192 protein-coding genes, 10 tRNA genes, 6 rRNA genes, 1 other RNA gene, 3 pseudogenes and 1 riboswitch (2 of these 213 cut by a window edge) are annotated in these 230686 nt (G+C 72.7%); of the genes and pseudogenes, 111 read left to right on the top strand and 101 right to left on the bottom strand.

The features are described 5' to 3' along the window. Positions 1-191, bottom strand: the 5' end (the start) of a protein-coding gene (locus HDA33_RS07510) for a DUF6508 domain-containing protein (RefSeq protein WP_184172234.1). The gene continues 235 nt to the left of window position 1, outside the view; 191 of the gene's 426 nt are visible here — the first part of the coding sequence; its start codon is at positions 189-191; the stop codon falls past the left edge of the window. Between the two features lie 158 nt (positions 192-349). Between HDA33_RS07510 and HDA33_RS07515 the strand changes: the two genes are divergently transcribed. Together HDA33_RS07515 and HDA33_RS07520 are read left to right on the top strand one after the other, a co-directional pair. Further along, the gene (locus HDA33_RS07515) at positions 350-1261 is read left to right on the top strand and encodes an inositol monophosphatase family protein (RefSeq protein WP_184172236.1); all 912 of its coding nucleotides are present in this window, start codon (positions 350-352) and stop codon (positions 1259-1261) included. 67 nt (positions 1262-1328) lie between these two features. Next, positions 1329-1853 (top strand): pyridoxamine 5'-phosphate oxidase family protein, encoded by a 525-nt coding sequence (locus HDA33_RS07520; protein ID WP_184172238.1) that lies wholly within the window; start codon positions 1329-1331, stop codon positions 1851-1853. A gap of 22 nt (positions 1854-1875) precedes the next feature. Here the strand turns inward: HDA33_RS07520 and HDA33_RS07525 are convergent, their stop codons facing one another. The 3 genes from HDA33_RS07525 to HDA33_RS07535 all read right to left on the bottom strand — a co-directional run bounded on the left by HDA33_RS07525 (position 1876) and on the right by HDA33_RS07535 (position 5248). Next, positions 1876-3591, bottom strand: a complete 1716-nt coding sequence (locus HDA33_RS07525; RefSeq protein ID WP_184172240.1) for a thiamine pyrophosphate-binding protein — start codon at positions 3589-3591, stop codon at positions 1876-1878. Next, the gene (gene speB, locus HDA33_RS07530; RefSeq protein ID WP_184172242.1) at positions 3588-4604 is read right to left on the bottom strand and encodes an agmatinase; all 1017 of its coding nucleotides are present in this window, start codon (positions 4602-4604) and stop codon (positions 3588-3590) included. The genes HDA33_RS07525 and speB overlap by 4 nt, the downstream gene beginning before the upstream one ends. A 74-nt stretch (positions 4605-4678) precedes the next feature. Continuing rightward, on the bottom strand, positions 4679-5248 hold the full coding sequence (locus HDA33_RS07535) for an XRE family transcriptional regulator (RefSeq protein WP_184172244.1): 570 nt from the start codon (positions 5246-5248) through the stop codon (positions 4679-4681). Positions 5249-5431: 183 nt separating this feature from the next. On the opposite strand from HDA33_RS07535, the gene HDA33_RS07540 reads away from it, so the two are divergent. After that, positions 5432-6940: a sodium:solute symporter family protein gene (locus HDA33_RS07540; RefSeq protein WP_184172246.1), complete on the top strand. Its 1509-nt coding sequence runs from the start codon at positions 5432-5434 to the stop codon at positions 6938-6940. 197 nt (positions 6941-7137) lie between these two features. Then, positions 7138-8331, top strand: coding sequence for an alcohol dehydrogenase catalytic domain-containing protein (locus tag HDA33_RS07545; RefSeq protein ID WP_158492668.1), 1194 nt, complete (start codon positions 7138-7140; stop codon positions 8329-8331). Positions 8332-8406: 75 nt separating this feature from the next. On the opposite strand, the gene HDA33_RS07550 is transcribed toward HDA33_RS07545, so the two are convergent. Continuing rightward, on the bottom strand, positions 8407-8730 hold the full coding sequence (locus HDA33_RS07550; protein WP_158495142.1) for a DUF202 domain-containing protein: 324 nt from the start codon (positions 8728-8730) through the stop codon (positions 8407-8409). A gap of 4 nt (positions 8731-8734) precedes the next feature. Continuing rightward, on the bottom strand, positions 8735-9154 hold the full coding sequence (locus HDA33_RS07555; protein ID WP_184172248.1) for a YidH family protein: 420 nt from the start codon (positions 9152-9154) through the stop codon (positions 8735-8737). Positions 9155-9259: 105 nt separating this feature from the next. Between HDA33_RS07555 and HDA33_RS07560 the strand changes: the two genes are divergently transcribed. Next, on the top strand, positions 9260-10390 hold the full coding sequence (locus tag HDA33_RS07560) for a VIT1/CCC1 transporter family protein (RefSeq protein ID WP_184172250.1): 1131 nt from the start codon (positions 9260-9262) through the stop codon (positions 10388-10390). Positions 10391-10505: 115 nt separating this feature from the next. Here the strand turns inward: HDA33_RS07560 and sucD are convergent, their stop codons facing one another. The 3 genes from sucD to pcrA all read right to left on the bottom strand — a co-directional run bounded on the left by sucD (position 10506) and on the right by pcrA (position 15408). Then, a complete protein-coding gene (gene sucD / locus HDA33_RS07565; RefSeq protein ID WP_158492672.1) occupies positions 10506-11426 on the bottom strand; it encodes a succinate--CoA ligase subunit alpha in 921 nt (306 codons plus the stop codon). Positions 11427-11453: 27 nt separating this feature from the next. Further along, positions 11454-12623, bottom strand: coding sequence for an ADP-forming succinate--CoA ligase subunit beta (gene sucC, locus HDA33_RS07570; RefSeq protein ID WP_184172252.1), 1170 nt, complete (start codon positions 12621-12623; stop codon positions 11454-11456). Between the two features lie 202 nt (positions 12624-12825). Continuing rightward, positions 12826-15408, bottom strand: a complete 2583-nt coding sequence (pcrA, locus tag HDA33_RS07575; RefSeq protein WP_184172254.1) for a DNA helicase PcrA — start codon at positions 15406-15408, stop codon at positions 12826-12828. Between the two features lie 181 nt (positions 15409-15589). On the opposite strand from pcrA, the gene HDA33_RS07580 reads away from it, so the two are divergent. The 3 genes from HDA33_RS07580 (at position 15590) to HDA33_RS07590 (ending at position 17678) form a co-directional block, all read left to right on the top strand. Then, positions 15590-16768 (top strand): acyltransferase family protein, encoded by a 1179-nt coding sequence (locus tag HDA33_RS07580; protein ID WP_184172256.1) that lies wholly within the window; start codon positions 15590-15592, stop codon positions 16766-16768. A gap of 112 nt (positions 16769-16880) precedes the next feature. Then, the gene (locus tag HDA33_RS07585; RefSeq protein ID WP_184172258.1) at positions 16881-17552 is read left to right on the top strand and encodes a hypothetical protein; all 672 of its coding nucleotides are present in this window, start codon (positions 16881-16883) and stop codon (positions 17550-17552) included. A gap of 52 nt (positions 17553-17604) precedes the next feature. Continuing rightward, positions 17605-17678, top strand: a tRNA-Arg gene (locus HDA33_RS07590). 139 nt (positions 17679-17817) lie between these two features. Here HDA33_RS07590 and HDA33_RS07595 read toward each other — a convergent pair. The 3 genes from HDA33_RS07595 to HDA33_RS07605 form a co-directional block, all read right to left on the bottom strand. Then, positions 17818-19686 (bottom strand): ABC transporter transmembrane domain-containing protein, encoded by a 1869-nt coding sequence (locus HDA33_RS07595; protein WP_184172260.1) that lies wholly within the window; start codon positions 19684-19686, stop codon positions 17818-17820. A 141-nt stretch (positions 19687-19827) separates the two neighbouring features. Further along, positions 19828-20322 carry an HNH endonuclease gene (locus HDA33_RS07600; RefSeq protein ID WP_017489191.1) on the bottom strand — a complete coding sequence of 165 codons (495 nt, stop codon included), beginning with the start codon at positions 20320-20322 and terminating at the stop codon, positions 19828-19830. 210 nt (positions 20323-20532) lie between these two features. Next, complete coding sequence (locus HDA33_RS07605; protein WP_184172262.1) at positions 20533-21252, bottom strand: metal-dependent transcriptional regulator; 720 nt, start codon at positions 21250-21252, stop codon at positions 20533-20535. 129 nt (positions 21253-21381) lie between these two features. On the opposite strand from HDA33_RS07605, the gene serC reads away from it, so the two are divergent. After that, entirely contained in the window at positions 21382-22509 is a 1128-nt protein-coding gene (gene serC, locus HDA33_RS07610; protein ID WP_184172264.1) for a phosphoserine transaminase, read from the top strand. Positions 22510-22589: 80 nt separating this feature from the next. Here serC and HDA33_RS07615 read toward each other — a convergent pair whose 3' ends face one another. Then, the gene (locus tag HDA33_RS07615; protein WP_184172266.1) at positions 22590-23081 is read right to left on the bottom strand and encodes a DUF3027 domain-containing protein; all 492 of its coding nucleotides are present in this window, start codon (positions 23079-23081) and stop codon (positions 22590-22592) included. Positions 23082-23084: 3 nt separating this feature from the next. Beyond that, positions 23085-23468 carry a cold-shock protein gene (locus HDA33_RS07620; RefSeq protein ID WP_158495160.1) on the bottom strand — a complete coding sequence of 128 codons (384 nt, stop codon included), beginning with the start codon at positions 23466-23468 and terminating at the stop codon, positions 23085-23087. 210 nt (positions 23469-23678) lie between these two features. Here HDA33_RS07620 and HDA33_RS07625 point away from each other — a divergent pair, with 210 nt between their 5' ends. The 5 genes from HDA33_RS07625 (at position 23679) to HDA33_RS07645 (ending at position 27901) form a co-directional block, all read left to right on the top strand. Next, complete coding sequence (locus HDA33_RS07625; RefSeq protein ID WP_158492680.1) at positions 23679-23942, top strand: hypothetical protein; 264 nt, start codon at positions 23679-23681, stop codon at positions 23940-23942. Positions 23943-24034: 92 nt separating this feature from the next. Further along, positions 24035-24742, top strand: a complete 708-nt coding sequence (locus HDA33_RS07630) for a response regulator transcription factor (RefSeq protein WP_158495161.1) — start codon at positions 24035-24037, stop codon at positions 24740-24742. A gap of 1 nt (position 24743) precedes the next feature. After that, entirely contained in the window at positions 24744-26552 is a 1809-nt protein-coding gene (locus HDA33_RS07635) for an ATP-binding protein (RefSeq protein ID WP_184172268.1), read from the top strand. A gap of 55 nt (positions 26553-26607) precedes the next feature. Beyond that, on the top strand, positions 26608-26898 hold the full coding sequence (locus HDA33_RS07640; protein ID WP_158492683.1) for a WXG100 family type VII secretion target: 291 nt from the start codon (positions 26608-26610) through the stop codon (positions 26896-26898). A 70-nt stretch (positions 26899-26968) separates the two neighbouring features. After that, positions 26969-27901, top strand: coding sequence for a DUF4031 domain-containing protein (locus tag HDA33_RS07645; protein ID WP_184172270.1), 933 nt, complete (start codon positions 26969-26971; stop codon positions 27899-27901). Positions 27902-28137: 236 nt separating this feature from the next. On the opposite strand, the gene groL is transcribed toward HDA33_RS07645, so the two are convergent. The 3 genes from groL to HDA33_RS07660 all read right to left on the bottom strand — a co-directional run bounded on the left by groL (position 28138) and on the right by HDA33_RS07660 (position 31394). Further along, positions 28138-29769 (bottom strand): chaperonin GroEL, encoded by a 1632-nt coding sequence (groL, locus tag HDA33_RS07650; protein WP_184172272.1) that lies wholly within the window; start codon positions 29767-29769, stop codon positions 28138-28140. Positions 29770-30068: 299 nt separating this feature from the next. Next, positions 30069-31085 (bottom strand): LytR C-terminal domain-containing protein, encoded by a 1017-nt coding sequence (locus HDA33_RS12895; RefSeq protein WP_184172274.1) that lies wholly within the window; start codon positions 31083-31085, stop codon positions 30069-30071. 3 nt (positions 31086-31088) lie between these two features. Further along, positions 31089-31394, bottom strand: a complete 306-nt coding sequence (locus HDA33_RS07660; protein WP_036380258.1) for a DUF3263 domain-containing protein — start codon at positions 31392-31394, stop codon at positions 31089-31091. 36 nt (positions 31395-31430) lie between these two features. On the opposite strand from HDA33_RS07660, the gene HDA33_RS07665 reads away from it, so the two are divergent. Further along, complete coding sequence (locus HDA33_RS07665) at positions 31431-32108, top strand: uracil-DNA glycosylase (protein ID WP_184172276.1); 678 nt, start codon at positions 31431-31433, stop codon at positions 32106-32108. Between the two features lie 15 nt (positions 32109-32123). Here the strand turns inward: HDA33_RS07665 and HDA33_RS07670 are convergent, their stop codons facing one another. From HDA33_RS07670 to HDA33_RS07690, 5 genes are all read right to left on the bottom strand, one after another. Then, positions 32124-34034 carry a threonine/serine exporter family protein gene (locus HDA33_RS07670; protein ID WP_246417161.1) on the bottom strand — a complete coding sequence of 637 codons (1911 nt, stop codon included), beginning with the start codon at positions 34032-34034 and terminating at the stop codon, positions 32124-32126. A 73-nt stretch (positions 34035-34107) separates the two neighbouring features. Next, positions 34108-34181: transfer RNA gene (locus HDA33_RS07675), tRNA-Val, on the bottom strand. Positions 34182-34378: 197 nt separating this feature from the next. Further along, positions 34379-36304: a S8 family serine peptidase gene (locus tag HDA33_RS07680; protein WP_338104290.1), complete on the bottom strand. Its 1926-nt coding sequence runs from the start codon at positions 36302-36304 to the stop codon at positions 34379-34381. 359 nt (positions 36305-36663) lie between these two features. Further along, positions 36664-36737, bottom strand: a tRNA-Thr gene (locus HDA33_RS07685). Positions 36738-36857: 120 nt separating this feature from the next. Further along, entirely contained in the window at positions 36858-37730 is an 873-nt protein-coding gene (locus tag HDA33_RS07690; protein ID WP_184172282.1) for a DsbA family protein, read from the bottom strand. A 93-nt stretch (positions 37731-37823) separates the two neighbouring features. Here HDA33_RS07690 and HDA33_RS07695 point away from each other — a divergent pair, with 93 nt between their 5' ends. Next, a complete protein-coding gene (locus HDA33_RS07695; RefSeq protein ID WP_248195171.1) occupies positions 37824-39146 on the top strand; it encodes a DUF4032 domain-containing protein in 1323 nt (440 codons plus the stop codon). 61 nt (positions 39147-39207) lie between these two features. Here the strand turns inward: HDA33_RS07695 and treZ are convergent, their stop codons facing one another. From treZ to HDA33_RS07715, 4 genes are all read right to left on the bottom strand, one after another. Further along, a complete protein-coding gene (gene treZ / locus HDA33_RS07700; protein ID WP_184172284.1) occupies positions 39208-41190 on the bottom strand; it encodes a malto-oligosyltrehalose trehalohydrolase in 1983 nt (660 codons plus the stop codon). After that, positions 41187-43658 carry a malto-oligosyltrehalose synthase gene (gene treY / locus HDA33_RS07705; protein WP_184172286.1) on the bottom strand — a complete coding sequence of 824 codons (2472 nt, stop codon included), beginning with the start codon at positions 43656-43658 and terminating at the stop codon, positions 41187-41189. The genes treZ and treY overlap by 4 nt, the downstream gene beginning before the upstream one ends. 98 nt (positions 43659-43756) lie before the next feature. Further along, on the bottom strand, positions 43757-44215 hold the full coding sequence (locus HDA33_RS07710) for a hypothetical protein (protein WP_158495176.1): 459 nt from the start codon (positions 44213-44215) through the stop codon (positions 43757-43759). 66 nt (positions 44216-44281) lie between these two features. Beyond that, on the bottom strand, positions 44282-45319 hold the full coding sequence (locus HDA33_RS07715) for an aldo/keto reductase (RefSeq protein ID WP_184172288.1): 1038 nt from the start codon (positions 45317-45319) through the stop codon (positions 44282-44284). Between the two features lie 74 nt (positions 45320-45393). Between HDA33_RS07715 and HDA33_RS07720 the strand changes: the two genes are divergently transcribed. The 6 genes from HDA33_RS07720 (at position 45394) to HDA33_RS12900 (ending at position 50915) form a co-directional block, all read left to right on the top strand. Continuing rightward, positions 45394-46296, top strand: a complete 903-nt coding sequence (locus tag HDA33_RS07720) for a fumarylacetoacetate hydrolase family protein (RefSeq protein ID WP_184172290.1) — start codon at positions 45394-45396, stop codon at positions 46294-46296. Then, a complete protein-coding gene (locus HDA33_RS07725; RefSeq protein ID WP_184172292.1) occupies positions 46283-47029 on the top strand; it encodes an NAD(P)-binding domain-containing protein in 747 nt (248 codons plus the stop codon). The genes HDA33_RS07720 and HDA33_RS07725 overlap by 14 nt, the downstream gene beginning before the upstream one ends. Before the next feature lie 81 nt (positions 47030-47110). Beyond that, the gene (locus HDA33_RS07730; protein WP_184172294.1) at positions 47111-48691 is read left to right on the top strand and encodes a DUF5129 domain-containing protein; all 1581 of its coding nucleotides are present in this window, start codon (positions 47111-47113) and stop codon (positions 48689-48691) included. A gap of 63 nt (positions 48692-48754) precedes the next feature. Further along, the gene (locus tag HDA33_RS07735; RefSeq protein WP_184172296.1) at positions 48755-49252 is read left to right on the top strand and encodes a carboxymuconolactone decarboxylase family protein; all 498 of its coding nucleotides are present in this window, start codon (positions 48755-48757) and stop codon (positions 49250-49252) included. 14 nt (positions 49253-49266) lie between these two features. Then, a complete protein-coding gene (locus HDA33_RS07740) occupies positions 49267-50460 on the top strand; it encodes a pirin family protein (RefSeq protein WP_184172298.1) in 1194 nt (397 codons plus the stop codon). Between the two features lie 77 nt (positions 50461-50537). After that, complete coding sequence (locus HDA33_RS12900) at positions 50538-50915, top strand: GNAT family N-acetyltransferase (RefSeq protein ID WP_184172300.1); 378 nt, start codon at positions 50538-50540, stop codon at positions 50913-50915. A 31-nt stretch (positions 50916-50946) separates the two neighbouring features. On the opposite strand, the gene HDA33_RS07750 is transcribed toward HDA33_RS12900, so the two are convergent. The 3 genes from HDA33_RS07750 to HDA33_RS07760 form a co-directional block, all read right to left on the bottom strand. After that, on the bottom strand, positions 50947-51219 hold the full coding sequence (locus HDA33_RS07750) for a helix-turn-helix domain-containing protein (protein WP_184172302.1): 273 nt from the start codon (positions 51217-51219) through the stop codon (positions 50947-50949). After that, complete coding sequence (locus HDA33_RS07755; protein ID WP_158495199.1) at positions 51219-51698, bottom strand: DUF2975 domain-containing protein; 480 nt, start codon at positions 51696-51698, stop codon at positions 51219-51221. The genes HDA33_RS07750 and HDA33_RS07755 overlap by 1 nt, the downstream gene beginning before the upstream one ends. A gap of 110 nt (positions 51699-51808) precedes the next feature. After that, a tRNA-Pro gene (locus HDA33_RS07760) sits at positions 51809-51885 on the bottom strand. Between the two features lie 240 nt (positions 51886-52125). Between HDA33_RS07760 and HDA33_RS07765 the strand changes: the two genes are divergently transcribed. Beyond that, positions 52126-52446: a hypothetical protein gene (locus HDA33_RS07765; RefSeq protein ID WP_246416911.1), complete on the top strand. Its 321-nt coding sequence runs from the start codon at positions 52126-52128 to the stop codon at positions 52444-52446. 162 nt (positions 52447-52608) lie between these two features. On the opposite strand, the gene rrf (HDA33_RS07770) is transcribed toward HDA33_RS07765, so the two are convergent. The 5 genes and pseudogenes from rrf (HDA33_RS07770) to HDA33_RS07790 form a co-directional block, all read right to left on the bottom strand. After that, positions 52609-52725: ribosomal RNA gene (rrf, locus tag HDA33_RS07770) — 5S ribosomal RNA — on the bottom strand. A 192-nt stretch (positions 52726-52917) separates the two neighbouring features. Continuing rightward, positions 52918-56010, bottom strand: a 23S ribosomal RNA gene (locus tag HDA33_RS07775). Positions 56011-56452: 442 nt separating this feature from the next. Beyond that, positions 56453-57975, bottom strand: a 16S ribosomal RNA gene (locus HDA33_RS07780). Together the 16S, 23S and 5S rRNA genes form the textbook arrangement of a ribosomal RNA operon. Before the next feature lie 934 nt (positions 57976-58909). After that, positions 58910-59367: pseudogene (locus HDA33_RS07785) on the bottom strand (integrase core domain-containing protein); the annotation flags it as partial. A gap of 282 nt (positions 59368-59649) precedes the next feature. Further along, positions 59650-60426, bottom strand: coding sequence for a MerR family transcriptional regulator (locus HDA33_RS07790; protein ID WP_338104293.1), 777 nt, complete (start codon positions 60424-60426; stop codon positions 59650-59652). 783 nt (positions 60427-61209) lie between these two features. Here HDA33_RS07790 and HDA33_RS07795 point away from each other — a divergent pair. Both HDA33_RS07795 and HDA33_RS07800 read left to right on the top strand, forming a co-directional pair. After that, a complete protein-coding gene (locus tag HDA33_RS07795; protein ID WP_184172306.1) occupies positions 61210-61563 on the top strand; it encodes a hypothetical protein in 354 nt (117 codons plus the stop codon). 9 nt (positions 61564-61572) lie between these two features. Then, on the top strand, positions 61573-62517 hold the full coding sequence (locus HDA33_RS07800; protein WP_184172308.1) for a hypothetical protein: 945 nt from the start codon (positions 61573-61575) through the stop codon (positions 62515-62517). A 46-nt stretch (positions 62518-62563) separates the two neighbouring features. Here the strand turns inward: HDA33_RS07800 and HDA33_RS13125 are convergent, their stop codons facing one another. From HDA33_RS13125 to HDA33_RS07820, 4 genes are all read right to left on the bottom strand, one after another. Continuing rightward, entirely contained in the window at positions 62564-62815 is a 252-nt protein-coding gene (locus tag HDA33_RS13125; protein ID WP_246416912.1) for a helix-turn-helix domain-containing protein, read from the bottom strand. Positions 62816-62961: 146 nt separating this feature from the next. Then, positions 62962-63198, bottom strand: a complete 237-nt coding sequence (locus HDA33_RS07810) for a DUF3817 domain-containing protein (RefSeq protein WP_420826926.1) — start codon at positions 63196-63198, stop codon at positions 62962-62964. An 89-nt stretch (positions 63199-63287) separates the two neighbouring features. Then, on the bottom strand, positions 63288-63860 hold the full coding sequence (locus tag HDA33_RS07815; protein WP_067718726.1) for a TetR/AcrR family transcriptional regulator: 573 nt from the start codon (positions 63858-63860) through the stop codon (positions 63288-63290). 17 nt (positions 63861-63877) lie between these two features. Continuing rightward, the gene (locus tag HDA33_RS07820; protein ID WP_184172310.1) at positions 63878-65377 is read right to left on the bottom strand and encodes an MFS transporter; all 1500 of its coding nucleotides are present in this window, start codon (positions 65375-65377) and stop codon (positions 63878-63880) included. A gap of 332 nt (positions 65378-65709) precedes the next feature. Here HDA33_RS07820 and HDA33_RS07825 point away from each other — a divergent pair, with 332 nt between their 5' ends. Genes HDA33_RS07825 through HDA33_RS07835 form a run of 3 tightly spaced genes read left to right on the top strand, consistent with a single transcriptional unit; the run spans position 65710 to position 68514 of the window. Next, complete coding sequence (locus tag HDA33_RS07825; RefSeq protein WP_184172312.1) at positions 65710-66312, top strand: recombinase family protein; 603 nt, start codon at positions 65710-65712, stop codon at positions 66310-66312. 1 nt (position 66313) lies between these two features. After that, positions 66314-67708 (top strand): Mu transposase C-terminal domain-containing protein, encoded by a 1395-nt coding sequence (locus HDA33_RS07830; RefSeq protein ID WP_184172315.1) that lies wholly within the window; start codon positions 66314-66316, stop codon positions 67706-67708. Beyond that, positions 67705-68514, top strand: a complete 810-nt coding sequence (locus HDA33_RS07835; RefSeq protein WP_184172317.1) for an AAA family ATPase — start codon at positions 67705-67707, stop codon at positions 68512-68514. Before HDA33_RS07830 ends, HDA33_RS07835 begins: the two co-directional genes overlap by 4 nt. A 404-nt stretch (positions 68515-68918) precedes the next feature. Here HDA33_RS07835 and HDA33_RS07840 read toward each other — a convergent pair whose 3' ends face one another. Beyond that, positions 68919-69611, bottom strand: coding sequence for a hypothetical protein (locus HDA33_RS07840; RefSeq protein ID WP_184172319.1), 693 nt, complete (start codon positions 69609-69611; stop codon positions 68919-68921). A 657-nt stretch (positions 69612-70268) separates the two neighbouring features. On the opposite strand from HDA33_RS07840, the gene HDA33_RS07845 reads away from it, so the two are divergent. Both HDA33_RS07845 and HDA33_RS07850 read left to right on the top strand, forming a co-directional pair. Then, positions 70269-71453 (top strand): pentapeptide repeat-containing protein, encoded by a 1185-nt coding sequence (locus HDA33_RS07845; RefSeq protein ID WP_184172321.1) that lies wholly within the window; start codon positions 70269-70271, stop codon positions 71451-71453. Between the two features lie 146 nt (positions 71454-71599). Further along, positions 71600-72474, top strand: a pseudogene (locus tag HDA33_RS07850) (IS5 family transposase); the annotation flags it as partial. Positions 72475-72506: 32 nt separating this feature from the next. Here HDA33_RS07850 and HDA33_RS07855 read toward each other — a convergent pair. The 15 genes from HDA33_RS07855 to HDA33_RS07925 form a co-directional block, all read right to left on the bottom strand. Then, a protein-coding gene (locus tag HDA33_RS07855; protein WP_184172323.1) for an IS3 family transposase occupies positions 72507-73681 on the bottom strand; the annotation gives its coding sequence in 2 pieces (ribosomal slippage) (positions 72507-73394 and positions 73397-73681; 1173 coding nt in all). A gap of 1141 nt (positions 73682-74822) precedes the next feature. Then, positions 74823-74939: ribosomal RNA gene (gene rrf, locus HDA33_RS07860) — 5S ribosomal RNA — on the bottom strand. A gap of 190 nt (positions 74940-75129) precedes the next feature. Then, positions 75130-78222 (bottom strand): 23S ribosomal RNA (locus HDA33_RS07865). A gap of 442 nt (positions 78223-78664) precedes the next feature. Beyond that, positions 78665-80187, bottom strand: a 16S ribosomal RNA gene (locus tag HDA33_RS07870). Between the two features lie 759 nt (positions 80188-80946). Continuing rightward, positions 80947-83277, bottom strand: coding sequence for a 1,4-alpha-glucan branching protein GlgB (gene glgB / locus HDA33_RS07875; protein ID WP_184172325.1), 2331 nt, complete (start codon positions 83275-83277; stop codon positions 80947-80949). Positions 83278-83318: 41 nt separating this feature from the next. Next, positions 83319-85418 carry a maltotransferase domain-containing protein gene (locus HDA33_RS07880; protein WP_184172327.1) on the bottom strand — a complete coding sequence of 700 codons (2100 nt, stop codon included), beginning with the start codon at positions 85416-85418 and terminating at the stop codon, positions 83319-83321. A gap of 186 nt (positions 85419-85604) precedes the next feature. Then, positions 85605-86396 (bottom strand): ABC transporter ATP-binding protein, encoded by a 792-nt coding sequence (locus tag HDA33_RS07885; RefSeq protein WP_158493411.1) that lies wholly within the window; start codon positions 86394-86396, stop codon positions 85605-85607. Continuing rightward, positions 86389-87336 carry an ABC transporter permease gene (locus HDA33_RS07890; protein WP_158493412.1) on the bottom strand — a complete coding sequence of 316 codons (948 nt, stop codon included), beginning with the start codon at positions 87334-87336 and terminating at the stop codon, positions 86389-86391. Before HDA33_RS07890 ends, HDA33_RS07885 begins: the two co-directional genes overlap by 8 nt. Positions 87337-87467: 131 nt before the next feature. Next, on the bottom strand, positions 87468-88460 hold the full coding sequence (locus HDA33_RS07895) for an ABC transporter substrate-binding protein (RefSeq protein ID WP_158493465.1): 993 nt from the start codon (positions 88458-88460) through the stop codon (positions 87468-87470). Between the two features lie 319 nt (positions 88461-88779). Further along, positions 88780-89763: a 23S rRNA (guanosine(2251)-2'-O)-methyltransferase RlmB gene (gene rlmB, locus HDA33_RS07900; RefSeq protein ID WP_184172329.1), complete on the bottom strand. Its 984-nt coding sequence runs from the start codon at positions 89761-89763 to the stop codon at positions 88780-88782. Positions 89764-89835: 72 nt separating this feature from the next. Continuing rightward, complete coding sequence (locus HDA33_RS07905; protein ID WP_184172331.1) at positions 89836-91431, bottom strand: DUF6297 family protein; 1596 nt, start codon at positions 91429-91431, stop codon at positions 89836-89838. After that, a complete protein-coding gene (locus tag HDA33_RS07910; RefSeq protein WP_184172333.1) occupies positions 91428-92147 on the bottom strand; it encodes an ABC transporter ATP-binding protein in 720 nt (239 codons plus the stop codon). The genes HDA33_RS07905 and HDA33_RS07910 overlap by 4 nt, the downstream gene beginning before the upstream one ends. Before the next feature lie 28 nt (positions 92148-92175). Further along, positions 92176-93633: a cysteine--tRNA ligase gene (gene cysS / locus HDA33_RS07915; protein WP_184172335.1), complete on the bottom strand. Its 1458-nt coding sequence runs from the start codon at positions 93631-93633 to the stop codon at positions 92176-92178. A 72-nt stretch (positions 93634-93705) separates the two neighbouring features. Then, positions 93706-95064, bottom strand: coding sequence for a 2-C-methyl-D-erythritol 2,4-cyclodiphosphate synthase (ispF, locus tag HDA33_RS07920; RefSeq protein WP_184172338.1), 1359 nt, complete (start codon positions 95062-95064; stop codon positions 93706-93708). A 190-nt stretch (positions 95065-95254) separates the two neighbouring features. After that, entirely contained in the window at positions 95255-95737 is a 483-nt protein-coding gene (locus HDA33_RS07925; protein WP_017488320.1) for a CarD family transcriptional regulator, read from the bottom strand. A gap of 195 nt (positions 95738-95932) precedes the next feature. On the opposite strand from HDA33_RS07925, the gene HDA33_RS07930 reads away from it, so the two are divergent. After that, positions 95933-96484 carry a hypothetical protein gene (locus HDA33_RS07930; RefSeq protein ID WP_158493469.1) on the top strand — a complete coding sequence of 184 codons (552 nt, stop codon included), beginning with the start codon at positions 95933-95935 and terminating at the stop codon, positions 96482-96484. A gap of 85 nt (positions 96485-96569) precedes the next feature. On the opposite strand, the gene HDA33_RS07935 is transcribed toward HDA33_RS07930, so the two are convergent. Beyond that, positions 96570-97250, bottom strand: coding sequence for a response regulator transcription factor (locus tag HDA33_RS07935; RefSeq protein WP_017488318.1), 681 nt, complete (start codon positions 97248-97250; stop codon positions 96570-96572). Then, positions 97247-98479: a sensor histidine kinase gene (locus tag HDA33_RS07940; RefSeq protein ID WP_017488317.1), complete on the bottom strand. Its 1233-nt coding sequence runs from the start codon at positions 98477-98479 to the stop codon at positions 97247-97249. Before HDA33_RS07940 ends, HDA33_RS07935 begins: the two co-directional genes overlap by 4 nt. Positions 98480-98644: 165 nt before the next feature. On the opposite strand from HDA33_RS07940, the gene phoU reads away from it, so the two are divergent. Then, entirely contained in the window at positions 98645-99316 is a 672-nt protein-coding gene (gene phoU, locus HDA33_RS07945) for a phosphate signaling complex protein PhoU (RefSeq protein ID WP_017488316.1), read from the top strand. A 119-nt stretch (positions 99317-99435) separates the two neighbouring features. On the opposite strand, the gene HDA33_RS07950 is transcribed toward phoU, so the two are convergent. Continuing rightward, complete coding sequence (locus HDA33_RS07950) at positions 99436-100194, bottom strand: phosphoglyceromutase (protein WP_184172340.1); 759 nt, start codon at positions 100192-100194, stop codon at positions 99436-99438. A 92-nt stretch (positions 100195-100286) separates the two neighbouring features. Here HDA33_RS07950 and HDA33_RS07955 point away from each other — a divergent pair, with 92 nt between their 5' ends. Continuing rightward, positions 100287-101123 carry a class I SAM-dependent methyltransferase gene (locus HDA33_RS07955; RefSeq protein ID WP_184172342.1) on the top strand — a complete coding sequence of 279 codons (837 nt, stop codon included), beginning with the start codon at positions 100287-100289 and terminating at the stop codon, positions 101121-101123. Between the two features lie 60 nt (positions 101124-101183). On the opposite strand, the gene HDA33_RS07960 is transcribed toward HDA33_RS07955, so the two are convergent. Beyond that, entirely contained in the window at positions 101184-101492 is a 309-nt protein-coding gene (locus HDA33_RS07960; protein ID WP_246416914.1) for a DUF2516 family protein, read from the bottom strand. 78 nt (positions 101493-101570) lie between these two features. Between HDA33_RS07960 and tmk the strand changes: the two genes are divergently transcribed. After that, complete coding sequence (gene tmk / locus HDA33_RS07965) at positions 101571-102221, top strand: dTMP kinase (RefSeq protein WP_184172344.1); 651 nt, start codon at positions 101571-101573, stop codon at positions 102219-102221. Continuing rightward, the gene (locus HDA33_RS07970) at positions 102218-103417 is read left to right on the top strand and encodes a DNA polymerase III subunit delta' (RefSeq protein WP_184172346.1); all 1200 of its coding nucleotides are present in this window, start codon (positions 102218-102220) and stop codon (positions 103415-103417) included. Before tmk ends, HDA33_RS07970 begins: the two co-directional genes overlap by 4 nt. Before the next feature lie 77 nt (positions 103418-103494). On the opposite strand, the gene HDA33_RS07975 is transcribed toward HDA33_RS07970, so the two are convergent. Next, a complete protein-coding gene (locus HDA33_RS07975) occupies positions 103495-104235 on the bottom strand; it encodes an HAD family hydrolase (protein ID WP_184172348.1) in 741 nt (246 codons plus the stop codon). Between the two features lie 187 nt (positions 104236-104422). Here HDA33_RS07975 and HDA33_RS07980 point away from each other — a divergent pair. After that, positions 104423-104496 (top strand) — tRNA-Thr (locus tag HDA33_RS07980). A 52-nt stretch (positions 104497-104548) separates the two neighbouring features. On the opposite strand, the gene HDA33_RS07985 is transcribed toward HDA33_RS07980, so the two are convergent. After that, positions 104549-104998, bottom strand: coding sequence for a hypothetical protein (locus HDA33_RS07985; protein ID WP_184172350.1), 450 nt, complete (start codon positions 104996-104998; stop codon positions 104549-104551). Further along, the gene (locus HDA33_RS07990; protein ID WP_221432981.1) at positions 104995-106080 is read right to left on the bottom strand and encodes an NAD(P)H-quinone oxidoreductase; all 1086 of its coding nucleotides are present in this window, start codon (positions 106078-106080) and stop codon (positions 104995-104997) included. Before HDA33_RS07990 ends, HDA33_RS07985 begins: the two co-directional genes overlap by 4 nt. A gap of 222 nt (positions 106081-106302) precedes the next feature. Here HDA33_RS07990 and HDA33_RS07995 point away from each other — a divergent pair. From HDA33_RS07995 to HDA33_RS08005, 3 genes are all read left to right on the top strand, one after another. Beyond that, positions 106303-106390, top strand: a tRNA-Ser gene (locus HDA33_RS07995). Between the two features lie 245 nt (positions 106391-106635). Further along, positions 106636-109023, top strand: a complete 2388-nt coding sequence (locus HDA33_RS08000) for a bifunctional metallophosphatase/5'-nucleotidase (RefSeq protein ID WP_184172352.1) — start codon at positions 106636-106638, stop codon at positions 109021-109023. A gap of 23 nt (positions 109024-109046) precedes the next feature. After that, a complete protein-coding gene (locus tag HDA33_RS08005) occupies positions 109047-111785 on the top strand; it encodes an ExeM/NucH family extracellular endonuclease (protein ID WP_184172354.1) in 2739 nt (912 codons plus the stop codon). A gap of 82 nt (positions 111786-111867) precedes the next feature. On the opposite strand, the gene HDA33_RS08010 is transcribed toward HDA33_RS08005, so the two are convergent. Then, on the bottom strand, positions 111868-113823 hold the full coding sequence (locus tag HDA33_RS08010) for an FAD/NAD(P)-binding protein (RefSeq protein ID WP_184172356.1): 1956 nt from the start codon (positions 113821-113823) through the stop codon (positions 111868-111870). 293 nt (positions 113824-114116) lie between these two features. Between HDA33_RS08010 and HDA33_RS08015 the strand changes: the two genes are divergently transcribed. From HDA33_RS08015 to HDA33_RS08095, 18 genes are all read left to right on the top strand, one after another. After that, the gene (locus HDA33_RS08015; protein WP_184172358.1) at positions 114117-115058 is read left to right on the top strand and encodes a PRC and DUF2382 domain-containing protein; all 942 of its coding nucleotides are present in this window, start codon (positions 114117-114119) and stop codon (positions 115056-115058) included. Between the two features lie 272 nt (positions 115059-115330). Next, positions 115331-115419, top strand: a tRNA-Ser gene (locus HDA33_RS08020). 181 nt (positions 115420-115600) lie between these two features. Then, a complete protein-coding gene (locus tag HDA33_RS08025; RefSeq protein ID WP_184172360.1) occupies positions 115601-116800 on the top strand; it encodes a tyrosine-type recombinase/integrase in 1200 nt (399 codons plus the stop codon). Then, positions 116797-117186: a hypothetical protein gene (locus HDA33_RS08030; protein ID WP_184172362.1), complete on the top strand. Its 390-nt coding sequence runs from the start codon at positions 116797-116799 to the stop codon at positions 117184-117186. The genes HDA33_RS08025 and HDA33_RS08030 overlap by 4 nt, the downstream gene beginning before the upstream one ends. 143 nt (positions 117187-117329) lie before the next feature. Next, positions 117330-117566, top strand: coding sequence for a helix-turn-helix domain-containing protein (locus HDA33_RS08035; RefSeq protein ID WP_184172364.1), 237 nt, complete (start codon positions 117330-117332; stop codon positions 117564-117566). Then, complete coding sequence (locus HDA33_RS08040; protein WP_184172366.1) at positions 117563-117877, top strand: hypothetical protein; 315 nt, start codon at positions 117563-117565, stop codon at positions 117875-117877. The genes HDA33_RS08035 and HDA33_RS08040 overlap by 4 nt, the downstream gene beginning before the upstream one ends. A gap of 11 nt (positions 117878-117888) precedes the next feature. Further along, complete coding sequence (locus HDA33_RS08045) at positions 117889-118185, top strand: hypothetical protein (RefSeq protein WP_184172367.1); 297 nt, start codon at positions 117889-117891, stop codon at positions 118183-118185. Continuing rightward, positions 118182-118433 (top strand): hypothetical protein, encoded by a 252-nt coding sequence (locus tag HDA33_RS08050; RefSeq protein WP_184172369.1) that lies wholly within the window; start codon positions 118182-118184, stop codon positions 118431-118433. The genes HDA33_RS08045 and HDA33_RS08050 overlap by 4 nt, the downstream gene beginning before the upstream one ends. Next, positions 118430-119557, top strand: a complete 1128-nt coding sequence (locus HDA33_RS08055) for an AAA family ATPase (RefSeq protein WP_184172371.1) — start codon at positions 118430-118432, stop codon at positions 119555-119557. The genes HDA33_RS08050 and HDA33_RS08055 overlap by 4 nt, the downstream gene beginning before the upstream one ends. Before the next feature lie 264 nt (positions 119558-119821). Continuing rightward, positions 119822-119953 (top strand): hypothetical protein, encoded by a 132-nt coding sequence (locus tag HDA33_RS12910; RefSeq protein ID WP_276510930.1) that lies wholly within the window; start codon positions 119822-119824, stop codon positions 119951-119953. Further along, a complete protein-coding gene (locus HDA33_RS08060; RefSeq protein WP_184172373.1) occupies positions 119950-120096 on the top strand; it encodes a hypothetical protein in 147 nt (48 codons plus the stop codon). The genes HDA33_RS12910 and HDA33_RS08060 overlap by 4 nt, the downstream gene beginning before the upstream one ends. Next, positions 120093-120335 carry a hypothetical protein gene (locus tag HDA33_RS08065; protein WP_184172375.1) on the top strand — a complete coding sequence of 81 codons (243 nt, stop codon included), beginning with the start codon at positions 120093-120095 and terminating at the stop codon, positions 120333-120335. The genes HDA33_RS08060 and HDA33_RS08065 overlap by 4 nt, the downstream gene beginning before the upstream one ends. A gap of 4 nt (positions 120336-120339) precedes the next feature. Further along, positions 120340-120621 (top strand): hypothetical protein, encoded by a 282-nt coding sequence (locus HDA33_RS08070; protein ID WP_184172377.1) that lies wholly within the window; start codon positions 120340-120342, stop codon positions 120619-120621. A gap of 23 nt (positions 120622-120644) precedes the next feature. Continuing rightward, a complete protein-coding gene (locus tag HDA33_RS08075) occupies positions 120645-121499 on the top strand; it encodes a hypothetical protein (protein WP_184172379.1) in 855 nt (284 codons plus the stop codon). Positions 121500-121739: 240 nt separating this feature from the next. After that, positions 121740-122063, top strand: coding sequence for an HNH endonuclease (locus HDA33_RS13095; RefSeq protein ID WP_184172381.1), 324 nt, complete (start codon positions 121740-121742; stop codon positions 122061-122063). A 289-nt stretch (positions 122064-122352) separates the two neighbouring features. Next, a complete protein-coding gene (locus HDA33_RS08085; protein ID WP_184172383.1) occupies positions 122353-122718 on the top strand; it encodes a terminase in 366 nt (121 codons plus the stop codon). A gap of 1 nt (position 122719) precedes the next feature. Next, a complete protein-coding gene (locus HDA33_RS08090; protein ID WP_184172385.1) occupies positions 122720-123010 on the top strand; it encodes a hypothetical protein in 291 nt (96 codons plus the stop codon). A 32-nt stretch (positions 123011-123042) separates the two neighbouring features. Then, on the top strand, positions 123043-123309 hold the full coding sequence (locus tag HDA33_RS08095) for a hypothetical protein (RefSeq protein WP_184172387.1): 267 nt from the start codon (positions 123043-123045) through the stop codon (positions 123307-123309). Positions 123310-123563: 254 nt separating this feature from the next. Here the strand turns inward: HDA33_RS08095 and HDA33_RS08100 are convergent, their stop codons facing one another. Beyond that, entirely contained in the window at positions 123564-123749 is a 186-nt protein-coding gene (locus HDA33_RS08100) for a hypothetical protein (RefSeq protein WP_184172389.1), read from the bottom strand. 1331 nt (positions 123750-125080) lie between these two features. Further along, positions 125081-125953: a hypothetical protein gene (locus tag HDA33_RS08105; protein ID WP_184172391.1), complete on the bottom strand. Its 873-nt coding sequence runs from the start codon at positions 125951-125953 to the stop codon at positions 125081-125083. Between the two features lie 234 nt (positions 125954-126187). Between HDA33_RS08105 and HDA33_RS08110 the strand changes: the two genes are divergently transcribed. Next, complete coding sequence (locus tag HDA33_RS08110) at positions 126188-127540, top strand: polysaccharide deacetylase family protein (RefSeq protein WP_184172393.1); 1353 nt, start codon at positions 126188-126190, stop codon at positions 127538-127540. Positions 127541-127583: 43 nt separating this feature from the next. Here the strand turns inward: HDA33_RS08110 and HDA33_RS08115 are convergent, their stop codons facing one another. After that, the gene (locus tag HDA33_RS08115) at positions 127584-128714 is read right to left on the bottom strand and encodes an MFS transporter (protein ID WP_184173867.1); all 1131 of its coding nucleotides are present in this window, start codon (positions 128712-128714) and stop codon (positions 127584-127586) included. 162 nt (positions 128715-128876) lie between these two features. Between HDA33_RS08115 and HDA33_RS08120 the strand changes: the two genes are divergently transcribed. Next, the gene (locus tag HDA33_RS08120) at positions 128877-130352 is read left to right on the top strand and encodes a phosphomannomutase/phosphoglucomutase (RefSeq protein ID WP_184172395.1); all 1476 of its coding nucleotides are present in this window, start codon (positions 128877-128879) and stop codon (positions 130350-130352) included. Positions 130353-130362: 10 nt separating this feature from the next. Here HDA33_RS08120 and HDA33_RS08125 read toward each other — a convergent pair whose 3' ends face one another. Next, on the bottom strand, positions 130363-132603 hold the full coding sequence (locus tag HDA33_RS08125; protein WP_184172397.1) for a RecQ family ATP-dependent DNA helicase: 2241 nt from the start codon (positions 132601-132603) through the stop codon (positions 130363-130365). Positions 132604-132768: 165 nt separating this feature from the next. On the opposite strand from HDA33_RS08125, the gene HDA33_RS08130 reads away from it, so the two are divergent. Both HDA33_RS08130 and HDA33_RS08135 read left to right on the top strand, forming a co-directional pair. Next, positions 132769-133227: an RrF2 family transcriptional regulator gene (locus HDA33_RS08130; RefSeq protein WP_184172399.1), complete on the top strand. Its 459-nt coding sequence runs from the start codon at positions 132769-132771 to the stop codon at positions 133225-133227. 93 nt (positions 133228-133320) lie between these two features. Then, on the top strand, positions 133321-134508 hold the full coding sequence (locus HDA33_RS08135; protein WP_184173869.1) for a globin domain-containing protein: 1188 nt from the start codon (positions 133321-133323) through the stop codon (positions 134506-134508). 62 nt (positions 134509-134570) lie between these two features. Here HDA33_RS08135 and HDA33_RS08140 read toward each other — a convergent pair whose 3' ends face one another. Beyond that, complete coding sequence (locus tag HDA33_RS08140) at positions 134571-136415, bottom strand: phosphoenolpyruvate carboxykinase (GTP) (RefSeq protein WP_184172401.1); 1845 nt, start codon at positions 136413-136415, stop codon at positions 134571-134573. 262 nt (positions 136416-136677) lie between these two features. Here HDA33_RS08140 and HDA33_RS08145 point away from each other — a divergent pair. Beyond that, positions 136678-136751 (top strand) — tRNA-Arg (locus tag HDA33_RS08145). 160 nt (positions 136752-136911) lie between these two features. Here HDA33_RS08145 and HDA33_RS08150 read toward each other — a convergent pair. From HDA33_RS08150 to upp, 3 genes are all read right to left on the bottom strand, one after another. Further along, complete coding sequence (locus HDA33_RS08150; RefSeq protein WP_184172403.1) at positions 136912-137436, bottom strand: SixA phosphatase family protein; 525 nt, start codon at positions 137434-137436, stop codon at positions 136912-136914. 74 nt (positions 137437-137510) lie between these two features. Continuing rightward, positions 137511-138299: a winged helix-turn-helix domain-containing protein gene (locus HDA33_RS08155; RefSeq protein WP_184172405.1), complete on the bottom strand. Its 789-nt coding sequence runs from the start codon at positions 138297-138299 to the stop codon at positions 137511-137513. A gap of 471 nt (positions 138300-138770) precedes the next feature. Further along, a complete protein-coding gene (upp, locus tag HDA33_RS08160) occupies positions 138771-139406 on the bottom strand; it encodes a uracil phosphoribosyltransferase (RefSeq protein ID WP_184172407.1) in 636 nt (211 codons plus the stop codon). 70 nt (positions 139407-139476) lie between these two features. On the opposite strand from upp, the gene tadA reads away from it, so the two are divergent. The 5 genes from tadA (at position 139477) to HDA33_RS08185 (ending at position 142721) form a co-directional block, all read left to right on the top strand. After that, positions 139477-139983, top strand: a complete 507-nt coding sequence (gene tadA, locus HDA33_RS08165; RefSeq protein WP_338104298.1) for a tRNA adenosine(34) deaminase TadA — start codon at positions 139477-139479, stop codon at positions 139981-139983. Between the two features lie 75 nt (positions 139984-140058). Continuing rightward, positions 140059-140149: transfer RNA gene (locus HDA33_RS08170), tRNA-Ser, on the top strand. Between the two features lie 77 nt (positions 140150-140226). Beyond that, positions 140227-141375, top strand: a complete 1149-nt coding sequence (locus tag HDA33_RS08175) for a GmrSD restriction endonuclease domain-containing protein (protein WP_184172410.1) — start codon at positions 140227-140229, stop codon at positions 141373-141375. Further along, positions 141372-141986 carry a hypothetical protein gene (locus HDA33_RS08180; RefSeq protein WP_184172412.1) on the top strand — a complete coding sequence of 205 codons (615 nt, stop codon included), beginning with the start codon at positions 141372-141374 and terminating at the stop codon, positions 141984-141986. Before HDA33_RS08175 ends, HDA33_RS08180 begins: the two co-directional genes overlap by 4 nt. 561 nt (positions 141987-142547) lie before the next feature. Further along, positions 142548-142721, top strand: coding sequence for a hypothetical protein (locus tag HDA33_RS08185; RefSeq protein WP_184172414.1), 174 nt, complete (start codon positions 142548-142550; stop codon positions 142719-142721). Between the two features lie 407 nt (positions 142722-143128). Here HDA33_RS08185 and HDA33_RS08190 read toward each other — a convergent pair whose 3' ends face one another. Beyond that, positions 143129-144217, bottom strand: coding sequence for an alpha/beta hydrolase (locus HDA33_RS08190; RefSeq protein ID WP_184172416.1), 1089 nt, complete (start codon positions 144215-144217; stop codon positions 143129-143131). A 114-nt stretch (positions 144218-144331) separates the two neighbouring features. Between HDA33_RS08190 and HDA33_RS08195 the strand changes: the two genes are divergently transcribed. From HDA33_RS08195 to HDA33_RS08230, 8 genes are all read left to right on the top strand, one after another. Beyond that, positions 144332-144790, top strand: a complete 459-nt coding sequence (locus HDA33_RS08195; RefSeq protein ID WP_184172418.1) for a 23S rRNA (pseudouridine(1915)-N(3))-methyltransferase RlmH — start codon at positions 144332-144334, stop codon at positions 144788-144790. Further along, complete coding sequence (locus tag HDA33_RS08200) at positions 144787-149964, top strand: ATP-dependent helicase (RefSeq protein WP_184172420.1); 5178 nt, start codon at positions 144787-144789, stop codon at positions 149962-149964. Before HDA33_RS08195 ends, HDA33_RS08200 begins: the two co-directional genes overlap by 4 nt. Positions 149965-150061: 97 nt before the next feature. After that, positions 150062-150595: a VOC family protein gene (locus HDA33_RS08205; protein WP_246416917.1), complete on the top strand. Its 534-nt coding sequence runs from the start codon at positions 150062-150064 to the stop codon at positions 150593-150595. A gap of 6 nt (positions 150596-150601) precedes the next feature. Further along, positions 150602-151639 (top strand): DNA-formamidopyrimidine glycosylase family protein, encoded by a 1038-nt coding sequence (locus tag HDA33_RS08210; protein ID WP_184172422.1) that lies wholly within the window; start codon positions 150602-150604, stop codon positions 151637-151639. 106 nt (positions 151640-151745) lie between these two features. Further along, entirely contained in the window at positions 151746-152960 is a 1215-nt protein-coding gene (locus HDA33_RS08215) for a glucose-1-phosphate adenylyltransferase family protein (RefSeq protein WP_184172424.1), read from the top strand. 77 nt (positions 152961-153037) lie between these two features. Next, the gene (locus HDA33_RS08220) at positions 153038-154060 is read left to right on the top strand and encodes a pseudouridine synthase (protein WP_158493419.1); all 1023 of its coding nucleotides are present in this window, start codon (positions 153038-153040) and stop codon (positions 154058-154060) included. Continuing rightward, positions 154057-154743, top strand: a complete 687-nt coding sequence (locus tag HDA33_RS08225) for a DedA family protein (RefSeq protein ID WP_338104299.1) — start codon at positions 154057-154059, stop codon at positions 154741-154743. The genes HDA33_RS08220 and HDA33_RS08225 overlap by 4 nt, the downstream gene beginning before the upstream one ends. A 2-nt stretch (positions 154744-154745) precedes the next feature. Continuing rightward, positions 154746-157574, top strand: coding sequence for a hypothetical protein (locus HDA33_RS08230; RefSeq protein WP_246416919.1), 2829 nt, complete (start codon positions 154746-154748; stop codon positions 157572-157574). A gap of 12 nt (positions 157575-157586) precedes the next feature. Here the strand turns inward: HDA33_RS08230 and HDA33_RS08235 are convergent, their stop codons facing one another. Beyond that, positions 157587-157910, bottom strand: a complete 324-nt coding sequence (locus tag HDA33_RS08235; RefSeq protein WP_184172426.1) for a hypothetical protein — start codon at positions 157908-157910, stop codon at positions 157587-157589. A 125-nt stretch (positions 157911-158035) separates the two neighbouring features. Here HDA33_RS08235 and HDA33_RS08240 point away from each other — a divergent pair, with 125 nt between their 5' ends. The 4 genes from HDA33_RS08240 (at position 158036) to HDA33_RS08255 (ending at position 161221) form a co-directional block, all read left to right on the top strand. Next, the gene (locus HDA33_RS08240; protein WP_184172428.1) at positions 158036-159148 is read left to right on the top strand and encodes an NADH:flavin oxidoreductase/NADH oxidase; all 1113 of its coding nucleotides are present in this window, start codon (positions 158036-158038) and stop codon (positions 159146-159148) included. Positions 159149-159204: 56 nt separating this feature from the next. Then, positions 159205-159744: an NUDIX hydrolase family protein gene (locus HDA33_RS08245; protein WP_017489099.1), complete on the top strand. Its 540-nt coding sequence runs from the start codon at positions 159205-159207 to the stop codon at positions 159742-159744. A 2-nt stretch (positions 159745-159746) separates the two neighbouring features. Next, on the top strand, positions 159747-160646 hold the full coding sequence (locus HDA33_RS08250; RefSeq protein WP_234404112.1) for a DUF6707 family protein: 900 nt from the start codon (positions 159747-159749) through the stop codon (positions 160644-160646). A 239-nt stretch (positions 160647-160885) separates the two neighbouring features. Continuing rightward, positions 160886-161221, top strand: a complete 336-nt coding sequence (locus HDA33_RS08255) for a hypothetical protein (RefSeq protein WP_184172430.1) — start codon at positions 160886-160888, stop codon at positions 161219-161221. 65 nt (positions 161222-161286) lie between these two features. Here the strand turns inward: HDA33_RS08255 and HDA33_RS13015 are convergent, their stop codons facing one another. Beyond that, positions 161287-161814, bottom strand: coding sequence for an FUSC family protein (locus HDA33_RS13015; protein WP_338104300.1), 528 nt, complete (start codon positions 161812-161814; stop codon positions 161287-161289). Positions 161815-161837: 23 nt separating this feature from the next. Continuing rightward, positions 161838-162287: a hypothetical protein gene (locus HDA33_RS13020; RefSeq protein ID WP_338104301.1), complete on the bottom strand. Its 450-nt coding sequence runs from the start codon at positions 162285-162287 to the stop codon at positions 161838-161840. Positions 162288-162619: 332 nt separating this feature from the next. Between HDA33_RS13020 and HDA33_RS08265 the strand changes: the two genes are divergently transcribed. Continuing rightward, positions 162620-163192, top strand: coding sequence for a GNAT family N-acetyltransferase (locus HDA33_RS08265; protein ID WP_184172432.1), 573 nt, complete (start codon positions 162620-162622; stop codon positions 163190-163192). 165 nt (positions 163193-163357) lie between these two features. Next, positions 163358-164164: a glutamine amidotransferase gene (locus tag HDA33_RS08270; protein WP_184172434.1), complete on the top strand. Its 807-nt coding sequence runs from the start codon at positions 163358-163360 to the stop codon at positions 164162-164164. 25 nt (positions 164165-164189) lie between these two features. Here HDA33_RS08270 and HDA33_RS08275 read toward each other — a convergent pair whose 3' ends face one another. Then, complete coding sequence (locus tag HDA33_RS08275) at positions 164190-165119, bottom strand: LuxR C-terminal-related transcriptional regulator (RefSeq protein ID WP_184172436.1); 930 nt, start codon at positions 165117-165119, stop codon at positions 164190-164192. A gap of 287 nt (positions 165120-165406) precedes the next feature. Between HDA33_RS08275 and HDA33_RS08280 the strand changes: the two genes are divergently transcribed. Further along, entirely contained in the window at positions 165407-168454 is a 3048-nt protein-coding gene (locus HDA33_RS08280; RefSeq protein ID WP_184172438.1) for a S8 family serine peptidase, read from the top strand. Positions 168455-168579: 125 nt separating this feature from the next. After that, positions 168580-169926 (top strand): tRNA guanosine(34) transglycosylase Tgt, encoded by a 1347-nt coding sequence (tgt, locus tag HDA33_RS08285; protein ID WP_184172440.1) that lies wholly within the window; start codon positions 168580-168582, stop codon positions 169924-169926. 89 nt (positions 169927-170015) lie between these two features. On the opposite strand, the gene HDA33_RS08290 is transcribed toward tgt, so the two are convergent. Further along, a complete protein-coding gene (locus HDA33_RS08290; protein WP_184172442.1) occupies positions 170016-171230 on the bottom strand; it encodes an acyl-CoA dehydrogenase family protein in 1215 nt (404 codons plus the stop codon). A gap of 117 nt (positions 171231-171347) precedes the next feature. On the opposite strand from HDA33_RS08290, the gene HDA33_RS08295 reads away from it, so the two are divergent. Then, positions 171348-171953 carry a TetR/AcrR family transcriptional regulator gene (locus tag HDA33_RS08295; protein WP_158492959.1) on the top strand — a complete coding sequence of 202 codons (606 nt, stop codon included), beginning with the start codon at positions 171348-171350 and terminating at the stop codon, positions 171951-171953. A 22-nt stretch (positions 171954-171975) separates the two neighbouring features. Here HDA33_RS08295 and HDA33_RS08300 read toward each other — a convergent pair whose 3' ends face one another. The 3 genes from HDA33_RS08300 to HDA33_RS08310 all read right to left on the bottom strand — a co-directional run bounded on the left by HDA33_RS08300 (position 171976) and on the right by HDA33_RS08310 (position 173648). Next, on the bottom strand, positions 171976-172614 hold the full coding sequence (locus tag HDA33_RS08300) for a GNAT family N-acetyltransferase (protein ID WP_184172444.1): 639 nt from the start codon (positions 172612-172614) through the stop codon (positions 171976-171978). A gap of 87 nt (positions 172615-172701) precedes the next feature. After that, on the bottom strand, positions 172702-173025 hold the full coding sequence (locus HDA33_RS08305) for a putative quinol monooxygenase (RefSeq protein WP_017488882.1): 324 nt from the start codon (positions 173023-173025) through the stop codon (positions 172702-172704). Beyond that, entirely contained in the window at positions 173022-173648 is a 627-nt protein-coding gene (locus HDA33_RS08310) for a DUF4126 family protein (protein ID WP_184172446.1), read from the bottom strand. Before HDA33_RS08310 ends, HDA33_RS08305 begins: the two co-directional genes overlap by 4 nt. 157 nt (positions 173649-173805) lie before the next feature. Between HDA33_RS08310 and HDA33_RS08315 the strand changes: the two genes are divergently transcribed. From HDA33_RS08315 to HDA33_RS08325, 3 genes are all read left to right on the top strand, one after another. After that, positions 173806-174651, top strand: a complete 846-nt coding sequence (locus tag HDA33_RS08315) for a hydroxymethylpyrimidine/phosphomethylpyrimidine kinase (RefSeq protein WP_184172448.1) — start codon at positions 173806-173808, stop codon at positions 174649-174651. A 113-nt stretch (positions 174652-174764) separates the two neighbouring features. After that, positions 174765-175760, top strand: a complete 996-nt coding sequence (locus HDA33_RS08320) for a hypothetical protein (protein ID WP_184172450.1) — start codon at positions 174765-174767, stop codon at positions 175758-175760. A gap of 131 nt (positions 175761-175891) precedes the next feature. Next, complete coding sequence (locus HDA33_RS08325) at positions 175892-176437, top strand: hypothetical protein (RefSeq protein ID WP_184172452.1); 546 nt, start codon at positions 175892-175894, stop codon at positions 176435-176437. A 446-nt stretch (positions 176438-176883) separates the two neighbouring features. Here the strand turns inward: HDA33_RS08325 and HDA33_RS08330 are convergent, their stop codons facing one another. Together HDA33_RS08330 and HDA33_RS08335 are read right to left on the bottom strand one after the other, a co-directional pair. Then, positions 176884-178164, bottom strand: a complete 1281-nt coding sequence (locus HDA33_RS08330) for a sensor histidine kinase (protein ID WP_184172454.1) — start codon at positions 178162-178164, stop codon at positions 176884-176886. Positions 178165-178185: 21 nt separating this feature from the next. Beyond that, positions 178186-178392: a hypothetical protein gene (locus HDA33_RS08335; RefSeq protein ID WP_017489473.1), complete on the bottom strand. Its 207-nt coding sequence runs from the start codon at positions 178390-178392 to the stop codon at positions 178186-178188. A gap of 166 nt (positions 178393-178558) precedes the next feature. Here HDA33_RS08335 and HDA33_RS08340 point away from each other — a divergent pair, with 166 nt between their 5' ends. After that, complete coding sequence (locus HDA33_RS08340; RefSeq protein ID WP_158493534.1) at positions 178559-179242, top strand: response regulator; 684 nt, start codon at positions 178559-178561, stop codon at positions 179240-179242. 68 nt (positions 179243-179310) lie between these two features. On the opposite strand, the gene HDA33_RS08345 is transcribed toward HDA33_RS08340, so the two are convergent. The 3 genes from HDA33_RS08345 to gcvP form a co-directional block, all read right to left on the bottom strand. Further along, entirely contained in the window at positions 179311-180144 is an 834-nt protein-coding gene (locus tag HDA33_RS08345; protein ID WP_184172456.1) for a thermonuclease family protein, read from the bottom strand. 151 nt (positions 180145-180295) lie between these two features. Then, positions 180296-181462 (bottom strand): glycine cleavage system aminomethyltransferase GcvT, encoded by a 1167-nt coding sequence (gene gcvT / locus HDA33_RS08350; RefSeq protein WP_184172458.1) that lies wholly within the window; start codon positions 181460-181462, stop codon positions 180296-180298. Positions 181463-181474: 12 nt separating this feature from the next. Further along, positions 181475-184456, bottom strand: a complete 2982-nt coding sequence (gcvP, locus tag HDA33_RS08355) for an aminomethyl-transferring glycine dehydrogenase (RefSeq protein WP_184172460.1) — start codon at positions 184454-184456, stop codon at positions 181475-181477. Between the two features lie 161 nt (positions 184457-184617). Beyond that, positions 184618-184737, bottom strand: a riboswitch (glycine riboswitch). A gap of 229 nt (positions 184738-184966) precedes the next feature. Here gcvP and HDA33_RS12920 point away from each other — a divergent pair. The 3 genes and pseudogenes from HDA33_RS12920 to HDA33_RS08365 all read left to right on the top strand — a co-directional run bounded on the left by HDA33_RS12920 (position 184967) and on the right by HDA33_RS08365 (position 186354). Further along, positions 184967-185420: pseudogene (locus HDA33_RS12920) on the top strand (putative sulfate exporter family transporter). Between the two features lie 121 nt (positions 185421-185541). Then, positions 185542-185895 carry a putative sulfate exporter family transporter gene (locus HDA33_RS12925; protein WP_338104304.1) on the top strand — a complete coding sequence of 118 codons (354 nt, stop codon included), beginning with the start codon at positions 185542-185544 and terminating at the stop codon, positions 185893-185895. Between the two features lie 87 nt (positions 185896-185982). Continuing rightward, positions 185983-186354 carry an ectoine synthase gene (locus HDA33_RS08365; RefSeq protein WP_158492945.1) on the top strand — a complete coding sequence of 124 codons (372 nt, stop codon included), beginning with the start codon at positions 185983-185985 and terminating at the stop codon, positions 186352-186354. A gap of 154 nt (positions 186355-186508) precedes the next feature. Here the strand turns inward: HDA33_RS08365 and HDA33_RS08370 are convergent, their stop codons facing one another. Further along, a complete protein-coding gene (locus HDA33_RS08370) occupies positions 186509-187675 on the bottom strand; it encodes an acyl-CoA dehydrogenase family protein (protein WP_184172464.1) in 1167 nt (388 codons plus the stop codon). 154 nt (positions 187676-187829) lie between these two features. Between HDA33_RS08370 and HDA33_RS08375 the strand changes: the two genes are divergently transcribed. Both HDA33_RS08375 and HDA33_RS08380 read left to right on the top strand, forming a co-directional pair. Then, positions 187830-189620, top strand: coding sequence for an AMP-binding protein (locus HDA33_RS08375; RefSeq protein ID WP_184172466.1), 1791 nt, complete (start codon positions 187830-187832; stop codon positions 189618-189620). Between the two features lie 66 nt (positions 189621-189686). After that, a complete protein-coding gene (locus HDA33_RS08380) occupies positions 189687-190232 on the top strand; it encodes a MarR family winged helix-turn-helix transcriptional regulator (RefSeq protein ID WP_184172468.1) in 546 nt (181 codons plus the stop codon). 14 nt (positions 190233-190246) lie between these two features. Here HDA33_RS08380 and HDA33_RS08385 read toward each other — a convergent pair whose 3' ends face one another. Then, the gene (locus HDA33_RS08385; RefSeq protein WP_184172470.1) at positions 190247-191020 is read right to left on the bottom strand and encodes an SDR family NAD(P)-dependent oxidoreductase; all 774 of its coding nucleotides are present in this window, start codon (positions 191018-191020) and stop codon (positions 190247-190249) included. A 182-nt stretch (positions 191021-191202) separates the two neighbouring features. Between HDA33_RS08385 and HDA33_RS08390 the strand changes: the two genes are divergently transcribed. The 4 genes from HDA33_RS08390 to HDA33_RS08405 are packed head-to-tail and all read left to right on the top strand — an operon-like array spanning position 191203 to position 195657. Then, positions 191203-192729, top strand: coding sequence for a CoA-acylating methylmalonate-semialdehyde dehydrogenase (locus tag HDA33_RS08390; RefSeq protein WP_184172472.1), 1527 nt, complete (start codon positions 191203-191205; stop codon positions 192727-192729). Positions 192730-192761: 32 nt separating this feature from the next. Continuing rightward, positions 192762-193679, top strand: a complete 918-nt coding sequence (gene mmsB, locus HDA33_RS08395; RefSeq protein WP_184172474.1) for a 3-hydroxyisobutyrate dehydrogenase — start codon at positions 192762-192764, stop codon at positions 193677-193679. Further along, positions 193676-194473: an enoyl-CoA hydratase gene (locus tag HDA33_RS08400; protein ID WP_184172476.1), complete on the top strand. Its 798-nt coding sequence runs from the start codon at positions 193676-193678 to the stop codon at positions 194471-194473. Before mmsB ends, HDA33_RS08400 begins: the two co-directional genes overlap by 4 nt. Next, positions 194470-195657 (top strand): enoyl-CoA hydratase/isomerase family protein, encoded by a 1188-nt coding sequence (locus tag HDA33_RS08405; RefSeq protein ID WP_184172478.1) that lies wholly within the window; start codon positions 194470-194472, stop codon positions 195655-195657. Before HDA33_RS08400 ends, HDA33_RS08405 begins: the two co-directional genes overlap by 4 nt. A gap of 156 nt (positions 195658-195813) precedes the next feature. Here HDA33_RS08405 and HDA33_RS08410 read toward each other — a convergent pair whose 3' ends face one another. Then, positions 195814-196950, bottom strand: coding sequence for an acyl-CoA dehydrogenase family protein (locus HDA33_RS08410; RefSeq protein ID WP_184172480.1), 1137 nt, complete (start codon positions 196948-196950; stop codon positions 195814-195816). A gap of 160 nt (positions 196951-197110) precedes the next feature. Between HDA33_RS08410 and HDA33_RS08415 the strand changes: the two genes are divergently transcribed. Beyond that, a complete protein-coding gene (locus HDA33_RS08415; protein WP_184172482.1) occupies positions 197111-198055 on the top strand; it encodes an acyl-CoA thioesterase domain-containing protein in 945 nt (314 codons plus the stop codon). A gap of 90 nt (positions 198056-198145) precedes the next feature. Here the strand turns inward: HDA33_RS08415 and HDA33_RS08420 are convergent, their stop codons facing one another. The 4 genes from HDA33_RS08420 to HDA33_RS08435 form a co-directional block, all read right to left on the bottom strand. Continuing rightward, positions 198146-199555, bottom strand: a complete 1410-nt coding sequence (locus HDA33_RS08420) for an MFS transporter (RefSeq protein ID WP_184172484.1) — start codon at positions 199553-199555, stop codon at positions 198146-198148. Between the two features lie 222 nt (positions 199556-199777). After that, positions 199778-201637 carry a cytochrome b/b6 domain-containing protein gene (locus HDA33_RS08425; protein ID WP_246416920.1) on the bottom strand — a complete coding sequence of 620 codons (1860 nt, stop codon included), beginning with the start codon at positions 201635-201637 and terminating at the stop codon, positions 199778-199780. Between the two features lie 52 nt (positions 201638-201689). Further along, the gene (locus HDA33_RS08430) at positions 201690-202727 is read right to left on the bottom strand and encodes an FAD-binding protein (protein WP_184172486.1); all 1038 of its coding nucleotides are present in this window, start codon (positions 202725-202727) and stop codon (positions 201690-201692) included. Then, positions 202724-203506: an electron transfer flavoprotein subunit beta/FixA family protein gene (locus HDA33_RS08435; protein WP_017489388.1), complete on the bottom strand. Its 783-nt coding sequence runs from the start codon at positions 203504-203506 to the stop codon at positions 202724-202726. Before HDA33_RS08435 ends, HDA33_RS08430 begins: the two co-directional genes overlap by 4 nt. A gap of 130 nt (positions 203507-203636) precedes the next feature. Between HDA33_RS08435 and HDA33_RS08440 the strand changes: the two genes are divergently transcribed. The 3 genes from HDA33_RS08440 to HDA33_RS08450 all read left to right on the top strand — a co-directional run bounded on the left by HDA33_RS08440 (position 203637) and on the right by HDA33_RS08450 (position 207426). Then, the gene (locus tag HDA33_RS08440; RefSeq protein WP_184172488.1) at positions 203637-204560 is read left to right on the top strand and encodes an NUDIX hydrolase; all 924 of its coding nucleotides are present in this window, start codon (positions 203637-203639) and stop codon (positions 204558-204560) included. Positions 204561-204760: 200 nt separating this feature from the next. Next, on the top strand, positions 204761-206179 hold the full coding sequence (locus HDA33_RS08445) for an L-serine ammonia-lyase (protein WP_184172490.1): 1419 nt from the start codon (positions 204761-204763) through the stop codon (positions 206177-206179). A 155-nt stretch (positions 206180-206334) separates the two neighbouring features. Next, the gene (locus HDA33_RS08450) at positions 206335-207426 is read left to right on the top strand and encodes a YihY/virulence factor BrkB family protein (protein ID WP_338104306.1); all 1092 of its coding nucleotides are present in this window, start codon (positions 206335-206337) and stop codon (positions 207424-207426) included. Positions 207427-207572: 146 nt separating this feature from the next. On the opposite strand, the gene HDA33_RS08455 is transcribed toward HDA33_RS08450, so the two are convergent. The 6 genes from HDA33_RS08455 to HDA33_RS08480 all read right to left on the bottom strand — a co-directional run bounded on the left by HDA33_RS08455 (position 207573) and on the right by HDA33_RS08480 (position 213517). Next, entirely contained in the window at positions 207573-208694 is a 1122-nt protein-coding gene (locus HDA33_RS08455) for a thermonuclease family protein (protein ID WP_246416921.1), read from the bottom strand. Positions 208695-208908: 214 nt separating this feature from the next. After that, positions 208909-209841, bottom strand: coding sequence for a tryptophan-rich sensory protein (locus tag HDA33_RS08460; protein ID WP_184172492.1), 933 nt, complete (start codon positions 209839-209841; stop codon positions 208909-208911). Positions 209842-210039: 198 nt separating this feature from the next. Next, the gene (gene catA / locus HDA33_RS08465) at positions 210040-210924 is read right to left on the bottom strand and encodes a catechol 1,2-dioxygenase (protein WP_184172494.1); all 885 of its coding nucleotides are present in this window, start codon (positions 210922-210924) and stop codon (positions 210040-210042) included. 149 nt (positions 210925-211073) lie between these two features. Continuing rightward, positions 211074-211391, bottom strand: coding sequence for a muconolactone Delta-isomerase (gene catC, locus HDA33_RS08470; protein ID WP_184172496.1), 318 nt, complete (start codon positions 211389-211391; stop codon positions 211074-211076). Positions 211392-211471: 80 nt separating this feature from the next. Next, positions 211472-212575, bottom strand: coding sequence for an enolase C-terminal domain-like protein (locus HDA33_RS08475; protein WP_184172498.1), 1104 nt, complete (start codon positions 212573-212575; stop codon positions 211472-211474). Continuing rightward, a complete protein-coding gene (locus HDA33_RS08480) occupies positions 212576-213517 on the bottom strand; it encodes a LysR substrate-binding domain-containing protein (protein ID WP_338104307.1) in 942 nt (313 codons plus the stop codon). Positions 213518-213764: 247 nt separating this feature from the next. On the opposite strand from HDA33_RS08480, the gene HDA33_RS08485 reads away from it, so the two are divergent. From HDA33_RS08485 to poxB, 6 genes are all read left to right on the top strand, one after another. Beyond that, positions 213765-214784: an SLC13 family permease gene (locus HDA33_RS08485; protein ID WP_338104308.1), complete on the top strand. Its 1020-nt coding sequence runs from the start codon at positions 213765-213767 to the stop codon at positions 214782-214784. 32 nt (positions 214785-214816) lie between these two features. Then, entirely contained in the window at positions 214817-215680 is an 864-nt protein-coding gene (locus HDA33_RS08490; RefSeq protein ID WP_184172502.1) for a DNA-3-methyladenine glycosylase family protein, read from the top strand. Between the two features lie 68 nt (positions 215681-215748). Beyond that, complete coding sequence (locus HDA33_RS08495) at positions 215749-216645, top strand: HAD family hydrolase (RefSeq protein WP_184172504.1); 897 nt, start codon at positions 215749-215751, stop codon at positions 216643-216645. 133 nt (positions 216646-216778) lie between these two features. Beyond that, positions 216779-217837, top strand: coding sequence for an isopenicillin N synthase family dioxygenase (locus HDA33_RS08500; protein WP_184172506.1), 1059 nt, complete (start codon positions 216779-216781; stop codon positions 217835-217837). A 196-nt stretch (positions 217838-218033) separates the two neighbouring features. After that, positions 218034-219074 carry a hypothetical protein gene (locus tag HDA33_RS08505; protein WP_184172508.1) on the top strand — a complete coding sequence of 347 codons (1041 nt, stop codon included), beginning with the start codon at positions 218034-218036 and terminating at the stop codon, positions 219072-219074. Positions 219075-219228: 154 nt separating this feature from the next. Then, a complete protein-coding gene (poxB, locus tag HDA33_RS08510; protein ID WP_184172510.1) occupies positions 219229-220944 on the top strand; it encodes a ubiquinone-dependent pyruvate dehydrogenase in 1716 nt (571 codons plus the stop codon). A gap of 125 nt (positions 220945-221069) precedes the next feature. On the opposite strand, the gene HDA33_RS08515 is transcribed toward poxB, so the two are convergent. Then, complete coding sequence (locus HDA33_RS08515) at positions 221070-222641, bottom strand: alanine/glycine:cation symporter family protein (RefSeq protein WP_184172512.1); 1572 nt, start codon at positions 222639-222641, stop codon at positions 221070-221072. 412 nt (positions 222642-223053) lie between these two features. Next, positions 223054-223139 (bottom strand) — tRNA-Ser (locus tag HDA33_RS08520). A gap of 134 nt (positions 223140-223273) precedes the next feature. Between HDA33_RS08520 and ffs the strand changes: the two genes are divergently transcribed. The 4 genes from ffs to recR all read left to right on the top strand — a co-directional run bounded on the left by ffs (position 223274) and on the right by recR (position 229198). Then, an RNA gene (ffs, locus tag HDA33_RS08525) (signal recognition particle sRNA small type) lies at positions 223274-223370 on the top strand. A gap of 16 nt (positions 223371-223386) precedes the next feature. Further along, positions 223387-224406: a tRNA glutamyl-Q(34) synthetase GluQRS gene (gluQRS, locus tag HDA33_RS08530; protein WP_184172514.1), complete on the top strand. Its 1020-nt coding sequence runs from the start codon at positions 223387-223389 to the stop codon at positions 224404-224406. Positions 224407-224542: 136 nt separating this feature from the next. Next, positions 224543-228484 (top strand): DNA polymerase III subunit gamma and tau, encoded by a 3942-nt coding sequence (locus HDA33_RS08535; RefSeq protein ID WP_184172516.1) that lies wholly within the window; start codon positions 224543-224545, stop codon positions 228482-228484. A gap of 114 nt (positions 228485-228598) precedes the next feature. Further along, a complete protein-coding gene (gene recR, locus HDA33_RS08540) occupies positions 228599-229198 on the top strand; it encodes a recombination mediator RecR (protein ID WP_158493386.1) in 600 nt (199 codons plus the stop codon). Positions 229199-229352: 154 nt separating this feature from the next. Here recR and HDA33_RS08545 read toward each other — a convergent pair whose 3' ends face one another. Both HDA33_RS08545 and HDA33_RS08550 read right to left on the bottom strand, forming a co-directional pair. Further along, the gene (locus HDA33_RS08545; protein ID WP_184172518.1) at positions 229353-230615 is read right to left on the bottom strand and encodes an ABC transporter permease subunit; all 1263 of its coding nucleotides are present in this window, start codon (positions 230613-230615) and stop codon (positions 229353-229355) included. Then, positions 230612-230686, bottom strand: partial view of an ABC transporter ATP-binding protein gene (locus HDA33_RS08550; RefSeq protein WP_184172520.1) — the final stretch only. Its footprint extends 933 nt past the window's final position; 75 of the gene's 1008 nt are visible here — the last part of the coding sequence; the start codon falls outside the window, past its right edge; the stop codon is at positions 230612-230614. Before HDA33_RS08550 ends, HDA33_RS08545 begins: the two co-directional genes overlap by 4 nt.

Consider the following 230686-nt stretch of genomic DNA (forward strand, 5'->3'; position numbering starts at 1 on the left):
GGCAGCACGCGCGCGTCGTAGTCGGGCCAGCCGGCGCCCGTCACCGCGACGGGCGCCTCGGCGGTGGCGTAGCCCTCCGCGAGGAGGGTGCGCAGGGCCCGGACGGCGGCCACGCGCTGCGGGGTGGGCGCCTGGGGGCCGGTGAGGGTGATCTCGTCCTCGCCGGGGCTCGGGAGGGGGTGCTCGGTCACGGGGAGTCTCCTCGTCGCTCGGGGGTCGTGGCTCGGGGTCGGCCCCATTCTCCCCCGCGCGGGTCGGGGACGCCCGGGCCGGCGGCCCGGACCGGGGGCAGCCCCGCCCTGGGGTGGCCCGGCCCCGGACCGGCAGCGGACCGGCCTAGGCTCGGGGCATGAGCGCGCCCGTCCCCTCCCCCGCGGCCCTGCGCCGCATCGCCCTCGACGCCGCCGGCGCGGTGTCCGCGGACCTCGCCGCCGCCTTCCGCAGCCCGTCCGCGGCCGGTCCGGGGCCGGAGGCCAAGAGCACGCACCACGACCTGGTGACGGTCCACGACCGGCGCACGGAGGCCCGGCTCGTCGCGGCGCTCACGACGGCGGTCCCCGGCTCCGCCGTCCTCGGCGAGGAGCTCGGCGCCCGCGACGGCGCGGGCGAGGCCGCTCGGCTGACGTGGATCGTGGACCCCGTCGACGGGACCTCGAACTTCGCGCACGGCTTCGCGATGTTCTCCGTGTCCGTCGCCGCCGCCGTGGACGGGGAGGTGGTGGCCGGCGTCGTGCTGGACCCGGTGTCCGGGCTCGCCTTCTCCGCGGACGACGACGGCGCGTGGCTCGCCCGGCCGGGCGTGGCCGAGCGGCCGCTCGCCGACGTCGCTCGGCCGGCCCCGGCCGGGGGCGAGCGCGCCCAGAACCTGGTGACCTCCTACCCTGCGGGCGAGGCGCTGGCCCTCGAGGGCGAGGACGCGCTGCGCCGCTTCGGCCGGCTCGTCAGCGCCCACGCGACCGTGCGGCGGACGGTCTCCGGCGCCCTCGAGCTGGCCTACGCGGCGGCGGGCTGGGCCGACGCCGCGCTGTACGTGGACACCAAGCCGTGGGACGTCGCGGCGGGGCAGCTGATCCTGCGCCGCGCTGGGGGCAGGTGGCTCACGCCGGACCCGGCCGCGCCGTCGTCGGGTCGGCTCGTCGACGACGGCCCGCGCGCCCACACGTGCCCGTTCGCGCTCGCCGTCGCCCCGGGCCGCGAGGTGCCGACGACGGCGGCGGTGCTGGGCGACATCGTCGCCTCGCGGGCGGCCGACCATGTCTAGAGTGGGTGTGAGCCCGATCTCAGCGCCGCGCCCGACGGCGCCCGTCCCGGCACGCCAGGAGGCCCCGATGACCCCGCAGCACCACGACACCGCCGACGCCCCGTCGATGCAGCGCCCCGACCCCGTCGCGGAGCCCGGGGACCACCTGATGTTCGAGCACCCGGACGGTGAGGCCGTCCTGGTGCTGGACGAGGACCAGGTCTGGCGACTGCTGCGCCGCGTGCGCCACGCGCGCCTCGGGCTGGCCGTGGACGGGCGGCCGGACATCGTGCCGGTGAACGTGCGGGCCCACGACGGCGCCATCTACTTCCGCACCGCGCCCGGCTCGAAGCTCGCCGAGCTCACGGTGAACCCGCGCGTCGTGGTGCAGGCCGACGGGATCCTGGCCGACCAGGCCTGGTCCGTGCTCGTGCATGGCACCGCGCGCCGCCTGGACACGGAGGCGGAGATCGCGGAGGCCGAGTCCCTCGGCATCGAGCCGTGGGTGCCGACGCTGAAGGACTTCTACGTCCGCGTGGACGTCCAGCGCGTGTCCGGCCGCCACTTCGTGTTCGGCACCCACCCGGAGCGCAACGAGTCCCAGACCGACTGACGCCGCGCGGGGCCGGGCCGCCTCAGACCTCCGGGGCCTCCCCCAGGTGGCTCGGCGCCCACATGGCCAGGCGGGTCTGGACCACGACGACGTTCGGCCCGTCCGCCTGGAACGCGCGCTCGAGCGCGCCGCGCACGTCCTCCACTCCCACCGTCTCGGCGGGCACGCCGAAGGAGGCGGCGAGGGCCTGGAAGTCCGGCCGGTCGAGCTCGGTGGCCGTGGCCTTGCCGAACGCGCCCTCCATGTACTCGCGCAGGATGCCGTACCCGCCGTCGTCGATGATCAGCCACGTCACCGCCGCGTCGTGCTGGCGGGCCGCCGCGAGCTCGGCGATCGAGTACATGGCCGAGCCGTCGCCGGCCACGGCGAGCACGCGCCCGTCGATCCCGGTGCGGCCCTGGTGGGCCAGGCCCACCGCGCCGCCGAACGCGGCCGGGAACCCGTAGCCGAGACCACCGGCGCCCTGCGCCGAGTGGAACTCGCCGTCCTGCGCGTCCCAGCAGTTCCACGCCCAGTAGGCGGCGATGGTCATGTCCCAGTACGTCTGCATGGTCGACGGGACGGCGGCGCGGATGTCCGCCATGAACCGGCGCTCCACGCCGAGGTCCTGGGCGTCGAGGCGGGCGGCGACCCGCCCCATCGTCTCGGCGACCACCTCGGCCGGGGTGCGGCCGTGCCAGACGGGCGCGTCCTCGGCCACCGGGCCGGACTCCCGCAGGGCCGCGGCGAGGGCCTCGAGCGCCTGGCCGGCGTCGGCGCGCACGCCGAGTGTGGGGTGGTTGGTCTCCAGCACGCGCGGCTCCGCGTCCACCTGGATGAGGCGGCCGCGCGGCTCGAGCGTGAAGTAGTTCGAGGTGACCTCGCCGAGCGAGGAGCCCACCACCAGCAGCACCTCCGCGTCCTCGAGCAGGTCCGTGACGAGGCGGTCCTCCACCCAGCCGCCGAGGCTGAGCGGGTGCTCCCACGGGAAGGCGGTGTTGCCGCCCGGCGAGCAGACCACGGGCGCCTGCAGCAGCTCCGCGACCTCCCGCAGGCTCTCCATCGCGGCGCGGCCGGAGCGGCGCACGCCGCCGCCGGCCACGATCGCCACCCGCTGGGCGTCGCGCAGCCAGCGCACGGACTCGTCCACGAGCTCGGCGCGCGGCGGGTGGTCGTAGGGCACGGCGAGGGCGTCCTCGACCGGGGGCACCAAGACCTCGCCGAGCAGCACGTCCTGCGGGATCTCGACCCACACCGGGCCCTGCGGCACGGTGACGGCCTCCGCCCAGGCGTCCTGGATGGCCGAGGGGATGCCCGAGGCGTGGTGCACCGTGAACTGGGCCTTGGTGACGTTGCGGGCGGAGGCCTTCTGGTCGTCCAGCTGGTGGAGCATGCCCTTGCGGCGGGCGCCGAGCCCGGAGAGCGGGATCTGGGAGGCCACCACGACCAGGGGCACGCCGGTGGCGTAGGCCTCCTGCAGGCCGGCGAGCGAGGTGAGCGCGCCGGGGCCGGTGGACAGGAAGAGGACGCCCACCTCGCCGGTGCCGCGGGCGTACCCGTCCGCGGCGAAGGCGGCGTTGTTCTCCACGCGGTTCGAGACGAACTCCAGCGGGGAGCGGGACAGTGCATCGAAGAGACCCAGGGCGTGCTGGCCCGGGATGCCGAAGACCGTCCGCGCGCCCAGGGCGTGGAGCGTCTCCACGGCCAGGTCGCCGCCGTTGCGCCGCGGGGCCGCCGTCGTCGCCTGCTCCGCGCTCATCGGCCCTGCTCCTCTCCGGCAGCTGCGCGGGAGGCGCGGCGGTCGGCCATCAGGGTGATCAGGTCGTAGGCCACGTGGGACGCGGCGACGCCGGTCAGCTCGGCGTGGTCGTAGGCCGGGGCGACCTCCACCAGGTCGGCACCCACGATGTCCAGGCCGCGCAGCCCGCGCAGGATCTCGAGCAGCTCGCGGCTCGTGATGCCGCCGGCCTCGGGGGTGCCGGTGCCCGGCGCGTGTGCCGGGTCGAGGACGTCGATGTCCACGGAGATGTAGAGCGGCCGACCCCCGATGCGCTGGCGCAGCTGGTCCACGATCTCGTCCACACCCTTGCGGAACACGTCCGAGGAGGTGACGATGCCGAAGCCCATGCGGTGGTCGTCGTCGAGGTCCTTCTTGCCGTAGAGCGGGCCGCGGGTGCCCACATGCGAGATGGCCTCGGTGTCCAGGATCCCCTCCTCCACGGCGCGGCGGAACGGCGTGCCGTGGGTGTACTCGGCGCCGAAGTAGGTGTCCCACGTGTCCAGGTGGGCGTCGAAGTGCAGCAGGGCCACGGGCTCGCCGGCGCGGGCCGACGCGGCCCGCAGCAGCGGCAGCGCGATGGTGTGGTCGCCGCCGATGGTCATGAGCGAGGCGCCGTCCTCGGTCAGGTCCATCGCGTCCTGCTGGATCGCCTCGATGGCCTCGCCGATGTTGAACGGGTTCACCGCCATGTCCCCGGCGTCCACCACCTGGGCCTGCGCGAAGGGCGAGGTGTCCGTGGCGGGGTTGTACGGGCGCAGCAGCCGCGAGGACTGCCGCACGTGGCCGGACCCGAAGCGTGCACCGGGGCGGTAGGAGACGCCGGCGTCGAACGGCACGCCGACCACCTTGATCTCCGGGGCGACGCCGGCCGCGGCCGCCTCGTCCAGGCGCGGCAGCAGCGCGTAGGTGGGGGCGCCGCCGTAGCGGGGCACGAGGGCGGAGTTCACGGGGCCGAGGCGGCCGTTGTCCTCGACGCGGGGGATCTCGAGCATCTGGATGACCTCTCTGGGTGGTTCGGTTCGGTCTGGTCGGTGCGGCCTGTCAGGTGCGGCCGCGCCGGACGGGTTCAGGCGTGGCCCACGAGGGTCCACAGCACGACGGCGGGGCGGTCGTCCGGATTGGCCCACGAGTGAGGCTCGCGGCCGGGAAGGGTGACGGTGTCCCCCTCCTCCAACAGGTGCACGGCCTCGGTGGTCCGCAGCTCGAGGCGGCCGGTGACCACGTGCACCGCCTCCATGCGGCAGTCCACGGTGTACAGCTCCGCCTCCCCGCGGCCGTGCGGCGCGATGTCCGCGCGCAGGATCTGCAGGTCGCGACGACCGCGCGGGGTGATGAGGCGCTCGCGGATGCCCTCGCCGCCGAGGCTGATCGCGGGGGCGTCGGCGAGGCGCACGACCGTCACCTCGGGCGCGTCCAGGACGTCGCCCGGGCTCGCGCCGAGCACCTGGCACAGGGTGACGAGCGTGCTCACGGACGGGCTCGTCAGGTCCCGCTCGAGGCGGGAGAGGAAGCCCTTGCTGACGCCGGCCGCCTCGGCCAGCTGGGCCACGGTGAGCCGCCGCGCCTCGCGCAGCGCGCGCAACCGGCGGCCGATCAGCGCCTGGCCCGGCGCGGTCTCGAGCGGGAGGGCCTTCATCGCGTTCCTTCCTCGCGTCCGGCGACGTCGCGGTGTCACCCTGGACGACATGTTGCCTGGGATGCAACAGGTGTTTACCGTAGACCCCGATCGTGTGATCGGCAACACGCCGGCCGCGCCCCGCCCACCCACAGCGCCTCCGCATCCCCGGCGCCCTGGATCTCCTCGCCCCAAGGACCACCCGTGACCCTCAACCTGACCATCGTCGCCGTCTACCTGGTCGGCATGCTCGCCTTCGGCTGGTGGGGCAAGACCCGCGCCGCCAGCTCGGAGGACTACCTCGTGGCGGGCCGTCGCCTCGGGCCGGTGCTGTTCACCGGCACCATGGCCGCCGTCGTGCTCGGCGGCGCCTCCACCGTGGGCGGCGTCGGCCTGGGGTACGAGTTCGGGCTCTCCGGCGCGTGGCTCGTGGCCGCCATCGGCGTCGGCGTGCTCATCCTGTCGGTGGCGTTCGCCCCGATCCTCGCCCGCCTGAAGATCTACACCGTCTCGCAGATGCTGCGCCTGCGGTACGGCCGCGGCGGGGCCTCCCACGCCTCCTCCTTCGTGATGCTCGCCTACACGCTCATGCTCGCCGCCACCTCCACCGGCGCCTACGCGTCGATCTTCGTGGTGCTCTTCGGCTGGGACCGCTGGCTGTCCGTCCTGGTGGGCGGCGGCATCGTGCTGGCCTACTCCGTGCTCGGCGGCATGTGGTCCATCACCCTGGCGGACATGGCCCAGTTCCTCATCATGACCGTCGGCCTGTTCGCCCTCATGCTCCCCATCTCCCTGGCCAACGCCGGCGGCTGGGGTGCCATGCAGGAACGCCTGGGCACCGAGTTCTTCAGCTGGGACGGGATCGGCGTGCAGTCGATCGTCACCTATTTCGTGGTCTACACCCTCGGCCTGCTGATCGGCCAGGACGTCTGGCAGCGTGTGTTCACGGCCCGCTCCCCGCGCGTGGCGCAGATCGGCGGCGCCACCGCGGGTCTGTACTGCATCGTGTACGGCGTCGCGGGCGCTGTGATCGGCATGGCTGCCCGCACCGTCACCGCGGACATCGCCGCCAAGGACGACGTGTTCGCGTGGGTCGCCCAGAACCTGCTGCCCGTCGGCGTCGGCGGCGTGGCCCTGGCGGCCGCCGTCGCGGCCATGATGTCCACCGCCTCGGGGGCGATCATCGCGGCCTCGACCGTGATGCGCACCGACATCCTCCCGATCCTCCGCGGCGAGGCCGCCGCCTCCGAGGACGGCGCCACCACCGAGGACGAGGCCCCGGAGACCGCGGCGGAGCTCGCCTCGAACCGCGGATGGGTGCTGCTGCTCGGCGCCGTCGTGCTGGGGCTGGCGATCGTCGTCCCGGACGTGGTGGCGGCCCTGACCATCGCGTACGACATCCTCGTGGGCGGCCTGTTCGTCGCGATCGTCGGCGGCCTCGTGTGGAAGCGCGGCACCGGCACGGCGGCCCTGTGGTCCATGGTGGTCGGGACGGTGGGCACCCTCGGCACCATGGGCTGGCTCGAGATGAACGCGGCCGAGCCCTTCGAGGGCGTCTTCGCGAACGAGCCGATCTACGTCGGCTTGGCCGCCTCCGCCGTCGTGTACGTCCTCCTCAGCCTGGTGACCCGGCCCACCGACCCCGCGGTCCTCGAGGCCTGGCGGGTGCGCTCCCGCCACGGCGTCGACGCCGCGGCCCGAGAGCGTCTCTGACCAGGAATTCCGGGGCCTGCGGTCCTCCGACGCCCGCACGATGGCCGAGGCCAGGTGGTGCGGTGGCGGGCGATCCTTCCTCTGGCTCCTCCCGGCCCCTAGTGTTGCCGACCAGCGCAGGACGGGGGTGTCCCCGCGGGGCCGTTCCGGCTTCCGCCTCACCCGGTCCTCGCTGGAGACAGAAAGGGAACAGTTTCATGACCACCAAGAACCGCGCCGTGGCATTCCACGGCATCAAGGACGTGCGCGTCGACGAGCTGGACTTCCCCAAGCTGGAGATGCCTGACGGCTCCGCCGCCCCGCACGGCGTCATCCTCAAGATCGTCGCGACCAACATCTGCGGCAGCGACCTGCACATCTACCGCGGCTCCTTCCCCGTGCCCGAGGGCATGGTGCTGGGTCACGAGATGACCGGTCAGGTGCTGGAGGTCGGCAGCGACGTCCAGTTCCTCAAGGAGGGCGACCTCGTCTCCGTGCCGTTCAACGTGGCCTGCGGCCGCTGCCGCAACTGCCGCGCCGGCCGTACCGAGGTGTGTGAGACCGCCAACCCGGAGCAGGCGTGCGCCGCCTACGGCTTCAATCTGGGCAACTTCCAGGGCGGACAGGCCGAGTACCTGTTCGTGCCGTACGCCGACTTCCAGCTGCTGCGTTTCCCGGACCAGGAGCAGGCGATGGAGAAGATCCTGGATCTGGCCGTGCTCTCCGACATCCTCCCCACGGCGTTCCACGGTCTCATGGCGGCCGGCGCCAAGCCCGGCTCCACCGTCTACATCGCCGGCGCCGGCCCCGTGGGCCGGTGCGCCGCGGCCGCCGCTCGACTGCTGGGCGCCTCGTGCATCATCGTGGGCGACCAGGACGCCTCGCGTCTGGAGCTGGTGCGCAAGCACGGCTGCGAGACCATCGACCTCTCCGTCACGGAGAACCTGCAGGACGCCGTGAACGACATCCTCGGCGAGCCGATGGTGGACTGCGCGGTGGACTACGTCGGCTCCGAGGCCCACGGCCTGGGCTCCGAGTCCGACGAGATGCAGCCGATCGCCGCCGTGAACCAGGTCCTGGACATCACCCGTCCGGGCGGTGCCACGGGCATCATCGGCATCTACGGGCCGGACCCGATCGCGGAGACGAAGGCCGAGCAGGAGGGCACCTTCCCGGTGGACTTCGGCAAGGCCTGGATCAAGTCGCCCCACATCATCGGCGGACAGGCGCCCATCATGCGCTACAACCGCCAGCTGATGATGTCGATCCTGTGGGACCGGATGCCGTACCTGACGGAGATGGTCAACCCGCGCGTGATCAGCCTGGACGAGGCACCCCAGGCCTACGCGGAGTTCGACCAGGGCTCTGTGGACAAGTTCATCATCGACCCCCACGGCATGATCGCCCGCTGAGCGGTCCGCCCCCGGCGGCACGACGGCGCCCCTCACCTGCCCGCGCAGGTGAGGGGCGCCGTCGTCGTCCGCGGATCAAGCCGCGTGCAGCAGCGTGGCGGTGATCCCGAGGGCCGCCAAGCCCACCACCAGCGCGACCATGCCGGCCACCGACGCCAGGGCCGGCCGGGCCCACTCCCCGGCGATCCCGCGCGACTGCGCCACGTAGCGCCGGCGCTGGGTGGCCAGCACCGCTGCCCCGCCGACGGCCGCCACCACCGCAGGCCCGAAGGCCCACGCGCCGACGGCCGGCCACCACCTCAGGAACATGAGGCTGAGGACGCCCAGCGCCAGGACGGTGCGGCCCCAGCTCATCACGGTGCGCTCGGGCTGCAGCCCGGGGTCGTGGTGCAGGCGCATCGCCTCAGCCCCGCGGCAGGACGACGGCGAGCATCAGCACCACGACGGCGAGGACGACACCCCCCGCCAGGACCGGGACGATCAGTGGCAGCGGCAGCGGACGGCCGCGGCGCATCGCGCGCTCCACCCGGAGCCATCGTGCACCCGCGCCCACGGCGAGCAGCGCCGCCAGGACGAGCAGCACCGTGCTCAGCGCCACCCGAACCGGTGGCGCGAAGAGGGCGCCGGTGAACGCCTCCACCGCGACCCCGCCGGCCAGCAGCGCCAGCGCCGTCCGGACCCAGGCCAGGAACGTCCGCTCGTTGGCGAGCGTGAACCGGGGGTCCGGTTCGTCCCCACCCGCCAGGAGGCGGTGCTGCCAGGCCGGCCGGCCGCCGTCGTACGCGGTGGCCTCGGGGCCTTCGTGGGTCTCCGCTGCGTCCATGCGGCCATGGTAGCGGCGGCGTAGACTGGACGGTCGAGCACGCCCAGCCGCCGCGGCCCGCGACGGCGGCGCCCCATCCCCATCCCGCCCGTCCGATGGAGCCCCATGAGTCCCGCCCATGCCGCCACCCCCGCGGCACTCCCCGAACCCACTCGTGAACAGGCCCGACGCTGGCGCCGCTACCTCGCCGACGAGATCGCCGAGGGCCAGATCTACCGCGACATCGCCGCCCGCAAGGACGGCGTGGAGCGCGACATCCTTCTGGGCCTCGCCGAGGCCGAGCGCCGGCACGAGCAGCACTGGCGGGCCCTCCTGGGCGAGCACGCCGAGAACCCGCCGCGCCCCTCCGTCCACCGCATCCTGCTGCGCTGGCTCGCGCGGATCTTCGGCTCCGTGTTCGTGCTGGCCCTGGCCCAGCGCGCCGAGTCGGACACCCCCTACGCGAAGGACCAGGACGCCCCCGAGGGCATGGTGGCGGATGAGGCCATCCACGAGGAGGTCGTGCGCGGCCTGGCCGCCCGGGGCCGCGAGCAGCTGGCCGGCAACTTCCGCGCCGCCGTCTTCGGCATGAACGACGGGCTGGTCTCCAACCTGGCGCTCGTGATGGGCATCGGCGCGACGGGCGTGGCGTCGTCCGTGGTGCTGTTCACCGGCGTGGCCGGGCTGCTGGCGGGCGCACTGTCCATGGCGGCCGGCGAGTACGTCTCGGTGCGGTCCCAGCGGGAGCTGCTGGAGGCCTCCTCCCCCACCCAGGTCACCCTCGAGGCGGCCCAGCACCTGGACCTGGACCACAACGAGCTCAAGCTCGTCTACCTGGCCCGCGGCATGACGCCCGAGGACGCCGAGCACCGTGCGCTCGAGCGCCTCGGCTATCTCACGTGCGACTGCAACCCACAGTTCTCCGCCCGTCCCGACGGCTCCCAGGGGCCGGTGGACCACTCGGGTTCCTTCGCGGAGATCGGCTCGGCGTGGAGCGCATCCCTGTCCAGCTTCGCGTTCTTCGCCTCCGGCGCGCTCATCCCGATCCTGCCGTACATCTTCGGCATGTCCGGGCTGTGGGCCCTGGGCCTGGCAGCGGCGATGGTGGGCGTGGCCCTGCTCTTCACCGGCGGTGTGGTCGGGCTGCTGTCCGGCTCCTCACCGCTGGCTCGGGGCCTGCGCCAGCTCGCGATCGGCTACGGCGCCGCTGCCGTGACGTACGTGCTCGGCCTGCTCTTCGGCGCGAACCTGGGCTGACCGACGCTCCTCCCCGGACAGCACACGGCCCCTGCCCCTCAGGACGAGGGACAGGGGCCGTGGTGCATCGGCCTGCCGGTGCGGGGCGCCGGCTTCGGCGCCCCGCACCGCTGGATCAGGCCAGGCCCTTCATGATCTCGCGCATGAGCTCGGCGGTCTCGGACGGGGTCTTGCCGACCTTCACGCCCGCGGCCTCGAGGGCCTCCTTCTTGGCCTGCGCGGTGCCGGCGGAGCCGGAGACGATGGCGCCGGCGTGGCCCATGGTCTTGCCCTCCGGGGCGGTGAAGCCGGCCACGTAGCCGACGACCGGCTTGGTGACGTTGGCCTTGATGAACTCGGCCGCACGCTCCTCGGCGTCGCCGCCGATCTCACCGATCATCACGATGGCCTGGGTGTCCGGGTCGGCCTCGAACGCCTCGAGGGCGTCGATGTGGGTGGTGCCGATGACCGGGTCGCCGCCGATGCCGATGGCGGTGGAGAAGCCGAAGTCCTTCAGCTCGTACATCATCTGGTAGGTCAGGGTGCCCGACTTGGACACGAGGCCGATCGGGCCGGAGCCGGTGATCGTGGCCGGGGTGATGCCGGCCAGGGCCTCGCCCGGGGTGATGATGCCGGGGCAGTTCGGGCCGATGATGCGGGTCTTCGGCTTGCCGTCCTCGCCGGTCTTCGACTGGGACAGGGCGAAGAACTTCGCGGAGTCCTGCACCGGGATGCCCTCGGTGATGACCACGAGCAGCGGGATCTCGGCCTCGATGGCCTCGATCGCGGCGTCCTTGGCGAAGGCCGGCGGCACGAAGGCGACGGACACGTCCGCGCCGGTCTTCTCCATGGCCTCCGTGACGGAGCCGAAGACCGGCAGCTCGACGGCGTTGCCGTCCTTGTCCTCGTGGGACACGGTGGTGCCGGCCTTGCGGGCGTTGACGCCGCCCACGATGTTCGTGCCGGCCTTGAGCATCAGGCGGGTGTGCTTGGTGCCCTCGCCGCCGGTGATGCCCTGGACGATGACCTTGGAGTCCTTGTTCAGGTAGATCGACATAGCTGTTTCCTCAGTCTTTCCGAACGGTCAGTTCGCGGAGTGGGCGAGCTCGGCGGCCTTGTCGGCGCCCTCGTCCATGGTGGCGGCCAGGGTGACGAGCGGGTGGTTCGCCTCCTGCAGGATGCGGCGGCCCTCCTCCACGGCGTTGCCGTCCAGGCGCACGACCAGCGGCTTGGTGGCGGCGTCGCCCAGGATCTCGAGGGCCTTGACGATGCCGTTGGCGACGGCGTCGCACGCGGTGATGCCGCCGAAGACGTTCACGAACACGGACTTGACCTGCTCGTCGCCCAGGATGACGTCGAGGCCGTTGGCCATGACCTCGGCATTGGCGCCGCCGCCGATGTCCAGGAAGTTGGCGGGCTTCACGCCGCCGTGCTGCTCGCCGGCGTACGCGACGACGTCGAGGGTGGACATCACGAGGCCTGCGCCGTTGCCGATCACGCCGACCTGGCCGTCCAGCTTGACGTAGTTGAGGTCGTTGGCCTTGGCCTTGGCCTCCAGCGGGTCCTCGGTGCGCTCGTCGACGAGGGCGGCGTGGCCCTCCTGGCGGAACTCCGCGTTCTCGTCGAGGGAGACCTTGCCGTCCAGGGCGAGGATCTTGCCGTCGCCGGTCTTCACCAGCGGGTTCACCTCGACGAGGGTGGCGTCCTCCTTCTCGAAGACGACCCAGAGCTTCTGGATGACGTCGGCGACGTCGGCGCGCAGCTCCTCGGGGAAGCCCGCCTCGGCGACGATCTTCTGGGCGGTCTCGGCGTCGATGCCGGTCAGCGCGGAGACGGGCACCTTGGCGAGGGCCTCGGGGCGTTCCTCGGCGAGCTGCTCGATCTCCATGCCGCCCTCGACCGAGCACATGGCCAGGTAGGTGCGGTTGGCGCGGTCCAGCAGCACGGAGAAGTAGTACTCCTCGGCGATGTCGGCGCCCTGGGCGATCATGACCTGGTGCACGGTGTGGCCCTTGATGTCCATCCCCAGGATGGCCTTGGCATGCTCGTACGCCTCGTCGGCGGTCTTGGCGACCTTGACGCCGCCGGCCTTGCCGCGGCCGCCGACCTTCACCTGCGCCTTGACGACGGTCACGCCGCCGATCTTCTCAGCGGCCGCCTTGGCCTCTTCCGGGGTCTGCGCAACGATGCCGGCCAGCACGGGAACGCCGTGCGCCTCGAACAGATCGCGCGCCTGGTACTCATACAGGTCCACGGTGGTGAGTCCTTCTACGTCGAAGACAGGGACAGCCGGGGCGGTGGGGGACCACCGACGCGGCGGGAGGCGCGGGTGCGCGGCCGACCGCGCGCGGCGCGCGCGGGCCTGACGTCACAGACGCCTCCACGGCCACTCTAGTCGAGAGGATCGCGCCGCCCGCAGGCCTGCGCGGCGCATGACGCCCGGAGTGACGCGCCTCTCAGTCCTCGACCTTCGTCAGGGGCGCGTAGCGCAGCAGCAGCCGCTTCTGGGCGCCGGAGTCCTCGAAGGTCACGGTGGCCACGGTCTTGTCCCCCGCCCCGGCGACGGCGTCCACTCGGCCCTGCCCGAAGGTCGCATGGGAGACGCGGTCCCCGGGGCTCAGGGCCACGATCTCCTTCTGCGGCTGGACCCGGCTGGGCGCCCGCCCGCGCACCACGGCGGAGGGCACGGTGAGGTCCGTCGGTTCGTCGCCGCGCGTCAGGCGCTGCGGGCGCGCGCCGCCGTCGTCGTCCCGGGACCGCCAGGCGGGCCGCCCGCCGCCGGAGCCCAACCGGCCCGCGTAGCGGGACGTGCCGGCGCCGGTGAGGCTGAGCGAGCCGGCCGAGCGCACGGCGCCCTCGCGCTCCCAGTCGATGAGCGCCTCGGGGATCTCCCCGAGGAACTGGCTGGGCGGGTTGAACTGGTGCTGGCCCCACAGCGAGCGCGCCTCGGCGCGCGTGAGGAACAGGCGACGGCGCGCTCGGGTGAGGCCCACGTAGGCCAGCCGGCGCTCCTCGGCGAGCTCCTTCTCGTCCGTCATGGACCGCGCGTGCGGGAACACGCCGTGCTCCATGCCGGTCAGGAACACCACGGGGAACTCCAGGCCCTTGGCCGTGTGCAGGGTCATCAGCGTGACCTGGCCCTGGGCCTCGGCGAGGCTCTCCCCCTCCACGTCCGGCGCGGTGGGCAGCTGGTCCGCGTCCGCCACGAGGGCGACCTGCTCCAGGAAGTCGGAGAGCGTGCCGTCCGGCGTGGTCTTCTCGAAGGAGCGCACCACGGCCACGAGCTCGCCGAGGTTGTCCGCGCGGGACTCGTCCTGCAGGTCCTCGGACTCGCGCAGGGCGGCGAGCATGCCGGACTGCTCCAGGACGGCCTCGAGCACGGTGGCCGGGCCTGCGCTCTCGGCGACCTGGGCGAGGTCGTCCATCATCTGCACGAACCCGTTGACGGCCTTGAGCGAGCGGGTCGCCATGCCAGGGGCGTGCTCCGCGTCCCGCAGGGCGGCCGAGAACGTGGTCCGGTTCCGCTCGGCCCACGCGGCCACGGCGCCCTCGGCCCGGTCCCCGATGCCGCGCTTGGGCTCGTTGAGGATGCGGCGCACGTTGACGTCGTCGTCCGGGTTCACGATCACGCGCAGGTACGCGAGCGCGTCCTTGATCTCCTTGCGGTCGTAGAACCGGGTGCCGCCGATCACGCGGTAGGGGATGCCGCGCGTGACCAGCCGCTCCTCGAGGGCGCGGGACTGCGCGTTGGTCCGGTAGAACACGGCGACGTCGGCCGGCCGGATCCCGTCCTCGTCCTGCAGGCGGTCGATGGTGGAGGCGATCCACTCGGCCTCGGCGGACTCGTTCTCGGCGGCGTAGCCCACGATCGCGGCGCCGGCGCCCTCGGCCGTCCACAGGTCCTTCTTGCGGCGGTCCGGGTTGTTCGAGATGACCGCGTTGGCCGCGTCCAGGATGGTCTGCGTGGAGCGGTAGTTCTGCTCGAGCTTGATGGTCACGGCGTCCGTGAAGTCCTGCTCGAACTCCACGATGTTGCGGATGTCCGCGCCACGGAAGGCGTAGATGGACTGGTCCGAGTCGCCCACCACGGTGAGCTCGCCGCCGGGGGTGTCCACCCCCTCGGGCTCGCCGGCGGGACCCGCGAGGAGGCGGATCAGGCGGTACTGGGCGTGGTTGGTGTCCTGGTACTCGTCCACGAGGACGTGGCGGAACCGGCGGCGGTAGTTGTCCAGCACGCGCGGGAACGCCTCGAACATGTGGACGGTCATGCCGATCAGGTCGTCGAAGTCCAGGGCGTTGGCCTGGCGCAGGCGCGCGGTGTAGTCCCGGTAGACGGCGGCGACGGCGCGGCCCCACGGGTCCCCCTCGGCCACGGTGGAGGCGTAGTCGTCCGCCTCCACGAGCTCGTTCTTCAGGGAGCTGATGCGGTTCAGGAGCGCCTTGGGGGCGAACCGCTTCGGGTCCAGCTCGTGGAGCTTGGCGATGGTGGTGACCAGGCGCAGGCTGTCCGCCGAGTCGTAGATGGTGAAGGTGGACTTCAGCCCGATGTTCGCGGCCTCGTTGCGCAGCAGGCGCACCGCCGAGGAGTGGAACGTGGAGATCCACATGCGCTGCGCCGTCGGGCCGATCAGCCCGGACACGCGCTCGCGCATCTCCGCCGCCGCCTTGTTGGTGAAGGTGATGGCGAGGATCTCGTGCGGGCGCGCGCGACCGGTGGCCAGCAGCCACGCGATCCGGTGCGTGAGCACGCGCGTCTTGCCCGAGCCCGCGCCGGCCACGATCAGCAGCGGGGCGCCCGTGTGGGTGACGGCGGCGGACTGCTGCGGGTTCAGCCCCGCCACGAGCGAGTCCGGGGTGTGCGCCGGCGCCGCATCCCGGCCCCAGGACTCCGGGTCGCCGCCCCACGCCTCCGGGTCCGCGGCCGCGCGGGTGACGGCCGTGGGCACGAGGCCGGGCAGGGCGGTCTCCGGATCCGCGTCGCGGCGGGTCCGGGCGGGGGTCAGGGGGGCGCGTCCGAGCGCGGAGAAGAGGTCAGCCATGGCGGATCCAGTCTAGGCGGGGGCGCGGACGGGACAGCGGCGCGGGGCCGGCCGCCCCGGCCGTCCGGGGCGACGGCCCGGCAGGGGCTAAGGTGTCCGGGGCGTTCTGCACGGGTGGCCGCGGACAGCGCCGCATCCCCCTGTCAACCCCGTCTCAGCGCCGCCCGGTCCAGGAGCCCCCGTGAGCAGCACCCCGAGCGCGCCCGCGAGCGCCGCCGCGCCCGCCTCCCCCCGAGCCCACTGGATGGACGCGACCCGCGGGTTCGCCGTCCTCCTCGTGGTGTTCACCCACACGTACACGATGCCCCAGGGCATGGACGCGACGGTCAGCTCCGTGGTCTTCGCGAACGTGATCCAGGTGTTCCACTCGTTCCGCATGCCGATGCTGGTGTTCCTCTCCGGCGTCCTGCTCCCGCGCTCCGTGGCCAAGCCGGCCGGGACCTACTACCGCGGCAAGGCGGAGCGGATCCTGTGGCCGTTCCTCGTCTGGATGGTGCTGCTCGCCCTCGCCCTGGGCACCCCGCAGTCGCTGCTGTCCTGGGAGTACTGGCGCGGCGGCGCCTGGCACCTCTGGTTCCTGTGGGTCCTGATGCTCTGCTACCTGGTGGGCCCCCTGACCCGGCGCGTCCCGGCGGTCCTGGTGGCCCTGGTCCTCTTCGTCCTGCTGCTCGAGTTCGTCAGCGGCCCGCGCGACTGGGTCCGGCCCCTCTACTGGGGCGTGTACTTCTTCCTCGGGGCGGCCGCCGGGCGGCTGCTGCCCCGGATGCGCCGGCTCCCCCTTCCCGTGGGCCTGGTGCTCGTGGCGCTGACCCTGGCGACCCTGGCCGCCCATCGCGCCGGGGAGATCGTGGTGAGCGAGCGCCACCCGTGGTCCGTGCTCACGGCGCTGCCCGGCATCCTGCTCGTGCTGTGGCTGGCCCCGCGCCTGCCCCGGCTGCGCTTCCTGGAGTTCTGCGGCCGCCAGTCCATGGTCCTGTACGTCACGCACATGCCGGTGCTGATCCTGGCCGTGGGCTGGTTCCGCGAGCTCGCCGCCCTGCGCCCCATCGACTTCTACGTGGCGGTCGCGAGCGTGACCTTCCTGGTGCCGCTGGCCCTGGCGGCGGTCTATCCGCGGGTGCGCTGGCTCTTCGAGTTCCCGACGGCGTCCCGCGGCCGGGCGCCGCGCCCGCGGTCGGCCGCCGGCTCGTCGTCCGGGGTCTCGTCGGGGGCCTCCTCCGCGCCCGCCTCCTCCGGCGCGGGCTCGCCCGCCCGCGAGACGGTGGCGGCCGAGCCGGTGCTCCCCATCACGGCGCCGATGCCCGCCGTGCCGGCCCGGTCGCGGCCGGCGCAGCGGCCCCGGCCGCGCCGCGCCGGCTGACCCTGCCGGGGCGCCGTCAGGTGTGCCGGACCGTGGCCCGGCCCTGCTCGACCCCGCCCCCGGACGGCAGACCGGCACGGGTCTGGGAGGATGGTCCGCGGAGGTGCCCCCGTTGTCTCAGAAGCCCCGCAAGTCCCGTCCGTCCCGCGCGTCGCAGTCCGGCGCGCGCTCCGGCTCGTCCGCCGCGCGCGCCGCCGGCGGCGCCGAGCGCGCCCGCCCCACCCTGCGGGACCTGAACATCCGCGAGGACCTCGCCGCCGCCGGGCGCCAGGAGGGCAGCCCCGCCATCCCGGTGAGCGCGCTGATCGTCACCACGCTGCTCGTGGGCGCATACCTGCACCTGCTGGTGCTCCAGCAGATGACGCAGCTCACCGGCGGCTTGGCCATGCCCGACTCGATGCTCTTCTACGGGCAGGACCACGTCCGCGCGCTCTCCGCGGTCATGGACGACGCCGCGCGCGGCCAGCTCAACTGGGTGCACAAGACGGCCGGCGTGATCTTCCCGATCGCCGTGGCGCTCACCCTCGCCGCCGTGGGCGCGTGGCGGCTGCGGCCGGCCGCCGCCAAGTGGGGCGCCCTCGGCGTCGGCGTGCTGTTCGCGGTGGTGGACATCGCGGAGAACATCGCGATCGAGGAGGCCATCGCCGCCGGCGGCCCGGGCACCGGCCTCGCCGCCGCCCTGACGCTCGCCCGCTGGGTCCTGCTGGCGCTGATCGCGCTGGCGATCGTGGTGATGCTGTGGGCCGGGCGCCGCCGTCGCGAGCCGGCCGCCCGGCGTCGCTGAGCGCCTCCGCTAGACTCGCTCACCGGACCGGCGGGCACCCCGCCCGGTCCGCGCCCCAGTAGCTCAGTTGGATAGAGCGACCCTCTCCTAAAGGGTAGGCCGTCGGTTCGATTCCGGCCTGGGGCACCGTCACGGCACCTGCCGTCCTCGCCCCCGCCGCCCTCACCCCCGCCGAGCCGTCCTGCATCCGGCCGGTATACGGCCCGGATCGGGGCTCATTCCGGCGCGATGCAGGACAGCTCGGACCTCACGGGTGCCGCCCGCCTCACTCTGCGTCGGCGAACTGCGTGGTGTACAGCTCCGCGTAGCGCCCGCCCGCGGCCAGCAGCTCCGCATGGCCGCCGCGCTCCACGATCCGCCCCGCCTCCACCACGAGGATCTCGTCCGCGCTGCGCACGGTGGACAGGCGGTGGGCGATCACGATCGCCGTCCGCCCCGTCAGCGCCTCCCCCAGCGCCTCCTGGATGGCGCGCTCGTTCGTGGAGTCCAGGGCCGCCGTCGCCTCGTCGAGGACCACGACGCGCGGGGCGGCCAGCAGCAGCCGCGCGATGGTCATGCGCTGGCGCTCGCCGCCGGAGAGGCGGTAGCCGCGCTCGCCCACCACGGTGTCCAGCCGGTCCGGGAGCGCTTCGATCACGGGGCGCAGGCGGGCCCGCTCGACGGCGTCCCACAGCTGCTCCTCCGTGGCGTCCGGGCGGGCCAGCAGCAGGTTGCCCCGCACCGTGTCGTGGAACAGGTGCCCGTCCTGGGTCACCATGCCCACGGCCTCCTGCAGGGCCGCGAAGGACAGGTCGCGCACGTCCACGCCGCCGAGCTCCACGGCGCCGGAGCTGACGTCGTGCAGGCGCGTGACGAGCGAGGCGATCGTGGACTTGCCGGCGCCCGAGGACCCCACGAGCGCCACGGTGGACCCTGCCGGCACGGCCACGTCGATCCCGTGGAGGACCTCCTCGCCGCCGCGGGTGTCCAGCACGGCCACCTCCTCGAGCGAGGCCAGGGACACCTCCTGGGCGGTGGGGTAGGAGAAGCGCACGTCCCGCAGGCGCACGGACAGCGGCCCGGCAGGCAGTGCCGCGGGGCGGGCCGGCTCGGTGATGAGCGGCTGCAGGTCCAGCACCTCGAACACGCGCTCGAAGCTGACGAGCGCGCTCATGATCTCCACGCGGGCGTTGGCCAAGGCGGTCAGCGGGGCGTAGAGCCGGGTGAGCAGCAGGGCGAGGGTGACGACGTCGCCGGCGTCGAGGGTGCCGGCGATCGCCTGGAGCCCGCCCACGCCGTAGACGGCCGCGAGCGCGAGCGCCGAGACGAGCGTGAGCAGCGTGGTGAACACGGCCTGGCGCACGGAGATGTCCACGCCCGTGGCGCGGACGCGGTCCGCGCGGCGGGCGAACTCGGCGGACTCGGCGGCGGGGCGGCCGAAGAGCTTGATGAGGGTGGCGCCGGGGGCGGAGAACCGCTCCGTCATCTGGTCGCCCATGGCGGCGTTGTGCCCGGCCCGCTCGCGGGAGAGCCCCGCGAGCTTCGAGCCGACCGCCCGGGCGGGGATGAGGAACAACGGCAGCAGCAGGAGGGAGAGCACGGTGACCTGCCAGCTGGTCGCCACCATCACGCCCAGGGTCAGCGCCACGGACACCACGTTCGCCACCACGCCGGAGAGGGTGCGGGAGATCGCGGACTGCGCGCCGATCACGTCGTTGTTCAGGCGGGAGACGAGGGCGCCGGTGCGGGTGCGCTGGAAGAAGGCCACCGGCATGCGCTGCACGTGGTCGAACACGGCGGTGCGCAGGTCGAAGATGACCCGCTCCCCCAGCCCGGAGGAGAGCCACTTCGTGAACACGGACAGGGCCGCGTCCAGCACGGCCACGAGCGCGATCAGCAGGGCCAGGCGCACCACGAGGCCGCCGTCGTCGCCGCCGGTGATCGCGTTGACCACGTCTCCGGCGAGCACGGGCGAGGCCACGCCGAGCACGGCGCCCACGATCGAGGCGAGGACGAACACGATGAGCCGGGCGCGGTAGCGGTCCGCGAAGGCGATCGTGCGCCGCACGGTGCCCTTCGCCAGGGGCTGCGTCGCCCCGTTCTGCCCATGCGTCATCCGCATCATGGACACCCGTGCCGCCGACTCCATGCTCACGGTGGCCCTCCGCTCTCTCGACCGTCAGCGAGTCTAGGAGCGCGCGGGCGCGCGCGAGGGCGATTCCGCTCCGGGCGTCAGCGCGCGGATCCCGGGCCCCCCGAGCCACGGGGGCAACGGAGGCGCGAGGACCCCGGGGGTTCAGGCTGCCAGGCGCAGGTAGTCCCGCCACGCCTCGGCGGGGCGCTCGAGCTCACGGATGCGCCACTGGGCGCCGCGGGGCCGCACGGGCTCCACGCGCAGGCGCCAGCCCATCGACTCCAGAGAGCGGTCCGCCTTGAGGGCGTTGCAGCGCAGGCAGCAGGCCACGAGGTTCTCCCACGAGTTCTCGCCGCCGCGAGAGCGGGGCCGGACGTGGTCCACGGTGGTGGCGTGGGCGCCGCAGTACGCGCAGCGGTGGGCGTCGCGGCGCAGCACGCCCTTGCGGGAGACGGGGGCGGCGTCCGTGTGGGGGACGCGGATGTACTGGTGCAGCAGGATCACGAGCGGCCGGCCCCACGCGCGGGTGGGGCTGCGCATCGGGTCGCCGGCGTCCTCGAGCACGCTGGCCTTGCCGGTGGCCACGAGCAGCAGCGCCCGGCGGTCGGAGACCACCGAGAGGGGTTCGTAGCCGGCGTTCAGGACGAGTGTGCGCATCGGGGGGACCTAGCGGGGCGAGGGGTCACGGGGCGTCGTGCTCCCCACGCTAGGGGGCCGGGCGCGGCCGCACGGCGTGTCGCCGTCACGCCCGCCGGGGGTTCACCCGTCCGTCACCGCGTCCTCACGCGCCCGTCACCGGCGACGACGGCGGCCCGCCGCGGGCCTCCGCGGCCCGGTCCGGCGCTGGTCGGCCCGGGGTCCGCGCGCTCAGGCGTCGAGGCGTTCGACCCACACGTGGGCGGCCGTCTCGACGGCCAGTTCCAAGGCGCCGGACTCCTGCGCGCCGTCGCCGGCCTCGCCCTCGACGCGGACGTAGCCGGGGTCGAGGGCCGCCTGCGCCGTGACCGTCCGGCCGGGGGTCACGCCGGTGGCGGCCAGCTGCGCCAACAGCTCGGGGTCGGTCTGGACGCCCTCGGCCAGCCCGCGCACGCGGAAGCGGCCGGGCGTGGCCGCCTCCTCGGAGAGCCGGGTGCCGGCCAGGCCCATGCTGCGGCTCCAGTCCTCCGCCGAGGCCTCCTCCGGGCGGGGCGGGATGGGGGTGCCGTAGGGGGTCTCCGTGGGGTTCTCCAGGAGCGCGAGCAGGCGGCGCTCCACCTGGTCGCTCATCACGTGCTCCCAGCGGCACGCCTCCTCGTGGACGAGCTCCCACTCCAGGCCGATCACGTCCGCGAGCAGGCGCTCGGCGAGGCGGTGCTTGCGCAGCACGGCCACGGCCAGCTCGCGGCCGGTGACGGTGAGCTGCAGGCGGCGGTCCGCGCCCACGTGCACGAGCCCGTCCCGCTCCATGCGGCCCACGGTCTGGGAGACGGTGGGGCCGGAATGCTCCAGGCGCTCCACGATGCGCGCGCGCAGGGGCGGGATGCCCTCCTCCTCGAGCTCGAGGATAGTGCGCAGGTACATCTCGGTGGTGTCGATCAGATCCGTCATGGCGCGTCCTCTTCCCTCGGGCCCCTCGTCTCGGGCCATCTTAGCCAGCGCCGAGTCACGTTCGCGGGGGGCGTCCGGGCACGCGGGAGAATGGGGACGACCCCGACCCCGAAGCCCCAGGAGCATGCCATGGCCTCCCCCGCCGAGATCACCCTCCCCCAGGACCTGCTGCCCGCCGACGGCCGCTTCGGCGCCGGCCCCTCCAAGGTCCGCCCCGAGCAGCTGCAGGCCCTGCAGGACGCCGCCGGGCTGCTGGGCACGTCCCACCGCCAGAAGCCGGTGAAGGACCTGGTCGCGAGCGTGCGCGCCGGCGTCGCCGAGCTGTTCTCCGCCCCCGAGGACTACGAGGTGATCCTCGGCGTCGGCGGCTCCACCGCCTTCTGGGACGCGGCCGCGTTCGGCCTGGTCCGCGAGCGCGCCCAGCACCTGAGCTTCGGCGAGTTCGGCTCCAAGTTCGCCAAGGCCACGGACAAGGCCCCCTTCCTCGGCGCCTCGGACATCCGCACCGCTGAGCCGGGCTCCCGCCCCGAGCCGGAGGCCGTGGCCGGCGTCGACGTGTACGCCTGGCCCCACAACGAGACCTCCACGGGCGTCATGGCCCCGGTGGCGCGCCCCGAGGGGATCGACGAGGACGCGCTCGTGGTGATCGACGCGACCTCCGCCGCCGGCGGCCTGGACGTGGACGTCTCGCAGGCGGACGTCTACTACTTCGCCCCGCAGAAGAACTTCGCCTCCGACGGCGGCCTGTGGCTGGCCCTGTTCTCCCCGCGCGCCCTCGCGCGGGTCGCGGAGATCAAGGAGTCCGGCCGCTGGATCCCGGACTTCCTGGACCTGTCCACCGCCGTGGACAACTCGCTCAAGGACCAGACCTACAACACCCCGGCCCTGGCCACCCTGGTGATGCTCGACGCCCAGCTGCGCTGGATGAACGGGCAGGGCGGCCTGGCGGCGATGGCCGCGCGCACCGCGGACTCCTCGTCGCGGGTGTACGCGTGGGCCGAGGCGTCCTCCTACGCGACCCCGTACGTGGCGCGCCCCGAGGACCGTTCCGGGGTGATCTGCACCGTGGACTTCAGCGACGACGTCGACGCCGCGGCCGTGGCGAAGGCGCTGCGGGCCAACGGCGTGGTGGACGTGGAGCCCTACCGCAAGCTCGGCCGCAACCAGCTGCGCATCGCCACGTTCGCGGCCATCGACCCGGAGGACGTCTCGGCGCTGCTGCGCTGCATCGACCACGTGGTCGAGCAGCTGGGCTGACCCGTCCCCGGACGGCCGTGACGCCGGGGCCTCGGCCCCGGCGTCACGGATCGTCGGCGGCCCGACGGCGGCGCGGGGCGTCAGCCCTTCCCGTCGCCCTCCGGCGCGGACTGGCCGGCGGGGGCGGCAGCGCCGGGCACGCGGCCCTCGGCCACGGCCCGCAGGCGCTCGCGCTCCTCCTCGCTCACGCGCTCGGCGTAGGGCACCCACGGCGGGGCCACGAGTGCGCCCTCGCCGGCCACCAGGCCGGTCTCGCACACCGTCACGAGGCGCGAGCGCGGCGCCCGGGCGATCGTGGCGTACCAGAGCCAGCCGGCGTATCCGGGCAGCCGGGACTCGAAGCGGTGGGTGACCAGGCGGTCGTCGTCCACGAGCACGTCCACGTGCTCGCCCACCTCCTCCGGCGCAGCCAGCCCGGCCAGGCCCGCGCGGGCCTCGTCCACGGCGGCGGCGAGCAGGTCGTCGCGGCGCGGCGCGCGACGGCGCGCGGGCGGGGCCTTCACGACGGCCTCCCTGGCGGCGGGCGCCGCCTGCCCCTGCTCGACGGGCGTAGCGTCCTCACGGTCGGTCATGGCTCAGGCCTCCAGGTCGTCGGCGACGCGGCGCAGCACCTGCGCCATCTTCTTCGCCTGGCCGCTCTGGGGGTACTGGCCGCGGCGCAGGCCGTTCGAGGTCTCGTCCAGCCACCGGATGAGGTCCTCCATGAGGACCGCCATCTCCGCCGGCCGGGGCCGGTGGTTGCGGACCGAGGAGGGGGCGGCGTCGAGCACGCGCAGGGACAGCGCCTGCTTGCCGCGGCGGCCCTCGGCCACCCCGAACTCGACGCGGGCGCCCCCGCGCAGCTCGGTCACGCCGGCGGGCAGCGCGGAGGAGGGCACGTGGACCTCCTCGCCCTCGTCGGTCTGGGCGAAGCCGAAGCCCTTGGCTGAGTCGTAGAACTTGATGCGTCCGGTGGGCATGTGCGGCACCTGCTCCTCGTCGTCGGTGTCCCCCGCGTCGCGCCGGCGCCCTGGGCTGCCGTGCGCTCGTCTCGGGTCGGCGGGGTCCGGCGCCGGCGCGGCGGTGCGCCGCGGCATCGGTGCGGTCCAGCCTGGCCGTGCGCCCGGAGGTGACGGCGGAGGACGTGGTCGTCAATGACCTCCCAGGATAGCCCGACTAGAGTGGCGGGCATGTCGCAGACCACCGCCCGCCCCGCCCCCGCGCCCTCCGCCCCCGCCGCCGACCGGCGCGGCGGCCGCGGCGTCGTCCTGGTGCTCGGGGTGACGGTCACCGCGGTGTCCTTTGTGGCGTTGCTGGGCCTGCTCGCGGCGTACTTCTTCTCCTGGCCCGCGGTCCCCGCCCTGTACGCGCTGGCCATGTTCGGGCTGCCGGTGGGCTTCTCGCTGATGCTGCTGCACGTGGTGCTGGGCGCCGTGCGCCGCTCGCGCCTCTGACGGATCGCCCCGGGCGGGCGGCATGCCCGCGCGGGACAGCCTGTCCAGCAGGCTGTCAGCGACCTCCCAGGTTGGCCGGGTTGACTGGCGCCATGCAGTCTCAGAACCCCGAAGCACGCCTCCTCGTGGTGGACGACGAGCCCAACATCCGCGAGCTGCTCTCCACGTCCCTGCGCTACGCCGGTTTCGAGGTCACGGCCGCGGCCAACGGCCGGGAGGCCCTGGACGCCGCCGAGGAGTTCCAGCCGGACCTCGCCGTCCTGGACGTGATGCTCCCGGACATGGACGGGTTCACCGTCACCCGCCGCCTGCGCGCCGCGGGCCGCCACTTCCCCGTGGTGTTCCTGACGGCCCGGGACGGCACCGAGGACAAGATCACGGGCCTGACCGTGGGCGGGGACGACTACGTCACCAAGCCGTTCTCCCTGGACGAGGTGGTCGCCCGCATCCGCGCGGTGCTGCGCCGCACCGCCTCCCTGGACGACGACGCGGCGGTGCTGCGGGTGGGCGACCTCGAGCTCGACGACGACGCGCACGAGGTGCGCCGCGGCGGCGAGGTCGTGGAGCTCTCCCCCACGGAGTTCAAGCTCCTGCGCTACCTGATGATGAACCCCAACCGCGTGCTGTCCAAGGCCCAGATCCTGGACCACGTCTGGGAGTACGACTTCAACGGGGACGCCTCGATCGTGGAGTCCTACATCTCGTACCTGCGCCGCAAGATCGACGTGGGCGGTCGCGAGAAGATGATCCACACCAAGCGCGGCGTCGGCTACATGCTCCGCGCCGCGGACAAGCGCTGACGTGGGCGGGCGGCTCGACGCCGCGGCGGCCCGCGCCCGCCATCCGCGCGCCTGGCTGAGCTCCGCGTGGCGGGGCCAGTCCCTGCGCACCAAGCTGGTCGTGATGATCACGGTGCTCATGCTGGCCCTGGTCGCCGTGACCGCGATCGCCACCGCCGCCCTGTTCCGCCAGGAGGCGGTCCGCCAGCTGGACGAGGACATGGCCGCCAACCGGGACACGGTCTCGATGTACCTGGCCAACGTCGCCCAGACGGGCGAGTACTACATGCCGCAGCTGCCCATCCTGCGCTACTACGGCGTCGTCTGGGACAACGACGGCGACCGCGTCGTCCAGACGCCCGTGGTGCCGGGCTCGGACGAGCCCGACCTGCCCTCGATCACCCCGGAGCGGGCGCTCGAGATCGGCTCGGCCTCCTTCGAGGTGGCGGGCACGCAGGACGAGTCCAGCCGGTGGCGCGTGCAGCTGTACGGGCTGAGCAGCGGCGACGGCACCATGGCGGTGGCCCTGCCCCTGGAGGGCGTGCGCTCCTCCGTGGAGCGCGTGACCTCGCTCGTGGTCACCATCGGCCTGCTCGGGACGGCGGGCACCGTGATCGTGGCCAACCTGGCGGTCCAGCGCGCGTTCCGCGCCTTGAACCGCGTGGAGCGCACCGCCGCCAAGATCGCGGCGGGCGACTTGACCCAGCGCGTGGAGAGCGCCGCCCCGGACACCGAGGTCGGCCGGCTCTCCCGCTCGCTCAACGCGATGCTCGCGCACATCGAGTCCGCCTTCCGGGACAAGGAGGTCTCGGAGGACAAGATGCGGCGCTTCGTGCAGGACGCCTCCCACGAGCTGCGCACCCCGCTGGTGACGATCCGCGGCTTCTCCGAGCTCTACCGGCACGGCGGGCTGCGCGAGGAGGAGGACGTCGCTGCGGCCATGCAGCGCATCGAGTCCGAGGCCACCCGCATGACCCGCCTCGTGGAGGACCTGCTCACGCTGGCTCGCCTGGACGAGCAGCGCCCGCTCGAGCTGGCCCCCGTGGACCTGCTGATCCTGGCGATGGACTCCATGATGGACGCCTCCGTCAACGCCCCGGACCGCAAAGTCACGCTCGTGGGGCTCGACGGCGGCCGGGCCGGCTCTGCGCCGATCGTGGGCGACGAGAACCGGATGCGCCAGGTGGTGGTCAACCTCATGGCCAACGCGCTGCGCTACACCCCGGCGGGCACCCCGATCGAGATCGCCGTGGGCACCGTGGACCCCCTGGGCGGACCCGGGGCCGCGGGCGACGGCGAGGGCCGGACCTCCGTGATCGAGATCCGCGACCACGGGCTGGGCGTGTCCGAGGAGGACGCGGCCCGCATCTTCGAGCGGTTCTACCGGGCGGACACCTCCCGGCACCGCGAGACCGGCGGCACCGGCCTGGGCCTGGCGATCGTCGCGGCGATCGTGGCCCAGCACGGCGGCTCCGTGCGGCTGCTGGAGACCGAGGGCGGCGGCGCCACGTTCTCCGTGCACCTGCCGTGGGCCCCGTTCGAGGACGACGACGACCTCGAGGACGAGGACGACGCCGGCGCCGTGGCGGAGTCGGAGGACGCCGCCGAGGCGTCCCACACCGGCCCCCTCGGCCTGGTCGCGCCCTCGGGGGCGGGGGCCAGCGTCGTGGACGCGGCCCGGCGCAGCCGCCTGCTGCGCGCCGGCGTGCGGTTCCGGCGGGCCTCGGCCGAGCGCCGCCGTCGGGCCGGGACTCCTGCACAGGCCCCCGCCGAGGGCGCTGCATCCCCAGGCGAGGAGGAGCCCGGCCCCGCCGCACCCGACCGTCCCTAGCGTGGTGCCCGGCGGCGCCCGCCGCCACCAGCATCGAAGCAGAGGGGACAGGCACATGAGCATCGTGCAGATCGACGTCGAGGACCTGCGGGCCAAGAGCGGGGCCGTGGAGGGCTCCATCGGACGCCTCCAGGCCGAGGTGGGCGCCATGGAGGCGCACCTGCGCCAGCTGCAGGACACGTGGCGCGGCCAGGCGGCCGCCAACTTCCAGGGGGTGCTCACCGAGTGGCGGGCCACCCAGCAGCGCGTCGAGGAGTCGCTGGCCGGCATCCGCCGCGCCATGGACGCCGCCGCCCAGCAGTACCAGGACGCGGAGGCCGCGAACGCCGCCATGTTCCGCCACTGAGCGGGTGTGCGCACCGCGGGGCGCGGCCGAGGACGGCCGCGCCCCGCGGCGTGCTTCCTAGAGTGGTGCCATGACCGTCCTGATCGACCCGCCGGCTTGGCCGGCCCACGGCACCGTGTTCGCCCACCTCGTCTCGGACGCCTCCCTCGAGGAGCTGCACGCGTTCGCGCGCGCGGCCGGGCTGCCCGAGCGCGCGTTCGACCGGGACCACTACGACGTCCCCGCCCACCGGTGCGAGGAGCTCGTGGCCCGGGGCGCCGTGCCCGTGAGCGGGCGCGAGCTGGTCCGCCGGCTCGTGGCCTCCGGCCTGCGGGTGCCCGCCCGCGGCCGCGCCGAGAAGCGGGACGCCGTCCTGGCCCGGCGCTGGGCCGCGCTCTTCGAGGGCACCGGGGCGCGGGCGGAGGCCGTGGACGCGGCCGGCCGAGACCTGCGGGAGCGCTGGGCGCAGCCGCACCGGCACTACCACGACCGCTCCCACCTGCTGGCCGTGCTCGAGGCCGTCGACCTGCTCGAGCGGGCCGGCGCGGACCCGGGCCCGGAGCCCCGGGCCGTCCGGTTGGCCGCGTGGTTCCACGACGCGGTCTACGCCGGCGACCCGGCCGCCCCCGCGGGCCAGGACGAGGCCGACTCCGCCGCGCTGGCCGCGCGGATGCTCGCCGCGCCCGCGCTGGCGTTGCCGGCCGCCGTCGTCGGCGAGGTGCGACGCCTGGTGCTGCTCACCGCCGGCCACGACCCCGCCCCGCAGGACGCCGCCGGCGCCCTGCTCTGCGACGCCGACCTCGAGGTGCTTGGCCGCTCCCCCGAGGCGTACCGGCGGTACGTGCAGGCCGTGCGCCGCGACTTCGCCCACGTGCCGGACGCGGACTGGGCGCGCGGGCGCGCCGCCGTGCTCGAGTCCCTGCTCGGGGCGGAGCGCCTGTACCGCACGGCCCCGGGCCGCGCCCACTGGGAGGCGGCGGCCCGCCGCAACCTCGAGGCGGAGCTGGCGACCCTTCGCCCCTGACCCCCGACCCCGCCCCACCCCCGCCCCCTGCACTTTCGTTCGGGAAATCGTCGTTACCATCCCGTCCTCCTCGCCGGGTGACGACGATTTCCCGAGCGAAAACGCCCCCGGTTCTGCCCCCCGTCCCTGCCCCCTCCCCCGCTCCCGCGGACGCAGCGAGGCCCGCCCTCCCCGGACGGGGAGGACGGGCCTCGCGTGCTGGGCGCCCGGACGGACCGGGCGGGCTCAGCGGCTGATCACATCATGCCGCCCATGCCGCCCATCGGGTCCATGCCCTCGGCGCCGGCGGCGGCCTTCTCGGGCTTGTCCGCGACGACGGCCTCGGTGGTCAGGAACAGGCCCGCGATGGACGCGGCGTTCTGCAGGGCCGAGCGGGTCACCTTCACCGGGTCGTTGATGCCGGCGGCCAGCAGGTCCTCGTACTCGCCGGTGGCGGCGTTGAGGCCGTGGCCGTCCTGGAGGGTCTTGACCTTGTCGGCCACGACGCCCGGCTCCAGGCCCGCGTTGAAGGCGATCTGCTTGAGCGGGGCCTCGATGGCGACCTTGACGATGTTCGCGCCGGTGGCCTCGTCGCCCTCGAGGGTCAGGCCGCCGAACGCCTTGGCGCCGGCCTGGATCAGGGCCACGCCGCCGCCGGCGACGATGCCCTCCTCCACGGCCGCCTTGGCGTTGCGCACGGCGTCCTCGATGCGGTGCTTGCGCTCCTTGAGCTCCACCTCGGTGGCCGCGCCGGCCTTGATGACGGCGACGCCGCCGGCCAGCTTGGCGAGGCGCTCCTGCAGCTTCTCGCGGTCGTAGTCCGAGTCGGTGTTCTCGATCTCGGCGCGGATCTGGGCCACGCGGCCGGCGATCTGCTCGGCGTCGCCGGCGCCCTCGACGATGGTGGTCTCGTCCTTGGTGATGACCACCTTGCGGGCGGTGCCCAGCAGGTCCAGGGTGGCGTTCTCGAGGGACAGGCCGACCTCGGAGGAGATGACCTGGCCGCCGGTGAGGATGGCGATGTCGGCGAGCATGGCCTTGCGGCGGTCACCGAAGCCCGGGGCCTTCACGGCCACGGACTTGAAGGTGCCGCGGATCTTGTTGACCACGAGGGTGGCCAGGGCCTCACCCTCGACGTCCTCGGCGATGATCAGCAGCGGCTTGCCCGACTGCATGACCTTCTCGAGGATCGCCACCATGTCCTTCACGGAGGAGATCTTGGAGTTGACGATGAGGATGTAGGGATCCTCGAGGACGGCCTCCTGGCGGTCCGCGTCGGTGACGAAGTAGCCGGAGATGTAGCCCTTGTCGAAGCGCATGCCCTCGGTGAGCTCGAGCTCGAGGCCGAAGGTGTTGGACTCCTCGACGGTGATGACGCCCTCCTTGCCCACCTTGTCCAGGGCCTCGGCGATGAGGGAGCCGATCTGCTTGTCGGCGGCGGAGATCGAGGCGGTGGCCGCGATCTGCTCCTTGGTCTCGATCTCGCGCGAGGCGGAGAGCAGCTCGGCGGTGACGGCGTCCACGGCCTTCTCGATGCCGCGCTTGAGGGACAGCGGGTCCGCACCGGCGGCCACGTTGCGCAGGCCCTCGCGGACGAGCGCCTGGGCCAGCACGGTGGCGGTGGTGGTGCCGTCGCCGGCGACGTCGTCGGTCTTCTTGGCGACCTCCTTGACGAGCTCCGCGCCGATCTTCTCGTACGGGTCCTCGAGCTCGATCTCCTTGGCGATGGAGACGCCGTCGTTGGTGATGGTGGGGGCGCCCCACTTCTTCTCCAGCACCACGTTGCGGCCGCGCGGGCCGAGGGTCACCTTCACGGCGTCGGCCAGGGTGTTCAGGCCCTTCTCCAGGCCGCGGCGTGCCTCTTCGTCGAATGCGATGGTCTTGGCCATGATGCAAGTCCTTTCTGGACGTCTGCTTCCTACAGCTGGTGGCTGACCTGCATCGGTGCCCGCGACGGACGGCCCGCTGGGGCCTCACCGGTGGACAGGTCCTCCTCCACGGCGCCGGGCCGGCCGGGGTACGGCTGGCAGTCGCGCCTTCGGAGTGCTAACCCCATTATGAGCACTCGCCCGGGGAGAGTGCAAAAGGCCGGAGCGCCGCACGCCGCGGTGTCCGCGGACGGCGGACGGCCCCCGCCCGGGGCGCCGCGGGGCGCTCGGGCGGGGGCCGTCGGGGCCCGGACGGACCGTCAGCCGGTGACGACGACGGCGACGCCGTTGACCTGCAGGTTGGGGGTCTGCAGCACCGGGAAGCCGAGCTCGGCGGCGACGGCCTCGGCGGCCGCCTGGTTGCCCGAGCCGTTGTAGAGCACGGTGGAGGACTGGATGCCGTAGCCGCCCCAGTTCTGCGCGGACACGGAGGTGAAGCCGGCGGAGCGCAGGCGCTGGGCGTAGGAGGCGGCCAGGCCGGTGGTGCGGGTGGCGTTGTAGACCGTGACGTTGGTGGACCGCGCGGCGGCGGCGGCCTGGGCCGCGGCCGAGCGAGAGGCCTCCGCGGCCTGGGCGGCCTCGGCGGAACGGGACGCCTCCGCCGCGGCGGCGGCCGAGCGGGAGGCCTCCGCGGCCTGGGCGGCGGCGGCGGAACGGGACGCCTCCGCCGCGGCGGCGGCCGAGCGGGAGGCCTCGGCGGCCTGGGCGGCGGCGGCCGAGCGGGAGGCCTCGGCGGCCTGCGCGGCCTCGGCCGAGCGGGAGGCCTCGGCGGCCTGCGCGGCCTCGGCCGAGCGCGACGCCTCCGCCGCGGCGGCGGCCGAGCGCGACGCCTCGGCGGCGGCCGCCTCCTCGGCGGCGCGGGAGGAGGCCGCGGCGGCCTCGGCGGCCGACTGCTCCGCCGCGGACTGCGCGGCGGCCTGGGAGCGGGAGGCCTCGGCGGCGGCCGCATCCTCCGACGGGGAGGCGGGCTCGGTCGTGGCGGCGCCCTCGGTCGGGGAAGCCGGCTCGGACGAGGTCGAGGGGTCCGCGGCCGGGGACGAGGCGGAGGACTCGGCCGCGACGGGCTCGGAGCGGTCGCCCGTGAGCCAGGGCAGCACGACGCCCACGAAGAGGCCGGCGAGAAGGACGAGTCCGGCCACCAGCAGGAGCGGGCTGAAGCGGCGGGCGCCGCCCGCGGCGGCGGCCGCGCCGGCGGGGGCGGCGAAGGACGCGCGGTGGGCGCCGCGCTGGTCCGTGTACTCGGGGACCTCGTCGAAGCGGTCGGGCTGGTAGGCCATGGGTCAGTTCTCCTGGCGGGAAGCGGGCGTGGACGGGGCCGGGTCCGCGGGGGCCCTGCGCGCCCTGCTGCGGGTGCCGCGCTTGCGCAGCAGCCGGGCGACGAGCAGGGGCCGGTAGGCCAGGGCGGCCTCACGGTCCAGCAGTCCGTTCAACACCTGATAGTAGGCGGTCGGGGAGAGCCCGAGACGCTCCCGGACGGCGTGGTCCTTGGCGCCGCCGTGTCGCCACGTGGCGGCCTCGAGGTCCAGCACCGCGCGCTCCTGCGGCGTCAGCGCGTCCCGGCGGGGTTCGGGGGCGGAGGTCGGCATGGCCGCCACTGTACCCAGCGCGGCTACGCTCGGGGGATGGAGTTCATCGCACCCCTGGACCCCGGATGGGAGGCGGCGCTCGCCCCCCAGGCCGCCGCGCTCGAGCAGGTCGGCGCGGCCCTCACGCAGCGGCGGGCCGCCGGAGAGCAGGTGCTCCCGGCCCCCGAGCACATCCTGCGCGTGTTCCGCCGGCCCTTCGAGGACGTCCGGGTGCTCGTGCTCGGCCAGGACCCCTATCCCACGCCGGGCCACCCCATCGGCCTGAGCTTCGCCGTGGATCGCCACGTGCGCCCGCTCCCCCGCTCCCTGGTGAACATCCACCGCGAGCTGCAGGACGACCTCGGCATCGCCCCGCCCGCGCACGGGGACCTCTCGGCGTGGGCGGACCAGGGCGTCATGCTGCTCAACCGCGCACTGACGGTGCGGGCCGGCGCCCCCGGCAGCCATCGGGGCCTGGGCTGGGAGCAGATCACGGAGGCCGCGGTCCGTGCCCTCTGCGAGCGCGGCACCCCGCTGGTGGGCCTGCTGTGGGGCGCCGACGCGCGGCGCATGGCGCCGCTGCTCACCCAGGCGGGGGCCGGCGTCGTGGAGTCCCCGCATCCCTCCCCGCTGAGCGCGCACCGCGGGTTCTTCGGCTCGCGCCCGTTCAGCCGGGTGAACCGGCTGCTGGAGGAGGCCGGCGCGGAGCCGGTGGACTGGCGCCTGCCCGACTGAGCGGGCGTCGGCGGCTCAGCCGCGCTGGTGCATCACGAGCTCGGTGGGCAGCAGCGTGCCCATGCGGTCCGTGATGGGCTTGGCGAGCGTGTTGCCGAAGGCGACGCCGGCGGCGATCGCCACCACGATCACCGCGGCGTTGAACAGGCCCGCCAGGCCGAGCAGCGTGGAGCCGGTCTCCACGGTGAACCCGTAGACCGAGCGGAACATCATCAGGCCCGGCAGCAGGAACAGCATGGACGGCAGCACGATCACCAGGGCGGGCGCGGCGATGCGCTGGGCCACCAGGCGGCCGAGGAACCCGACCGCGGTCGCCGCCGCGGCGGGGACCAGCCGGTCCCCGATGCCGAGCTGCTGCGCCGCCAGGAACACGCCGTAGCCCGCGCCGGAGACGAGCCCGCACGCCAGGATCTGCGGCCAACGGGACTGCTCCACCACCGCGTCGGACATGCCGGCTGCCGTCACCAGGGCCAGCAGCAGCAGCGGCGGGTGCTGCAGGGTCCCCGCCTCGGCGAGGTCCAGGTGCTCCAGGCCCGCGAGGTCGCCGAGGGCGACCGCGACCATGATCCCCGCCATCACCCCCGTGAACACGAGCAGGGCGGAGAGGAAGCGGCCGGCCGCCGTGACGGGGAAGCCGTTGATGGCGTCCTGCACGGCGGTGACGAACCGCGCCGTGGGCAACAGCATCATGATGCCGCCGGCGATCACCACCGCCGGGTTGACCGGCAGCTCCAGGGCGAAGGCGGCCAGCGCGATCACCGTGGCCACGATCGCCCCGAACATGGTGGAGAAGATCTCGGGGAACCGGGCGCGGTCGGCCTGGATCTTGAGCCAGAACACGAGCCAGGTGGAGATCATCCCGAGCAGCGAGCCGGTCCAGTTGCCGCCGATGAACGGGATGAAGCAGGCCACGAACACCCCGGCGAAGAGGATCTCGAACACGGCCGGGAAGGGCTTGGGCTGGTGCCGGATCTCCACGAGCCGGCGCTGGGCCTCGGCGCGGTCCAGGCGGCCGTCCGCGATCTCCTCCACGAGCCGGTGGACGGCCACGAGGCCCTCGAAGTTCACGGAGGAGGAGCGCACCACGCGCTGCAGCGTGTACGGCGACTCGCCGCGGGAGGAGTCCGGCGCGTAGTTCAGCGAGATGGACTGGTTGGTCAGGTCCACCTCGGTCTCGAGGATCCCGTAGGCCTGCGTGACCACGATGATCGAGGTCTCCACGTCCAGGGAGGCCGCACCGAAGCTGAACATGGTCTCGCCCAGCTTGAGCGCGAAGTCCAGGGTGGTGCGCGCCTCGAGGGCGTGCGTCTCGGCCTCGCGGCGCTGCTGCAGGGTCGAGCGCATGCGGCGCCCGTACGGGGAGGAGTGCAGGCGGTCGGCCAGGACGAGCGCCTGGGTGGGCAGGTTCTCGACGAACACCTCGCGCGCCTTGCGTCCGCGGCGGCGCCCGCGCTTCTCCGGCGGGCCCACGGGCACCACGGGGTCCGGGACGGTGACGTCCGGCTCGGGGAGCACGTCCGGGGCGGGCAGGGCGCCGTCGGCGTCCGCGGGGGCCAGCACGGAGGTGGGCACCTGCTCGGACAGGGGCGGCTCGGTGAGCGGGGCGTCCGCGGCCTGCTCGGGGAGCTGCTCCTCCGGCGCCGCCGGCTCCGGACGCGCCACGGGCGCGGCGTCGGCCGGGTCCGGCTCCGCGGCGGCGGGGCGGACGACGGCGGGGAGCGGCTCGGCGGGCTCCACGGCGACGGCGGCGGGGTGGGCGTCCTCGGCGGGGTGCGGCCGGGCGTCCTCGGCGGCCGCCGGGTCCTGCGGCGCGGTGTCGTGGTCCGCCGAGGCGGGGCGCAGCACCGGGATGAGGGCGGGGACGGCGGGGGGCTCGGCGACCCGCGGGTCGAACCGCTCCGGCTCGTGGGTGCCCTCCGGCTCCATGCGGCTCACCGTGTCCTCTCCGTGTGCGGTGCGGGGATGAGAAAGGGCCCTCCCGAAGGAGGGCCCCGCTGGGTGGATCTTACTGGACTCGAACCAGCGACCTCTCGCGTGTGAAGCGAACGCTCTAACCAACTGAGCTAAAGATCCTCGTGCTCCGCGGCGCTTCCGCCCGGGCAACTCGATGGATACTACCCCCCTCCCCGGCGCGGGGCAAGTCGGCCGCCCGGGGCCGGCCCGGGCGCCAGGGACGGCGGCCCCGGCCGGGTGCACGGCGACGCCCGTCCCCGCGGATGGCGGGGACGGGCGCCGGGTGCGGGCCGCACCTCATCGGCCCGCGCAGGACGTCACTTGGCGGTGACGGCCACGTCGTCGATGCGGAACACGGTCGAGTTGGAGTAGTCCTCCACGCCGCGGAACCGCAGGGTCACGGTCTTGCCCTTGTAGGCGGACAGGTCCACGGTGTGCTGGGCGTAGGAGGTGCCCTTCTCGAGGTTGGAGTGCGACTTCACGGTGGTGGTCTGGGAGCCGTCCACGACCTGCACGGCCAGGGTGTCGTACTGCGAGCGGGTGGTGGTCTCGTCCGAGCCGACCTGCAGCCAGTAGCTCAGGCTCGCGCCGGAGGCCGGGACGGTGACGCGCTGCTCCACGGTGCCGGTGTTCGAGCGGCCGTAGCCGTTGAGCACGCCGTAGTTGGAGCCCGAGCGGGCGTAGCCGGCGGCGTTGCCCACGAAGTCCGAGGGGGTGCCGGTCCAGCCGGTGGCGCCGGACTCGAAGCCGCCGTTCACGATGACGCCGGTGGGGGTCGGCTCCTCCGGGGTGGTGGTCCCGCCGCCCAGCGCCGCGACGGCCCGGGTGGCGTCCACGAGGCCGGCGCCGCAGCCCGCGGAGCAGGCGACGGGCATGGAACGCGCGGTGGACTTCAGGGTGGACTCCACCTGGGCCGGGGTGATGCCCGGCTGCTGGGCGAGCATCAGGGCGGTCAGGCCCGCGACGTGCGGGGTGGCCATGGAGGTGCCGTTGTAGGAGGCGTGGCCGGCCGTGGTCGGCGTGGTCAGACCCTTGTTGATGGTGGAGATGATGCTGCTGCCGGGGGCGGTCACGTCCACGGCGGAGCCGTAGTTGGAGAATGAGGAGCGGGCGCCCTGGCTGGTGGAGGCGGCCACGGTGATGACGTTGGAGCAGTTGGCCGGGCGGGCGTTGGCGGCCGGCTGGTTCTCGTTGCCGGCGGCGACGACCACGGGCACGCCGCGGTTCACGGCGGCGTTGATCGCGTTCTGGTAGGTGGTGCCGCAGGTGCCGGAGCCGCCGAGGGACATGTTGATCACGTCCGCCGGGTTGGCGTTCGCGGGCACGCCGGTGACGCTGCCGCCCGAGGCCCAGACGATGGCGTCGGCGATGTCGGCCAGCGAGCCGCCGCACTTGCCGAGGACGCGGACGGGCTGGATCTTGGCGTTCGGGGCCACGCCCACCACGCCCTGGGTGTCCGTCACGGCGGCGACGGTGCCGGCCACGTGGGTGCCGTGCCAGGAGGAGTTGCCGGGCTGCGAGGCACCGCACTCGCCGGCGGCGTACCAGTCGCCCTCGTCGCGCGGGTTGGAGTCGCGGCCGTTGCCGTCGCGCGCCGCGGCGGAGCTGGAGTTGAAGTCGTAGCCGGCCACGACGTTGCGGTCGAGGTCGGGGTGGGAGGTGATGCCCGTGTCGAGCACGGCCACGGTGACGCCGGAGCCGGTGTTGTAGTCCCAGGCGCCGGGCACGCGCATGCCGTTGGTGCCGGTGAAGCCCCACTGCTGGGAGTAGAGGGCGTCCGCCGGGCTCAGCCCGGTGGCGGTCATGATGGCGTTGGGCTCGACGTCCTCGACGGCGCCGGAGGCCTTGAGGTCGGCCATGAACCGGGCGGACTCGGACTGGTCCAGCTTGCGGTCGGCCTGGACCACGTGGGAGCCGAGGGCGGTCTCGCGCAGCTCCTTCACCGAGACGCCGGCGGCCTTGGCGGCCTTGCCCCAGGCCAGGGCGCGGCCCTTGCCGTTGGAGTTCTGCGCGGTCTCCTTGTAGGTGACGATGAAGGAGTCGTAGCCGTCGGCGTTGGGGTCCGCGGCGTCGGCGGTGGCCAGCGGGGCCGCGGCGGCGGGGCGGGGGGCCTGCTCGGCCCGGGCGCCCTCGGCGGGGGCGGCGAACGCGGGCGAGCTGGTCAGGGCGCCGCCGGCGAGGACGGCGCCGGCCAGGAGGGCGCCGACGCGACGGCGGTTGCTGTGCTGCACGGAGGACTTCACTGTTGATCTCCTCGGAGGTCTGGGCCACCGGCTTCGGGACATCCGAGGGACTCGGGTCCGGGTGACTGACCTCACAGTAGGGTCGCGGCCCGGCGGCCACGAGGCCCGCGGTCGAAGTCTGCCGGATGGTCCACGCATCTCTGGCGGATCCGCCAGAGGCGGCTGGCCGATGGTGCCGCCGGGCACACAGCCGGCCCCCAGTTCCTGTGCGCCGCGTCTGCAAAGGCCTCCGCCCGGCCGGTGCAGCCACAGCCCGGGGACGCGGCCCGCTCCCGTCGAGGGACGCCCCGGGACGACGACGGCGCCGCACCCTCCTCGCGGAGGCGTGCGGCGCCGTCGGGCACGCGGGGCGTGCGCGGAGCCCCCTGCCGGATTCGAACCGGCGACCTGCTGTTTACAAGGCAGCTGCTCTGGCCAGCTGAGCTAAGGAGGCGGGCGGGCCGGCGGGCGAGGCCCCCTCCGGGGCTCGGGCCGACCGTCCCCAGGGTACAAGCCCTGCAGACGCGGCGGGGCGCCTCCGTGGTGGAGGCGCCCCGCGCGGGTCGAACCGTGGTCAGCCGGAGATCTTGGACTGCGCCCACTCCTGGAACGACTGGTCCGGGCCGCCGATGGCCCAGTTCTCGCCGTCCATGAACACGGTGGGGGTGCCGCCCACACCGGCCGCCTGGGCCTGGCGGGTGGTGTGCTCCACGGCGGAGCGGAAGGTGCCGTCCTCCACGCAGGAGGCGATGTCCGCGCCGTTGTCCTGGGCGAGCTGGGTCAGCGCGGCGTTGTCGATGCCCTTGCCGCCGTGCTCCTGGTAGGTCCCGAACAGGGCGGTGACGAAGCCGTTGTAGGCCTCGGGCTTCTGGTCCGCCACGCAGTAGGCGGCGTTGGCGGCGCGCGCCGAGTAGTTCTGGTTGTTGGGCGCGCTGAGGAAGTCGACCATGCGGTACTCGACCGTGACCTCGCCGGCCTCGAGCCACTGCTCGATCTGGGCGGCGTTGGAGGTCTCGAAGTCGGCGCAGTACACGCAGTTGAAGTCGGCGTACAGCACGATCTCGGAGGGCTCGCCCTCGGCTGGGGCCTCGGCGGCCGGGATGGTCTCCGGCTGCTGGGCGGCGCCCTGCTCCGGCACCTCGACCGTCGAGGCGTCCACCTCGCGGGCGCCGGCGCCCTCGGCCAGCGTGGTGGCGGAGGTCAGCTCGATGCCGCCCTGCTCGTTGGCGGCGGCGGGGATGGGGCCGGCCGCAGCGGGCTCGTCGCCGCCGCGGTTCAGGACGAAGGCCACGATCAGGCCGATCACCAGGATCGCAGCGAGCACGGAGCCCCAGATCACGGCGGTGCGGCGGCGGCCGTCCTTCTTGCGCTGCTGCTCCTGGATCTGGCGGGCACGCGCACGGGCGTCCGTCGCCGAGGTGTGCGAGCCTGACGTGTTCCGGGCCAAGGGTCCTCCTCGTGGGGCGGGCGGTCCGGGGCCGAGGGAGCGGACCCGGAGGTGAGGGCGGCAGACGCGCCGCGCGAGGCAAGCATAGCGGCCGTGTCTGAAAGAATCGTGACCGTGGACACCGTCGAGACCCCCTCCCCCGATGACCGGCTGACCGTCACGGGCGCCCCCTCCGGGGACGCCTCCGAGGACCCGGCGACGGCGCTGCTCGCCCTGCCGTGGTCCACCGCCCTCGAGGACTGGCCCGAGGACGTGCTGGCCGCGCTGCCGCGCGGCATCTCCCGCCACGTGGTGCGCTTCGCCCGTGTGGGCGGCGGCGTCGTGGCCGTGAAGGAGACCACCGAGGACCTGGCGTTCCGGGAGTACCGGCTGCTGCGCCGCCTCGAGGGCGGCCCGGCGCCGTCGGTGGTGCCGGTGGCCGTGGTCACCGGGCGCACGGACGGCCGCGGCGAGCCGCTGCCGGCCGCCCTCGTGACCCGCTACCTGCACTTCTCCCTGCCGTACCGGGCCGTGTTCTCCGAGCGGCTCGAACGCCGCACCCTGGTCCGGCTCATGGACGCCCTGGCCACCCTGCTCGTGGAGCTGCACCTCGAGGGCTTCTTCTGGGGCGACGTCTCCCTGTCCAACGTGCTGTTCCGGCGCGACGCCGGCGGCTTCGCCGCGCACCTCGTGGATGCGGAGACGGGCGAGCTGCGCGAACGCCTCTCCACCGGCCAGCGCGAGCACGACCTGGACGTGGCCGCCGTGAACGTGGGCGGGGAGCTGCTGGACCTGCAGGCCAGCGGCCTGCTGGACCCGGAGGTGGACCCGGCCGCCACGCCCGAGCTGTTCGTGGACGCCTACCGCCGCCTGTGGGACGAGCTCACCGGGCCACTGCTGTTCCCCCGCGCCGAGCCGTGGCGGCTGGACCGCCGCGTGCGCCGCCTGCAGGAGCTCGGCTTCGAGCTCGCGGAGTACTCCCTGCGCGCCGCCGACGCCCCGGGGATGATGCTCGCGGCGCCCGTGGAGGTCCACGCCGGCTACCACCGCCGCCGCCTCACCCGGCTCACCGGCCTGCAGGTCCAGGAGAACCAGGCCCGGCGCCTGCTCGTGGACATCGAGGCCGCCCGCCGCGCCTGGGACCCCTTCCTGGACTTGGAGGGCGCCGCCCACCGGTGGGTGGTGGAGGTCTTCGACCCCGTGGTGCGCTCCGTCCCCCTCGAGCTGCGCGCCAAGCTCGAGCCCGCCGAGGTGATGCACCAGCTCCTCGAGCACCGCTGGTACCTCTCCGAGGCCCGCGGGCAGGCGGTCCCCCTGCAGGAGGCCGTGGACTCGTACGTGGACACCGTGCTGCGCGTCCGCCGGGACGAGGACGCCGTGGCCCTGCACCCCACCACCACGATGCTGCGCACGGTCCCGCCAGCGGACGAGGACTGAGCCCCGGCCACCGGACAGGCGGCGGGACGCGCCGCGGGCCGGAGACCGGACGGGGCCCGGCTCAGCGGCGCAGCAGCAGGAAGCCGGGCGCCGGGACCGCCGCCGGGGCCTGCCCGGGGGCGAGCGGGCCGTCGTCGCCGTGGCCGGCGAGCAGCTCGGCGCCGGCCAGGTCCGCGGGCACGGGCAGCGGCTCCTCGCCCAGTGCCGCGAGCAGCACGACGTCGGCCTCCTCGCCGGCGCGCGTCAGGCGCACGTGGCGGCGCGGGGCGTCCACTTCGGCGCGCACCCGGTCGCGACGGGGGTCGGTGAGCTGGGGCAGGGTGCGCCGCAGCCCGATCAGCGTGCGGTAGGCCGCCAGGACGCGGGCGCCGCGCCCGCCCCCCTCGGTCTCGGACCAGTCCAGCACGGCGGAGTCCCGCGTGGCCGGGTCCTGCGGGTCCGGCACCTGCGCCGGGTCCCAGCCGTGGGCGGCGAACTCGCGCCGGCGGCCCTGGCGGACGGCCTCCCCGAGCTCCTCCTCGCGGAAGGAGGTGAAGAACGGCCACGGCGTGGCGGCGGCGAACTCCTCCCCCATGAACAGCATCGGCACGTGCGGGCCGGCCAGCAGCAGGGCCGCCTCGGCGGCGAGCGAGCCCTCCGAGAGCACCGCGGACGTGCGGTCGCCCGCGGCGCGGTTGCCCACCTGGTCGTGGTTCTGGATGCTCGCCACCCACGCGTGGTTGGGCACGTGGTCCGGCACGGGCCGGCCGTGGTCGCGGCCCCGGAAGGTCGAGCGGGTGCCGTCGTGGAAGTACGTGCGCTCCATGACCTTCGCGACCGCCTCGAGCGGGGCGAAGTCCGCGTAGTAGCCGTGGGTCTCCCCGGTCGCGGCCACGTGCAGGGCGTGGTGGACGTCGTCGTTCCAGGCGGCGGCCAGGCCGAGCCCGCCGGCCTCGCGCGGCAGCACGAGGCGCGGGTCGTTGAGGTCGGACTCCGCCATGAGCGGCACCGGCCGGCCGGTGCGGGCTGCCACCTCGTCCGCGAGCGCGGCCATCTCCTCAAGCAGGTGCACGGCGCGGCCGTCGCGCAGTGCGTGGACGGCGTCCAGGCGCAGGCCGTCCACGCGCATGTCCTCGAGCCAGAAACGCACGTTGTCCAGCACGAGGCGGCGCACCTCGTCCGAGTGGGCGGCGTCCAGGTTCAGGCCGTCGCCCCAGCCGGTGCCGCCGGGGCCCAGGTAGGGCCCGAACACGGGCAGGTAGTTGCCGGAGGGGCCGAGGTGGTTGTGGACCACGTCCTGCACCACGCCCAGGCCGGCGGCGTGCGCGGCGGCCACGAAGCGGCGGTAGGCGGCGGGCCCGCCGTAGGACTCGTCGACGGCGGACCAGGCCACGCCGTCGTAGCCCCAGTTCCGGGGCCCGGAGAAGGAGTTCACGGGCAGCAGCTCCACGTGGGTGACCCCGAGGTCCGCCAGGTGCGGCAGGCGCTCGATCGCGGAGTCCAGGGTGCCCTCGGCGGTGAAGGTGCCCACGTGCATCTCGTACAGCACGGCCCCGCGCAGCCCGCCGCCCTGGGGCTCGGCGGGGTCCGCCTCCCCGGCGCGGTCCTCGTCCGGCCATGCGAAGGCCTGCCCGGCGACGTCGCGGCGCGAGGGCCCGTGGACGGTGTCCGGCTGGCGGCGGGAGCGGGGGTCCGGCACGGGGTCGGACCCGTCCACCCGGTAGCCGTAGCCGGGGTCGGCGTCCTCGGCCGCGGTGTCGAGGCCGAGCGCGGCGAGCGGATCCTCGACCGGCGTCCACCAGCCGCCGGCGGCGGGGTCCATGGCCACGACGGCGGCGGCGGGCCACCGGTCCTCGGCGTCGTGGAGGGCGCCCGGCTCGGCGGTGACGAGGACGAGCTCCACGGTCTCGGCGTCGGGCGCCCACACGGCGTGGGGGGTGGCGCGGGCCGCGTCGACGGCGGCCCGCTCGGCCGCCGCGGGGTCCACGCGGTCCTCGCCGAGGGGGCGCAGGCCGGCGGTGTCGGAGTCGGGCCGGGCGTCGGTGTCGGGTCGGGTGCGGGTCACGGGGTGGCCTCCTCGGCGTGGGGGGGGACGAGCAGGGCGACGGGCAGGGTGCTCAGCAGCTCGTCGAGTCGGACGGCGCCGCGGGCGTCGGGGTGCACGGGGCGGCCGGTGACGGCGTCCTCCCAGCGTCCCGGCGGCAGGGTCACCACGGTCTCGCCCCAGCCGCCGGCCGCGGCGAGGTGCACGGGCCAGCGGGTGGCCACGGCGAGGGCGCCGCCGCGGTCGAAGGCCACCGCGTGCTCGGCGGCCGGGCCGGAGACGTCGAGCCGGCGATGCCGGGTGAACAGCTCGGGCCGGTCCCGCCGGGCGCGCAGCACGGCGGCGACGACGGTGAGCTTGGCGGCGTCGGCGTCGTCCAGGCCGGGCACGTGGCCGGCGTCGAGGCGGTCCAGCAGGTCGGCGCGGGCGTGGAAGTCCACGGGGCGGCGGTTGTCCGGGTCCACGAGGGACGGCACGGGCAGCTCGGTGCCCTGGTAGACGTCCGGCACGCCGGGGGCGGCGAGCTGGACGAGCTTGTGGCCGAGCTGGACCACGAGGCCGGGCTCGGCGATGCGGTCCGCGACCGCCTGCACGGCGCCGCGCGCGGGGCTGTCCGGTGCGGTGACGGCGCGGGCGAGATCCTCGAGGCGGCCCTCGAACTCCGGGTCCTGGTCCGTCCAGGTGGTGGACAGGGCCGCCTCCCGGGATGCCTTCTGCAGGAAGCCCAGGATCCGCTCGGTCGAGGGGGCGGTGCCGTCCGTGGGCCATACGCCCACGATCGACTCCCACAGCAGTCGCTCGGCGCCCTCGTCCCCGAGCGGGTGCAGGGCGCGCAGCCCCGCCAGCTCCCCCGCCCAGCGCTCGGGCTCCTCGGCGAGGACCGCGATCCGGGCGCGGACGTCCTCACCGCGCTTGGTGTCGTGCGTGCTCAGGGCGGTCATGGCGGTGGGCCAGGCGGCCTGGCGGGCCTGCTGCGCCGCGTGGAACGCGTCGAGGGACAGCTGCACGTGCGCGGGGTCCCCGCCGACCTCGTTGAGGTTGGCCCAGCGGGTCCAGCGGTAGAACGAGCGGTCCTCCACGCCCTTGGCCATCACCATGCCGGAGGTCTGCTGGAAGCGGCGGGCCACCGGGGAGTCGGGGTCCGCGAGCTCGGGGCCGAGGTCCGCCAGCACGGGAGCGAGGGCCGGCTCGGCCTCGCCCGCGTCCGCGAGCGCGCGCTCGAGCACGGCCAGGCCGACGGGCAGGTACGTGCGGTACACGGGCAGCCGGGAGAGGACGGCGACGAACGCGGCGGCCACGTCCTCGTCCGCGTGGGCGCCGAACGCGTGCACGCCGCGGACCTCGCGGACCAGGCGGGCGGTCTCGGCGGCGAGGGAGCCGGTGGCCACGTCCCGCTTGGCCTCGGCCACCACCTCGTCCCAGTCGCGACGACGGCGCTCGTCCTCGTCCGGGCCGCCGGCGGCGACGGGGTGCATGAAGACGCGCTCGACCTCGCCCAGGGCGTCGTAGCCGGTGGTGCCGTCCACGTCCCAGTCGGCGGGCAGCTCCTCGCCGGGTTCGAGGATCTTCTCCACCACGAGGTACCCCTCGGGCAGCACGTGCGAGCGCAGGCGCCGCACGTAGCCGGCGGGGTCGGCCAGGCCGTCCGGGTGATCCACGCGCAGCCCCTGGACGAGGCCCTCGCGGACCCAGCGGGCGGGCTCGGCGTGGACGGCGTCGAAGACCTCCGGGTCCTCCACCCGCACCCCAGCGAGGGTGGTGACGGTGAAGAAGCGGCGGTAGTTCAGCTCGGCGTCCCCGCGGCGCCAGCCGATGAGCCGGTAGTGCTGGCGGGCGTGCACCGCGCGGGCCAGGCGCGCGCGCTCGGGGGTCGGCTCGTCCGCGGGCTCGGCCCCGGCGAAGACGTCCGCGGCGCGCAGCCCGGTCTCCTCCTCGGCGGCCGCGAGGGAGCCGGGCGCCAGCGGGTAGCGCGTATCCCAGTGGCGCAGCCGCTCGCCGTCGTCGCCGGTCTCCACCACGAGCCGGTCCAGCTCGGCCTCGGCCTCGCCGTCGGGGCCGTCGCCGAGCACGGGCAGGAGCACCCGGCCGTCCCCGGCGGTCCAGTCCACGTCGAACCAGGGGGCGTGCGCCGCCTCGGAGCCGTGCGCGAGCAGGTCCCACCAGGCGGGGTTCGCCTCGGGGGTCGCCACGCCCACGTGGTTGGGCACGATGTCCACGAGCACGCCGAGGCCGGCCTCCCGCGCCGCGCGGGCGACGGCCTCGAGACCCTCGGCGCCGCCGCGGGCCTCGTCCAGCCGGGTGGGGTCCACCACGTCGTACCCGTGGTCCGACCCGGGCTCGGCCTCGAGGATCGGGGAGAGGTAGAGCCAGCCCACGCCGAGACGCCGCAGGTAGGGCACGAGCCCGGCCACGGACTCCAGGGGCAGGTCGGGCCCGACCTGGAGCCGGTAGGTCGAGGAGGGGACGGGGTGCTCGGTCGAGGTGCTCACGCGGCGACGCTAGCAGAGGCCCCGGACGCTGCATCAGGGCCGACGGACGGCCCCGCCGCGGGGCCGGCGCGCGAGCCCGGCCCTCGGGGCCCGCCCCGTCAGGCCCCGCCGATGACGTCGATGAAGATGTCGTCCCCGATGAAGGGCTCGCCCGAGGGGTCGACCAGGACCATCTCGTCCTTCAGCACGGTCCCGTCGGGCTGCGTGAGGTCGATGATGAACCCCGTGCCGGACTGGCGGATCCGCTCGACGTCGGTGTAGCCGTACTTGGCGGTGAGGTTCTGGCGCAGCGCGTCCAGCCCGGCCAGGTGGGTCCAGACGCCCACGCCCGCCAGCACGACGGCGGCCACGAGTCCCACGACGCCCACCCGGCGCTGGAGCCGGGTGTTGTCCAGGACGTCCACCTCCGTGTTGCGCCCGTGGGCGGCGGCGTGGCGCCGGTGCCGGCGCTCCCGCCAGATCCCGGCGGCCAGCAGCGCCGCGCCGATCACGAGGGCCAGCAGGGCGGCCCAGTAGGCGAGCCAGGGGGTGGTGAGGTCGACGCGCTCGAAGGCCATGCCCCAGTGTGGCACAGCCCACACCGAGGTCGGCGCGGCAGCGGGGTCGTCACCGGGGCCGGGTCGTCACGGCAGCGGGGCACCCCGCGCGGCGGTCCACAGCCGGTGCCACTGGGCGGAGTCCATGGCCTCCGCCGCGGCCACGGCGTCCGCGCAGGCCGCGATCCGCCCGGGGTCCTGGGACCCGATGACGGGCCGCACGCCCCAGGGCAGGCGCAGCAGCCACGCCAGCACCACGGCCTCGCGGCTGGTGTCCAGCTCCCGGGCGACCTCGCCCACGACGCCGGCCGCGCCGTCGTCGCCGGAAGAGAAGCGGCCCTGGCCCAGGGACCCCCAGGCCTGCAGCTCGATCCCCTCCGCCGCGCACACGCGGCCGAGGTCCGCGACGTCCGCGTCCGCGGCGGCGCCCGGATGGTTGGCCAGGATCACCGACTCCACGAGGGTGCGGTGGTGCAGGCCGAGCTCGACCTGCACGCACGCCAGGCCGGTGCCGTCGGCGGACTGGGCGGCCAGCTCGCGCTGGAACTCGAGCGTCCGGCCCACGCCGAGGTTGGAGACGCCGAGCTTGCCCACCAGCCCCTCCTCCCGCGCGTCGAGGAAGGCGCGCACGGTGTCCGCCACCGGCGTGAGCACGTCCGGACGGTGGATCACCAGGGTGTCCACGCGCAGCTCCCCGAGGCGGGCGAGCGAGCCCTCGAGGCGGGCGCGCACGTACTCGGGCGAGGAGTCGTAGCGCACCATCGGCCGCCCGTCGGCGTCCACCTCGTCCAGCACGATCCCGCACTTGGTCTGCACCTTCAGCGCGGAGCGCTCCTCGTAGGGCAGCTCGTGCAGCAGCGCCCCCACGGTCTCCTCGGACACGCCGGCCCCGTAGATGTCCGCCGTGTCCAGCAGGTCGACCCCGGCGTCGATGCCGGCGCGCAGGGCACCGCGGGCCCGCTCGCGGGCGGCCTCCGCGGGCTCCGGCCCGGCGGGCGCGAGCAGGGCCGGCCCCTCCCCCGGGGCCGGGGCGGGGGCCGCACCCCAGGCCATGGTCCCGAGGACGATCGGGCTGGCGGGGGCCGACGCGGGGTCGAGGGGCGTGTACTGGCGGGAGACGCTCATCCACCCAGCGTCTCACGACGGCCCCCGGACGGGCCCGGGCGCGCCCCCCACCCCCCCTGTGATGGGATGAGCCCATGAAGCTCGCCACCTTCCGCCAGCCCGACTCCGACGCCGCCTACCCGGGCGCCACCTTCGCCGCGGTCATCACCTCCGTGCACCCCGAGGACCCCGAGGTCGCGGTGCGCGCCGTGGCACTGCCGGAGTGCCGCGACGTCGGCGAGTACCTCACCGCCGAGCCGCAGGAGCAGCGCGAGATGGTGGAATCCGCCCTGCGGGCCGCCCAGGAGGACCGCTCCCTCCTGCTGGACACCTCGACCCTGGTCTACGACACGCTCATCCCCTTCCCCACCAAGGTGTTCTGCGTGGGCCTGAACTACACGAACCACATCGAGGAGACCGGGCAGGACCAGCCCGAGCACCCCACCCTGTTCGCGAAGTTCCCCCAGTCCCTCACCGGCGCGCTCGACCCCGTCGAGGTGCCCGAGGAGGACCACCGCGTGGACTACGAGGGCGAACTGTGCATCGTCATCGGCGAGCCGGGGCGACGGATCGCCGTGGAGGACGCAAAGGAGCACATCGCCGGCTACGCCGTGGCGAACGACGTCTCGATGCGCGGCTGGCAGGGCCGCACCTCCGAGTGGCTGCAGGGCAAGGTGTGGGAGGCCTCCACCCCCGTGGGCCCGTGGCTGGTGACGCCGGACGAGCTGACCGCCGACGCCCGCATCATCACGCGCGTCAACGGCGTCGAGCGCCAGGACGACCGGATCGCGGACGTGGTGTTCTCCCCCGAGGAGCTGGTCGCCTATGTCTCGCAGATGATCACGCTCAACCCGGGCGACCTCATCATGACGGGCACCCCCGCCGGCGTGGCCGTGGCCCGCAAGGGCGCGGACGGCCGCCGCCCGTGGCTGCGGGCCGGGGACGTCGTCGAGGTGGAGATCACCGGCCTGGGTCGGCAGCGCAATGAGCTCGTCTGAGCCCGCCGCCCCGGCCGCCCTCCCCCGCACGGTCGGGATCCTGGGGGCCGGGCGCGCGGGCACGGGGGTGGCGCGTGCGATCGCCCGCATCCCGCGGCTCTCCCCTGGCCTGCCCGAGGTGCGGGCCCTCGTGGCCGGCACGCGGCGCCCGAGCGCGGTGCAGCGCCACCTGACGGTGTACGCGCCCGCCGCGCAGGCCGTGGCGGCCGAGGAGCTCGCGGCCCGCGCCGAGGTGGTCGTGGTGGCCGTGCCCCGGGAGGACCTCGACGACGTCGACCCGCTCGCCCTCGCCGGGCCGGGGGTCCGCGCCGTGGTGGACATGACGAACACGTGGGGCGAGGAGATCCTCCCCGCGTGGCTCGAGGCCGGGCCCGACGACGCGCCGGGCACCGCCCGGATCGCCGCCCGCTGGGCCGCGGCGGGCCTCGAGGTCCCCGTGGTGCGGGCCCTGTCCGAGGTCTCCCACCACGACCTCGACGTGCACGGCCGCGCCGCCGCCCCGCGCCGGGCGCTGGCCGTGGGCACCGTGCCCGCCGCCGACGCGTCCGACCCGGGCGCCGTCGTCGCCGCCCGGGACGCGGTGGCCGCGCTCGTGACGGCCATGGGCTTCGACGCCGTCCCGTACGAGGGGCTCGAGCGGGCGGCCGTCCTGGAGCCGGGCGGCGCTGGCTTCGGCGTCGCCCACGACGCGCGGGAGCTGGCCGCGCTGCTCGGCGTGGGCCCGCGGGACTGAGCCCCGCCCGTCGCCCAGACGGTCCCGGGGCGGGCGCCCGCGCCTAGGCTGGCCGGAACGCCCGTCCGCCGAAGGAGCCCCATGCCCCGCCCGCAGTCCGCCCGCTTGGAGGACCCCCGCCCGCTGCCCGCGCGCCGCGCCCTCGCGGCGGCCGCCCTGTCCGCCGCCGCCCTCGCGGGCGCGGCCGCCCCGGCCCTCGCTCTGCCGGTCGCCGGGATCGCGGCCTCCGCCGTCGTCGCGGCCCCGCAGGCCGCCGCCGTCGAGTGGCAGGACGTCGAGCTCGTGGACGAGGCCGGCGTCGTGGATCCGGAGCGGCTGCGCCGGGGCCTGGCGGAGGTCGAGTTCCGCGAGCCGACCCGCGTGGCCGTGGTGACCGAGCGCGGCCCGGACCTGTCCGGGCTCGACGACGACCGCGCCTCCCAGGCGTTCAACGGGCGCGTCCTCGAGCGGGCCCGGGCCGAGCACCCGGACTGGCTCAGCGCGGACGGGCAGACGTGGGCGGACGGCCTCGTGATCGTGGCCCTCGACCCGGACAACCGCATGCTCGGGCTCTACGTGGGCGAGGACCGCTCCCTGAGCACGGACCAGCTGCAGGATGTGCGCGAGGACGGCTACGAGGCGGCCCGCGCCGCGAAGTGGACCGACGCCCTCGTGGACGTGACCGCCTCCGCGGCCGAGCTGATCGGCCGCCCGTGGTGGCAGCACCCTGGGCTGTGGATCGGGGCCGGCGCCGTGGGGCTCGTCGGGGCCGGCGCGGGCGCCGCCGAGATGGCCGCCCGCCGGAAGAAGCGGGGCCGGACGCAGGCTGACCTCGAGTCCGCCCGCGGGCACCTGACCGCCGTCACCCTGGAGCTGGACGCGACCGAGGTCAACGCGTCCACGGTGCCGGCGGACTCCCCGCACGCCGCCACCCTGCTCGAGCGGTTCCGGGGCTTCCGCGAGCGCACCCTGGACGCGACCGCGGAGCAGCAGCGGCTCGAGGCCGTCCCGGAGAAGGACCTGCACCGCCGCGAGCACCGCGAGGCGGCCGCGGCCCTGCGCGCGCAGACCGCCGAGCTGGACGGGCTCGACGACGCCATCGGCGCCGCCAACGCCCTCCTGAACCGGCACCCCGGGTGGCCCGCGGCGTGGGACCTGCAGACGGCCCCGCTGCGCGAGGACCTGGAGGCCGTGGCCGAGCTGCGCGACGCCGTGACGGACACCCCGTCCGTCCAGGCCGCCGTCGCCGCCCTGGAGTCCTTCCGCGCCGAGGCGTCCGGCCGGCTCGATGCGCTCGGCGGCGACCTCGAGGCCGAGCGCGTCACGCCCGCCGCCGCCCTGGACGAGCTGGACGGGCTGCGCGGGCGCCTCACCTCGCTGGTGGGCTCGGTGGCCGAGGCGGAGATCACCGCGTTCAGCGACGACGACGAGGAGCGGCGGATCCTGCGCGAGAAGCTGCGCTCCCGGCGGGGCACGCATCGGGCGGCGCGCGGCTCGATCCTGGACTCCACGCTGCCCTCGGACGCCTACTGGACGGTGGTGGCGTTCAACGCCGGGCACCGCGCCGGCGAGCGGTCCGTCCAGGAGCGCCGCGAGGCGGCGTCGAGCTCGTCCTCCTCGGGCACCGGCTACGGCTCCTCGGGCGGCTCGTTCTCCGGGACCGGCTCCTCGGGTCGGTTCTGAGGCGGCCGCGCTCGGGCGCCCGGGCCTAGCCTTCCCGTCAATTTTGTGCAAACTTGAAGGACTATGAGCGCCGCTGAGAACCCCGCCCCCCGCAAGGACCCCCTCGCCTTCTACCTCGACAAGGCCGTGCCCGACGCCTGGAAGGCCGTCGGCGGCCTGGCCTCCGCCGTCCGGACCGCCGCCGAGGAGGCCGGCCTGGACCGCCAGCTCGTCGAGCTCGTGAACCTGCGGGTCTCGCAGATCAACGGCTGCGGGTTCTGCCTGGACTTGCACGCCCGCGAGGGCGCCAAGGCCGGGCTCAGCGCCCAGCGGATGGCCCTGCTGCCCGCCTGGCGCGAGGCCGAGGCCGTGTACTCGGAGCAGGAGCGGGCCGCGCTCGATCTCGCCGAGGCCGTCACGGAGCTCCCCGAGCAGGAGCAGCTCCACTACGTGCAGGCCTCCACCGCCGCCGCGCTCACGGACGCCCAGTACGCGGCCGTCCAGTGGGCCGCGATGGCGATGAACCTGACCAACCGGATCTCGATCCTCTCCCACCACCCCGTGCGTCGGCGCGAGGACTGAAGGAGGCTCCCGCCATGAGCAACACCGAGCGCGACCCGAAGGAACAGGTCTGCGAGAACGGCCCCGGGGCCGCCCCCACCGGGCAGGAGGAGTCCCTGCGCGAGGCCCGCTTCACCGACGGACTGAGCTCCGGCGTGGCGGAGGCCGCCGGGGACGCGGGCGCCGTCGTCGAGATCCTGGAGCCGCGCGAGGTGCCCCTGGGCGGGCCCCGCGCCATGCCGGTGCAGCGCACGCTGCCCCAGCGCGCCCGCAGCCTGATCGGCGCGTGGTGCTTCCTGGACTTCTACGGCCCGGACGACGTCTCCGCCACCGGCGGCATGGACGTCCCGCGCCACCCGCACACGGGCCTGGCCACGGTCTCCTGGCTGTTCGAGGGGCGCATCGACCACGCGGACTCCGCCGGCAACTGGGCCACCGTGCGCCCCGGCGAGGTGAACCTCATGAATGCCGGCACCGGCATCACGCACACCGAGTACTCCACCGACGACACCTCGGAGCTGCACGGCGCGCAGCTCTGGTACGCCCTGCCGGACGCCCACCGCTTCTCGGCACCGGCGCTGCACTCGCACCGCCCGGAGCCCGTGGCGGGCGAGGGCTGGACGGCCCGCGTGTTCCTCGGCGACCTGCTGGGCGACTCCTCGCCGGTCCCCACCTACATCCCCCTCACCGGCGCGGAGCTGCGACTCGAGCCCGGGGCCACCGCCCGCATCGCCGTGCCGCAGGACCACGAGCACGGCCTTCTCGCCGTCTCCGGCGCCGTGACGCTGCAGGGCGCCGAGGTGCCGGCCGCCCACCTGGGCTACGTCGGGACCGGGACCGCCGAGCTGACCGTGACCGCCGGCGAGGAGCCGGTGATCGCCCTGCTGATCGGCGGCGAGCCGCTCGGCGAGCAGATCATCATGTGGTGGAACTTCGTGGGCCGCTCCCACGAGGAGGTCGTGCGCTGGCGGTCCGCCTACCAGCAGGAGATGGGCTTCGAGGCCCCTGAGGACGACTCCCCGCTCGCCTCCGCGGCTGCCCGTGCGCTCCGCGGCGACGACGACGGCGCCCTCGGCTCCCCCGTCCAGGGCGCGCTGCTCGACGCCCTCGTGGGCACCGCGTACGACGACGGCCGCGCCTTCCCCCAGTTCGGCGACTTCCCGCCGGACCCGAAGCCCCCGATCCCGGCCCCGCCGCTGCCGAACACCCGCATGCGCCCGCGCGGCTGACCCCGCACCCCCTCCCCCAGCACGTCCGTGCGGGAAACGGGAGCCTCCCGCCCCGCCGCCCCCAGAAAGGACCCACCATGACCGAGAACACCCCCACCCTGGACGCCCCCCAGGTCCGCAGGGTCGGCGAGAAGTACGAGATCGTCGTCGACGGCGACGGCACCGTGGCCGGCTACACCCTCGCCATCGACTACGAGGGCGCCGACGGCGTCGCCCAGCGGATCTTCCCGCACACCAAGATGGCCGAGGAGTACGGCGGCCGGGGCCTGGCCTCGGTGCTCGTGCGCGAGGCCCTAAAGGACTCCGTGGCGGCGGGCTTCCGGATCGTCCCGGTGTGCCCGTACGTGAAGCAGTGGACGCAGAAGCACGACGACGTGGCCGGCGACGTCGACCAGCCCCGCCCGGAGCACCTGCAGTTCCTCGAGGAGCACGCCCGCCGGCGCCGCGAGGGCTGAGGCTCCCGCTCCCCCCGGGCGGCCCCGGACGTCACGGCGCCCCGGGCCGCCCGTCGTCGTCGGCAGCCGGCGCCGCGCCCGGACCGGGGGCGGCAGCTGCGTCGGGGACCCATTCGAGGAGGTCGCCCGGCTGGCACCCCAGGACCTCGCACATCCGCTCGAGGGTGCTGAGCCGCACGGCCTTGGCGCGCCCGTTCTTCAGCACGGCGACGTTGGCCGGGGTGATGCCCACCCGCTCGGCGAACTCGCCCACGGGCATCTTGCGGCGGGCGAGCTCGACGTCGATGCGCACGACGATGGCCATCAGATGACCGCGTCCATCTCGTCGCGCAGCGCGGTGGCCCGGGTGAGGAGGCTCCGCATCACCCCCATGAGCAGCGCCAGGCCCAGGCCGGCCGCCGTGCCGACCAGGAGCATGAGGCTCCACAGGGGCGGGCCGCTCACGGCGGTCGCCTGGTAGGCGATCGTGGCCGCGCAGGTGAGCCCGCCGCCCACGAACGCCGCAATGATGGCGTCCACCCAGGGCAGGGCGCGCGCCGTGAAGATGCGGTCGGTGCGAGTGAGGGCGAGCAGGCGGATGGTGCCGACCAGGCCCACCTGGACGAAGGCCAGGCCGACGATCGCCAGGGCCGTGACGGGCCACCGCATGAACGCCTCCGCCGGCAGGTCGCGCGCGACTTCTCCGCCCAGCCACGGCAGGCCGATCACCTGGAGGAAGAGGATCAGCAGCACGGCCAGGACGAGCAGTCCCTGGAGCACCCAGGTGGCGAGTCGATGTCTCATGGCTCGAGTGTCGAACGGGATCGATCGAACGTCAATAGATTTCTCTTGCCTCGGAGACGAACGGCTCCGGACACGGCGAAGCCCCCGCTCGAGTGAGCGGGGGCTTCTGCTGGTCGGGGTGACAGGATTTGAACCTGCGGCCTCGTCGTCCCGAACGACGCGCGCTACCAAGCTGCGCCACACCCCGTTGGAGGTCTCAGACCTGAATCCAACAGAGAGCGACTATACCAGCCTGCGAGGGCACTGCCAAACCGGGAAGAGAGGGCAGAATCGCAGGCAGGAGTGCCCACCGGGCACGGGAACGGAGAGAGGTGCGGCGATGGCCTGGTGGCCGTTCAGAGGCCCGTCCCGGGCATCCCGTGACGACGACGCCTCGACCGCAGGACGAGCGTCGCTGGAAGCTGCCGTGCACTCACTGCGGACGCTGATGACCGCGGAACGCCACCGGCTGCGTCCGGACAGCAGAGACCTGGCGTGGACGATCACCGAGCGGGCGGCCGAGTACTGCCCCGCGTGGGACCGTGTGAGCGCCCAGCGTCCGGCCGAGGCCCAGGAACTGTTCCTGCTCCTCTCCCACCGCCTGGAGCCCGCCCTGCGGGATTTCCTGGACCTGCCAGACTCCCAGAAGCCCCGCCATGCCGACGAGCTCCACAGGCAGCTCTCCGAGCTGCGGGCCGATGCTCAACGATTGGAGCGCCGGCTCACGCGAGCCCTGTCCTCCCGTCTGCAGGCCCGTGGCGAGCTCTGACACCCGGCCCGCCACGACCCCAGTCCGGCAGCCGAGGTGGGGCACCGGCCCCTGGAAACACGGAAGGCCCCGCACCACAGGGCACCTGACGCCGCGACGGCGAAAGAGCCCGGGAATGCAAGAAGGGCCCCGCACCAAAGTGCAGGGCCCTCCCCAAAGAATGTCCGGCGGCGACCTACTCTCCCACAACCTCCCGGTTGCAGTACCATCGGCGCTGTGGGCCTTAGCTTCCGGGTTCGGAATGGAACCGGGCGTTTCCCCCACGCTATGACCGCCGTAACCCTTCATCCCACCCCACACCCGACAAACACCAGGCATGGTGGGAAACCATCACGGGTCACACAACAGTGACACTATTCAACAATACTCAACCACCCCACCAGGGGCAGCCGGTTGCAATCAGACAACCGCACAGTGGACGCAAGCACCACACCCTCACCACCCGAAGCATGGGCAATGAAAGAAAAAAGTGTGTGTAAGTCATCGGCCTATTAGTACTGGTCAGCTTCACGAGTCTTCAGTCCTCGCTTCCACATCCAGCCTATCAACCCAGTGTTCTAGCTGGGGGCCTCACACCCTCAAAGGGGCAAGGAAATCTCATCTCGAAGCCGGCTTCCCGCTTAGATGCTTTCAGCGGTTATCCATCCCGAACGTAGCTAATCAGCCATGCACCTGGCGGTACAACTGACATACCAGAGGTTCGTCCGTCCCGGTCCTCTCGTACTAAGGACAGACCTTCTCAAATTTCCAACGCGCGCAGAGGATAGGGACCGAACTGTCTCACGACGTTCTGAACCCAGCTCGCGTACCGCTTTAATGGGCGAACAGCCCAACCCTTGGGACCTACTCCAGCCCCAGGATGCGACGAGCCGACATCGAGGTGCCAAACCATGCCGTCGATATGGACTCTTGGGCAAGATCAGCCTGTTATCCCCGAGGTACCTTTTATCCGTTGAGCGACGGCCGTTCCACAACGAGCCGCCGGATCACTAGTCCCGACTTTCGTCCCTGCTCGAGCTGTCACTCTCACAGTCAAGCCCCCTTGTGCACTTGCACTCGACACCTGATTGCCAACCAGGCTGAGGGGACCTTTGGGCGCCTCCGTTACATTTTGGGAGGCAACCGCCCCAGTTAAACTACCCATCAGGCACTGTCCCTGACCCGGATCACGGGCCGAAGTTAGATATCCAGAGTGACCAGAGTGGTATTTCAACGATGACTCCACGAACACTGGCGTGCCCGCTTCACAGTCTCCCACCTATCCTACACAAGCCACACCGAACACCAATACCAAACTATAGTAAAGGTCACGGGGTCTTTCCGTCCTTCTGCGCGTAACGAGCATCTTTACTCGTAATGCAATTTCGCCGAGTTCACGGTTGAGACAGCGGGGAAGTCGTTACTCCATTCGTGCAGGTCGGAACTTACCCGACAAGGAATTTCGCTACCTTAGGATGGTTATAGTTACCACCGCCGTTTACTGGGGCTTAAATTCTCCGCTTCGCCGAAGCTAACGGGTCCTCTTAACCTTCCAGCACCGGGCAGGAGTCAGTCCATATACATCGTCTTACGACTTCGCATGGACCTGTGTTTTTGATAAACAGTCGCTTCCCCCTGGTCTCTGCGGCCCCGATCCCCTCACACCAGCACGTGGTGCTCAAGGTTGGGGCCCCCCTTCTCCCGAAGTTACGGGGGCATTTTGCCGAGTTCCTTAACCATGATTCTCTCGATCGCCTTAGTATTCTCTACCTGACCACCTGTGTCGGTTTAGGGTACGGGCAGTTTGAACCTCGCGCCGATGCTTTTCTTGGCAGCATAGGATCACCGGATCACCCACCACGTGGGCGCCCATCAGGTCTCAAGCACATAGCCGGCGGATTTACCTACCGGCAGCCCTACACCCTTAGACCAGGTCGATTCCATTGCCTGGCCCGGCTACCTTCCTGCGTCACACCTGTTAATGCGCTTGCCTCCCCGGTTCAGGTCCCGCGCTCCCCACCACCGACCCCGTCAAAGACGGGGTTCGGGATGGTTCGGGCGGTTAGTATCACCGGCTCAGCAGGGACGGTTCTTCACTGGTACGGGAATATCAACCCGTTGTCCATCGACTACGCCTGTCGGCCTCGCCTTAGGTCCCGACTTACCCAGGGCAGATTAGCTTGACCCTGGAACCCTTAGTCATCCGGCGGACGGGTTTCTCACCCGTCTTTCGCTACTCATGCCTGCATTCTCACTCGTCCACAATCCACCAGAAGTTACCCGCTGGCTTCACCTCGTGAACGACGCTCCCCTACCCATCCAGCAAAACTGAATGCCACGGTTTCGGCGGTGTACTTGAGCCCCGCTACATTGTCGGCGCGGAATCACTTGACCAGTGAGCTATTACGCACTCTTTCAAGGGTGGCTGCTTCTAAGCCAACCTCCTGGTTGTCTCAGCAACTCCACATCCTTTCCCACTTAGCACACGCTTAGGGGCCTTAACCGGTGGTCTGGGCTGTTTCCCTCTCGACTATGAAGCTTATCCCCCACAGTCTCACTGCCACGCTCTCACTTCCCGGCATTCGGAGTTTGGCTGAAGTCAGTAACCTTGTAGGGCCCATCGTCCATCCAGTAGCTCTACCTCCGGGAAGAAACACGTGACGCTGCACCTAAATGCATTTCGGGGAGAACCAGCTATCACGGAGTTTGATTGGCCTTTCACCCCTACCCACAGCTCATCCCCTCCATTTTCAACTGAAGTGGGTTCGGTCCTCCACGCGCTCTTACACGCGCTTCAACCTGGCCATGGGTAGATCACTCCGCTTCGGGTCTAGGACACGCGACTCAATCGCCCTATTCAGACTCGCTTTCGCTACGGCTTCCCCACACGGGTTAACCTCGCCACGTATCACTAACTCGCAGGCTCATTCTTCAAAAGGCACGCTGTCACCCCAACAAGGAGGCTCCAACGGTTTGTAGGCACATGGTTTCAGGTACTATTTCACTCCCCTCCCGGGGTACTTTTCACCATTCCCTCACGGTACTGATCCGCTATCGGTCAACAGGTAGTATTCAGGCTTACCAGGTGGTCCTGGCAGATTCACACGGGATTCCTCGGGCCCCGTGCTACTCGGGCGACCCTCCAACAGCGGCGGAACACATTTCGACTACGGGACTCTCACCCTCTACGGTCCAGCATCCACACTGGTTCGTCTATATGCCCGCACCTCACTGCGCCATGCCGGCAGACATGACAAGGAGGGGCCCACAACACCGCACATGCAACCCCTGCCGGGTATCACACACATACGGTTTAGCCCCATCCGCGTTCGCTCGCCACTACTAACGGAATCACTTTTGTTTTCTCTTCCTGTGGGTACTGAGATGTTTCACTTCCCCACGTTCCCTCCAACCGGTCTATGTGTTCAACCGGTGGTCACACGACACGTCGTGCGGGGTTTCCCCATTCGGAAATCCTGGTCTCAACGTCCGGTTATCGACTCCACCAGGCTTATCGCAGATTCCCACGTCCTTCTTCGGCTCCTGTTGCCAAGGCATCCACCATGCGCCCTTAGAAACTTCCACACACAATGAAAGTCCTCAAATGAGCAAAAATATAACTAAGATGTCATTCTCGGCGTCACCACACCTCACACACCACCCCAGGGGGAACAGTGCGATCAACGATGCAGCAACAATAAAAATAAGATGCTCGCGTCCACTATGCAGTTCTCAAACAACAACCCACACCCCATCCACCCACCCACAAGGTGCAGCTTCACAAGGCGCGGAGACCAGAAACAACAACCCCACCCCCACGGGCAGGGCGCCTGCTGTTCCAGGACCCAACAGTGTGCCAACACCAGCTCGCAGCCACCAACACCACCCATTCCAACCCAACCCCCAAAGAGGTTCGGCGTACTCGAGCACTGCCGGCGCCACCACTGGCACCATTCATCGATGTTCCACCCATGAGCAACCCGCCATCACACACTCGGTGATGCAACGGGCACTTAATGCTCCTTAGAAAGGAGGTGATCCAGCCGCACCTTCCGGTACGGCTACCTTGTTACGACTTAGTCCCAATCGCTGGTCCCACCTTCGACAGCTCCCCCCACAAGGGTTAGGCCACCGGCTTCGGGTGTTACCGACTTTCGTGACTTGACGGGCGGTGTGTACAAGGCCCGGGAACGTATTCACCGCAGCGTTGCTGATCTGCGATTACTAGCGACTCCGACTTCATGGGGTCGAGTTGCAGACCCCAATCCGAACTGAGACCGGCTTTTTGGGATTAGCTCCACCTCACAGTATCGCAACCCATTGTACCGGCCATTGTAGCATGCGTGAAGCCCAAGACATAAGGGGCATGATGATTTGACGTCGTCCCCACCTTCCTCCGAGTTGACCCCGGCAGTCTCCCATGAGTCCCCACCATTACGTGCTGGCAACATGGAACGAGGGTTGCGCTCGTTGCGGGACTTAACCCAACATCTCACGACACGAGCTGACGACAACCATGCACCACCTGTGATCCCGCCCCAAAGGGGAAACCGTATCTCTACGGCGATCGAGAACATGTCAAGCCTTGGTAAGGTTCTTCGCGTTGCATCGAATTAATCCGCATGCTCCGCCGCTTGTGCGGGCCCCCGTCAATTCCTTTGAGTTTTAGCCTTGCGGCCGTACTCCCCAGGCGGGGCACTTAATGCGTTAGCTGCGGCGCGGAAACCGTGGAATGGTCCCCACACCTAGTGCCCAACGTTTACGGCATGGACTACCAGGGTATCTAATCCTGTTCGCTCCCCATGCTTTCGCTCCTCAGCGTCAGTTACAGCCCAGAGACCTGCCTTCGCCATCGGTGTTCCTCCTGATATCTGCGCATTCCACCGCTACACCAGGAATTCCAGTCTCCCCTACTGCACTCTAGTCTGCCCGTACCCACCGCAGATCCGGGGTTAAGCCCCGGACTTTCACGACAGACGCGACAAACCGCCTACGAGCTCTTTACGCCCAATAATTCCGGATAACGCTCGCACCCTACGTATTACCGCGGCTGCTGGCACGTAGTTAGCCGGTGCTTCTTCTGCAGGTACCGTCACTTTCGCTTCTTCCCTACTGAAAGAGGTTTACAACCCGAAGGCCGTCATCCCTCACGCGGCGTCGCTGCATCAGGCTTTCGCCCATTGTGCAATATTCCCCACTGCTGCCTCCCGTAGGAGTCTGGGCCGTGTCTCAGTCCCAGTGTGGCCGGTCACCCTCTCAGGCCGGCTACCCGTCGTCGCCTTGGTGAGCCATTACCTCACCAACAAGCTGATAGGCCGCGAGTCCATCCATGACCGATAAATCTTTCCAACACCCACCATGCGGTGGACGTTCCTATCCGGTATTAGACCCAGTTTCCCAGGCTTATCCCAGAGTCAAGGGCAGGTTACTCACGTGTTACTCACCCGTTCGCCACTAATCCACCCAGCAAGCTGGGCTTCATCGTTCGACTTGCATGTGTTAAGCACGCCGCCAGCGTTCATCCTGAGCCAGGATCAAACTCTCCGTAAAAAAATTACAGAACAACATCACAGCAGCCGGAAATAACCACCATGACATCAATTCAATACCCGGCAGACCATCACCACACCACGGGGGTGGTGAGCGATGATCAACCAATATGTGTTAAAACAATTGGCATCAACAAACTTGGCACACTATTGAGTTCTCAAACAACAGGCGCTTCCAGCTTCAGCGACCCGCTCCGCGGGCCGTTTCGCTCTGGAGCAACTTCTCCATCCTAGACCATCCGCTGCGACCATGTCAACCCCGCGTCACCGCCAGGCTGCACATTCACCGGTCCACACACGTGGAAGGCCTTGAGAACCCTACCACGCGATCACCAGTGACTCGCACCAGATCATCTTCTTCAGGAGTACCAGCCAGCATCACTGCCGGCCGCGTGCCCGGTGAACACCGTCCGCCCTGGACCTGCCATTCTCGGCATGAATCCGCGGATCTCGTGTTCCTCACCGCACCTCCCGGAGACCCGGTCGGCGTCGTGAGCACGAGAAGGAACTCTACCCCTGCCCCGCGCGGAACACCAAATCGGGGTCCGCCCCCACCGCGAAGGCCCCCTCCCCCGCGGAAACACGCGGCGGGCTGCTCTTCGACCTGTAAGGGGTCGCGCCGGCTGGCAAGCGTCAGGAGGTCGGTTCGTCGTCAGGACGCAGCGTGCGCTGGGGCCTGCTCGTGGCTGCGGGCAGCTTCCGTTCCTCCGGAGCACGGCGGCCGAGCCACTTGCGCAGGCGAGTGATGTTCCACCGGTGCGCCCACCCCCGTCGTGGCCGGCTCGGCTGCGCCGACAGACTCCTGGAGGGGCTGCGCGTGGATGAGTTCCGTCTCGGAGAGTCCGTTCACGGTCATGGTCATGCGGTTCTGGCATGAGTCGCCAACGGCGCCCTCCTCGGGCGCGACCCGGCGGTGCCGACGGCCTCCGAGTGCGCTATATGTCCTGCTCGGGGACGTTGATCGATCGGGAGAAGGGTGGCCGGTTCCCGCACGCGGTGTGTGGACGGTGTTGGTTGCGGCAATGCAGCCACCCGTCCAGCTCACCGCGACGCTCGGCCTCGGACGTGTAGCAGCGGGCGTAGGCCCAGCCATCAGTCTCAGTGCGGTGGAAACGCTCCACCTTCCGTTGGTCTGGGGCCGATACGGGCAGGTGCGCTGGTGTCGGGTCCCCAGCTCGTCGCAGGTGTCGCGCCACAGGTGTGAGCGGCAGGCGCCGCCGGTGTCGGACAGGATCCGTTCGACGGCGACGCCTCGGGCGGTGAACCAGCCGACCGCCCGGACCAGCACGGCGGTGGCGGCGAGAGTCGTTTCGTCGTCGGGGATGTTGCCGAGCTTCTTCGCATCGACGTGGAGCGTGGCGCCGGGGTGGTCGTGTTCGTCACGCCCGACGGGTCGCCGATGGCGCGGGGTGAGCGCAGCGTTCGCGTGACTCACAGGCCGTCCCAGTGTGCAACGCCGGCGATGCCCACGACGGTGCAGCCTCCTTCCGCAACGAGGGCCGAGTCCCACGCCATATCCACGTCGAAGTGACCCACGTCGAGCTGGTCGAGATCGACCCCCACGCCGAGGAGCTGTTCGCGGGCGCGCGCTCGACCCCTGACATGGCGGGATCACCGCGGGTCTTGTCGGACGAATCGCTGCAGTCCCCGCGAATCGCCGCCTGCAGTCCTCGGGTCAGTCGCGGGCATGGACAGCGGCCTGCAGGGTGGTGGATCCGTCCGGGCTGATGATCTGGCGGTACACGCCCCCGCTGGCCAAGCCCCTCTTCTCCAGCTCCGCGTCGATGAGCACCCACGCGTCGGCGACGCTCGACGGCGGCGTCGGGAAGGTCACGGTTGCACCCTGGGGCGCCAGTGGGGCGCTGACCGGCTGGAGACCGGGGGTGGTGGCGCCGTCGGCCGTTGCCGCTGTGACGGTGATCTGGTCGGGGGACGTTCCGTCGAACAGCAGGATCAGGTCGCCCTGGTCGTGCGGAACGAGGTCGCGCAGCCGGGCCACGGCGGAGCCGATGTCGGTCTCGTCCAGGACCGTGGTGCTGGCACCTTGCAGGCTGAGCTCGGGCAGCGGTGTGAGAGACAGGTTCATGCTGATCTCCTGGGCCTTCTTCTGGATGGTGTCCACGCGGTGTTGGACCTGTGCCAGACGAGCTGAGGCCTCGGTGATCCGGTCGCGCAGCCTGTCAGCCTGCTGCATGAGGATGCGTTCCAGGCTGGAGTGGGCGATCTGGGGATCGAGCAGCTGCCTGATCTCGCTCAGGCTGAACCCCAGGTCACGCAGCTCTGCAATGGCGCGGATGCGCCCCAGTTGGGTGGCCTTAAATCGCCGATAGCCCGTCACGGGATCGACGAGGGCAGGTGACAGCAGCCCTTCCTGTTCCCAATGGCGCAGCATCCTCCGGGACACCCCTGTCCTGTGCGCGATTTCACCGATGCTCAACATGTCGATCCCCACACAAACCCATCACACCGTGTGAACGTCAACCACTGCGACCCGGCCCACGAGATCAACGTGTCCAGTCAGCACACCTGGAGAGACGAGGGCCTCCGGCTACTCCCGAGACACCTACTGGCTGGCCCAGTCGCCGTGCTGCACCCGCCCCTGCCGGCCCCGGATCGCGTCGGTGCTCAGCATCGGGTGAACGAGGAGCAGGAGCGACAGCCCCGCGGTGTGAAGTCGGCCGGAGGCGGCCCAGCCCACGGTGCGGCGGCGAAGCATGTCGGTGATGAACGCGACGAAGCGGAACCCGGGCGGGATCCTGACTCAGGTGATGCACGCGACCCGCGGTCGATGCGGTCGCTCGGCCTCGAGGCACCGCCCGACGACGTCTGGGCAGGCAGCCGACTCACCTGTCGGCCGCGGTCGGGGGGGCGGCTGACGGCAGGGCCTGGCGCCTTGCGGGCGGCCGCGAAACGCCCTGTGCTTCGTTCCAAGGCAGGGAGGCAGCCGGTGCTGGGTTCTGGTGGCAGGGTGAACTACCTCCGTCTCGGCGGCAGGGCGTCGTCGAGTGCTTCGGGGAGGCACCGCGTGTTCCGCCAGTGCACCCGGCCCTCGCGGCCCCGCCTCGCCCGCGACTCCACGGTTGCCCGAAGCCGCCTGGCAGGGATGACCTCGGCCTTCTAGGGCGTGTCTGATAATGCTTCGAGGGTTTGGCTAAGACCCTGGATCCATTCTCAAACACGCCCTAGATCGGTTCGCATGCCCGCTTATCCCACGCCCGATAGCGTGGAGATCACCATGAGTGAGCCCACCACGACCGAAGAACCAGAACGCACCGCACGCCAGTCCTGGCCCTACGCGGCGTCCGCATTGTCTTATCTGGTGGTTCCCTTCGCCATCGGGACCGTGGCCGAGCCGGCCACCGCCACCGTCCTGCTGATCATCTGGCTCTTCTTGGCCGCGCTCAGCCTGGGCTTCCTGGACGGCCGGGTGTTCCGCCGCACCTGGGCCTTCCCGGTGATCACCGGAGCGTTGTGCTGGCTCGCCTTGCTGCTCTATTCCAATCCCGGGACCTGGGTCTACGCCGTTGGCGTCGTGCTGATCTGCCGGCTGGGCGGCATGATCGGCGGGGCTCGGACGGAACGGGGCTGAGCAGTGGAGGTGTGGACGCTCCACCATCCCGATCTCGGCGTCATCGAGCTCGAGCAGGGGTGCGATGCCGAGTTCCTCGCACGCGACCCGGAGTGGCCGCTGGAGGACTCCTGGGCAGGTGGCGACGACGGGACGCCCGCCGGCGACCGCGAACGCTCACGCGTCGGCGAGCATGCGGGCCCCGACGCCTCCTTCCGGGAACGGTTCACGCGGTGGCGCCAGAATCCCCCGCAGCGCCTCCAGGTGAGAGTTGACGGTCAAGTGCGTGGCCGGTTCAAGGCCACCACGAACGGGGTGCTGCCGCTGAAGGGAGCGCCGGCCGCACTCAAACTCGCGGACGTCACGGGCTCCGTGGCCCGGGAGAAGCCGCACCTGCGGATCCAGGCGTCCTTGTTCGGGGAGCTGCTGCAGGTCGAGTTCCGGGAAGCGGGTGCTGTCGCGGAGTTCGACCCCCCGGCCGGCTCCCGCGGGGAGAGGCGACATCAGGCCATGGAGTCCAGCTCCGTCAAGCGGGTGGCCTACCCGCTGCTTGGCGGCCTCGGGAAAGCCGGCTGGGCGATCCTCCTGCTGGTGGTGATACCGCTGCTCGGTCGGCTCTTGCCCGACTGGGACGTCGAGCTGCCGGCCTTCCGTCCGCCGCGGATCCACCTGCCCGTACCGGTCTGGCCGCGGATCGAGTTGCCGGTGCCGGTGTACCCCCAGATCCACCTGCCGGTCCTTCATGTGGACCTGCCTGCCCTGCCCGCCTGGCTGATCACGGTGCTGGAGTACGACCAGATCTGGAAGCCCATCCTGTTCGGGCTCGGCGTCGGCCTGGTCTCCCTACGCAACCACCGCAGGTCCGAGGCGGAGAAAGCCCGCTGGGTGCAGACCCTGGCCGACACAAAGATGAAAACGGAAGAGAAGTCCGCCCAAAGTTCCTCCCCTCAGAGCACCAGACCCGCACGCCCCTAGGGCCTCGGCCAACTCGTAGCGGTACGAGATCCAGAGCGAGGCCGCCCTACTGGTGGGTTGACCCTCGACGGGCAATCGAGGTGTAGAGGGTCTGCCGGCTCACCCCGAACGCGCGCGCCACCTCGGCCTTCGGGATCCCCATCTCGATCATCACGCGCGCCTGCTCCACGTCGGTGTCCGAGAGCTTCGGGGCCTGGACGTACTTGCCGCGGGCCTTGGCCAACGCGATGCCCTCGGCCTGACGCTCCTTGATCCGCCGGCGCTCGAACTCAGCGAACGCCGCCAGGATGCCCAGCATGAGCCCATCCTGTGACCTTCGCCGGTAAATGGCGGTGTTCTGTCGATGCTCCGTGGCGGCTTTAGTTGGTGGTACCGATGACAAGCGTGGTCTGGCCGTCCGTGGTCGAGAGTCCTGCCGCCGATGCGAGGGCGGCAGTGTCATCGTCAGCAGCTGAGGTGTCCTCGTCGACGTAGCCAGATCTCCAGGGGAATGGTCGTCAGTGGCGGTACCGCGGCGATGATCGAGAGAGCTGTGACCCGCCATGGCCACCGCAGGGTGATGGCGGTGATGAGCGCTATGGCGAGGTTGATGAGGAACATGCCGCCGTGCAGGGCGCCGAAGATGCTGACACCGACGTCGGTTGTGCCCGTCACGTACTTGAGGAGCATCCCGGCGAGCAGACCAGCTCAGGTGAAGGCTTCGAGAAAGGCCGCGACGATGGAGACTCTTGCAACAAGCGGAAGTCCATAACGCTGCTGGGTGCTTGCGCTCATTGGTTCGCCTCGTTGCTCGGGAGTTCGTCTGCGTCCGCGACGGAGCGGGCGAGGTGCTCTGCCAGCGCGGCGCGCAGCTGGTGGGGTAGTGGGATCGCGCCGACGGATTCGCTGAGCCAAAGACCGTCGGCAGCGAGGTAGGCGACCATCTTCTGCAGTGCCCGAGGGTCGGTCGGGTCGATGCTGGCGGGGTCGGGGACCCAGCGAGTGATGACTCGTTTCCACGGCTTGCTGAGCTCGCTGTCGGTGCTCGCTTCGAGCATAAGCAGTAACTCCGCGCCGGTGGCGCCGCGGGCGCTGACTCGGGCATAGGCGGCGAGTCGCTCATCCTGCGATGCCTCATCCGGGTCCTTGCCCAGTGCGTGGATCATCTCCTCGTCCCAGTGCTGGGCTTGATGTTCGTGCAGCGCGAGCATCATGGCGTCCTTCGAGGGGAAGTGGTAGAGCAGCCCGCCTTTGGTGAGTCCGGAGGCTGCGGCGACGGATTCGTACGTGAGCGCCGTGACGCCGTCGGTCTCGACAACGCTGAGGGCGGCCTTGAGGATCGTGTCCCGTTTACTGGTCCGCATGGGCGATCCTTTCTCGGTCAGTGCTCGGAGTGCAGCTGTGACTGGGTGCCAGGCAGGTACCGGCGCAGAAGCACTCCGGTGATGACTGCGCCCACCGCGAGAACGACTGCGACGACCAGCATCACAACGAGGTAGGCGGAATCGAAAGCCGTCGCCGCCGCCTGGAGGATCTCTGCGTCACCCTGCGCAGCAGCCTGTGCCTCAGCGATGCTGTTGCCAGCCGCGTCCGGGGCGCCGTCGGGTAGAACGACGCGTGCGCCGTAGATAGCCGTGAGCAGGCTCCCGAGCACGGACACTGCAATGAGGCTGCCGAACTCGTAGGAGACTTCTTCGATCGAGGCGGCCATGCCTGCTCGGCGCACCGGCACGTTCCCGATAATCGCGGTGGAGGCGACCGCCAAGGCGGCTCCGATACCAGCTCCGGTCAACAGCAGTCCGAGGATCAGCACGCCGAAGGACGACTGGAATCCGATGACCGTCACCACGACGCCGCCGGTGGCGAAGGCGAGACCGCCGGTGATGAGCGCGAGCAGTCCGGTGCGGTGCAGGAACGCGCCCCCCAGGAGCGCTGTCGGCAACGTGCCCACGGCGATCGCGGCGACCAAGAGCCCAGCTTCCAGCGGGCTGAATCCGGCGACCTGCTGGAATCGCTGCGTAGTGACGAGCTGGATGCCCCCGATCGCGAACATCGCGAACGACGCGGCCAGCACTCCGGCAGTGAACGCCGGGTTGCCGAAGATGGAGAACTCCAACAGAGGTTGCTCCATACCTCGCTGACGGCGCACGAACAGCCAGAACCCGATGGCAGCAACGAGCAGCGCAACAATGATGGTCGTTGCCGAGGGCGGCGCGTGGCCGATCTCTTTGATGGCCATCACCGTTCCGACAAGCCCGATCATCACCAAGATCGAGGAGATGGCATCCCATCGCTTCGAGGGATCCGGGTCGTTGGCCGGGCGGATCAGCCAGGTAGCGACCAGCGCCAGCACCACAACGGGCACGTTGATCAAGAACACCGAGCCCCACCAGAAGAACTCAAGGAGTGTGCCGCCAATAATCGAGCCGAGGGCGAACCCGATGACCGACATACTTCCCCAGACCGCGATGGCGAAATTGCGCTCACGCTCGACCGTGAAAGTGGTGCGGATCAGCGCCAGGGTGGCCGGCATCATCGCTGCCGCACCGACAGCGAGCACAGCACGCGCAGCGATCAGGACCTCGGGTGACGGAGCGAACGCTGCCAGCAGGGAAGCCAGTCCGAAGATCACCAGACCGACAACAAACATCCGCGTGTGGCCGATGCGATCCCCCAGGGTTCCGCTGCCCAGCAACAGCCCCGCCATCACCAGGGGGTAGGCATTGATAATCCAGAGGTTCTGTGTGTTCGAAGCCTGCAGTTCCTCAGTCAGCGTCGGCAGGGCCGTGTAGAGAATCGAGTTATCCATGGTGATCAGCAGCAGACCTGCTCCAACCGTCACCAGCAGCGACCAGCGTCGCCTCTTCGTCATCGCGGACATGCGCGTCTTCCTCTCGTCGTGAACGACATAACTGTACCGGATGGATGGTGTAGTTAAGTCGACGGAGGGAGAGACTCACGGCGCGCGCTGTGCATGGCGCGCGGGCGGCGAAGCTTGGAAGGTTTTAGAGCGAAGGCGCGGCACTTCGATGCAGGCAAAACCGGACGAGCTGGTGCCTCAGTTGGGTACAGTTTTACGAGACATCCGACGGTAGGTGCGACGGGAACCCACGTCCTGCGTGCACGTTCTCTCGGGGCTGTCTTGCGAAGTCGTCTCGACGGAGAATGCCTCACAGGGGTGCGGTCTATGGGCTTGTGAGTCATGCTGAGCGTATGAGGCTTCTGGGATATACGCGGGTGAGCACGGCGACGCAGGATGCGCAGCTGCAAGTCGATGCGCTGGTGGAGGCCGGGGTGCAAGAACGGGACGTGTTCTCCGATGTGACCTCGGGTAGCCGGGTCGCGATCGAGCGGCCGGGGATGAAGCGGCTGCTGGACTACGCCCAGGACGGTGACACGGTGGTGGTCTGGCGCATCGACCGGCTCGGCCGGTCCCTCATCGATGTCCTGAACACGGTCACGCTGCTGCGCGGCCAGGGCATGAAGATCCGATCGGTCTCCGACGGGATCGACCCGGAGACGACGTCGGGCCGGATGATGCTGGGCATGCTCGCCACCCTGGCCGAGTACGAGCGCGAGCTGATCACCGAACGGGTCAATGCCGGGATCGCCGCGGCGAAGCAGAATGGCACCCGCTTTGGCCGGCCTCCGGTCGACCCGGCTGTGATCGCGGAGAAGCTCGAGATCGCGGGCGATGCCCGCGCGAAGGGCCGTACCGCCGAGGATGCCGCTCGACTCGTCGGCTGGTCGCGGGCGACGCTCTATCGCCACCAGCAGGCGGCCCGCGCCCGCGAGGCCGTCGCCGAGCAGGCGTGAAATGGACGGGCCAGCGCGATGGCGCATCCTCCGGCTGCACGTCGAGGACGGTATCCCGCTGAGCGCCCTGGCCCGGGAGACCGGGATCGGGTTGCGCACCTTGGAGCGCTGGCACGCCCGCTACCGTGCCGACGGGTACGCGGGCCTGGAGACAGGACAGCGCTCAGACGCCGGCACCCACCATCTGCCCACGGAGCTCGTGCGGTTGATCGAGGGCCTGGCGCTGAGCAAGCCCCGGCCTGCGATCGCCACGCTCCACCGCAAGGTCACCGGCATCTGCGGTACCCGAGGGTGGCCGGTGCCCTCCTACGGGGTGATCCGCTCGATCGTGGCGGCGCTCGATCCGGGCATGGTCACCCTCGCCCTGGAGGGCGCGGCCTCCTACCGTGACAAGCACGAGCTGGTGCTGCGCCGGCAGGCCGACCGGCCCAACGCGATGTGGCAGAGTGACCACACACTGCTCGACATTCTCGTGGTGGGTACCGACGGCAAGCACGCCCGCCCCTGGCTGACGACGATCCTCGATGACTGCTCCCGCGCGATCTGCGGCTACACCGTCTTCCTCGGTGCGCCGTCCGCGATGAACACCGCCCTGGCGCTGCGGCAGGCGATCTGGCACAAGTCCGACCCGGCCTGGCCGATGTGCGGCCTGCCGGACGTGCTCTACGTCGACCACGGTAGTGACTTCATCAGCCACCACCTCACCCGCACCGCCGTCGACCTGCACATCCGGCTGATCCATTCCACCGTCGCCCGTCCGCAGGGCCGGGGCAAGATCGAACGGTTCTTCGGCACCGTCAACACCGAGCTGCTCGCTGACCTGCCCGGCTACATCACCGAGGGCCACCCCGCTCCGACGCCGAAGCTGTCCCTGGCCGAGCTCGACAGCGCGGTGGAGGAGTTCGTGGCCACCTACAACGACCGGATCCACAGCGAAATCGGCACCTCGCCGCGCATCGCGTGGATCGCCGAGGGCTGGCTGCCGCGCATGCCCGCGAACCTGGAAGACCTCGATGGCCTGCTGCTCACGGTCGCCCAGTCCCGGGTGGTGCGCCGTGATGGCATCCGCTTCCAGGGCCTGCGCTACGTCTCCCCAACGCTGGCCGGCTACGTCGGACGGTCAGTAGTGATCCGCTACGACCCCCGCGACATCACCGAGATCCGCGTGTTCGACCATGACGAGTTCCTCTGCAAGGCAGTCAACCAGGAGCACCACGATCAGAAGATCGGCCTCAAGGAGATTCAGGCTGCCCGCAACGCTCGCCGTCGCGCCCTGCGCCAAGGCATCAATGAACGGATCGCCGTCGTCGCCGCGAACACCACCGAGAAGCCACCGACAGCCGAGCCGCCGGCGCCGCGGCGGAAGTTGAAGGTCTACAAGGAGGACCTGAGGTGAACCAGCGCTTCATCGTCACCAAGGAGCATCGCCGCTTCACCGAGTTCGCCGACGCTGTCCGCCGCGGCCGCACCATCGGTCTGTGCTTCGGACCGGCCGGGGTGGGCAAGACGCTGTCCGCGCGCCGCTACGCCCACTGGGAGAAGGCCTATGACCTGCTGACCTACTGGGGGCCGCGCGCCGACAGCGACGCCAAGGTCTATGCCGCTCTGGCCCGCAGCCGCACCGTGCTCTACACCCCCAGCGTCCTCACCACCCCACGGGTGCTGAAGGACGAGCTCGACCAGGCCCTCGCCCGCACCAGCATCTGCATCGAGCAGCACCTCGAAGCAGTCGGCCAGATCACCCCGGCCCGACGGCACGGCAGGAACTACGTCGAGCTGCTCATCGTCGACGAGTCCGAACGGCTCCGTCCCACCGCGCTGGAGCTGCTGCGCGATCGCTACGACCGCGACAACATCGCGCTGATCCTGATCGGCATGCCCGGGCTGGAGAAGCAGTTCAGCCACTACCCCCAGTTCTACAGCCGTGTCGGCTTCGCCCACCAGTACCGGCCCCTGGGCACGGACGAGCTGCTGTTCGTCCTCCAGCGTCACTGGCGCTCCCTGGGCAAGACCCTCGACTCCGAGGACTTCACCGACGCTCAGGCCATCGCCACCATCACTCGCATCACCCGCGGGAACTTCCGACTGCTAGAGCGGCTCTTCCCGCAGATCGAGCGCGTCATGAGGATCAACGAGCTCGACACCATCACCAACGATGTCATCGAAGCAGCTGCCAGCACTCTCGTCATTGGCACCACCTGAGACCGCCACGGAGCATCGACAGAACCCCGGCATTTACCGGCGAAGGTCACAGTCTCGTGGGCGGGCGGGGTGTGTAAAGGGGTATACCCGACTGGACGGTTTCTCAGGCACACCCTAGAGCGGCATCCCCACCTCGTGGCCTCCTCCCGGCCAGGATGGGCGGCGGGCACCCTCGCGCGACGCATCTCACGAGGCCCGGGTACACGGATCGGTGGGAGTGGGCCGGGCTGGGCGTTATTAGTTCACGAATGCTTCCGCGTGAGCTGCGCGCGCAGGGCTCGGCCAGTGTGGGTCTCCATGGCGGGCAGGTTGGCGGCCGGGCCTTTTGGATGCCGCATGCGACGCATCTGCACGACGCTCACCAGAGGGCGATCTCCGCAAAGGGCAAGGTTAATCAACCAGTGTCACGATGCCGTGGAATGCATACGACCTTGGGGGTCCCGGCGATTCGTCACCATCGTTACCTCATCCTCAGCAAAGAGGCGCATAACTCGAACGAGTACACGAAGCGGGATGAAAGTCAAATGCTGGGTACTGGACCTGTCGGAAGCGACCAGCCATCCAGCCAGTTCGTCCGGGGTGCGCTCGACGCGAGGATCACTCTCGTCTAGGGCCCACCAGTCGCTAAGGGCCAGAGATTCGAGGGTCCATGCGAAGCGCATGATGAGGCTGTGGATGAAGAGGTTACAGACCTCGTTTGCCGTGACCACCACCTCCGCGGGTGCCTCCATGTCGTACATGTCGAGATCTCCAAGGGCATCCCAGACGTCAGGTGCCTTCGCGCCCACCCGCAGGGGGTAACGGACCACTCTTGCCTTTGTCTCCCTTGTTGCTTTGGTGACCTTGGACGGCATCCCGATCAGGCGCCGGACGGCGAAGGCTCCGTTCATGACGTCCCGCTCAACAAGGTAGAGCGCTTCTATCTCCGCCTCATATGAATCCGCGCCATCTAGTTGTGATGTCCAGGGACGTTGTTGCGTGAACAGCTGACAGGCGAAGGCCTGGTCTAGGACCGCAGGGACGCCCAGCCGGGCCCGTTCCAAGCGCTCGGCAGCGTTGGCAAGATCGCGCTTCCACGGCCAAGACTCGTTGAACATGGACACACCATACGAGCCCGCTGGCCGGATTGATCTACCACGGTGGCCCTGTGGGAGGGCGCACTCACGCTGCTGCTAAGGGATCGATCAACGCGTTCGGTCAGTCGACCTGGTGCCCACGAGGCTGTGCCCCCATTTCGACATGGCTGGTGTGCTATAGGGATGGGGTTCACATAAGTGGTCCGTGGAGCTCGGTTACGGTAGAAGCATGGGCGCATGGTGGCAGCTTGAAACAGGGAGCCGGCTGACACCGTTGAACGGCAAGAACACGGTTCCAGATGAGTTGATGCTCCTGGTCACGGACGCGGATCACTTCGTCGATGAGGCCCAAGTTGAAGCGCTGTCCGAGCTCGAGGCCTGCGGACGTGAGGACGGGCCGGTACGAACTGGTACCACCGGGCTCGAGGTAACCATGAGCCTCGAGGTCCGAAGACGCCTTCTGAATCTTGAGGTTGACCCCGTTGGGTGGACATCCTCGCGCGTCCTGACTTTGTTCCCTAACGGTCACTGCGAGTTTCGGCCCATCTGGTGTTTCGGCCATCGTTTGCGGGCAGACCGCGTGAGCGTGCGACGCCTTGGCCACGCCCCGACCCGGCCACCTGGCCGAAATCCCTCGTTAGTGAGCGGACCGAACGACGAGTTTGCGACACTGGGCGCATGAGCGACGGCCCAATCACTCCCCCGCACCCGAAAGTCGGCATGGTGCCCGCGCAGCCTGCGGCCAAGCCCGAGCGCGGCCGGGTGAAACACCCGCGCCTGTGGGGAGTGCTGGGCTGGGCAGCCACCGCCGTGATCCTGGGCCTGATCGTGGCCGCCGTACTCACGATCGTGCTGTGGCTCATGTTCCGAGGCGTATGGCCCTGGGACGACAGCGACAGGCTCAAGGTCAAGGGCATCGACCTGCTGAAGCTCGCCCTGAGCGTCGTGGCCGGCGCAGGCGGTGCGGTCGCGCTGACCATCTCGGTGCTCAAACAGCGCATCCTCGAGCGCGACGCCGAAGGCCAACGGGCCGAGGCTGCGGCCCAAAGAGAGGTCGATGCGGCGTTCCGGTCCCGCTACGGTGAGGCCGCGACTCAGCTCGGCAGTGACCGGGCGGCGGTACAGCTGGCCGGGGTGTACGCGATGGCCAACCTGGCCGACGACTGGCCTGAACAGCGCCAGCAGTGCGTCGACGTGCTGTGCGGGTTTCTCCGCCTCCCCCCACCCGCCGATGAAGGTCTAGGGGCTGCGGACGCGAAGATCCGTACCACCATCGGCGCTGTCCTCCGCGACCATCTACAAGAAGGAGGCGCGTGGTGCGGGCTCGACTTCAACCTCATCGGCGCCTACTTGGTCGACCTGGACCTCATAGGTGCTCGCTTTACCGGCCGGAACACCTGGTTTACCGGGGCGCAGTTCACCGGCGAGCACACCACGTTCGACCTGGCGCGGTTCGCCAGCGAGCACACCTCGTTCGCCGAGGCGCGGTTCACCGGCGAGCACACCTCGTTCGCCGAGGCGCGGTTCACCGGCGAGCACACCACGTTCGCCAAGGCGGAGTTCACCGGCAAAACCACCTCGTTCGGCGAGGCGGAGTTCACCGGCAAAACCACCTCGTTCGGCGGGGCGGAGTTCACCGGCGAGAACACCTGGTTCGCCGGGGCGGAGTTCACCGGCGAGCACACCTGGTTCGCCGGGGCGGAGTTCACCGGCGAGAACACCTGGTTCGGCGGGGCGGAGTTCACCGGCAAAACCACCTCGTTCGCCGGTGCGCAGTTCACCGGCAACCGTGAGCAAGTGTTTAAGGAAGCGGTCGTGCCACAGTATGCCCTAATCGGGGCGCAATTCGCAGTCGAGCCGTAATGGTCGTTTGTGGCGGGCGTCCGGGATGCGACGGGGCGGCGTCGGATGTGCGGCGCGTCGCTCGCCAAATGACTCGCCACAACTGAAGTGCCAGAACTAGGGCGTGTCTGAGAATAGATGCACGAGTCAGCTGAGACCCTGGGGACATGTCCCGGTTCCAGATGCTCTCCGACGCCCAATGGGAGTTGATCGCCCCGATGCTCCCGACCCGGACCGGCCGCGCCGGCAGGCCGTTCGCCGACGCCCGCGCCATGGTGGAGGCGATCATCTACCGGTACCGGTGCGGAATCGCTTGGAGGGATCTGCCCGAGGTCTACGGGCCCTGGCAGACCGTGTGGACCTGGCATCGGCGCCTGGCCGAAAAAGGCACCTGGGACACGGTGCTGGCCACGCTGACCGCCGCCGCTGACGCCGAAGGCCTGATCGATTGGTCGGTCTCGGTGGACTCCACGATCGCCCGCGCCCACCAGCACGCGACGAACATCACCCGCCACACAGGGGGATGGATCGAACTACAAGAATCCGCGTGAGGAGCCGGCCGATCACGGCATCGGGCGCTCCCGTGGCGGGCTGAGCACGAAGATCCATCAGCTCGTCGATGGGACCGGGCTGCCGCTGGTCAGCCTGATCACCCCCCGGCCAGGCAGGGGACTCCCCGATGCTGCTTCCTCTTCTGGAGCAGCTGCGCGTGACCCGGCCAGTAGGGCGGCCCCGGACCCGCCCCGAGGCCGTGCTGGGCGATAAGGCGTACTCCTCCCGGGCGATCCGCACCCACCTACGCGCCCGTGGGATCAAAGCGGTCATCCCCGAACCGGCCGACCAGCAGGGCCACCGCAGACGGCGCGGTGCCCGCGGCGGGCGCCCCGTCAGCCTCGACGCGGACGCCTACAAGGGCCGCAACGTCATCGAGCGTCAGTACGCTCACCTGAAGCAGTGGCGGGGTCTGGCGACCCGGTATGACAAGTACGCGATCATCTACAGGGCCGCTGTGGTCCTGAATGCTGTGCTCGCATGGTCAAAAGGGACTGGTGCACGTGTAGGTGACAGTCGTCTTCACGCCGGGTCTGCGGGCGTGTGGTCCATGATCAACTCGTACTCGACCGGCGTCAATCGGCCCAGGCGCACCTGCCGGCGGCGACGGCGGTAGGTCCGCTCGATCCAGGTGATGATCCCGGCCCGCAGCTCGTCCCGGGTGTCCCAGTCGCGTCGGTCCAGCACGTTCTTCTGCAGCAGCGCGAAGAAGGACTCCATAGCCGCGTTGTCCCCGGCAGCACCGACCTGTCCCATGGACCCGATCAGCCCGTGGGCGGTCAGGGCGTCCTGGAATAGGGCCGAGCGGAATTGCGAGCCGCGGTCCGAGTGCACGATGCACCCGGCCACCACGTCGGTGCCTCCGCGGCGGGCCACGGCCTGCTCGAGCGCGTTCACGGCCAACGAGGCCTGCATCCGGTCGGCCATGGAGTACCCCACGATCCGTCCGGCGTAGAGATCCTTGATCGCGCAGAGGTAGAGCTTGCCCTCACCGGTGGGGTGTTCGGTGATGTCGGTCAACCACAGCCGGTTGGGCTCCTCGGCAGAGAAGTCCCGGCGGACGCGGTCATCGTGCACGGGTGGGCCTGGGCGGGTCCCGTTCTTGCCGCGCTTGGCCCCGAACGCGCAGTGCCACTGGTTCTCGTGGCAGAGCCGCCAGGCGGTACGGGCCGCCATCGGAGCGCCAGCATTCTCGGCCTCGTCGCGCAGCAGCCGGTACCCGAACTCGGGATCGTTCTGGTGGGCGTCGTGGAGGGCGTTGGCCCGATGAGCGGCCTCCACCTCCGCGGTGGTGACAGGGTTCTGGAGCCAGCGGTAGTAGGGCTGGCGGGCGAGCTTGAGGACCCGCAAGGACACCGCGACCGGGATCTGGTCGGCGGCGAGCTCGGACACGAGCGGGTACATCATTTTTTCGGCAGGTTCGCCTGGGAGAGGTAGGCCGCGGCGCGGCGTAGGACTTCGTTCTCCTGCTCGAGGAGCCGGATCCTGCGGCGGGCTGCGCGGAGTTCTTCGGCCTCCGTGGCGGTGGTGCCGGGCTTGTTGCCGGCTTCGATCTCGGCTTGGCGCATCCAATTCGTCAGACAGGAGAAGCTGATCCCGAAGTCCTTCGCGATCTGCTTCAAGTGGGTGCCGGGCTCACGGTTCTGGGCGACGCGGACGACGTCGTCGCGGAACTCTTGGGGGTAGGGGGCGGGCATGGTGCACATCCTTCCCCGCGGTGTGGGAACACCACAGATCGTATGTCACCTACACGCGCATCAGTCCCAAACGATTGTCAGACATGCCCTAGCAGCCGATCGCGCTCTCGGGCGGATCAGTGTCCGAACCGCCGCCCACAGGGCCCGGCTAGTCAGACGTCACGGCAATGGCGAACGCGTCCGAGTGCGCCACGGGAGACATGCCGGCTGCCGCGGCCGACGTGGTGCGTCAGGACCTCCCGGCCACGGCTGGCACCGGCGCGCACGAGGCCGTGTTCCAGTGCGAGCTCACGAGTGCGCGCTCCAGGCCTCGAGGCGGCAATCATGCCGTGCGGAGCGAGGCGTCGACACCACGCACCACGATCATGCTGGAGGGCACGTCGATAATGGACCTGACGCAGTCGAAGCCACCCAGGACCTCACGTGGATGCGGTCAGCGACCTCCAGCTGGTGCGCTGCGGAGCTCGGAGCATGCGTTCGACGCCATCCGGTCTGGTGCGTGGCTGACCCGCGGGACGCGTGGCCACGGGCTTGCGGACACACCTGAGGCCCGCAGGCCGGCGGCGCCCCTGAGGCGGGCGGCCCCCGCCCCTGCCGTTGTGCCAATCGGCCCGAGCCACGACGTGGCGGATCCTCCTCGCCCCGTGGACGGTGTGGTTCTCGGTGTGGATCCGTTGGACCGCCTCCATGACGTTCTCGTCTCGAAGGCCCCGTGCGCACGTGGGAGGCGGCTTCGCGGCGCGGCCACCATGCGACGCCAAGAACACCCATCCCATCCCGTTGAGCCGGCGGCAGCAGGCCTTGACCTGGCACAGATCGCGGGCCTCACCGGTGAACGCGACCATGATGTCGTGGGGCGGTCGAGCTCGCGAGAGACGAATCCCCGCCGACGCCGGCCTGCGGGGCAATGGCCCGGTCCGAGTGCGGTCGCGGGCCCCCTTCGTCGGGGTCCCTTCCGAAGAGCGTTCGCCGAGGGGCCGTGGCGAGCTCTGAGACCCGGCCCGCCACGACCCCTGGCCGGCAGCCGAGGTGGGGCACCGGCCCCTGGAAACACGGAAGGCCCCGCACCACCAGGTGCAGGGCCTCCCCCGGGAATGCAAGAAGGGCCCCGCACCAAAGTGCAGGGCCCTCCCCAAAGAATGTCCGGCGGCGACCTACTCTCCCACAACCTCCCGGTTGCAGTACCATCGGCGCTGTGGGCCTTAGCTTCCGGGTTCGGAATGGAACCGGGCGTTTCCCCCACGCTATGACCGCCGTAACCCTTCATCCCACCCCACACCCGACAAACACCAGGCATGGTGGGAAACCATCACGGGTCACACAACAGTGACACTATTCAACAATACTCAACCACCCCAACAGGGCGACCGGTTGCAATCAGACAACCGCACAGTGGACGCAAGCACCACACCCTCACCACCCGAAGCATGGGCAGCAAAGAAAAAAGTGTGTGTAAGTCATCGGCCTATTAGTACTGGTCAGCTTCACGAGTCTTCAGTCCTCGCTTCCACATCCAGCCTATCAACCCAGTGTTCTAGCTGGGGGCCTCACACCCTCAAAGGGGCAAGGAAATCTCATCTCGAAGCCGGCTTCCCGCTTAGATGCTTTCAGCGGTTATCCATCCCGAACGTAGCTAATCAGCCATGCACCTGGCGGTACAACTGACATACCAGAGGTTCGTCCGTCCCGGTCCTCTCGTACTAAGGACAGACCTTCTCAAACTTCCAACGCGCGCAGAGGATAGGGACCGAACTGTCTCACGACGTTCTGAACCCAGCTCGCGTACCGCTTTAATGGGCGAACAGCCCAACCCTTGGGACCTACTCCAGCCCCAGGATGCGACGAGCCGACATCGAGGTGCCAAACCATGCCGTCGATATGGACTCTTGGGCAAGATCAGCCTGTTATCCCCGAGGTACCTTTTATCCGTTGAGCGACGGCCGTTCCACAACGAGCCGCCGGATCACTAGTCCCGACTTTCGTCCCTGCTCGAGCTGCCACTCTCACAGTCAAGCCCCCTTGTGCACTTGCACTCGACACCTGATTGCCAACCAGGCTGAGGGGACCTTTGGGCGCCTCCGTTACATTTTGGGAGGCAACCGCCCCAGTTAAACTACCCATCAGGCACTGTCCCTGACCCGGATCACGGGCCGAAGTTAGATATCCAGAGTGACCAGAGTGGTATTTCAACGATGACTCCACGAACACTGGCGTGCCCGCTTCACAGTCTCCCACCTATCCTACACAAGCCACACCGAACACCAATACCAAACTATAGTAAAGGTCACGGGGTCTTTCCGTCCTTCTGCGCGTAACGAGCATCTTTACTCGTAATGCAATTTCGCCGAGTTCACGGTTGAGACAGCGGGGAAGTCGTTACTCCATTCGTGCAGGTCGGAACTTACCCGACAAGGAATTTCGCTACCTTAGGATGGTTATAGTTACCACCGCCGTTTACTGGGGCTTAAATTCTCCGCTTCGCCGAAGCTAACGGGTCCTCTTAACCTTCCAGCACCGGGCAGGAGTCAGTCCATATACATCGTCTTACGACTTCGCATGGACCTGTGTTTTTGATAAACAGTCGCTTCCCCCTGGTCTCTGCGGCCCCGATCCCCTCACACCAGCACGTGGTGCTCAAGGTTGGGGCCCCCCTTCTCCCGAAGTTACGGGGGCATTTTGCCGAGTTCCTTAACCATGATTCTCTCGATCGCCTTAGTATTCTCTACCTGACCACCTGTGTCGGTTTAGGGTACGGGCAGTTTGAACCTCGCGCCGATGCTTTTCTTGGCAGCATAGGATCACCGGATCACCCACCACGTGGGCGCCCATCAGGTCTCAAGCACATAGCCGGCGGATTTACCTACCGGCAGCCCTACACCCTTAGACCAGGTCGATTCCATTGCCTGGCCCGGCTACCTTCCTGCGTCACACCTGTTAATGCGCTTGCCTCCCCGGTTCAGGTCCCGCGCTCCCCACCACCGACCCCGTCAAAGACGGGGTTCGGGATGGTTCGGGCGGTTAGTATCACCGGCTCAGCAGGGACGGTTCTTCACTGGTACGGGAATATCAACCCGTTGTCCATCGACTACGCCTGTCGGCCTCGCCTTAGGTCCCGACTTACCCAGGGCAGATTAGCTTGACCCTGGAACCCTTAGTCATCCGGCGGACGGGTTTCTCACCCGTCTTTCGCTACTCATGCCTGCATTCTCACTCGTCCACAATCCACCAGAAGTTACCCGCTGGCTTCACCTCGTGAACGACGCTCCCCTACCCATCCAGCAAAACTGAATGCCACGGTTTCGGCGGTGTACTTGAGCCCCGCTACATTGTCGGCGCGGAATCACTTGACCAGTGAGCTATTACGCACTCTTTCAAGGGTGGCTGCTTCTAAGCCAACCTCCTGGTTGTCTCAGCAACTCCACATCCTTTCCCACTTAGCACACGCTTAGGGGCCTTAACCGGTGGTCTGGGCTGTTTCCCTCTCGACTATGAAGCTTATCCCCCACAGTCTCACTGCCACGCTCTCACTTCCCGGCATTCGGAGTTTGGCTGAAGTCAGTAACCTTGTAGGGCCCATCGTCCATCCAGTAGCTCTACCTCCGGGAAGAAACACGTGACGCTGCACCTAAATGCATTTCGGGGAGAACCAGCTATCACGGAGTTTGATTGGCCTTTCACCCCTACCCACAGCTCATCCCCTCCATTTTCAACTGAAGTGGGTTCGGTCCTCCACGCGCTCTTACACGCGCTTCAACCTGGCCATGGGTAGATCACTCCGCTTCGGGTCTAGGACACGCGACTCAATCGCCCTATTCAGACTCGCTTTCGCTACGGCTTCCCCACACGGGTTAACCTCGCCACGTATCACTAACTCGCAGGCTCATTCTTCAAAAGGCACGCTGTCACCCCAACAAGGAGGCTCCAACGGTTTGTAGGCACATGGTTTCAGGTACTATTTCACTCCCCTCCCGGGGTACTTTTCACCATTCCCTCACGGTACTGATCCGCTATCGGTCAACAGGTAGTATTCAGGCTTACCAGGTGGTCCTGGCAGATTCACACGGGATTCCTCGGGCCCCGTGCTACTCGGGCGACCCTCCAACAGCGGCGGAACACATTTCGACTACGGGACTCTCACCCTCTACGGTCCAGCATCCACACTGGTTCGTCTATATGCCCGCACCTCACTGCGCCATGCCGGCAGACATGACAAGGAGGGGCCCACAACACCGCACATGCAACCCCTGCCGGGTATCACACACATACGGTTTAGCCCCATCCGCGTTCGCTCGCCACTACTAACGGAATCACTTTTGTTTTCTCTTCCTGTGGGTACTGAGATGTTTCACTTCCCCACGTTCCCTCCAACCGGTCTATGTGTTCAACCGGTGGTCACACGACACGTCGTGCGGGGTTTCCCCATTCGGAAATCCTGGTCTCAACGTCCGGTTATCGACTCCACCAGGCTTATCGCAGATTCCCACGTCCTTCTTCGGCTCCTGTTGCCAAGGCATCCACCATGCGCCCTTAGAAACTTCCACACACAATGAAAGTCCTCAAATGAGCAAAAATATAACTAAGATGTCATTCTCGGCGTCACCACACCTCACACACCACCCCAGGGGGAACAGTGCGATCAACGATGCAGCAACAATAAAAATAAGATGCTCGCGTCCACTATGCAGTTCTCAAACAACAACCCACACCCCATCCACTCACCCACAAGGTGCAGCTTCACAAGGCGCGGAGACCAGAAACAACAACCCCACCCCCACGGGCAGGGCGCCTGCTGTTCCAGGACCCAACAGTGTGCCAACACCAGCTCGCAGCCACCAACACCACCCATTCCAACCCAACCCCCAAAGAGGTTCGGCGTACTCGAGCACTGCCGGCGCCACCACTGGCACCATTCATCGATGTTCCACCCATGAGCAACCCGCCATCACACACTCGGTGATGCAACGGGCACTTAATGCTCCTTAGAAAGGAGGTGATCCAGCCGCACCTTCCGGTACGGCTACCTTGTTACGACTTAGTCCCAATCGCTGGTCCCACCTTCGACGGCTCCCCCCACAAGGGTTAGGCCACCGGCTTCGGGTGTTACCGACTTTCGTGACTTGACGGGCGGTGTGTACAAGGCCCGGGAACGTATTCACCGCAGCGTTGCTGATCTGCGATTACTAGCGACTCCGACTTCATGGGGTCGAGTTGCAGACCCCAATCCGAACTGAGACCGGCTTTTTGGGATTAGCTCCACCTCACAGTATCGCAACCCATTGTACCGGCCATTGTAGCATGCGTGAAGCCCAAGACATAAGGGGCATGATGATTTGACGTCGTCCCCACCTTCCTCCGAGTTGACCCCGGCAGTCTCCCATGAGTCCCCACCATTACGTGCTGGCAACATGGAACGAGGGTTGCGCTCGTTGCGGGACTTAACCCAACATCTCACGACACGAGCTGACGACAACCATGCACCACCTGTGATCCCGCCCCAAAGGGGAAACCGTATCTCTACGGCGATCGAGAACATGTCAAGCCTTGGTAAGGTTCTTCGCGTTGCATCGAATTAATCCGCATGCTCCGCCGCTTGTGCGGGCCCCCGTCAATTCCTTTGAGTTTTAGCCTTGCGGCCGTACTCCCCAGGCGGGGCACTTAATGCGTTAGCTGCGGCGCGGAAACCGTGGAATGGTCCCCACACCTAGTGCCCAACGTTTACGGCATGGACTACCAGGGTATCTAATCCTGTTCGCTCCCCATGCTTTCGCTCCTCAGCGTCAGTTACAGCCCAGAGACCTGCCTTCGCCATCGGTGTTCCTCCTGATATCTGCGCATTCCACCGCTACACCAGGAATTCCAGTCTCCCCTACTGCACTCTAGTCTGCCCGTACCCACCGCAGATCCGGGGTTAAGCCCCGGACTTTCACGACAGACGCGACAAACCGCCTACGAGCTCTTTACGCCCAATAATTCCGGATAACGCTCGCACCCTACGTATTACCGCGGCTGCTGGCACGTAGTTAGCCGGTGCTTCTTCTGCAGGTACCGTCACTTTCGCTTCTTCCCTACTGAAAGAGGTTTACAACCCGAAGGCCGTCATCCCTCACGCGGCGTCGCTGCATCAGGCTTTCGCCCATTGTGCAATATTCCCCACTGCTGCCTCCCGTAGGAGTCTGGGCCGTGTCTCAGTCCCAGTGTGGCCGGTCACCCTCTCAGGCCGGCTACCCGTCGTCGCCTTGGTGAGCCATTACCTCACCAACAAGCTGATAGGCCGCGAGTCCATCCATGACCGATAAATCTTTCCAACACCCACCATGCGGTGGACGTTCCTATCCGGTATTAGACCCAGTTTCCCAGGCTTATCCCAGAGTCAAGGGCAGGTTACTCACGTGTTACTCACCCGTTCGCCACTAATCCACCCAGCAAGCTGGGCTTCATCGTTCGACTTGCATGTGTTAAGCACGCCGCCAGCGTTCATCCTGAGCCAGGATCAAACTCTCCGTAAAAAAATTACAGAACAACATCACAGCAGCCGGAAATAACCACCATGACATCAATTCAATACCCGGCAGACCATCACCACACCACGGGGGTGGTGAGCGATGATCAACCAATATGTGTTAAAACAATTGGCATCAACAAACTTGGCACACTATTGAGTTCTCAAACAACAGGCGCTTCCAGCTTCAGCGACCCGCTCCGCGGGCCGTTTCGCTCTGGAGCAACTTCTCCATCCTAGACCATCCGCTGCGACCATGTCAACCCCGTTTTCAAGGTCTTCACTCGCCGTTCACGCGATCAGGCTCGAAAACCTTACCACGTTCCCGGTCGCTGTCAACCCTGCATTCCTGCCGGGCTGCTCCATCGCCGGCTCACGCACGGGACAGGTTCATCAGAACCTCACCGCACAGACACCGGTGACTCGCACCAGATCATCTTCTTCAGGAGTCTCGACCCGCATCACTGCCGGCCGCGTGCCCGGTGAACACCGTCCGCCCTGGACCTGCCATTCTCGGCATGAATCCGCGGATCTCATGTTCCTCACCGCACCTCCCGGTCACCCGGTCGGCGTCGTAAGCACAAGAGAGAACACTACCCGTCCTCGCCCCCGAACGTGAAATCGGGAGTGGTGCATCGACTCCCGTCAAGACCGGGGGTCCTGCTTCCGCAGATTCATGCCGATCTGGGCAGGCAAGAGCCTCGTCCGGCACCGCCTCGGCGCCCCATGGCCGCCTCGTCCCTCGACGTGAGGTCCGCCACGTCCGTCAGCGATCGGTCCCCGCGCCCGGGTGCGGCTGCAGCCACAGGGTGGTCAGCGCCGGCACGTTCACCGTCAGATGGGCCGGCTGCCCCTGCCACTGACCCGGCTCCGCGGTCAGCACCTCGGACTGCCCGGTCTGCTCCCGCCAGCCGTCCCCGTGGAAGTCGGTGGCGTCGGTGTCCAGGACCACGGTCCACTCCCCCGCGCCCGGCACCCCCACCCGCAGCCCCTGCCGGGGCGACCCCGAGAGGTTCGTGATGCACAGCAGCGGGGCGCCCCCCGGCTCGGCGGCGGACACCGCGGCGCCGTCGTCGTCGATGCGGGCCTCCGGCACCACGCGCTCGGCGGGATGCCGCAGGAAGACGAGGGTGTTGCCGTCGGCGTCCCCGCCGTCCACCCACTCGAATCCGGCCGGGCTGTGGTCCTGGGACCACAGGGCCGGCTTGCTGCGATACAGGGCGTTGAGCTCGCGGACCGTCAGCTGCACGCCGCGGTGCGACTCGTCCCAGGAGACCGGCCAGTCCAGGCCCTCCGCTTCGGACCACTCGCTCGGCTGGCCGTACTCGCCGCCCATGAACAGCAGCTGCTTGCCCGGATGCGCCCACATGTAGCCGTAGTAGGCGCGCAGGGTGGCCAGCTGGTGCCGGCGGTCACCGGGGATGCGGGTGAGCAGGGACCCCTTGCCGTGCACCACCTCGTCATGGGACAGCGGCAACACGTAGTTCTCCGAGTAGGCGTAGACCATCGAGAAGGTCCACTGCCCGTGGTGCCAGCGCCGGTTCACCGGGTCCTGCGAGAGGTAGGCCAGCGTGTCGTGCATCCAGCCCATGTTCCACTTCTTGCCGAAGCCGAGACCGCCGGCGTCCACCGGGGCGCTCACGCCGGAGAACGCCGTGGACTCCTCCGCGATCATGTGCACGCCCGGGTGCACCCGGTACACCGTGGCGTTCACCTCGCGCAGGAAGTCGATCGCCTCGAGGTTGTGGTTGCCGCCGTGCACGTTCGGCTCCCACTGACCGTCCTCGCGGGAGTAGTCCAGGTAGAGCATCGAGGCCACGGCGTCCACGCGCAGCCCGTCGATGTGGAACTCCCCCAGCCAGTACAGGGCGTTGGCCACCAGGAAGTTGCGGACCTCGGTGCGGCCGAAGTCGAACACGTAGGTGCCCCAGTCCGGGTGCTCGCCGCGTCGCGGGTCCGCGTGCTCGTACAGGGGCGTGCCGTCGAAGCGGGCCAGCGCCCACTCGTCCTTGGGGAAGTGCGCGGGCACCCAGTCCACGATCACGCCGATCCCTGCCCGGTGCAGCGCGTCCACGAGGTGCTTGAACTCGTCCGGGCTGCCGAACCGGGAGGTCGGCGCGTAGTAGCCGGTCACCTGGTATCCCCAGGACCCGCCGAACGGGTGCTCGGCCACCGGCAGGAACTCCACGTGCGTGAACCCCAGCCACTGCACGTACTCCACCAGCTGCTCCGCGAGCTCCCGGTAGTCCAGGCCGGGCCGCCACGAGCCCAGGTGCACCTCGTAGATGCTCAGCGGCCGCTCGTGCGGGTCCACCGTGCGGCGGCGCTCCATCCAGGTGCGGTCCTCGAACTCGTACTCGGACTCGAGCACGCGCGAGGCCGTGGCGGGCGGCACCTCGGTCCAGCGGGCCATCGGGTCCGCCTTCTGGCGCCACCGCCCGTCCCGGCCCAGGATCTCGAACTTGTAGCGGTGGCCGTGGCCGACGCCCGGCACGAGCAGCTCCCACACGCCCGAGGAGCCGAGGGAGCGCATGGCATGCCCCCGCCCGTCCCAGCCGTTGTGCTCGCCGACCACGCGCACGGCCCGCGCGTTCGGCGCCCACACGGCGAACGCGGTGCCCACGGCCTCGCCGGCCGGGGTGCGCACCACGCGCGCGCCGAGCACCTCCCACAGCCGCTCGTGCCGGCCCTCGCCGATCAGGTGCAGGTCCAGCTCGCCCAGGGTGGGCAGGTGACGGTAGGCGTCGTCCTGCTCCTGCGCCGGGCCCGTCTGACCGTCGGCGGTCTCGTACGCCACCTCGAGCCGGTAGTCGCCGGCGGCCGCCCCGGCCACCCGCGGCATCCGGGCGACACCGGCGAACACGCCGTCGTGCTCGTGGGCCAGCTCCACGCGCTCCCCGTCCCCGGTGCGCACCACGGTGACGGTGCGCGCCAGCGGGCGCAGCACGCGGTAGGTGACCGCCGCGCCGTCGGGGTGGGGGTGGGCCCCCAGCACCGCGTGCGGCTCATGGTGCCGGCCCTGCGCGACGGCGGCCAGCACCTCCGGGTCCACGGCGAGCGGGGCGACGGCGGGGCGGGAGGCGGCGGGCGTGGTCATGGGGGTTCCTGTTCTGGGCGGCGGGGCGGGGGCGGGGCGGCTCAGCCGTGCCGCACCACGCGCAGGACGTGGGCGGGCTCGACGTGCGGGTCCAGGCGGACGTAGGGCGTGCGGCCCCACCGCCAGCGCTGGCCCGTGAGCAGGTCCTCGACCTCGAAGGAACCGGACTCGTCCAGGTCCTCGGGGCGCAGGCGCAGCGCGGACAGGTCGAGGTCCAGGGTGGCCTCGGCGACGTGGTGCGGGTTCACGGTGACCACCGTGATCACGGTGTCCTCGTGCGCGCCGGCGTCGGTGACGGCCTCCGCGTCGCGGTGCTCGCCCTCGGGGCGGGCCGTGCGGGTCTTGGAGAACACGAGCAGGTCCTGGTGGGTGGAGCGGTGCAGCGTCAGGTTCTGCAGGTCCCGCAGCGCCGGGTGGGCGGCGCGGATCTCGTTCAGGCGCGTCAGGTACGGGGCGAGCGAGGCGCCGGCGGCCTCCGCGCCCTCCCAGTCGCGCGGCCGGTACTCGTACTTCTCGTTGTCGATGGACTCCTCCGCGCCGGGGCGGGCCACGTGCTCGAACAGCTCGTAGCCGGCGTAGACGCCCCACAGCGGGTTGGCGAGGGCGGCGACCACCGCGCGGATCCGGAACGCGCCCGGCCCGCCGTGCTGCAGGTACTCCGTGAGGATGTCCGGGGTGTTGACGAAGAAGTTCGGCCGGTAGAAGGCCGGCGTCTCGTGGGAGATCTCCTCCAGGTACTCGGCCAGCTCGGCGGCGGTGTTCCGCCACGTGAAGTACCCGTAGGACTGCTGGAAGCCCACCGTGCCCAGGGCGTGCATCATGGCCGGGCGGGTGAAGGCCTCGGCGAGGAAGACGACGCGCGGCTCCTCGGCGCGCACGCGCGCGATCAGCCACTCCCAGAACCACAGGGGCTTGGTGTGCGGGTTGTCCACGCGGAAGATGTGCACCCCGCGGCCCACCCAGCCCTGCACGACCTCGAGCACGGCCTGCGCCAGGCCCTCCGGGTCGTTGTCGAAGTTCAGCGGGTAGATGTCCTGGTACTTCTTGGGCGGGTTCTCCGCGTAGGCGATGGTGCCGTCCACCCGCGTGGTGAACCACTCCGGGTGCTCGGCCACCCACGGGTGGTCCGGCGAGCACTGCAGCGCCAGGTCCAGCGCCACCTCCAGCCCCTCGTCCGCGGCGGCCGCCACGAAGTCCTCGAAGTCCGCGAGGGTGCCCAGGTCCGGGTGCACCGCGTCGTGGCCGCCCTCGGCCGCGCCGATCGCCCACGGGGAGCCCGGGTCCTGCGGACCGGCCGTCAGCGTGTTGTTGGGGCCCTTGCGGTGCGCCGTGCCGATCGGGTGGATCGGCGGCAGGTAGACCACCTGGAAGCCCATCCGGGCGACTGCCGGCAGCCGACGGGCCGCCGTCGTGAAGGTGCCCGAGGACCACGTGCCCGCGGCCTCGTCGAAGCGCGCGCCCTCGGAGCGCGGGAAGAACTCGTACCAGCCGCCGCGGCCCGCGAGCTCGCGCTGGACGTCCAGGGGCAGCAGCTCGGAGCTCGTGACGTGCTCGCGCAGCGGCCGCGCGCCCAGCACGGCGGCGAGCTCGGCCGACTCGGCCCCGGCCAGGCGCTGGGCCGGGACGAGCCCCTCGTCCGCCAGCACGCGGGCGGTCTCCTCGAACGCGGCGCGGTCCTGCGCAGAGCGCTCCGCGTCCTCGGCCGCCGCGCGGAACAGGGCGGCGCCCTCGGCCAGCATGAGCTCCACGTCGACGCCGGCGGCGAGCTTCACGGTGGCCGCGTGCAGCCAGGTGCCCACCGGGTCGTGCCAGCCCTCCACCACGAAGTGGTGCACGCCGGTCTCGGACGGGCGCAAGGTGGCGAGGAACTCGTCCAGGCCCGGGCGGCCCGGGCGCATGTGGACGCGCTGGACCTCCGCCCCGGACGGGTCGAGCAGGCGGACGGTGGCGCGCACGGCGTCGTGACCCTCGCCGAACACGGTGGCGCGGACGGGGACGTCCTCGCCCACCACGGCCTTGGCCGGGAAGCGCCCGTCCTGCACCACGGGCTGCACGCCCGTCACCGGGATGCGCCCCGTGACGGTCTGGAGGCGGACGTCGGACGCGGGGGTGCTCTGGGCGGCTTGCTTCGAGTTGCTCACGCCTCGACGCTACCCCGCACCCGCCCCGGAATGAACCATCGGGACGCCGCATGGCCACGTCCCTGAGGCGGGCTGGACCCCGTGCGTACATGCCGCGAGGCCCGGCCTGCGCACGGGGCGCGGGCCGGGCCTCGGGACGACGGCGGCCGCCTCCGGAGGGAGGGCGGCCGCCGCCGGCGGCGCGGGTCAGGACAGCATGGTCTTGTCGTCCACCACGGCGCCCTTGATCTTGGCGAACTCTGCGAGCAGGTCCGCCGGGGTCCGCCCGGCCTTCTGCGCCTCGTCCAGCTCCAGGATGATCCGGCCGTCGTGCATCATGATCAGCCGGTTGCCCACCTCGAGGGCCTGGGACATGTTGTGCGTGACCATCAGGGTGGTCAGCCGGTGCTCCGCCACCACCTGCTGGGTGAGGCGGGTGACCAGCTCGGCGCGCGAGGGATCCAGCGCGGCCGTGTGCTCGTCCAGCAGCAGGATCTTCGGGCCGGAGAACGTGGCCATGAGCAGGCTCAGGGCCTGGCGCTGGCCGCCCGAGAGCAGGCCCACCTTCGCGGTGAGGCGGTCCTCGAGGCCGAGCTCGAGCTTCGTGAGCTCCTCGCGGAACAGGCCGCGCCGGGACCGGGAGACGCCGCGGGCCAGGCCGCGCGTGTGCCCACGGCGCCAGGCCAGCGCCATGTTCTCCTCGATGGTCAGGTTCGGGGCCGTGCCTGCCGTCGGGTCCTGGAACACGCGGCCGATCCACGCCGCGCGGCGGTGGTCCGCCATGCGGGTCACGTCCTTGCCGGACACCTTCACGGTGCCCGTGTCCGGCAGCAGCTTGCCGGCGATCGTGTTCAGGATCGTGGACTTGCCGGCGCCGTTCGAGCCGATCACGGTGACGAAGTCGCCCTCGGCCAGGTGCAGGTCGATGCCCTGGAGCGCGCGGCGCTCGTTGACGGTGTTGGGAAAGAAGGTCTTGGAGACCTGCGAGATCTCAAGCACGGGTCTGCTCCTCTGCGGTGGCGGCGGGCGTGGCGGTCGCGGGCGTCTCCGCCTGCGCGGGGGCCGCCGTCGACTTCGACCGCAGGCTGAGCCGCTTGGCGAGGCCGAAGCGGGGCAGCAGCAGCGCGAGGACCACGAGAGCCGCGGAGATCAGCTTCATGTCGTTCGGGCTCAGGCCGGCGTTGAGGGCCGCCTGGATGATCAGGCGGTAGAGCACGGCGCCGACGATCACGGCGAAGGTCGCCCAGAAGACCGTGCGCTGGCCGAAGACGGCCTGGCCCACGATCACCGAGGCGAGGCCCACGAGGATGAGGCCGATGCCCATGGAGATGTCCGCGAAGCCCTGGTACATGGCCAGCAGGGAGCCGCCGAGGGCCACGAGGCCGTTGGAGATCATCAGGCCGAGGATCTTCATGCGGTCCGTGGAGACGCCGTAGGAGCGGATCATCTCCTCGTTGTCGCCGGTGGCCTGCAGGGACAGGCCCAGGTCCGTGTGCAGGAACCAGTCCAGGATCATCTTGAGCACGAACACGCCCAGGAAGAGCACCAGGACCGAGCCCCAGTTGCGGGCCAGGCCCATGTCTCCCAGCCACGAGAACAGGGTGTCCTGGCCCAGCAGTGGGATGTTGGCCTTGTCCATGATCCGCAGGTTGATCGAGTAGAGCGCGATCATCGTGAGGATGCCGGCCAGCAGGCCGTCGATCTTGCCCTTGGTGTGGAGCAGGCCGGTGACCAGGCCCGCGAGGGTGCCGGCCACGAACGCGGCCACCATGGCCAGGGGCACCGGCGTGCCGCCGGTGATGAGCACGGCGGCCGTGGCGGCGCCGGTGGTGAACGAGCCGTCCACCGTGAGGTCGGGGAAGTCGAGGATGCGGAAGGTCAGGTACACGCCGAGCGCGACGACGGCGTAGATCAGACCCAGTTCCACTGCGGTGAGCATGGGGTGCCTTTCGGGCGGGTGCGAGTGCGGGGGACGACGGCGCGGCGCGGGCCGACGGGCCGTCTACGCGCTCCGCGGCGGCCGCGGACCGAAGCGGTCCGGGCCGCCGCGGAGGGCGGGGCGTGCGGGGGTCAGCCCTCGACGAGGCGGTCCGCCTCGTCCGAGAGCTCGGCGGGGATCTCGACGCCGTAGGCCTCGGCGGCCGCCGGGTTCAGCACGAGCTGCAGGTTGGCCGGGTCGGCGAAGCCCACGGCGATCTCGCCCGGGTTCGCGCCGTCCTTGAGGATCTTCACGGCCATCTCGCCGGCCTGCTTGCCGTGCGCCTTGTAGTCGATGCCGTAGGTGCCCAGGGCGCCGCGGTCCACGGAGTCGATGTCCGCGGAGATCACGGGGATGTCGTTCTCCTCGCCGAAGCCCACGACGGTCTCGAGGGCCGAGACCACCGCGTTGTCGGTGGGCACGTAGATGCCGTCCACGTCCGAGAGGGACTGCACGCCCTGCTGGACCTCGGAGGAGTTGGTGACCGTGGCCTCCTTGATCTCGAGGCCCAGCTCCTGGCCGGCCTCCTTGGCCTGCTCCACCTGGACGGCGGAGTTGGCCTCGCCGGAGTTGTAGACGATGCCGACGGTCTTGGCGTCCGGGTTCACGTCCTTGAGCAGCTGCAGCTGCTCCTGCACGGGGTTGCGGTCCGAGACGCCGGTGACGTTGCCGCCGGGGGCCTCCTCGGACGCCACGAGCTCGGCGCCCTTCGGGTCGGTGACGGCCATGAAGACGACCGGCTTGTCCTTGACCGCGGCGGCGGTGCCCTGGGCGGCGGGGGTGGCGATGGCGGCCACGAGGTCCACGTCGCCGTCGTTCGCGAAGGTCGAGGCGATCGAGGTGACGGTCGCCTGCTCGCCCTGGGCGTTCTGCTCCTCGAAGGTCACCTCGAGGCCGGCGTCCGAGAACGCCTCCTTGAAGCCCTCGCGGGCGCCGTCGAGCGCCGGGTGGGAGACGAGCTGGTTGATGCCCACGGTGTACTTCTCGTCGCCGCCGGCGCCGGCGTCGCCGGAGTCCCCGCACGCGGTCAGGCCGAGGGCGGTGACGGCGAGGGCGGCGGTGAGGGTGAGTGAGCGATGCTTCATGAGACGGACCTCGTTCTGATGGTGCGTGGCGGGATGCGCTCGCCGACGGCAGGCCGTCGGACACAGTGGACATACTGTGCGCCGTGACGCGCATCACGTGCAAGCCGTGACGGCGGTCACGGGCCATCCTGTCAGCTGAAAGCCCGGACCGTGGACACTCTGCTCATCTGTGAACCGGCGAGGCCGCCGTCGTCCCCGCGCGCTGCCGCGGCTCACCGCCCCCGGCGCAGACACGAGTCCCGCACAGTCGGGGTCATGCCCGCGGGCAACCCACCACTGTGCGGGACTCGTCTCGCCGGCCCCGCCGAGACCTGCGTGCTCAGCGGCCGCCGGCGCGCTGCACGGAGATCTCGTACAGCGAGATGCCCACGGCCATCGACGCGTTCAGCGACTCCATGTCCGAGTTGATCGGGATGGACACGATCTGCTGGCAGTGCTCCCGCACCATGCGGGACAGCCCCTTGCCCTCGGCGCCTACCACGAGCACCAGCGGCTCCGTGGCCAGGGAGAGCCCGGGCAGGGACACGTCCCCGCCGCCGTCGAGGCCCAGCACGAAGTAGCCGGCCCGGTGCAGCTCCACGAGCGTGGTGTTGAGGTTGCCTGCCTGGGCCACGGGCACGCGCGCCGCGGCGCCGGCCGAGGTGCGCCACGCGGTGGCGGTCACGCCCACGGAGCGGCGCTCGGGCACGATCACGCCGTCCGCGTCGAACGCGGAGCCGGAGCGGATGATCGCGCCGAGGTTGCGCGGGTCCGTGATGCCGTCCAGGGCGATCAGCAGCGGCGGCGTGCGCAGGTGCCCCTTCTCGTGCTTCTCGAGGGCATCCGTGGCCAGCGTCATGGCGTCCGCGTACTCGTACGGCGGGATCTGCAGCACGAGGCCCTGGTGGATGGCCTCGCCGGAGAGGCGGTCCAGCTCCGGCTTCGTGTTCTCCATGACCGGCACGCCCTGCTCCAGGCACAGGCGCAGGGCCTCCTTGACGCGGTCGTCCATCTCGATGCGGACGGCCACGTGCAGGGCCTTGGCCGGGATGCCGGCGCGCAGCGCCTCGACCACGGGGTTGCGGCCGGAGACGGTCTCGTCCGTGAGCTTCGGGCGGGACGGGCGCACCGGGCCGCCCCGCTTGGCCGCGGAGCGCTCGGAGAGCTGCTTGGCGCGGTAGGCCTTGTGGTAGATCCGGTCCTCGGCCTTCGGGGTGGGGCCCTTGCCCTCGAGCGCCTTGCGGCCGTGGCCGCCGGTGCCCTTCATGGGGCCCTTCTTGCCCTTGGGCTTGCGGGAACCGCCGGAGCGGGGTGCGGTGGACATGGCGGGGACTCCTGCGTGCCGGGGACGGGGTCGACGCGCTCGGGCGCGTCGGATCGGCCTCCAGTCTAGGTGTCAGCCCGCGGGACGCACGTGCCGGCCGATCCCCCAGGCGATCAGCGCGACGACGCCGGCCACCCCGGCGAAGCCGAGCGGCACCGCGGAGAGCAGCGGGGTGAGGGCCAGCGGCGCCACGGCGAGCACGGCCGCGTCCGCGCCGCGCACGGCGTCCCGGACCAGCGGGCCCGCCGCGCGCGTGGTCTGGGCCGGCTGCATCACCGCGCCCCAGTCCACCGGATCCGGCGTGGCGGTGCGCACCACGGCGCCGGCCAGGCCCACACCGGCCAGCGCGCCGCACAGCACCACCGGTCCGAGGGAGGGTCCGACGCCGTGCGTCCCCAGGGCCAGTACCAGGCCGAGCCCGGCGCCCCACGGCACGAGCACGAGCGCGGGGGCCACGGTGTGGACGCTCCAGGCCGCGTCCCGGCCGATCGGCAGCAGGCGCTCGAGCTCCGGGCTCCGGCCGACCTCCTCGGCGCCCGCGCCCACCGCCCGGGTCGCCAGGACGGCCGCCACCGCGACGCCGAGGGCCAGGACCAGGGGCAGCCGCCCCGGCTCGGAGAGGACCAGCAGCGACGGCAGGGCCCACGCCGAGGCGAGCCGTCGCCCCACCCCCGGCGTCCGCGCCAGGACCGCCAGGTCGGCCCGCGCCCACGCCCCCGCCGGCGAGGCCCGCCCGACGCGCAGCAGCGGGCTCACGCCGCGGCGCCGACGGCCCGGCCCCTCCTCGAGCGCGAGCGCCGCGCCGGCCTGGCGCACGCTCAGCAGGAACATGGCCGCCCCGAGATGGGCCGCCGCGTCTCCCGCGGACCGCAGGTCGCGGTGCGGGATCCGGTGCAGGCGGGAGCGCGTCGCCGCCAGCAGGGCCGCGGCGCCGAGGCCCGCGACGGCGGCCGCCCCCAGCAGCGTCCCGGCGCCGGCGCCGCCCGCGCCGCGCGCCAGGCCGGCCGCGACGTCCGCGCCCGCCAGGGCCGGCAGGACGGGCAGCAGCGCCGCCACCGGGGACCAGCGCAGCAGGGCGAGCAGGTCCCCACGCCGCCCCGAGGCCTGGACGAGCGCGCAGCCGGCCAGGACGAGCGCCGTCGTCGCCCCGGCGAGGAGCCCGGCCGCGAGCGCGTGGGACCAGGCCTCGCCCGCGGAAATCCCCGCGCCCCCGCCCGCCGTGGTGCGCGCGTAGAGCAGCCCGTGGGCCGTCGCGAGCCCCGCCCCGCCGCCGAGCGCCGCGCCGGCGACGACGCGCAGCAGCAGTGCCCGCCACAGCCAGGGGGCCGTGGGCGCGGGCAGCCGCAGCCACCACTGCGCCTGGGCCCGGTCCACGGCCACCGGGCCCAAGGTCGCGCCCAGCCGGAGGAGCCCGGCCAGGGCCAGCACGGCGGCGGCCGCGGCGAGGGCCGCCCCGCTCACCGGTGCCTCTCCGGGCAGGCGCCCCCACTGGACGGCGGCGCGCTGGAGCTGGGTGGCGGCACCCACGATCCCCGTGAGGAACGCGCCCAGGGTGAGGGCCGCCAGCATCGCGACGTAGACGTCCGTGATGCGCTCCCACCGCCGGGCCCTGGCCCGCGGGCGCTCCTGGCGGGCGACCCACAGGTCTGGCCGGAAGCCTGGACTCACGTGCGCTCGCGGATCCATGCGGCCCCCTCCGCCACGGCGGCCTCCCGCACCCGGCCGTCCACGATGAGGCAGCGCGTGGCGGCCCCGGCCAGGACGTCGGGGTCATGGGTGACCAGCACCAGGGCGGACGCCGGCTCGAGCGCCGCCAGGCGGGCGGTGAGGCGCTCGCGCATGCCGGCGTCCAGGCGCTGCTCGGGCTCGTCGAGGGCGAGCAGGCGGAAGGGGCGCAGCAGGGCCGCGGCCAGCAGCAGGCGGCGCCGCTGCCCGGAGGACAGCCGGGACGGCGGCGCGTCGGCGGCCTCCCGGAGGGCGAAGTACTCGAGCTCCCGGTCGACGACGCGGTCGGGCTCGGGGACGCCGTGGCCCAGGGCGACGAGCGTGAGGTGCTCGGCGACCGTGAGGGTGGGGAAGTAGGCGTCCTCGTCCGTCAGGACGCTCAGGGCCCGCCGATGCGCGGCGGACTCCGGCAGCACCGGCAGCCCCTCCAGGCGCACGCGCCCGGCCACCGGCTCCTGGTCGCCGACGAGGGTGCGCAGCACCGTGGACTTGCCCGCGGCGTTGGCCCCGACCACGCCCACGCGCTCGCCGGGCCGCACCACCAGGTCCAGGCGCCCCGTCACCGGGACCCCGGCGTAGCCGCACTCGAGCGCCTCGGCGTGCAGCAGCGCCGGCTCCGTCACCGCGTCCGCCGTCCCGTCCACGTCAGCCCCGTCCATGTCAGGCCCCCTCCCGATCTCGCCCCGGTCAGTCCGCCAGGCGCCACGTGGCGCCGTCGGCGCCGTCCTCCACCACGACGCCGGCCGCGGCCAGGGCGTCCCGGATGCGGTCCGCCGCGGCCCAGTCCTTCTCGGCGCGCGCCTGGGCGCGGGCCTCGATCTGGGAGCGGACCAGCGAGTCCAGCGCGTCGGCCGCCGGGCCGGTCCCGTCGCCGTCGCCCTCCGGCACGTCGTCCAGGCCGAGGACCGCCGTCATGGCCTCGACCTCGGTCAGGCGGGCGGCCGCGGACTCCAGGTCCTGCGCGGCCAGCGCGGAGTTGCCGGCGCGCACCACCTCGTGCAGGGCCGCGAGCGCCTGGGGGACGTTGAGGTCGTCCTCCATGGCGGCGCGGAACGCGGCGGGCACCCGGTCCGAGAGCGCGCCGTCCACGGCGGGCGGCACGGCCCCGGCGGTGCGGGCGCGGGCAGTGAAGTTCTCGATGCGCTCCACGGCGGCCTCCGCCTCCTCGAGCGCGCCCGGCCGGTAGTCCAGCTGGGAGCGGTAGTGGGCCTGGCCCAGGAAGTAGCGCACGGCCTTGGGACGGGCCATGCCGAGCATCTCCTCGGGGGAGATCGTGTTGCCGACCGACTTGGACATCTTCTCGCCGCCGTAGGCCACGAGCCCGTTGTGCAGCCAGAAGCGGGCGAAGCCGTCCCCGGCGGCCGCGGACTGGGCCAGCTCGTTCTCGTGGTGCGGGAAGCGCAGGTCCAGGCCGCCGCCGTGGATGTCGAACTGCGCGCCGAGGTACTTGGTGGCCATCGCGGAGCACTCGAGGTGCCAGCCCGGCCGGCCGGCGCCCCACGGGGAGGTCCACACGGCGGTCGCCGGCTCGCCCTCCTTGGCGCCCTTCCACAGCGCGAAGTCGCGGGGGTCGCGCTTGCCGCGCGGGTCCGCGTCCGGGGCGTCCTGCATGTCCTCCACCCGCTGGCGGGTCAGCTCGCCGTAGCGCTCCCACGAGCGGACGTCGAAGTACACGTCCCCCGAGCCGTCCTGCGCCGGGTAGGCGTGGCCGCGCTCGACCAGCCGCTGGATGAGCGCGAACATCTCGGGGACGTGCCCGGTGGCGCGGGGCTCGTAGGTGGGGCGGCGCACGCCGAGGGCGAGGTAGGCGGCGTCGAACGCCTTCTCGAAGCGGTAGGCCAGCGCCCACCACGGCTCGCGGGCCGGGTAGAGCGCGGAGGGCTCGAAGCCCTCCTCGTGGGAGGCGGCCGAGCGGTCGAGGATCTTGTCGTCGATGTCCGTCACGTTGCGCACCGAGGTGACGCGCAACCCGGTGGCCTCGAGCCAGCGGATCAGCACGTCGAACACGATCGCGCTGCGCACGTGGCCCACGTGCGGCATGCCCTGCACCGTGGCGCCGCAGTAGTACACCGACGCCTCGCCGGGGACGAGGGGCTCGAAGTCCCTGATCTGCGCGGTGCGGGTGTCGTAGAAGCGCTGGGCCATGGGGCGCGGTCCTTCCGGGAGGGTCAGGGTCCTGACGGGCCCTGCCAGCCTAGTGCGTGCCCCGGACCGGGTTCAGGCCGCCGGCGCCACGAGCGCCGTCGCGATCCCCACGAGGCCCTCCCCGCGGCCGATGAAGCCGAGCCGGTCCGTGGTGGCCGCGGACACGGACACCGGGGCGCCGCCGAGCGCCGCGGACAGCGCCGCCTCCATCTCCGCCCGCCGCGTGCCCACCTTGGGGCGCGGCGCCACCACCTGCACTGCCACGTTCCCGACGGCGAGCCCCGCCTCCGTCAGCAGGCGCAGCACCTCGGCCAGCATGGCCGTGCCGGAGGCGTCCGCCATCTCGGGGCGGTCCACGCCGAACACGGCGCCCAGGTCCCCGAGGCCGGCGGCCGAGAGCAGGGCGTTGCACGCCGCGTGGGCGGCCACGTCCCCGTCCGAGGTGGCGGCCACCCCGCGCTCGCCCGGCCAGTGCACGCCGCCGAGCCACAGCGGACGCGGCGCGTCCTCGGGCGCCCACCGGTGCACGTCCGTGCCGACGCCGACGCGCGGCAGGGCCGCCCCGGGACGGGGGCCTGCGGGGGCGGTGGCGGCGTCGGCCTCGGGGGCGGGGCCGGGGGCGCTGCCGGACTGGTCCATGGCGGGGTCCTCCTCGGGGGTGGGCGCGTCGGCGCGGCGCGCCAGCTCGAGCCGGGCCAGCTCGAGGTCGGCGGGGGCGGTGACCTTGAACGCGGCCGCGTCGCCGGCCACCACGGCCACCGGGTGCCCCGCGGCCTCCATCACCATGGCGTCGTCGGTGAGCGCCGCGGCGTCGAGCGCGGGGTCCGCGCGCACGGCCTCGTGGGCGGCGAGCAGCGCGTCCAGGTCGAAGCCCTGGGGCGTCTGCACGGCGCGCAGGGCGGCGCGGGGCGGCGTCGCCGTGACGACCTCGGCCCCGCCGGGCCCCGGCGCCACCTGCTTCACCGTGTCCGTCAGGGCGATCCCGGGCACCACGGCGACGGCGCCGGCGTCGAGGGCGGCCTCGACGGCCGCGAACACGGCCGGCGGGGTGAGGGCGCGGGCGGCGTCGTGGACGAGGACCCGGCGCGGGCCGGTCGCGGGGCCGAGAGCGTCCAGCGCGTCGGCGGCCGCCGCGAGCCCCGCGCGCACGGAGTCGGCCCGCTCCGCCCCGCCCGGCACGCAGGCGACGGGCGCGCCGAGGCCCGGGCCGGCGTCGACCTCGGCGGCCACGCGGGCGGCGTCCTCCTCCGCCGGCGGGGCGAGGACCACGACGGCGTCCACGGCGGCCCCGGCGGCCCGCGCGGCCGCCACGGAGTCCAGGCAGTGGCGCAGCAAGGCGCGGCCGTCGGCGAGGGGGACGAGAGCCTTCGGCATGCCCGCACCGAGGCGGGTGCCGGCGCCGGCGGCGGCGATCACGAGGGCGGTGGGCATGCGGCCATCCTAGGGAGGGTCCCGTTTCTCACACGAAAGTGCGCGGGAAGGCTCCCGTCTCCCGCACGAAAACGTGGGGGCGGGGAGCGCCGGGCACGGCAGAGGGCCCGCGTCCACGACGCGGGCCCTCTCCTCTGCTGCGGTGCTCATCCGTCCGAGCGCTCGGCCCGGGCGGCGGCTCGGCGGGGTCTCAGCCCTCGAGCACCTGGTCCAGCATGCCCTCGGCCTCCTCCTCGGTGACCTTCTTGGCCAGCGCGAGCTCGGAGACGAGCACCTGGCGCGCCTTGGACAGCATCCGCTTCTCGCCGGCGGACAGGCCGCGGTCCTGGTCGCGGCGCCACAGGTCGCGCACGACCTCGGCGACCTTCTTCACGTCGCCGCTGGCCAGCTTCTCCAGGTTCGCCTTGTAGCGGCGGGACCAGTTGGTGGGCTCCTCCACCTGCTCGGCCTGCAGGACTTCGACGACCTCCTCGAGGCCCTCCGAGTCCACGACGTCACGCACGCCGACCAGGTCGACGTTCTCCGCGGGGACCTCGATGGTCAGGTCGCCCTGCGCCACCTTCAGCTTGAGGTACATCTTCTCCTCCCCCTTGATGGTGCGCATCTTGATCTCCTCGATCCGCGCAGCACCGTGGTGGGGGTAGACGACGGTCTCTCCGACCTCAAAAACCATGTTGTTGTGCCCCTTTCAGACGTCTCATTCTATCATGTGCCCACGTCACGCCGCGAGTGCCGTCGTGCCACGAGCCCCGGGATGTGATAGTGCGGAGCCGTGACACGCGGCGTCTTCCGTGCACGGATGCGGTAGCCTGACCTCGCAGGCCCCCTGCCTCGGGGTCCTGACGTCATCGCACCTGAGGAGACCTCTGTGAAGAACGCATCCCGGCCCGCCCGGCGCCACCTCGCCGCAGGTGCGCTGGCCGCCGTCGCCCTGCTGGGCGCCACCGGCTGCTCCGCCGTGAGCCCCATCGCCACCGCCATCGAGTACGACGCGTCGGACGGCATCAACGGCGAGGAGAAGGACTTCCTCAGCTACCGCAATCTCGCCCTGGTCGGCGACGGCGACTCGGGTCCGGCCCGCCTGATCGGCACCCTCGAGAACCTCTCGGACCAGGCCCAGACCTACACCTTCCAGGCCGAGGGCGGCGGCTCCGCCACCGTCCAGGTCCCCGCCGGCGAGACCTTCAAGCTCGAGGACGACGCCAACCAGACCGTCCTGGAGCGCCAGGACGCCTGGGTGGGCGAGCTCCTGCCCGTCACCGTCTCCGGCAACGGCGGCCAGACCGAGCTCGAGGTCCCGCTGCTCGGCGCCACCCAGGACCACTACCGCGACCTGCTCCCGGAGGGCGTGAGCCCCTCGGACGAGGAGCTCGGCTCCCACCTCGACGAGGAGACGCACGACTACGGCGGGGAGCACTGACCCCTCCCGCACCCCGCACGCCACGGCCCCGGCCCCTCCGCCAGGAGGAGCCGGGGCCGTCGTCGTCCCGGAGGCGCCGCGGGGCTCAGGCCTCGAACTTGTAGCCCAGGCCGCGCACCGTCACCAGGTGGCGCGGGCTCGAGGGGTCCGGCTCGATCTTGGAGCGCAGCCGCTTCACGTGCACGTCGAGGGTCTTCGTGTCCCCCACGTAGTCCGACCCCCAGACGCGGTCGATCAGCTGCCCGCGGGTCAGCACCCGGCCGGCGTTGCGCAGCAGCATCTCGAGCAGCTCGAACTCCTTGAGGGGCAGCGAGACCTGCTCCCCGTCCACGGAGACCACGTGGCGCTCCACGTCCATCCGCACCGGGCCGGCGCCCAGGGTGGCGGAGACCAGCTCCTCCGGCTCCCCCTGCCGGCGCAGCACCGCCCGCACCCGGGCCACGAGCTCCCGCGAGGAGTACGGCTTGGTCACGTAGTCGTCCGCGCCAAGCTCGAGGCCCACGACCTTGTCGATCTCGGAGTCCTTGGCGGTGAGCATGATGACCGGCACGTTGGAGCGCTGGCGCACCTGGCGGCAGACCTCGGTGCCGGACATGCCCGGCAGCATGAGGTCCAGGAGGATCAGGTCCGCGCCGTCGCGCTCGAAGACGCCGAGCGCCTCGTTGCCGTCGGCGGCCACGGCCACCTCGAAGCCCTCCTTCTCCAGGAGGTAGGACAGGGGATCGCTGAACGACTCCTCGTCCTCCACGATCAGAATGCGGCTCATGCGCTGGACTCCTTCCGGGGCGGGGACGCGGCGGACGCGGTCACGCGGTGACCGCGCCGCTCGGTGACGTGGGAGGCGGCCGGGGGGCCGTCGACGGCGGCGCCGTCGTCCTCCCATTCGGGCAGGCGGATGGTGAAGGTCGAACCGCGCCCCGGCTGGGACCACAGGCTGACCTCCCCGCCGTGGTTGATCACGACGTGCTTGACGATGCTCAAGCCCAGCCCCGTGCCGCCCGTCTGGCGGGACCGGGCGGAGTCCACCCGGTAGAAGCGCTCGAACACGCGCTCCTGCTCCTCCGGGGAGATGCCGATCCCCTGGTCCGTGACGGTGACCTGGGCCAGCCCGTCCGCGGAACTCAGGCCGATGCCCACCGTGGTGCCCTCCGGCGAGTACCGCACGGCGTTGTCCACGAGGTTGCGCACCGCGGTCATCAGCTGGTCCGCGTCCCCGTGCACGACGGCGTCCACACGCCCGCCGACGCGCAACGTGATGCCGCGGTCCTCGGCGGTGAGGCGCAGCCGGTCCACGGCGTCGGCCACCACGGCGTTGAGGTCCACGGCCCGCCCGTCCTGGACGACGTCCTTGGCCTGCAGGCGGGAGAACTCGATGATGTCCTGCACGAGGGCCGTGAGCCGGCGGGACTCGATGCCCAGCCGGGAGGCGAAGCGGCGGACGGCCTCCTCGTCCTCCGCGGCGTCCCCGATGGCCTCCGCCAGCAGGGAGATGGCCCCCACGGGGGTCTTCAGCTCGTGGGAGACGTTGACCACGAAGTCGTGGCGCATGGCCTCGGTGCGGGTCACGTCCGTGCGGTCGTCCGCGAGGATCAGGATGTACTCCTCGTCCAGGGGCGCCACGCGCAGCTCCACCACGAGGCTGGACTGGCCGAGCGGGCCGCGGGGCAGCTCCAGGCGGCGCTCCACGATCACGCCCTCGGCGCGCACGGAGCGGGTGAGGTCCTTGACCTGCTGCTGCACGAGGGAGTGGCCGCGCACGAGGCCGAGGGCGTAGGCGGAGGGGTTGGCGCGCACGACGCCGTCGACGTCGTCCACCACGGCGTAGGCCCGGCCCACCACCGCGAGCACCTCCGCCGCCCCGGGGGCGAGCGTGGGCTCGCCCACCGCCAGGTCGACCGTGCGTGAGCGCTCGGACGCCCGGAAGGCCAGCATGGAGGCCACTCCGATGAACAGTCCGACCGCGCCGCAGAGCAGGCCGATGATGACGGGATCCACGGCACCAGACTAGCCTCTGGGGGCCCGGCGACGGTCGGTCGGAACCCGGCCAGACGGCGGTCTCCCGGCGTTCATGGACCGTTCACCTGCCCCTGCCAGCATGGACCGTTCGCCCCGTGGGGAACGGGGGCGGCGGCGCACGGACGTCGCCGCGGAGAGGAGACCATGCGCGAGCTCTACCGCGCCGACCTCGAGCGCCTGGGACGGGACCTGACCGAGATCGCCCGCCTCGTGCATCGGGCCATGATCGACGCCCAGGAGGCGCTCGAGTCCGCCGACGTCCACGGCGCCGAGCGCGTCATCTCCGAGGACGCCCGGATCGACCGCCTGCAGGAGTCCCTGGACGAGCAGGCCGTGCGGATCCTGGCGCTCCAGGCGCCCGTCGCCACGGACCTGCGCACCGTCGTCGCGACCCTGCGCATGAGCTCCTCGCTGGAGCGGATGGGCGACCTCGCCCGCCACGTGGCGCAGCTGACCCGCCTGCGCTACCCCGAGCACGTGATCCCCGCCCCCGTGCGCCCCGTGTTCACCGCCATGTGCGACGCCGCCGTGGACGTGGCCGAGGAGACCGTGCTGCTGCTCGAGACCCAGGACCTCGCCCACGCGGACCGCATCCACGCCGTGAACGAGGACGTGAACGCCCTGCACGCCTCCGTGTTCCGCTTCATCGCCGCCTCCGACTGGACGGCGACGCCGGCCACCACCACCGACGTCACCCTCGCCTCGCGCTACCTCGAGCGGTTCACGGACCACGGCCTCTCCGTGGCCGCCAAGGTCCGCTACCTGGTCACGGGCGAGTGGGCGTACCACCGCGGCTCGGAGACCTCCGGGCCCTGACCCGCCGCGGCCCGCGCCGGGCCGCCGCCCAGCAGATGCACGACGGGCCGGGACGCCTCCCGCAGGAGGGTCCCGGCCCGTCGTGTCCGCCGGATCAGCGGCGGGGCCTCAGGCGCGCGTCAGTGCGCGGAGCCCTGGGCGGCCACCGCGGCGGCGCCGGCGGCGGCGGCCTCCGGGTCCAGGTAGCGGCCGTTCGCCGTGATCGGCTTGAGGTCCTCGTCCAGCTCGTAGACGAGCGGGATGCCGGTGGGGATGTTCAGGCCCGCGATGTCCTCGTCCGAGATGCCGTCCAGGTGCTTGACCAGGGCGCGCAGCGAGTTGCCGTGGGCGGCCACCAGCACGGTCTTGCCGGCCTTGAGGTCCGGCACGATCTCGGCCTCCCAGTAGGGGATCAGGCGGTCGATGACGTTCTTGAGGGCCTCCGTGCGGGGTGCGTCCTCGCCCAGCTCGGCGTAGCGCTCGTCGCCGCTCTGCGAGAACTCGGAGGAGTCGTCCAGGGCGGGCGGCGGGGTGTCGAAGGAACGGCGCCAGACCATGAACTGCTCCTCGCCGAACTCCTCCTTCACCTGGGCCTTGTCCTTGCCCTGGAGGGCGCCGTAGTGGCGCTCGTTCAGGCGCCAGTCGCGCTTGACCGGGATCCACTGGCGGTCCGCCGCCTCGAGGGCCAGGTTCGCCGTGGTGATCGCGCGCTTGAGCAGCGAGGTGTGGAGCACGTCCGGGTGGACGCCCTCCGCCTTCATCAGCTCGCCGCCGCGGGCGGCCTCGGCGCGCCCCTTCTCGGTGAGCGGGACGTCCACCCAGCCGGTGAACAGGTTCTTCTCGTTCCAATCGCTCTGACCGTGCCGCAGCAGGACCAGCGTGTACGTGGTGTTCGCCATGTCACCATCCTAGGCCGCTCGGGGCGCGCGGGCCCGTGTGGGACGATGCACGACGCCGGGCCCCTCCCGGCCCCTGTCCTAGGCTGGCCCCCATGGTGGAGAAGGCCCGGCGGCTGAGCGCGAGCACGACGCCCGGCCGGGTCCGGGGCCCGCAGGGCCACATCACCCGCGGCACCACCGCGGCCCAGCGGATGCGCCGTGTGGACCGCTGGCTCACCGACGTCCACGGCGCCCTGCTGCGCCGCACGGACCGGCCCCTGGCCGTGGACCTGGGGTTCGGGGCGGAGCCGGTGACCGCCGTCGAGATGTTCACCCGGCTGCGGGCGGTGAACCCCGCCCTGGAGCTGACGGGCCTGGAGATCGACCCGGCGCGCGTGGCCCGCGCGCGCGAGCGGGCCGGCGGCGTGCCGGGCCTGAGCTGGGCGGTGGGCGGCTTCGAGCTGCCGGTGCCCCGGCCGCCCACGGTGGTGCGCGCATTCAACGTGCTGCGCCAGTACCGGGAGGAGGACGTGCCCGCGGTGTGGGCGCTGCTGTGCGCCGGGCTGGCCGAGGACGGAGTGCTCGTGGAGGGCACCTGCTCCGAGGACGGGCGGCGGGCGGCGTGGGTGGACCTGCGCCGGGACGGGCCCGCCAGCCTGACGCTCGCCCTGCGGCTGGGCTCCTTCGAGCGCCCCTCGGACGTGGCCGCCCGCCTGCCCAAGGCGCTCATCCACCGGCACGTGCCGGGCGAGCCCGTGCACCGCCTCCTCGCCGAGGCCGACGCCGCGTGGGCCGCGCACGCCCCGCTGGCGGCCTACGGCACGCGGCAGCGGTGGCTGGCGAGCGTCGCCGCGCTGCGGGAGGCCGGCTGGCCCGTGCTGGGCGGGCCGCGCCAGTGGCGGCGCGGGGAGATGAGCGTGCGCTGGGAGGCGGTGGCGCCGTCGTCGTGACGGCGGGGCGGCCCGGCCGACGACGGCGCGGCCCGGCCAGGGGCGCAGGCGCGGGCCGGATCAGCGGCGCGTGGCCGGGCCCATCTCCTGACGGGGGCCGGCGAGGTACACGCACGCCACGCAGGCGGCCAGGAGGCCGAACATGCCCATGCCGCCGCCCGAGAGCACGCCGAGCACGCCCACCGCGGCGGCGACGCCGGTGAGGATCATCCAGAAGCTCTTGTCCCGGCCGCCGATGCGGGCGAAGTCGCCGGGGCTGCGGCGCAGCGCGTCCAGGAAGGCCCAGACCTCGAGCACGAGGCCGACGATCGCCAGGATGCGGAACAGCCAGTCGTCGAACGTCAGGGCGAGGTGCATGGGGGCGCTCATGCCCGCCAGTCTAGGGCGCGGGGGCGGGGCCGTGGGCGCGGTTCCTCCCGCGTCCGCGGCGGCGTCTAGGCTCGAGGGGTGAGCACCGAGACCGAGCATCGCGGGCTGTTCGTCGCCGTCGAGGGGCCGGACGGGTCCGGCAAGTCCACCCAGGCGCGCGCCCTCGTGGCGGCCCTGCGCGCCGCCGGGCGCGAGGCCGTCCTGACCCGCGAGCCCGGGGGCTCCGACCTCGGCGAGACCCTGCGCGGGCTGCTGCTGGACCCCGCGCACGCCCCCGTGGACCCGCGCACCGAGGCGCTGCTGTTCGCCGCGGCCCGCGCCGCCCACGCCGTCCGCACGCTGCGCCCCGCGCTGGCCCGCGGGGCCGTGGTGGTCACGGACCGGTACGTGGACTCCTCCGTGGCCTACCAGGGCGCGGTCCGCGGCCTCGGCGAGGAGTGGATCGCCCGGCTCAACGACTGGGCCACGGACTCGCTGGTGCCGGACCTGACCATGCTGATCGACGTGGACGCCGCCACCGCCGCCGCCCGCCGCACCGGGCGCGACGGGGACGGGGCGGACCGCATGGAGCAGGAGACGGCGGACCAGCACGAGGCGCTGCGCGCCGCCTTCCTCGCCCGCGCGGCCGCCGCGCCGGAGCGCTACCTCGTCCTGGACGGCGCGCTGGACCCCGAGGAGCTCACCGCCCGAGCCCTAGCCCGCGTCACCGCCGAGGCGGACGCCCGATGACCGCCCTCCCCGACGCCGTCCCGGCCGTCTTCGCCGACCTCGCCGGCCAGGGCTCCGCGGTGGAGCAGCTGCGCCGGGCCGCCGCCGAGGACCGGCCCACCCACGCCTGGATGTTCACCGGCCCGCCCGGCTCCGGGCGCTCGACGGCGGCCCGCGCCTTCGCGGCCGCCCTGCAGTGCGAGGCCCCCGACCCGGCCGCGCGCGGCTGCGGGCGGTGCCACGCGTGCCGCACCGTGCTCGCCGGCACCCACCCGGACGTCACGGTGCTGGCCACCGAGGCCGTGAGCTACCGGATCGAGGACGTGCGCTCCCTCGTGGAGGCCGCCCAGTCCACGCCCGCCACGGGCCGGTGGCGGATCTTCCTCATGGAGGACGCGGACCGCATGACGGAGCGGGCCACGAATGTGCTCCTCAAGGCCGTGGAGGAGCCGCCCGCCCGGACCGTGTGGATGCTCTGCACGCCCTCCCCCGCGGACGTGCTGCCCACCGTGCGCTCGCGCTGCCGCCTGGTCACCCTGAGCATCCCCGCCGTGGAGGACGTCGCGGACCTGCTGCACCGCCGGGACGGGCTGGACCGCGAGACCGCACTGACCACCGCCCGCATCTCGCAGTCCCACGTGGGCATGGCCCGCCGCCTCGCCCGGGATCCGGAGGCCCTGGAGCGCCGCGAGCGCATCCTCTCCCTGCCGCTGGAGGCCACCGCGGTCTCCGACGCGATGGCCCTGGCCGCCACCCTGGCGGACGTGTCCAAGGCGGAAGCCGAGTCCTCGGCCGAGGCCCGGGACGCGGAGGAGCTGGAGACCCTGCGCCGCTCCCTCGGCCTGGAGCCCGGCGAGCCCGTGCCGCCCAAACTGCGCCAGCACGTGAAGCGGCTCGAGGAGGACCAGACCCGGCGGCGCCGGCGCTCGGTCCGCGACTCCCTGGACCGGGCCATGATCGACGTGATGGGCCTGTTCCGGGACGTGCTGCGGGTGCAGCTCGGCGCCGAGGGCGAGCTCATCAACGAGCACCGCCGCGCCGAGGTGGAGGCCTACGCGCGCGGCGCCGCCGGGGACTCCGCGGAGGTCCTGGCCCGGATCGACGCCGTCGCCACGGCCCGCGAGCGCATCGCCGCGAACGTGCCCGAGCAGCTGGCGCTCGAGGCCATGATGCTGGCGCTGCTGCCGCGGCGCGTGCGCACCCCGCGCCGGCGCTGAGCGTCACGGCCCGAGCGTCGCGGCCCGAACGATGCCGGCCGGTTCTGCGGGCCGGCCGGTTCTGCGGTCCGGGCGGTTCAGCCGCCCGCGCCCACGAGCGCGGGCACGTCCGCCAGGCCGTCCACCACGTGGTGCGCGCCCGCGGCCAGGAGCGCGGCGTCCGCGTCCCGTCCGGTGCGCACCCCGGCCACCAGGCCGGCCCCCGCCCGGCGCCCCGCCGTCATGTCCTCGGCGGTGTCCCCCACCACGAGCACGCCGCGGACGTCGTCGAGGTCCAGGCCCAGCAGGGCGGTGAGGATCATGTCCGGGAAGGGCACGCCGCGCCCGGCGTCGTCCGGGGACAGGCTCAGGTCCGCCAGACCCATCCAGCCCAGGGACTCCAGGATCATGTTCTGGGTGTGGCGGGCGTACCCCGTGCACAGGCACACGCGCAGGCCGAGCGCCCGCAGGCGCAGCAGCGCCTCCTCCGCGCCGGGGACCGGCTGGGCGCCGTGCTCGGCCAGCAGGGAGTCGAAGGCCTCCTCGAAGGTGCGGGCAGCCGCGGCGGCCGCCGGCCGGTCCGGGAAGACCTGCGCGAACACGGCGGTGCGGGACGTGGCGCGGCGCGCGCGGAAGACGCGCACCGCGTCGGCGTGGGCGGGCGCGTCCGCCGCGAGGCCGTGGATCTCGAGGGCGTGGGCGAACGCGGCGTCCTGCAGCCCCCGCTCCACGATCGAGGTGCCGGACATGTCCACCACCGCCAGGCGCAGCGGCGGGGCCGGCGGCCCGTCGGCGCGCGGGGGCGCGGCCACGGGGCGGGGGGCGTGGTGCAGGCTCATGCGTCTCCCGTCGACGAGGTGTGCGCCCCACGCAACCGCCCCCGTCTGGCCTCGGCGTGGCGGCCGGGTGAACGCGGGACGACGGGGCGGGCCACACTGGGTGCCGCCGTCGCGCCGGCCCGGGGCCCGGTGGAATCGGGCCGGGGAAACCGGTATGCTCGTCAGCCGTGGCCGTTCGCGGCCGCGTGCCTCCTTAGCTCAGCTGGCCAGAGCAGCTCCCTCGTAAAGAGCAGGTCGCCGGTTCGAATCCGGCAGGGGGCTCCCCCGGACCCCGTCGCGTGAGAACGCGGCGGGGTCCTTCTCGTCCCGGGCCTCACAGCCGCGCCGCGAGCTCCTCGGCGCGGTCGAGGTGGGCGAGCGTGCGCTCGGCGTGCCGGCCCACGGAGTCCGAGGAGCCCTGCCCCAGCCGGTGCATGGCCAGGGCCTGCGCGGTGGCGGCGAGCTCGTGGGCGGCGCGGGAGAGCTCCCGGTGCACGTCCGCCGCCTCGGGCGGGATGTGCTCGCCGTCGCCCGCGTGGTCCCGGTGCAGGCGCACGCACAGCGCGCGGACGGCCGGCAGCCGCTCGGCGAGGACGTTGCCGGCGTGCACGACGCCGTTGCGCTGCTCCGCGCTGAGCAGGTCCGGGCCGCGGTCCCCCTCCAGCACCTGCCAGTACCGATCCATGGCCCGGACGAATCGGTCGTGGGCGCGGCGCCACAGCCCCGTGCCGAGCTCGCGGTCGTCGGAGCGGGACTGACGGAAGCGCGCGAACGGGCCCCTCACGTCCGGTCCTCCTGCGGCCACAGCGCGTCGGCGGGGTCGGTGACGAGCAGCACCCGGCCGACCCGGTCCTCCGCCTCGAACCGCCGGTGGGCGGCCGCGGCGTCGTCGAGGGGGAAGCGGGCGCCGACCGCCAGGTCGATGCGCCCGGCGGCCACCAGCGGGGCCACCGCCCGCTCCGTCCCGGCCACGATCCGCGCCTTGTCCACCACGGAGCGGGCGCGCAGCGTGGCCCCCGTGAGCCAGCCGCGCTTGGACACCAGGCGCATCAGGTTGAAGCCGTCCGCCTTGGGTCCGCCCTGCACGGCGATGACCACAATCCGCCCCTCCTCCGCGAGGCAGCGCACGTTCGCGTCCAGGTACGGGCCCCCGACGACGTCGAGCACCACGTCCGCGCCGCGGCCGCCGGTGCGCTCGAGCACCCAGTCCGCGAACCCGCCGGGCTCGCCCGAGCGGTGGTCGAAGACGTCCTCCGCCCCGAGGCCGCGCACGCGCTCGCACTTGGCGGGGCCGCCGGCGGTGGCCAGCACGCGGGCGCCGATCGCCGCCAGGTACTGGACCGCGAACGTGCCGATGCCGCCGGAGCCGCCGTGCACCAGCACGACGTCGCCGGCGCGCACGCCGCCGCGCTCGGACATCGTGGACCACACGGTGCAGGCCACCTCGGGCAGGGCCGCGGCGGTGACGAGGTCCACGCCCGGCGGCACGGCCATCAGCTGCCCGGCCGGGACGACCACGTGCTCGGCGTAGCCGCCGCCGGCCAGCAGGGCGCACACCTCGTCCCCGTGGGCGAACCGGCCCTCGCCGGGCAGGCCCGCCTCCTCGCCGAGGGCCACGACGACGCCGGAGACCTCCAGCCCCGGCACGTCCGAGGCGCCCGGCGGCGGCGGGTACTTCCCCTCCCGCTGCATGACGTCCGCCCGGTTCAGGCCCGCCGCGGCGACCTTCACGAGGACCTCGCCGGGCCCCGGGGTCGGGATCGGCTCCTGCCCGACGGCCAGGGACCCGGCCCCGCCCTCGCCCGTGAACCGGACCGCGCGCATGGCGCCCCGGCCCGTCCCGGGCGTCATCGTCGTCTCGGACATGCTCGGCCCCTCCTCCCGCTCCTGCGGCGCTCGTCTCATGGTGCTCGTCTCGTCGTGCTGGTCTCGTGGTGCTGGTCTCGTGGTGCTCGGGGTCCATCATGGTCCCCGGCCCCGGCCCCCCGCCAACGGCTCGGCCCCCCGCGGGCCGCGCGGCGTCGTCGTGGGCCGAGGGCGCCCGGGGCGCACTCGGTAGAGTGGTGCGGCGGGCCCGAGGGCCCGCCGGGATGGTTGTCCGAGCGGCCGAAGGAGCCGGTCTTGAAAACCGGTGCGCGGTGACCCCGTGCCGAGGGTTCGAATCCCTCACCATCCGCCCCGCCATGAGCCGGGTCGTCGTGCATGCAGCGACGGCCCGGCTCATGGCCTTCTCCGGCGCTCTGTGTCGATGTGCCGGGCGGGGACGCCCAGGCCGGGCGGGGCGGCATCGCCTCCGCGCCTCCCCTCGGCGTGGCGCTGTTCACCCGCACGTCACTCGGGCATGCTCTCCTCAGGTGTGACACGCCGCACCGTCATCGGCGCCGTCCGATCATCACGACCCCACGCACCCCCGGGAGAGCCATGTCCAGCCTGTTCCGCCGCCACGCCGTCGCCACGGCGGCCTGCACCGTCCTCGTCCTCGCCCCCGCCAGCGCCGCCCCGGCCCTGGCGGTGGAGACCGTCGCCGCGGACGAGACCACCATCTCGCTGCTGTCCTTCAACGACTTCCACGGCGCCCTCTCCTCGGACTTCTCCGGCACCCAGTTCGCCGACACCGTGGAGGACTACCGCACGGCCTTCGAGGCCCAGCACGGCGAGGGCTCGGTGCTGCTGACCAGCGCGGGCGACCTGATCGGCGGCTCCGCCTCGGTCTCCAACGTCCAGCAGGACGCCCCCACGATCGACGTGATGAACGCCCTCGGCCTGTCCGCCCTGGCCGCCGGCAACCACGAGTTCGACCGCGGCCTGGACGACCTGCAGGACCGCGTGATCCCCCGCGCCGAGTTCCCGGTGCTCGCCGCCAACTTCGTGGACCCGGACACCCTCGAGCCCATCCTGGCCTCGCACGCGATCTTCGACGTCAACGGCGTGAGCGTCGCCGTCATCGGCGCCGTCCCCAACGAGCTGTACGCCACCACCACCGGCGCCGGCCTGCAGGGCAACACCGTCCTGGACATGGTCGAGGCCGTCAACGGCGTGGCCGCCGAGCTCGAGGCCTCCGGCGCCGCGGACGTGATCGTCGCCTCCTACCACGAGGGCGCCGCGGGCGCGGGCGACCTCGCCGCCGAGCTCGGCAAGCGCGAGGTGTTCCGCTCCATGGTGGAGGACACCCACCCCGCCGTGGACGTGATCTTCAACGGCCACACCCACCAGCTGTACCAGTACGAGACCGCCGGGGACGGCGTCGCCCGCCCCGTGCTCCAGGCCGGCGCCTCCGGCAGCAACCTGGCCGCCGTCGAGCTGACCGTGGACGCCGCCGGCGAGGTCACCGCCGTCGCCTCCCGCCTGCTGGACCGCTCCACCCAGGATCCGGCCGAGGCCGCCGCCGAGTCCGCGGTGACCGCCGAGGTCTACGCGATCGAGCAGGAGGCCGTGGCCGTCTTCGAGGACATGCAGTCCCAGGTCGTCGCCGACCTGGACGGCTCCCTGACCACCGACTACCAGAAGCGCCTCGACGAGGGCGGCACCTGGCGCGCAGGCGGCACCCGCAGCGCCGAGACCACCCTGGGCAACTGGGTGGCCGACGCCACCAAGCAGACCGCCCTCAACGCCGATCCCGAGGTGGACCTCGGCGTGGTGAACCCGGGCGGCCTGCGCTCGGAGATCCTCGTGGACGCCTTCACCGGCGGCGGCACCTTCTCCCCGAAGCCCGCGGACCTGATCGGCAAGCTCACCCTCGGCGAGCTGCTCGACGTCGCCCCGTTCGGCAACTCGATCTCCTACTTCGACATCCCCGGCTCCTCCATCGAGCTGGCCCTCGAGCAGAACTGGCGCGACGACGTGCGCACCTTCACCCTGGGCTGGTCCGAGAACCTGACCTGGACCTACGACGAGTCCCGCCCGCAGGGCGAGAAGGTCACGGGCGTGTGGATCGACGGCGAGCCGCTCGAGCAGGACGCCATGTACACCGTGGCGACCCAGTCCTTCCTCGCCGACGACACCTGGGTGGCCTTGGGCGACCCGACGGCGGCCCCCGACGGCTACACCGCCTTCGCCACCGGCCGCGAGGACTTCGTGGACCTCGGCGTGCTGGACACCCAGGCCATCTCGGACTACGCCCGCCTCCAGGCGTCCGCCGAGGGCGCCGTGGGCCCCGACTTCGCCAAGAAGGGCGTGCCGGTCAGCGGCGCCCCGGAGACCGTGGCGGCCGGCGAGGAGATCGTCCTGACCCTGGGCGACCTCGTGATCGACTCCGACGACGCCCCGGCGGCCGCCGAGGTGGCCGTGGCCTTCGAGGCCGCGGACGGCACCGTCACCGAGCTGGGCGCCGTCACGGTCCCGGCCGGCTCCGAGGAGGTCACCCTCTCCGGCATCGCGGCCCCGGCCGAGGCCGGTGCGGGCGAGCTGCGCATGACCGTGCGCTACGCGGACGGCACCGAGACGATCGTGCGGCACGCCCTCGAGGTGACCGCCTCCGAGGCGCCGGTCGAGCCCACCGAGCCGACCGACCCGTCCGTCCCGACCGACCCGTCGGAGCCTGCCGATCCGACCGACCCCACGGTCCCGGCCGACCCCTCTGAGCCCGCCGATCCGGCCGACCCCTCTGACCCGACCGACCCCGCCGCGCCCGTCGAGGGCGACGACGACGGCGACGACCGGGACGAGGAGCACACGGTGCCCTCCACGGTCGAGACCGGCGACGCCTCCGCCTGGTGGCTGGCCGGCTTCGGCGCCCTCCTGGGCGCCGCGCTGCTGCGCGGCCGCAAGGCCCTGGGCCTGACCGCCTCGTCCGCCCCGGCCGGCCGCTGAGCCGGAGCACTCGGAGAGAGACCATGACCCAGCGCACCTTCCGCCTGTCACGCCCGGCCGTCGCCCTGGCCGCGCTCACCCTGCTGGCCCCGGCCGTCGTCGCCGGCCCCGCCCACGCCGCCCCCACGGGCGACGGCCTCGTGATCAACGAGGTCTACACCAACGGCGGCTCCGCGAACGCCGTCTTCACCCACAAGTTCGTGGAGCTGTACAATCCCACGGACACGCCGATCTCCCTGGACGGCTGGTCCCTGCAGTACCGCTCCGCCACGGGCACCGCCGCCCCCAACGGCGTCGTGGCGCTCAGCGGCACCGTCCCGGCGAAGGGCCACTTCCTGATCCAGGGCGGCTCCAACGGCACCACCGGCGCGGCCCTGCCGACGCCGGACCTGATTGCCGGCGGCGCCTTCAACCCCGCGGGCGCCCGCGGCACCGTGGTCCTCTCGGACCAGGCCGGCGCCCTCACCGCGCTGCCGGTCGGCTCGGTGACCACGGGCCAGGCCGAGGGCGTGGCCGACCTGCTCGGCTACGGCACCTCCAACACCTTCGAGAACGCCGCCGCGGGCGCCCCGTCCTCGAACTCGGACCCGAAGTCCCTCACCCGCACGGACGGGGTGGACACGGACGACAACGCGGCCGACTTCACGGTCACCGCGCAGGTCACCCCCACCTCCTCCACCGGCGAGGCCCCCGTGGACCCGATCCCGGATCCCGAGCCGGATCCGGAGCCCGCGCCGGCCCTGACGATCGCCCAGATCCAGGGCGACGGCGCGGCCACCCCCTACGCCGGCCGGCAGGTCACCACCACCGGCGTGGTCACCGCCGTGTACTCCACGGGCGGCTACGACGGCTACTACATCCAGACCGCGGGCACCGGCGGCTCCGCCGAGGACGCCACCCCCGGCGCCTCGGACGGCCTGTTCGTCTACTCCCCGGACACCGTGGGCTCCGTGGCCCTGGGCGACCACGTCCAGGTGACCGGCGAGGCCGCCGAGCACTACGGCCTCACCCAGGTGCGCGTGGGCGCGGCCGGCGTGACGCCGGTGGCCGAGCCGGCCGCCGTCGCCCCGACCGCCGTCGACTTCCCGCTCTCCGAGGCCGACCGCGAGGCCCTGGAGGGCATGCTCCTGGCGCCGGCCGGCGAGTGGACCGTGACGGACAACTACGACCTGAACCAGTACGGCTCGCTGGGCATCGTGCCCGGCACCGAGCCCCTGCCCAACCCGACCTCGGTGGCCGCCCCCGGCGCCGAGGCCCAGGCCGTGGCCGCGGACAACGCGAGCCGCCTGATCGTCCTCGACGACGGCGCCTCGACCAACTTCATGCGCTCTCCGGGCAACCAGAACCCGCTGCCGTACCTGGACGCGGACCGGCCCGTGCGCGTGGGCGCGGGGCTGGACTTCACCACCGGCGTGATCCTGGACTACCGCTTCGACGCCTGGTCCTTCCAGCCGCTGGGCCACCTCACGGACGCCACCGCGGCGGCCGTGCAGCCGGTGGCCGTCGAAGACACCCGCCCCGAGGAGGCCTCGCCCGAGGCCGTGGGCGGCAACGTGAGCGTGGGCAGCTTCAACGTGCTCAACTACTTCACCGCCCTGGGCCAGGACTTCCCCGGCTGCCGCGCCTACACGGACCGCTTCGGCGAGCCCGTGACCACGAACGGCTGCCTGCCGCGCGGCGCGTACACGCCCGAGGCGTTCGCCCGTCAGCAGGAGAAGATCGCCGCGGCGATCGACGGCCTGGACGCCTCCGTGGTGGCGCTCGAGGAGATCGAGAACTCCGCGAAGTTCGACCTGGACCGCGACCACGCGCTGGCCCACCTCGTGGACGCCCTCAACGCGCAGGCCGGCGAGCAGAAGTGGGCCTACGTGGCCTCCCCCGCCGACCGCCCCGCGCTGGCGGAGGAGGACGTGATCCGCAACGCGTTCGTCTACCAGCCGGCGGAGGTCACCCCGGTGGGCGAATCCGTGATCCTGCGGGACGAGGTCAACTTCGACAACGCCCGCGAGCCGCTGGCGCAGCACTTCCGCGCGGCGGACGGCACTGAGGCCGGCGTGGCGGGCACCGACTTCGTGGCCGTCACCAACCACTTCAAGTCCAAGGGCGGCTCCGGCGCCGCGGGCGACAACGCGGACTCCGGCGACGGCCAGGGCGCCTACAACGGCGACCGCACCCGCCAGGCGCAGGCCCTCGTGGCCTTCGCCGAGCAGGTGGCCGACGACGCCGGCACGGACCGCGTCCTGCTGCTGGGCGACTTCAACGCCTACGAGAAGGAGGACCCGATCCGCGTGCTCGAGGAGGCCGGCTACGTCTCCCAGGGCGCCCTGACGGGCGAGTACTCGTACACCTTCGACGGCGCGGTGGGCAGCCTGGACGGCGTCTACGCCTCCCCGGCCGCGAGCGCCGTGGTGACCGGCCAGGACATCTGGATGATCAACGCCAACGAGTCCGTGGCCCTGGAGTACTCCCGTCACGACTACGTGGCCGAGGACCTCTACGCGCCGGACCAGTGGCGCTCCTCGGACCACAACCCCCTCCTGGTGGGCCTGCGGCTCGACGGCGCGGTCGTCGAGCCCGAGCCCCAGCCCGGCGCCGGCCACCCCGGCAAGGGCAAGGGCCTCGACAAGGGCGCCGGCCACCCCGGCAAGGGCAAGGGCAAGGGCCACGACAAGGGCGAGGGCCACCCCGGCAAGGGCAAGGGCCTCGACAAGGGCGAGGGCCACCCCGGCCACGGCCGCGTCCCGGAGGCCGCGCGTCCCTGACCGCGGGTGAGGGCCCGCGGCCCCACGACGACGGCGGGGCCGTCCGGGATCCGATCCCGGGCGGCCCCGCCGTCGTCCGTGCTCAGCCGGCGAGCACGGCCTGCGCGACGGCGTCGGCGTCGGCGAGGAACAGCGCGCGGCCGGCCGGGTCCGCCCCGGCCTCGGCGGCGATCGCGGTGCCCCACTGCACGCCGGAGAGCTGCAGGCCCAGGACGTACACGTCCTCGTGGACCGCGCCGTCCGCGGCGCGCAGCCGGTGGGGCCGGCCCGTGACGTCGAACCCGGTGGCGGGCACCCGCACGCCCTCCTCGTCCTCCCACGTGCCGGCGGCGGCGACGCCGTCGTCGAGCATCCCCCGGATGAGCGGCGAGGAGGCGGCCTGCACCCGGTTGGGCGGCATCATCGCCTCCACCAGCCACTCCCCCTCTACGACCGCGGGGCCCAGCGAGTCCGCCGCGCCCACCTGCGGGCTGCGCACGGAGAAGGCGCGCTCCTCGGCGTCCACGACGGGCGCGGGGCCCGCCCACGTGAGCAGGCCGGCGCGGTGCACCGCCAGCATCTGCTCCACGCGCCACAGCGGCGGCCCGGAGGCCAGCCCCTCGACGAGCGGCTCGAACCAGCCCTGCACGTCCCGGATCCGGGAGTCCTCGGCGATGCGGCCCTCGGCCACCCACGCCTTGATCCGCAGGCGGCCGGCGTGGAGGGCGCCGACGGCCATCATGAACGGCGACTCCTCCCCGAGCGCGGCCTCCACGCACGCCTGCTCCATGAGGTCGGCGACAGCGCGCTGGTAGTCCTCGTGGGAGGCGAACACGGCGTCCTCGAACGGCGCCGTGTAGGCCAGGATGTCGAGGAAGCGGCGGCCGGGGGCGTAGCGCTGCAGCAGCTCCTCGGCGTGCGCCGAGGTCACCGGGGCGCCGCGGCCGGCCTCCTCGAGCTGGCCCACGAGCTCGTCGAGGAACCGGCGGGCCTCCACGGGGCCGCCGAGGATCTCCGGCTGGGCCCGGACCAGGGTGGCGTAGTAGTGGCGGACCACGTCCCGGTGCAGCAGCGGCCAGAGGTGCTCGGCGAGGTCGAGGGCGCCGTGCCGGGCGGACAGGGCGTCCACGGCCGCGTCGGAGAGGTAGCTCAGCGTGACCCCGCGCGGCACGAACGCGTCCACCTCGGCCTTGGGCAGGTAGGGCACGCCGCGCCGGGACATCAGGTGCACGCGAGGCTCGCGACCCGAGGGTTCGTAGGCGAGGGCCCGGCCGGGGCCGTCCCCGGTGCGCCGGTAGACGCCGCCGCGGCCCTGGGTGAGCTGGGCGAGCAGGTCGAAGGCGTTCAGGCCCATCCCGCGCACGAGCACGCGGGCCCCGGGCTCCACGGTGTCCCAGTCGACGTCCGAGGGGATCTGCGGCCCCTGGTAGTGGAGGTCGTCCCGGCCGCGCGCCGCGGCGGCCATCCGTGCCTGGCCCGGGCTGAGCTCGGCCGGCTGGTGCCCCAGGCACAGCACGACGGCGTCCGCGGCGAGCTCGGAGGCCGCACCGTCGGCGTCGCGCAGCTCCAGGCGCGCTCCGCCGGCCGTCGTCGGGTGCAGGGCCGTGACCTCCGCGCGGTGCTCGACGACGTCGGCGACCTCGGGCCGGGCGCGCAGGCCGGCGACCACGTCCTGGTAGAGGTGGCGCAGGTAGCGACCGTAGACCGCGCGGGCCGGGTACTGGTGGCGCTGCACGCCCAGGCTGGCCTCGGGGTGCACCCGGCGCCACTGGTCGAAGGTCTGCGCCGCCGTGGAGGGGCGCAGCCCGGGGTTGTCCGCGGCGCAGGCCGTGGGGAAGAACGCCGGGGTGTTCATGAGGTAGAGCTCGGACTGGTCCGTCCGCCACACCCGCCCGGGTCCGGGCGGGTAGGGGTCCACGACGTCGATGCGCAGCCGGGCGGGGTGCGCGCCGGGGGCCGATCCCTCCAGCCGGGCGAGGAGCCGCTCGAGCAGCATCACGCCGCGTGGGCCGGCGCCGACCACCGCGAGTCGACGGACTGCCTCCTGGGCGTCGGGCATGGGGCCTCCCCTTCTCGGAATCCATGTTTCCGCGCCCGGTCCGGACGCATTCCACAGAATATCGGGGGACGTCAAGGGATGCTGACCGTTCGGCCCACACTCCCACGTGGCACCCAGGCTGAGCGGGGGGGTACGGGTCGAAAACCGCGGATTTCTGCAGGTCAGAGGCGAAACCTGGGAGCCGCCTGGCAGTTGAAGAAGTCGAGCGTCCGGCGGTTGACGGGGGTCCTCTCGATGCGGAATGGTGAATCAACGTAAGGGAACAAAACACCGATTCAGAAGGAGAATTCCTCATGGACCGCAACATGCTCGACCAGCTTCAGAACGCCAACGTCTTCGACACCGACGGCGACAAGATCGGCTCCGTCGGCCAGGTGTACCTGGACGACGTCACCAACGAGCCCACGTTCGTGACCGTGAAGACCGGCCTCTTCGGCGCCCGCGAGACCTTCGTGCCGCTGCAGCAGGCTCAGACGACGGCCGACGGCATCACCGTGCCGTTCGACAAGGCCTTCGTGAAGGACGCCCCGAACGTGGACGCCGACGGCTCGCTGACGCCCGAGGAGGAGCAGCGCATCTACGAGTACTACTCCATGGAGTACTCGAACGTGGACCACGACCGGGACGTGCGCCACGATGACGGCCTCCGCGCCGACGCCGGCACCGCGGGTGTGGCCGGCACTGCGGGTGTGGCCGGTGTGGCCGACCGCCGTGAGGACACCGTGGTGGACGGCGACCGCCGCGACGTCGTGGACGGCGACCGCCGTGACGACACCGTGGTGGACGGCGACCGCCGCGACCTGGTCGACGCCGACCGCCGCGACGTCGTCGACGGCGACCGCGACTCCATGGTCGTCAAGGACGAGCACCTGCAGGTGGGCACCGAGCGCCAGGCCACCGGCCGCGTCCGTCTGCGCAAGCAGGCCTACACCACCACCGAGACCGTCGAGGTGCCCGTCACCCGCGAGGAGGTCGTGGTGGAGCGCGAGGCCGTCGACCCGAACTCCGCCGAGGCCCGCACCGCCGGTCACGACGGCGACATCGAGGTGACCACCTACGAGGAGACCCCGGTCGTCAACAAGACCGTGGAGGCCGAGAAGGTGTCGCTGGGCAAGCGCCAGGTGCAGGACACCGAGACCGTGTCCGAGGAGCTGCGCCACGAGGACGTCAAGATCGACGGCGACGCCACCGATCCCGACCTGGACGGCCGCACCGACCGCAAGGATCGCATCTGATCTGACCGGCTCGACCGGCTGACGCCGGTCCGCTGACAGACACGACGGGGGGCCCCGGATCCACGGATCCGGGGCCCCTCTCGCGCGTCCCGGCGGTCGCGTGGACCGTGGCGAGGGGACGTGCAGTGCGCGACGCACGGGCAGCCGGCCCGCGCGTCGCGCCCGCGCATCCCCCCGCGCGTCGCGCCCTCCTTTGCCCTGGTCCGAGGGGTCACGCTAAGCTGGACCGGTCTGAGAACGCGCCGCCCTCGTGCGGAGCGGGACCGGATGGAGGAGACGTGCCAGAGCGGCCGAATGGACTTCACTGCTAATGAAGGGCTCGGCGAAAGTCGGGCCGGGGGTTCAAATCCCCCCGTCTCCGCGAGAAGGCCCCGTGACCCCAGTGGTTACGGGGCCTTTCGCATGTCTGCGCGGATTTTGGCGGATCGCGCATGTTCCACGACTACTCAGGAACGGTCACAACGTACCATATAGTTAGTCACCTGGTAGTCAGATCATCACCCGGAGAGAAGATGCCCAAGCCCCAGCGTCTGCCAAGAGGCGTGGACCGCCTACCCGGAGGCGGCTACCGCGCCCGCCTCACCGTGGACGGCTACCAACACACAATCGGCTCGTTTGCGACGCTCGGTGACGCGCGCGCGGCCCTTGACATCGCCCGGGGCGAGAAGGCGCGAGGGACATTCGTTCCGCCCGCCGTCACTCGCGCCCGTCTGAAGGCCGAGAAGGAGGCTCGGCGCGCCCAGGCCGCCGCCGACTCCCGCACCGTCCGCGACATGGCCGAGGCGTGGCTGTCCTGGCAGACCGAACGCGGCCTGAAGCTCGGCAGCGTCTACACCTACCGGCGGCACCTAGAAGCGCACTTCCTGCCCACGTTCGGGGACCGCCCCGTGGGCGAGGTCACCGCCCTCGACCTGAACGCATGGCTGGACGCGCTCGAAGAGTCCAAGGGCCACGCTGGGGCCGCTCAGATTCATCGCGTGGTCGCGGCCCTGTTCAAGTGGGCCACCGGGGACGCCGCCGAGCTGCCCCGCACGTTCACGCCGTGGTTGCTGACCTCGCCCGTCCCTCCCCTGGCCGCCCGTCGTCTGCGCCGCCCGAACCTGCCCCAGCGCAACCGGGAGACGCTGACGGACGCCGAGCTGTCCGCCCTGGCGGACCTGATGCCCGAAGCCGACCGCCTGGCCGTGCTGCTGTCCGGGTGGTGCGCCCTGCGGATCGGTGAAGTCCTCGCCCTGCGCCGCCGCCACATCACCACGGACCCGGATGGGACCACATGGGTCCGCGTCGAATCCCAGGTTCAGGCGCGCGGGTCCGGCGTCCGCGAAGAGTCCCCCAAGTCGGACGCCGGACGGCGCGAGGTACCCGTACCCCCGGTGATCGCGGGCGACCTGGCCGCTCATCTGGACGCGCACGCCGCCCCGGGGCCGGACGGGCTGCTGTTCCCTCGCGTGGGCGGCGGGAACGGCCTGAACAACCCCAACACCATCCGCAAGCGGTTCAACGCCGCATTGAAGGCGCTCAACGCCCATCGGGCCGAGGCTGGGGACGACCCTGTGGAGAACTTCACGTGGCACGGCCTCCGACACACCGCCCTAACCCGTCTAGGCCAGGCTGGAGCCACCACAGCGGAGCTGAAGGCGTACGCCGGCCACTCCGATGGGAAGTCCGTAGAGGTGTACCAGCACGCCGAACGCCGCCGCCTGGCGAGCCTGGCCGCCACCATGTCCAAGGAGGACGCATGACCATCACGACCGCCGCTGACGTGTTCGCCCTGCTGCCGTCCGACCCGAAGGAGCGCCGCGCCCGGGCAGCCGTTGTCTACCGTTGCCAGTCCAAGGGGTGCGTACTCGCCGAGGTGTACCAGGCCCCAGGATTCACGCTGATCCACCAGCCCGAGTACTACGTCTCCCCCAACCTCGACGCCAACACCTCGACCCCTGCCGCGCGCGAAAAGCGGACGGACGGGAAGGGGACGTGGGAGGCCCAGACGTACTACGCATCCGAGGCCGCGAACCCGGTGTTCTACTGCCGTCACGTGTTTCACCTGACCATCCCCCAGGAACGGCTCGAGCGGGATGCTCGACGTGGGGCCGGAGTCGTCCGGCTGTCCAAAGACGATGCCCGCTAAGTGACCCGCTGTAATCCCATGCCCCGCTATGAGTTGTACCGACACCGAATGGCGTATATCCTTTGATCTGAAAGCGCCCGCCGTGCGAATGGCGAACCGGAGTGAATGGCAACCGGAGTCACCCTGAGAAGGGACTCTCTGCCATGCCATCAGGCACCGACACATCCGCCCGCGCTGCCCACCTCGACCGCCAGCTCACGTTGCAGGACGCGGCCGATCTGCTGGGCACCTCTCCCTCAAGCGTCCGCCGCATGATCGCTCGTGGGGACCTCCGCGCCTACCGCTACGGTCCCCGCATCATCCGCATCGACCCCGCCGACCTGCGCGCCATGCGGCAGCCCGTCACCAGCCTGGCCGAGCTGCGAGGCGGTGCCGCATGAGCGCCGCCGCCACTCTCGCCCAGCCTAAGGCTGGAGCCGCCCAAGGGATGACCCTTGCTGAGTTGCAACGCGCCATGCGGGCCGGGGACAAGCGCCACGCCGTCGCCCTGCTCGTGGACAACACGGGCGTGACCCGCGCATGGGCGATGCGCCACGCCACACGTCTCGTGTCCGGCGGTCTGATCGACATGCACAAGGCGCTGGAGGATGCCGCACCGAACTTCCGCCGCCGTCTGCGCACCCTCGATCCCACCGGCGACACCGCCGCCCGCAACGTGGATCGTGAGCGTCTGGGGGCGAACGCCCGATGACGACCCCACACATGGAAGAACGCCGCCCCCACACCCTAGGAACGGCGTCCAATCCAACCGACCCGGCCACCACCAGCGAGCCTGAGTCTGCCCCCATTTTACCGGACGCCGCCGACCTTTTGGAAGGCGTGCACGTGCTCATCGTCGCCATTCAAGAGCCCGAGCGCGTCCGTTACCGGCGTCGATTCATGTACTCCCTGGACGCCGCCGAGAAGGCCATGAATCGCGCCGTGATGCGTGGTCACCGGGCGTCCATTGTCCTCGCCCGCATCAACGAGGCGGAGACGGTCCGGGGGTGGGAGGCATGAGCGCCGCCGAGAGCGTGGCCGAGCGGATCGAAGCGGACCGCGCCCTGTGGGCTGCCGCGTACGCCCAAGGGCACGCGGACGGGCTGGCCGAGGGACTGGCCCAGGGTGCGGCCCATCCTGCCGTGGTGGAGTCCGTCGCCCGCGTGTTCGCTGGGTGGGACGGTGCAGAGGCTGCCCACGCCCGATCCGTGACCCACTTCCACGCCTGGCATGCCCAGGCCCGCGCCGGACGGAAGGAGGCAGCGTGAATCCGCATGATCTCGAAGAACTCGACCCCGCCGCGTACGCCTGGCCCCCGTCAGAGAGCGCCCCACCGGAAGATGAACTCGCAGTCACCGCGAACGAGTACCGCGAACGTCAGATCCACGAACAGGCCGAGCGGCTGCGAATCGCGGACGCCGCCCGGGCATTGGTCGCCGCTGAGCGGGTCGAGCGGATCGACTTCCCCACTCCCGTGGGGCTGGGCGACTTCATCGCCGCGCACGCGCACGAACAGACGGAATGGCTCATCCGTGACCTGTGGCCCCTGGGCGGGCGAGTGATGTTCACGGCCCCGGCAAAGGGTGGCAAGACGACGATGACGGGCAACCTGATTCGAGCCCTGGCAGACGGTGACCCGTTCCTGTCCGCGTTCCCCGTGACCAACGCGCCAACCTCCCCCGGGAGCATCGTCGTGCTCGACACGGAGATGACGGAGGGCACCCTGAGCCGGTGGCTGCAGGCCCTCGACGTGCAACACCACGAGCGTGTGCGCGTGGTCCCACTGCGAGGACGCACGCACACGCTCAACCCGACCGAACCAGCGAACCGGGCCCGATGGGTGCCGATCCTCGCAGGTGCGGACGTGGTGATCCTGGACCCGGTGGGAGCTGTCCTGTCTGCCCTCAACCTGGAGGAGAACAGCTCCACCGATGTGGGCCGGTTCCTGACCGGCTGGGACGCGCTCATGCTGGAAGCCGGTGTGAGCAACAGCCTCATCTCTCATCACCACGGGCATGGCGGGGAGCGGGCGCGCGGATCATCCAAGTTCGCGGACTCGTGCGACGCCCTGTGGACGCTGACCCGGAAGGGCGACGCCGAGGACGCGCCCCGGTTCTTCCGGGCGATGGGACGCGACGTGTCCGTCTCCGAAGGTGCCCTCGAATTCACGCCCTCGACCCGGCTGCTCTCCTACATGGCCGGCAGCCGTGGGCCGTCTGAGTCTGAGGCGCATGACCAGAAGGTGAGCGAGATTGTGGCCGTGATGGACCAGGCCCGCATGTCGGCGGACGTGAGCCGGGTCCAGCTGAGGGAGTTCCTGAAGGAGCGAGGCATGAAGGCCCGCAATGAGGTGCTGGCCGAAGCGATCCGTAAGCGCAAAGAACGGCAGTGAAACCGTCCGTTTGCTGTCCCCGATCCGTGGGGACAGCACGTCCGGGACAGCCGGGGACAGGACACAACGGGGACAGCACAAATCCGCATGTTCATGCGGTAGAACGCACCCCCGATTGTCCCCGGGACAGTCCGGGACAGCCGTGTCCCCGTCCCCACCCCTATAGGTGGGGACACGGGGACAGGGACAAGTCACCCCCCCAACCAATCCGCGGCCCTCGACCACCTCACGGTCGGGGGCCGTCGTCGCCCCCACGGAGGACAAATGAGCACCACCACCACCGCAACCCCCCTGACCGTGCCCGAACTCATCGCGGCCATCCGGTCAATCTCCGACGAGATTCGCGCCATCCAAGCCGACCTCGCCGCCAGCAACGCACAGGAGCGCAACCGATGACCACAACCGAACGCCCCACCGAGGCCGACATGCTGCGCCAGCAACTCCGCTTTCACATGGAGCGCGCCGAGCGCCACCGGCTACGCGCCGAGAAGGCCGAAGCCGAACTCGCCGAACTGAAGAAGGAGCTGACCGCCCGATGAACACCCGCACGAACTACACCGATGCCGAGCTGCGCCGATTCATGGCGCTGGCCCGAGGTGGCCGTGACTCGCACCCTGACCGCCTGGCCGCCATGTCCCGCCACCCTACCGGGTCCGCCCTCAATACGGGGACGCGGATTCTCTCCGGCCCCCGGGCCATCCCGCGTGACCTGCCGCCGCTGATGGACGCGGACGGCGCACCCGCTGACCACCTGCCCACCCTCACCTCGGAGGACTGACCCCGTGACCACCCGCCCCCCGTTCGTGGCCCGCAAACACCACTGGCAGCACAACCGGACCACGGCCAGCACTGCCCATGCGGCCCCGGCCCAGATGACCGACCCCCAGGGCGCACGTCACCCCGGCGTCGCCCTGATCGTCGCCGGGAAGCCCGCGCTCGTCCTCACGGTGGACGAACTCACCCGCGTGTGCGCCGACATGATCGACGCCGCCGAGGTCGCCCGCCAGCGACCACCTGACAACCGAACGTGCGCCCCCGAGCGCACCACCAACCAGCACAACTGACACCCCCACTGAAAGGCACCAAAGTGAATACCACGATCCTTGACACGAACGCGACGATTAACGGCTACCTCACCGCCGCCGAAGCCCTGGAGCTGCCCGCCCTGGAGCTGCCCACCCTGGCACCCCTCACCCCGTCCATGACCGCAACCGAGGCCCACGCCCGAGCCGTAGACCTGCTCGCCGCCGGAGACGACCCCACCAAGGACGCCGCACTGAAGAAGTACGCCACCGAGGCCGCACTGCGCCAGGCCGTCCACCTTGATGCCGCCTGGACCGAAGCCGACACCCGCCGCCGCCTGGACGCAATCGCCGCCCACGGTGAGGCCTACCTGCCCGACCTGCTGGAACGATTCAACGCCGCCGCCCAGGCCCTGGAGGACGCCGCCCGCAACCCCGGCGAACTCGCCACCAAGGACCCCGGAACGTTCACCGTCCTGGATCGGGGCAACGCGGCCACACTCGCCCGCCAGATCGCCCCCGCCCTGGCACTCATGCAGCTCGCCCACGCCCACGCGCCCGCCCTGCTGGACGGGCTGTCCCAGACCGTGCGATCGATCATGGACCCCATGGCCCACACCCAGTGGGCCACCGTCCGCCCCGTCGCCGAACACATCGACACCCTGGGCCACCGGGGCGAGGTGCCCACCGTCACCGGCAACCCCGCATGGGACGCCGCACTCTGCCCCGGCGTCGTGTTCGACCTGGCAACCAGCCCCGACGACCTCGCCGCACGCGAGGCCGAGTTCCAGGCAGCCCGGACCCGAAAGCACATGCGCGACACCATCGCCGAGGAGGAGCGCCGCTATGGCACGCGAGCCTCCCGCCAGGAAGAGGGCCAGGCCATGCTCCGAGCAATGGCAGCGCGCGCCGGAGCCTGACCCGATGTGAGCCCGGCGTCAACGTCACGGCGGGCTGACCATCCGGGTCAGTGCCGAACGAAGGACGCGAGCCTTGCGTTTCGGGCTGAGACCGTCCTGCGCCACGGGGAAAACAACGGCGGGCGAACCGAAAGGTAGCCGCCCTCCTTCCATCACCGTTGCCCGTTCACCGTCGCCGCGTCCGTCACCATCGGCGGGCGCGGCGACTACCTCACCCCACCTACTTATCGAGAGACCCCCATGAGCAAGCCCAGCCGTACCGCCACCACCGTGTGGCGTAGTCTCCGCCGCCAGGCCCTCCAAAGGGCGCACCGCGAACAACTGACTGATTGCCCGCTGTGTGGTGTGCGCCTTGACTACGACCAATCGAGACAGCCCAACAGCGCCGAGGCCGACCACATCATGCCGCACGCACTCGGAGGCGAGGACGTGCTAGGGAACGTCCGCATCATCTGCCGGGCGTGCAACCGCCGACGCGGCCAGGACGTGGCCGCCGAGCTGCGCCGTCGCCAACGGACGCGCACCGTTCCGAGGCTCACGCCACCGACCGCTATGGATTGGTGAGCGCCCCCCTGGGGCCACCCCCTCCCACCCCCCGGTCCGGTCGCCCCCGCCGGTACAGGCTGCACATCCCGGAGGGCTGGATGGTTCGCCCTATCTCAGACGGCCCTCAGCGGCCTCTGGGACGCCCGTTTGTGGCCTGTCTGACCCTCTGTTCGCCGCCGTGCTGTGCGTTGCTCTACGGGCCGCACAGCGGCGCGTCCTGCCGTGTGATTGCGCCGTTCCGGCGCGCTTTGACGGCCCCCGATTTTTGCCGGCCATGCCCGGCCCTGACTTGTTTCAGAAGGAGCACATGACCATGACGACGCACGCTGACGACCACTCCACCCCGCGTGCCCCTCGTGGGCTGAAAGCGGGCGGTAAGCGCCTGTGGAAGGCCGTAACGGAGGAGTTCGAGTTGGGAGAGCACGAGTTATCGGTGTTGTTGCAGGCATCCCGGACCGTGGACGCACTGGACGAGCTGGAGCGCATCGTGATTGCCGAGGGTGTCACCCATGATTCGCCGCAGGGTGTCCGGGCGCATCCGGCGCTCGTGGAGGCCCGCCAGCAGCGCGTGACCCTGGCCAAGCTCGTGGCGTCCCTGCGAATCCCGCTGGACGATGACCAGCAGGCCGGGAGACTGCCACAGCAGCGCGTCGGCATCCGGGCGGTGAAGTGAGATGCGACGACGCCGACAATCTGAGACGCCCGCTCTGGCGACGTACTACCGCACGGGCGAATGGCCGGCCTTTGACCCGTCCGCCTGGCCCGGGGACACGCTCTATGCCCGCTGGGAGGCGTGGTGGGACGCCCAGGAGTTCGTCAACGACCTGGCCCCGGATGACCTGCACGCCTGGACGCAGTACGCCGAGTCCGTGGCCCCGGTGATGGTCGGGGAGGACTGGATACGCGCTATCGGCGTGGACGCCCGCCGAGGTGGGCACCTGGTGAACAACCGCGAGGCGGCCTAACGGCGTCCGCACCGGCTGGCACCCTCTCCGCCGTGTTCGAGACGTTTGACGGCCACCCGTTCACGGCCCCCTCCCAGGTCCAGTCCGCCCCGTATCGGCGCGAGCCGTATGTCCGGGCGACGTTCCCTGATGGGCGGACGGTGGACGGCAAGGTCCGCCGCTGGAGCCCGTCCCATGTCCTCATTCACTGGGAGCCGTCCCCCGGGTCTGCGCCCTCCGAGGCGTGGATACCCGCGTCGTGGGCCGTGCGGATCGACCGCGAGGACTCGGCCTGGCGCGACCCCTACGACCTCCACTGAACAAGGCGGTGCCCCCGGCCTTGAAACGGGATGCGGCTGGGGGCACCTGACGCCGCCGGGCCAGCGGAGGGGGGTGCGGCGGGCGGCGCTGAGGACAACCTAGCGCATGTCGAACGCGCCACCGCCGTTGCGCGGCCTGATTCAACCTGCGCCATAGCGCACACAGCACTGACCCTGAGGAGGTCACCATGAACACGTCCACCAGGCATGCAGCATTTGCAGTGCTGTGCGCCGCTGTTGCTGCCCGTGAGTCGTCACCGCCGTGGCTTGTGGCTCTCGCCCTCGTCGCCCTCGTCGGCAATATGGCCGTTGTCGCCGCCACCAGTCGGCGTGTCATCGTTGGCCCGTGATTCGCGTTCTTGTGTGATCGCGTGGTCGATCATGCGATTCACTTCAGGCTCCGTGAGACCCTGATTCATAAGTGCCGCCAGGATGGTCACAAGTATGGTGAGTAGGGTCAGCGTGTTCGCAGTGCCCGGGGAACTCCACATCTGCGATAGCTTCGTGCCAAACCCAGGTCGAACTCTGTTGAGCGCCTTAGCGGTATCACGAATGACTTGCGTTTCAGACGCCCCATCTTGTAACTGCTCACGTGCACTTAGTAGCAGCCTGTGGGCCTCAGCATATGCCTCCCGCGTCCAGTCCGGGGCAGTCACGATTCGGGCGAATCCGTGGGAGTCAAAGTTGAATGTACCGTCTAGCACCCGGGCCATACGTCCGCACCTAGGGCAGCTCTCACGGTTGCCAATAAGCGTCACGGCGTTCGAATTGGTGATTCTGAACGCCCGTGATGGGAACACGCCGCATAACGGGCACTGGGAGTAGACGGGCACCATGCGTGCAACTTATCAACACGAGACGGCCCCAGCCCTCCCGTCGGGGCCGTCTCGTGTTTCCGGGGCTGGTGTTCGACTGCGAGGAAGTAGGTAGGTGGTTGCCAGGCCCCTACGGGGCTAGCGGAGCCCTACGGGCCCAGGTCTCCCGGTCCCTCACTCCAGACGACCCGCCGCCCTCCGCCCCAGCTCTGCGACATTCGCCCACGGCAACTAGACCCCCCGTGTTTCGGGGCGTCTGGTGCTATAGCCCTGGGATACGCCGTGCACTGGCGTTCCCTCGCCCGGCGGTTCGGGCGATTCGGGAGGGGTGTCACCGCGCCCTCATGATTGGCAGCACAGAGGGCTGTAGACGCTGGAGGCTCACGCTGTGACCTCGTGCCGCCCACCGGTGTTGTGACGGTGGACAGGACGCGGCCCCCGCGTGTGGGGGCCGGTGGATCACATGGGGCCAGTCCAGAGGGAAGGCAGAGACAGCACGACAAAGCCCGCCACCGTGAGCGCTACCGATGTGGCGGCGCGGGTGACGGGCTGGAGGATGCTGGGGAGGGTACGGGTAGGCTGGTTCACGGCGTCACGTCCTAACTCACGTGGTGTCCATGCCCCGGGCGGCTGCAACCGCGCCGGGGCCTTTCTGTCACCAAGTAGTCAGAGGGTGCGCCGACCGTCCAGAATTCGCTAGATCATGCGGGCCGGAGGATATTCCCCCCGTCTCCGCGAGAGAGGGCCGGAATCGTTCAGATTCCGGCCCTCTTCGCATGTCCGGGACGCAGCCCGGCCCCGCGGCGACGCGCCCTGCCCCCGCCTCCCGTTCGGCGTTTGGGGTGAGTTGTCGGGGGTCTGGACGCCCCAGACCTCCGACAGGTCACCCGAAACGGTGGGGCGCGGGGTGAGGCGGGGTGAGGCGAGGCGGGGCGGGTTGCAGCGACAGGCGCGGGTCAGTCCTTGCCGCGGCGCTCGCGCATGCGGCGCAGCAGCTCGTAGGCCTCCGGCACCGAGAGCTGGGAGTGGCTGGAGAGCTGCACGGCGGCAGACTCGAGGTTGCCATCGCGCACCATGGCGGAGAGCTGGTCGCGCAGCCACGGCGGCAGGTCCTGGGAGGACAGCCGGACGGAGTCCATGCCGCGCATGACCTCCACCTCGAACGGGGGCTCCTCCTCGGCCGGCGCGGCCGACCAGTCGGCGGGCACCGTCAGGGCTGTCAGCTCGTCCGCGCGCGCCGGCTCCGACGTGCCCGGCCGGGGCTCGGTGCCGGACGCGGCGCCGTCGTCCACGCGGCCCTCCTCGGCGGAGAGGCCAGACTCGGCCTCGGGGCGCGGCTCGTCGTCCGCGGCGGGGTCGTCCGCCCCCTCCTCGACGACGTCAGCACGCTCGGGGCCCTGTCGCTCGCCGTCCGTGGCCTCGTCGCGCGCGGGCACGGGCGGGGTCGCCCGGGTCCGCGGGTCGCGGACCTCGGCCTCCTCGGGGGCCTCCTGCTCGGTCGCAGGCACCGAGTACACCTGCGGGTGCACGGCGAGGGACTGCACGTCCATGACCGCGTCCTTCAGGCTGCGCCCGGTGTGGGCGCGGTAGTCCCGGACGGCCTCCATCACCCGGCTCTGGGCGATGTGCCCGTAGACCCGGCGGTGCGCGTCCTCGTCCAGCAGCGCGGCCGCCTGGCGGGCGCGCTCGGGTCCGATCTCCAGCGGGCGGCCGGAGGGCGTGCGCGGCTCGGCCGTCTGGCGATCGCGTGCCGCCGACATCCACCGGGAGACGGCGAACGCGAGGGCGCCGATGAGGACCACCGCCAGGACGGGGACGAGGTATTCCATGCCCTCCAGTCTAGGTGCGCCCGCCGACGCCGGGGCGGCCGTCCGGAGCAGCCGGGGACGCCCCCGCCTACGGTTCCGCCGGAGCCGGGTCACAACTGGGTCACAGTCCTTCTCCGGGCGAGGGCCCCCGGCGTTCCTCCCCTAGGGTGGAATCAGACCACCCTGCGCACCCCCGCCGCGGACGCCGTGGACGGGACGGGTCGCGCCTGCCACCTCCCCGAGCCAGGAGTCTGCATGTCACTCCACCGTCAGCCCGCCCCGTTCCGCGCCCGTCGCGTGTGGGGGACCTCCGTCGCCCTGGCCCTCGTGCTGGCCGGCTGCGCCGCCCCGCAGGAGGGCGACGCCCAGGGCGCCGCCTCGGAGACCTCCTCCTCGTCCGCGCCTGCTCCCTCCGCCTCCGCCCCCTCCGACGCCGGCTCGGCGTCGCCGTCCGGTTCCACGGGCACGGACGCCTCCGAGACCGCCGCGGCGCCGTCGTCGAGCGCGTCCGAGGACTCCGCCGGTCCGACCGCGAGCGCCGACCCTGCCACTCCGCTGGCCGCGCGCTCCCACGAGGGCGTGCCCATGCGCGCCTACGCCGCGGACGAGCGGCCCCCGCAGTTCGTCCTCTTCTCCTTCGACGGCGGCCGCCAGGACGCCCGCTGGAAGACCTTCATGGACGCCGCCGAGGACTCCGGCGCCAAGTTCACCGTGTTCCAGACCGGCATCAACCTCATCGAGAGCGCGAACCGGGAGAACTACGCGGCGCCGGGCAACGAGCCGGGCTACGTCGGCACCGAGCTCGGTGGAGACGCCGCGGAGGTGGCCCAGCGCATCGGCAACATCAACGCCGCGCACGCCGCTGGCCACGAGATCGGCACCCACTACAACGGGCACCTCTGCTCCCCCACCCCGCACGGCGGCGACCAGTGGACCACCGCCGAGTGGGAGCAGGAGTACAGCACCTTCGAGGAGATCATCACGGACCCCGGGGCGTTCAACCCCGGCAGCGCCCTCCCGGCCCTGGACATCACGCCCGAGGACATCAAGGGCGGCCGCCTGCCCTGCCTCGACGGCCAGTGGGACCAGCTCGTGCCGATGTGGAAGGACCACGGGCTCGTCTACGACACGTCCCGGTCCGCAAGCGCGACCGGCGTCGCCTGGCCCTACCAGGAGGACGGCATCTGGCAGTTCGAGATGCCGATCGTCTGGTCCCCCGTGCTCGCCGAGCAGGGCAAGCCCAGCCCCCTGGTGATGGCCATGGACTACAACTTCTGGATCTCCGGCAACGGGGGCAAGGATGACCCGGCGGACACCGCCCGCCTCACCGCCTTCCAGCAGCGCACCTACAGCTACATGTTCTCCTCGGCCCACGCGGGCAACCGCGCGCCGCTGGTGTTCGGCAACCACTTCAACGACTGGGGCCTGAACGCGTTCAACCCGGCCGTGGAGCAGACCATGCGGGAGGTGTGCGACGAGCCGGACACCTACTGCGTGACCTACCAGCAGATGGTCGACTGGCTCGAGCTGCAGGACCCCGCGGTCCTCGAGGCCTGGCGCGCCCAGCCCCGCTCGGCCACCGGCGACGACGCGGCCGCCCTCGGCTGATCCGCCGGATCCCCCGGCGCCCCGCGCCCCTGACGGCCCCGGCTCACCGAGCCGGGGCCGTCCCGCGTCCGCGGAGCACGACGACGGCGATCGCCAGGGCGGTCAGGGCCAGCGCCACCACCATGAGCACGGTGCCCGTCCAGCCGTGGGACTCGTGGAACACCCCGCCCAGCCAGCCGAACAGGCTCGACCCGGCGTAGTAGGCCAGGTTGTACAGGGAGGTGGACTGCGCGCGACCGTGCGGCGCCGCCGTCCCGGACCACGCGGAGGCCACGGAGTGGGCGGCGAAGAACGCGCCCGTGGTCAGCACGAGGGCGCCCACCAGCACCGCCGGGTGCGGGACCAGGGTGAGGGCGGCGCCCGCCGCCATGGCCGCCGTCGCCCCGGTCAGCACCGGGAGCCGCCCGAATCGCGCGGCCAGGCGCCCGGCGCGCGGGGACGACCACGTGCCGGCGAGGTAGGCGAGGAAGACGAGCCCGGCCGCCGTCGGCGCCCAGGAGAACGGCGGGCCCAGCAGCCGGTAGCCCACGAAGTTGTAGAGGGCCACGAACCCGCCCATCAGCAGCGCGGCCTGCAGGTACACCGCCACCAGCTCTGCGGACCCGAGGTGCCCGCGCACGATCCGCACGAGCCGGCCCACGGACGTGGGCGAGGGCGTGAACCGGCGGGCCTGCGGCGTGACCGCCAGGAACGCCGCCGTGCACGCCACCCCCACCACGGTGACGGCCAGCATGCCGGCCCGCCACGTGAACGCCTCGGCCACGGGCAGCGCGATGAGCCGGCCCGAGAGCCCGCCGATGGTGGTGCCGGCGATGTAGGTGCCGGCCGCCGTCGCCACGGCGCGCGGGGCCACCTCCTCCGCCAGCAGCGCCACCGCGAGCCCGGCCACCCCGCCGTGGGCCATGCCCTCGAGCAGGCGCAGGCCGAGCATCGCTTCGAAGGTGGGCGCCAGCACGCCGGCGAGCGCGAACAGGCTCGCGGAGACCATGGAGACCACCATCGCCCGACGCCGACCCCAGCGGTCCCCGGCCATCGACCACGGGACCACGGACAGCGCGAGCCCCAGCGTGCCGGCGGACACCAGCAGCGCGGCGCGGTGCGCGCCCACGCCCAGGTCCGCGCTCACCAGCGGCAGCAGGCCCTGCGGGGAGTACAGCTGTGCGAACGTGGCCACCCCCGCCAGGAACAGGCCGATCAGCAGGCGCCGGTAGGCCGGGTCGCCGGGCGCCAGGGGCGCAGGGCCCGACGGCGGCACGCGCGGCGGGCCCGCGGGAGGGGGCTGAGGGGGCACAGGCACGCCGCCACTGTATCCAGGCGGTCCACTAAGATCGGGCGGGTGACTACCTCGACCTCCTCCCTCGACCTGCACGAGTCCTTCAAGGCGTACGACGTCCGCGGCATCGTGGGCGAGACCATCACGGCGGACAGCGTCCGCGCGGTGGGCGCCGCCTTCGTGGACGTGCTGGGCCTCGCCGGCGAGACCGTCCTGGTGGGCGGGGACATGCGCCCCTCCTCCCCCGCGTTCATGGCCGCCTTCGCCGAGGGCGCCACGCGTCGCGGGGCGGACGTGGTGGACCTGGGCCTGATCTCCACCGACATGCTCTACTACGCGGCCGGCGTGAAGCAGGCGGCGGGCGTGGTGTTCACGGCCTCGCACAACCCCGCCGAGTACAACGGCATGAAGATGGCCAAGGCCGGGGCCGTGCCCGTCTCCTCGGACACGGGCCTCTACGAGATCCGCGACGCCGCGCAGGCCCTCCTCGACGACGGGGAGATCCCCGCCGCGGAGGCCGTCGGCACCGTCACGCAGCAGGACATCCTGCCCGCCTACGCCGAGTACCTGCGCTCCCTCGTGGACCTGAGCGGCGTGCGCCCGCTGACCGTGGTGGTGGACGCTGGCAACGGCATGGCCGGCAAGACCACCCCCGCCGTCCTCGGCGACGCCGCGCTGGACGCCCTGCCCCTGCGGATCGAGCCGCTCTACTTCGAGCTGGACGGCACCTTCCCGAACCACCCGGCCAACCCGCTGGAGCCGGAGAACCTGCGCGACCTGCAGGCCGCCGTCGTGGAGCACGGCGCGGACATCGGCCTGGCCTTCGACGGCGACGCGGACCGCTGCTTCGTGGTGGACGAGAAGGGCGCCCCGGTGTCCCCCTCGGCGATCACCGCGCTGGTGGCCCGCCGCGAGATCGCCCGCGCGAAGGCGGAGGGCGAGGAGACCCCCGTGATCATCCACAACCTGATCACCTCCCGCGCCGTCCCCGAGCTCGTGGCGGCCGACGGCGGCCGCGCCGTGGTGACCCGCGTGGGCCACTCCTTCATCAAGTCCGTGATGGCCGAGGAGTCCGCCGTGTTCGGCGGCGAGCACTCCGCCCACTACTACTTCCGCGACTTCTTCAACGCGGACACCGGCATGCTCGCCGCGATGCACGTGCTGGCCGCCCTGGGCGAGCAGGACCAGCCGCTGTCCGAGCTGGCCGAGGAGTACGAGCCGTACGTGGCCTCCGGCGAGATCAACTCGCAGGTGGCGGACAAGGACGCCGCCGTGGCCGCCGTGGTGGCGCAGTTCGCCCCGACCGTGGGCGCGGGGGCCGGCGAGGGCCAGGCTGTGCACGAGGACTTCGCCGGCGTGGACACCACGGTCACCCGCATGGACGGCACCACCGTGGCCGCCCAGGACGGCACCTGGTGGTTCAACCTGCGCCCGTCCAACACCGAGCCGTTCCTGCGCTACAACGGCGAGGCCCGCACCGCGGCCACCATGGAGGCCATCCGCGACGCCGTGCTGGCGATCGTCCGCGCCGAGCGCTGACCCGGCCGGCTCAGCCGGCCTGCGCGAGGACCAGCGGCAGGACCCCCTGCGCGCCGGCCTCGCGCAGCACGCGCGAGGCCTCGGCGAGGGACCACCGGGAGTCCACGAGGTCGTCCACGAGCAGCACGGGGCCGTGGCGGCCCGCGTCCGGGGCGGTGCGCAGCAGGTGCGCCATGGCCTCGGGCACCGCGAAGCGCCCGTGCACGGAGCCGAGCCGGTAGGCGCTGTTGCCGCCGGGCCCGGCCGTGGGCCCGCCGCGGGCGTGCTCGAGGGAGCCCAGGAACGGCAGCCGCCCGATCCGCGCGATCCCCTCGGCGAAGGAGCCGACGAGCTGCGGCCGGGTGCGCGAGGGCATCGCGACGACGGCGATCGGCCGCGTCTGCCAGCCCCAGCCGGCCAGCACCCCGACCGCCCCTTGGAGGACGTCCTCCGGGACGGGCGCGTCCTCCTTGTCCAGCAGCTCGCGCAGGACGGTGCCCCAACCTAGGTCCGTCAGGCGGGCGAGGGCCCGGCCCTCCTCGGCCTGGATCTCCGGGGCCATCCGCCCCTTCACGGGCACGCCGAGGCGGTCCATGCCGGAGGGCCACATGCGCCGCGGCTCGATGGGCACCCCGGTGCGCCGCAGGGCGGCCTCGGCCCGCTCGCGCGCGGACGTGTCCGAGCCGGTGGGGTACCAGGGGCCGGCGCAGACGTCGCACCGCCCGCAGGGCGCCGCCGTGGGGTCGTCCAGCGTGCGGGCCAGGAACTCCATGCGGCACGTGTCCGTGGTCTGGTAGTCGAGCATGAGCCGCTCCTCGGCGCGGCGGGCCTCGGCCACGCGGGCGTACCGCTGCGCGTCGTAGACCCACTCCCGGCCGGTGGCGCGCCAGCCGCCGCCCACGCGCTCCACCGCCCCGTCCACGGCGAGGACCTTGAGCAGCAGCTCCAGGGCGGTGCGCTTGATCCGCACCGCCGGCTCCAGTGCGGCCACGGACAGCGCGCCCCCGTGCTGCGTGAGCGCCTGGAGGACGGCCCGCGCCTGCTCCTCGTCCGGCATGGAGGCGGTGGCGAAGTACTCCCAGATCCGCCGGTCCTCGGGGCCGGGCAGCAGCAGCACGTCCGCGTGGTCCGTACCGCGGCCGGCGCGGCCCACCTGCTGGTAGTACGCCACCGGGGAGCTGGGCGCCCCGAAGTGCACCACGAACGTCAGGTCCGGCTTGTCGAAGCCCATGCCCAGGGCGGAGGTGGCCACCACGGCCTTCACCCGGTTGGCCTTGAGATCCTCCTCGATCTCGGCGCGGCGCTCCGGGTCCGTGCGGCCCGTGTAGGCGACTGCCTCGTGCCCCGCCTCGCGCAGCGCCCGCGCGGTGTCCTCCGCGGCGGAGACAGTGAGGGCGTAGACGATGCCGGAGCCCGGCAGGTCCTCGAGGTGGTCCAGCAGCCAGGCGAGGCGGGCGGCCGGGCTCGGCATGCGCAGCACGCCCAGGCGCAGCGACGCCCGGGCCAGGGACCCGCGCAGGACGAACACGTCCTGGGCGGAGTCCACGCCGAGCTGCTCCACCACGTCCCCCACCACGCGGGCGTTGGCCGTGGCGGTGGTGGCGAGCACGGGCACGGCCCGGGGCCCCGTGGACGGCAGCAGCCCGATCAGGTCCCGGATGCGGCGGTAGTCCGGCCGGAAGTCGTGGCCCCAGTCCGAGATGCAGTGCGCCTCGTCCACCACCAGCAGGCCCATGCGGGCCACCAGGTCCGGCAGCTGCTCCTCCCGGAAGCGGGGGTTGGTGAGGCGCTCGGGCGAGATCAGCAGCACGTCCACCTCGTCCGCGGCGAGCCGGGCGCGCACCTCGTCCCACTGCGTGGCGTTGGCGGAGCTGACGGACACCGCGCGCACGCCGGCCCGGGCGGCGGCCGCCACCTGGTCCCGCATCAGGGCCAGCAGCGGGGAGACGATCAGCGTGGGCCCTGCGCCCCGGGCGCGCAGCAGCAGCGAGGCCACGAAGTACACGGCGGACTTGCCCCAGCCGGTCCGCTGCACCACGAGGGCGCGCCGGCGGTGGGCCACGAGCGCCTCGATCGCCTCGAACTGCCCGTCCTTGAACTGCGCGTCCGGCCGGTCCACGAGCCGGCGCAGCACGGCCAGGGCCTCCGCGTGCAGCTCCGGCTCCCGGGCCGCGGCCGCCCCCGGCGCGGCGGCGCCGGACCCGGACGGCCCGATCGGCGCCGTGCTCTCGGAGGGGAGGGGGCCGGCGTCGGGGTGCTGGGTGGCGTCCATGGCGCCAGTATGCCAACCGGCCCGGACGCCGTGGCCGCCGCGCGGCCGGCCGTGGACCCCGGGGACGACGACGGCGCCTGTGCAGGAGCGGCGGCGCGGCGGGGGCGCCGCTCGCCTCCGGCGGAACCCCGCCCTCGCTGCGGAGGCCGGTGGGATGATGAGGGCATGAAGCTGAACGCCTACACCGACGTCTGCCTCCGCGTCCTCATGACGCTGGCCGGCGACGAGGGCGAGCGGCTGACCAGCCAGCAGATCGCCGACCGAGTCCAGGTCCCCTACAACCACGTGATCAAGGCGGTCGCGGAGCTGCGCCGCCGCGGCGCCATCGACGTGGCGCGCGGCCGCCTGGGCGGGGCGACCATCGCCGAGGCGGGGCTCGAGCTGCGCGTGGGCGCGCTCGTGCGCGACCTCGCCGGGCGGGACGAGGTGATCGACTGCACCGGGCGCGAGTCCGGCGTCGCCTGCCCCCTCGCCGGCGACTGCCGCCTGCGCGGAGCCCTCCACCGCGCCCGCGAGGCCTTCCTCGCCGAGCTGGACGCCGTGCGCGTGCGCGACCTCGTGGCCGCCGGGCCGGCCGCCGGCCCCGTGCTCCTCGGCCTGCCCGAGATCCCCCTCCCCCGCTGACCCCCGTCCGCGACGACGGACTTGCCCCGCAGGCGCATGCGTGTAATCTTGCACATGCACCGCAAGATTCAACGCCGACCCGAGGGAGCCCCCGTGCTGTCCGAGAAGTCCCGCCCCGTCATCGAGGCCACCGCCGCCGTCGTGGCCGAGCACATGCCCGAGATCACGCCCAAGTTCTACGCCCACATGTTCGAGGCCCACCCCGAGCTGCTGGACGGCGTCTTCTCCCGGGCGAACCAGCGCAGCGGCGAGCAGGCCCAGGCCCTGGCCGGGTCCATCGTGAAGTTCGCCGTGCACCTGCTCGAGCACCCGGACACCCTCCCCGAGGCCGTGCTGGCCCGCATCGCCCACAAGCACACGGCGCTGGGCATCGTGCCCGAGCAGTACCAGATCGTCTACGAGAACCTCTTCTGGGCCATCGCCGACGTCCTCGGCGAGGCCGTGACCCCCGAGGTCGCCGAGGCCTGGACCGAGGTCTACTGGCTCATGGCGGACGCCCTCATCAAGATCGAGGAGGGCCTCTACGCGCAGCAGGCCAACACGAAGATGTGGACGGACTGGAAGGTCGTGGCCAAGGAGCCCACCGGCAACGCCGCCGTCACCTTCCGCTTCGCCCCCGCGGACGACACCCCGCAGACCCCCGGCAGGCCCGGCGGCTACCTCTCCGTGCGCCTCAAGGTGGAGGACGGCCTGCGCCAGTGCCGCCAGTACTCCCTCTCGGACCACGCCGAGTCCGCCGACGAGCGCGTCATCACCGTGAAGCTGGACGAGGGCGGCGAGGTCTCCCCCGTGCTCATCCAGAACGTGGAGGTGGGCGACGTCATCGAGCTGTCCAACCCCTACGGCGACATCACCCTGCGGGACGACGCCGAGACCCCCCTCGTGCTCGCCACCGCCGGCATCGGCATCACCCCCGCCGCCGCCATCCTCGACACCCTCGCCTCCCGCGGCTCGCAGCGCGAGGTGCACCTCTTCCACGGCGACGCCTCGTGGGACTCCGTGGCCCTGCGCGAGCAGGTGGCCGAGTCCCTGCAGGCCCTCGAGAACGGCACCGGCCGCCTGTGGCTCGGCGTGCCCCCGCAGGAGTCGCCCGCCGCCTTCACCACGACCGAGGGCCTCATGGAGTTCGACGACGTCGAGCTGCCCGCCGACGCCTCCTACCTGCTGTGCGGCCCGCTGGCCTTCATGCAGGCCACCCGCTCGAAGCTCATCGACGCCGGCGTCCCCGCCACGTCCATCCGCTACGAGATCTTCGGCCCGGACCTCTGGCTCGCCGCCTGAGCCACGGACGCGGAACGGCCCGCACCCCCGACGGGGTGCGGGCCGTTCGCGATCACGCGGGATCAGGCGCGGGCGAAGCGCTCCTTCTGGGCCTCGAAGCGCTCGCGCACCATGGCCGGCAGGGACTCGCCGAAGCGGCCGAGCCACTCCTCGATGAGCTCGTTCTCCTTGGCCCACTCCTCGGCGTCCACCTTGAGGGCGTCCTCGAGGTCCTCCGCCGGCACGTCGATGCCGGTGAGGTCCAGGGCCTCCGGGGAGGGCACGTGGCCGATGGGGGTCTCCACGGCGTCGGCGCGGCCCTCGAGGCGCTCCACGACCCACTTCAGGACGCGGGAGTTCTCGCCGAAGCCCGGCCAGGCGAAGCCGCCGTCGCGGTTGCGGCGGAACCAGTTCACCAGGTAGATGCGGGGCAGCTTCTCCGGGTCGGCCTTGCCGGACTCCTCGACCCAGTGGGCCAGGTAGTCGCCGGCGTCGTAGCCGAGGAACGGCAGCATGGCCATCGGGTCGCGGCGCACCACGCCCACGGCGCCGGCGGCGGCCGCGGTGGTCTCCGAGGAGAGGGTGGCGGCCTTGAGGATGCCGTCCTCCCAGTCGAAGGACTCGGTCACCAGCGGGATGGTGGTCTTGCGGCGGCCGCCGAAGAGGATGGCGTCCAGCTTCACGCCCTTCGGGTCGTGGTACTCGTCCGCCAGCATGTCCGTCTGCTCGATCGGGGTGCAGAAGCGGGAGTTCGGGTGCGCCGCCGGGGTCTCGGAGGCCGGCGTCCAGTCGTTGCCGCGCCAGTCGGTGAGGTGCTCGGGGACCTCGTCCGTCATGCCCTCCCACCACACGCCGCCGTCGTCCGTGAGGGCGACGTTGGTGAAGATGGAGTTGCCCTTGGTGATCGCGCGCATGGCGTTCGGGTTGGTGGACCAGCCGGTGCCCGGGGCCACGCCGAAGTAGCCGGTCTCCGGGTTGATCACCCGGAACTCGCCGTCCTTGCCGGCACGGATCCAGGTGATGTCGTCACCCAGGGTCTCGGCCTTCCAGCCCTCGATCGTGGGGTCGATCAGGGCGAGGTTGGTCTTGCCGCAGGCCGACGGGAAGGCGCCGGTGATGTGGTACGACCGGCCCTCGGGGCTGGTGAGCTTGAGGATCAGCATGTGCTCGGCCAGCCAGGCCTCGTCCCGGGCCATCACGGAGGCGATGCGCAGGGCGTAGCACTTCTTGCCGAGCAGGGCGTTGCCGCCGTAGCCGGAGCCGAAGGACCAGATGGAGCGCTCCTCGGGGAAGTGCACGATCCACTTGGTGGAGTTGCACGGCCACGGCACGTCCTCCTGGCCCGGCTCGAGCGGGGCGCCCACGGAGTGCACGGCCGGCACGTAGAAGGCCTGCTCGCGGGACATCTTGTCCAGCACGTCCTGGCCGATGCGGGCCATGATGCGCATGGACAGGACCACGTAGGCGGAGTCGGTGAGCTCCACGCCGTACTTGGGGTCCTCGGCGTCCAGGTGGCCCATGACGAACGGGATCACGTACATGGTGCGGCCGCGCATGGAGCCGGCGAAGGCGTCGTCGAGGATGCCGTGCATCTTCTCCGGGTCCATCCAGTTGTTGGTGAAGCCGGCGTCCTCCTCCTTCTCGGAGCAGATGAACGTGCGGTCCTCCACGCGGGCGACGTCCGCCGGGTCGGAGAACGCGGCGAAGGAGTTGGGGAACTTGTCCTCGGCCAGGCGGGTCAGGGTGCCGGCCGCCACGAGCTCGTCCGCCAGGCGCGCATACTCCTCCTCAGAGCCATCCACCCACTGGACCGCGTCCGGCTGCGTCAGCTCGGCGACCTGGGCGACCCACTCGCGGAGCTGGGCGTAGTCCGTGGGGGCGTCCTGGAGGGCGCGATCCGCGAACGAAGTGGTGGCGTTGTCAGCCATGGTGGGGAGTCCTCCCATTGGGGTCCGGGGCCGTTCCGTCCCGTCCACTTCGATGCGCGCACAGATATAACAGGGCGCACCACATCGTTGTGGCCGCACGGTCCTGTCATGATACCCGAGCCGACCTGCGCGGACCGTGCCCGGCGTCACCCTCGGGGCGTCACAGAGGGCGTGCGAGACCGGGGAGGAGCCCGATTTGCACACCGCCGAGGACCTGCTGTAGTGTTCTACGAGTTCGAGCCGCTCCGGTGGCACGGATGATGCGCCCATAGCTCAGCTGGATAGAGCGTCTGTCTACGGAACAGAAGGTCAGGGGTTCGAATCCCTTTGGGCGCACAGAAAGAAGGCCCCGCTCCTGCAGGAGCGGGGCCTTCGTCGTCGTGGGGCGCGGTCGGGCTGCGGCTGGGGCCGGGCGGCCGGTGAGGACGCCCGGTCGGCGGACCCGGCCGGCAGACCCAGCCGGCGTCGCAGCCGACGACCGGGCCCCGGCCCGGGCTCAGCGGCCGGGCACCACGAAGTGGGTGAGGGCGGCATCGCGACCGTCGAGCTCCGCCCACGGCTTCTCCACGCGGAACACCTGCATCCCCAGGGTCGGGTAGTGCTCGCTCATGCGCAGCGCCGCGTCCTGGTCCGAGTCCAGGCTCATCAGCCGCATGCCCAGATTCTGCACCCACGGCATGTGGCCCACCACGAGCAGCGAGCGCGTGGTCTCCTCGGTCTCGTTGACGATCGCCAGGGCCTTCGCGGCGTCCGCGTGGTACAGCCGGGGGTCGAGGTACGGGGTGGGGGCGAGCTCGCCGAGCCGCTCGCACACCCACACGCACGTCTGACGGGTGCGCAGCGCGTCCGAGCAGACGATCGCGTCCGGCACGAGCCCGTTCTCGCGCAGCCAGTCGCCGGCGGCGGGGGCCTGCGCGTGGCCGCGCTCGGCGAGGGGCCGGGCATGGTCGTCGGCCGAGTCGGGCCAGCCGGCCTTGGCGTGGCGCAGGACGATCAGGGTCTTGGCGTCGGCGGTGCTCATGCGGCCAGGCTACGACGACGCGCCCCGGCCGGGCAGGCCGAGGCGCGTCGTCGTGGTCCGAGGCGGGCGGGGTCTCAGATGCTGTACTCCGGGGCCGCCCACACGACGACCTCGGGGTGGCGGTAGAAGCGGTAGCCCTGACCGCGCACGGTGCGCACGGTGTTGGCCAGGCGGCCGAGCTTCGCGCGCAGACGGCGGATGTGGACGTCGATGGTGCGCTCGTTCGGCACCTCGTCCGCGCTGTGCCACAGCGCCTCGAGCAGCTCCTCGCGGCCCACGGTGCGCTCCCCGTTCTCCACGAGGTAGTTGAGGAGCTCGAACTCCTTGTAGGTGAGGTTCAGGGACTCGCCGTCCAGCTGCACCTCGCGACGGGAGAGGTCGATCAGGACGCCGGGCTCGCGGGTGGACACCGGGGCCGGGGCCTGGGCGAGGTCCGAGCGGGCGCCGCCCTGGACGGTCGGGTCGCCGAGCACCTGGCGGACGACCTCGAGGTCGCGGCCCTCCGCGCCGGAGGGGGCCAGGGCGACGGCGGCGTGGGACTCCGAGCCGGGCACGAGGGACTCCACGTAGTGGCGCAGCTCGTTGGCGAGGCGGGTGAGGGAGGTGCCGGCGGCCGAGGCGGCCAGCTCGTCCATGCCCACGTAGATCACGAACCCGCGGGCCTCGTTCTCGCGGGCGACGGCCTGGGGGCCGGGGATGCCGTTGGGGGCGAGCACCGGAGTGGGGGCCGTCTGGGCGGCCGGGGCGTCCGTGCCGCCGGCGAGTCGGAGGTCGGCGCGGGCCTGACCTCGGCGGGACATGCCGTCGGCTCGACGCTGCGCGTTGCGGACCGAGATGTGCACGTATCCGGCGGACTGACCCATGACCATCACTCCTTGTGGTTCGGGTCCCGGTGTGCGGCCTTGGGGTGCCGCGTCCGGGACGTCATGTGACAAGAATGTGACGCCCGGGACCGAACTGGCAAGTAACGTTCACGCTTCTGTCTCACTATACGAACGGAATCGGGTCAAATGTGACTAAGATCATTATTCGGCGGCTCGAATGGCTCCGAGTGGAGCTTCCCGGCCCTGACCCCGTGATTCCGTGGAACGGCACCGCGCTGCCGCCGCCCGCATTCCCCAGTATTCGGAATAACTATGCAGTGAAGCTGGGAACTCCCGGGATGACGCGCGTATGACGGGTCGGCCGTGCCCGAGGTGTCCACTTCTTGGACGACACATTCACGGCTCCGCTTGACGTCCCCGTCGGAGACGCTCCCGTGAGACGACCACGGCCCCCGCCTGGTGGGGCGGGGGCCGTGGTCGTCTCGTGGCGGACGCGCAGGTCCGATCAGGTCACTCCGCCAGACCGTAGAGCCGGTCGCCGGCGTCGCCGAGGCCGGGGACGATGTAGGACCGCTCGTCCAGGCGCTCGTCGACGGCGGCCAGGTACAGGTCCACCTCGACGTCGCCCAGCGAGGCCTCCAACCGCTTGATGCCCTCCGGGGCGCCGAGCAGGCAGATGCAGGTGACGCGGGCGGCGCCGCGCTCGTAGAGGAAGCGGATCGACTCGATCAGGGTGCCGCCGGTGGCGAGCATCGGGTCGAGCACGAACACGTGGCGGCCCGTGAGGTCGGCCGGCAGGCGCTCGGCGTAGGTGACGATGTCCAGCGTCTCCTCGTTGCGGGCCATGCCCAGGAAGCCGACCTCGGCGGAGGGTGCCATCTTGGTCATGCCCTCGAGCATGCCCAGGCCCGCCCGGAGGATCGGCACCACGAGCGGGCGGGGCCGGGCCAGGCGCAGGCCGGTGGTGGTGGCCACCGGGGTCTGGATCTCGACCTCCTCCATGGCGACGTCCCGCGTGGCCTCGTAGGCCAGCAGCATCACGAGCTCCTCCGTGAGCTGGCGGAAGATCATGGACGGGGTCTTCTTGTCCCGCAGGACGCTGAGCTTGTGGGCCACGAGCGGGTGGTCGACGAGGTGGACGCGCATGGGCTCCACGCTACCGCCCGCGGACCGTCCGCGCGCAGGGACGCCCCGGCGGCGCGGCTACGCTGGGCCCGTGTCCGCCCGCCTGCCCTCCCCCGCGCCCTCGGCCGATCAGGAGCACGCGTGGATGGGGCTGGCCCTGGACGCCGCCCGCGCGGCCGGCGAGGCCGGGGACGTGCCGATCGGCGCCGTGCTGGTGGCCGGGGACGGGACCGTGCTGGCCGCCGTCGGGAACGAGCGCGAGCAGCACCACGACCCCACCGCCCACGCCGAGGTCCTCGCCCTGCGCCGCGGTGCCCGCGCGCTGGCCGAGGCGGGTGAGGCGGACGGCTGGCGCCTGTCCGACTGCACCCTCGTGGTGACCCTCGAGCCCTGCCCCATGTGCGCCGGCGCGCTGCTGCTGGCGCGGATCCCGCGCGTCGTGTTCGGGGCCTGGGACCCGAAGGCCGGGGCGTGCGGCTCCGTGCTGGACGTGGTGCGAGACCCGCGGTTCAACCACGCCGTGCAGGTGCGCGCGGGCGTGCGCGCGGAGGAGTCGGCGGCGCTGCTGCGCCGATTCTTCGCCGCCCAGCGCGGCTGAGCCGTCCCCCGGCACGACGGCGGCGCCCGCCCGGTTTGGGCGCGTCGGCGCGGCTCGGGTAGGGTGTCCTGGTCTGGTGACGTGTCCGAGCGGCCGAAGGTGCAGCACTCGAAATGCTGTGTACGGTAACCCCGTACCGTGGGTTCAAATCCCACCGTCACCGCCAGATGTGAAGCCCGGGAGCCTCGTGCTCCCGGGCTTTCGCCATGCCGGGCCGGGTCCGACTACATTCTTCCCGTATTAGTGAGTTTCGACGGAAGTCGGTTGCCTTCAGACCCGCCCCTGTTCCCTCGTGACCCACAGCGGCTAGGCTTGACGACAGCCATCTACGACGGGATGAAGATGAAAAGCTTTGATTCGCGGGTCTACAGCGTGGGAGATTACAGAGAGTGGAGTGAGTCTGGTCAGCTCGTCCTGTCTCCGCGCTTCCAGCGTCGCGAGGTATGGACCGAGACTGCACGATCATACCTAATGGACACGATTATCAGGGGCCTCCCGATTCCCAAAGTGTTTATTCGGCAGATCATTGATCCTTCGAGTGGCAAGAGCGTCAGAGAAGTCGTGGATGGGCAGCAACGACTTAGGACGATACTCTCGTACGTGAATGACGGGTTCGTTATACGCCGCGGTCACAACCGAGAGCATGGTGGCCTGTTCTTCAGTCAGCTCCCTGAGGATAAGAAGCTGGAGTTGCTGGGATATGAGATCTCAACCGATCTCCTCGTGAACCTCGCGGATAGCCAAATCTTAGATATTTTTAGCCGCCTGAATTCGCATGCCGTCGTATTGAACGAGCAGGAGAAGATCAACGCCTCACACTTCAGTGAATTCAAGAAGCTCGCTGATGCGATGGCCCACGAGTTTTACGAGTACTGGATCAAAAACAGAATACTTCGGGAACCTCAGGTGATGAGAATGGCGGACGTCTCTCTTTCTGCTGATCTACTCATCGCTATGTGCGATGGTGTTCAGTCAAAAAAGCAGATTCGATCGTATTACACGCAGTTCGAGAAGGACTTCCCTTACGACTCAGATAAATTGGCTGAGCAGTTTCGACAGACGATCTATATGATCTCTAGGATTTTCCCCGACGGCGTCCAGAACAGCGAGTTCAGGCGTATTCACATCTACTACAGTCTCTTCACCGCAGTGTTCCATGAACTATACGGACTGAGAGGATCTGACCTACCCCGCGGCGACCTGCTTTCAGCGAATCTCGACCAGGTTCGCAGTCGTCTCGATCATGTTGACGAAGTCTTCGGCGATCCTGACTCGCCGGGCCTGAAGGACTCGGACCGCCAGTTCCTGAACGACAGTCGTCGCGCCACGACTGATGCTTCCGTTCGCCAGCGCCGAACCGAATACTTGCTTAAGCTTATTCAAGGCTCGTGAAGAAGATATTAGATTCGAGCACACGTCGTATCTCGGAGACTGGGGCCCATCTCCAAGCGGTGCACAGGCTAGCACCCGACGGACAATATGAGCGCTCGGTCTCGGAGCGTGCTCTGGTCACTGAAGCTTGCTTCCTCAAGCTCTTCATAACCCTAGAGGAGTTCCTTGAAGAGAGTTTCGCCCACTACCTAGTAGGCAAGATGAGCACGGCGCGATGGAGGCCATCGAAGTACGCGAAGCCTCAAACCAAGGACCATGCACTGAAGATGCTCAAAGGATCTCAGCGGTTCGTTGACTGGTCGACGTCCGACACTGTCGTGACTTTTGCCAATCTGTATTTCGTTGACGGCGAGCCATTCAGGGCGCCTCTTACGAGTGCGAAGCAGAACCTTCAGGACATGAAGACAGTTCGGAACTCTACGGCTCATCTCTCTGCAACGACACAGGCATCCCTCGAAAGCCTGTACGTAAGGTGGACTGGAAACCCGAAGCCCGGTGTCACCGCGTACGAAATGCTCATGGCATCGAAAGCAGGACATGTGAACACCTTCTACGGTGAAAGCGAACAGATCGTGTCGGCGATCATCGCTCAGGTGGCAAACAAGAGCTGAACAGTGCTCGGCGCTGTTCGACGGCTCATCGAAGACGTGTATCTGGCGCGGGCGTGTCCTAATGGGGGCGTGACGGGCCCAGAGGTTCTCCGACGTGGGGTTGCGCGCCCGTAGGCAGTGGGCCGAGAGCCCGATAGGCCGGGCTGAGTGGAGGGTCGAGAGGCGGTACTTCGAGTCCATCTGCGATCTGAGAAGAATACTGGCAGCATCCTCGAACTCGGCGACTGACCCAGCACCGAAAGATCAAAGAACCGGCACGCAGGAACTTGACCCGGCGTCATTGACATCGTCGCCTTCAGAGGCCCTGATGCACCCGGCTGCTCAGGTACTTCGAGTTTGCACCGACTGCGCACCACTCCCAGCGATGATCGCTCATGTGCGGGTCTTCATGCCTCGTCGAGGCACATGGTTAGTGCACACGTCCCCGGCGCATGACCCCGTCTCCGTCGTTGAGATCGTCGCGCGGCTACGCACCACCGAGGAGGAGGACTACCTATATCTGTGGAAAGCAGCGCACGAGACCACGTAATGGCGTTCTGCTGGTGGCTAGGTATCCCTGAGATGTCGCTGGCCGAGGCCGAATTGCGCGACCTCTCCGCCCAACACGATGCCATGCAGGCGGAGATCGCGATGCACGCCAATGCAGTAACGACCTACGAAGAAGTCTCGTGGACGCTGTTCGCTGACGCGTCAAGCCTAACCCCCACTGCAGCGCGACGCCGTTACGGCCAATGAGGGGTGGCGGACTCCTTGATCGCGACCCGCCAGTAACGCAACCCCAACCACGCGGAGCGCATCGGTCAAGGCGTCGATAGAGTCAAGGGTCAGGTTCCGCCGCCGAGCTATTCGACGACGGCCTCGACGATGTGGCGACCGCGCTCGCTAAGCATGACGCGAGGCGGTCAGCGGGGGCAGAAACCGACTACCTTCCGATTACAGACTTATCAGGAGCACTTGCGAACTGCCGTAGCAACCGGGGGCAACGGCGGCGGGATCATGCGGATTCCGGGGGCGGCTCCATGTCTTTTGGGGGCCGATAGGGTTCAAATCCCACCGTCACCGCCAGATGTGAAGCCCGGGAGCCTCGTGCTCCCGGGCTTCTGTCTTCCCCGGAGGCGGCCGGCGGCCCGAGACCGGCCCCGTCAGCCCGGCAGCACGGTGTCCAGGAACGCGGCGACCGCAGCCCAGGAGATGGTGGCGTGGACGGCGCTGAGGGGGACGCCGCTGCGCAGCACCTCGGCCGAGCCCCAGCCGCCGCCCATCATGCCGAGGTCGTGGCCGGCGTCGGCCACGGAGTAGAAGGCGGCGCGCACGCCCGCGGCCTCCGCGGCCTCGTACAGCTCGAGGCTCTGCCGCCAGGGCACGGTGGGGTCCTTGAGCCCGTGCACGATCATCATCGGCGGGGAGTCCGGGCGCACGTGGGCGATCGGCGAGGCCAGGCGGGTGAGCCCGTACGAGGCGAGCACGGGCACGCCGAGCATCGCGGACTTGGTGCTGTGGTCGTCCAGGTGGCAGTGCTCGAGCCGCCGCTGGCGGTTGTAGTCCGCGCAGGCGCCCGGCGACATCTGGGCGTTCATCGCGAGGAAGTCCGTGGGCGCGAAGAAGTCCAGGATGGCCTGGACCCGGTCCTCCTCGGGGATCGCGTGGCCCCCGGGCGGCACCTCGCGTCCGGGCGGGGGCACGTGCGCGCGGTCCAGGTCGCGGCCGCCGGTGAGCCCGGCCATGAGAGCGTTCCAGCCGCCGGAGGACGTGCCGGCCACGGTCAGGCGGGAGGCGTCCAGGTCCAGCTCCACGGCATGGGCGCGCACCCAGCGGACGGCCGCCGTCGCGTCCTCCACCTGCGCGGGGAAGCGGCCCTGCTTCGAGCTGCGCACCGAGAAGGCCGCCACGGCGTAGCCGTGCGGGACGAGGCCGCGGGCCACGGCCTGGCCGTCGTGGTAGCCGCGGTCGTCCCGCCAGCCGGAGCCGGCGTTCCACACCACCACGGGGAACGGGCCGGGGCCCTGCGGCCGGTACACGTCCACCCGGCCGGCGCGGCCGGGCAGGTCCGCGTACCGGTGGCCGGTACTGCTGCGCATGCCGAAGAGGGCGTTGACGTCCGGGCCGACCGGGGCCGGCGGCACGCCGGCCAGGTTCGCGACGGCGGCCCCTCCCCCCAGCGCCAGGGCGCCGGCGCCCAGCCCCAGGACGGCACGACGGGTCAGCCGTCCGCGCCGTCCCGACGTCGCCATGACCGCCCCCTCCTGTGCGTGGGCCCAGCGCCCGCCAGGCGAGCGTAGCGGAGGCTCCGGGGCCGCCGTCGTGGTGACCCGTATCGTGTCCGGGCCCGGTGCGATCATGGACCCATGTCTGTACGGGTGCTGGCCATCGGCAAGAAGCATGAGGCGTGGGTCTCCGAGGGGATCGACCGCTACGAGCGGCGCCTGAAGAAGCCCTACGACCTCACCTGGCGCCTGCTGCCGCACTCCGCCCGCCAGGAGGAGGCCGCGCGCACGGAGGAGTCGGACCGGATCCTGGGCGCCGTGGGCGCGGACGAGCACCTCATCCTCCTGGACGAGCGGGGGACGGCGTTCGACTCGCCGGGTCTGGCGCGGCACCTGCAGAGCCGGTTCGACGTCGGCGCCCCGGTCACGGTGGTGATCGGCGGGGCCTACGGGGTGGACGCGCGGGTCCACGCCCGCGCGGACCGCGTCTGGTCCCTGTCCCCGCTCGTCTTCCCGCACCAGCTCGTGCGGCTGATCCTGGCGGAGCAGGTCTACCGAGCCCAGGAGATCTCCGCCGGCCGACCGTACCACCACGCATGAGCGGGCCCGCGGAGACCGCAGCGGGCGCGCCCACGCCCGCGGCCGACGTCGTCCTGGGCCGGTTCACCGAACCCACGCGCGCCTGGTTCACGGGCGCGTTCGAGGCGCCCACGCCCGCGCAGCTGGGCGCGTGGGACGCCATCTCCTCCGGCCGGCACGCCCTGGTGATCGCCCCCACCGGCTCCGGCAAGACCCTCTCCTCCTTCCTCTGGGCCCTCGACTCGTTCGTGCGCGAGCCCGCGGCCGAGGGGACTGCGGCCACGCGCGTGCTCTACGTCTCCCCGCTCAAGGCCCTCGGCGTGGACGTGGAGCGGAACCTGCGGGCTCCCCTCGTGGGCATCACGCAGACCGCCGCCGGCCTGGGCCGCCCCGTGCCGCGTGTGCGGGTGGGCGTGCGCTCCGGGGACACCCCGGCCGCCGAGCGCCGGCGCCTGCAGCAGGACCCCCCGGACATCCTCATCACCACCCCCGAGTCCCTCTACCTCATGCTCACCTCCCAGGCCCGCTCGGCGCTGGCCGGGGTCCGCACGGTGATCGTGGACGAGGTGCACGCCGTGGCCGGGACCAAGCGCGGCGCCCACCTGGCCGTCTCCCTCGAGCGGCTCGACTCCCTGCTCGAGACGCCCGTGCAGCGGATCGGCCTGTCCGCCACGGTCGAGCCGGCCTCGGAGGTGGCCCGGTTCCTCGGCGGCACCCAGCCGGTCACCGTGGTGCGCCCCGCCTCGGCCAAACGGTGGGACCTCACGGTCACGGTGCCGGTGCCGGACCTCACCGACCTGTCCTCCCCCTCGGCCGCGCACGACCTGGGGCCCGGCTCCTCTCCCGGCGGCCCCGGCGCGGAGGGCGGCCCCGGGGGCGCCGTGACGGGCGGGTCGATCTGGCCGCACGTGGAGGAGCGGATCGTGGACCTCGTCGCCGAGCGCCGCTCCACGCTCGTGTTCGCCAACTCCCGCCGCCTGGCCGAGCGGCTCACCGGCCGCCTCAACGAGATCTGGGAGGCCCGGCTCGAGGCCGCCGCCGCGGTCGAAGACCCCGACGCCGTCCCCGGCTTCCGCACGCCCGGTGCGGGGGCGGGGGCCTCGTCCTCGACGCCCGCCACGCCGTCGTCGTCGTCGTATCCGGCGCAGGTGGCGGGGCAGACCGGCACCGGCTCGGGGACCGTCTCCGACTTCGCCCGCGCCCACCACGGCTCCGTGTCCAAGGAGCAGCGGGCGATCGTGGAGGAGGCCCTGAAGACCGGGCGGATCCGCTGCGTGGTGGCCACGAGCTCGCTGGAGCTGGGCATCGACATGGGCGCGGTGGACCAGGTGATCCAGGTGGAGTCGCCGCCGTCCGTGGCCTCGGGGCTGCAGCGCGTGGGCCGCGCCGGCCACCAGGTGGGCGAGGTCTCCCGCGGCGTGTTCTTCCCCAAGCACCGCGGGGACCTCGTGGACACCGCCGTGGTGGCCGAGCGCATGACCGCCGGGCGGATCGAGGCGCTGCGCATCCCCGCCAACCCGCTCGACATCCTCGCCCAGCAGACCGTGGCCGCCGTCGCCGTCGCGGACCTGGACGCGCAGGAGTGGTTCGACCTCGTGCGCCGCTCCGCGCCGTTCGCCACCCTGCCGCTCTCCGCCTACGAGTCCGTGCTGGACCTGCTGGCCGGGCGCTACCCCTCGGACGAGTTCGCCGAGCTGCGCCCGCGCATCCTGTGGGACCGGGAGAACGGCACGCTGGCCGCCCGGCCGGGTGCCCAGCGGCTGGCCGTCACCTCGGGCGGCACCATCCCGGACCGCGGCCTGTTCGGCGTGTTCCTGGCCTCCGACGGCGGCCCGGACGGGGCGCCGGGCGGTGCGGCGGCCGGGGACACGGCCGAGTCCGCGGGCACCGCGTCCGCGGGCTCGGCCCGCTCCGGCGGGCGCCGCGTGGGCGAGCTGGACGAGGAGATGGTCTACGAGTCCCGCGTGGGGGACGTGATCCTGCTCGGCGCCACGAGCTGGCGGATCGTGGACATCACGGCGGACCGCGTCCTCGTGCTGCCCGCCTACGGGCAGCCGGGCAAGCTCCCGTTCTGGCGGGGCGACGCCGCGGGCCGGCCGGCGGAGCTGGGCGACGCCGTCGGGCGCTTCCGCCGCGAGCTGGACGCGGACCCGGCCGCGGGCCGCGAGCGCCTGGCCGCCGCGGGCCTGGACGTGTGGGCGCAGGACAACCTGCTGGCCTACCTGAAGGACCAGCGCGAGGCCACCGGCGTGCTGCCCACCGAGCAGACGCTCGTGGTGGAGCGGTTCACGGACGAGCTCGGCGACTGGCGCGTGGTGCTGCACTCCCCCTACGGCATGGCCGTGCACGCCCCGTGGGCGCTCGCGGTGGGCGCCCGGCTGGCGCAGCGGTACGGGCTGGAGACCGGCTCGGGCGCGGCGATGGCGGCCGACGACGGGATCGTGCTGCGCATCCCCCTCATGGACGCCGAGCCCCCGGGCGCCGAGCTGTTCGAGTTCACCGCCGAGGAGCTGGAGGAGATCGTCACCGCGGAGGTGGGCGGGTCGGCCCTGTTCGCCGCCCGGTTCCGCGAGAACGCGGCCCGCTCCCTGCTGCTGCCGCGGCGCGACCCCGGCCGGCGCACCCCGCTGTGGCAGCAGCGCCAGCGCTCGGCGCAGCTGCTGGACGTCGCCCGCAAGCACCCCCGGTTCCCCGTGATCCTGGAGACCGTCCGCGAGGTGCTGCAGGACGTCTACGACCTGCCCGCGCTCAAGGACCTCGCCGGGAGGGTGGCGTCCCGGGCCGTGCGGCTCGTGGAGGTCACCACCCCCGCGCCCTCCCCGTTCAGCCAGTCCATCCTGTTCGGCTACGTGGCCCAGTTCATCTACGAGGGCGACTCCCCGCTCGCCGAGCGCCGGGCCGCCGCCCTGTCCCTGGACCCGACCCTGCTGGCCGAGCTGCTCGGCACCGAGGAGCTGCGCGAGCTGCTCGACGCCGGGATCATCGCCGAGGTGGAGGCCCAGCTGCAGCGCCTCGCCCCGGACCGGCGGGCGCGCGGGGTCGAGGGCGTGGCGGACCTGCTGCGCCTGCTCGGCCCGCTCTCCGCGGCCGAGGCCGCCCGGCGGGTGCGGCCCGAGGCCGGTGATCCGGCCGGGGCGGACGACGACGGCGGGGCGGGGCCGGCGCACGTGGCGGCCGTCGGGGAGATGCTGGCCGGGCTGGAGCGCGCCGGTCGCGCGTTCCGGCTGCGCCAGGACGGCGTCGAGCGGTTCGCGGCCGTGGAGGACGCGGCCCGCCTGCGGGACACCCTCGGCACCCCGATCCCCCACGGCGTACCCGCCGCGTTCCTCGAGCCCGCTGACGACCCCCTCGGCGACCTCGTCTCCCGCTACGCCCGCACCCACGGCCCCTTCACCGCCGCCGAGGCGGGCGCCGCGCTGGGACTGGGCGGCGCCGTCGTCCTGCCGGTGCTGCAGCGCCTGGCCACCGAGCGGCGCGTGAGCACCGGCGCCTTCCGCCCGGACGGCCCCCCCGGGGCCACGGGCCTGGACGCCGAATGGTGCGACGCCGAGGTGCTGCGGCGCATCCGCCTGCGCTCGCTCGCCGCGCTGCGCGCCGAGGTGGAGCCGGTGGACCAGTCCGCGTACGCGCGGTTCCTCGCCGACTGGCAGCACCTGCGCCCGCGCGTCGGCCGGGACGGGGCGTGGCGCCCGCCGGCCACCCTCGAGGGCGTGGACGGGGTGGCCACCGTGCTGGACCAGCTGGCCGGCACGCCCCTGCCCGCGAGCGCGTGGGAGTCGCTCGTCCTGCCCACGCGGGTGCGGGACTACGCCCCCGCCCTGCTGGACGAACTGCTGGCCACGGGCGAGTACGTGTGGTCCGGCGTGGCCGAGGCCGCCGGCAACGACGGCTGGGTGGCCCTGCACCCCGCCGACGCCGTGGACCTCACCCTGCGCCTGCCCGAGCGGGCCGACGGCACGGGCCCGGACGCGGCCGCGCCGCGGGACGCCGCCCTGCGCGCTGACGTGCGCGAGGTGCTCGCCGGAGGCGGCGCGTGGTTCTTCCCGCAGCTCGTGGAGCGGGTGCGGGCCGCCCAGTCCGCCCGGCTGGGCACGGGCGGGCCGGACGGGCACGGGGCCGGGGCCGACCTGGCGCGCGGGCCCGCCGTGCTCGAGGCGCTGTGGGGGCTGGTGTGGGCCGGGGAGGTCGGCAACGACACCTTCGCCCCCGTGCGCGGCCTGCTCTCCCTCGGCAAGACCGCCCACCGCACGGGCAGGCAGACCCCGCGGGCCCGCACCGCGCGCACGGGCGGGGCCGGGGCGGGCACGGCCGGTCGCGGCCTCGGCGGGCGGCTGGCCGGGGTGCGCGGCCGCGGCCGGTACGCCGGGCTCGCCTCCCCCGACGGCGGCGCCCGCGGGACGGCCGGACCGGCCGCCGGGATGGCCGGGCTGTCCGCGGCGGAGCAGGCCCGCGCGGCCGGCCGCTGGTCGCTGCTGCCGGCGGCCGAGCGGGACCCCACCATCCGGGCCCACGCCACCGCCGAGTTGCTGCTGGACCGGTACGGCGTGATCACGCGCGGGTCCGTGGTGGCCGAGGAGGTGCCCGGCGGCTTCGCCGGCCAGTACCGGCTGCTCACCCGCATGGAGGACGCCGGGCAGGTCCGCCGCGGCCACTTCGTGGCGGGCCTGGGCGGCGCCCAGTTCTCCACGGGCGCCGTGGTGGACCGGCTGCGCGGCTTCCAGGACGAGGACGGCGCCGACGCGCCCGCCGCGCCGCGCCTGGACGCGTTCGGCCTGCCCCTGCCCGCCGCCCCCGCCGAGCAGCGGACCCCGGCCGCCCTCGCCCTCGCCGCCACGGACCCCGCGAACCCCTACGGGGCGGCCCTGGACTGGCCCGCCGTGCCGGCCGGACCGGACGGCGTCGTGCCCACGGGCCACCGGCCGGGCCGGAAGGCGGGCGCCGTCGTCGTGCTGATCCGCGGCGAGCTCGCCCTCTACATGGAGCGCGGCGGCAAGACGCTGCTGTGCTTCACGCAGGGTGCCGTCGAGCTGAAGGCCGCGGCCGAGGCGCTCGTGTGGGCGCTGCGGACCGGGAGGACCGAGCGTCTGAGCCTCGAGAAGGTCAACGGCGGGCCCGTGCTCGGCACGCCGTTGGCCGAGGCGATGCTCGCGGCGGGGTTCTACTCGAGCCCGAGCGGGCTGCGGTATCGGAGCTGAGGGGGAGGGCACGACGGCGGCGTGGACCGCGGCACCGGGGCGGAGCGCGGGTCGGGAGGGGCGGACACGCGGGGGGCCGGCGAGTAGGTTCGCGGGCATGAGCGAGACCACCACCGATCCCGGCCTGCCGGACGACGTCGGCGTCGACGCGGGCGCCGACCCCACGGGCACCGCCCCGGCCCCCGAGGCCCTCGAGGAGTCCATGCCGCACCCCTCGGACCCCTCGGTCACCCCGTTCCTCATGTTCGAGGGCGATGCCGGCGCGGCCATGGACGCCTATCTCAGCGTGTTCGTCGAGCACCTGCCCGTCACGGAGGTCCGCCGCGACCTCTTCGACGACTCCTCGCCCCGCGGCGCCGAGTGGGCCGGCAAGGTGCTGCACGGCGAGCTCGAGGTCGCCGGCCAGCGGCTGCGCTTCTTCGACTCCTTCACCTCGCACGGGTTCACGTTCACCCCGGCGATCAGCTTGTTCGTCGAGCTCCCGGACCCCACGGCCGTGGACGCGGTCCACGACGCCCTGATCGCCGGTGGCGGCCAGGACTACATGCCGCCCGGCGACTACGGCTTCTCCCGGCGCTTCGCCTGGGTCGGGGACCGGTTCGGCGTGACCTGGCAGCTCAACGCGGCATGACCGCCCGTGCCTGAGGGCGACTCCCTCGTCCGCCTCGCCCATCGGCTGCGCCCGGTGCTCGCGGGCCGCATGCTGACCGGCGCGGACCTGCGCGTGCCGCAGCACGCCACGGCGGACCTGACCGGCTGGACCGTGGTCGAGGTGGAGCCGCGCGGCAAGCACCTGCTGATGCGGCTGACGCCCCCGGCCGGGCGCCCCGCCGCCCGACCGCTCACCCTCGTCTCGCACCTGAAGATGGAGGGCCGCTGGCTCGTCTCCGCCCTCGACGCGCGGTGGGGCCCCCCCGCCTGGCAGGTGCGGGCGGTCCTGGAGACGGTCGATCACCGCGTCCTCGGCGCCCAGCTGGGGATGCTCACGCTCGTCCCCACGGACCGGGAGGACACCGTCCTCGGCCACCTCGGCCCGGACCTGCTGGACCCCGCGTGGGACGGCTCCGAGGAGGCCGCGGCGGCGCTGCTCGCCGAGGGGACGCGGCGGCTGACCGCCCGACCCGAGCGCCCCGTGGGCCTGGCGCTGCTGGACCAGCGCACCACGTGCGGGATCGGCAACATCTACCGCTGCGAGTCCCTGCTGCTGGCCGGGATCGACCCGCACCGGCCCGTCGGGCAGGTGCCGGACGTGCCCGGGCTGCTCCAGATCGCCCGCGACCTGCTGCGCGCCAACGTCCCCCCGGCCGCCCCGTTCCTCGGCTGGCCGCGCACCACCACGGGGGTGCGAGCGAACCCGGACCGGCCCTACGGGATCGAGGTGGTCGTGGCGGACCGCGGCTTCCCGCCGGGGCTGCCCGCCGCCGTCGGGAGCGGGACCGCAGCGGACCCCGCGGCGGACCCCGGAGCCGACCGGACGGCGTCCGGCCCCGCCCTCGGCCGCCCGCGCGCCCGGCCGCCCGCCGGCCCCCGGGGCCGCGGGACGCCGTCGTACTGGGTGTACGGGCACGACCGCGCCCCCTGCCTGCGCTGCGGCGGGCGCGTGCGCCAGGAGGACTTCGGCTCCGCCGAGGACGACGCGCGGCAGCTGTGGTGGTGCCCGACCTGCCAGCGGTGAGCCGCGCCCGAACCGTGGCGCCGGCGGCGGCGCCGGCCCTACGCTGAACGGCGCCCGTCGCCGCAGGAGCGCTCGGCGCGGCCCCCGACCCCACAGGAGGACCCGCATGGCCGACCCGTTCCCCGACGACCCCCGCAGCGCCGTCGTCGCGCTGATCCTGGCCGGCGGCCGCGGCAGCCGCCTCGCCCCGCTCACGGACGCCCGCTCGAAGCCGGCCGTGCCGTTCGCGGGCCAGTACCGGCTCATCGACGTCGCGCTGACCACGGTCGCCCACTCGGGCCTGCAGGACGCGTGGATCGTGGAGCAGTACCGGCCGTTCACCCTCAACCAGCACGTGGCCGGCGGCCGCCCGTGGGACCTCGACGGCACCCGCCACGGCCTGCGCGTGCTGCCCCCGGCCCAGGGCCGCGACGAGGAGGGCTTCGCCCAGGGCAACGGGCACGCCATCCACCAGCAGCTCGCCCCGCTGCGCCGCTTCGGCGCCAAGACGGTGGTCATCATGAGCGCCGACCACCTGTACCGCATGGACCTGCGCCCCGTGCTCGAGCGGCACCGCGAGCGCGACGCCGAGCTCACCGTGGTCACCACGCAGGTGGCCGAGGACGCCTCGCGCTTCGGCGTGGTGAGCTCGGACGCGGACGGCCGCGTCACCGCCTACGACTACAAGCCGGACGAGCCCGCCACGGACGTGGTGGCCACCGAGGTGTTCGTGGCGGACGTGGACGCGCTCACCGAGGTGATCGAGTCGCTGCTGGACTCCGCCTCGGAGGAGCAGGTCGACGACGACGACCCCGCCGGCGCCCAGCTCGGCGACTACGGGGAGACGATCATCCCCGCCCTCGTGGAGCGCGGCCGCGTGCACGAGTTCCGGCACGAGGGCTACTGGAAGGACGTCGGCACGATCGACGCATACTTCCAGGCCCACATGGCCCTGCTGCGCGGGGACGGCCTGGACCTGGACGACCCGCGCTGGCCGCTGATCTCCAACTTCCACCCGCGCCCGCCGGCGTTCGTCCACCCGGAGGCCGAGGTCAACGGCTCGATGCTCTGCCCCGGCAGCCGCGTCCGCGGCACCGTGACGGAGTCCGTGATCGGCCCCGGCGTGGTCGTGGAGGCCGGCGCCACGGTCCACCGCTCCGTGCTGCTCGGCTCCGCCACGGTGCCCGCGGGCGCCCGCCTGGACGCGGTGATCGCCGACGTCGGCGCGCGGATCCCCGAGGGCGCCACGGGGCAGACCAAGCCCGGCCCCGGCAACATCACGGTGCTCACCCCCGACGACCGCTCCACCGCCGAGGGCGACGAGACCACCGGGCAGGCCTGACCCCAGGCGGCGGGCGGGGCGGCGGGGTGCCGCCCCGCCCGCCGCCGTCGGCCGCGCGGGCCTGGGATGATGGGTCCGTGGCCGTCCCCTCCCCCCTCCCTGCCCGCAACGGCGTGAACGCCACGCGCCTGCGCCTGCCCGCCTCCGGCTGGGACACTGCGCAGGACTACGTGCTGCACCGGTTCGGCCACGTGGACCCGGACGGCATCCGGGCGCGCTTCGCGGCGGGCGAGGTGGTGGCCGCCGACGGCACCGCCCTCACCCCGACGACGCCCCTGGGCGTCCACGACGACCTCTGGTACTACCGGGACGTCCCCCACGAGGACCCTCTGCCCGTCGCGCACACGCTGCTGCACCGGGACGAGCACCTCGTGGTGATCCACAAGCCGCACTTCCTGCCCACCACCCCGGGCGGCCGCTTCGTGCAGGAGACCGCGCTGGTGCGGCTGCGCAACGAGCTCGGTGTGGACGACCTCGTGCCCCTGCACCGGCTGGACCGGGCGACCGCCGGCGTCGTGATGTTCTCCGTGGACCCCGCCACCCGCGGCGCCTACCACCTGCTCTTCGAGCGCCGGGCCGTGGCCAAGACCTACGAGGCCGTGAGCCCCCTGCCGCCGGACGCCGACGACGACGGCCCGGTCCTGGGGCGCTTCCCGCTGACGGTGCGCAGCCGGATCCGCAAGGACAAGGGCGTCCTGCGCTCGGTGGTGGAGGAGGTCCCGGCGGCCGCCTCGGGACGGCGCGCGGGCGCGCCGGTGCGCACCCGCCGGTCCAACGCGGCCCACGCCGGGGCGAACGCGGAGTCCCGGGTGGAGGTGCTCGGGGTCGGGGAGTCGGCGGGGACGCTGGCCGGGCGGCGCGTGGCGCACCTGCGGCTCACCCCGCGCACCGGCCGCACCCACCAGCTGCGCATCCACCTGGCCGCCCTCGGCCTGGGGATCGCCTTCGACCCGTTCTACCCGGACCTGCTCGACGCCGCCCCGGACGACTTCTCCCGCCCGCTGCAGCTGCTCTCCCGGTCCCTGCGGTTCACGGATCCGCTCACGGGCCGCGAGCGGGAGTTCGTCTCCCCGGCGCAGCTGCAGGAGCGTCCCCGGTGACGGTGCTGACACCGGCCTGGTTCGCCGCGGCCGGCGGCGTCTCGACGATGGGGGCGGGCGCCGCGGCGGCCGGCGGCGCCGGCGCGTGGGACCCGTCCGCGCTGCTCGACTCCCTCGGGGCGTGGTTCCACCCGCTGACCGCCCTGCTCGTGGCCCTGGACGCCCCGATCCCGCCGGTGCCCTCGGAGGTGTTCGTGATCGGCTCCGGCGCGCTCGCGGCCGAGGGCCGGGTGGGCCTGGCCGCCGCGGTGCTCACGGCGTGGCTGGGCTGCTGGGCCGGGGACGTGGGGCTGTACGCCCTGTTCCGGCACGGGCTCGCCGACCGCCTGGACCGCTGGGCCTGGTGGCGCCGGGTGCACCGGGGGATCCGGGCACTGCTGGTGCGGGTGGGCCCCGCGGGCAGCCTCGCGGGGCTGTCCGTGCTGCGGTTCGTCTCGGGCGGGCGCACGGCCTCGATGGCCGCCGCGGGGATCGGCGGGATCCGCTGGCCCGTGTTCCTGTGGCTCTCCGGGGCGGGCTCGCTCGCGTGGTCCGGCTGGATGGTCGGGCTGGGCTGGCTGACCGGCCGGACCACCGGCCTGCCGTGGTGGGCGTCGGCCGTGGTGGGGATGGTGTTCGGTACCCTTGCAGGGTTGATCATCGCGGGGGTCGTGGCCCGCCGCCGCCGGGCTCGGAAGGGGTGAGCATGCAGGACCCGTCCTCGGAGTCGCACGCCGCGCTCGAGCGCCTCCGCGGCGCCCCGAAGCCCGTCCCGGCCCCCGAGGAGGCCGCCGCCGCGCCCCGCACTCCGGACCAGGACGACGACGGCGCCGCGGCCGCCGAGGACCCCGTCCCGTCCGCCGCCCGGACCCCGGCGGACGACCCTGCCCCGGCCCCGAGCCCCGCCCCGCCGCAGGACGCCGAGACCGCCCCCGCCCCGGACGCCTCCCCCGCGTCCGACGCCGACGCCCCGGCTGACGTCGAGGCCGACGTCGAGGCCCCCGCCCCGCGCGTCGCGCGACCCCGCCGCGCCCTCGCCGCCCCCGGCCAGATCTCCCGCCGCGACCTGCGCCGCCACGAGCGCGCCCTGCGCACCGGCCGACCCGAGACGGCCGATGCGCGGCGCGTGCGCGAGGGCCGCCGCACGGACGTCCACCAGGCGATGGAGCGGCTGCGCACCCCCGGCGCCCCCGCGGAGCAGCGCCCCCGCCGCGACCTCAGCGACATCCTGGACCGCCTCGGCAGCCCGGACCTGGCCCGCTTCACGGCGCCGCTGGTCGGCACGGTCGAGCGGATCCTGCCCGCCCCGAGCGCCGATCCTCAGAAGGCGGCCCAGGCCGCGCGTCGCCGCGAGGAGGCCGAGGCGCGCCGCCGCGCGCGGCTGCAGTCCGGGCGCGAGCGCGCCGCCGAGAGCGCCCGCCGCCGCGCCGCGGAGCACGACCGCCTGGCCGCCGAGGCCGCCGAGCGCGAGGCCGCCCTGCGCGACGACGACGCCCGCAGCGAGGCCCGCCGCGCCGACGAGGAGGCCGCCGCCGCGAAGGAGGCCCGCCGCCAGGAGCGCCTGCGCGAGCGGCGCACCGCCCGCCGGGCCGCCGCCGAGGAGCGGGCCCGCCTCGCCGCCGAGGCCGTCGAGGCCGACCGGGAGCGGGAGCGCCGCGAGGCCGAGGAGGCCGCCGCCGCGGCCGCCCGCGAGGAGGCCGCCCTGCAGGCCCGGCTCCAGGAGGAGGCCCGGGCCCGCCAAGAGCGCGCCGAACAGGAGGAGCGTCGCGCCCAGGAGCGGGCCGCCGAGGAGGCCCGCCTCGAGCAGGCCGCGCGCATCGCCCGCCGACGCCGCGAGGAGGAGCGCGAGCGACAGCGCCGCGAGGCCGAGCGCCGCCGTCGCCTCGCCCAGGAAGCGAAGGCCCGCGCCGCCGCCGACCAGGAGGAGCGCCGGCAGCAGGAGCAGGAGCGGCGCCGTCGCGAGGCGAAGGTCGCCGAGGAGCGCGCCCGCGTCCAGGCCGAGCGCCGCGCCCGCGAGGAGGCCGAGCTGGCCGAGCGCGAGCGCCGGCGCCTCGAGGCCGAGGCCGAGGCCGAGCGACGCCGGCAGGCCGCGGAGGCCGAGCGCCGTCGTCGGGAGGCCGAGAGGGCCGAGGCCGAGCGCCGGGCCCGCGCGGAGGAGGCCGAGCGTCGCCGTCAGGAGGCCGAGCGTCGCCGTCGGGAGGCCGAGGAGGCCGCACGCCGCGCCGCCGAGGCCCGCCGCCTCCACGCCGAGCGGACCCGCGCGCACACCGTGCTGCACGCCGAGCGCGCCCTCGCCCAGGCCCGCCTCCTCGAGGACCGGGCCCGGGACGCCGAGCGCCGCGCCGCCGAGGAGGAGGCCCGCCGGCTGCGCGAGCACCAGGACCGCGAGTCCCGCGCCCTGTACCGGGCCGCGCGCGAGCTCGAGGGCCCCGAGGTCATCCCCGCCGCCTCGCAGCGGCCGCTGCTCGCCCGCCCCGAGGAGGGGCTCACGGACGAGGAGCTGGTCGCCCGCGCCCGCCAGGCCCTGCCCGAGTGGCGGCACCGGCAGCGCCTGGCCACGAAGGCGCGGGCCGTCGGGGCGGAGACCGCCGCCGGCCGGTCCGCGGGCCCGTCCACCGGCCCCGTGCCGCTGATCCCGGGCTACACCCCGGCGGCGCCGGAGGAGCCGGCCGGCCCGGCCACCGTGCGGGACCGGCGCGGGCAGCTCGTGCTCACCCTGGTGTGGGCGGCGTTCGTGCTCGCCGGCGTCTGGGGGCTGGGTCTGTTCCGGTTCGTGCCGGGCCTGGACGCCCTCGACGCCGGCCCCTACCCCGCCGCGGGCGACGGCCGGCACGGCTCCGGGGCCACCGTCTTCTCGCTCTTCCCGCTGCACCCCGTGATCTGGCCGGTGCTGTGGCTGCTCACCGGGCTCCACGTGGCCCGGCAGTGGGGTCCGGGCCAGGGCGCCGCGCCCCGGCACCGACGCACCCGCGGGCCGATGGCCGGGGCCCTGCTCGCCCTGGCCCTGTGGTTCCCGCTGACCGTCCTCGTGCCCTGGGGGCTGGAGTCCGCGCTGTGGCTCGTCGCCCTCTCCCTCATGCTGGGCGCGGTGCGACGCCTCGGCGCCCGCCCGGCCGCCGGACGCCTGGCGCGGCTGGCCGAGGACGGGGCGCCCGGCGTCCTGCTGGGCACCCTCCTGGCCGGCGCCCCCACGGCGCTGGCCGCCACGCTCCACCCGTGGGGCGTGCACGTGGGCTGGTTCCCCACCGAGCTCGTCGCCGCCCTCGTCCTGCTCGCCCTGCTGCCCGGGGCGGTGCGCCTGGTGCTGGGCGGACGCGGCCGCATGGGCGTGGCCGTGGGCATGGCCTGGACCCTGCTCTGCCTCGCCCTGCCCCGCCTGCTGCCCAGCCCGCTCGGGGCGCAGCAGAGCGCGTGGGTGGGCTTCGCGGCCGCCTTCGGGGCGCTGCTGCTGCTCACCGCCGCGGCCGTGCGCCGCTCCTGGGTCCGCCAGATCGAGCGCGACGCCGCCCGCCGGCCGCTCCCGGCCGTCGCCTGAGCCCGGCCCCGTTCAGCGCCCGGGCCCAGCGGGCACCGGGACCCACCGGCCGCCGTCGCGCCGCAGCACGTCCAGGCCGCCCGTCACGGCGACGCCGGACACCGCCTCCGCCATCCGCCGCGCCACCTCGGCGGCCTCGGCGTCCTCCCCCGCCCGGTGCGAGCCGGGCACCGTGAAGCGCAGCACGATCCGCGGGACGCGCGCGACGACCTCGATGTCCTTGGCCGCGAGCACGTGCGTGGCCTGGACGGCCGCCTCGGCCAGGTCCATGACCTCTTCGGGCCGGTGGCCGGGCAGGAGGTCGCCGATCTGCAGGCGGGCGCGGTAGGAGGGCATGGGCCCAGGGTAGGGGTGGACGCAGCGACGGTGACGACTTCTCTCGTCGCACGGGCCGGCCCACCCTTCCGCCCGCGGCGGACGCGTGCCCTCCCGTGTCCGGACCCGCTCGTAGGGTGGGGTGCATGACTCAGACCGACGCCCCCGCCGTGCCCGCGATCTTCGAACCGATCGAGATCAACGGCGTGCGCGTGCGCAACCGCCTGATCCTGCCGCCGATGTGCCAGTACTCGTGCGAGGCGCGCGACGGCGTCCCGCACGGTTGGCAGTTCCAGCACCTGGGCGCCCGCGCGGCCGGCGGTTTCGGGATCGTGGTGACCGAGGCCACCGCCGTCACGCCCGAGGGGCGCATCTCCCCGTGGGACACCGGCCTGTGGAACGACGAGCAGCGGGACGCGTGGGCGCCGATCGCCGAGTTCATCGCCTCTGAGGGTGCCCTGCCCGCCATCCAGCTCGGCCACGCCGGCGCCAAGGCCTCCACCGTCCCCATGCACCCGGGCGCGCCCGCCGGGCAGCCGATCCTCGAGGGCCCCGACTCCTGGGAGACCCTCTCCCCCTCCGGCGTGGCCACCAACTCCATGGAGATCCGCACCCACGCGATGCGGGTGGACGAGATCCGGGAGACCGTCCAGGCCTTCGCCGACGCCGCCGAGCGCGCCGACCGTGCCGGCTTCGGCGCCGTGCAGCTGCACGCCGCCCACGGCTACCTCATCCACCAGTTCCTCTCACCGCTGACCAACACCCGGACCGACGAGTACGGCGGGGACTTCGAGGGCCGCACCCGCTTCCTCAAGGAGGTCGTGGCGGCCGTGCGCGAGGTGTGGCCCGCAGACAAGGTCCTCGGCATCCGCATCTCCGGCTCGGACTGGGTCGAGGGTGGCTGGAGCATCGAGGAGACCGTCCGCCTGGCGCAGGAGCTGCAGGGACAGGTGCACTGGTTCGATCTGTCCTCCGCGGGCATCGGGGACACCTACGAGGGCCCCCAGGGCCCGGGCTATCAGGTGCCGCTGGCCACCGCCGTGAAGGAGGGCACCGAGGGGATCGTGGTGTCCGCCGTCGGCTCGCTGACCGGCGCCGAGGAGGTCGCAGCCGTGGTGGACGAGGACCGCGCCGACGCCGTCTGCGTGGGCCGCGCCGCCCTGGCGAACCCGAACTGGCCGACCGCGGCCGCCCTCGCGCTCGACGTCCCCTCGGAGCAGGTGCCGATGGCCCGGCAGTACTTCCGCGCCAAGTGGTGAGCGGAACACGCGGGACCCGGTGTGCCCCCGGCGCGGAACTCCGGTAGAACAGAACCATGAGCGTGCGCACCCCCGACCCGAATCCGGGCTGGCTGTCCGACGAGGACCTCTACGAGGCCCGGCGTCGGCTGCCCATGGTGTATGTGGAGGCCATCCCGGTGCGGCTGGACTCCCTCGGCTACGTCACCGAGATCGGCCTGCTCTACGTGGCGGACGAGACCGGCACGTTCCAGCGGACGTTTGTCTCCGGCCGCGTCCAGTACCGGGAGACCATCCGCGCCGCGCTGATGCGCCACCTGGAGAAGGACCTCGGCCCGCTCGCCTTCCCGCAGCTGCCGCCGTCGGTGGTCCCCTGCACCGTCGCCGAGTACTTCCCGGCGCCGTCCGAGACCGGGCTGACGGACGACCGCCAGCACGCCGTGGCCCTGGTCTACGTGGTGCCGGTGACGGGTGAGTGCCAGCCGCGCCAGAACGCGCTCGAGCTGACCTGGCTCACCCCCGAGGAGGCCCTCGGCCAGGACATCCAGGCCGAGTTCATCGGCGGCCGCGGGGACCTGGTGCGCCAGGCCCTCGCCCACGTGGGATGGGGGCGCTGAGCATGGCCCCGATCGCCGGCGGTTACCTCCGCCATCTGAAGTCCCAGGACGTGCAGCCCGGGGACAGCTTCCTGACCCGCCGCGGCGAGCCCGCCCCGCCCGTGGCGTCGACCCGGGTGATGCGGGACGACTTCGGCACCCCCGCGCTCGTGATCGCCACCCTCGAGGGCGGCCGCGAGGTCAAGATCGCGCACGGCTCCGTGATCCGGGTCCGCACGGACCGCCCGGAGGAGCGCAGGGCCGTCCCGGACACCACCTTCTCCCCCGTGGACGCAGGCTCCCCCGAGGAGCGGATCGTCGCCGTCGGCAAGCGCCACCTCGAGGACACCGAGCTGACCGCCACCGCGGCCCGGCTCTCGCACGGGTTGAACCTGCGCTCCGGCTCCCAGCTGGAGGACCTGTTCGGCATGGCCGAGCGCCTCTACCTGCTGCACGAGGACACCGAGGGCACGCTCGCGGCCCTGGGCCTGCTGACCAACCTGCCGTGGGACGGCGCCGTGGGACGCTGGAAGTCCATCCAGGCCGGCCTGGCCCTGGCCTCGCAGATCCTGCGGGACGAGGGCGAGCACATCGTGGCCGCGAACCTGGGGAAGCGGCTGCACGAGGCGGACGAGGTCCCCTCCGAGCCCGGCCGCGCCGCGCGCGTGCTCGAGGTTCGCCAGCGCCAGCTCAACGAGCCGCAGCTCTACGACCGCGAGATCTCCCGCGCCCTGCAGGCCCGCGACGCCGAGGCCGAGTACCGCTGGCGGCGCGCCCGGTTCGCTCAGCTGCTCTACCTGCGCGGCCGCGGCGGCTCCGAGACGCTCACGGACGCGGACCTGGACTCGCGGATCGCCCGCGAGCTCGGCACACTGCGCGGCCTCGCCCGCGACCTCGACGCGAAGACCGCCGCGCGCTCCTGACCCGGTGCGGCCCGGCGCCCCCGGGGCCCCGGCGCTCCCCCTGCCCCAGCGCTTCCCCTGACCCCAGCGCTTTCGTCCGGGAAACGGGAGCCTGCCGGGGCGCTTTCGTGCGGGAAACGGGAGCCTGCCGGCCCTAGACTCGGCCCTCGGGCCATCCCGTCCCCTCGGACGTCCGCCCCACGAGCACCCTCCCGCATGCCCGCGCCGGCTCGATCCCACGCGCCGCGGAAGGCCTACCCATGACCCAGCAGCCCGAGCCCCGCCTCGACGGCACCGCCGACCACGACCGCGACCCGGAGGGCAACCTCGTGGAGCGCAAGGACGACCGGCGCGCGTTCCTCACGTGGACGCTGATCTCGGCAGTCGGGCTTGCGCTCGTCATCGCCTCCTTCGCGTGGCCGGCCTGGCTCGTGGTCCCCGGCGCGCTGCTCGCCCTCGTGGGCGTCAGCCAGTCCCACGAGTACCGCGGCTATTCGCACTGGTTCGGACTGCTCGTCGCGGCCGTGGCGATCGGCGGCGGGCCGTTCCACCTGCTGAGCCTGGCCGGCGACCTCGGCTCGTTCCTGAGCCGCTGACGCCTCGGCGCCAGGCGGACGACGGCGGCGCCCCGGGCACCCCGCACCCCTCGGCGGGCGCCTGCTCAGCTCCCAGGCCCGCGGACCACGGGGATCGCGCGCGTCGGGTCCGGGGAGCCCCAGACCCAGCGGCGCCACGCCCACGGGAAGAGCACGCACACGATGCCCACGGCAGCGCCGATCACGGTCTCCACGCCGCGGTCGGCCAGGTGCTGCAGTCCTTCGGCGGCCATGAGCGAGCCGGCCCCGCCCGCGGTCACGCCCACGAGCATCGTGGACAGCAGCGCGAGCGGCGTCACCACGGTCTGCGCGATCACGTCCTGCCGCGCGATGTACAGCTCCGCCGCCACCTGCAGCACCGCGATGATCAGCACCAGCACGATCACGGGCGGGTCCAGCAGGATGATGCCCGCGGTGAGCACCAGCCCCAGGAACGTGCCGATCACGCGCTGCAGGCCGCGGCTCACCCGGTACCGGGTCGAGTGGCCCACGAGGGGCACGACGGCGGCCACCATCGCCCAGTCGTTGTGGTGCACCCCCGCCGGGGCCGCGAGCAGGGTGGCCACCACGCCGGCCACGCCGGCGGCGACCACGTACCAGGCCGCCTCCCACAGGATCAGGCGGCCGGCGGCTTCACCGGGACCGAGGCGACGGCGCCGAACGCGAAGATGTGGAAGAGGGAGCCGGCCGGGCGCAGACCCCACCACCCGGTCACGAACGCGCAGACGCCGGCCAGCACGGTGGTCCACAGCACCAGGCCCCAGGGGTCGACCTGCTCGGAGACGCCCAGCCGGCCGGCGAGCGTGGCCGCGGCGAGCACCGCGAGCATGAGGCCGCCGCCGCGCAGCTGGGCCTGCAGTCGGGGACCGTGCCGCAGGTTGCGCCCGTAGATGCCGGTGAACGCGCCGAACACGGCGTACACCGCGAGGTCCATGCGGTGCGTGGCGAGCAGGACCAGCAGCGGCACGAGCACCGGGACGCCCACGCGGAGGCCGCCCTCGTGGTCGCGGTCCGCGGGCGCGATGGTGAACAGGCCGGGGATCGGGTTGACCGCGGCCAGGCGCACGCGGCGGCTCCCTTCGGCGGGTCTCGGGGTCTCGGGGGTGGGTGTCGGGGACAGATGGCGGGGTGGCGGCGGACGGTCCGGTCCCGGGAGGGGACCGGCGACGGCGGCCGGTCCGATGTCCGTGGCGGGGGTGTGATCGGGCGCGGGGGCGGGTGGCGGACGCCATGCGGCTCCCGGCCGGCGGGCGGTTGGGCGGGGTGCCTCCCGTTTCCCGCACGAAAGGGTCGGGAGAGGCTCCCGTTTCCCGCACGAAGGCGGTGAGGGCGGAGGGAGGGGAGCGGAAGGGGTGGCGTGGCTCACATTCCGGGCCCCGCGGCGACTATGCTCCCGGCATGACCGGCACCGCTCGCGCCCAGCTCCGACCCCTGCACTCCGACGACGCCGACGCCGTCCTCGAGGGCTTCCGCTCCGATCCCGTGGGCATGGCCCGCCAGGGCGACGTCTCGGACGAGGCCTCCGCGCGCGCCTACGTGGACCGGATGCTGGAGTCCGAGGCGACGGACGCCGTCGCCGTGGTGGACCCGGCCACGGACCGGCTGATCGGCCTGGTCACCGTGGTCCGGGACGAGGAGAACCGCTCCGGGTGGTTCTCGTACTGGCTGAACTCGGCCTGGCGCGGGGACGCGATCATGGCGCGCGCCGCCGCCACGGTCGCGGACGCGGAGCTCGCCGAGGGCGGCCTCGAGCGCCTCGAGCTGGGGCACCGCGCGAACAACCCGACGTCCGGGTCCGTCGCGCGGGCGGCCGGCTTCCTGCACGAGGGCACGCAGCGCGGGCACTTCCTCATCGACGGGCGGCGGCAGGACGTCCACCTCTACGGCCGGCTCCCCTCCGACCCCCAGCCGGCGGAGAAGGTCCGGCCGTTGCCGTGGGCCTCGGACGAGCGGCCCTGGTCTGGCCGCTGACGCCGTGGCAAGGCTCCCGTTTCCCGCACGAAAGCACCGATCACTTTCGTGTGGGAAATGGGAACGGGTGTGGCAAGGCTCCCGTTTCCCGCACGAAAACGTGGGGGCGGTGCCACGGGGCGTCGTCCCGGCGCTCCCGGGCCCGCGCGCCGCTAGTCTGCGAGGATGAGCACCCCGTCCGCCCCACAGCCCGCCCGGTCCACTGACGTGCCGCCGTCCGGAGGGCCGTTCCTGCTCATCCAGACCCGCCCCGAGGACGAGGCCGCGCGCGCCGAGGAGGAGGCCGTCCGCCGCCTCGGCGGCTTCGCCGAGCACCAGCTGGCCGCCCTGCGCCTGGACCGCGCCCTCGACGCCGACCCCGACGCCCGCCAGGACTGGGCCTCGCTCGTGGCCGGGCACGCCGGCGTGATCCTGTCCGGGAGCCCCTACACCTCCTCGGTGCCGCAGGAGACGAAGGACGAGCTGCAGGTGGCGGTCGAGCTCGAGCTGGGACGCATGCTGGACGCCGTCCTCGACGCCGACGCCCCGTTCCTGGGCTGCTGCTACGGCGTGGGCACGCTCGGCGCGCACGCCGGCGGCACCGTGGACGGCACCCACGCCGAGCCCGCCGGACCCACCGACGTCACCCTCACCGAGGCCGGCGCCGCGGATCCGCTGCTGGAGGGCCTGCCGCCGCGCTTCACCGCCTACGTGGGGCACAAGGAGGGGCTGACGGTCCCGCCTCCGGGCGCCGTCGTGCTGGCCACCGGTGAGGCCTGCCCCACCCAGATGTTCCGCCTGGGACGGCGCCAGTACGCCACCCAGTTCCACCCCGAGCTGGACCAGGCCGGGCTCGTGGAGCGGCTGCGCATCTACCTGCACCACGGGTACGTGGACCCGGAGGACGCCGAGGACACCTTCGCCCGCATCGAGTCGACGCCGGCCCTCGAGCCGCCGCGGATCCTGGAGAACTTCCGCCGCGTGTTCGGCTGAGGGGTCCGGGCCGCCCAGCCCGGCCTCACACCCAGCCGCGGCGGGCCGCCTGCACGCCCAGCTGGAACCGGCCTTCCGCGCCCACCCGGCGGGCGAGCTCGGCCAGGCGCCGCTGCACGGTGCGGTGCGAGAGGCCGACGGCGCGGGCCATCGCCTCGTCCGTCATCCCGGAGCTGAGCATCGCCAGGAGGCGCCGCTCCTGCTCGGTAAGGGCCGCGTCGTCGTCGTCCGGCCCCGCGACGTCGGCGATCGGCACCGCCATCTCCCACTGCAGCTCGAAGAGCCGTACGAGCGCGTCCACCAGCAGGGATCCGCGCACCACGAGCCCCTCCCCCTGCCCGGCGGCGCCGGCGAGGCCGACCAGCGCGACAGCATCGTCGGCGATCAGCAGCTTGAACGGCAGCCGCGGCAGGATCCGGCCGGTCTCTCCGGGTGTGGAGCCGAGCAGCTCCCAGCGCTCGGGCGGCTCGGACTGCAGGGACCTGCCCTCGAAGATCACGTGCCAGTGGACCCCGCGCTCCCAGGAGCGGGACTGCGCGGCCTCCGGCAGCGCCTCGGCATGGAAGTAGGGGCCGCGGTCGAAGCCGCGCACGATCCGCCGGGCCTGGCGGGTCAACTGCACGGCGGCCCCCACGATCTCCGTGCCGCCGACCACCACCTCGATCGCCTCCCGGCCCGCCCCGGGACTACGGCGGAACTCGCCCCGCAGGACCTCGGCGGCCTCGCGGAGGGCGTCGGCACGGGCCTGGGCTCGATGCGCCTCGGCGAGCAGGGGCCGGTGCGGCGGCATCACCGCGAGGGACCCGTCCTCGCCCCGGCGCACCAGGCCGAGCTCGGCGAGGCGGGCCACGGCGTCGTCGTCGAGCTCCTCGGCAGGTGTCTCGGGGCGCGCCAGGAGGGCGCGGAAGGCGGCGACGTCGGCCGGGTCCAGCCCGGCGGATCCCGTGGAGGTCACGGCCCCTCCCTTCTTCCGAGGTCGACGACGGCCCATCCGGCGTCGGTCGGACGAGCCCGGAGGGACCTCCGGACCGACGCGCGAGACGGTGGCGGGATCCCGCCATGACGTGTTCACGCTAGCCCAGAACCACGTGTGACATCCGTCATGGTGCTGTGATGGGTGGCACGGCTTCGCGGGCCGCCCCGCACCGCATCCTGCACCTTTCACCGCAGCACCCAGCAGGGCGCCGCACCTCCGGTGCGGCCCGCGATCCCGACGTCATCCCACTCAGGAAGGGCCCCTCCATGACTCCCCCGCTCTCACGCCGCCACCGCGCGCTGGGCATGACCTCGGCGCTTGCGCTGGTGCTCACCGGCGCCTCGGCCGCCGGCGCCACATCCGGGACCGGCGCCCCCGCGCCCGCCGAGGCCGACGCCGTCACCGCCGTGACCGGCGCGGCCGGCACCGCCGACCAGGGGCCGCGCACCGCCCCCGAGGTCTTCGAGGACGGCGGCTACATCGTCCTCATGGCCGAGGCCCCGGTCGCCTCGTACGACGGCGGCACCCCGGGCTATGCGCCCACCAAGCCCGGCAAGGGGCTCGGCCGGGACAAGGGGTTCAACCCGAAGAGCGCGAACGCGAAGAAGTACGCCGCGCACCTGGAGCGCGGCCAGGACCGGGCGCTCGAGCGCGCCGGCGCCGAGGCCGCCCCGCACACCCGCTACACCACCAGCCTCAACGGCTTCGCGGGCGAGCTCACCGCCCAGGAGGCCGCCGCGCTCGCCTCCGACCCGGCCGTGCTCGCCGTGGTGCCGGACGAGATCCGGCAGCCGGACACCGTCTCCTCCCCGGACTTCCTCGGCCTCACCGGCAAGAAGGGCCTGTGGGCGCAGGTGGTGGGCAAGAAGGCCCCCGCCACGGACGCGGGGCGCGGCGTCGTCGTGGGCGTGGTGGACTCCGGCATCCGCCCGGAGGCCGCCTCCTTCCAGGACCGGGGCCACCCGGCGGCCCCGGCCGACTGGGCCGGCGGCTGTGAGACCGGCGACGAGGAGGCCTTCCCGGCCGACTCCTGCAACGACAAGCTGGTCGGCGCCAAGTACTTCGTGCAGGGCTTCGGCGCCGGGCGCCTGGCCCCCGTGGAGACCCTCTCCCCGCTGGACGCGGGCGGCCACGGCACCCACACCGCCTCCACCGCCGCCGGCAACGCGGGCGTGCCCGCCGTCGTCGACGGCACCCCGCGCGGCGAGATCTCCGGCATGGCCCCGGGCGCACACGTCGCCGCCTACAAGGCCTGTTGGGAGGGCGTGCCGAGCGGCGGCTGCGCCACCTCGGACACGGTGGCCGCGATCAACGCCGCCGTCGAGGACGGGGTGGACGTGCTCAACTACTCCATCTCCGGCACCACCTCCAACGTGGTGGACCCGGTGGAGGTGGCGTTCATGCACGCCGCCGCGGCCGGCGTGTTCGTGGCCGCGTCCTCCGGCAACTCCGGCCCCACCGTCTCGACGACGGCGCACCCCTCCCCGTGGATCACCACCGTGGCCGCGTCCACCCACGCGGTCTACGAGCAGACCCTCGTCACCGGGGACGGCCAGCGCTTCATCGGCTCGTCCATCACCGCGCCCCTCGAGGCGGAGACCCCCATGGTCCACGCCGCCGACCTCGCCGCGGACGGGGTCGACGCCGCGCGGGCCGCGCTCTGCCTGCCCGGCACCCTCGACGCCGCGGCGGCCGCCGACATGCTCGTGGTCTGCGACCGCGGCGAGAACGCCCGCGCCGAGAAGTCCCAGGTGGTGGCCGACGCCGGCGGCGCGGGCATGGTGCTCGTGAACGTCTCCGACTCCGGCCTCAACGCGGACCTGCACGCCCTGCCCGCCGTGCACCTGCCCCACACCGAGCGCGACCGCCTGCTGGCCTACGTGGACACCGAGGAGCCCACCGGCCGCATCCTGCCCACCAACGAGGGCACCACCACCCGCGTCCCCGAGGTCGCCGGGTTCTCCTCGCGGGGCCCGTCCCTGGCCGCCGCCTCCGACCTGCTCAAGCCGGACGTCTCCGCGCCCGGCGTGGACGTGCTCGCCGCCTACTCCCCGGACGAGGCCGGCGAGGACTTCGCCTACTCCTCCGGCACCTCCATGTCCTCCCCGCACGTCGCCGGCCTGGCCGCGCTCGTGAAGCAGGGCCGCCCGGACCTCGGTCCCATGGAGATCAAGTCCTCCCTGATGACGACGGCGGGCGACCACGCCTCGGCCACCTCCCCGTTCGCCGAGGGCGCCGGCTTCGTGGACCCCACGAAGATCCTCGACCCGGGCCTCGTCTTCGACACCGACCAGGGCGACTGGTACGACTACCTCGCAGGCCAGGGCATCGAGTTCTCCGGCAGCGGCGAGCCCGTCTCCGAGACCCCGATCGACGCCTCGGACCTCAACGTCCCCTCCATCGCCGTCGGCGAGCTCTACGGCTCGCAGACCGTGACCCGCACCCTGAAGAACGTGGGCGGCAACAACGGCGAGTGGACCGCCCGCGTGGAGGGCATGGAGGGCATGGACGTGTCCGTGTCCCCGCAGGTGATCAAGCCGCGGCGCGGCCAGGAGCAGGACGTGGAGATCACCCTGACCGCCGCCGGCGCCCCCGCCGGCCAGTGGGCCACCGGGCACGTCGTGTGGTCCGGCCCCGCGGGCAAGGAGGTGCGCATCCCCGTGGTCGCGCGCCCCGGCGTCGCCGACGCCCCCGCCTCCGTGACCGTGGACCGGGACGCCGACGGGCTGGAGCTGCCCGTGCTCTCCGGCGTGGACGGCACCTTCACCACCCGCGTCAACGGCCTCACCGCCGGCACGGAGCACATCGGCACCACCGTGCGCCGCATGTTCTTCGACTCCACCGACCCGGCCCTGACCGGGCACGACTTCGCCTACCCGCGCGGCTACCCCACCGTGCGGATCGAGGCGGAGACCTCGGCGGAGGACGTGGACCTGGACGTCTACGTCACCGGCTCGTGGACGTCCTACCCGGTGGCCCGCTCCGTCACGCGCGGCACCGGCATGGAGGTGTTCCAGGGCCCGATCTACAGCTCGGCCCCGCAGCACCGGATCTTCGTGGTGGCCAAGACCGGCGCCGACGGCGTGGAGCACGACGAGCCGATCGACTACACCCTGCGCGTGTTCTTTCCGCAGGCCGGCGGCGGCGACAACGGCGTGCTGAGCTTCGACCCGGCCTCGGCCGCGGTGAAGCCCGGCCAGACCCACGTCTTCCACGGCACGCTGGACACCGACGGCACCAGCATCTACAACGGCACCGTGGACATCCTCCACGAGGGGAAGGTCGTGGACACCACGCAGATCCGCGTGCAGTGACGCGGCGGCGGTGGCGGCGCGCCCAGCGCGCTCCGTCGCCGCACGCCCGTCGCCACGGCGACGGCAGGGGCGGCCTCCCTCGGGGGCCGCCCCTGCCGTCGTCCCGCCCCACTACCCTGGAACCCATGCCTGACACGTCCCCCGGCCCCGCGCCGTCGTCGTCCTCCTCCGGGGCCCCCGCGCACCCCTCGCACTTCGGCTTCGAGGTGACCCACCGGCTCGAGGCGGGCGGCGTGGACGGCGCCCCGCTCGGCCGCACCGGCGTGATCAGCACGCCGCACGGGCAGATCCAGACCCCCGCGTTCATCCCCGTGGCCACGCAGGCCACCGTCAAGGCCGTGCTGCCGGAGTCCATGGCCGAGCTCGGCGCGCAGGCGCTGCTGGCCAACGCCTACCACCTGTACCTGCAGCCCGGCGACGACCTGCTCGACGAGGCCGGCGGCCTCGGCGCCTTCATGAACTGGCCCGGCCCCACCTTCACCGACTCCGGCGGCTTCCAGGTGATGTCCCTGGGCTCCGGGTTCAAGAAGGTCATCGACATGAAGGGCCCCTCCGCCCCGGACGGGCAGGGCGCCGACGACGCCGTCGCCCCCGGCAAGGAGCGCCTCGCCAACGTGGACGACGACGGCGTGTGGTTCAAGTCCCACCTCACCGGCGACCGCCACCGCTTCACCCCCGAGGTCTCCGTGGGGATCCAGCACCGCCTCGGCGCCGACGTGATGTTCGCGTTCGACGAGCTGACCACCCTGCACAACTCCCGCGGCTACCAGGAGGAGGCGCTCGAGCGGACCCGCCGCTGGGCGCAGCGCTGCCTCGCCGAGCACGCCCGCCTGACCCGCGAGCGCGCCGACCGCCCCTACCAGGCGCTGTTCGGCGTGATCCAGGGCGCCCAGTACGAGGACCTGCGCCGCAAGGCCTGCCGGGACCTCGCGGGGATGCGCACGGAGTTCGCCGGCGGCGGCGACGTCGACGGCGTGAGCACCGGCTTCGACGGCTACGGCGTGGGCGGGGCCCTGGAGAAGGAGAACCTCGGGACCATCGTGGGCTGGTGCGCCCAGGAGCTGCCCGAGGACAGGCCGCGCCACCTGCTCGGCATCTCCGAGCCGGACGACCTGTTCACCGCCGTCGAGAACGGCGCGGACACCTTCGACTGCGTCTCCCCCACCCGCGTGGCCCGCACCGGTGCGTTCTACACCCGCGACGGCCGCTACAACCTGCCCGGTGCGAAGTACAAGCGCGACTTCGGTCCGCTGGACCCCGAGTGCGACTGCTACACGTGCGCCCACTACTCGCGCGCCTACATCCGCCACCTGTTCAAGGCGAAGGAGATGGTGGCGCACACCCTCATCTCCATCCACAACGAGCGGTTCACGGTGTCCCTGGTGGACCGCATCCGCGCATCGATGCAGGACGGCACGTTCGCCGACCTCAAGGCCGAGACCCTCGGGCGGTACTACGCGCCGAAGGGCTGAGGCGGGGGGCTCCGGAGTCAGGCGGGGCCGCGAGGCCGGGGCTCACGCGGGGCCGCGGGGCCCGGCGGGGCCGCGGGGCGCCGTCGTCGTCAGGCGAAGGCGCCGATCCCCGTGATGTCGCGGCCGATGATCAGCCCCTGGACCGTCTCGGTGCCCTCGTAGGTGTGCATGGCCTCGATGTCCGCGAAGTGGCGGGCCACCTCGTTCTGGATGAGGATGCCGTTGCCGCCGAGCATGTCGCGGGCGTTGGCGGCGATCGAGCGGGCCGCGCGCGTGGCGGAGTACTTGGCCAGGGAGGCCATGGGCCCGGTGAGGCGGCCCTCGTCCTCCAGGCGCGTGGCGCGCAGCACGAGCAGCTGCACCTGCGTCAGCTGGGAGAGCATCTCCGCGAGACGGGTCTGCACGGTCTGGGCGGCGGCCAGCGGCCGGCCGAACTGGATCCGCTGCCCGGCGTACTGGACGGCGGCCTCGTAGCAGCCCACGGCCTGCCCGAGCGCGGACCACGCCACGCCCACGCGGGTGGCGAAGAGGACGCGCGAGGTGTCCTTGAACGAGCGGGCCTCGGGCAGGACGTCGGCGTCGGGGACGAACACGCCGTCGAGGGTGATGTGGGCCTGGTCGATGGCGCGCAGGGCCACCTTGCCCTTGATGACCTCGGCCGTGTAGCCCTCGGACTCCTGGCGGACGATGAACCCGCGGACCTGCTCGTCCTCGGCGCTGCGCGCCCAGACCACGGAGACGCCGCCGGCGGCGCCGTTGCCGATCCACTTCTTGTGCCCGCGCAGCCGCCAGCCGCCGTCCACCCGCTCGGCGCGGGTCTCGAGGGAGACGGAGTCGGAGCCGTGGGTGGGCTCGGTCAGGGCGAAGGCGCCGTAGAGCTCGCCGCGGGACATGGCGGGCAGGAGCTCGGCGCGCTGCTCGTCGCTGCCGCAGAGCTGGATGGAGCGCATGGCCAGGCCGCCCTGCACGCCGGCGACCGTGGCGATCGAGCCGTCCAGGCGGGACAGCTCCATCATGGCCAGGCCCGCGGCCACGCGGGAGACCTCGGGCAGCCCGTCCACGGGCACGCCGTCGCGCAGCAGGTCGACCGCGCCCAGGCGGGCGACGAGGTCGAGCGGGTACTCGTGGCGGTCCCAGGCTTCGCGGATCCGGGGCAGCACGTCCGGCTCGAGGGCGAAGGCGCGGGCGCGGCGCCAGACCTCCTTCTCGTCGTCGGAGACGTCCCCGAGCGCGAGGTAGAAGTCGGTGTCGAGCGGCGCGGCGACGTCGTACTCGGGCTCGGCGGTGGGCAGGTTCTCGGTCATGGCGGGGCCTCCGGGGCTGGGGCGGGTGTCTGGCGTCACCCTACACGGAGTGACACGGAATCTCACTGGGTCAGACGGAGTCTCACCAGAGTGTCCACACATGGCACGATGGCCCGCATGTCGACGCCCGCCGAGGACACCCTCACCGCCCTCATCCACCTCCTGGACCGCGAGGGCTACGACGCCGTCACCGTGGACCAGCTCGCCCGCGAGGCCGGCATGAGCCGCGCCAGCTTCTTCCGGAACCTGGGCGGCAAGGAGGAGGTGGTCTTCGCCGACCACGCGGCGCTGCTCGCCCACCTCGAGGAGTTCCTGCGGGGCACCGCGCTCGGGGTGCGCGAGGCCCTCGACGAGGCCGTCCTCCAGGTTTTCCGCCACCACACGCGCGACCCCGAGCGGGCCCAGGCACGCGCACGCCTGCTGCGCGGCTCGCAGGCGCTGCGCACGCGCGAGCTGCTCACCTCGCACCGCTACGAGGAGCTGTTCTCGGCCTGGCTCGCGGACGCCCTGCCGGACACGCCCGCCCGGGGCGGGGTCGCCGTCGGGCTCGCGGCGGCCGTGGTGGCGGTCCACAACCGCGCGCTGCGCGCCTGGCTGCACTCCCCCGACGACGACGCCGAGGCCGGCCTGCGCGCGGACCTCGCCGAGGTCGTCGCGCGGCTCACGGCCGAGCCCTCCGCCGCCGAGCGGACACTGGAGGCGGTGCGGCGGCTCCTCGGCTGACGCGCGCGGGCGGCGCCGCCGCTCAGGCGCGGCCGGCCACCTGCGCGTTCTCCGCGCCGAAGGCCGGCGGGTAGCGGAACTCGCCGGAGGGCACCTCGGCGTCGTCCTGGAGCGTCAGCACCTGCAGGGCCTCGGGCTGGTCGGCGAACGCGGCGGTGACCCCGTGCTCGGCGCCGGGGCGGAAGCCGAACTTCGCGTAGTACTCGGGCCAGCCGTAGACCACCACGACCTTCTCGCCGTCGGCCTGGGCCTTCTGCAGCAGGGCGTTGACGATCGCGGTGCCCGCGCCCTCGCCCTGGTGCTCGGGAAGGACGCCGTGCGGCGCGAGGGCGAGCACCTCGGCCTCGCCCACGTGGGCGCGCACGAGGGTGCCGTAGCCCATGGGGTCGGACTGCAGGTCGGTGCCGGGGATGGAGGCGGTCATGGCCACGAGGGAGTACTGCGGCAGCCAGCCCTCGCCGCCGCCGGCCAGCTCCTCCACGAGGTCGGCCTCGGCGGAGGACTCGAACGTGAGCTCGGCGATCTGGCGGATGGCGCGACGGTCCGCCGGGTCCTCATGGTCGGCAACGCGGGTGGACCAGCGGTGGCCCAGGTCCTGCCCGGCGGGGACGTGCGCGGCCCGGTAGGCGGGGGTCTGGGTGCTGTTCTGCTCGGTGCTCATGCCCCCACCGTAGCCCCGGTGTGATGCGGAACACAGGGGCGGCGCCTCCCCCTGCGCTCCCGGACCCCGGACGGGCCCGGCCGCGGGTCAGTCGATCTGCAGCTCGCCCATGGGGCCGAAGCCCTCGGCGTCCACGTGCTCGGAGATGATCTGCGGGGTGCTCGCCAGCAGGGGGCGCATGGCGTCGATGCCCTCCTGGAAGTGCGGCGACTCCACGTGGGCCTTCGCGCCCTCGTCGGTGAACCCCTCGATCAGGAGGTACTCGTTGGGGCCGCCCTCCACCGGGCGGTACCACTCGAAGAACAGGTTGCCGGGCTCGGAACGCACGTCCGCGGTGTACTTCGCGACGGCGTCCATCCACTCGTCGGCACGCTCGGGCTGGACGGTGAACTTCAGGTTGATGAGGATCATGCGGTCCATTCTGACCCACCCGGGGCGGCATCGGCCCGGCCTCGCGTCCGCCGAGCGCGGAACCGCCGGGCCAGCAGCCACAGGCCCACGACGACGGCGACCACCAGCACGGCGACCAGCACCGGCAGGAACAGCGCGGCCGCGACGAGGCCCACGGCGGAGACGTCCTCGGCGGCGGAGAGGACGGGCGCGGCGGTCCCGACGGTGACGGTGTTCGCGCCCACGCGCGTGCCCGCCTTCGCCAGGTGCACCGCGAGCGCGATGCCCGCGCCGATCAGCACCGGGACCCAGCCGGACCCGCCGAACAGGGTGCCGGGGTCGTGGACCGCCGTCGTCTCCGTGCCGACGCCCGAGGCGAACACGATGCCGCCGGCCGCGGGGCGCACGACGGTCTGGACGGCGTCGTTGACCGCGTCGACGCCAGGGAACTTGTCCGCCACGACCTCGAGCAGGAGCAGGACGCCGAGGATCCAGAGGGAGGCGTCGGCGGAGAGCCAGGTCCAGCCCGCAGGTAGGTCCACGAGGCCCGTGAACCGGTCCAGCAGGCCCAGTGCCAGCATGGGGATGTAGGCGTTGAGCCCGGCCGACGTGGCCAGGCCCGTGCCGGTGAGGAACTCGAGCACGCGCGCCCCCTCCTTCGCGGGCCCCTCGGGGCGCCCGGGCGGGCGCGGATGTGCCGAGGGCCCTGCGCACAGTGAACACCATCGGCACGCTCAGGCTTCCCGTCCGGCGTCCCCGCGGGCGGGACGCGCGCCGCCGTGCGGGCCCTACGATGGCCGCATGTCGCAGACCGCCCCCGCCTCCCAGAACCATGACGCCGTCCCCGCCCTCGCCCTGGCCATCGCCGGGTCCGAGGCCACCGGCGGTGCCGGCGCCCAGGCCGACCTCAAGACGTTCCAGGAGCTGGGCGTCTTCGGCATCGTCGCCCTGACCTGCATCGTCTCCTTCGACCCGAAGGACGACTGGAACCACCGCTTCTTCCCCGTGCCCACCGAGGTGCTCGAGCACCAGCTCGAGGCCGTCCAGCAGGACTACCCGGAGCTGCTGCGCACCGTGAAGCTGGGCATGCAGGGCTCCCCGGAGGTCATCCGCACCTCGGCCGCGGCCCTGCGCCGTCAGGAGTGGGACCACGTGGTGCTGGACCCGGTCCTCATCTGCAAGGGCCAGGAGCCGGGCCACGCGCTGGACACGGACCAGGCGCTGAAGGCGGAGCTGCTGCCCCTGGCCACCTTCACCACCCCGAACCACTTCGAGACCGAGCAGCTCTCCGGCATGACCGTGCGCTCCGTGGACGACCTCGTGGCCGCCGCGCGGCGCATCCACGAGGTCTCCGGCGCGGCCGTCCTGGCCAAGGGCGGCATGCACCTGCCCGGCCCGGACGCCGTGGACGTGTTCGTGGACGCGGACACCGTGGAGGTGCTCTCCGCCCCGAAGATCGGCGAGGCCGGCGTCTCCGGCGCGGGCTGCTCGCTGGCCGCCGCGGTGACCGCGGAGCTGGCCAAGGGCGCGACGCCGCTCGAGGCCGCCCGCCGCGCGAAGGAGTTCGTGCGGGCCGGCATCGAGCAGGCCGTGGCGGGGCGCACCCCGTTCGCCGCCCTGTGGCAGGGCGGGCTGCGGGACCGCTGAGCGCGGCCCGCCCGCACCCCGCGGACCGCGCCGGCGGACCATGACGACGACGCCGCTCACCGGGCTGCTGGCCTACGTGGGCCGCTGACGGGACGGTGGGGCAGACTGAGGGCATGCGCCAGACTCCGCCCGCCCCCGGCTCCCTCCCCGCCCGCTACGTCGACGACCCCGCCGCCGCCTTCCCGGCCCTGCGCCAGCGCGCCCTGGCCCCGGGCGGGCGGCCGTACGGCCTGCTCGCGGCGGCCGTCGTGGGCGCCCTGACCCTCGTGGACCCGCACCGCATGGGCGCCGCCGAGCGCCGCGGCCTGGCCCGCACGGAGGCCGCCGCCTCCGGAGCGTTCGTGGCCGCCGAGGTCGCCTCGTCCCTGCGGCTCGCGGGCCTGCCCGGGCGGGTGGGCCCCGCCGCCGGCGGCCTCGCGGCGGGGGCGGCGACGGCGGCGCTCGCCCTGTCCACCGTCCCCCTGAACGACCGGATCGACGGCGCCCTCGTGCGTCTGCTGGAGCGCACGGGCACCTCCGCGCCGCGGGCCGTGCTGGCCGGGGCCGCCGCCCTCGCGGTGCTCGCCGACAACGAGTCCGTCCGCCGCGAGCGGCGGAACGCGCTCAAGGAGGCCGCATCGCCCGCCTGGGACGACCTCTCCGAGGAGGAGCAGAGCGAGCCCACCGCGCCGCTGCCGGTCGAGGTCCGCGTGCTGCTGGTGACCCTGCTGGACCCGGCCCTCGCCGAGGGGCGGGAGCTGCCCGGCGCCGCCGCGCTGCGCGCCCAGCTGCCGCACGTGCGCACCGTCGCCTCCATGGCCGAGGCGATCCGGGACGAGGGCGAGGTGCCGGACTGGACGCCGCTCGTCGTCGAGACGGACGGCCCCGTGGACCGCGCCGTCCCCCACGACCACGTGTGGCCCGTGCGCGGGCGCTTCGCCGTGGGCGAGGACGGCCACGAGGTGGAGCTGCGCCTGCAGGTGATCGACGGCGAGCTCGGCGCGCTGGTCATCACGCTGCCGGCCGACGAGGACGCGGACCCGGACGCGTGGGACGCGTTCCAGGAGCTCGAGGCGTTCCCGGGCGTCGAGGACCTGACCTTCCAGGTGGACGGCGAGCGGCGGGACTGAGCGCCCGCGGTGCCCCTCGCCGGGCCTGACCGGCGGGACGGGCGCAGCCGCTCGCCGGGGCCGTCCAGGTGCGGCCACTACAGTGGGGACTCGCCCGCCGTCGTCGACCCCGCCCCGGAGTGTGCCCCGCCATGACCACCCCCGCCCCGGTCAAGTCCACCGCCCGTGCCCGCCGCCGGGCGGCGCGCACCGGCCCCCGTCCGCAGCTGCGGATGGGGCTGAACGGCTTCCTGGTGGCCTGGCTGCTGCCGAACCTGGTGATGGCGGCCCTCGTGGCGGTGCTGGCCGTGCTCCCGGGGCTGCAGGCCTTCGGGAGCCTGACCCCGCTGCTCACCGTGGTGGGGATCGCCGGGCTGGTGGTGGGCCTGCCGCTGTGCCTGGTGGTCAACTTCGCGTTCCGCCACGTGCTCAACCAGTGGGTGCACGTGCTGGCCTACGCGCTGATCGGCATGCTCTACGGGCTGGTGGTGCTCACGCAGGGCGCCGCGGGCATCCTGCCCATGCTCATCCCCGTGATCGGCTTCCCCGCCGCCGTGCTCATGGCCCTGGGCCGCATGGCGGCGCGTCCGCTCGTGCAGGTGGTCACGCCCGGCCAGGAGGCCGAGGCCGGCTCCGCCGCGCAGACCGCATCCCCCGCGGACCCCGAGCCCTCGGAGCGCGCAGCGCGAGGGGCGTGAGCGCCAGTCCCAGCAGGGAGGCGACCTGCACGATGCCCATGAGCACGCCGACGTCCACGAGGGACATCCCCAGGTCCGCCTGGACCTGGTCCATCACGCCGGGCAGCTTCCAGATGTGCATCGCGGCGACGACGCCGGCGGCCACGATCGGCGCCCACGGGGCCACCGCGGACCTCGGCGGGGCGGCGACGTCGGTCATGGGCAGGATCCCAGACGGGGCGTCGAGCCGGTCCCGCCGGACAAAGAGAAAGGACGACGGTCCGTAGACCATCGTCCTTCTCGTGAACCGCGTCCGGGGCCCGCATCCCCTCAGGCATGTATCCCGGCTCGTGGTTCGCACTGTGCACCGTCTCAATGGGGCATGTACCACTCTATGAGCGAGGGCGCGGACCGGCACAGTGGCCGAAGGTGCCGACTTTTGTCCCGTGATGTGACCGGCGTCACACTCAGACGCCCTCGGGCGCCCGCGGGATCGCGGCCCGCACGAGCCAGCCCCGCCCGCCCGGCCCGGCCTCCAGCGTCCCGCCGAACGTGGCCACGCGGTCCCGCATGGACTGCAGTCCCACCCCCGAGGAGTTCCAGCGCATCGACCGCTGCGGCGCCGCCACGGTGTTCTCCACCTCCAGCACCACGTCCCGCCCCTGCTCGGCGACCATGATCCGCACCTCCGCGCCGGCGCCGGCGTGCTTGGCGGCGTTCGTGGTGGCCTCCTGCAGCACGCGGTGCAGGGCGGAGCGCACGGACATGGGCACGGCCTCCGGGTCGAACCGCAGGTCCTGCTCCACGCTCATGCCGAGGCTGCGCAGCTCGGCGGCCATGCGGCCCGCGGTGAGGGCCAGGTCCGCCGAGGTGGCGCCGTCCGCGCCGCCGGCGGCCCCGGGCTCGCCGGCCGGGTCCACGATGCCGTCCTCCTGGAGGATCGCGAGCATGCGCCGCAGGTCCACGAGGGCGTCCTTGGCGGAGTCCCCCACCACCGCCAGCACGCTCTGCGCCGCCTCCGGCGTGCCGAGGTACTGGGCCGTCCGGGCCTGCATGGAGATGATCGTGAGGTTGTGCGCGACGACGTCGTGCAGGTCGCGCGCGAGGGAGCGCCTTTCCCGCTCGGCGGCCAGGCGGGCCCGCTCCTCGGCCTCCTGGATGCGCCGCCGGTCCCGCTCTCGGCGGGCCACGCTCTCGCGGATGAAGAGGCCGACGCCCAGGCCGGCGGTCATCAGGGCCAGGACGAACCAGGCCTCGCTGGGCCGACCGCTCGCCACCGGCCGCACCACGCCCCACGCGAGGGCCAGGGTCGCGGCGGCGACTACGAACGCCCAGGAGCGGGCCGTGACCGTCACGGCGGCGAGCATCGCGGCCGTGACCAGGGTGACGAGGGCCTCCGTGCCCCCCGCGATGGTCGCCGCGCCCGCGGGCACCAGGAGGGTGAACCCCACGGTGCTGCGCCACCACTGCGCCAGGAAGGCCGCCGTAGTGGAGACGATCACGGCGACGTCGAGGGGTGCGGTCGCGAAGGCTTCCCCGCCGATCAGCCCGAGATCGGAGGCGGCAGAGACCAGCAGGAGGACCGAGCCGGCCACGAGGTAGACGCGGCTCAGGGGCCCCGCCGCCCAGAAGGCGCGCCACCGCCCCGCCAGGCCGAGGGACTCCTCGTCCGGGGACGACGAGGAGCGGCGCGCCCGTCGGGGCGCGCCGCTCAGCAGCCGGGGTCGGACCGCGGTCGGCTCAGGCATCCGCCGGAGACCGCCGCGGGATCAGTCGCACCAGACGCCGAAGTTCCGGCAGGCCCACTCCTTGGCGCCCTTGTTCAGTCCGTCCGTGCCCGACTGGTCGCCGGTCGGGGCGGCGACGGCCGGGCCGGTGGGCGGCGCGGCGGGGGTCGAGGTGGCGGTGGCGGCGGGGGCGCCGACGAGGACGGAGGCGAGGAGCAGCGTGGACGCGGCGAGTGAGCGGAGCTTCATGGAAGTCAGTATGCATGACGCACGTCACACTGACTACAGTGCGGCGCACATCGCGCGCACAGCGGGTGGCACAGCGGCCTCCGGCGCCGTGTCGGCCGGTCCGGGCGGACGCCGGCCGGGCACCGACGACGCCGGCCGGAGCCGGGGCAGCCGCTACGCTGACCGCGTGAGCGAAGACCTGCGCATCCTGATCGCCGACGACCAGCCCCTCATGAGCGGCGCCCTGCGCGTGCTCGTCAGCTCCGCGCCGGGCATGACCTGCGTGGGGGTGGTGGCCAACGGGGCCGAGGCCGTGGAGGCGTGCGCCGCAGTCGAGCCGGACGTGGTGCTCATGGACATGCAGATGCCCCTGATGGACGGCGTGGAGGCCACCAGCCGCATCAAGGAGGCCCACCCGGGGATCCGGATCCTGGCCATCACCACGTTCACGTCCGAGGACTACCTCGTGCCCGCGCTGCGCGCCGGCGCCGGCGGCTACCTGCTCAAGGACGCGGAGCCCCCGGCCATCCTGGGCGCCATCCACGCGGTGCACCGCGGCGAGTCCGTGCTCTCCCCCGCCGTGGCGTCCAAGCTGCTCGCCTCGATCGAGCGCGACCACCCCGTGGTGGGGCCGGCCCAGGCCCGCCCCGGCGACCCGGACGGCTCCGACCTCACGGACCGCGAGCGGGACGTGCTGCGCCTGCTCGCGCGCGGCCAGTCGAACCCGGAGATCGCCGCGAACCTGCACGTCTCCGAGTCCACCATCAAGTCCAACCTCACCCGCATCATGGACAAGCTCGAGGTGCGCGACCGCGTCCAGGTGATCATCCGCGCGGCCCAGCTGGGCCTCGTGACCCTGTCCCTGGACTGACCGGCCGGCCGCGCCGCCCGGCGCGCGTCCCGCCGGGGGCGCGGGGCGCCGTCGTTCGGGGACGCGGCTCAGCCGCGGGCCGCGATCTCGTTGCGGCGGGCGTTGAGGTCCCGCAGGACCTGCAGCCCCTCCTCGACCACCGGGTCCGCCTCCGCGAGGAGGGACTCCCGGGCCGGACTGTAGGCGAGGTCAGCGAACGTGCCGTTCTCCGGGTCCAGCGCCTGGACCTCCTGCTGGATGAGGCGCACCTGGTCCAGCCCGGCGGCGTACTCCACGGAGCGCTCGTCGATCCGGCGGATGGAGTCCTCGGCGTCCTTCGGGATCTGGTCGAGGGCGAACTGCGCCTCGTAGAGGCGGTTCTGGTAGGTGCAGGGCTCCTCGACGTCGTACAGGCCCACGCCGCGGCCCACGGCCACGCGGTTGGCGGCGGCGATCTCCTCGGCCATGTCGTCGTCCACCCCGATGCCCGTGGGGGCAGTCATGCCGGCCTCGGCCATGTCCACGTTGATGGTCTTGCCGCCGATCTTCACGAGGGCGGACTCCATGCCCTCGGGCGCGCCCTCCCGGGACGTGTCCACACTCGCCACGGCGCCCTGGGGCAGGCGGTCGCGCAGCCACGCGTAGGACTGCTCGCCCATGCAGAACTCGGGGCCCACCTTGAGGCCCTCCGGGTTGCGGCCGGCGCTCGTGACGCCCGCCAGCACGAGGGTGCGCTGGGTGCCGCCCTGGTTGACCACCACGGTGTTGCCGTCCACCACGGAGACGATGTTGACGCGGGCGGCGTCGGCGGCGATCCCCCGGACCACGGTGAGGGCGCCCAGCAGCAGCAGCACCGCGGCCACCACGAGGAACACGAGCAGACCCTTCTTGGGGACCCTGGCACGGGCGGCGACGTGAGTCATGCGGACTTCCTGCAGGTGGGCGACGGGAGGGGTGCGGCCGATCAGCGCGGACCGGCTGCGCCCCGCGGGACGCGGGGACGGTCCCGGAGCCCGAGTCTAGCGAAGGGCTCCGGGACCGCCGCGCGCCGGTCCGCTCGGCGGACGGCGAGGCTCAGCGCTCCCGGCGGTAGAACGGCGTGGCCACCACGGTGAACGGCTCGCCGCGGCCGCGCAGGTCCACCTGCAGGGAGGTGCCCTCGGCGGCGACGTCGCGGCGCACCCGGGCCAGCGCGACCGGGTGGCCGAGCGTGGGGCTGGGGGCGCCCGAGGTCACCTCGCCGACGCGCTCGCCGGACTCGTCCAGCACGGCGTAGCCGTGGCGGGCGGCGCGGCGGCCCTCGCCGCGCAGGCCCACGAGGACCTCCTCGGCGTCGTCCTTGCCGACCAGCGCCGCCTTGCCCACGAAGTCGGCCTCCTTCGAGGCCGGGACCGCGAAGCCCACGCCGGAGGCGTGCGGCTGGTGGCCGGTGTCCAGCTCGTTGCCGTACAGCGGCATGCCGGCCTCGAGGCGCAGCGAGTCGCGGGAGGCGAGGCCGCAGAGGGTGAGCTCCACGTCCGCGGCCTGCGCCGCCTTCAGCACGGCGTTCCACACGGCCGAGCCGCGGTCCCCGGCCTCCTGCGTGGAGGACGCGGGCAGGAACAGCTCGAAGCCGTCCTCGCCGGTGTAGCCGGTGCGGGCGACGACGGCGGTGACGTCCCCGGCCTCGGTCGGCACGGTGAGGGTCAGGTGGCCGTAGTACTTCAGCGCCGCCAGCTGCTCGGCCGCCTCGGGCATGGCCTGGGCGAGGATCGCCTCGGCCTTCGGGCCCTGCACGGCCACGAGAGACGTCGTCGAGGACTGGTCCTCCACAGCCGCGTCCCAGCCGGAGGCGCGCTGGTTGAGGGCCGTGTGCACGGCGGCGATGTTGCCCGCGTTGGGCACCACCATGAAGTCGGTCTCGGAGCCGTCCTCGCCGTCGTCCATGCGGTAGACGATCGTGTCGTCCAGGATGGTGCCGGCGTCCGTGAGGCACAGGGCGTACTTGGCGCGGCCCGGCTTCAGGGTGGACAGCACGCTGGAGAGGGCGTGGTCCAGCATGGCGCCGGCCTCCGGGCCGGTGACCCGGACCTCGCCCATGTGGGAGAGGTCGAACAGGCCCGCCGCGGTGCGGACGGCCTTGTGCTCGGCCAGCTCGGAGCCGTACTTCAGGGGCATGTTCCAGCCGCCGAAGTCGGTGAACGTGGCGCCCGCGGCCTCATGGACCGGGTGCAGCGGGGAGTTGCGCGTCGAATCGCTCATGGGGTGATCCTCTCAGTGGCTGGTGGACGCGGTGTCGGCGGCGGAGACCGGCGTGTCCGGGGTGGTGCCGGCGGCCTCCGCCGATGCCTCCTCGAAGGCCTCCGGCGGCGGGCAGGAGCACACCAGGTTGCGGTCGCCGTACGCGCCGTCGATGCGGCCCACGGGCGGCAGGTACTTGTCCATGCGCAGGCTCGGCACCGGGGTGCCGGCCTGGGCGCGGGAGTACGAGCGGTCCCAGGAGTCGGCCATGAGCACGTCCAGGGTGTGGGGCGCACGGCGCAGGACCGAGTCCTCGACCGTCTCCGGGGTGGTCGCGACGATCTCGGCGTGGATGGACTCCATCGCCTCGATGAAGCGCTCGATCTCCTCGAGGTCCTCGGACTCGGTGGGCTCCACCATGAGGGTGCCGGCCACGGGGAACGCCAGGGTCGGCGCGTGGAAGCCGTAGTCGATGAGGCGCTTGCAGACGTCCTCCGCGGTGACGCCGCTGCGGGCGGTCAGCTCGCGCAGGTCCAGGATGCACTCGTGCGCCACGAGGCCCTCGTTGCCCGTGTAGAGCGTGGGGTAGAGGTTCGCCAGGCGACGCGAGATGTAGTTCGCGCCGAGCAGCGCGTGCTCGGTGGCCGAGCGCAGGCCCTCCGCGCCCATCAGGTGGATGTACGCCCAGGAGATGGGCAGCACGCCCGCCGAGCCGTGCGGGGCGGCGGTGAGCAGGTTCTCGCGCGAGGGCAGGTACGGCACCAGGTGCTCGCCCACGGCCACCGGGCCCACGCCCGGGCCGCCGCCGCCGTGCGGGATGCAGAAGGTCTTGTGCAGGTTCAGGTGGGAGACGTCGCCGCCGAACTCGCCCGGCTGGGCCAGGCCCACGAGCGCGTTGAGGTTGGCGCCGTCGATGTACACCTGGCCGCCCGCGGCGTGCACCTTCGAGCAGACCTCCTTGACGTCGGCGTCGTACACGCCGTGCGTGGAGGGGTAGGTGATCATGATGGCCGCGATGCGGCCCTCGTGGGCCGCGATCTTCGCGTCCAGGTCGGCGGCGTCGATCGTGCCGTCCTCGGCGGTGGCGACGACGACGACCTTCAGCCCCGCCAGCACCGCGGAGGCGGCGTTGGTGCCGTGCGCGGAGGCGGGGATCAGGCAGACGTCCCGCTCGCCGTCGCCCTGGGCCAGGTGGTACTGGCGGATGGCCCACAGGCCCGCGAACTCGCCCTGCGAGCCGGCGTTCGGCGCCACGGAGACGCCCGCGTAGCCGGTGATCTCGGCGAGCTTGGCCTCGAGGTCCGAGATCAGGAAGCGCCAGCCCTCGGTCTGGTGGTCCGGGGCGAAAGGGTGGATCGAGCAGAACTCGGGCCAGGAGATGGCCTCCATCTCCGCCGTGGCGTTGAGCTTCATGGTGCACGAGCCCAGCGGGATCATGGTGCGGTCCAGCGCCAGGTCGTAGCCGGAGAGGCGGCGCAGGTAGCGCAGCATCCGCGTCTCGGAGTGGTGCGTGTTGAACACCGGGTGCGTCATGAACGCGGAGGAGCGGCGGCGGCCCTCGGGCACGGCCGGGGTGGCCACGGCGCCCTCGTGCGCGGCGGCCGGCAGCGAGTCCGCCGCCAGGCCGAAGGCCTCCAGGACGGCCGTGAGGTCGGCGTCCACGGTGGTCTCATCCGCGGCGATGCGCAGGGTGTCCGCGTCCACCAGGCGCAGGTTCACGCCGTTCTCCTCGGCGGCCGTCAGGACCTCCTCGGCGCGGCCGGGCACCCGCACGGTCAGGGTGTCGAAGAAGTGCTCCGCGGCCACCTCGACGCCGCCGGCGCGCAGCGCCTCCGCCAGGCGGACGGCTTGGGCGTGGGCGTGGCGGGCGATCCGGGTGATGCCCTGCGGGCCGTGGTAGACGGCGTACATGGAGGCCACGATCGCCAGCAGTGCCTGGGCGGTGCAGATGTTGGAGGTGGCCTTCTCGCGGCGGATGTGCTGCTCGCGGGTCTGCAGGGCGAGGCGGTAGGCGGGCTTGCCGGCGTCGTCGTGGGAGACGCCCACGAGGCGGCCGGGCAGGCTGCGCTGCAGGCCGTCCTTGACCGCCATGTAGGCGGCGTGCGGGCCGCCGAAGAACAGCGGCACGCCGAAGCGCTGGGTCGAGCCGACGGCGATGTCCGCGCCCTGCTCCCCGGGCGGGGTGATCAGGGCCAGGGACAGGATGTCCGCGGCCACGGTCACGAGGGCGCCGGCCTCCTTGGCGGCGGCGATCGCGGCGTCGTGGTCGTGGATGCGGCCGGAGTCGCCGGGCTGCTGCAGCAGGATGCCGCACAGGCCCTTCTCCCCCACCTCGGCCAGCACGTCCTCGGGGATGCCGGCGGACAGGTCCGCCACGCGCACGTCCAGGCCCACGGCCTCGGCGCGCATGCGCACCACGGAGAGGGTCTGCGGGAACAGGTCCGCGTCCAGGAGGGTGACGCCGTCGGACTTCTTCCGGTTGGCGCGGTGCATGAGCAGCACGGCCTCGGCGGCGGCGGAGGCCTCGTCCAGGAGGGAGGCGTTGGCGATGTCCAGGCCGGTGAGGTCCTGGACCATGGTCTGGTAGTTCAGCAACGCCTCGAGGCGGCCCTGGGAGATCTCCGGCTGGTACGGGGTGTAGGCCGTGTACCAGGCCGGGTTCTCGAGGACCTTGCGCAGGATGACGCCGGGGGTGACGGTGTCCGAGAAGCCCTGGCCGATCATCTGGGTCTTCATGACGTTGCGGCCGGCGATCTCGCGCAGCTGCTCCAGGACGGCGGCCTCGGTGAGCGGGGCGGGCAGCTCCAGCGGCTTCGGCTGGCGGATGCCGGCGGGGACGGCGGTGTCCACGAGTGCCTGCAGCGAGTCGTAGCCGAGGGTGTCCAGCATGTGCCGGACGTCCTCGGGGCGCGGGCCGATGTGGCGGGCCACGAAGGGCGCCGACGCGGTGTCCCTGGGCTCGACGCGCTCGTGCGGCAGCGTCGTCGCGCTCTCGGTGGTCTGGGGGCTGGTCACGGGGTACCTCCGGGGGATCCGGCCGCGGTCACGGCGTGGGTCTGCTCCTCCCCGCTCTGTCATGGACCTGAGAGATTCCGCCGCCCGGGGGCGGCTTGCACCGTCGGTGGTCACGGTCCGCCGCGCGGGTGCGCGAGGAGCGGGACTCTTTCCAGAGCGCCTGACCCCACGCGGTACGGATGCCTGAGAGATTCCCGGGGAGGGTCTTGCTCCTTCGGCGGCCTGCACACGCGGCCGGCCCGGAGGCTGGACGCGCGCCGACGCTCTCCCGCGCGGGGCATGCGGCGTGCCGTCAGTATCCCACACGGGTAGGCCGCGTCACAGTGGCCGTCGCGCCCCGCCCCGCCGCCCCGCTTTCGTGCGGGAGACGGGAGCCTTCCGGGGCGCTTTCGTGCGGGAAACGGGAGCATCTTGCCGACGCCGCCGTCGGTGCAACAGGAGCCTTCGACCTGGGCGCACTACTGCCGAGTAGATCCACAAGTACTTGGCGGTAGTGCGCCCAGCAGCACGATGCCGGCGCGCAGCACCGGCATCGTGCTGCTGGGCCTGCAGCTGCTGCTCTCGGACGTGCTCGCGCTCGGGCCGGGCGTGATCGCGCTGGTGGTCGGCGTCGTCGGCGTCACGTTCGCGGCGACCCTGGCGATCGGGCGGGCGTTGCGGCTGCCGTGGGACCTCACCGCGGTCGTGGCCTCGGGCTTCTCGATCTGCGGGGCGGCCGCCGTCGCCGCGGCCGACTCCGTGGTGCGCGCGGCGCGAGATGGCCGCCACCGCGATCGGCCTCGTGGTGCTCTTCGGCACCCTGATGATCCCGCTCATGCCCCTGCTCACCGGCGCGCTCGGCCTCGACGAGCGGACCGCCGGACTGTGGATCGGCGCGTCCACGCACGAGGTGGCGCAGGTGGTGGCCGCCGGCGGCCTCGTGGGCGGCGCGGCGCTGTCACCGTCAAGCTCGCCCGCGTGGTGATGCTCGCCCCCGTGATGACCGCCTTGGCGTGGCGGCAGCGGCGCCGGGACGCGGCGCAGGCGGCCCTCGGGCCCGGATCCGGGACGGCGACGACGGCGCCCCCGCGACCCGTGCGCCCCTGGTGCCGTGGTTCGTGGTCGGCTTCCTCGCGGCCGTGCTGGTGCGGGCGACGGGCTGGCTGCCGGAGCCGGTGCTCGACGTCGCGGCGGTGGTGCAGCAGCTGCTGCTGGCCACCGCGATGGCGGCCCTGGGGCTGGGCGTGCGGCTGCGCTCGATCGCCGCCGTGGGCCCCGGCCGCTCGTGCTGGGCGCGGCGAGCACTGCCGTCGCCGTGGCCGTGGGCGGCGCGGGCGCGCCGCTGCTCCCCTGACCCGGCGCTTTCGTGCGGGAAACGGGGCCTTCGCCGAAGTTACGTGCGGGAGACGGGAGCCTCCCCGGCGCTTTCGTGCGGGAAACGGGAGCCTTCGAGAGGTTGAGGCGCGCCCCGGCCCCTGCCTACCTTGACGGGGATGGGCGGGATCGAGTTCCCCGCCCCGACGCCGACCGAGGGAAGGACCTCGCCCATGCACACCCGCAGCAGGAACGACGTCGAGAAGGTCCAGTGGGGCGGTGGCACGTCCGAGCGCATCGTGACCGCCCAGGACGGGATGGGCTTCGCCGTGGCCCACACGATCGTGGAGGCCGGCAGCTCGTCGCGGTTGCAGTACCGCAACCACCAGGAGGCCTGCTACTGCATCGCCGGCAACGGCTCCGTGGTGGAGCCGGACGGCACGGTCCATGAGATCACGCCCGGCACGGTCTACCTCCTGCCGGACCATGAGAAGCACGACCTGCGCGGCGGCACCGAGGACATGCACCTGATCTCGGTGTTCAACCCGCCGATCACCGGGGACGAGAAGCACACGCTCAGCGCGGACGGCTACTCCAGCTACTGACGGACGTGCGCGCCGCCGTCGGGCAGTCAGCACGACGACGGCGCCGCGCCTCACGCGGGGCGCCCGCGGGCCGCGCGGGCGGGGGCGAGGCTCCCGTTTCCCGCACGAAAGTGCGGCGGAAGGCTCCCGTTTCCCGCACGAAAGCGGGGGCGGCTCAGACGAAGGCCGAGACGCCCGTGATCGCGCGGCCCACGATCAGCGTGTTCATCCCGTAGGAGCCCTCGTAGCTGTAGATGGCCTCGACGTCGCCCATCATCTTGGAGACCTCGTACTCGGTGAGCAGGCCGTTGCCGCCGAGCGCGTCCCGGGCCAGCGCCGCCGAGGCGCGGGCCAGGCGGGTGGAGGTGGCCTTGGCCATGGCCGCATGCATCATCTCCATCCGCCCCTCCTGCCGCAGGGCGTCGACCTGGAGCATCATCCCGGAGGTCGCGGCCAGGTTGCCGGCCACCTCCGCGATCGCGGACTGGATCAGCTGGAACTTCGCCAGCGGCCGGCCGAACTGCTCGCGCTCGAGCGCGTAGGAGCGCAGGGAGTCGAGCAGGCCCATCTGCGCGCCGAACCCCTGCCAGCCGACCCACATGCGGGAGTCGCGCAGCAGGTCGCGGGCGGCGTCGAAGCTGGCCGCGCCGGGCAGCTGCGCGTCGGCGGGCAGGCGGACGTCCAGGGTGATGTCCGCGTTCTGCATGATCCGCAGGCCCATCTTGCCGGTGATCTTCGTGGCCTCGTACCCGGGGGTGTCGGTGGGCACCACGAAGCCCTTGATCTCGCCGTCGGCGGCGTCGCGCGCCCAGACGAGGGCGACGTCGGCGATCGTGCCGGCCCCGATCCAGCGCTTGGCGCCGCGGATGACCCACTCGTCGCCGTCGAGGGTGGCCGTGGTGGCCAGGCCGCCGGCGACGTCGGAGCCGTGCTCGGGCTCGGTGAGGCAGAAGGCCCCGAGGGACTCGAAGGACTCGAGGCGCGCCTGCCAGCGGTCGCGGTGCGCGTCGGAGCCGAGGTGGGCGATCATCCCCAGGTTGAGCTCGTTGTGGATGCCCACGAGGGCGGAGAGGGAGAGGTCCACGCGGGCGATCTCGGCGTGGACGAGCTGCTGGAAGAGGGAGGAGGAGCCGTCGAGGACGAGCCGGCCCAGGCCCAGCCCGGCCAGGCCGGGGAGCAGGTCGAAGGCGAACTCCTCCGCGTCCCAGTACGGGGCGAGGCGGGGGCGCACGGCGGTCTGCAGGTGCTCCTCGATCTCCTCGAGGCGGGTTCGCTCGGCGGGGTCGAGGCGGTCGCGCAGGCGGAGCAGGTCGACGTGGGGCAGGTCGGCGTGGGGGGTCATCGTCGTCTCCTTCGGGGCGGGGCGTCCGACGGCGGCGGCCGGTTCGCGATGAATCCGACTGTAGGACTTCCAACTATCGGAGTCTGCGAGTAGTGTTCCAGATCACAGGCCTCCGGCCAAGGACCCGTTCAGCGCCCATCCCGAGGAGGGACCCATGACCGTCCAGGACCGCACTCCCGCCGACGCCGCGTCTCCGACGGAGGTGTTCCGCGCGGCCCGCGACCTGCTGGTCGAGTGCCAGACCGACTACGAGCGCGCCCGCGCCGAGTTCGAGTGGCCCCGGTTCGAGCACTTCAACTTCGGCTTCGACTGGTTCGACCGCCTCGCCCAGGACCCGGCCCGCCAGGACGTGCCGGCGCTGATCATCGCCGAGGACGACGGCCGCAGCACCGAGCGGACCTTCGCCGAGCTCTCGGCCGCCTCCAACCGCGCCGCCAACTGGCTCGCCGAGCAGGGCCTGCGCCGCGGCGACCGCCTGATCCTCATGCTGAACAACCAGGTGGAGCTGTGGGAGTTCATGCTCGCCTGCATCAAGCTGCGCGTGGTCATGGTCCCCACCACCACCCAGATGACCTCCGCCGACCTCGAGGACCGCGTGAGCCGCGCGGACGCCGCCTGGGCCGTGGCCGGCGCCGAGGACCTGGCCAAGTTCGCCGGCGTCGGCGAGGGCCTGCGACTGGTCCACGTACCCGGCGTCTTCGCCGAGGGCGAGGCCCGCCGCGCCCCCGAGGTCCCCGAGGTCCCCGGCCACAGCGTGCTCTCCTACGACGACGCCGCCGGCGCCTCCGCCGAGCTGTCCCCCGCCGAGCCCACGCCGGCGGACGAGACGCTCCTCTTCTACTTCACCTCGGGCACCACCTCGAAGCCGAAGCTCGTGGAGCACACCCACACCTCGTACCCGGTGGGCCACCTCACCACCCTCTACTGGATCGGCCTGCAGCCGGGCGACGTGCACCTCAACGTGGCCTCCCCCGGCTGGGCCAAGCACGCGTGGTCCAACTTCTTCGCCCCGTGGATCGCCGAGGCCACGATCTTCGTGCACAACGCCCGCAAGTTCGACCCGGCCGCCCTCATGGCCAACATGGACCGCTACGGCGTCACCAGCTTCTGCGCCCCGCCCACCGTGTGGCGCATGCTCATCAAGGCGGACCTCGCGCAGCTGAAGACCCCGCCCACCAAGACCATCTCCGCGGGCGAGCCGCTCAACGCCGAGGTGATCGACCAGGTCCAGAAGGCCTGGGGCGCCACCATCCGCGACGGCTTCGGCATGACCGAGACCACCCTGCAGGTGGCCAACACCCCGGGCCAGAAGGTCGTCATCGGCTCGATGGGCCGCCCGCTGCCGGGCATGGACGTGGTGCTGATCGACCCGCTCACCGGCCAGGAGGCCGTCGAGGGCGAGATCTGCCTGCGCCTGGACCCGCGCCCGGTGGGCCTGCTGAAGTCCTACTTCGGCAACCAGGAGAAGACGGACGAGGTGTTCCGGGACGGCGTGTTCCACACCGGGGACATCGCCAGCCGGGACGAGAACGGCGTCCTCACCTACGTGGGCCGCGCGGACGACGTCTTCAAGTCCTCGGACTACAAGGTGTCCCCGTTCGAGCTGGAGTCCGTGCTGGTCAAGCACCCGGCCGTGATGGAGGGGGCCATCGTCCCCACCCCGGACGAGCTGCGCCTGGCCGTGCCTAAGGCGTTCGTCACCCTGGCCCCCGGGCACGAGCCCACCGCGGAGACCGCGCAGTCGATCCTGCAGTTCACGCTCACCCAGCTGCCCCCGTACAAACGCATCCGCCGCATCGAGTTCCTCGAGCTGCCCAAGACCATCTCCGGCAAGATCCGCCGCGTGGAGCTGCGCAAGGCCGAGGTGGAGCGCTCCGAGACCGGCACCGCCCCGAGCGGCTACGGCACCGAGTTCCGTGAGGAGGACCTGGACCTCACGCGCTGACGCCGACCCGCCCCGCCGCCCCACCGGCGGCGGGGCGCCCCCGGCCCGGCGCTAGTCTGGACCGCCATGAAGAACACACCCCTCCCCCAGGACCCCATCCGGGAGGCCGCCCGGAACTGGGAGCGCCACGGATGGGGCGACGTCGCCCGGCCCATGGCCGCGGTCACCTCCATCATGCGCGCCCAGCAGATCCTGCTCGGCCGCACCCAGGCGGCCCTCAAGCCGTTCGGGCTCACCTTCGCCCGCTACGAGCTGCTCGCGCTGCTGAACTTCTCCCGCGAGAAGCGCATGCGCATGTCCAAGGCCTCCGCGCTGCTGCAGGTCCACCCCACCTCGGTGACCAACGCGGTGGACCGGCTCGAGTCCGCGGGCCTCGTGGAGCGCACGCCCCACGAGTCCGACCGCCGGGCGCTCGTGCTCGCCCTCACGGACGAGGGCCGGCGGGTGGCCGTCGCCGCCACGGAGACCCTCAACGAGGAGGTCTTCAGCTGCACCGGCTTCGACGAGGCGGACGTGGACGCGCTCATCGACATCTTCGGCCGCTTCCGCGCCGGCGCCGGCGACTTCGAGGCCGACGGCGCCGACACGACGGCGGAGCGCCCCTCCGCCTGAGCGTGCCCCTCAGCTCACTTGGGCTCGAGGCGCACGGCGCCGTCGAGGCGGATGACCTCGCCGTTGAGGAACGGGTTCGCCACGATCTGCTCCACGAGCAGCGCGTAGTCCTCGGGGCGGCCCAGGCGGGCGGGGTGCGGGGTCTTCGTGGCCAGCGCCTCGCGGGCGGCCTCGGGCAGGCCCGCCATCATGGGGGTCTCCATGAGGCCCGGCGCGATGGTGACCACGCGGATCTGGGACGCCGCGAGCTCCCGGGCGGCGGGCAGGGTCAGGGACACCACGGCGCCCTTGGAGGCGGCGTAGGCGATCTGGCCGATCTGGCCGTCGTAGGCGGCCACGGAGGCGGTGTTGACGATCACGCCGCGGTCCTCGCCCTGCGGCTCCTGCCCCTGCATGGCGGCGGCGGCGCGGGACATGAAGTTCACGGTGCCCACGGTGTTGATGGCCAGCACGCGGGTGAGCACCTCGGCGGAGAGCGGCCCGCCGCGGCCCACGAGCTTGCCGGGGGTGGCGACGCCGGCGCAGTTGACGAGCACGCGCAGCGGCCCGGCCTCGAGGGCGGCGGCCACGGCCTCCTCGGCGGTGGCCTCGGCGGTGACGTCGCCGGTGACGAGGCGGGCGCGCGGGCCCAGGGTGGCGACGGCGTCCGCCCGGAGGGTCTCGCCTTCGCGGTCCGGCAGGTCCACCACCACGACGGCGGCGCCCGCCTCCGCGAGGCGGCGCGCGGTGGCGTGGCCGAGGCCGGAGGCCCCTCCGGTGACGATCGCGCTCTGGTTCGACAGGTCCATGGAGGGACCCTCCCTTCATCCGAGGATATTTCCCAGGTTGGATAGTTGCATGTCCTACGTTCTCACCCTAGATTAGCGGATGAGTAACCCAGATCACACCGCGCGACCGAGCCTGCCACGCTCGGCCGCGGGCGGCCACCGCCCGGTGCCCGCCCCATCGCCTGGACCCGCGAGGAGCCCCCATGTCCGAGAAGACCGCGACCACGACCACCGCCCCCGCGATCCCCCACTTCGTGCACGGCGAGCGCGTCGACGGCTCCTCCGGCCGCCACAGCGACGTCTACCACCCCGCCACGGGCCAGGTGGAGGGCCGCGTGCCGCTGGCCTCCGTCGAGGAGATCGACGCGGCCCTCGCCTCCTCCGAGAAGGGCTTCGCCGCCTGGTCCGCGCTGAACCCCCAGCGCCGCGGCCGCATCCTGCTCAAGTGGGTGGACCTGATCAACGAGAACGTGGACGAGCTGGCCACCCTGCTCTCCCAGGAGCACGGCAAGACCTTCCCGGACGCCAAGGGCGACATCCAGCGCGGCGTCGAGGTCGTGGAGTTCGCCGCCGGCGCCCCGCACCTGCTCAAGGGCGAGTTCTCCTCCAACGCCGGCTCCGGCATCGACGTGCACTCCATCCGCCAGCCCCTCGGCATCGCCGTGGGCATCACCCCCTTCAACTTCCCGGCGATGATCCCGCTGTGGAAGGCCGGCATCGCCCTGGCCGCCGGCAACGCCTTCGTCCTCAAGCCCTCCGAGCGGGACCCCTCCGTGCCCGTGCGCCTGGCCGAGCTGGCCTTCGAGGCGGGCATGCCCGCCGGCGCCCTCAACGTGGTGCACGGCGACAAGACCGCCGTGGACGCGCTCATCGAGGACCCCCGCGTGAAGGCCGTCGGCTTCGTGGGCTCCACCCCGATCGCGCAGTCCATCTACGCCCACGCCGGCCGCATGGGCAAGCGCGCGCAGTGCTTCGGCGGCGCCAAGAACCACGCCGTGATCATGCCGGACGCGGACCTCGAGATGGCCGCCGACGCCCTGGTCGGCGCCGCCTTCGGCTCCGCCGGCGAGCGCTGCATGGCCATCTCCGTGGCCGTGCCGGTGGGCGAGGAGACCGCCGACCGCCTGGTCGCCCTGCTCAGCGAGCGCATCCGCCGCCTCAAGGTCGGCCCGTCCCTGGACGAGTCCTCCGACTTCGGCCCCGTCGTCTCGAAGGACGCGAAGGAGCGCATCGAGGGCTACATCGCCGCCGGCGCCGAGGCCGGCGCCGACCTGGTCGAGGACGGCCGCGGCGTCGTCGTCGAGGGCCACGAGGGCGGCTTCTACGTGGGCGCCACCCTCTTCGACCGCGTCACCGCGGACATGAGCATCTACCGCGAGGAGATCTTCGGCCCGGTGCTCTCCGTGGTCCGCGCCGCGGACTACGAGGAGGCGCTCACCCTCGTCAACGAGCACGAGTTCGGCAACGGCGTGGCCATCTTCACCCGCGACGGCGACGCCGCCCGCGACTTCGCCACCCGCGTGGAGACCGGCATGGTGGGCGTCAACGTGCCGATCCCCGTCCCGATCGCCTACTACACCTTCGGCGGCTGGAAGGCCTCCGGCTTCGGCGACCTGAACCAGCACGGCACCGACGGCCTGAAGTTCTACACCAAGACCAAGACCATCACCACGCGCTGGCCCTCGGGCGTGCGCGAGGGCGCCAGCTTCGTGATGCCCGCCGGCTCCTGACCGCCGCCCACCCGCTCCCCCAGGAGGATCCCATGACCACCGTCCTGTTCCTCGGCCTCGGCCACATGGGCGGCCCCATGGCCGCCAACCTCGCCGCCGCGGGCCACCGCGTGCTCGGCTTCGACCTCGTGCCCGAGGCGCTCGAGAAGGCCCGCGCGGCCGGCATCGAGACGGTCACGGACACCGCCGCGGCGGCCGCGGAGGCCGACGTCGTGCTCACCATGCTCCCCAACGGGCGCCTGGTGCTGGACGTCTACCGGGGCCGCGAGGGCGCCCCCGGGCTGCTCGATGCGGCCCGCCCGGGCACCGTGTTCCTGGACTGCTCCACGATCGACGTCGCCGAGGCCCGCGAGGCCGCGCAGGCGGCCGAGGCCGCGGGGATGCGCGCCGCCGACGCCCCGGTCTCCGGCGGCCAGGTGGGCGCCGAGGCCGGCACCCTCGCCTTCATGGTGGGTGCCGCGGACGAGGTGTACGCCGAGGTGCTGCCGCTGCTCGAGGTCATGGGCGGGCGGATCGTGCACTGCGGCGGCTCCGGCCTCGGCCAGGCCGCGAAGATCTGCAACAACATGGTGCTGGGCGTCACGCAGATCGCCGTCGCCGAGGCCTTCGTCCTGGGCGAGCGCCTCGGCCTCGAGCACCAGGCGCTCTACGACGTGATGAGCAAGGCCTCGGGCCAGTGCTGGTCCCTGACCACCAACTGCCCGGTGCCCGGCCCCGTCCCCGGCTCCCCCGCGAACCGGGACTTCCAGCCCGGCTTCGCCGGCGCCCTGATGGCCAAGGACCTCGGGCTCGCGCTCGCGGCCCTGGACGAGCAGGGCGTGGCGGCCGACCTGGGCCGCCTCGCGCAGGCCAAGTACGCCGAGTACGCCGCCGGAGAAGGCGCCGCCCGCGACTTTTCCGGCATCATCGAGGACATCCGAGCATCACACACGGACAGGAGCGAGGCATGAGCGAGCAGACCACCCCGGACGGCGCCGAGTCGCCGATCATCGTCGAGCGGCAGGGCCGGGTCGGCCACATCCGCCTGAACCGGCCGAAGGCCCTGAACGCGCTGAACGAGGCGACGATGCGCGCCGTCGTCGCGGCGGTGCAGGAGCTGGACGCCGACTCGGAGGTGGGCGCGATCCTGCTCTCCGGCTCCCCCAAGGCGTTCGCCGCCGGCGCGGACATCAAGGAGATGGCCGCCAAGGAGTTCTCCGAGATGTACGCCGCCGACTGGTTCGCCGGCTGGGACGCGCTGACCCGCGCCCGCACCCCGATCGTGGCGTGCGTGACCGGCTACGCCCTCGGCGGCGGCTGCGAGCTGGCCATGATGGCCGACGTGCTCGTGGCCGGCGAGGGCGCGAAGTTCGGCCAGCCCGAGATCAACCTCGGCGTCATCCCCGGCATGGGCGGCTCCCAGCGCCTGACCCGCGCCGTGGGCAAGGCCAAGGCGATGGACATGATCCTCACCGGCCGCATGGTGGGCGCCGACGAGGCCGAGCGGATCGGCCTCGTCTCCCGCGTGGTCCCGGACGAGACGGCCCTCGAGGAGGCGAAGGAGGTGGCCGCCGCGATCGCCTCCAAGTCCAAGCCCGCCGCGTGGATGGCCAAGGAGACCGTCAACGCCGCGTTCGAGACCACCCTCGCCCAGGGCATCGCCTTCGAGCGCCGCGTGTTCCACTCCGCGTTCGCCACGGCGGACCAGAAGGAGGGCATGGACGCCTTCGCGAACAAGCGCGAGGCGGGGTGGCAGCACCGATGAGCCGGACCCCCACCACGACGACGGCGGGCGCGGCCGGGCAGGACGCCCCGGCGGACGACCTGCTCCTCGAGGTCCGCGACGGCCTCGGCCGCATCACCCTCAACCGGCCCCGCGCCCTCAACGCGCTGACCCACCCGATGGTGCAGCAGATCGACGAGGCCCTCGTGGCCTGGGCCGCCGACCCGGCCGTGCGCGGCGTCCTGATCCGCGGCGCCGGCGAGAAGGGGCTGTGCGCGGGTGGCGACGTCGTCTCCCTGCACGCGTCCATCACCGGCGGACGATTCGAGGAGGCCGCGCAGTTCTTCCGGGACGAGTACCGGATGAACCACCGCATCTCCGGCTACCCGAAGCCGTACGTGGCGTTCATGGACGGGATCGTGCTGGGCGGCGGCATGGGCGTGTCCGTGCACGGCTCCCACCGCGTGGCCACCGAGCGCACCCGCGCCGGCATGCCGGAGACGGCGATCGGGTTCACCCCGGACGTCGGCGGCTCGTTCCACCTGGCCCGGGCCCCGTTCCACGCCGGCCGGCACCTCGCGGCCACCTCCGCGCACGCTTCCGGCGCCGACGCCGTGGCCCTGGGCCTGGCCGACGCGTTCGTGGACTCCGCGCGGCTCGACGAGCTCGAGCAGGCGCTCGCCGAGGCTCTCGGCGGGCTCGGGGACGCCCCGGAGGGCGACGGCGCCCGCGACGAGGCCGCCTTCGCGGCCGCGGACGAGGTGCTCGCCCGGTTCGCCGTGGCCGAGGCCGACCGCCCCGCCTCGGCCCTCGTGTCCGGGCGGGAGTGGATCGAGGACGCGTACGGGCGCGAGAGCGCCGCGGACGTCCTCGCCGCCCTGGACGAGCGCGCCGCCGGCGACGGCGAGCACGCCGACGCCGCCCGGGCCGCCGCCGAGGCGATCCGCGCCAAGTCCCCCACCGCCGTCACCGTGGCCCACGAGGCCCAGGCACGCCTGGCCGCCCACGGCGAGGACCTGACCGTGGCCGAGGCGCTGCGCCAGGAGTTCACGGTCGGCGCGCACCTGATGCGCGCCTCGGACATGCCCGAGGGCATCCGCGCGCTGCTCGTGGACAAGGACAAGGACCCGAAGTGGTCCCCCGCCCGCCTCGAGGACGTGACCGCGGACGCCGTGGCCGCGCACTTCGAGCCCGTCCCCGGTGTGGCCCCGCTCGAGCTGAGCTGAGGCCGGCCCACCGCTCCGCGGTCATCTCCTGACGCATCCGCCCGTGGGATCCGTCAGGGAGTGACCGCGGAGTTCTCTTCGGCACGACAGGACGACGACGGCCCCTCGGCCCGGTGGGAGACCGGGCGGAGGGGCCGTCCGCGTGGGTGAGAGGGGTCAGCCGCCGATCAGGCCACGGCCCACGATCATGCGCATGATCTCGTTGGAGCCCTCGAGGATCCGGTGCACGCGCAGGTCGCGGACCAGCTTCTCCACGCCGTACTCGTGGAGATAGCCGTAGCCGCCGTGGAGCTGCAGGGCGGCGTCGGCGGCCTCGTAGCCGGACTCGGTGGCCACGAGCTTGGCCATGGCGCACAGGCGGACGGTGTCCGGGTCGTTGCGGTCCAGGGCGTCCGCGGCGCGCATGAGCAGGGTGTGCGCGGTCTCGAGCTTCACGGCCATGTCCGCCAGCTCGAAGACGAGGGCCTGCTTGGTGGTGAGCGGCTCGCCGAAGGCGCTGCGCTCCTTGAGGTAGCGGGTGGCCTTGTCCAGGGCGGCCAGGCCGCCGCCGATCGAGCAGGCGCCGATGTTCAGGCGTCCGCCGTTCAGGCCCTTCATGGCGATGCGGAAGCCGTCGCCCTCCTCGCCGAGGCGGTTGGCCACGGGGACGCGGACGTCCTCGAAGATCACCTGGCGGGTGGGCTGGGTGTGCCAGCCCATCTTCTTCTCGTTGGGGCCGAAGGACAGGCCTGGGGTGTCCTTGTGGACCACGACGGCGGAGATCCCCTTGGCGCCGGTGTCCGCGGTGCGGCACATCACCACGTAGTAGTCCGAGGAGCCGGCGCCGGAGATGAACTGCTTGACGCCGTTGAGGACGTAGTCGTCGCCGTCGCGGACGGCGCGGGTCTTGAGCGCGGCGGCGTCGGAGCCGGCGCCGGGCTCGGTGAGGCAGTAGCTGGCCAGGTGCTCCATGCTCATGAGCTCGGGGATCCACGTGGCGCGCTGCTCGTCGTTGCCGTAGGAGTCGATCATCCAGGCCACCATGTTGTGGATGGAGATGTAGGCGGCGAAGGCCGGGTCGGCCTTGGAGAGCTCCTCGAAGATCAGGATGGCGTCCTTGCGCTCGAGGCCGGTGCCGCCGTGCTCCTCCCCCACGTAGATGCCGCCCAGGCCGAGCTCGCCGGCCTCGGCCAGGACGTCCACGGGGAAGCGCTTCTCGGCGTCCCACTCGAGGGCGTGCGGGGCGACGCGCTGCTGGGCGAAGTCGCGGACGGCGTCGACCAGGGCCTCCTGGTCGTCGGTGATGGGGAACATGCGGGCGTACTCCTGGCGTTCGGCGGGCCACGGCGGGCGGCCCATGCGGTGGCATGGCGACCGGGCGGCGGCATCGGGTGTGACTGCCCTCACCAATATACTAGGACATCCAATAATCTGCGATGCGGCGGCCCGCGGCCGGTCCGCTAGCGTTCTGACCGTGCAGAACTCCCTCCGCCCCGCCGCCGACTCCCCCACCGGCCCCCGCGCCCACGCCTCGGGCCGCACCGAGCAGCTCTTCGGCATCCGCCGCCACGCCGCCATGCCCGAGCGCGACGGCGCCCTCAACCCCGCCGCGTTCGAGGCGGGCCCCTGGTGCCTCGACCTGGACGGGCGCCCCACGGGCGCGGCCGCCACCGTGATCATGGACAACGCCACCGCCGTGGCCGTGCACCACGCCGCGCCCGGCGTGGAGACCGTGGTCACCACGGAGCTGCAGATCAACGTCCTCGCCCCGCTGCCGGCCTTCGACGCCGCCGCGATCACCGAGGGTCGGACCGAGGGCCCGCTGCTCGAGTGCTGGACCCGTCCCCTGTCCTGGGACGCCGGCGGCGGCGTGGGCCGCGCCTGGCTGGAGGACGCCGAGGGCCGCCGCATCGTGGAGGCGACCGGCTGGTTCCAGGCCGTGCCCACGGGCGCCCCGGAGAACCGGGCCGCGTTCACCGCGGCCGCGGCCCTGCCGCGCGGCCCCGAGACCCGCGTGCCCATGCCGGGGCTGCTCGCCGCGCGCCCGGAGACGCTGCCCCCGGCGGACCGCGCGGTCCGCCCGGCCGTCACCGCCGCCGTCGCCCCCGGCGCCCGGTTCGCGCCGAAGCCGGAGCTGGCCAACCCCTCCGGCGCCGTGCACGGCGGCGCCATGACGCTGCGCGCCGTCGTGGCGGCCCAGGCGGCCATGCCGGACCGCGAGCTCTACGACGTCCAGGCCGTCCGCGTGGTGTTCACCCGGCCCGGCCACGGCGAGATGGTCGCCCTGACCCGCGTGCGCCACGCCGGCCGCTCCCTGCGCCTCGTGGACGTGGACCTCGTGCCCGTGGGCGAGGACGGCGCCCCGGTCGCCGAGAAGCCGATGGTCCAGGTGCAGGTCACCTTCCGCGCCGCCCGCTGACCCCGGGTCGCCGGCCCCGGACGCGACGGCGCCCCCTGCCCCCGTGCGATCCACGGGAGGCGGGGGCGCCGTCGTCGGCGGCGGCTCGGGTCAGAGAGCGTCGGCCTTGGGGCGCGGGGCGACAGTGCGCGTCACCTTGCCGCCCACGGCGTCGATGGAGCCGGTGACCGGCACATCCTCGTGGCCGAGCAGGTCCGTGGGCCGCAGCATGGCGACGCCCACCAGGGCGATGGCCGCGGTCAGGAGGAAGAAGTACATCGGGGAGGCGACGTCGCCGGTCTCGTTGATCAGCCAGCTGGCGATGAACGGGGCGGAGCCGCCGAACACGGCCACCGGGACGTTGTAGCCCAGGGCGATGCCGGTGGAGCGGACGTGTGCCGGCATCAGCTCGGTCATGGTGGCGTAGGGGACGCCGCAGTACAGGCCGGTGGTGATGCCCAGCGCCAGCAGCGAGGGCACGAGCGGCAGGCCGCCGTCCGTCCCGGGGGCGGTGAGGAAGAACCAGACCACGGCTCCGGCCACCAGCACGGCGCCGATCGCCAGCATGGGGCGGCGGTCGCCCATGCGGTCCGAGATCGCGCCGCCGACGGGCATGAAGGCCGCCGCGGCGGCGCCGGTGAGCAGCACGAGCCAGAAGATGGCCCCCGGGGTGAGCTCCAGGATGGTGCGCATGTAGGTGGTCAGGTAGGTCAGCACCAGGTAGAAGGTGGAGCCGAGCAGGGTGATGAGGGCGCCCATCAAGAAGAGCTGGCGCTGGTAGCGCAGAGTCTCGCGCAGCGGGGTCTTGGAGGTCTTGCCCTCGGAGTGCAGGCGGCGGAACTCGGGGCTGTCCTCGAGCTTCATGCGGATGAACACGGCGACCACGCCGAGGACGCCGGCGAGGAGGAACGGCAGGCGCCAGCCCCACTCGGCCATGGCCTCGGTGCCGATGATCGCGCCCAGGCCGTTGGCGACGACGCCGCCCAGCAGCAGGCCGGAGGCGGCGGTGACCATGAGGAAGGAGGTGGCGAAGCCGCGGCGGCCCTTGACGGCGTACTCGGCCACGAAGGCGGAGATGGTGGAGACCTCGCCGCCGGCGGAGAAGCCCTGCACCAGGCGCATGAGCACCAGCAGGATCGGGGCGGCGACACCGATGGTGGCATAGGTGGGCAGCATGCCGATCACGGCGGTGGCGCCGCACATCAGGCCCAGGACGATCATGAGGGTCTTGCGGCGGCCGATCTTGTCCGCGAGGGGGCCGAAGAACAGGCCGCCGAGCGGCCGGACGAAGAAGCTGAGGGCGAAGACGGCGAAGGCGGCCAGGATGCCGACCATCGGGTTCTCGCTCTTGAAGAAGTTGGCGGCCACGTACACCGCGAGGAAGCCGTAGACGCCGTAGTCGTACCACTCGATGAGGTGGCCGGCGATGGCTCCCACGAACGCCTTGCGGCGCTGGGCGGGGCTGACGTGGGTGTCGGACTCGGCGGGGTGTGCGGTCGGCGCAGCGGAGAACTCGGCCAAGGTGACGCTCCTAGGGTGCGGGGGACACGTCGGCGGGCGGCTTCGACGTGTTGCAGATCACACTAGGGGTCGACTGTTGGACATCAAACATTTTTTCTCCGCGTTCCATCAGGTGGACACCGGGAGGGGTGGAGTGGACGGCGGGGCGCGCTACCCCCGAACGACGGCGCCCCCTCCCGATCCGGGAGGGGGCGCCGTCGTGATGCGGGGCGAGGGACGTGCTCAGCGGCCCACGGTGCCGAACTTCGAGGCCGCCGGGGCCGTGAAGGAGGGCCGCAGCAGGAACCAGGCGGCGGCGGTGACCGCCACGCTGACCAGGAACACCACGAGGCCCCACGCGTCGGTGGCGTCGCCGCGCGAGGTGTACATGTGGTTGAGGTTCTTCAGGGCACCCGTGAAGAACACGAGGAACACGTGCGTCAGGATGAACAGGACGAAGAACAGCATCACCGGGAAGTGCACCTTGCGGGCGGCCTCCATGGGGAACGCCCTGTTCAGGCCCTTCGCCTCCGTGGGGAACCAGGAGGACATGCGCCAGCCGGTGAGCGCGGCGAGCGGGGCGGCCACGAACACCACGAGCGTGTACGAGAGCATCTGCAACGCGTTGTAGTGCACCCAGCCGTTCTCCGTGGGCCAGTCCAGGGACAGGTACTGGATCCCGGCGGAGAGGGCGTGGTGGAACACGTACGGGTCCGTCGGCACGATCCGCGCCCACTGGCCCGTGACGAACAGCAGCACCACGAACACCACGCCGTTGAGCAGCCACAGGGCGTCGAGGGCCTGGTGCGTCCAGATCGTCAGCGAGAACTTCTTCGGGGTGTTGCCGCGCGCGGAGAACGCGCCGTCCTTCTTCGGCGTGAAGTTCGCCGGGGGCCGGGTCTCGTTGCGGATCTGCAGGCCCGTGCGGATGATCAGCACCATCAGGAACATGTTCAGGAAGTGCTGCCAGCCCAGCCACGGCGGCATGCCCACGGGCGTGCCCTCGGCCAGGGCCGGGTGTCCGTCGTAGGCGGCGATGAAGTCCGCCACCGGGTCCAGGGTCCGCAGCCAGCGGGCCGCCAGCACGGCCACCAGCGCCAGCACGACGACGCCGGCCACCAGCGGCAGCGCCTTCCGCAGCCGGGACGGGGCCGGGGCCTCCTCGGCCGCGTCGGTCTTCTTGGTCGCCCGGGCCGGGCGGCCGGAGGCGGCGGCCGGCTCGGCGCGCGGCGGCTGGGCCGCCGAGGCCGGCGGCGCGGAGCGGGTGTCCGGCGCCGTGGGCGCGACGGCAGCGGCCGCCGGCTGAGCCGGTGCGGCGGGGGCCTGCGCGGCCGCGGTCGTCGCCGGGGCGGTAGCACCGGCGATGGCAGTCGTTGCGGTCGGTGCGGCGGGCTCGGTCACGGCGGGCTCGGCCGCGGGGGCGGCGTCGTCGTGGGCGGCCTCGAGCACGGTGGGCTCCGCCGTCTCGCCGGCGGGCGCGGCGTCCGCGGCGGCCAGCTCGGCGAACCACTCGCCCTCGCGGGCCAGGGGCACGTAGCCGCCCATGCGGCGGCGCTGCCCCAGCGGCACGAGGTCGGACTCGACGGCCACGGGGGCGGCGGCCGCGGGGCGGGCCGCGGCGACGTCCTGCTCGGCGAGCCGGGGCTGCGCGGCGGCGGGCTCGGCCGGGCGCGGGGACTGCGTCGGTGACGCGGAGGCGGCGATCGGCGCGGGGGCCGCGGCCGGGGCACCCGCGGGGGTGCCCGAGACCGGAGCGGCCGCCGGGGCGGCGGCGCCGCCGAGCCACTCCGCCTCACGGGCGAGCGGGACGTAGCCGGCCATGCGCTGGCGCGAGGCCAGGGGCGTCAGGTCGGATGCCGGCACCGGCGCGGGCGCGGCGGGGGCCTCGGCGGCCGGGACCGCCGCGGGGGCATCGACCACGGGGACGTCGGACGCCGGGACGCGGGGCGCCGCCACGTCGGACACGGGGGCCGGGACGGCCGCGGTCGCCGCGCCCGCCGCGGGGGCGGCCGGGGCGGGCGCCGTCGTCGTCGCCGGCGCGGGCTCGGTCTCGGCGGGGGCGCCCTTGAGGGGGACGTAGCCGGCCATTCGCTGGGGGGACATGCTTCTCCTCGTCCGAGGGGCGCGGTCCGGGGTGGACCGCGCCCGCAGCGGTTCAGCCGCGTCGGGCGCGCAGCTGCTCGATGACCTGCGGGACCACCTTGAAGATGTCCCCGACCACGCCGAAGTCGGCGTGCTCGAAGATCTCGGCGTCCTCGTTCTTGTCGATCGCCACGATGGTCTTCGCCGTCTTCATGCCGGCCAGGTGCTGGATGGCGCCGGAGATGCCGAGGGCGATGTACAGGTTCGGGGACACGATGACGCCGGTCTGGCCCACCTGGCGGTCCGCCGTGGTGTAGCCGGCGTCGACGGCGGCGCGGGAGGCGCCCACGGCCGCGCCGAGCGCGTCGGCGAGTTCCTCCACGATCGCGAAGCCCTCCTCGGAGCCCACGCCGCGGCCGCCGGAGACGACCGTCTTGGCCCCGCGCAGGGCGGGACGGTCGGCCTGCTGGACGCGCGGCGTCGTCTCGAGCACGCGGGCGCCGGCGGTGACGGCACCGAGCTCGGCGGCGGCCACCTCCACGACCTCGGGCGAGGCCACGGCCGGGGCGCGGTCCGAGACGGCGCCGGGGCGCATCGTGATGATCCGCGGGCCGCCCTCGCCGGTGGACTCGCTGAGGAAGTCGCCGCCGAACACGGAGTGGCGGGCGATCACCTCGTCGTCGGCCCAGCGCAGCGCCACGGCGTCCGCGCACACGGGGCCGCGGGCACGGACGGACAGGCGTCCGGCCACGGCGCGGGACTCCGGGCTGCCGGAGAGCAGCACGGCCACGGGGGCGGTGCGGGCGGTCACCGCGGCGAGGGCCTGCACGGCCGCGTCGCCCAGGGTGCCGGCGGCGTCCTCGGCCACGAGCACGTGCACGCGGGCGGCGCCGAGCTCGCCCAGGCGGGCGACGGCGGCGTCCTGGGACGCGGCGCCCGTCACCAGGACGGCCTCGGGCACGCCCACGGTGGCCGCGGCGCCGAGCAGCTCGGCCACGACGGGGCGCAGGGCGCCGTCCGCGCCGAGCTCGGCGTGCACCAGCACGGTGCGGCCGCTGGTCACGGCGTCGTTCTGCATGGTCATCTCGGTCTCCTCCACGTTCGCGCTCACACCAGCCCCCGCCCGGCGAGGAAGTCCACCAGCTGCTGGGCGGCGGTGCCGTCGTCGGACACCTTCTCGCCAGCCGCGCGCTCGGGGCGCGTGTCCGCCGAGACCATCACGGAGCGGTAGGCGGCCTCGGCCGGGCCCGCGGCGATGCCCAGGTCGGCCAGGGACAGCACGGTCAGCGGCTTCTTCTTGGCCGCCATGATGTTCTTGAAGTTCGGGAACCGCGGCTCGGCGGTCTTCTCGGTCAGGCCGGCCACGGCGGGCAGGGCGACGGCGGCGCGCACGTCCGCGTCCGAGGTCGCCACGGTGCCGGTCAGCTCGCCGTCGGCGAGCTGGGGGGCCTCGGCGTGCGGCAGGTAGGGGCGGTCGAGGAGCTCGGCCACCATGGCCGGAACGACGCCGGTGCCGCCGTCGGTGGACACGGTGCCGGCGAGCACGAGGTCGGCGCCCTCGCGCTCGACCGCGGCGGCGATCACGCGGGCCGTCTCCACGGCGTCGGAGCCGACGAGCGCGTCGTCCGTGACCTGCACGGCGGCGTCCGCGCCCATGGCGAGCATCTTGCGCAGCGTCTTCGAGGAGTCCTCCGGGCCCACGGTCAGGGCCACGATCTCCGCGTCCGTCCCGGCGTCCCGCCAGCCGAGGGCGACCTCCATGACCCGCTCGCTGATCTCGTCCGGCACGGGCTCCGCGGCGCCGTCGCGCACCACCCAGCCCGTGTCCAGGCTCAGCTCACGCTCCTGCCACGTGTCCGGCACCTGCTTGGCCAGCACCAGGATCTTCACGGCGTCTCCTCCTCGCGTCGCGTTCTCGCCCCGGGGCCTCACACCCCGGGCACAGTGACCTACGCTACAGAATAGGGGCCGGCCCACGGCGCGGCCGAACCGCCATCCACCGAAGATCAGGGGAGCCTCCGTGAGCCCTGCCGCACCCTCCGCCGACCCCGCCGACGGCCCCGCCGACGGAGATCGGCCCGACGTCCCGGCCGTCCCCGCCTCCTCCCTGATGCTGGTGCGCCCGGAGCAGGACGGGGACACCTCCGTGTTCGCGCTGCGCCGCGCCGGGAGCATGGCCTTCAGCGCCCACGCCACAGCCTTCCCCGGCGGCCGGGTGGACCCCGCCGACGACCTGCCGGACGCGCTGTGGGAGGGCACCGACCTGGTCGCCTGGGGCCGCCGACTGGGCCTGCCCCACGAGCCGGTGGACGCCCTGGGCACCCTGGCCGCGCTCGACCCCGCCGAGGGCGCCGGCCGCGTGCTCGCCGCCGCCGTGCGCGAGACCTTCGAGGAGACCGGCGTGCTCCTGGCCCGGGACGCCGCCACGGGCGCCCCCGTGGACCCGGACCGCGTGGCGGCCCTGCCCGATGACCTGCGCGACGCCGTCGAGCGGCACGAGGTGGACTTCGGCGACCTGCTGCGCGACGAGGGGCTGCGCCCGGACGCCGGCGCGCTCGTGCCGTGGTCCCGGTGGATCACCCCGCACGGCGGCCCGCGCCGCTACGACACGTTCTTCTTCGCCGTGCACCTGCCCGCGGGCCAGAGCCCCGAGCGGATGTCCTCGGAGGCCGCCGAGCACGGCTGGGCCTCCCCCGCCGAGCTGCTGCGCCGCTTCCGCGCCGGCGAGGTCAACCTCATGGCCCCCACGTGGTGGCAGCTGCGCACCCTCGCCGACGCCGGCGAGGACGTCCACGCCGGGCGCTCCCGGTTCGAGCCGCTCGAGGGCGTCATGCTCGTGGCCGGGCAGGGGCCTGCGTTCAGCCACGCGGACGAGTACCTGCGGGACCTGGCCGCGTTCCGGGCGGCCGCCCAGGTGGAGGAGTCGAAGGACAACATCCTCTGAGTCGCGCCCTCCGATCACTCCCTGCTGGGCGCACTACTGCCACGTAGACGTCGGCCTACCTGGCAGTAGCGCGCCCGGCTCCATGGCCCCGGACCCCGCCTGCCCCTAGGGTGGGGGTGCGCCGGGACGACCCGGCCGCGCGTCGTCTGCCACCACCCCCGGCCGCCGCGCCCTCCGTCCCCACCCCAAGGAGCCTGAGCATGGCGCTGAGCGTCCTCGACCTGTTCTCGATCGGCATCGGCCCGTCCTCGTCCCACACGGTGGGTCCGATGCGCGCCGCCCGCCGCTTCACCCAGAGCATGGACCAGCACGGCGTCCTGCAGCGCACCGCGCGCGTGGAGGCGGAGCTGTTCGGCTCCCTCGCCGCCACGGGCATCGGCCACGGCTCGGACACCGCCGTGCTCCTCGGCCTGGCCGGCCAGGACCCGGAGACCATCGACCCGGACGCCTGCGTGGGCCTCGTGGACGAGATCCTCCAGGGCGGCCACATGCCCCTGGACGGCCGCCACGAGATCGCCTTCGACCGGCAGAAGGACATGACACTGCACATGCGCCGCACGCTGCCCGGGCACCCCAACGGCATGCGCCTGACAGCCTTCGACGCCGACGGCGAGCAGCTGCACACGCGCGACTACTACTCCGTGGGCGGCGGCTTCGTGGTCACCTCGGACGAGCTCGAGGCCGAGCTGGACGAGAGCCGGGACGTCAGCCGCCACGACGACGGCGAGGGCGGCGAGCCCTACCCGTTCGCCACGGGCGCCGAGCTCGCCGGCCGCTGCCGCACCAACGGGCTGAGCATCGCCGAGCTCATGCTCGCCAACGAGGCCACCCGCCACGACCCGGGCGAGCTGCGCACCCAGCTGCTGGCCATCTGGGACGTCATGCAGGAGTGCGTGCACAACGGCGTCACCCGGACCGAGCCGATCCTGCCCGGCGGACTCAAGGTCCGCCGTCGTGCCCCCGCCCTGCGGGCCCACCTGCTGGAGACCACCGACCGCACCGACCCCATGTGGGCCATGGAGTGGGTCAACCTGTTCGCCCTGGCCGTGAACGAGGAGAACGCCTCCGGCGGGCGCATCGTCACCGCCCCCACCAACGGCGCGGCCGGCATCATCCCGGCCGTGCTGCACTACTACATGCGGTTCGTGCTGCCCCAGGACGCCACCCAGCAGGAGCGGGACGACAAGGTGGTGGAGTTCCTGCTCACCGCCGCCGCGATCGGCATCCTGTACAAGCGCAACGCCTCCATCTCCGGCGCCGAGGTCGGCTGCCAGGGCGAGGTCGGCTCGGCCTGCTCCATGGCCGCCGGCGCCCTCTGCGCGGTGCTCGGCGGCACCGTGGACCAGGTGGAGAACGCCGCGGAGATCGGCATCGAGCACAACCTCGGCCTCACCTGCGACCCCGTGGGCGGCCTCGTGCAGGTGCCGTGCATCGAGCGCAACGCCATCGCCTCCGTGAAGGCCATCAACGCGGCCCGCCTGGCCCTGCTCGGCGACGGCTCCCACCGCGTCACCCTCGACCAGGCCATCAAGACCATGCGCGACACCGGCGCGGACATGAAGTCCAAGTACAAGGAGACCTCGCGCGGCGGCCTCGCCGTGAACGTCATCGAGTGCTGACGCCGCGGCCGGGGGCGGCCGGCTCGCGCCGTCGTCGTGGTCCCGGACACGTGTACTGACGACGACGGAGCGCGGCTCCACCCGGGGCGTGAGGCGGGGACGTGGGCTAGGGTGGGGCAGAATTCCTCCTTCCCCAGACGCGAGAGGACACCCCCGTGGCCATTCATCCTGTGGACGCGACCCTGCAGGCCGCGACGATCGACCCCGACGAGCGCACCGAGAAGCTCCAGGGTGTCAAGCTGGACGGCGGCGGCTGGAAGTACGCTCTGACCCGCGCCGTCAAGGAGTTCGGCAACGACGGCGGCACCGACCTGGCCGCCAAGCTCACCTACTACATGGTGCTCTCGTTGGCGCCGGCCCTGCTCGCGGTCTTCTCCATCCTCACGCTCGTGCTGGCCTCCAACCGCTCGGCCGTGGACGACCTCGTGCAGCAGCTGGCGGGGATGGTGCCCCCGGACTACGAGACCGTGGTGTCCGACGTCGTGAACAACCTGATGGGCCAGGCCGGCGGCGGCATCATCGCCCTGATCGTCGGCATCCTGACGGCCGTGTGGTCCGCCTCGGCCTATGTGAAGGCGTTCAACCGCGCCTCGAACCAGGTCTACAACTACTCGGAGGGCCGCGGCTTCGTGAAGCTGACGCTGACCAACCTGCTGACCACCATGATCATGTTGGCGGGCATCGTGCTGACGCTCATCTCCCTGGCTCTGAACCGCTCCTTGGTGGAAGGCCTGATCGCGCCCATCGCCCAGCCCCTGGGCATGACCTCCGCGGTGAACTTCCTCTCGGACACCTTCCTGCCGATCTGGGCCTGGGTGAAGTGGCCGGTCGTTATCATCCTGCTCCTGGTGCTGATCGCCACCCTGTACTACATGACCCCCAACGTGAAGAAGCCCAGCTTCCGCATGTTCGGCCCGGGCAACATCTTCGCGCTGGTCGGCATGGTGCTGGCCGCCGTGGGCCTGTACTTCTACTTCACCACGCTCGCCGGCTACTCTGCATACGGCGCCATCGGCGGCGTCATGGCCCTGCTCTTCGCCCTGTGGATCTTCAACATCGTGCTGCTGCTCGGCCTGGAGATCGACACCGAGGTGGAGCGCGCCAAGCAGCTCACCGCGGGCATGCCCGCCGAGGACGCCGTGAAGCTGCCCCCGAAGGACGTCTCCGCCCTCGAGAAGAAGGTCGAGAAGCAGGAGCAGCTCGAGGAGAAGGGCTACGAGCTCCGCGCCACCCACGAGGACCGCTGACCGGTCCCCGACGTGCCCGACGACGGCCGCTCACCTCGCGGAGGTGGGCGGCCGTCGTCGTCCGCGGGGCAGGGCCGGGCACTTTCGTGCGGGAAACGGGAGCCTGGCGGGGCGCTTTCGTGCGGGAGACGGGAGCCGGCGCGGGCTCAGCGCTTCGCGGCGCGGTACCCGTCCGCCTCGGCCGCGGCGGCGGAGGCGTAGCAGTTGCGGGCGTTAGTCCGGCCATAGTGCTGCTGGCCGGGCACGTGGTAGATGAAGGAGTTGTCGTTGCCCTTGACCGGGAAGTCGTCCGGGCACACGAAGTCCGCACCGGGCACAGGGCCGGAGCCCGCGGCCAGGGCGGGGACGGGGGCGGGCTCGGCGACGGCGGCCGGCGCCTCGTCCTCCACGGGCTCGGGCGCCTCCTCCACGGCGCACTCACCGGAGAACAGCCCGACGCCGTCCGCGCGGGCCTGCTCCCACGCCGCCTCGACCTCGGGAAGGAACCGGACGTTGCCGTCGAAGACCACGGGCTCGCCCAGGCCGAGGCGGGCCATCTCGGCGTTGACGAGGACCCCGTCCACGAAGACGCCGGCCAGCAGGCGGTCGTGGCGGTCCAGGAGAACGTCGTCGTACTGGAGGACCACGGTGTCCCCGGGGCCGATCATCGACTTCAGGGCGGCCGTGGCCTCCGGGCCCTGGCACTGCACCGGCTTCGAGGGATGGCGGGTCTCCGGCGTGTCGATGTTCAGTAGGCGCACCGGCGTGGAGACCCCGTCCAGGGAGACCCGCAGGGTGTCGCCGTCCGCCACGGACTGCACGACGGCCACGTCTCCCTCGACCCCGGCCGTGCCGCCCCACGCAGCGTCCTCGGCGCTCCCGGCCGCGTCGAGGTCCTCCTCCTCGGCCGCCGCGGCGGCCGCCGCACGGGACTCCTCCGCCCGGCGGGAGCGCTCCGCCTCGCGGGAGTCCTCGGCGGCTCGGGACTCCTCCGCACGGCGCGCCTCGGCAGCCCGGGACTCCTCTGCACGTCGGGACTGCTCGGCCTCGCTGGCCTGTGCCGCCGCGCGTGAGGACTCCGCCGCCCGGGATCGGTCGGCGGCCTCAGCCGACGCCGTCGACGAGACGGCAGGCGCGGTGGTCGTCGCGGCGGCACCGCTGGACGGGGCGCCCGCCGAGGCGGGGGCCGCGACGTCGTCGCCGGAGGCCGCGGGGGTGCAGCCGGTGAGGACCAGGGAGAGGGCCGCCGCGGCGACGAGGCCGGCGCGGGGGAACAGGCGAGGGGTCAAGGCAGCTCCTGGCGAGAGGTGGGGAGGGCATGAGGAAGGGCCCCGCCGTCCGGCAGGGCCCTCGGTGTGGCCTCATCCTGGCACAGGGAACGTCCAGGTGACGCCATGGTGACGCCCGGGGAGGCTCCCGTTTCCCGCACGAAAGCACCCGGAAGGCTCCCGTTTCCCACACGAAAGCGGCGGGGCTGACGGTGGGGGAAGCAGCCCGCCAGGGTCAGCGGCGGCCGTCGACGGGGTCGTCGCCGCCGTCGAGGGCGTCCAGGACGAGGTCGCGGGCCTCGCCCGTGGCCGAGCGGCGGGAGAGCAGCAGCGCGGCGACCCAGCACAGCAGCACGATCGCGGCGCCGCCCCACGCCAGCACGGCGAGGCTGCCCGAGAGCAGGCCCGAGCCGTCCGCGCGGCCGACGCCGATCCACACCAGGCCCCAGGCGAGGGCGAACGCCGGGGCGGGGCGGCCGCCGTCGTACACCGCGGTGAATGCGCCCACGAGCACGGCCACCACGATCATGATCTTCGCCCACGTGGTCGGCTGGAACGGGTCGCCGGTCCAGCCGGTCGAGGCCAGCCACGCGGCCACGTTCGCCACGGTCGCGATCGAGACCCAGCCCAGGTGCAGGCCCTGCACGCCGTCCAGCAGGATGCGCTCGCCCCAGCTGTGGGCGCGGGCGGACTCGAGGAGCATGAGGATGCGGCACAGGCTCGCCAGCAGCAGGACGATCACCACCACGCTCAGCCCGAGCAGGCCCAGCTGCACCGTCCAGATCCAGGCGGCGTTGAGCAGCACGGAGACGAGGATCCAGGGGCGCAGGCGGTCGTGCCGCGCGGACTGGGCGGACGGCAGGAACTGCCACACGGCGTACGCCAGCAGGCCCGCGTAGATCACGGACCAGATGGAGAACGCGGGGCTCGCCGGGGCCACCCAGGTGGCGTCCGGGCCGAGCCAGCCGCCCGAGGCCTCGGCCACGGGGGCGAACCCGGCCACCACGCCGGCGCCGAGGAACGCGGCCACCAGGGCCGCCAGCACCACGAGGAGCATGGCGACGCGGCCGCCCGGGGAGGCCAGGCCCGTCCCGGAGCTGGGGACGCGGCCCGCGGCGTCGGGACCGAAGGTGCTGCGGTGCGAACCGAGGTCGGCGGCGGTGCTCATGGGTGCTCCCGTGGGTGTGGGTCGGTCGGGGTGTCGGGGGTGCGCCCCGGCGGGGCGCGCGTCAGGGTCAGCGTAGCCGCCGGGCCGCCCGGGGGCACGGGTCGGGGGTGGGGCCCTCCTGCACGACGCCGCAGGCCCGGCCCGCCTCGAGGGCGGACCGGGCCTGCGTGGAGTCCGGCGCGGGGCCGGGTCGGGCGATCAGGCGCCCGGGACGGTCTCCGGGGTCTTCTCGGACACCGGGTCGAGCACGAAGTCGTACTCCACGTCCACGCCCTCGCCGGCGGGCTTCGGGTCGAGGATCAGCTCGGGCTTCACGGCCGAGGCGATGTCGTCGTCGTTGTGCTCGTCGCCGGGGAAGTACAGCTGGGCGGTGAGCAGCTCGTGGCCGGGGGCCGACACCTTCAGGTGCAGGTGGGCCGGGCGCCAGGCATGCCAGCCGGCGGCGGCGATCAGCTGGCCGCACGCGCCGTCGGTCGGGATCTGGTACGGCGCGGGCTGCACGGTGTTGATGGAGTAGTTGCCCTCGGCGTCCACGGGGAAGGAGCCGCGCAGGTTCCACTCGGGCAGGTTCGGGGCGAACTGCGAGTAGAAGCCGTCGTTGTCGGCGTGCCACAGCTCGACCTTGGCGTCCTTGAGCGGGGTGCCGTCGGTGGAGCGGACCTGGCCGTGGAACACCATGGCGGTGCCGCCCTCGTCCTCACGCATCGGGATGGTGTGGCCGTCGGCGGGGACCGGGGCGTCCGGCACGTAGTACGGGCCCTCGATGGAGCCCTTGTTGCCCTCGCGGTGCTCGGTGGCGACGTCCTCCACGGAGTGCTCGAGCCACACGTCGAGGAAGAGGGGCCACTCGCCGTCGTCGCCGACCCTGATCAGCCACGCCTTGAGGGCGTTGTACTCCTCGTAGGTGACCTTCTTCTCGAGGACGATGTCGTTGGCGGCCTTGATCAGGGCGCCGGCGAGCTCGCTGACGCGGGCCTGGTCGACCTGGGCGGCGCCGGTCTTGCCGGCGCGGCGGAAGTTGTCGGTGGCGGCGTTGCCGGCGGCGGCGGCGGACTCGTCGCCGGTGAACTCGTTGGGAACCATGGTGAGGCGTCCTTTCGCGGGGACGTGCGGGGTGCGGCGGTGGTGACACAGCGTGATCGGCGTCACCATCGAGATCAGGCTAGGACGTCTTCTCAGCCGAGGGAAAGACGCAATCGGGCATGATTGAGAGCCTGGTGCTCTCAATCACGTCAGAGGGCGGCGCGGTCCTCGGCGGTGGTGAAGAAGTCCTCGGCGATGGCGTTCGGGTGCGTCGCCAGGGGGGTCACGCGCACCTTCATGTACGGGAACATCGGGAAGCCGGAGAGGATCGCGTGCAGCTCGTCGTGGGAGTCCACGTCGAACACGGAGTGGTTGGCGTACTCGCCGACGATCCGCCAGATCCCCTTCATCACGCCGCGGCGCTGCAGGTCCCCGGAGTACTCCTTCTCCCGGGCCTGGAAGCCGGCCTTCGTCTCGTCGCTCATGGTCTCCGGGAACGTCACGTCCATCCGGGCGAGGAACAGCATGGGGGTCTCCTTGCGTCGTCTTCGGGGGTGGGCGACGCCGGCCCGGTGCGGGCCGGCGTCGGGCGCGGTGGGCGCCGGGGTCAGCGGTCGGTGCGGTATCGGGTGAGCTTGTCCTCGTCGATCGCGGCGCCCACGCCGGGGACGTGGCGCACGGCGATGCGGCCGTCGCGGATCTGCAGGGGCTCGGCGAGCAGGTCGTCGGCCATGTCCAGGAAGTTGGACAGCTCGCCGGCGCGGCGGGAGGTGGCCTCGAAGGCGGCGCCGAAGGTGACGGTGGCCAGGGAGCCGACCTGGGTGTCGATCTGGTTGCCCATGGTCACGTCCACACCCAGGCCGGTGCACAGGCCGAGGATCTCCTGCGCCTCGGTGAAGCCGGAGCGGGCGGTCTTGATGCAGATGGCGTTGCAGCCGCCGGAGAGCAGCTCGCGGGAGGCGTCGCCGGCCGTGGGCACGGACTCGTCCCCGACCACGGGGATGGGGGACTTCTCCACCAGGCGACGGCGGCTCATCGCCTCCTTCGCGTCGCACGGCTCCTCGAGCAGGCTCAGGCCCAGGCCCTCGGTGCGGCGCAGCACCTCCATGGCCTCGTTCGCGGTCCAGCCGCGGTTGGCGTCCAGGTAGAGATCGACGTCGTCGCCGAGCCCCTCGCGCAGGACGTGGCAGGCCTCGATGTCCAGGGAGAGCGGCCGGCGGCCGGTCTTGAGCTTGAAGGTGGTGATCCCGTACTCCTCGCCGAAGTGGCGCGCCTCGTCCAAGAGCTCCTGGGCGGGCTTGAAGCCGAGCATGTGGCTCACGCGCATCGAGTCGGTCCACCCGCCGAGCAGCGTCGTGACGGGGGTCTTCAGGGCCTTGCCCATGGCGTCCCAGAGTGCGATGTCCAGGGCGCCCTTGGCCACCTGGTTGTGGATGGTGCGGCGCATCACCGCGTGGATCTGCGAGCGGTCGAACACGCTCAGGCCCACCACGTGGGGCGCGAAGACCTCCTCGAGCACGTTCTTGATGGACACCTGGGTCTCGCCGTAGGTGTATGGGCGCGGCGGGGCGTCGGCCTCGCCCACGATCCCGTCCTCCGTGTGCACGCGCACCAGCACGTGGTCGGCGGTCTGGACCTCGCCGGAGGCGAACTTCAGGGGGTGGGTGTACGGGATGGCGTACGGGATGGCCTCGATGCGGGTGATCTTCACTCACGTCTCCTGGGCGGGGCGGTCGGGGTCGGAGGTGGGGTCCTCGCCCGCCTCCGCGAGCGCGGCCGCGGTGCGGCGCGCGAGCTCCACGAAAGCGGGGACGAGGGGGCTGCGGGCGTCGGCCTTGGCGGCCACGGCGAGCTCGACGTCGGGCATGTCCGACAGGGGGCGGAAGGCGACGCCGGAGACGGCGCCCGGGCGGCGGACGTCGTCGGGGACGACGGCGACGCCGAGTCCGGCGGCCACGAAGGCCATCACGGTGGAGGTCTCCCCCGCGCGCTGGACCAGCCGGGGGCGGAAGCCGACCCGGCGGGCGGCCTCCTGGACGATCGCGGTGAGCGCGGAGTCCTGAGGGTAGGAGACGAACTCCTCGTCCACGAGGTCGGCCAGGGCGACGGGGCCGTCCTCGGCGGCGAGCCGGTGGCCCGCGGGCACGGCCAGGAGGAGGCGGCCGGCCTCGACGGGGGTGAGCGTCAGTTCGGCGGCCCGCACGGGCGGGCGGAGCACGGCCACGTCGAGGCGGTTCTCCAGGAGGGCGTCCTCGAGGGCGGGGGTGATCGTCTCGCCGGTGATCTGCAGGCGCACGCCCGGCATGGCGTCGCGGGCGGCCCGGACGATCGCGGGCATGAGCCGGTAGGTGGCCGAGCCGACGAAGCCGACCCGCAGGATGCCGGCGGCGCCGCGGCCGACCTCGCGGACGTCGTGCTCGAGGGAGGCGAGGTCGGTCAGCAGCTGCCGCGAGCGGTCCAGCATGAGCCGGCCGGCGTCGGTGAGGTCCACGCGGCGGGTGGTGCGCTCCAGGAGGGTGACGCCGAGGGCGGCCTCGAGCTGCTTGATCTGCTGGGAGAGCGGGGGCTGCGCGATGTGGAGCCGCTCGGCCGCGCGGCCGAAGTGCCGCTCCTCGGCGACGGCCACGAACGAGCGCAGGTGTCGGATCTCCACGCGGCTCACAGTAGTGACGCGCCACACGGCGGGGGAAAGACCAGGCGAGGACAGATTGAGAGGCTCCACCTCTCAATCCTTTCGCACTCTGTCCTCCTGATCCATGAAAGGCCTCCCTAGAGTGAGCCGGAGCACTCCGCTCCCCGTCTCCTCCCCTGAGGTCATCCATGTCCTCCTCCCTCGCCTTCGAGGGCCGCGCCGTGGCCGCGCCGCCCTCTGGATGGCCGTGTGGTGGATGACGGAGGCCGTGCCGATCCCCGTCACCTCGCTGCTGCCGATCGTCCCGTTCCCGCTGTTCGGGATGGGCACCATGGCCGAGGTGGCCTCCCCCTACGCCAACTCCGTGGTGTTCCTCGTGATGGGCGGCGTCATCCTGGGCCTGGCCACCGAGAAGGCCTACCTGCTGGAGAACCACGACTACGACATGCAGTTCGGCCGGTGGATGCTCGTGGGCGTGCCGTGGGCGATCGTCATGTTGCTCATCGCCTGGGTGGTGCTCACCAAGCTCGTGTTCCGCGCAGAGGTGGACCGGGTCCCCGGCGGCGCCGAGATGATCCGCGGCGAGCTCGCCAAGCTCGGCCCCATGACCACGCCGGAGCGCCGCATCGCCCTGATCTTCGCGACCGCGATCTTCTTCTGGGTGGCCGTCCCCTTCATCGCGGACATCCCGGCCGTGGCCGACGTCGCCCCGTGGCTGGGCACCATCGACGACACCCAGGTGGCCATCGCCGCCGCCATCGCCTGCTTCATCGTCCCGGCCCGGCGACGCGGCGAGGACGCCTCGCAGACCGCCCTGCTGCAGTGGTCCGCCGCCAAGGAGATCCCGTGGGGCCTGCTGCTGCTGTTCGGCGGCGGCCTGTCCCTGTCCGCCATGTTCACCAACACCGGCTTCAGCCAGTGGCTCGGCGGCCAGGTGGGCGGCCTCAGCGGCGTGCCGGCCTGGGTGGTGCTGCTGATCGTCGTCGTGGTGGGCCTGGCGCTCACCGAGCTGATCTCCAACACCGCGACGGCGGCCGCCTTCTTCCCGATCTTCGGCGCCGTGGCCCTGGGCCTGGGCATGGACCCGATCTTCATGACGATCGCCGTGACCCTGGCCGTGTGCTCCGCCTACATGCTCCCCGTGGCCACGCCGTCGAACGCCGTGGCGTTCGGCTCCGGCGAGGTGAGCATCAAGCAGATGGTGCGCGCCGGCGTCGGGCTCAACGTCGTGTCCATCGGCCTGATCATGCTCGTGATGTACACGCTCGTGCCGGCCGTCTTCGGCTGACCGGACGGCGGAGGGGCCCCTACCCTGTGCCCATGAGCGACGCGCCCGACGCCGTGGTCCTGGCCCTGCCGTACCGGCGGCCGTTCGCGTTCGACCACCTGCTGCGCTTCCACGCCGCCCGCGCCGTCCCCGGCGTGGAGCACGTGGACGAGGCCGCGTACACGCGCGTCCTCGCGCTCCCCCGCGGGCCCGCCGTCGCCGTGGTGTCCGACGACGACGGCGCGGTCCGCCTCGAGCTGCGGCACGCGCACCCCGACGACGTCGCGGCGGCGGCCGGGCTCGTGCGGCGGATGCTCGACCTGGACGCCGATCCCCAGGCCGTGGACGCGGCCCTGCGTGAGGATCCGGCCGCGGCCCGGTCCGTCACGCGGTTCCCGGGGCTGCGCGTGCCCGGGAGCCCGGACCCCCACGAGAGCCTGTTCCGCGCGATCGTCGGCCAGCAGATCACCGTGGCACGGGCCACCGCCCTGCTCGCGGACATGGCCGCCCGCATGCCCTCCCTCGGATTCGACGGCCCGGTGGATCGGCTCTTCCCGACCGCCGAGCGGATGGCCGAGGGACTGCACGCCCTCTACCGCGGCCCCGCCGCCCGCCGCGAGGCGCTTCGGGGCGCCGCCGAGGCGCTGGTCGAGGACCCCGACCTGCTGGAGCGGACCCGGGACCCGGAGGCGCTGAGCGAGACGCTCGTGGGCCTGCGCGGCGTCGGTCCGTGGACGGCGGCGTACGTGAGCATGCGGGTGCTCAATGCGCCGGACGTCCCCCTGCCCGGGGACGCGGCGGTGGCCACGGGCGCCCGGCTCCTCGGCGTCGACGACGCGGCCGCCGCCTACGAGCGGGTCCGCCCGTTCCGCTCCTCGTTCACGATCCACGCGTGGAACGCGGCTGCGGGCGGCTGAGACGCGCCCTGCCCCCAGCGCACCGGTCGTGACGGGGTGCCCTGCCTCGCCTCGCCTACGCTGGCCTCATGAGCACCCCCTCCCCCGTCGGACTGCTGTTGGACGTGGACGGCCCCGTGGCCTCCACGCAGACCCGGACCGTCCCGGACGGGATCGTCGCCACCCTGGTGCGCCTGGCCGGCCGCGGCGTCCCGGTGGGCTTCAACACCGGCCGCTCGGCGGACTTCCTGCTGCACAGCGTGATCGGCCCGCTGCGCGCCACCGGCCTGCCCGCCGACGCCCCGTTCTTCGCCGTCTGCGAGAAGGGCGCCGTGTGGTTCCCGTTCTCCGCGGTCCCCGCCGGAACCCTGCCGGAGGTCACCGTGGACGCGCCGGCGCCCGCCTGGGTCCGCACGGATCCGGCGATGGCCCTGGACCCCGGCCTGCGCGAGCGCATCTGGGAGCTGAGCCGCGAGCGCGCCGGGGACCTGCAGTTCGTGGACCGCACCAAGCTCGCCATGGTCTCGCTCGAGATGCGGGTGGGCGCGGACCAGGCCGCGTACGAGGCGGTGCGCGACGACGTCGCCGCGGGGGTCGAGGAAATGCTCGCCGAGCGCGGGCTCGCGGACGAGGTGCGCGTGGACCCCACCGTGATCTCGGTGGACGTGGAGCACCGCTCCTCCGGCAAGGACCTGGGCGTGGACCGCTGCCGGGCCCTGATGGCCGAGGCGGGCGTCCCCGTGCCCGGCCGGTGGTTCACCGCCGGGGACTCGCGGACGGACTACGCCATGGCGGACCGGCTGCACGCGATCGGTCTCGCGGTGGAGCACCTGGACGTGCGGCCGGCCGACGGGATCCCCGCCACCCCCTACCCGGTGCTGACCGCCGCGGACCTGGCCGGCCGCGGCGTCGGGAACGCGGAGGACGTGCACGAGCGGGCGGGCGAGTCGCTGCTGCGCTGGGTGGAGCGCGACCTGCTGGACTGATCGCGGGGCACTATAGGCGCCCGCCCGGCGCCCAGCACCAGTGTGACGCTGGCACGTCACGCGACGTCACGCAGGGCCCGCCGGCGTCACGCGAACTGGCGGCGGGGCCCCGGCCGACGCTGGACTGCCCCCCATGACCGCGCAGACCCCCGCCACCGCCCCGGCCGACGACGCCCCGCTCGAGGTGCCCGTCCTCGACCTGTCCGGGATGCGCCGCCCCGATGGCTCCTTCGACCCGGACTTCCTCGCACGGCTGCGCCACGCGGCCCACCACGTGGGCTTCTTCCAGATCGTGGACTACGGGGCCGCGCCCGGCCAGGTGGACGACCTCTTCCGCGTCACCGCGGAGTTCTTCGCGCGGCCCGAGGCCGAGAAGCTCGCCCTGCACAACCAGGACTCGCCCCACTGGCGCGGCTACTCCGCCGTCGCCGCCGAGCGCACCCAGGGCCGCCCCGACTCGCGCGAGCAGCTGGACTTCTCCCCGGACCGCGCCCCCGTGCCCGCCGAGCGCATCGGCGAGGGCGAGGAGTACTGGCACCTGCAGGGCCCGAACCGGTGGCCGGCGGACATGCCCGAGCTGGAGCGCTCGGCCATGGCCTGGACCGCCCTCATGGACCGTGTGGGCGAGGACCTGCTGAAGGCACTGTGCGTGGCGATCGGCCTGGAGGAGGACCACTTCGCGGAGGCCTTCGACGGCGACCGCGCCTGGATGGCCAAGCTCGCCCACTACGTGGGCGGCGTGGCCGAGGCCGGGACGCAGGGCGTGGGGCTGCACGCCGACTACGGCTTCATCACGCTGCTGCTGCAGGACGAGGTGGGCGGCCTCGAGGTCCGCCCGCACGGCCAGGACGCGTGGCTGCCCGTGGAGCCGATCCCGGGCGCGCTCGTGGTGAACCTCGGGGAGATGCTCGAGGTGGCCACGGACGGCTACCTGATGGCCACCATCCACCGCGTGCAGTCCCCGCCCGAGGGCGTGGGCCGCTACTCGGTGCCCTTCTTCTACTCGCCGCGCCTGGACGCCGTGATCGAGCAGGTGGAGCTGTCCGCCGAGCTCGCGGCGGACGCCCGCGGCGCCTCGGACGACCCGGTCAACCCCATGCTGGCCTCGTTCGGCTCGAACATGCTCAAGGGCTTCGTGCGCGCCCATCCGAAGGTGACCGAGCGGTTCCACCCGGAGCTGCTCGGCCGCTGAGCCGGCCGTGACCGTCCCGAGTCGAGACCGTGACCGTCTCGTCTCACGACCGTGACCGGACCGTGCTTCTCCCCGCTCGACGGGGCCACTAGATTCTTGCTCGGCAACACGGCAGGGGGGCATCGTCCCAGGCCAGGCGCCCGGGGCGAGGACTCCCTCCTCCCGTACCGCAGGACCTGACTCCTCGAGGAGAACCATGCGCACCACCGCTCGCACCCGTCCCGCCCGCCTCGCCGCGGCCGCCCTCGGCGCCGGCATCCTGCTCACCGGCATCGGCGCCGCCCCGGCCCTCGCCCAGGAGACGGCTCCTGCCGCCTCCACGTCCACCGCCGCCGCCTGGGCCGCCGAACACGGGATGCCCGTGGGCCACGTGACCCCGATCTGGGAGGCGGACGGCCCCACCACCCAGAGCCGCCTCGATGCCTACTGGAACGTCGATGCTTCCGACCTGAAGATCGAGCTCTTCTCGACCGCCGACCCGTCCGTCCGCGTGGAGGTGCCCTTCACCTTCGACGCGGAGCTCAGCGAGGGCCGCCTGGACATGGCGGCGACCCGCCCGATGCTCGGGGCAGCGGCCAGCAACCCCGTGACGTACGTGCTCTCCGTGAAGGGCGAGGAGGTCGCCACCCTGCAGCTCGGCGCGGACGCCCAGCCTGGCGACGACCAGCTGGCCGAGATCACCGGTGGCGGAGGCGCGCAGGTGCTCGGATTCGACATGCTGCCCGAGTCCTTCACCACAACGAAGCTCACCACCGCAGACGAGCCGTACGCCCGGGTCGGTCCCATGTGGCCGGAGGGCAGCCCGAAGGGCGTGCTGGTGCAGGAGCCGCGGCACGGCGACCTCGTTCCGGTGATGGCGTCGTGGGACCCGAGCGTCGTCGACCGGTACCTCTACGTGGCCGACGCCGGCTTCACGGGCAAGGACACCGTGGTGTTCGAGTACTCGGACGGCTCCCGGACCAGCACGGAGACCGTCGTGGTGTCCGTGGGCGACCCGCGCGTGGCCGAGTACGGCCCCTCCCTCGACCCGGCCTACGGCGACTACGAGGAGTCGATGGCCGCCATCCAGGACTTCCTCGCGCAGCGCGACGGCATGGGCACCCCCGCCCCGGACGGCGAGCACACCGTCCCGGAGAAGGTCGAGACCGGCTCCGCCACCGCCTGGTGGCTCGCCGCCGCCGGCGCCCTCGGCGCCGGGGCGCTGCTCCGCCTCCGCCCCGCACGCCGCGGGGCCTGACGGAGTCGGGGCCCGTCGTCGTCGGACCGGGGAGGCCGACGACGACGGGCGGCCGACCCTCCCCGGGCCTGGACCTCGACCCCTAGCGTGGAAGGGAGTGCCGCGCCCCCGCCGAACCGGCCCGGGCGCCTCCCGACCAGAGAGAGGTTCCACCGTGGCCACCGTCGCCCAGAACATCGTCGAGACCCTCCACGCCTCGGGCGTGCGCCGCATGTACGGCGTCCCGGGCGACTCGCTCAACGGCCTCACGGAGGCGCTGCGCACGCACGGCGGCATCGAGTGGGTGCACACCCGGCACGAGGAGGCCGCCGCGTTCGCCGCCTCGGCCGAGTCCCAGCTCACGGATGAGCTCGCGGTCTGCGTGGGCTCGTGCGGTCCGGGCAACCTCCACCTGATCAACGGCCTGTTCGACGCCCAGCGCTCCCGCACCCCGGTGCTCGCGATCGCCGCGCACATCCCGTCGGAGGAGATCGGCTCGGGCTACTTCCAGGAGACCCACCCGCAGGACCTGTTCCGCGAGTGCTCCGTCTACGTGGAGCACGTCTCCTCGGCGGACCAGATGCCCCGCATGCTGCGCACCGCGATGCGGGCCGCGGTCGAGCAGCGGGGCGTGGCCGTGCTCGTGATCCCGGGCGACGTGGCCCTCACCGAGCTCTCCGCGAAGCCCGAGGTGATCCGTCACACGCCGTCCCGCGTCATCCCGGCGGACTCCGTGCTGCGCGAGGCCGCCGAGGCCCTGGACTCGTCCAAGCGGATCACCATCCTGGCCGGCGCGGGCGCGGCCGGCGCTCACGACGAGGTCGTGGCCCTGGCGGAACGGCTGCAGGCCCCGATCGTCCACGCTCTGCGCGGCAAGGATCGGATCGAGTATGACAACCCGTATGACGTCGGCTTGACCGGCCTGCTCGGCTTCTCCTCCGGCTACCACGCGCTCAAGGACGCCGAGACCCTGCTGATCCTGGGCTCGTCCCTGCCGTACCGGCAGTTCTACCCGGAGGACGCGACCGTCATCCAGGTGGACGTGCGCGGGGACCAGATCGGCCGACGGGTGGCCGTGGACGTCCCGCTCGTGGGCGGCGTGAAGGAGACGGCCCAGGCCCTGCTGCCGCTGCTGCGCGGGAACTCGTCGTCGTCCTTCCTGAAGAAGGCCCGCAGGCACTACGCCAAGACGCGCAAGGACCTGGACGAGCTGGCGGCCCCGGACCGGCGCACCGTGCACCCGCAGTACGTGGCCCGCGTCCTGGACGAGGCGGCGTCCGAGGACGCCGTCTTCCTTCCCGACGTCGGCTCCCCGGTGGTCTGGGCGGCCCGCTACCTGACCATGAACGGGCGGCGCCGGATCATCGGCTCCATGACGCACGGCTCGATGGCGAACGCGGTCACCCAGGCGATCGGCGCGCAGGCCGTGGACCGCACCCGGCAGGTGGTGGCCATGGCCGGCGACGGCGGGCTGGCGATGATGCTCGGCGAGCTGCTGACCTTCGTGCAGAACGGCCTGCCCGTGAAGACCCTCGTGTTCGACAACGACTCGCTGAACTTCGTGGAGCTGGAGATGAAGGCCGCCGGCCTGGTCCCCTACGCCACGGACCTGCAGAACCCGGACTTCGCCGCCGTGGCCGAGGCCATGGGCCTCAAGGGCTTCCGCGTGGAGCGCTCGAAGGACCTGCCGGCGGTGATGGCGGAGTTCCTCGCGCACGAGGGGCCGGCCCTGCTGGTGGTGAAGACGGAGCGCCAGGAGCTGACCATCCCGCCGAGCATCGAGTTCGAGCAGGCCAAGGGCTTCGCCCTCTACGCGCTGCGCACCGTCCTGGACGGCAAGGGCACCCAGCTGGTGGACCTGGCGAGGGCGAACCTGCGCCAGCTGTTCTGAGCGGGCGGGAGATCCGCAGCGCACACGCGAAGGCCCCCGACGACGGCGGCCCGGACGCGTGACGCGTCCGGGCCGCCGTCGTGCGGGGGCAGGATGCCGGCAGGGAGCCGCCGGGCCCTCGCCGGTCAGGCGCGGTGCGAGCCGCCGTCGGCGTCGACCACCGGCGTCGGGGCGGTGCCGGCCACGCCCGGGGTGATGCGGCCGTCGGCCCGCTCCTCCCAGAAGGTGGCGTTGTGGATGCCCAGCGGGCGCGGATCGAACTGCGGGTCCAGGCCCTGGCGCTTCTGGGCGCGGTAGTCCTTGAGCGCCTTCAGGGCCGGGCCCTGCAGGAGGAGGATGCCGATGATGTTCAGCCAGGCCATGGATCCCACGCCGATGTCGCCCAGGCCCCAGGCGGCGCCCGTGGTGGCCACCGCGCCGTAGGCCACGGACACGAGGATCAGGCCCTGGAGGGCGCGCAGCGCCACCCGGCGGAACAGCGGGTTGGAGAAGTTCCGGGTGATGAACACCAGGTTGACCTCGGCCATGTAGTAGTAGGCCACGATCGTGGTGAACGCGAAGAACGCGAGCGCCACGGCCACGAAGGTCGGGCCGAAGCCGGAGAACATGGCGTCGAAGCCGGACTGCACGTAGGCCGGGCCCACAGAGGCGGTGGCCGGGAGGCTGCCGCCCTCGAAGATCACCGCGCCGGCCTCGGACTCGCCCTCGTACACGCGGTACGCGCCGGTGGAGATGATGATGAACGCGGTGGCCGAGCAGACGAACAGGGTGTCGATGTACACGGCGAACGCCTGCACGAAGCCCTGCTTGGCCGGGTGGGAGACCTCGGCCGCGGCGGCGGCGTGCGGGCCGGTGCCCTGGCCGGCCTCGTTGGAGTACACGCCGCGGCGCACGCCCCACTGGATGGCCAGGCCCACGATGGCGCCGAACACGGCGTCCATGCCGAACGCGCTGGAGAAGATGCTGCCGAAGACCACGGGGATCTGGTCCGCGTTCAGGAAGAAGATGATCAGCGCGAACACGATGTAGAGCACGGCCATCACGGGCACGATGTACACGGCGAAGGTGGCGATGCGCTTCACGCCGCCGACCACGATGAACGCCAGGAGGATGACCATGGCGACGGCCACGATCCACGGCTCCACGTTCCACGCCTGTTCCACCGCGGCGGCCACGCCGTTGGCCTGCACGCCGGGCAGGAAGTAGCTGGTGGCGAAGATCGTCACGATCGCGAAGAGGACGCCGTAGACCACGAGGGCCTTGCCCCACGGCTTGTGGCTGTACGCCTTGGTGAAGTAGTACGCGGGGCCGCCGCGGTACTCGCCGGTGTCCCGGTCGCGCTCCTTGTAGATCTGGCCGAGCGTGGACTCGATGAAGGACGTGGCGGCGCCGAGCAGCGCCATCGCCCACATCCAGAACACGGCGCCGGGGCCGCCGAAGGCGATGGCCGTGGCCACGCCGCCGATGTTGCCCATGCCGACGCGGCCGGCAAGGGACATCATGAGGGACTGCAGCGAGGACGTGCCGTCCTTCGAGTCCTTGCCCTCTCGGAGCTGCCGGATCATGTCCGGGATGTTGACGAACTGCAGGAACATCGTGCGGACGGTGAAGTACAGGCCGACGGCCAGGCAGAGGTAGATGAGCGGCAACGACCAGATGACGTCGTTGAGCGTGCCGATGAGGTCTTCGAAGGTCATGGGAACTCCCGGTGCGAGGGGGATGACGAGCCCGGGCCGGAGAAGCCAGCGACGGTGGTGGGGATCACACCCGGGTGGGAGAAGCGTACACGCCGCCGAGACCCGCACGGCGTGGCGGCGGTTCCGCGACGGCGTCGCGGGCTGCGCCCCCACCCGTCCTCCCGCCTCGCCCGCCCCGCGGGATCGACGGAAACGGCCCGGATCGACGGCCGTTCCGTCGATCCGGGCCGTTTCCGTCGATTGGACGGGTCTCGGGTCCGGGCGAACCATGGGGCTTCGGGCGAGGCCGCGCAGGGAGGGGCCGCTGCGGCACGAGCCCACGCACAGGGTCCCGGGCCGGCCACCCGCCGGAAATCGGTCCAGACATGCGAAAACCCCGGGACCAGATGGTCCCGGGGCTTCCGGTGTTCCGCGGAGGATGGGGGATTTGAACCCCCGAGGGCTGTTAACCCAACACGCGTTCCAGGCGTGCGCCATAGGCCGCTAGGCGAATCCTCCTTGGCGTGCCCCGTTCGCGGCGAACCGCTCAAGGGCAGGCTCCATCATAACCAGACCCGCGGGCGGGGCGCCAATCCCGCCTCGGGACCCGCCCGGCCGAGGTGCGCTCCGGCGGGGCCACTGCTAGACTCTCGGACGGCCCCTCACGTGGTGTCATCTCGCTGAACTCCCCCAGGACCGGAAGGTAGCAAGGGTAGGTGGGCTCTGGCAGGTGCGTGGGGGGTCTTCGCTTTCCCCAGGAGGTCCCATGCCCGCCGGCCGCTACGCCCCCTCTCCCACGGGCGCCCTGCACCTGGGCAACCTGCGCACCGCGATCGTCGCCTGGCTGGCGGCGCGCGCGACGGACCGCACGTTCCTGCTGCGGGTGGAGGACCTGGACCGGGTGCGCGCCGGCGCCGAGGCCGCGCAGCTGGCCGAGCTGGCCGCCGTCGGGCTGGACTGGGACGCCGAGCCGGTGCGCCAGTCCGAGCGGACCGGCCTGTACGACGACGCCGTGGCCGCCCTGCGCGCCGCGCACGGTGCGGACGCGGTCTACGAGTGCTTCTGCTCCCGCAAGGACATCGCGGAGGCGACCTCGGCCCCGCACCCGGCCCCGGCCGACGACGAAGGCGCCCCCGGCCCCGCCGGCGCGGCGCCGCTGCGTCCGCCCGGCTTCTACCCCGGCACCTGCCGCGGCCTCACCGAGGCGCAGCGGGCCGAGCGTCGTCGGGTGCGTCCGGCCGCCCTGCGGATCGACGCGGCCCGGGTGGCGGGGCTGCCGGAGGGCGAGATCCCGCGGGCCGAGGCCGTGGACCTGCTGCACGGCGAGGTGACCGGCCTGGTGGACGACCTGGTGCTGCGCCGCAACGACGGGGCGTACGCGTACAACCTGGCCGTCGTCGTGGACGACCTGGCCCAGGGCGTGGACCAGGTGGTGCGCGGGGACGACCTGCTGGACTCGGCCCCGCGGCAGCGGTGGCTGGCCGCGGCGCTGTGCGCGGCGCGCGGGGAGGCGCTGCCGCAGACCTCCTACCTGCACGTCCCGCTCGTGCTCAACGCCGAGGGGCGGCGGCTGGCCAAGCGCGACGGCGCCGTGACCCTCGAGGACCTGGCCGCCGCGGACCCGTCCTGGACCCCGGAGCGGGTGCGGGACCGGCTGCTGTCGTCCCTGGGCCTGCCGCCGGGGCCGCCGGCGGACGCGGTGCCCGCCTTCGCGCGGATGCTGGAGGACGGGTCCCTGCCGCGGGAGCCGTGGGTGTTCGACCCGGCCGAGTTCGCCGGCGCCTGACCGGGCCTGACCGGGGCCTCACCGGCGGCTGACGCAGACCCGGGCGGGGACCGGCCGACGCCGCCCGGACGCCCGGGCGCCCGGCCCGCCCACCGGACCCCCTTGTCGTGTCCGCCGGGCGGATAGGGTGAGGCGGGTGAGCACCGCCCTGTATCGCCGCTATCGCCCGGACCGGTTCGAAGAGGTCATCGGGCAGGACCACGTCACGGTCCCGCTGCGCACCGCGCTGGCGAAGGACCGGGTGAACCACGCCTACCTCTTCTCCGGCCCGCGCGGCTGCGGCAAGACCACCTCCGCCCGCATCCTCGCCCGCTGCCTCAACTGCGCGCAGGGCCCCACGCCCACGCCGTGCGGGGAGTGCGACTCGTGCCGGGACCTGGCCACGGGCGGGCCGGGCTCGCTGGACGTGCTGGAGATCGACGCCGCCTCGCACGGCGGCGTGGAGGACGCGCGCGGGCTGCGCGAGCGTGCCACGTTCGCGCCGGTGCGGGACCGCTACAAGATCCTCATCATCGACGAGGCCCACATGGTCACGGCGGCGGGCTTCAACGCGCTGCTGAAGATCGTGGAGGAGCCGCCGGAGCACCTCAAGTTCATCTTCGCCACCACGGAGCCGGAGAAGGTCATCGGGACCATCCGCTCCCGCACGCACCACTACCCGTTCCGCCTCGTGCCGCCGGAGCCGCTGATCGCCCACCTCGAGCAGCTCTGCGCCGAGGAGGGCGTGTCCGTGGAGAAGGGCGTGCTGCCGCTGGTGGTGCGCGCGGGCACGGGCTCGGTGCGTGACACGCTCTCCGTGCTGGACCAGCTGATCGCCGGCGCGCAGGACGGCGGGGTCTCGTACGAGCTGGCCGTGAGCCTGCTCGGCTTCACCCCGGAGGCCCTGCTGGACGACGTGATCGACGCCGTCGCCGCGGACGACACCCCCACGGTGTTCCGCGTGGTGGACCGCGTGGTGCAGTCCGGCCAGGACCCGCGCCGCTTCGTCGAGGACCTGCTGGACCGCTTCCGCGACCTCGTGATCGCCCGCGCCCTGCCGGAGGAGGCCGGCGCGATCCTCCACGGCATGCCGGAGGACCAGGTGCGCCGCCTCTCCGCGCAGGCCGCGCAGCTCTCCCGGGCGGAGCTCTCCCGCCTCGCGGACGTCACCAACCTCGCGCTCACGGACATGGTGGGCGCCACCAGCCCGCGCCTGCACCTCGAGCTGCTGATGGCGCGGCTGCTGCTGCCCGCCTCGGACGACACGCACCGCGGCCTGGCCGCTCGCCTCGAGGCGCTCGAGCGTCGCCTCGAGCTCGGCGGCGTGCCCGTGGCGTCCGCGGAGGAGTCGGCCGGGGGCACGACGACGTCGGCCCGGCCCGGTGCGCCCGCCGCGGCCGCCGGGGGGTCGGCCGGCTCGGGTGGCGCGGGAGGCGGCGAGCCGCTGACGGGCGCCGCGCTGGCCCGCGCCGCGATGCGCCGGCCGGAGGCGCAGGAGGCGCCCACGCCGCCGGCGCAGGAGACGGCGCAGTCGGAGAAGGCGCCGGCGCAGCCGGAGCCGTCGTCGAAGCCGTCCCCGGTCGGGCAGGCCGCTCCGCCGGCTCAACCCGCGCAGTCGGAGCATCCCCGCCCCGAGCGCTGGGCGCCGCCCGCCGCGGCGTCGTCCCCGGAGGCCGACGCCCCGGCCCAGCGGCCCGATGCGGCCCGGCCCGAGCAGCCCGCGCAGCAGGACCGGCCGCAGCGACAGCAGCAGACCCCTCCCCCGGCCCCGGCGGGGCAGCCAGAGCAGCGGCAGCAGCAGACGGCGCAGGCCGACCGGCCGACAACCGCCGAGCGGTCCTCGGAGCGCCCCGCCGCGGGCGCCCCGGAGGCGACCCCGACGTCGACCCGTCCCCAGGCGGCCGAGCGACCTGCGGAGCGCCCGCAGGCTGAGGCGGACGCCGCGGGCTCCGCGGCGCCGTCGAGCGCGGCCCCCGCGCCGGCCCCGAGCCAGGTGGAGAAGGTCCGCCGGGCCTGGCCGGACATCCTCGCGGCCCTCGAGGACGCCTCGCGCCTGATGTGGATGATCGTGAAGGACAACGCGAGCGTGGCCGGCTACGACGGCTCCCTCCTCACCATCGGCTTCCAGCAGGACGGCCCCCGCCAGATGCTGCTGGGCCGCGGCGGCGACCGCGTGCTCGCCGAGGCCGTCCACCAGGTGCTCGGCATCCGTCCCCAGCTCGACCTGATCCTGGGCGGAGACGCCCCGCAGGGCGGCTCCCGCCCCGCCGCGGACGCCCGTCCCCAGGCCGGCGGTCGCCCCGCCGCAGGGCCTGCGGCATCCCCGGCCGCCGCGGCACCCGCCGAGCGCCCGCAGGGGCGCCCGCAGCAGGGCCAGGCGCCGGGCCAGGAGGAGACCCCGTCGGCGCCGCGCGCCGAGTCCCGTGCGGACGCACCGACGTCGCGCCCCGACGCCGGGGAGGCCGCCCCCACGCGGCAAGACCCCCGCCCCGGTGCCGACTCCCGGCAGGACCGCCCGCAGCAGCAGGGCGGGGAGGCGGACCGCGGGCAGGACCGCGGGCAGCAGCAGGGTCGCGGGCAGGCCTCCGACCGCGGCCCCGCGCAGGGCGGATCGCCCTCCGGACGGCCCACCGGCCATGCCGCCGTCCCGACCCCCGGCCGGGGTCCGTCGTCGCCGGCGCCCGCGCAGCGGCCGACGGCCCCGCAGGCCGCGTCGACCACGCCCCCGGGAGCCCCGCCGTCGGACGGCTGGGGCCGCGCGGACGAGGAGCCGCCCGCCTGGGACGACGCTCCCCCGCCCGAGGAGGACCCTTGGGACTCCCTGCCCGAGTTCGACCCGAACGCGGACATGGACGACTCGGACGGCCCCGAGGGCTGGACTCCCCCGGCGGCCGGCCAGGACGACGCCCCCGTGGGCGCCGCCGGCTGGGACGGGCCCGTGCCCGCCACCGAGGACTGGGGAGCCCCGCCGCAGGGCGGCGCCCCCGCGCCCGGCGGCCGCCGGGACGAGCGCCCGGCCGCGGCTCATGGCTCCGCCGCCCCGTCGGAGCGGCCCGCCCCGCAGGGCTCCGCCGACGCCGGCCCGGCCGCCGAGACCGGCGCCGAGCCCAGCGCCGAGGAGGTCCGCCGCGCCTACGACCCGGGTCCCCTCGTGCGCGAGGAGGAGCACACGATCCCCGTGTTCGCCCGCCCCGAGGCCGAGCTGCGCGCCGAGTTCGCCCAGCGCTTCGGCGCCACCCGCCCCGCCGGCTTCGACGACGGTGCGGGCGCCGGAGCCGTCGCCGAGTCCACGCGGGCAGCCGCCCCCTCGCCGGGCCCCGACGACCTGCCTCCCGGCCAGGGCGACGACCCCGACGCCACCGCACGTCGCGACGCCCACCCCGCGGCCTCCGCGTCCGGTCCGTCCTCCGCGGCGGACCACGGGTCCTCCGGCGAGCCCACGGCGGACGGCACCCCGGACCCCGGTGTGCCCGCCGAGGACCACGAGCACGCCTCCGCCTCGGACTCCGCCGACGACGGCTCTCCGGAGCACGCGGCCGGGTCCGGCCACCCGGCGAGCATGTTCCCGCGCCTCATGGAGCGCGTGCGCGCCGGCGGCCCCCTCGAGCCTCCGGTCAACGCGGCGCCCCCGGGCGGCGCGACGCCCCCAGGCGGCGGGCCGGGCGGCGGCGCCGGGCCCTCGGGCCCCGGCTCCGCACCCGGCTCGGATCAGGGACCCCGCCCCGGCGGTGCCCCGTGTGACGCTCAGGGCCCCGGCGCGCCGGGCCCCGATGCGCCCCGCGGCGGCCGGCCCAGCGCCGCCGCCCTCGGCGCCCGGCCCGGAGGCGAGACCGGCTCGCCCGCCGGCGCCTCCGCGCCCCCCTCGCTCGACGCCCGGGCCGCGGCCATCCGCGCCGCCCGCGAGGCCGCGCAGGGTCGCGGCCCGGCCCGGACCGCCGGCACCGGCCCGGCCGCGCCGTCCGCCCCTGCGGTGGGGTGGGAGGACGAGGTCGCCAGCGACGACGACGTCGCCCTCGAGGACTCGGGCCTGGTGGGGCGCGCCGTCGTGGAGCGGGTCCTCGGCGCCCGACTCCTGGAGGAGCGCGCGAACTCCGCCTGAGGCGGACGGGGCTTCCGATGTCCGGGGGCCCGGGCATGATGGACGGGTCGCCGGCACCGGCGGCCGCGCCCGGGCACCGGCCCCGGCGCAGGGACGGGGAGACGAAGGAGACGGATGTACCAGGGCGCGGTCCAGGACCTGATCGACGAGCTCGGCCGCCTGCCGGGCATCGGGCCGAAGTCCGCCCAGCGCATCGCCTTCCACATGCTGGAGGCGGACCGGGAGGACATGCTGCGCCTCGCGGACGCGATCCGCACCGTCAAGGACAAGGTGCGGCTCTGCTCGGTGTGCTTCAACGTGTCCGAGGACGAGGTGTGCTCCCTGTGCCGGGACGAGCGCCGGGACGCCTCCCAGATCTGCGTGGTCGAGGAGTCCCAGGACGTCATGGCCATGGAGCGCACGCGCGCCTTCCAGGGCCGGTACCACGTGCTCGGCGGCGCCATCAATCCGATCGCCGGCATCGGCCCGGAGCAGCTGCACGTGCGCGAGCTGCTCACCCGCCTGCAGGACGAGGCCGTGCAGGAGGTCATCCTCGCCACGGACCCCAACCTGGAGGGCGAGGCCACGGCCACCTACCTCGGGCGGCTGCTCGGCGCCACCGGCATCCGCGTCACCCGCCTCGCCTCCGGCCTGCCCGTGGGCGGGGACCTCGAGTACGCGGACGAGGTGACCCTCGGCCGCGCCTTCGAGGGACGCCGCCTCATCAGCGGCTGACGCCCTCGGACCACGACGACGCCGCCTGCCCCCGGCGAGGGGCGGGCGGCGTCGTCGTCCCCGGGCCTGGTCGCGGGCCTGGTCCCGACCTGACCCGCACCGGCCGGGCCTGGTCCCGACCTGACCCGCACCGGCCGGGCCTGCCGGGCGCGGCTCAGGCCACGCGGGTGCCCGCGGGCAGGCGGCCCGCCGGGGTGTCCAGGCGGCGGTGGCCCCACCACAGCAGGCCGCCGGTGAGCGCCGCCTGCATGGCCAGGCCGAGCGGCCAGACGGGCCAGGTGCCCTCGCGGTCCGGCACGGAGGTCGTGTCGATGCGGCGCAGCTGCCCGTCGAGGCACTCGGTGGTCTCGGCCGGGTCCTGCTGGGTCAGGCGCAGCGCGGCGGACATCATGTTCAGGGGCCCGGTGTCCGGGGTGAACTGCATGGACGCGCCCGTGGGCTCCCACGGCGAAGCGTCCGCGAGCACGGCGTACGGGTTCGCCGCCAGCAGCCAGCCGACGCGGCGAGGGTCCGGCACGGACTGGACCCCGACCGGGCCCACGCAGGCGTCGGCGATCCCGTCGTAGGCGTCCGGGTTCTGCCGCTCCCACTCGGCCCAGGCCGCGTCGATCTCCGCCTGGGTCATGTTCTCCACGTCCTGCCCCTCGAGGGGGTCGGCCATCGTCATGCCGTCGTGCTCCGGCATGTTGGCGCGCACGTCCGTCTGCAGGAACTGCAGCGAGAGCACGAACGCCACCATGGTGCCGATGCTCAGCGCGGCCACGATCAGGTAGGTCACCACGACGGCGAACAGCGTGCGCCCGGCGATCGCCGAGACCGCCACGCCGATGCCGGTGATGACGCCGAACTCCACGAGGATCATCAGCAGGCCCACGAGCACGAACAGCGGCGAGACCCGCCCCACCACGGCCGCCACGGCGAGCCAGGGCAGCGCCGCCACGAGGAACGCGGCCGACGCGATCCAGGCCGCGATCCACTTGCCGGCCATCAGCTGGCCGGTGCGCAGCAGCGTCACCTGGGTGATCGCGAGCGTGCCGCCGGCCCGGTCGCCCGAGATCGCGTTGGCGGCGAGGACCGGGGAGACGAGCAGGGACAGGGTCAGCACGAACAGCAGGACGCCGTCGAAGAGCCACTGCCCGGCGGAGCGCATCTGCACCTCGGCGGCGGCCGGGTCCATGCCCTGGCTCTGCAGGTCGCCGAGGGTGGTGGCGCGCAGCCCGAGCGCGCCGAGGGTCACGGCGCCCACCACGAGGAAGAACACGCCCAGCAGGACGTACCAGCCGCGCGAGCGCAGCCGCTGGCGCAGCTCCATGCCCACCACGGTGCGCACGGCGGAGGCGGTGCTGAGGCGTCCGCCCCCCGGCGGGCGCAGCGGCGGCGGGCCCTGACGGGTCGGGTCGGCGACGACGGTGCTCACGGGCGGTCTCCTTTGGCGGTGTCCCGGTCCAGGTGCAGGCCCAGGTAGGCGTTCTCGAGGCGCGATCCCTC

It is taken from the genome of Micrococcus endophyticus (genome assembly GCF_014205115.1).
Lineage (GTDB): Bacteria > Actinomycetota > Actinomycetes > Actinomycetales > Micrococcaceae > Micrococcus > Micrococcus endophyticus.

What these genes read in the sequence shown, in the direction of transcription:
- HDA33_RS07515 (WP_184172236.1), top strand. Translation starts at nt 350, where the DNA reads ATGAGCGCGCCCGTCCCCTCCCCCGCGGCCCTGCGCCGCATCGCCCTC.
- HDA33_RS07520 (WP_184172238.1), top strand. Translation starts at nt 1,329, where the DNA reads ATGACCCCGCAGCACCACGACACCGCCGACGCCCCGTCGATGCAGCGC.
- HDA33_RS07525 (WP_184172240.1), bottom strand. Translation starts at nt 3,591, where the DNA reads ATGAGCGCGGAGCAGGCGACGACGGCGGCCCCGCGGCGCAACGGCGGC.
- speB (WP_184172242.1), bottom strand. Translation starts at nt 4,604, where the DNA reads ATGCTCGAGATCCCCCGCGTCGAGGACAACGGCCGCCTCGGCCCCGTG.
- HDA33_RS07535 (WP_184172244.1), bottom strand. Translation starts at nt 5,248, where the DNA reads ATGAAGGCCCTCCCGCTCGAGACCGCGCCGGGCCAGGCGCTGATCGGC.
- HDA33_RS07545 (WP_158492668.1), top strand. Translation starts at nt 7,138, where the DNA reads ATGACCACCAAGAACCGCGCCGTGGCATTCCACGGCATCAAGGACGTG.
- HDA33_RS07550 (WP_158495142.1), bottom strand. Translation starts at nt 8,730, where the DNA reads ATGCGCCTGCACCACGACCCCGGGCTGCAGCCCGAGCGCACCGTGATG.
- HDA33_RS07555 (WP_184172248.1), bottom strand. Translation starts at nt 9,154, where the DNA reads ATGGACGCAGCGGAGACCCACGAAGGCCCCGAGGCCACCGCGTACGAC.
- HDA33_RS07560 (WP_184172250.1), top strand. Translation starts at nt 9,260, where the DNA reads ATGAGTCCCGCCCATGCCGCCACCCCCGCGGCACTCCCCGAACCCACT.
- sucD (WP_158492672.1), bottom strand. Translation starts at nt 11,426, where the DNA reads ATGTCGATCTACCTGAACAAGGACTCCAAGGTCATCGTCCAGGGCATC.
- pcrA (WP_184172254.1), bottom strand. Translation starts at nt 15,408, where the DNA reads ATGGCTGACCTCTTCTCCGCGCTCGGACGCGCCCCCCTGACCCCCGCC.
- HDA33_RS07600 (WP_017489191.1), bottom strand. Translation starts at nt 20,322, where the DNA reads ATGCGCACACTCGTCCTGAACGCCGGCTACGAACCCCTCTCGGTGGTC.
- HDA33_RS07605 (WP_184172262.1), bottom strand. Translation starts at nt 21,252, where the DNA reads ATGACGGATCTGATCGACACCACCGAGATGTACCTGCGCACTATCCTC.
- serC (WP_184172264.1), top strand. Translation starts at nt 21,382, where the DNA reads ATGGCCTCCCCCGCCGAGATCACCCTCCCCCAGGACCTGCTGCCCGCC.
- HDA33_RS07615 (WP_184172266.1), bottom strand. Translation starts at nt 23,081, where the DNA reads ATGACCGACCGTGAGGACGCTACGCCCGTCGAGCAGGGGCAGGCGGCG.
- HDA33_RS07620 (WP_158495160.1), bottom strand. Translation starts at nt 23,468, where the DNA reads ATGCCCACCGGACGCATCAAGTTCTACGACTCAGCCAAGGGCTTCGGC.
- HDA33_RS07625 (WP_158492680.1), top strand. Translation starts at nt 23,679, where the DNA reads ATGTCGCAGACCACCGCCCGCCCCGCCCCCGCGCCCTCCGCCCCCGCC.
- HDA33_RS07630 (WP_158495161.1), top strand. Translation starts at nt 24,035, where the DNA reads ATGCAGTCTCAGAACCCCGAAGCACGCCTCCTCGTGGTGGACGACGAG.
- HDA33_RS07640 (WP_158492683.1), top strand. Translation starts at nt 26,608, where the DNA reads ATGAGCATCGTGCAGATCGACGTCGAGGACCTGCGGGCCAAGAGCGGG.
- HDA33_RS07645 (WP_184172270.1), top strand. Translation starts at nt 26,969, where the DNA reads ATGACCGTCCTGATCGACCCGCCGGCTTGGCCGGCCCACGGCACCGTG.
- groL (WP_184172272.1), bottom strand. Translation starts at nt 29,769, where the DNA reads ATGGCCAAGACCATCGCATTCGACGAAGAGGCACGCCGCGGCCTGGAG.
- HDA33_RS12895 (WP_184172274.1), bottom strand. Translation starts at nt 31,085, where the DNA reads ATGGCCTACCAGCCCGACCGCTTCGACGAGGTCCCCGAGTACACGGAC.
- HDA33_RS07660 (WP_036380258.1), bottom strand. Translation starts at nt 31,394, where the DNA reads ATGCCGACCTCCGCCCCCGAACCCCGCCGGGACGCGCTGACGCCGCAG.
- HDA33_RS07665 (WP_184172276.1), top strand. Translation starts at nt 31,431, where the DNA reads ATGGAGTTCATCGCACCCCTGGACCCCGGATGGGAGGCGGCGCTCGCC.
- HDA33_RS07670 (WP_246417161.1), bottom strand. Translation starts at nt 34,034, where the DNA reads ATGGAGCCGGAGGGCACCCACGAGCCGGAGCGGTTCGACCCGCGGGTC.
- HDA33_RS07710 (WP_158495176.1), bottom strand. Translation starts at nt 44,215, where the DNA reads ATGGCCTTCGAGCGCGTCGACCTCACCACCCCCTGGCTCGCCTACTGG.
- HDA33_RS07715 (WP_184172288.1), bottom strand. Translation starts at nt 45,319, where the DNA reads ATGAGCGTCTCCCGCCAGTACACGCCCCTCGACCCCGCGTCGGCCCCC.
- HDA33_RS07720 (WP_184172290.1), top strand. Translation starts at nt 45,394, where the DNA reads ATGAAGCTCGCCACCTTCCGCCAGCCCGACTCCGACGCCGCCTACCCG.
- HDA33_RS07725 (WP_184172292.1), top strand. Translation starts at nt 46,283, where the DNA reads ATGAGCTCGTCTGAGCCCGCCGCCCCGGCCGCCCTCCCCCGCACGGTC.
- HDA33_RS07730 (WP_184172294.1), top strand. Translation starts at nt 47,111, where the DNA reads ATGCCCCGCCCGCAGTCCGCCCGCTTGGAGGACCCCCGCCCGCTGCCC.
- HDA33_RS07735 (WP_184172296.1), top strand. Translation starts at nt 48,755, where the DNA reads ATGAGCGCCGCTGAGAACCCCGCCCCCCGCAAGGACCCCCTCGCCTTC.
- HDA33_RS07740 (WP_184172298.1), top strand. Translation starts at nt 49,267, where the DNA reads ATGAGCAACACCGAGCGCGACCCGAAGGAACAGGTCTGCGAGAACGGC.
- HDA33_RS12900 (WP_184172300.1), top strand. Translation starts at nt 50,538, where the DNA reads ATGACCGAGAACACCCCCACCCTGGACGCCCCCCAGGTCCGCAGGGTC.
- HDA33_RS07750 (WP_184172302.1), bottom strand. Translation starts at nt 51,219, where the DNA reads ATGGCCATCGTCGTGCGCATCGACGTCGAGCTCGCCCGCCGCAAGATG.
- HDA33_RS07755 (WP_158495199.1), bottom strand. Translation starts at nt 51,698, where the DNA reads ATGAGACATCGACTCGCCACCTGGGTGCTCCAGGGACTGCTCGTCCTG.
- HDA33_RS07765 (WP_246416911.1), top strand. Translation starts at nt 52,126, where the DNA reads ATGACCGCGGAACGCCACCGGCTGCGTCCGGACAGCAGAGACCTGGCG.
- HDA33_RS07795 (WP_184172306.1), top strand. Translation starts at nt 61,210, where the DNA reads ATGAGTGAGCCCACCACGACCGAAGAACCAGAACGCACCGCACGCCAG.
- HDA33_RS13125 (WP_246416912.1), bottom strand. Translation starts at nt 62,815, where the DNA reads ATGCTGGGCATCCTGGCGGCGTTCGCTGAGTTCGAGCGCCGGCGGATC.
- HDA33_RS07815 (WP_067718726.1), bottom strand. Translation starts at nt 63,860, where the DNA reads ATGCGGACCAGTAAACGGGACACGATCCTCAAGGCCGCCCTCAGCGTT.
- HDA33_RS07820 (WP_184172310.1), bottom strand. Translation starts at nt 65,377, where the DNA reads ATGTCCGCGATGACGAAGAGGCGACGCTGGTCGCTGCTGGTGACGGTT.
- HDA33_RS07825 (WP_184172312.1), top strand. Translation starts at nt 65,710, where the DNA reads ATGAGGCTTCTGGGATATACGCGGGTGAGCACGGCGACGCAGGATGCG.
- HDA33_RS07830 (WP_184172315.1), top strand. Translation starts at nt 66,314, where the DNA reads ATGGACGGGCCAGCGCGATGGCGCATCCTCCGGCTGCACGTCGAGGAC.
- HDA33_RS07840 (WP_184172319.1), bottom strand. Translation starts at nt 69,611, where the DNA reads ATGTTCAACGAGTCTTGGCCGTGGAAGCGCGATCTTGCCAACGCTGCC.
- HDA33_RS07845 (WP_184172321.1), top strand. Translation starts at nt 70,269, where the DNA reads ATGAGCGACGGCCCAATCACTCCCCCGCACCCGAAAGTCGGCATGGTG.
- glgB (WP_184172325.1), bottom strand. Translation starts at nt 83,277, where the DNA reads ATGACCACGCCCGCCGCCTCCCGCCCCGCCGTCGCCCCGCTCGCCGTG.
- HDA33_RS07890 (WP_158493412.1), bottom strand. Translation starts at nt 87,336, where the DNA reads ATGCTCACCGCAGTGGAACTGGGTCTGATCTACGCCGTCGTCGCGCTC.
- HDA33_RS07895 (WP_158493465.1), bottom strand. Translation starts at nt 88,460, where the DNA reads ATGAAGCATCGCTCACTCACCCTCACCGCCGCCCTCGCCGTCACCGCC.
- rlmB (WP_184172329.1), bottom strand. Translation starts at nt 89,763, where the DNA reads ATGTCCACCGCACCCCGCTCCGGCGGTTCCCGCAAGCCCAAGGGCAAG.
- HDA33_RS07910 (WP_184172333.1), bottom strand. Translation starts at nt 92,147, where the DNA reads ATGGACGGGGCTGACGTGGACGGGACGGCGGACGCGGTGACGGAGCCG.
- cysS (WP_184172335.1), bottom strand. Translation starts at nt 93,633, where the DNA reads ATGGCCCAGCGCTTCTACGACACCCGCACCGCGCAGATCAGGGACTTC.
- ispF (WP_184172338.1), bottom strand. Translation starts at nt 95,064, where the DNA reads ATGCCCACCGCCCTCGTGATCGCCGCCGCCGGCGCCGGCACCCGCCTC.
- HDA33_RS07925 (WP_017488320.1), bottom strand. Translation starts at nt 95,737, where the DNA reads ATGGTTTTTGAGGTCGGAGAGACCGTCGTCTACCCCCACCACGGTGCT.
- HDA33_RS07935 (WP_017488318.1), bottom strand. Translation starts at nt 97,250, where the DNA reads ATGAGCCGCATTCTGATCGTGGAGGACGAGGAGTCGTTCAGCGATCCC.
- phoU (WP_017488316.1), top strand. Translation starts at nt 98,645, where the DNA reads ATGCGCGAGCTCTACCGCGCCGACCTCGAGCGCCTGGGACGGGACCTG.
- HDA33_RS07950 (WP_184172340.1), bottom strand. Translation starts at nt 100,194, where the DNA reads ATGGCGAACACCACGTACACGCTGGTCCTGCTGCGGCACGGTCAGAGC.
- HDA33_RS07955 (WP_184172342.1), top strand. Translation starts at nt 100,287, where the DNA reads ATGGTGGAGAAGGCCCGGCGGCTGAGCGCGAGCACGACGCCCGGCCGG.
- HDA33_RS07960 (WP_246416914.1), bottom strand. Translation starts at nt 101,492, where the DNA reads ATGAGCGCCCCCATGCACCTCGCCCTGACGTTCGACGACTGGCTGTTC.
- HDA33_RS07970 (WP_184172346.1), top strand. Translation starts at nt 102,218, where the DNA reads ATGACCGCCCTCCCCGACGCCGTCCCGGCCGTCTTCGCCGACCTCGCC.
- HDA33_RS07975 (WP_184172348.1), bottom strand. Translation starts at nt 104,235, where the DNA reads ATGAGCCTGCACCACGCCCCCCGCCCCGTGGCCGCGCCCCCGCGCGCC.
- HDA33_RS07990 (WP_221432981.1), bottom strand. Translation starts at nt 106,080, where the DNA reads ATGTCCGAGACGACGATGACGCCCGGGACGGGCCGGGGCGCCATGCGC.
- HDA33_RS08000 (WP_184172352.1), top strand. Translation starts at nt 106,636, where the DNA reads ATGTCCAGCCTGTTCCGCCGCCACGCCGTCGCCACGGCGGCCTGCACC.
- HDA33_RS08005 (WP_184172354.1), top strand. Translation starts at nt 109,047, where the DNA reads ATGACCCAGCGCACCTTCCGCCTGTCACGCCCGGCCGTCGCCCTGGCC.
- HDA33_RS08010 (WP_184172356.1), bottom strand. Translation starts at nt 113,823, where the DNA reads ATGCCCGACGCCCAGGAGGCAGTCCGTCGACTCGCGGTGGTCGGCGCC.
- HDA33_RS08015 (WP_184172358.1), top strand. Translation starts at nt 114,117, where the DNA reads ATGGACCGCAACATGCTCGACCAGCTTCAGAACGCCAACGTCTTCGAC.
- HDA33_RS08030 (WP_184172362.1), top strand. Translation starts at nt 116,797, where the DNA reads ATGACCATCACGACCGCCGCTGACGTGTTCGCCCTGCTGCCGTCCGAC.
- HDA33_RS08035 (WP_184172364.1), top strand. Translation starts at nt 117,330, where the DNA reads ATGCCATCAGGCACCGACACATCCGCCCGCGCTGCCCACCTCGACCGC.
- HDA33_RS08040 (WP_184172366.1), top strand. Translation starts at nt 117,563, where the DNA reads ATGAGCGCCGCCGCCACTCTCGCCCAGCCTAAGGCTGGAGCCGCCCAA.
- HDA33_RS08045 (WP_184172367.1), top strand. Translation starts at nt 117,889, where the DNA reads ATGGAAGAACGCCGCCCCCACACCCTAGGAACGGCGTCCAATCCAACC.
- HDA33_RS08050 (WP_184172369.1), top strand. Translation starts at nt 118,182, where the DNA reads ATGAGCGCCGCCGAGAGCGTGGCCGAGCGGATCGAAGCGGACCGCGCC.
- HDA33_RS12910 (WP_276510930.1), top strand. Translation starts at nt 119,822, where the DNA reads ATGAGCACCACCACCACCGCAACCCCCCTGACCGTGCCCGAACTCATC.
- HDA33_RS08060 (WP_184172373.1), top strand. Translation starts at nt 119,950, where the DNA reads ATGACCACAACCGAACGCCCCACCGAGGCCGACATGCTGCGCCAGCAA.
- HDA33_RS08065 (WP_184172375.1), top strand. Translation starts at nt 120,093, where the DNA reads ATGAACACCCGCACGAACTACACCGATGCCGAGCTGCGCCGATTCATG.
- HDA33_RS13095 (WP_184172381.1), top strand. Translation starts at nt 121,740, where the DNA reads ATGAGCAAGCCCAGCCGTACCGCCACCACCGTGTGGCGTAGTCTCCGC.
- HDA33_RS08085 (WP_184172383.1), top strand. Translation starts at nt 122,353, where the DNA reads ATGACCATGACGACGCACGCTGACGACCACTCCACCCCGCGTGCCCCT.
- HDA33_RS08090 (WP_184172385.1), top strand. Translation starts at nt 122,720, where the DNA reads ATGCGACGACGCCGACAATCTGAGACGCCCGCTCTGGCGACGTACTAC.
- HDA33_RS08105 (WP_184172391.1), bottom strand. Translation starts at nt 125,953, where the DNA reads ATGGAATACCTCGTCCCCGTCCTGGCGGTGGTCCTCATCGGCGCCCTC.
- HDA33_RS08110 (WP_184172393.1), top strand. Translation starts at nt 126,188, where the DNA reads ATGTCACTCCACCGTCAGCCCGCCCCGTTCCGCGCCCGTCGCGTGTGG.
- HDA33_RS08125 (WP_184172397.1), bottom strand. Translation starts at nt 132,603, where the DNA reads ATGGACGCCACCCAGCACCCCGACGCCGGCCCCCTCCCCTCCGAGAGC.
- HDA33_RS08130 (WP_184172399.1), top strand. Translation starts at nt 132,769, where the DNA reads ATGAAGCTGAACGCCTACACCGACGTCTGCCTCCGCGTCCTCATGACG.
- HDA33_RS08140 (WP_184172401.1), bottom strand. Translation starts at nt 136,415, where the DNA reads ATGGCTGACAACGCCACCACTTCGTTCGCGGATCGCGCCCTCCAGGAC.
- HDA33_RS08150 (WP_184172403.1), bottom strand. Translation starts at nt 137,436, where the DNA reads ATGAGCACCGCCGACGCCAAGACCCTGATCGTCCTGCGCCACGCCAAG.
- HDA33_RS08155 (WP_184172405.1), bottom strand. Translation starts at nt 138,299, where the DNA reads ATGGGTCAGTCCGCCGGATACGTGCACATCTCGGTCCGCAACGCGCAG.
- upp (WP_184172407.1), bottom strand. Translation starts at nt 139,406, where the DNA reads ATGCGCGTCCACCTCGTCGACCACCCGCTCGTGGCCCACAAGCTCAGC.
- HDA33_RS08185 (WP_184172414.1), top strand. Translation starts at nt 142,548, where the DNA reads ATGTCGCTGGCCGAGGCCGAATTGCGCGACCTCTCCGCCCAACACGAT.
- HDA33_RS08190 (WP_184172416.1), bottom strand. Translation starts at nt 144,217, where the DNA reads ATGGCGACGTCGGGACGGCGCGGACGGCTGACCCGTCGTGCCGTCCTG.
- HDA33_RS08195 (WP_184172418.1), top strand. Translation starts at nt 144,332, where the DNA reads ATGTCTGTACGGGTGCTGGCCATCGGCAAGAAGCATGAGGCGTGGGTC.
- HDA33_RS08200 (WP_184172420.1), top strand. Translation starts at nt 144,787, where the DNA reads ATGAGCGGGCCCGCGGAGACCGCAGCGGGCGCGCCCACGCCCGCGGCC.
- HDA33_RS08205 (WP_246416917.1), top strand. Translation starts at nt 150,062, where the DNA reads ATGAGCGAGACCACCACCGATCCCGGCCTGCCGGACGACGTCGGCGTC.
- HDA33_RS08215 (WP_184172424.1), top strand. Translation starts at nt 151,746, where the DNA reads ATGGCCGACCCGTTCCCCGACGACCCCCGCAGCGCCGTCGTCGCGCTG.
- HDA33_RS08230 (WP_246416919.1), top strand. Translation starts at nt 154,746, where the DNA reads ATGCAGGACCCGTCCTCGGAGTCGCACGCCGCGCTCGAGCGCCTCCGC.
- HDA33_RS08235 (WP_184172426.1), bottom strand. Translation starts at nt 157,910, where the DNA reads ATGCCCTCCTACCGCGCCCGCCTGCAGATCGGCGACCTCCTGCCCGGC.
- HDA33_RS08240 (WP_184172428.1), top strand. Translation starts at nt 158,036, where the DNA reads ATGACTCAGACCGACGCCCCCGCCGTGCCCGCGATCTTCGAACCGATC.
- HDA33_RS08245 (WP_017489099.1), top strand. Translation starts at nt 159,205, where the DNA reads ATGAGCGTGCGCACCCCCGACCCGAATCCGGGCTGGCTGTCCGACGAG.
- HDA33_RS08250 (WP_234404112.1), top strand. Translation starts at nt 159,747, where the DNA reads ATGGCCCCGATCGCCGGCGGTTACCTCCGCCATCTGAAGTCCCAGGAC.
- HDA33_RS08255 (WP_184172430.1), top strand. Translation starts at nt 160,886, where the DNA reads ATGACCCAGCAGCCCGAGCCCCGCCTCGACGGCACCGCCGACCACGAC.
- HDA33_RS08265 (WP_184172432.1), top strand. Translation starts at nt 162,620, where the DNA reads ATGACCGGCACCGCTCGCGCCCAGCTCCGACCCCTGCACTCCGACGAC.
- HDA33_RS08270 (WP_184172434.1), top strand. Translation starts at nt 163,358, where the DNA reads ATGAGCACCCCGTCCGCCCCACAGCCCGCCCGGTCCACTGACGTGCCG.
- HDA33_RS08280 (WP_184172438.1), top strand. Translation starts at nt 165,407, where the DNA reads ATGACTCCCCCGCTCTCACGCCGCCACCGCGCGCTGGGCATGACCTCG.
- tgt (WP_184172440.1), top strand. Translation starts at nt 168,580, where the DNA reads ATGCCTGACACGTCCCCCGGCCCCGCGCCGTCGTCGTCCTCCTCCGGG.
- HDA33_RS08290 (WP_184172442.1), bottom strand. Translation starts at nt 171,230, where the DNA reads ATGACCGAGAACCTGCCCACCGCCGAGCCCGAGTACGACGTCGCCGCG.
- HDA33_RS08295 (WP_158492959.1), top strand. Translation starts at nt 171,348, where the DNA reads ATGTCGACGCCCGCCGAGGACACCCTCACCGCCCTCATCCACCTCCTG.
- HDA33_RS08300 (WP_184172444.1), bottom strand. Translation starts at nt 172,614, where the DNA reads ATGAGCACCGAGCAGAACAGCACCCAGACCCCCGCCTACCGGGCCGCG.
- HDA33_RS08305 (WP_017488882.1), bottom strand. Translation starts at nt 173,025, where the DNA reads ATGATCCTCATCAACCTGAAGTTCACCGTCCAGCCCGAGCGTGCCGAC.
- HDA33_RS08315 (WP_184172448.1), top strand. Translation starts at nt 173,806, where the DNA reads ATGTCGCAGACCGCCCCCGCCTCCCAGAACCATGACGCCGTCCCCGCC.
- HDA33_RS08320 (WP_184172450.1), top strand. Translation starts at nt 174,765, where the DNA reads ATGCGCCAGACTCCGCCCGCCCCCGGCTCCCTCCCCGCCCGCTACGTC.
- HDA33_RS08325 (WP_184172452.1), top strand. Translation starts at nt 175,892, where the DNA reads ATGACCACCCCCGCCCCGGTCAAGTCCACCGCCCGTGCCCGCCGCCGG.
- HDA33_RS08330 (WP_184172454.1), bottom strand. Translation starts at nt 178,164, where the DNA reads ATGCCTGAGCCGACCGCGGTCCGACCCCGGCTGCTGAGCGGCGCGCCC.
- HDA33_RS08335 (WP_017489473.1), bottom strand. Translation starts at nt 178,392, where the DNA reads ATGAAGCTCCGCTCACTCGCCGCGTCCACGCTGCTCCTCGCCTCCGTC.
- HDA33_RS08345 (WP_184172456.1), bottom strand. Translation starts at nt 180,144, where the DNA reads ATGACTCACGTCGCCGCCCGTGCCAGGGTCCCCAAGAAGGGTCTGCTC.
- gcvT (WP_184172458.1), bottom strand. Translation starts at nt 181,462, where the DNA reads ATGAGCGATTCGACGCGCAACTCCCCGCTGCACCCGGTCCATGAGGCC.
- HDA33_RS08365 (WP_158492945.1), top strand. Translation starts at nt 185,983, where the DNA reads ATGCACACCCGCAGCAGGAACGACGTCGAGAAGGTCCAGTGGGGCGGT.
- HDA33_RS08370 (WP_184172464.1), bottom strand. Translation starts at nt 187,675, where the DNA reads ATGACCCCCCACGCCGACCTGCCCCACGTCGACCTGCTCCGCCTGCGC.
- HDA33_RS08375 (WP_184172466.1), top strand. Translation starts at nt 187,830, where the DNA reads ATGACCGTCCAGGACCGCACTCCCGCCGACGCCGCGTCTCCGACGGAG.
- HDA33_RS08380 (WP_184172468.1), top strand. Translation starts at nt 189,687, where the DNA reads ATGAAGAACACACCCCTCCCCCAGGACCCCATCCGGGAGGCCGCCCGG.
- HDA33_RS08385 (WP_184172470.1), bottom strand. Translation starts at nt 191,020, where the DNA reads ATGGACCTGTCGAACCAGAGCGCGATCGTCACCGGAGGGGCCTCCGGC.
- HDA33_RS08390 (WP_184172472.1), top strand. Translation starts at nt 191,203, where the DNA reads ATGTCCGAGAAGACCGCGACCACGACCACCGCCCCCGCGATCCCCCAC.
- mmsB (WP_184172474.1), top strand. Translation starts at nt 192,762, where the DNA reads ATGACCACCGTCCTGTTCCTCGGCCTCGGCCACATGGGCGGCCCCATG.
- HDA33_RS08400 (WP_184172476.1), top strand. Translation starts at nt 193,676, where the DNA reads ATGAGCGAGCAGACCACCCCGGACGGCGCCGAGTCGCCGATCATCGTC.
- HDA33_RS08405 (WP_184172478.1), top strand. Translation starts at nt 194,470, where the DNA reads ATGAGCCGGACCCCCACCACGACGACGGCGGGCGCGGCCGGGCAGGAC.
- HDA33_RS08410 (WP_184172480.1), bottom strand. Translation starts at nt 196,950, where the DNA reads ATGTTCCCCATCACCGACGACCAGGAGGCCCTGGTCGACGCCGTCCGC.
- HDA33_RS08425 (WP_246416920.1), bottom strand. Translation starts at nt 201,637, where the DNA reads ATGTCCCCCCAGCGAATGGCCGGCTACGTCCCCCTCAAGGGCGCCCCC.
- HDA33_RS08445 (WP_184172490.1), top strand. Translation starts at nt 204,761, where the DNA reads ATGGCGCTGAGCGTCCTCGACCTGTTCTCGATCGGCATCGGCCCGTCC.
- HDA33_RS08460 (WP_184172492.1), bottom strand. Translation starts at nt 209,841, where the DNA reads ATGAGCACCGCCGCCGACCTCGGTTCGCACCGCAGCACCTTCGGTCCC.
- catA (WP_184172494.1), bottom strand. Translation starts at nt 210,924, where the DNA reads ATGGTTCCCAACGAGTTCACCGGCGACGAGTCCGCCGCCGCCGCCGGC.
- catC (WP_184172496.1), bottom strand. Translation starts at nt 211,391, where the DNA reads ATGCTGTTCCTCGCCCGGATGGACGTGACGTTCCCGGAGACCATGAGC.
- HDA33_RS08490 (WP_184172502.1), top strand. Translation starts at nt 214,817, where the DNA reads ATGAGCGACGCGCCCGACGCCGTGGTCCTGGCCCTGCCGTACCGGCGG.
- HDA33_RS08495 (WP_184172504.1), top strand. Translation starts at nt 215,749, where the DNA reads ATGAGCACCCCCTCCCCCGTCGGACTGCTGTTGGACGTGGACGGCCCC.
- HDA33_RS08500 (WP_184172506.1), top strand. Translation starts at nt 216,779, where the DNA reads ATGACCGCGCAGACCCCCGCCACCGCCCCGGCCGACGACGCCCCGCTC.
- HDA33_RS08505 (WP_184172508.1), top strand. Translation starts at nt 218,034, where the DNA reads ATGCGCACCACCGCTCGCACCCGTCCCGCCCGCCTCGCCGCGGCCGCC.
- HDA33_RS08515 (WP_184172512.1), bottom strand. Translation starts at nt 222,641, where the DNA reads ATGACCTTCGAAGACCTCATCGGCACGCTCAACGACGTCATCTGGTCG.
- gluQRS (WP_184172514.1), top strand. Translation starts at nt 223,387, where the DNA reads ATGCCCGCCGGCCGCTACGCCCCCTCTCCCACGGGCGCCCTGCACCTG.
- recR (WP_158493386.1), top strand. Translation starts at nt 228,599, where the DNA reads ATGTACCAGGGCGCGGTCCAGGACCTGATCGACGAGCTCGGCCGCCTG.